This window comes from Streptomyces cacaoi (assembly GCF_006539165.1).
Classification (GTDB): domain Bacteria; phylum Actinomycetota; class Actinomycetes; order Streptomycetales; family Streptomycetaceae; genus Streptomyces; species Streptomyces cacaoi.
This window is the reverse complement of record NZ_BJMM01000006.1, coordinates 113,446-344,131: the sequence shown is the minus strand read 5'-3', so window position 1 is coordinate 344,131 and position 230,686 is coordinate 113,446. Positions and strand designations below refer to the sequence as shown.

General features: G+C 71.8%; 194 protein-coding genes and 6 pseudogenes (2 of these 200 running past the window's edge). 101 read left to right on the top strand and 99 right to left on the bottom strand.

Annotated elements, in window-relative coordinates:
* From SCA03_RS09070 to SCA03_RS09045, 6 genes are all read right to left on the bottom strand, one after another.
* Positions 1–2,153, bottom strand: partial view of a pyridoxal-phosphate dependent enzyme gene (locus tag SCA03_RS09070; protein ID WP_037865278.1) — the 5' portion only. The gene continues 79 nt to the left of window position 1, outside the view; only the first 2,153 of its 2,232 coding nucleotides appear in the window; its start codon is at positions 2,151–2,153; its stop codon lies beyond the left edge, outside the window.
* Positions 2,143–3,075: a GHMP family kinase ATP-binding protein gene (locus SCA03_RS09065; protein WP_086815891.1), complete on the bottom strand. Its 933-nt coding sequence runs from the start codon at positions 3,073–3,075 to the stop codon at positions 2,143–2,145. Before SCA03_RS09065 ends, SCA03_RS09070 begins: the two co-directional genes overlap by 11 nt.
* Positions 3,072–4,583, bottom strand: coding sequence for an argininosuccinate lyase (locus SCA03_RS09060; protein WP_086815892.1), 1,512 nt, complete (start codon positions 4,581–4,583; stop codon positions 3,072–3,074). The genes SCA03_RS09065 and SCA03_RS09060 overlap by 4 nt, the downstream gene beginning before the upstream one ends.
* A complete protein-coding gene (locus SCA03_RS09055) occupies positions 4,574–6,241 on the bottom strand; it encodes a condensation domain-containing protein (protein WP_158102308.1) in 1,668 nt (555 codons plus the stop codon). The genes SCA03_RS09060 and SCA03_RS09055 overlap by 10 nt, the downstream gene beginning before the upstream one ends.
* The gene (locus SCA03_RS09050) at positions 6,238–6,816 is read right to left on the bottom strand and encodes a thioesterase II family protein (RefSeq protein ID WP_107429030.1); all 579 of its coding nucleotides are present in this window, start codon (positions 6,814–6,816) and stop codon (positions 6,238–6,240) included. Before SCA03_RS09050 ends, SCA03_RS09055 begins: the two co-directional genes overlap by 4 nt.
* A 100-nt stretch (positions 6,817–6,916) precedes the next feature.
* Complete coding sequence (locus tag SCA03_RS09045; protein WP_030873732.1) at positions 6,917–8,083, bottom strand: glycine amidinotransferase; 1,167 nt, start codon at positions 8,081–8,083, stop codon at positions 6,917–6,919.
* Between the two features lie 161 nt (positions 8,084–8,244).
* On the opposite strand from SCA03_RS09045, the gene SCA03_RS09040 reads away from it, so the two are divergent.
* Positions 8,245–9,300 (top strand): methyltransferase, encoded by a 1,056-nt coding sequence (locus SCA03_RS09040; protein WP_230988553.1) that lies wholly within the window; start codon positions 8,245–8,247, stop codon positions 9,298–9,300.
* A gap of 45 nt (positions 9,301–9,345) precedes the next feature.
* Here the strand turns inward: SCA03_RS09040 and SCA03_RS36015 are convergent, their stop codons facing one another.
* The gene (locus tag SCA03_RS36015; RefSeq protein WP_267883205.1) at positions 9,346–9,552 is read right to left on the bottom strand and encodes an MbtH family protein; all 207 of its coding nucleotides are present in this window, start codon (positions 9,550–9,552) and stop codon (positions 9,346–9,348) included.
* Between the two features lie 266 nt (positions 9,553–9,818).
* Between SCA03_RS36015 and SCA03_RS09030 the strand changes: the two genes are divergently transcribed.
* From SCA03_RS09030 to SCA03_RS09020, 3 genes are all read left to right on the top strand, one after another.
* Entirely contained in the window at positions 9,819–10,769 is a 951-nt protein-coding gene (locus SCA03_RS09030) for a sulfotransferase domain-containing protein (RefSeq protein WP_086815923.1), read from the top strand.
* 69 nt (positions 10,770–10,838) lie between these two features.
* Positions 10,839–11,747, top strand: coding sequence for a TauD/TfdA dioxygenase family protein (locus SCA03_RS09025; protein ID WP_086815900.1), 909 nt, complete (start codon positions 10,839–10,841; stop codon positions 11,745–11,747).
* Between the two features lie 99 nt (positions 11,748–11,846).
* Entirely contained in the window at positions 11,847–12,308 is a 462-nt protein-coding gene (locus tag SCA03_RS09020) for a hypothetical protein (protein ID WP_086815902.1), read from the top strand.
* A gap of 299 nt (positions 12,309–12,607) precedes the next feature.
* On the opposite strand, the gene SCA03_RS09015 is transcribed toward SCA03_RS09020, so the two are convergent.
* Both SCA03_RS09015 and SCA03_RS09010 read right to left on the bottom strand, forming a co-directional pair.
* Complete coding sequence (locus SCA03_RS09015; RefSeq protein ID WP_086815904.1) at positions 12,608–13,171, bottom strand: GNAT family N-acetyltransferase; 564 nt, start codon at positions 13,169–13,171, stop codon at positions 12,608–12,610.
* 451 nt (positions 13,172–13,622) lie between these two features.
* Positions 13,623–14,474, bottom strand: a complete 852-nt coding sequence (locus SCA03_RS09010) for an SDR family oxidoreductase (protein ID WP_086815907.1) — start codon at positions 14,472–14,474, stop codon at positions 13,623–13,625.
* Positions 14,475–14,573: 99 nt separating this feature from the next.
* Here SCA03_RS09010 and SCA03_RS09005 point away from each other — a divergent pair, with 99 nt between their 5' ends.
* A complete protein-coding gene (locus SCA03_RS09005) occupies positions 14,574–15,149 on the top strand; it encodes a TetR/AcrR family transcriptional regulator (protein ID WP_086815910.1) in 576 nt (191 codons plus the stop codon).
* A gap of 711 nt (positions 15,150–15,860) precedes the next feature.
* On the opposite strand, the gene SCA03_RS08995 is transcribed toward SCA03_RS09005, so the two are convergent.
* The 3 genes from SCA03_RS08995 to SCA03_RS08985 form a co-directional block, all read right to left on the bottom strand.
* Positions 15,861–16,820, bottom strand: coding sequence for a quinone oxidoreductase family protein (locus SCA03_RS08995; protein WP_086815912.1), 960 nt, complete (start codon positions 16,818–16,820; stop codon positions 15,861–15,863).
* Positions 16,821–17,096: 276 nt separating this feature from the next.
* On the bottom strand, positions 17,097–17,954 hold the full coding sequence (locus SCA03_RS08990; protein WP_051855249.1) for an SDR family oxidoreductase: 858 nt from the start codon (positions 17,952–17,954) through the stop codon (positions 17,097–17,099).
* A gap of 152 nt (positions 17,955–18,106) precedes the next feature.
* Positions 18,107–19,612: an MDR family MFS transporter gene (locus tag SCA03_RS08985; RefSeq protein WP_086815914.1), complete on the bottom strand. Its 1,506-nt coding sequence runs from the start codon at positions 19,610–19,612 to the stop codon at positions 18,107–18,109.
* Positions 19,613–19,719: 107 nt separating this feature from the next.
* Here SCA03_RS08985 and SCA03_RS08980 point away from each other — a divergent pair, with 107 nt between their 5' ends.
* Complete coding sequence (locus tag SCA03_RS08980; RefSeq protein ID WP_086815916.1) at positions 19,720–20,295, top strand: TetR/AcrR family transcriptional regulator; 576 nt, start codon at positions 19,720–19,722, stop codon at positions 20,293–20,295.
* 307 nt (positions 20,296–20,602) lie between these two features.
* Positions 20,603–23,335 carry an ATP-binding protein gene (locus tag SCA03_RS08975; protein WP_086815918.1) on the top strand — a complete coding sequence of 911 codons (2,733 nt, stop codon included), beginning with the start codon at positions 20,603–20,605 and terminating at the stop codon, positions 23,333–23,335.
* Between the two features lie 36 nt (positions 23,336–23,371).
* Here SCA03_RS08975 and SCA03_RS08970 read toward each other — a convergent pair whose 3' ends face one another.
* The 17 genes from SCA03_RS08970 to SCA03_RS08895 all read right to left on the bottom strand — a co-directional run bounded on the left by SCA03_RS08970 (position 23,372) and on the right by SCA03_RS08895 (position 44,128).
* Positions 23,372–25,375, bottom strand: coding sequence for a hypothetical protein (locus SCA03_RS08970; protein WP_141275290.1), 2,004 nt, complete (start codon positions 25,373–25,375; stop codon positions 23,372–23,374).
* A 132-nt stretch (positions 25,376–25,507) separates the two neighbouring features.
* Positions 25,508–26,293: a tRNA ligase subunit PheS family protein gene (locus tag SCA03_RS08965; protein WP_086817782.1), complete on the bottom strand. Its 786-nt coding sequence runs from the start codon at positions 26,291–26,293 to the stop codon at positions 25,508–25,510.
* A 4-nt stretch (positions 26,294–26,297) separates the two neighbouring features.
* Positions 26,298–27,029 carry a class I SAM-dependent DNA methyltransferase gene (locus SCA03_RS08960; protein WP_086817781.1) on the bottom strand — a complete coding sequence of 244 codons (732 nt, stop codon included), beginning with the start codon at positions 27,027–27,029 and terminating at the stop codon, positions 26,298–26,300.
* Positions 27,030–27,088: 59 nt separating this feature from the next.
* Positions 27,089–28,333, bottom strand: coding sequence for an ATP-grasp domain-containing protein (locus SCA03_RS08955; protein WP_086817780.1), 1,245 nt, complete (start codon positions 28,331–28,333; stop codon positions 27,089–27,091).
* A 16-nt stretch (positions 28,334–28,349) separates the two neighbouring features.
* Complete coding sequence (locus tag SCA03_RS08950; RefSeq protein ID WP_158102351.1) at positions 28,350–29,657, bottom strand: MFS transporter; 1,308 nt, start codon at positions 29,655–29,657, stop codon at positions 28,350–28,352.
* The gene (locus tag SCA03_RS08945; protein ID WP_086817778.1) at positions 29,654–30,967 is read right to left on the bottom strand and encodes a UDP-glucose dehydrogenase family protein; all 1,314 of its coding nucleotides are present in this window, start codon (positions 30,965–30,967) and stop codon (positions 29,654–29,656) included. The genes SCA03_RS08950 and SCA03_RS08945 overlap by 4 nt, the downstream gene beginning before the upstream one ends.
* Before the next feature lie 11 nt (positions 30,968–30,978).
* The gene (locus SCA03_RS08940; protein ID WP_086817777.1) at positions 30,979–31,611 is read right to left on the bottom strand and encodes an LOG family protein; all 633 of its coding nucleotides are present in this window, start codon (positions 31,609–31,611) and stop codon (positions 30,979–30,981) included.
* Positions 31,598–32,353 carry an SDR family NAD(P)-dependent oxidoreductase gene (locus tag SCA03_RS08935; RefSeq protein WP_086817776.1) on the bottom strand — a complete coding sequence of 252 codons (756 nt, stop codon included), beginning with the start codon at positions 32,351–32,353 and terminating at the stop codon, positions 31,598–31,600. The genes SCA03_RS08940 and SCA03_RS08935 overlap by 14 nt, the downstream gene beginning before the upstream one ends.
* Positions 32,350–32,976: a class I SAM-dependent methyltransferase gene (locus SCA03_RS08930; RefSeq protein ID WP_086817775.1), complete on the bottom strand. Its 627-nt coding sequence runs from the start codon at positions 32,974–32,976 to the stop codon at positions 32,350–32,352. Before SCA03_RS08930 ends, SCA03_RS08935 begins: the two co-directional genes overlap by 4 nt.
* Positions 32,973–33,095 (bottom strand): hypothetical protein, encoded by a 123-nt coding sequence (locus SCA03_RS36760; protein ID WP_267883202.1) that lies wholly within the window; start codon positions 33,093–33,095, stop codon positions 32,973–32,975. The genes SCA03_RS08930 and SCA03_RS36760 overlap by 4 nt, the downstream gene beginning before the upstream one ends.
* Entirely contained in the window at positions 33,088–36,126 is a 3,039-nt protein-coding gene (locus SCA03_RS08925) for a type I polyketide synthase (RefSeq protein WP_086817774.1), read from the bottom strand. Before SCA03_RS08925 ends, SCA03_RS36760 begins: the two co-directional genes overlap by 8 nt.
* Entirely contained in the window at positions 36,123–38,585 is a 2,463-nt protein-coding gene (locus SCA03_RS08920; RefSeq protein ID WP_086817773.1) for a non-ribosomal peptide synthetase, read from the bottom strand. Before SCA03_RS08920 ends, SCA03_RS08925 begins: the two co-directional genes overlap by 4 nt.
* Positions 38,582–40,069, bottom strand: coding sequence for an FAD-binding protein (locus SCA03_RS08915; protein ID WP_086817772.1), 1,488 nt, complete (start codon positions 40,067–40,069; stop codon positions 38,582–38,584). Before SCA03_RS08915 ends, SCA03_RS08920 begins: the two co-directional genes overlap by 4 nt.
* Positions 40,062–41,114: a phosphotransferase family protein gene (locus SCA03_RS08910; RefSeq protein WP_086817771.1), complete on the bottom strand. Its 1,053-nt coding sequence runs from the start codon at positions 41,112–41,114 to the stop codon at positions 40,062–40,064. The genes SCA03_RS08915 and SCA03_RS08910 overlap by 8 nt, the downstream gene beginning before the upstream one ends.
* Entirely contained in the window at positions 41,111–42,370 is a 1,260-nt protein-coding gene (locus SCA03_RS08905) for an alpha/beta hydrolase family protein (protein ID WP_086817770.1), read from the bottom strand. Before SCA03_RS08905 ends, SCA03_RS08910 begins: the two co-directional genes overlap by 4 nt.
* Positions 42,354–43,316, bottom strand: a complete 963-nt coding sequence (locus SCA03_RS08900; protein ID WP_086817769.1) for a transketolase family protein — start codon at positions 43,314–43,316, stop codon at positions 42,354–42,356. The genes SCA03_RS08905 and SCA03_RS08900 overlap by 17 nt, the downstream gene beginning before the upstream one ends.
* Positions 43,313–44,128: a transketolase gene (locus SCA03_RS08895; protein ID WP_211293559.1), complete on the bottom strand. Its 816-nt coding sequence runs from the start codon at positions 44,126–44,128 to the stop codon at positions 43,313–43,315. The genes SCA03_RS08900 and SCA03_RS08895 overlap by 4 nt, the downstream gene beginning before the upstream one ends.
* A gap of 329 nt (positions 44,129–44,457) precedes the next feature.
* On the opposite strand from SCA03_RS08895, the gene SCA03_RS08890 reads away from it, so the two are divergent.
* From SCA03_RS08890 to SCA03_RS08880, 3 genes are read left to right on the top strand one after another with little or no spacing between them, the layout of a single operon-like run.
* Complete coding sequence (locus SCA03_RS08890; protein ID WP_086817768.1) at positions 44,458–45,546, top strand: Gfo/Idh/MocA family protein; 1,089 nt, start codon at positions 44,458–44,460, stop codon at positions 45,544–45,546.
* A 10-nt stretch (positions 45,547–45,556) separates the two neighbouring features.
* Entirely contained in the window at positions 45,557–46,375 is an 819-nt protein-coding gene (locus SCA03_RS08885; RefSeq protein ID WP_051855270.1) for a DODA-type extradiol aromatic ring-opening family dioxygenase, read from the top strand.
* Between the two features lie 39 nt (positions 46,376–46,414).
* Positions 46,415–46,693 (top strand): hypothetical protein, encoded by a 279-nt coding sequence (locus SCA03_RS08880; RefSeq protein WP_030873791.1) that lies wholly within the window; start codon positions 46,415–46,417, stop codon positions 46,691–46,693.
* 120 nt (positions 46,694–46,813) lie between these two features.
* On the opposite strand, the gene SCA03_RS08875 is transcribed toward SCA03_RS08880, so the two are convergent.
* Both SCA03_RS08875 and SCA03_RS08870 read right to left on the bottom strand, forming a co-directional pair.
* Entirely contained in the window at positions 46,814–47,767 is a 954-nt protein-coding gene (locus tag SCA03_RS08875; protein WP_030873793.1) for an aminotransferase class IV, read from the bottom strand.
* Between the two features lie 174 nt (positions 47,768–47,941).
* Positions 47,942–48,295, bottom strand: a complete 354-nt coding sequence (locus tag SCA03_RS08870) for a winged helix-turn-helix transcriptional regulator (RefSeq protein WP_051845807.1) — start codon at positions 48,293–48,295, stop codon at positions 47,942–47,944.
* A gap of 488 nt (positions 48,296–48,783) precedes the next feature.
* Here SCA03_RS08870 and SCA03_RS08865 point away from each other — a divergent pair, with 488 nt between their 5' ends.
* Positions 48,784–49,674 carry a 2OG-Fe dioxygenase family protein gene (locus SCA03_RS08865; protein ID WP_158102349.1) on the top strand — a complete coding sequence of 297 codons (891 nt, stop codon included), beginning with the start codon at positions 48,784–48,786 and terminating at the stop codon, positions 49,672–49,674.
* 55 nt (positions 49,675–49,729) lie between these two features.
* On the opposite strand, the gene SCA03_RS08860 is transcribed toward SCA03_RS08865, so the two are convergent.
* Genes SCA03_RS08860 through SCA03_RS08840 form a run of 5 tightly spaced genes read right to left on the bottom strand, consistent with a single transcriptional unit; the run spans position 49,730 to position 56,890 of the window.
* Complete coding sequence (locus SCA03_RS08860) at positions 49,730–50,512, bottom strand: SDR family NAD(P)-dependent oxidoreductase (RefSeq protein ID WP_030873802.1); 783 nt, start codon at positions 50,510–50,512, stop codon at positions 49,730–49,732.
* Between the two features lie 58 nt (positions 50,513–50,570).
* On the bottom strand, positions 50,571–51,854 hold the full coding sequence (locus SCA03_RS08855; RefSeq protein WP_212766677.1) for an MFS transporter: 1,284 nt from the start codon (positions 51,852–51,854) through the stop codon (positions 50,571–50,573).
* A 17-nt stretch (positions 51,855–51,871) separates the two neighbouring features.
* On the bottom strand, positions 51,872–53,596 hold the full coding sequence (locus tag SCA03_RS08850) for a hydantoinase B/oxoprolinase family protein (RefSeq protein ID WP_086817766.1): 1,725 nt from the start codon (positions 53,594–53,596) through the stop codon (positions 51,872–51,874).
* Complete coding sequence (locus tag SCA03_RS08845) at positions 53,593–55,656, bottom strand: hydantoinase/oxoprolinase family protein (protein WP_086817765.1); 2,064 nt, start codon at positions 55,654–55,656, stop codon at positions 53,593–53,595. Before SCA03_RS08845 ends, SCA03_RS08850 begins: the two co-directional genes overlap by 4 nt.
* A 22-nt stretch (positions 55,657–55,678) precedes the next feature.
* Positions 55,679–56,890 (bottom strand): FAD-dependent oxidoreductase, encoded by a 1,212-nt coding sequence (locus SCA03_RS08840; protein ID WP_086817764.1) that lies wholly within the window; start codon positions 56,888–56,890, stop codon positions 55,679–55,681.
* A gap of 64 nt (positions 56,891–56,954) precedes the next feature.
* Between SCA03_RS08840 and SCA03_RS08835 the strand changes: the two genes are divergently transcribed.
* A complete protein-coding gene (locus tag SCA03_RS08835) occupies positions 56,955–57,848 on the top strand; it encodes a MurR/RpiR family transcriptional regulator (RefSeq protein ID WP_030873811.1) in 894 nt (297 codons plus the stop codon).
* Positions 57,849–57,926: 78 nt separating this feature from the next.
* On the opposite strand, the gene SCA03_RS08830 is transcribed toward SCA03_RS08835, so the two are convergent.
* On the bottom strand, positions 57,927–58,409 hold the full coding sequence (locus tag SCA03_RS08830) for an MFS transporter (protein WP_141275289.1): 483 nt from the start codon (positions 58,407–58,409) through the stop codon (positions 57,927–57,929).
* A 76-nt stretch (positions 58,410–58,485) separates the two neighbouring features.
* Positions 58,486–59,163: a TetR/AcrR family transcriptional regulator gene (locus SCA03_RS08825; RefSeq protein WP_030873815.1), complete on the bottom strand. Its 678-nt coding sequence runs from the start codon at positions 59,161–59,163 to the stop codon at positions 58,486–58,488.
* Between the two features lie 382 nt (positions 59,164–59,545).
* On the opposite strand from SCA03_RS08825, the gene SCA03_RS08820 reads away from it, so the two are divergent.
* The 5 genes and pseudogenes from SCA03_RS08820 (at position 59,546) to SCA03_RS08800 (ending at position 65,245) form a co-directional block, all read left to right on the top strand.
* The gene (locus SCA03_RS08820; protein WP_086814698.1) at positions 59,546–60,688 is read left to right on the top strand and encodes an FAD-dependent oxidoreductase; all 1,143 of its coding nucleotides are present in this window, start codon (positions 59,546–59,548) and stop codon (positions 60,686–60,688) included.
* Between the two features lie 61 nt (positions 60,689–60,749).
* Positions 60,750–61,514 carry an alpha/beta fold hydrolase gene (locus SCA03_RS08815; protein ID WP_230988552.1) on the top strand — a complete coding sequence of 255 codons (765 nt, stop codon included), beginning with the start codon at positions 60,750–60,752 and terminating at the stop codon, positions 61,512–61,514.
* Between the two features lie 159 nt (positions 61,515–61,673).
* The gene (locus SCA03_RS08810) at positions 61,674–62,243 is read left to right on the top strand and encodes an NADPH-dependent FMN reductase (protein ID WP_030873819.1); all 570 of its coding nucleotides are present in this window, start codon (positions 61,674–61,676) and stop codon (positions 62,241–62,243) included.
* 260 nt (positions 62,244–62,503) lie between these two features.
* Complete coding sequence (locus tag SCA03_RS08805) at positions 62,504–63,376, top strand: VOC family protein (protein WP_158102255.1); 873 nt, start codon at positions 62,504–62,506, stop codon at positions 63,374–63,376.
* Positions 63,377–63,774: 398 nt separating this feature from the next.
* A pseudogene (locus SCA03_RS08800) lies at positions 63,775–65,245 on the top strand (MDR family MFS transporter).
* Positions 65,246–65,385: 140 nt separating this feature from the next.
* Here the strand turns inward: SCA03_RS08800 and SCA03_RS08795 are convergent.
* Complete coding sequence (locus SCA03_RS08795; RefSeq protein ID WP_086814700.1) at positions 65,386–65,946, bottom strand: 2'-5' RNA ligase family protein; 561 nt, start codon at positions 65,944–65,946, stop codon at positions 65,386–65,388.
* Between the two features lie 448 nt (positions 65,947–66,394).
* On the opposite strand from SCA03_RS08795, the gene SCA03_RS08790 reads away from it, so the two are divergent.
* Complete coding sequence (locus tag SCA03_RS08790) at positions 66,395–67,555, top strand: oxygenase MpaB family protein (RefSeq protein WP_230988551.1); 1,161 nt, start codon at positions 66,395–66,397, stop codon at positions 67,553–67,555.
* 536 nt (positions 67,556–68,091) lie between these two features.
* Positions 68,092–69,081 (top strand): SDR family NAD(P)-dependent oxidoreductase, encoded by a 990-nt coding sequence (locus tag SCA03_RS08785; RefSeq protein ID WP_086814701.1) that lies wholly within the window; start codon positions 68,092–68,094, stop codon positions 69,079–69,081.
* Positions 69,082–69,959: 878 nt separating this feature from the next.
* Here SCA03_RS08785 and SCA03_RS08780 read toward each other — a convergent pair.
* Positions 69,960–70,523, bottom strand: a complete 564-nt coding sequence (locus SCA03_RS08780; protein ID WP_030873836.1) for a TetR/AcrR family transcriptional regulator — start codon at positions 70,521–70,523, stop codon at positions 69,960–69,962.
* Between the two features lie 698 nt (positions 70,524–71,221).
* On the opposite strand from SCA03_RS08780, the gene SCA03_RS08770 reads away from it, so the two are divergent.
* From SCA03_RS08770 to SCA03_RS08760, 3 genes are all read left to right on the top strand, one after another.
* Positions 71,222–72,292, top strand: coding sequence for an aldo/keto reductase (locus SCA03_RS08770; RefSeq protein WP_086814702.1), 1,071 nt, complete (start codon positions 71,222–71,224; stop codon positions 72,290–72,292).
* A 71-nt stretch (positions 72,293–72,363) separates the two neighbouring features.
* Positions 72,364–73,110: an SDR family oxidoreductase gene (locus SCA03_RS08765; protein ID WP_030883647.1), complete on the top strand. Its 747-nt coding sequence runs from the start codon at positions 72,364–72,366 to the stop codon at positions 73,108–73,110.
* A gap of 881 nt (positions 73,111–73,991) precedes the next feature.
* On the top strand, positions 73,992–74,897 hold the full coding sequence (locus tag SCA03_RS08760; RefSeq protein WP_030883650.1) for a phytanoyl-CoA dioxygenase family protein: 906 nt from the start codon (positions 73,992–73,994) through the stop codon (positions 74,895–74,897).
* 142 nt (positions 74,898–75,039) lie between these two features.
* Here SCA03_RS08760 and SCA03_RS08755 read toward each other — a convergent pair whose 3' ends face one another.
* The 5 genes from SCA03_RS08755 to SCA03_RS08735 form a co-directional block, all read right to left on the bottom strand.
* Positions 75,040–76,245 (bottom strand): GNAT family N-acetyltransferase, encoded by a 1,206-nt coding sequence (locus SCA03_RS08755; protein WP_107428948.1) that lies wholly within the window; start codon positions 76,243–76,245, stop codon positions 75,040–75,042.
* A gap of 52 nt (positions 76,246–76,297) precedes the next feature.
* Positions 76,298–76,852: an AAA family ATPase gene (locus tag SCA03_RS08750; protein WP_086814704.1), complete on the bottom strand. Its 555-nt coding sequence runs from the start codon at positions 76,850–76,852 to the stop codon at positions 76,298–76,300.
* A gap of 114 nt (positions 76,853–76,966) precedes the next feature.
* Positions 76,967–77,695: an SAM-dependent methyltransferase gene (locus SCA03_RS08745; RefSeq protein ID WP_030873847.1), complete on the bottom strand. Its 729-nt coding sequence runs from the start codon at positions 77,693–77,695 to the stop codon at positions 76,967–76,969.
* Positions 77,692–79,542 carry a B12-binding domain-containing radical SAM protein gene (locus SCA03_RS08740; RefSeq protein ID WP_141275288.1) on the bottom strand — a complete coding sequence of 617 codons (1,851 nt, stop codon included), beginning with the start codon at positions 79,540–79,542 and terminating at the stop codon, positions 77,692–77,694. Before SCA03_RS08740 ends, SCA03_RS08745 begins: the two co-directional genes overlap by 4 nt.
* A 36-nt stretch (positions 79,543–79,578) precedes the next feature.
* Positions 79,579–80,529 carry a thymidylate synthase gene (locus tag SCA03_RS08735; RefSeq protein WP_212766678.1) on the bottom strand — a complete coding sequence of 317 codons (951 nt, stop codon included), beginning with the start codon at positions 80,527–80,529 and terminating at the stop codon, positions 79,579–79,581.
* A 707-nt stretch (positions 80,530–81,236) separates the two neighbouring features.
* Between SCA03_RS08735 and SCA03_RS08730 the strand changes: the two genes are divergently transcribed.
* From SCA03_RS08730 to SCA03_RS08715, 4 genes are read left to right on the top strand one after another with little or no spacing between them, the layout of a single operon-like run.
* Positions 81,237–82,022 (top strand): hypothetical protein, encoded by a 786-nt coding sequence (locus SCA03_RS08730; protein ID WP_051855283.1) that lies wholly within the window; start codon positions 81,237–81,239, stop codon positions 82,020–82,022.
* Complete coding sequence (locus SCA03_RS08725; protein ID WP_051855284.1) at positions 82,019–82,795, top strand: energy-coupling factor transporter transmembrane component T family protein; 777 nt, start codon at positions 82,019–82,021, stop codon at positions 82,793–82,795. Before SCA03_RS08730 ends, SCA03_RS08725 begins: the two co-directional genes overlap by 4 nt.
* Complete coding sequence (locus SCA03_RS08720) at positions 82,792–83,670, top strand: energy-coupling factor ABC transporter ATP-binding protein (RefSeq protein ID WP_086814707.1); 879 nt, start codon at positions 82,792–82,794, stop codon at positions 83,668–83,670. Before SCA03_RS08725 ends, SCA03_RS08720 begins: the two co-directional genes overlap by 4 nt.
* Positions 83,667–84,533, top strand: a complete 867-nt coding sequence (locus SCA03_RS08715; protein WP_086814708.1) for an energy-coupling factor ABC transporter ATP-binding protein — start codon at positions 83,667–83,669, stop codon at positions 84,531–84,533. The genes SCA03_RS08720 and SCA03_RS08715 overlap by 4 nt, the downstream gene beginning before the upstream one ends.
* A 57-nt stretch (positions 84,534–84,590) precedes the next feature.
* On the opposite strand, the gene SCA03_RS08710 is transcribed toward SCA03_RS08715, so the two are convergent.
* A complete protein-coding gene (locus SCA03_RS08710) occupies positions 84,591–85,874 on the bottom strand; it encodes an MFS transporter (RefSeq protein WP_086814709.1) in 1,284 nt (427 codons plus the stop codon).
* Between the two features lie 257 nt (positions 85,875–86,131).
* Between SCA03_RS08710 and SCA03_RS08705 the strand changes: the two genes are divergently transcribed.
* The 3 genes from SCA03_RS08705 (at position 86,132) to SCA03_RS08695 (ending at position 88,366) form a co-directional block, all read left to right on the top strand.
* Entirely contained in the window at positions 86,132–86,701 is a 570-nt protein-coding gene (locus SCA03_RS08705; protein ID WP_086814710.1) for a sugar O-acetyltransferase, read from the top strand.
* A gap of 314 nt (positions 86,702–87,015) precedes the next feature.
* Positions 87,016–87,675, top strand: coding sequence for an SMI1/KNR4 family protein (locus tag SCA03_RS08700; protein ID WP_141275287.1), 660 nt, complete (start codon positions 87,016–87,018; stop codon positions 87,673–87,675).
* A gap of 208 nt (positions 87,676–87,883) precedes the next feature.
* A complete protein-coding gene (locus SCA03_RS08695) occupies positions 87,884–88,366 on the top strand; it encodes a TrmO family methyltransferase domain-containing protein (RefSeq protein WP_086814712.1) in 483 nt (160 codons plus the stop codon).
* Between the two features lie 494 nt (positions 88,367–88,860).
* Here SCA03_RS08695 and SCA03_RS08690 read toward each other — a convergent pair whose 3' ends face one another.
* Positions 88,861–89,664: an SDR family NAD(P)-dependent oxidoreductase gene (locus tag SCA03_RS08690; RefSeq protein ID WP_086814713.1), complete on the bottom strand. Its 804-nt coding sequence runs from the start codon at positions 89,662–89,664 to the stop codon at positions 88,861–88,863.
* An 82-nt stretch (positions 89,665–89,746) separates the two neighbouring features.
* On the opposite strand from SCA03_RS08690, the gene SCA03_RS08685 reads away from it, so the two are divergent.
* Positions 89,747–90,334, top strand: coding sequence for a TetR/AcrR family transcriptional regulator (locus SCA03_RS08685; protein ID WP_086814722.1), 588 nt, complete (start codon positions 89,747–89,749; stop codon positions 90,332–90,334).
* A 227-nt stretch (positions 90,335–90,561) separates the two neighbouring features.
* Here SCA03_RS08685 and SCA03_RS08680 read toward each other — a convergent pair whose 3' ends face one another.
* The gene (locus SCA03_RS08680; RefSeq protein ID WP_086814714.1) at positions 90,562–91,338 is read right to left on the bottom strand and encodes an SDR family NAD(P)-dependent oxidoreductase; all 777 of its coding nucleotides are present in this window, start codon (positions 91,336–91,338) and stop codon (positions 90,562–90,564) included.
* A 1-nt stretch (position 91,339) separates the two neighbouring features.
* Positions 91,340–92,239 (bottom strand): SDR family oxidoreductase, encoded by a 900-nt coding sequence (locus tag SCA03_RS08675; protein ID WP_230988550.1) that lies wholly within the window; start codon positions 92,237–92,239, stop codon positions 91,340–91,342.
* Between the two features lie 51 nt (positions 92,240–92,290).
* Between SCA03_RS08675 and SCA03_RS08670 the strand changes: the two genes are divergently transcribed.
* Positions 92,291–92,884 (top strand): TetR/AcrR family transcriptional regulator, encoded by a 594-nt coding sequence (locus tag SCA03_RS08670; protein ID WP_086814716.1) that lies wholly within the window; start codon positions 92,291–92,293, stop codon positions 92,882–92,884.
* Positions 92,885–93,195: 311 nt separating this feature from the next.
* Here SCA03_RS08670 and SCA03_RS08665 read toward each other — a convergent pair whose 3' ends face one another.
* Both SCA03_RS08665 and SCA03_RS08660 read right to left on the bottom strand, forming a co-directional pair.
* On the bottom strand, positions 93,196–93,564 hold the full coding sequence (locus SCA03_RS08665; protein ID WP_030873878.1) for a VOC family protein: 369 nt from the start codon (positions 93,562–93,564) through the stop codon (positions 93,196–93,198).
* 33 nt (positions 93,565–93,597) lie between these two features.
* A pseudogene (locus SCA03_RS08660) lies at positions 93,598–94,371 on the bottom strand (oxidoreductase).
* Positions 94,372–94,450: 79 nt separating this feature from the next.
* On the opposite strand from SCA03_RS08660, the gene SCA03_RS08655 reads away from it, so the two are divergent.
* Together SCA03_RS08655 and SCA03_RS35495 are read left to right on the top strand one after the other, a co-directional pair.
* Complete coding sequence (locus SCA03_RS08655) at positions 94,451–95,029, top strand: TetR/AcrR family transcriptional regulator (protein WP_086814717.1); 579 nt, start codon at positions 94,451–94,453, stop codon at positions 95,027–95,029.
* Positions 95,030–95,139: 110 nt separating this feature from the next.
* Positions 95,140–95,235: pseudogene (locus tag SCA03_RS35495) on the top strand (IS5/IS1182 family transposase); the annotation flags it as partial.
* Positions 95,236–95,326: 91 nt separating this feature from the next.
* On the opposite strand, the gene SCA03_RS08645 reads toward SCA03_RS35495, so the two are convergent.
* Positions 95,327–95,935: a TetR/AcrR family transcriptional regulator gene (locus SCA03_RS08645; protein ID WP_086814718.1), complete on the bottom strand. Its 609-nt coding sequence runs from the start codon at positions 95,933–95,935 to the stop codon at positions 95,327–95,329.
* A 92-nt stretch (positions 95,936–96,027) separates the two neighbouring features.
* Here SCA03_RS08645 and SCA03_RS08640 point away from each other — a divergent pair, with 92 nt between their 5' ends.
* On the top strand, positions 96,028–96,774 hold the full coding sequence (locus tag SCA03_RS08640; RefSeq protein ID WP_030873887.1) for an SDR family oxidoreductase: 747 nt from the start codon (positions 96,028–96,030) through the stop codon (positions 96,772–96,774).
* 797 nt (positions 96,775–97,571) lie between these two features.
* Here the strand turns inward: SCA03_RS08640 and SCA03_RS08635 are convergent.
* Positions 97,572–98,489: a LysR family transcriptional regulator gene (locus tag SCA03_RS08635; RefSeq protein WP_030873890.1), complete on the bottom strand. Its 918-nt coding sequence runs from the start codon at positions 98,487–98,489 to the stop codon at positions 97,572–97,574.
* Between the two features lie 173 nt (positions 98,490–98,662).
* On the opposite strand from SCA03_RS08635, the gene SCA03_RS08630 reads away from it, so the two are divergent.
* The 6 genes from SCA03_RS08630 to SCA03_RS08605 all read left to right on the top strand — a co-directional run bounded on the left by SCA03_RS08630 (position 98,663) and on the right by SCA03_RS08605 (position 104,850).
* Entirely contained in the window at positions 98,663–99,658 is a 996-nt protein-coding gene (locus SCA03_RS08630; RefSeq protein ID WP_230988549.1) for a fumarylacetoacetate hydrolase family protein, read from the top strand.
* Complete coding sequence (locus SCA03_RS08625; protein ID WP_230988548.1) at positions 99,655–100,641, top strand: cyclase family protein; 987 nt, start codon at positions 99,655–99,657, stop codon at positions 100,639–100,641. The genes SCA03_RS08630 and SCA03_RS08625 overlap by 4 nt, the downstream gene beginning before the upstream one ends.
* A 34-nt stretch (positions 100,642–100,675) precedes the next feature.
* Positions 100,676–101,830: an FAD-dependent oxidoreductase gene (locus SCA03_RS08620; RefSeq protein WP_030873896.1), complete on the top strand. Its 1,155-nt coding sequence runs from the start codon at positions 100,676–100,678 to the stop codon at positions 101,828–101,830.
* A complete protein-coding gene (locus SCA03_RS08615; RefSeq protein WP_169729612.1) occupies positions 101,827–102,831 on the top strand; it encodes an amidohydrolase family protein in 1,005 nt (334 codons plus the stop codon). Before SCA03_RS08620 ends, SCA03_RS08615 begins: the two co-directional genes overlap by 4 nt.
* A 4-nt stretch (positions 102,832–102,835) precedes the next feature.
* The gene (locus SCA03_RS08610; protein ID WP_030883667.1) at positions 102,836–103,774 is read left to right on the top strand and encodes a VOC family protein; all 939 of its coding nucleotides are present in this window, start codon (positions 102,836–102,838) and stop codon (positions 103,772–103,774) included.
* Between the two features lie 113 nt (positions 103,775–103,887).
* Complete coding sequence (locus SCA03_RS08605; RefSeq protein WP_086815152.1) at positions 103,888–104,850, top strand: fumarylacetoacetate hydrolase family protein; 963 nt, start codon at positions 103,888–103,890, stop codon at positions 104,848–104,850.
* A gap of 160 nt (positions 104,851–105,010) precedes the next feature.
* On the opposite strand, the gene SCA03_RS08600 is transcribed toward SCA03_RS08605, so the two are convergent.
* Entirely contained in the window at positions 105,011–105,796 is a 786-nt protein-coding gene (locus SCA03_RS08600) for a GNAT family N-acetyltransferase (protein ID WP_086815153.1), read from the bottom strand.
* Between the two features lie 100 nt (positions 105,797–105,896).
* Positions 105,897–106,172 carry a MarR family winged helix-turn-helix transcriptional regulator gene (locus tag SCA03_RS37180; protein ID WP_371863905.1) on the bottom strand — a complete coding sequence of 92 codons (276 nt, stop codon included), beginning with the start codon at positions 106,170–106,172 and terminating at the stop codon, positions 105,897–105,899.
* Here SCA03_RS37180 and SCA03_RS36010 point away from each other — a divergent pair.
* From SCA03_RS36010 to SCA03_RS08585, 3 genes are all read left to right on the top strand, one after another.
* Positions 106,074–106,514, top strand: a complete 441-nt coding sequence (locus SCA03_RS36010; protein WP_371863904.1) for a GlcG/HbpS family heme-binding protein — start codon at positions 106,074–106,076, stop codon at positions 106,512–106,514. The two genes, SCA03_RS37180 and SCA03_RS36010, sit on opposite strands and share 99 nt — an antisense overlap.
* 194 nt (positions 106,515–106,708) lie before the next feature.
* Positions 106,709–107,272 carry a sensor histidine kinase gene (locus SCA03_RS36005; protein WP_230988546.1) on the top strand — a complete coding sequence of 188 codons (564 nt, stop codon included), beginning with the start codon at positions 106,709–106,711 and terminating at the stop codon, positions 107,270–107,272.
* Positions 107,273–107,353: 81 nt separating this feature from the next.
* The gene (locus SCA03_RS08585) at positions 107,354–107,584 is read left to right on the top strand and encodes a hypothetical protein (protein ID WP_030873913.1); all 231 of its coding nucleotides are present in this window, start codon (positions 107,354–107,356) and stop codon (positions 107,582–107,584) included.
* A 139-nt stretch (positions 107,585–107,723) separates the two neighbouring features.
* Here the strand turns inward: SCA03_RS08585 and SCA03_RS08580 are convergent.
* Positions 107,724–107,976, bottom strand: a pseudogene (locus SCA03_RS08580) (helix-turn-helix domain-containing protein); the annotation flags it as partial.
* Positions 107,977–108,228: 252 nt separating this feature from the next.
* Positions 108,229–108,564 (bottom strand): ArsR/SmtB family transcription factor, encoded by a 336-nt coding sequence (locus tag SCA03_RS08575; RefSeq protein WP_086815155.1) that lies wholly within the window; start codon positions 108,562–108,564, stop codon positions 108,229–108,231.
* 170 nt (positions 108,565–108,734) lie between these two features.
* Here SCA03_RS08575 and SCA03_RS08570 point away from each other — a divergent pair, with 170 nt between their 5' ends.
* Positions 108,735–109,877 carry an FAD-dependent monooxygenase gene (locus SCA03_RS08570; RefSeq protein ID WP_086815156.1) on the top strand — a complete coding sequence of 381 codons (1,143 nt, stop codon included), beginning with the start codon at positions 108,735–108,737 and terminating at the stop codon, positions 109,875–109,877.
* A gap of 558 nt (positions 109,878–110,435) precedes the next feature.
* Here the strand turns inward: SCA03_RS08570 and SCA03_RS08565 are convergent.
* On the bottom strand, positions 110,436–111,446 hold the full coding sequence (locus tag SCA03_RS08565; RefSeq protein ID WP_086815157.1) for an aldo/keto reductase: 1,011 nt from the start codon (positions 111,444–111,446) through the stop codon (positions 110,436–110,438).
* A 168-nt stretch (positions 111,447–111,614) separates the two neighbouring features.
* A complete protein-coding gene (locus tag SCA03_RS08560; RefSeq protein WP_030873918.1) occupies positions 111,615–112,184 on the bottom strand; it encodes a TetR/AcrR family transcriptional regulator in 570 nt (189 codons plus the stop codon).
* An 81-nt stretch (positions 112,185–112,265) separates the two neighbouring features.
* Here SCA03_RS08560 and SCA03_RS08555 point away from each other — a divergent pair, with 81 nt between their 5' ends.
* The 4 genes from SCA03_RS08555 (at position 112,266) to hsaB (ending at position 116,537) form a co-directional block, all read left to right on the top strand.
* Positions 112,266–113,186, top strand: coding sequence for an NADP-dependent oxidoreductase (locus SCA03_RS08555; protein WP_086815158.1), 921 nt, complete (start codon positions 112,266–112,268; stop codon positions 113,184–113,186).
* A 358-nt stretch (positions 113,187–113,544) separates the two neighbouring features.
* A complete protein-coding gene (locus SCA03_RS08550) occupies positions 113,545–114,543 on the top strand; it encodes a LysR substrate-binding domain-containing protein (RefSeq protein WP_086815159.1) in 999 nt (332 codons plus the stop codon).
* Positions 114,544–114,792: 249 nt separating this feature from the next.
* Positions 114,793–115,956 (top strand): 3-hydroxy-9,10-secoandrosta-1,3,5(10)-triene-9,17-dione monooxygenase oxygenase subunit, encoded by a 1,164-nt coding sequence (hsaA, locus tag SCA03_RS08545; protein WP_086815160.1) that lies wholly within the window; start codon positions 114,793–114,795, stop codon positions 115,954–115,956.
* Positions 115,953–116,537 (top strand): 3-hydroxy-9,10-secoandrosta-1,3,5(10)-triene-9,17-dione monooxygenase reductase subunit, encoded by a 585-nt coding sequence (gene hsaB / locus SCA03_RS08540; protein ID WP_211293520.1) that lies wholly within the window; start codon positions 115,953–115,955, stop codon positions 116,535–116,537. Before hsaA ends, hsaB begins: the two co-directional genes overlap by 4 nt.
* A 367-nt stretch (positions 116,538–116,904) precedes the next feature.
* On the opposite strand, the gene SCA03_RS08530 is transcribed toward hsaB, so the two are convergent.
* A complete protein-coding gene (locus SCA03_RS08530) occupies positions 116,905–117,837 on the bottom strand; it encodes a zinc-dependent alcohol dehydrogenase (RefSeq protein WP_086815161.1) in 933 nt (310 codons plus the stop codon).
* 82 nt (positions 117,838–117,919) lie between these two features.
* On the opposite strand from SCA03_RS08530, the gene SCA03_RS08525 reads away from it, so the two are divergent.
* A complete protein-coding gene (locus tag SCA03_RS08525) occupies positions 117,920–118,717 on the top strand; it encodes a TetR/AcrR family transcriptional regulator (protein WP_230988545.1) in 798 nt (265 codons plus the stop codon).
* Between the two features lie 363 nt (positions 118,718–119,080).
* Here SCA03_RS08525 and SCA03_RS08520 read toward each other — a convergent pair whose 3' ends face one another.
* From SCA03_RS08520 to SCA03_RS35010, 5 genes are all read right to left on the bottom strand, one after another.
* Positions 119,081–120,952 carry an ABC transporter ATP-binding protein gene (locus SCA03_RS08520; protein WP_230988544.1) on the bottom strand — a complete coding sequence of 624 codons (1,872 nt, stop codon included), beginning with the start codon at positions 120,950–120,952 and terminating at the stop codon, positions 119,081–119,083.
* Between the two features lie 143 nt (positions 120,953–121,095).
* On the bottom strand, positions 121,096–121,515 hold the full coding sequence (locus SCA03_RS08515; RefSeq protein WP_086815169.1) for a lasso peptide biosynthesis B2 protein: 420 nt from the start codon (positions 121,513–121,515) through the stop codon (positions 121,096–121,098).
* A 5-nt stretch (positions 121,516–121,520) separates the two neighbouring features.
* On the bottom strand, positions 121,521–121,814 hold the full coding sequence (locus SCA03_RS08510; protein ID WP_141275286.1) for a PqqD family protein: 294 nt from the start codon (positions 121,812–121,814) through the stop codon (positions 121,521–121,523).
* Positions 121,814–123,568, bottom strand: coding sequence for an asparagine synthase-related protein (locus tag SCA03_RS08505; protein WP_086815164.1), 1,755 nt, complete (start codon positions 123,566–123,568; stop codon positions 121,814–121,816). The genes SCA03_RS08510 and SCA03_RS08505 overlap by 1 nt, the downstream gene beginning before the upstream one ends.
* A 71-nt stretch (positions 123,569–123,639) precedes the next feature.
* Complete coding sequence (locus SCA03_RS35010) at positions 123,640–123,783, bottom strand: hypothetical protein (RefSeq protein WP_158102273.1); 144 nt, start codon at positions 123,781–123,783, stop codon at positions 123,640–123,642.
* 283 nt (positions 123,784–124,066) lie between these two features.
* On the opposite strand from SCA03_RS35010, the gene SCA03_RS37440 reads away from it, so the two are divergent.
* Both SCA03_RS37440 and SCA03_RS08500 read left to right on the top strand, forming a co-directional pair.
* A complete protein-coding gene (locus SCA03_RS37440; protein WP_143665096.1) occupies positions 124,067–124,441 on the top strand; it encodes a hypothetical protein in 375 nt (124 codons plus the stop codon).
* A complete protein-coding gene (locus SCA03_RS08500) occupies positions 124,353–125,477 on the top strand; it encodes an NsdA family TPR-like regulatory protein (protein WP_086815165.1) in 1,125 nt (374 codons plus the stop codon). Before SCA03_RS37440 ends, SCA03_RS08500 begins: the two co-directional genes overlap by 89 nt.
* 272 nt (positions 125,478–125,749) lie before the next feature.
* On the opposite strand, the gene tgmC is transcribed toward SCA03_RS08500, so the two are convergent.
* From tgmC to SCA03_RS08485, 3 genes are read right to left on the bottom strand one after another with little or no spacing between them, the layout of a single operon-like run.
* Positions 125,750–126,886: an ATP-grasp peptide maturase system methyltransferase gene (tgmC, locus tag SCA03_RS08495; protein ID WP_086815166.1), complete on the bottom strand. Its 1,137-nt coding sequence runs from the start codon at positions 126,884–126,886 to the stop codon at positions 125,750–125,752.
* Entirely contained in the window at positions 126,883–127,842 is a 960-nt protein-coding gene (gene tgmB / locus SCA03_RS08490; RefSeq protein WP_086816209.1) for an ATP-grasp ribosomal peptide maturase, read from the bottom strand. The genes tgmC and tgmB overlap by 4 nt, the downstream gene beginning before the upstream one ends.
* A complete protein-coding gene (locus tag SCA03_RS08485) occupies positions 127,839–128,048 on the bottom strand; it encodes a putative ATP-grasp-modified RiPP (RefSeq protein WP_086816210.1) in 210 nt (69 codons plus the stop codon). The genes tgmB and SCA03_RS08485 overlap by 4 nt, the downstream gene beginning before the upstream one ends.
* Positions 128,049–128,366: 318 nt before the next feature.
* Here SCA03_RS08485 and SCA03_RS08480 point away from each other — a divergent pair, with 318 nt between their 5' ends.
* Positions 128,367–128,948, top strand: coding sequence for a TetR/AcrR family transcriptional regulator (locus tag SCA03_RS08480; protein WP_086816212.1), 582 nt, complete (start codon positions 128,367–128,369; stop codon positions 128,946–128,948).
* Positions 128,945–129,559, top strand: a complete 615-nt coding sequence (gene yczE / locus SCA03_RS08475; RefSeq protein ID WP_086816214.1) for a membrane protein YczE — start codon at positions 128,945–128,947, stop codon at positions 129,557–129,559. Before SCA03_RS08480 ends, yczE begins: the two co-directional genes overlap by 4 nt.
* Before the next feature lie 194 nt (positions 129,560–129,753).
* Here yczE and SCA03_RS08470 read toward each other — a convergent pair whose 3' ends face one another.
* A complete protein-coding gene (locus SCA03_RS08470) occupies positions 129,754–130,566 on the bottom strand; it encodes an SDR family NAD(P)-dependent oxidoreductase (RefSeq protein WP_086816216.1) in 813 nt (270 codons plus the stop codon).
* A gap of 100 nt (positions 130,567–130,666) precedes the next feature.
* On the opposite strand from SCA03_RS08470, the gene SCA03_RS08465 reads away from it, so the two are divergent.
* From SCA03_RS08465 to SCA03_RS08440, 6 genes are all read left to right on the top strand, one after another.
* The gene (locus tag SCA03_RS08465) at positions 130,667–131,344 is read left to right on the top strand and encodes a TetR/AcrR family transcriptional regulator (RefSeq protein WP_086816218.1); all 678 of its coding nucleotides are present in this window, start codon (positions 130,667–130,669) and stop codon (positions 131,342–131,344) included.
* 249 nt (positions 131,345–131,593) lie between these two features.
* The gene (locus SCA03_RS08460) at positions 131,594–131,899 is read left to right on the top strand and encodes a DUF427 domain-containing protein (RefSeq protein WP_086816220.1); all 306 of its coding nucleotides are present in this window, start codon (positions 131,594–131,596) and stop codon (positions 131,897–131,899) included.
* Between the two features lie 76 nt (positions 131,900–131,975).
* The gene (locus SCA03_RS08455; RefSeq protein ID WP_230988542.1) at positions 131,976–132,476 is read left to right on the top strand and encodes an SRPBCC family protein; all 501 of its coding nucleotides are present in this window, start codon (positions 131,976–131,978) and stop codon (positions 132,474–132,476) included.
* 64 nt (positions 132,477–132,540) lie between these two features.
* Positions 132,541–132,969: a MauE/DoxX family redox-associated membrane protein gene (locus SCA03_RS08450; RefSeq protein WP_086816224.1), complete on the top strand. Its 429-nt coding sequence runs from the start codon at positions 132,541–132,543 to the stop codon at positions 132,967–132,969.
* A 63-nt stretch (positions 132,970–133,032) separates the two neighbouring features.
* Positions 133,033–134,613, top strand: a complete 1,581-nt coding sequence (locus SCA03_RS08445; protein ID WP_086816226.1) for a radical SAM protein — start codon at positions 133,033–133,035, stop codon at positions 134,611–134,613.
* The gene (locus SCA03_RS08440) at positions 134,610–135,440 is read left to right on the top strand and encodes a class I SAM-dependent methyltransferase (RefSeq protein ID WP_086816229.1); all 831 of its coding nucleotides are present in this window, start codon (positions 134,610–134,612) and stop codon (positions 135,438–135,440) included. The genes SCA03_RS08445 and SCA03_RS08440 overlap by 4 nt, the downstream gene beginning before the upstream one ends.
* A 130-nt stretch (positions 135,441–135,570) precedes the next feature.
* On the opposite strand, the gene SCA03_RS08435 is transcribed toward SCA03_RS08440, so the two are convergent.
* Both SCA03_RS08435 and SCA03_RS08430 read right to left on the bottom strand, forming a co-directional pair.
* Positions 135,571–137,223 (bottom strand): amidohydrolase, encoded by a 1,653-nt coding sequence (locus SCA03_RS08435; protein WP_086816231.1) that lies wholly within the window; start codon positions 137,221–137,223, stop codon positions 135,571–135,573.
* A gap of 55 nt (positions 137,224–137,278) precedes the next feature.
* Positions 137,279–138,628, bottom strand: a complete 1,350-nt coding sequence (locus tag SCA03_RS08430; protein ID WP_086816233.1) for an MFS transporter — start codon at positions 138,626–138,628, stop codon at positions 137,279–137,281.
* A gap of 267 nt (positions 138,629–138,895) precedes the next feature.
* Between SCA03_RS08430 and SCA03_RS08425 the strand changes: the two genes are divergently transcribed.
* A complete protein-coding gene (locus tag SCA03_RS08425) occupies positions 138,896–139,789 on the top strand; it encodes a LysR family transcriptional regulator (RefSeq protein WP_086816236.1) in 894 nt (297 codons plus the stop codon).
* Positions 139,790–139,899: 110 nt separating this feature from the next.
* On the opposite strand, the gene SCA03_RS08420 is transcribed toward SCA03_RS08425, so the two are convergent.
* Positions 139,900–141,375 (bottom strand): M1 family metallopeptidase, encoded by a 1,476-nt coding sequence (locus tag SCA03_RS08420; protein WP_086816238.1) that lies wholly within the window; start codon positions 141,373–141,375, stop codon positions 139,900–139,902.
* Between the two features lie 315 nt (positions 141,376–141,690).
* Complete coding sequence (locus SCA03_RS08415; RefSeq protein WP_030873966.1) at positions 141,691–142,131, bottom strand: DUF6010 family protein; 441 nt, start codon at positions 142,129–142,131, stop codon at positions 141,691–141,693.
* Between the two features lie 950 nt (positions 142,132–143,081).
* Between SCA03_RS08415 and SCA03_RS08410 the strand changes: the two genes are divergently transcribed.
* The gene (locus tag SCA03_RS08410; RefSeq protein ID WP_086816244.1) at positions 143,082–144,245 is read left to right on the top strand and encodes an epoxide hydrolase family protein; all 1,164 of its coding nucleotides are present in this window, start codon (positions 143,082–143,084) and stop codon (positions 144,243–144,245) included.
* A 9-nt stretch (positions 144,246–144,254) separates the two neighbouring features.
* Here SCA03_RS08410 and SCA03_RS08405 read toward each other — a convergent pair whose 3' ends face one another.
* Together SCA03_RS08405 and eccCa are read right to left on the bottom strand one after the other, a co-directional pair.
* Complete coding sequence (locus SCA03_RS08405) at positions 144,255–145,943, bottom strand: S8 family serine peptidase (protein WP_086816240.1); 1,689 nt, start codon at positions 145,941–145,943, stop codon at positions 144,255–144,257.
* Positions 145,940–150,361, bottom strand: a complete 4,422-nt coding sequence (gene eccCa, locus SCA03_RS08400) for a type VII secretion protein EccCa (protein ID WP_230988541.1) — start codon at positions 150,359–150,361, stop codon at positions 145,940–145,942. Before eccCa ends, SCA03_RS08405 begins: the two co-directional genes overlap by 4 nt.
* Before the next feature lie 322 nt (positions 150,362–150,683).
* Between eccCa and eccD the strand changes: the two genes are divergently transcribed.
* The 11 genes from eccD to SCA03_RS08345 all read left to right on the top strand — a co-directional run bounded on the left by eccD (position 150,684) and on the right by SCA03_RS08345 (position 173,043).
* Positions 150,684–152,114 carry a type VII secretion integral membrane protein EccD gene (gene eccD / locus SCA03_RS08395; RefSeq protein ID WP_086816260.1) on the top strand — a complete coding sequence of 477 codons (1,431 nt, stop codon included), beginning with the start codon at positions 150,684–150,686 and terminating at the stop codon, positions 152,112–152,114.
* 79 nt (positions 152,115–152,193) lie between these two features.
* Complete coding sequence (eccB, locus tag SCA03_RS08390; protein ID WP_086816262.1) at positions 152,194–153,888, top strand: type VII secretion protein EccB; 1,695 nt, start codon at positions 152,194–152,196, stop codon at positions 153,886–153,888.
* An 80-nt stretch (positions 153,889–153,968) separates the two neighbouring features.
* Positions 153,969–154,295, top strand: coding sequence for a WXG100 family type VII secretion target (locus SCA03_RS08385; protein ID WP_030883821.1), 327 nt, complete (start codon positions 153,969–153,971; stop codon positions 154,293–154,295).
* A gap of 61 nt (positions 154,296–154,356) precedes the next feature.
* Positions 154,357–154,668 (top strand): WXG100 family type VII secretion target, encoded by a 312-nt coding sequence (locus SCA03_RS08380; RefSeq protein ID WP_030873979.1) that lies wholly within the window; start codon positions 154,357–154,359, stop codon positions 154,666–154,668.
* Between the two features lie 335 nt (positions 154,669–155,003).
* On the top strand, positions 155,004–155,513 hold the full coding sequence (locus tag SCA03_RS08375; protein WP_141275285.1) for a hypothetical protein: 510 nt from the start codon (positions 155,004–155,006) through the stop codon (positions 155,511–155,513).
* A 173-nt stretch (positions 155,514–155,686) separates the two neighbouring features.
* Positions 155,687–157,942, top strand: a complete 2,256-nt coding sequence (locus SCA03_RS36000) for a hypothetical protein (protein WP_230988540.1) — start codon at positions 155,687–155,689, stop codon at positions 157,940–157,942.
* Positions 157,842–158,207: a YbaB/EbfC family nucleoid-associated protein gene (locus SCA03_RS08365; protein ID WP_230988556.1), complete on the top strand. Its 366-nt coding sequence runs from the start codon at positions 157,842–157,844 to the stop codon at positions 158,205–158,207. The genes SCA03_RS36000 and SCA03_RS08365 overlap by 101 nt, the downstream gene beginning before the upstream one ends.
* Positions 158,208–158,267: 60 nt before the next feature.
* Positions 158,268–158,597, top strand: coding sequence for a hypothetical protein (locus SCA03_RS08360; protein ID WP_037848982.1), 330 nt, complete (start codon positions 158,268–158,270; stop codon positions 158,595–158,597).
* Positions 158,598–158,599: 2 nt separating this feature from the next.
* Complete coding sequence (locus SCA03_RS08355; protein WP_086815134.1) at positions 158,600–167,380, top strand: WXG100-like domain-containing protein; 8,781 nt, start codon at positions 158,600–158,602, stop codon at positions 167,378–167,380.
* Positions 167,381–167,447: 67 nt separating this feature from the next.
* Entirely contained in the window at positions 167,448–169,508 is a 2,061-nt protein-coding gene (locus SCA03_RS08350) for a hypothetical protein (RefSeq protein WP_141275283.1), read from the top strand.
* A 115-nt stretch (positions 169,509–169,623) separates the two neighbouring features.
* Entirely contained in the window at positions 169,624–173,043 is a 3,420-nt protein-coding gene (locus SCA03_RS08345; RefSeq protein ID WP_086815511.1) for a right-handed parallel beta-helix repeat-containing protein, read from the top strand.
* 166 nt (positions 173,044–173,209) lie between these two features.
* On the opposite strand, the gene SCA03_RS08340 is transcribed toward SCA03_RS08345, so the two are convergent.
* Positions 173,210–173,770 (bottom strand): MarR family winged helix-turn-helix transcriptional regulator, encoded by a 561-nt coding sequence (locus tag SCA03_RS08340; protein WP_086815510.1) that lies wholly within the window; start codon positions 173,768–173,770, stop codon positions 173,210–173,212.
* 72 nt (positions 173,771–173,842) lie between these two features.
* On the opposite strand from SCA03_RS08340, the gene SCA03_RS08335 reads away from it, so the two are divergent.
* Positions 173,843–174,526 (top strand): DUF4386 domain-containing protein, encoded by a 684-nt coding sequence (locus tag SCA03_RS08335; protein WP_086815509.1) that lies wholly within the window; start codon positions 173,843–173,845, stop codon positions 174,524–174,526.
* A gap of 358 nt (positions 174,527–174,884) precedes the next feature.
* On the opposite strand, the gene SCA03_RS08330 is transcribed toward SCA03_RS08335, so the two are convergent.
* On the bottom strand, positions 174,885–175,724 hold the full coding sequence (locus SCA03_RS08330; protein WP_086815508.1) for an alpha/beta fold hydrolase: 840 nt from the start codon (positions 175,722–175,724) through the stop codon (positions 174,885–174,887).
* A 121-nt stretch (positions 175,725–175,845) separates the two neighbouring features.
* Here SCA03_RS08330 and SCA03_RS08325 point away from each other — a divergent pair, with 121 nt between their 5' ends.
* Positions 175,846–176,463, top strand: a complete 618-nt coding sequence (locus SCA03_RS08325; RefSeq protein ID WP_086815507.1) for a TetR/AcrR family transcriptional regulator — start codon at positions 175,846–175,848, stop codon at positions 176,461–176,463.
* Positions 176,464–177,016: 553 nt separating this feature from the next.
* Here SCA03_RS08325 and SCA03_RS08320 read toward each other — a convergent pair.
* The 3 genes from SCA03_RS08320 to SCA03_RS08310 form a co-directional block, all read right to left on the bottom strand.
* The gene (locus SCA03_RS08320) at positions 177,017–178,198 is read right to left on the bottom strand and encodes a Tat pathway signal protein (protein WP_086815506.1); all 1,182 of its coding nucleotides are present in this window, start codon (positions 178,196–178,198) and stop codon (positions 177,017–177,019) included.
* Between the two features lie 233 nt (positions 178,199–178,431).
* Entirely contained in the window at positions 178,432–179,103 is a 672-nt protein-coding gene (locus SCA03_RS08315; protein ID WP_030874009.1) for a TetR/AcrR family transcriptional regulator, read from the bottom strand.
* 134 nt (positions 179,104–179,237) lie between these two features.
* Entirely contained in the window at positions 179,238–180,629 is a 1,392-nt protein-coding gene (locus SCA03_RS08310) for an NAD(P)/FAD-dependent oxidoreductase (protein ID WP_230988539.1), read from the bottom strand.
* 397 nt (positions 180,630–181,026) lie between these two features.
* On the opposite strand from SCA03_RS08310, the gene SCA03_RS08305 reads away from it, so the two are divergent.
* Positions 181,027–181,455, top strand: coding sequence for a hypothetical protein (locus SCA03_RS08305; RefSeq protein WP_141275282.1), 429 nt, complete (start codon positions 181,027–181,029; stop codon positions 181,453–181,455).
* 60 nt (positions 181,456–181,515) lie between these two features.
* Here SCA03_RS08305 and SCA03_RS08300 read toward each other — a convergent pair whose 3' ends face one another.
* From SCA03_RS08300 to SCA03_RS08290, 3 genes are all read right to left on the bottom strand, one after another.
* Positions 181,516–182,448, bottom strand: a complete 933-nt coding sequence (locus SCA03_RS08300) for an MBL fold metallo-hydrolase (RefSeq protein WP_030883848.1) — start codon at positions 182,446–182,448, stop codon at positions 181,516–181,518.
* Complete coding sequence (locus tag SCA03_RS08295) at positions 182,445–183,353, bottom strand: fumarylacetoacetate hydrolase family protein (RefSeq protein WP_030883855.1); 909 nt, start codon at positions 183,351–183,353, stop codon at positions 182,445–182,447. The genes SCA03_RS08300 and SCA03_RS08295 overlap by 4 nt, the downstream gene beginning before the upstream one ends.
* 80 nt (positions 183,354–183,433) lie before the next feature.
* Positions 183,434–184,090: a TetR/AcrR family transcriptional regulator gene (locus tag SCA03_RS08290; protein ID WP_030874016.1), complete on the bottom strand. Its 657-nt coding sequence runs from the start codon at positions 184,088–184,090 to the stop codon at positions 183,434–183,436.
* A 169-nt stretch (positions 184,091–184,259) separates the two neighbouring features.
* On the opposite strand from SCA03_RS08290, the gene SCA03_RS08285 reads away from it, so the two are divergent.
* From SCA03_RS08285 to SCA03_RS08235, 11 genes are all read left to right on the top strand, one after another.
* Positions 184,260–185,954 carry a carboxylesterase/lipase family protein gene (locus SCA03_RS08285; protein ID WP_230988538.1) on the top strand — a complete coding sequence of 565 codons (1,695 nt, stop codon included), beginning with the start codon at positions 184,260–184,262 and terminating at the stop codon, positions 185,952–185,954.
* 128 nt (positions 185,955–186,082) lie between these two features.
* Positions 186,083–188,188: a PP2C family protein-serine/threonine phosphatase gene (locus SCA03_RS08280; protein WP_086815505.1), complete on the top strand. Its 2,106-nt coding sequence runs from the start codon at positions 186,083–186,085 to the stop codon at positions 188,186–188,188.
* A 229-nt stretch (positions 188,189–188,417) separates the two neighbouring features.
* The gene (locus SCA03_RS08275) at positions 188,418–190,463 is read left to right on the top strand and encodes an NADH:flavin oxidoreductase (protein WP_086815504.1); all 2,046 of its coding nucleotides are present in this window, start codon (positions 188,418–188,420) and stop codon (positions 190,461–190,463) included.
* 85 nt (positions 190,464–190,548) lie between these two features.
* On the top strand, positions 190,549–191,835 hold the full coding sequence (locus SCA03_RS08270) for an aromatic ring-hydroxylating oxygenase subunit alpha (RefSeq protein ID WP_086815503.1): 1,287 nt from the start codon (positions 190,549–190,551) through the stop codon (positions 191,833–191,835).
* The gene (locus SCA03_RS08265; RefSeq protein ID WP_141275281.1) at positions 191,832–193,055 is read left to right on the top strand and encodes an FAD-binding oxidoreductase; all 1,224 of its coding nucleotides are present in this window, start codon (positions 191,832–191,834) and stop codon (positions 193,053–193,055) included. The genes SCA03_RS08270 and SCA03_RS08265 overlap by 4 nt, the downstream gene beginning before the upstream one ends.
* Positions 193,056–193,163: 108 nt before the next feature.
* Positions 193,164–193,571 (top strand): hypothetical protein, encoded by a 408-nt coding sequence (locus SCA03_RS08260; protein ID WP_051845833.1) that lies wholly within the window; start codon positions 193,164–193,166, stop codon positions 193,569–193,571.
* A gap of 867 nt (positions 193,572–194,438) precedes the next feature.
* Positions 194,439–195,287: a complement C1q domain-containing protein gene (locus SCA03_RS08255; RefSeq protein ID WP_141275280.1), complete on the top strand. Its 849-nt coding sequence runs from the start codon at positions 194,439–194,441 to the stop codon at positions 195,285–195,287.
* 705 nt (positions 195,288–195,992) lie between these two features.
* On the top strand, positions 195,993–197,306 hold the full coding sequence (locus SCA03_RS08250) for a diacylglycerol/lipid kinase family protein (protein ID WP_230988537.1): 1,314 nt from the start codon (positions 195,993–195,995) through the stop codon (positions 197,304–197,306).
* A 104-nt stretch (positions 197,307–197,410) separates the two neighbouring features.
* A complete protein-coding gene (locus SCA03_RS08245) occupies positions 197,411–197,971 on the top strand; it encodes a phosphatase PAP2 family protein (RefSeq protein WP_051855371.1) in 561 nt (186 codons plus the stop codon).
* A 440-nt stretch (positions 197,972–198,411) separates the two neighbouring features.
* Positions 198,412–199,764, top strand: coding sequence for a flavin monoamine oxidase family protein (locus SCA03_RS08240; RefSeq protein WP_086814454.1), 1,353 nt, complete (start codon positions 198,412–198,414; stop codon positions 199,762–199,764).
* A 228-nt stretch (positions 199,765–199,992) separates the two neighbouring features.
* The gene (locus SCA03_RS08235) at positions 199,993–200,613 is read left to right on the top strand and encodes a TetR/AcrR family transcriptional regulator (RefSeq protein WP_030874029.1); all 621 of its coding nucleotides are present in this window, start codon (positions 199,993–199,995) and stop codon (positions 200,611–200,613) included.
* Positions 200,614–201,230: 617 nt separating this feature from the next.
* Here the strand turns inward: SCA03_RS08235 and SCA03_RS08230 are convergent.
* Entirely contained in the window at positions 201,231–202,151 is a 921-nt protein-coding gene (locus SCA03_RS08230) for an NADP-dependent oxidoreductase (protein ID WP_086814453.1), read from the bottom strand.
* Positions 202,152–202,236: 85 nt separating this feature from the next.
* Between SCA03_RS08230 and SCA03_RS08225 the strand changes: the two genes are divergently transcribed.
* Both SCA03_RS08225 and SCA03_RS08220 read left to right on the top strand, forming a co-directional pair.
* Positions 202,237–202,830 carry a TetR/AcrR family transcriptional regulator gene (locus SCA03_RS08225; RefSeq protein ID WP_086814452.1) on the top strand — a complete coding sequence of 198 codons (594 nt, stop codon included), beginning with the start codon at positions 202,237–202,239 and terminating at the stop codon, positions 202,828–202,830.
* Positions 202,831–203,040: 210 nt separating this feature from the next.
* Positions 203,041–203,430 carry a hypothetical protein gene (locus SCA03_RS08220; protein WP_086814451.1) on the top strand — a complete coding sequence of 130 codons (390 nt, stop codon included), beginning with the start codon at positions 203,041–203,043 and terminating at the stop codon, positions 203,428–203,430.
* A 345-nt stretch (positions 203,431–203,775) separates the two neighbouring features.
* On the opposite strand, the gene SCA03_RS08215 is transcribed toward SCA03_RS08220, so the two are convergent.
* Complete coding sequence (locus tag SCA03_RS08215; RefSeq protein ID WP_141275279.1) at positions 203,776–204,735, bottom strand: hypothetical protein; 960 nt, start codon at positions 204,733–204,735, stop codon at positions 203,776–203,778.
* Between the two features lie 490 nt (positions 204,736–205,225).
* Between SCA03_RS08215 and SCA03_RS08210 the strand changes: the two are divergent.
* Together SCA03_RS08210 and SCA03_RS08205 are read left to right on the top strand one after the other, a co-directional pair.
* Positions 205,226–205,422, top strand: a pseudogene (locus tag SCA03_RS08210) (IS5/IS1182 family transposase); the annotation flags it as partial.
* Positions 205,423–206,095: 673 nt separating this feature from the next.
* Positions 206,096–208,012, top strand: a complete 1,917-nt coding sequence (locus SCA03_RS08205; protein ID WP_086814450.1) for a C69 family dipeptidase — start codon at positions 206,096–206,098, stop codon at positions 208,010–208,012.
* A 248-nt stretch (positions 208,013–208,260) separates the two neighbouring features.
* Here the strand turns inward: SCA03_RS08205 and SCA03_RS08200 are convergent, their stop codons facing one another.
* On the bottom strand, positions 208,261–208,947 hold the full coding sequence (locus SCA03_RS08200; protein WP_030874053.1) for a TetR/AcrR family transcriptional regulator: 687 nt from the start codon (positions 208,945–208,947) through the stop codon (positions 208,261–208,263).
* 107 nt (positions 208,948–209,054) lie between these two features.
* On the opposite strand from SCA03_RS08200, the gene SCA03_RS08195 reads away from it, so the two are divergent.
* Positions 209,055–210,188 (top strand): FAD-dependent oxidoreductase, encoded by a 1,134-nt coding sequence (locus tag SCA03_RS08195; protein WP_086814449.1) that lies wholly within the window; start codon positions 209,055–209,057, stop codon positions 210,186–210,188.
* A 318-nt stretch (positions 210,189–210,506) separates the two neighbouring features.
* Here the strand turns inward: SCA03_RS08195 and SCA03_RS08190 are convergent, their stop codons facing one another.
* Positions 210,507–211,073 (bottom strand): TetR/AcrR family transcriptional regulator, encoded by a 567-nt coding sequence (locus SCA03_RS08190; RefSeq protein WP_030874055.1) that lies wholly within the window; start codon positions 211,071–211,073, stop codon positions 210,507–210,509.
* 143 nt (positions 211,074–211,216) lie between these two features.
* Here SCA03_RS08190 and SCA03_RS08185 point away from each other — a divergent pair, with 143 nt between their 5' ends.
* Positions 211,217–212,164 carry a TIGR03564 family F420-dependent LLM class oxidoreductase gene (locus tag SCA03_RS08185; RefSeq protein WP_170297836.1) on the top strand — a complete coding sequence of 316 codons (948 nt, stop codon included), beginning with the start codon at positions 211,217–211,219 and terminating at the stop codon, positions 212,162–212,164.
* Between the two features lie 372 nt (positions 212,165–212,536).
* Positions 212,537–212,929, top strand: a complete 393-nt coding sequence (locus tag SCA03_RS08180; protein ID WP_086814447.1) for a VOC family protein — start codon at positions 212,537–212,539, stop codon at positions 212,927–212,929.
* Between the two features lie 98 nt (positions 212,930–213,027).
* Here the strand turns inward: SCA03_RS08180 and SCA03_RS08175 are convergent, their stop codons facing one another.
* Positions 213,028–213,879: a LysR family transcriptional regulator gene (locus SCA03_RS08175; RefSeq protein ID WP_086814446.1), complete on the bottom strand. Its 852-nt coding sequence runs from the start codon at positions 213,877–213,879 to the stop codon at positions 213,028–213,030.
* A gap of 79 nt (positions 213,880–213,958) precedes the next feature.
* Between SCA03_RS08175 and SCA03_RS08170 the strand changes: the two genes are divergently transcribed.
* Together SCA03_RS08170 and SCA03_RS08165 are read left to right on the top strand one after the other, a co-directional pair.
* The gene (locus SCA03_RS08170) at positions 213,959–214,468 is read left to right on the top strand and encodes a cupin domain-containing protein (RefSeq protein WP_030883882.1); all 510 of its coding nucleotides are present in this window, start codon (positions 213,959–213,961) and stop codon (positions 214,466–214,468) included.
* Positions 214,469–214,616: 148 nt separating this feature from the next.
* On the top strand, positions 214,617–214,979 hold the full coding sequence (locus tag SCA03_RS08165; RefSeq protein ID WP_030874065.1) for a DoxX family protein: 363 nt from the start codon (positions 214,617–214,619) through the stop codon (positions 214,977–214,979).
* Between the two features lie 140 nt (positions 214,980–215,119).
* Here the strand turns inward: SCA03_RS08165 and SCA03_RS08160 are convergent, their stop codons facing one another.
* From SCA03_RS08160 to SCA03_RS08150, 3 genes are all read right to left on the bottom strand, one after another.
* Entirely contained in the window at positions 215,120–216,100 is a 981-nt protein-coding gene (locus SCA03_RS08160) for a CehA/McbA family metallohydrolase (protein ID WP_086814461.1), read from the bottom strand.
* Positions 216,101–216,375: 275 nt separating this feature from the next.
* The gene (locus tag SCA03_RS08155; RefSeq protein WP_086814445.1) at positions 216,376–217,239 is read right to left on the bottom strand and encodes a hypothetical protein; all 864 of its coding nucleotides are present in this window, start codon (positions 217,237–217,239) and stop codon (positions 216,376–216,378) included.
* Positions 217,240–217,307: 68 nt separating this feature from the next.
* Entirely contained in the window at positions 217,308–217,958 is a 651-nt protein-coding gene (locus SCA03_RS08150) for a DUF6461 domain-containing protein (RefSeq protein ID WP_086814444.1), read from the bottom strand.
* 562 nt (positions 217,959–218,520) lie between these two features.
* Here SCA03_RS08150 and SCA03_RS37175 point away from each other — a divergent pair.
* Positions 218,521–219,498: pseudogene (locus SCA03_RS37175) on the top strand (MFS transporter); the annotation flags it as partial.
* A gap of 296 nt (positions 219,499–219,794) precedes the next feature.
* On the opposite strand, the gene SCA03_RS37170 reads toward SCA03_RS37175, so the two are convergent.
* Both SCA03_RS37170 and SCA03_RS35995 read right to left on the bottom strand, forming a co-directional pair.
* Positions 219,795–220,025 (bottom strand): alcohol dehydrogenase catalytic domain-containing protein, encoded by a 231-nt coding sequence (locus SCA03_RS37170; RefSeq protein WP_342355769.1) that lies wholly within the window; start codon positions 220,023–220,025, stop codon positions 219,795–219,797.
* A gap of 260 nt (positions 220,026–220,285) precedes the next feature.
* The gene (locus SCA03_RS35995; RefSeq protein ID WP_086814442.1) at positions 220,286–221,098 is read right to left on the bottom strand and encodes an SAM-dependent methyltransferase; all 813 of its coding nucleotides are present in this window, start codon (positions 221,096–221,098) and stop codon (positions 220,286–220,288) included.
* A gap of 628 nt (positions 221,099–221,726) precedes the next feature.
* On the opposite strand from SCA03_RS35995, the gene SCA03_RS08135 reads away from it, so the two are divergent.
* Complete coding sequence (locus SCA03_RS08135; RefSeq protein WP_141275278.1) at positions 221,727–222,212, top strand: hypothetical protein; 486 nt, start codon at positions 221,727–221,729, stop codon at positions 222,210–222,212.
* 34 nt (positions 222,213–222,246) lie between these two features.
* On the opposite strand, the gene SCA03_RS08130 is transcribed toward SCA03_RS08135, so the two are convergent.
* Entirely contained in the window at positions 222,247–222,903 is a 657-nt protein-coding gene (locus SCA03_RS08130) for a CatA-like O-acetyltransferase (protein ID WP_086814440.1), read from the bottom strand.
* A 53-nt stretch (positions 222,904–222,956) separates the two neighbouring features.
* Here SCA03_RS08130 and SCA03_RS08125 point away from each other — a divergent pair, with 53 nt between their 5' ends.
* A complete protein-coding gene (locus tag SCA03_RS08125; protein WP_158102244.1) occupies positions 222,957–224,036 on the top strand; it encodes an SAM-dependent methyltransferase in 1,080 nt (359 codons plus the stop codon).
* Positions 224,037–224,281: 245 nt separating this feature from the next.
* Complete coding sequence (locus SCA03_RS08120) at positions 224,282–225,094, top strand: SAM-dependent methyltransferase (protein ID WP_030883949.1); 813 nt, start codon at positions 224,282–224,284, stop codon at positions 225,092–225,094.
* A gap of 21 nt (positions 225,095–225,115) precedes the next feature.
* Here the strand turns inward: SCA03_RS08120 and SCA03_RS08115 are convergent, their stop codons facing one another.
* The 3 genes from SCA03_RS08115 to SCA03_RS08105 form a co-directional block, all read right to left on the bottom strand.
* Complete coding sequence (locus SCA03_RS08115; protein WP_230988536.1) at positions 225,116–225,253, bottom strand: hypothetical protein; 138 nt, start codon at positions 225,251–225,253, stop codon at positions 225,116–225,118.
* A gap of 105 nt (positions 225,254–225,358) precedes the next feature.
* Positions 225,359–226,153 carry an SDR family oxidoreductase gene (locus SCA03_RS08110; RefSeq protein WP_086814438.1) on the bottom strand — a complete coding sequence of 265 codons (795 nt, stop codon included), beginning with the start codon at positions 226,151–226,153 and terminating at the stop codon, positions 225,359–225,361.
* Positions 226,154–226,373: 220 nt separating this feature from the next.
* Positions 226,374–227,330, bottom strand: coding sequence for a S66 peptidase family protein (locus tag SCA03_RS08105; RefSeq protein WP_086814437.1), 957 nt, complete (start codon positions 227,328–227,330; stop codon positions 226,374–226,376).
* Between the two features lie 170 nt (positions 227,331–227,500).
* Between SCA03_RS08105 and SCA03_RS08100 the strand changes: the two genes are divergently transcribed.
* Entirely contained in the window at positions 227,501–228,241 is a 741-nt protein-coding gene (locus SCA03_RS08100) for a class I SAM-dependent DNA methyltransferase (protein WP_086814460.1), read from the top strand.
* Positions 228,242–228,266: 25 nt separating this feature from the next.
* Here the strand turns inward: SCA03_RS08100 and SCA03_RS08095 are convergent, their stop codons facing one another.
* Together SCA03_RS08095 and SCA03_RS08090 are read right to left on the bottom strand one after the other, a co-directional pair.
* The gene (locus SCA03_RS08095) at positions 228,267–228,914 is read right to left on the bottom strand and encodes a response regulator (RefSeq protein WP_086814436.1); all 648 of its coding nucleotides are present in this window, start codon (positions 228,912–228,914) and stop codon (positions 228,267–228,269) included.
* The gene (locus tag SCA03_RS08090) at positions 228,911–230,155 is read right to left on the bottom strand and encodes a sensor histidine kinase (RefSeq protein ID WP_086814435.1); all 1,245 of its coding nucleotides are present in this window, start codon (positions 230,153–230,155) and stop codon (positions 228,911–228,913) included. The genes SCA03_RS08095 and SCA03_RS08090 overlap by 4 nt, the downstream gene beginning before the upstream one ends.
* 271 nt (positions 230,156–230,426) lie before the next feature.
* On the opposite strand from SCA03_RS08090, the gene SCA03_RS08085 reads away from it, so the two are divergent.
* Positions 230,427–230,686, top strand: partial view of a class I SAM-dependent methyltransferase gene (locus SCA03_RS08085; RefSeq protein ID WP_086814434.1) — the start only. It continues 529 nt past the right edge of the window; only the first 260 of its 789 coding nucleotides appear in the window; the start codon lies at positions 230,427–230,429; the stop codon falls past the right edge of the window.

The window sequence follows — 230,686 nt, the reverse complement described above, 5'->3', positions numbered from 1 at the left end:
GCCGCGATGACGTGGCCGAGCCGGTCGTAGGCGTCCCTGGGCGGCCGGACGGCGCGTCCGGGCGCTCCGGTGACGACAACGGCGAGCACGCCCGGCACGCGTTCGGCGGCGGCGGTGCCGGTGACGGCGACCAGCCGGCCCGCCTCCGGCGCGGTGAGGAACCGCAGCCCCGCGTGCCGGGCGCGGTGCGCTTCGAGATGTACGGGAAGTCCGGCAGCGGCGCGGACCTGCTGTTCCAGCAGGTCGATCCCGGTCGCGGCACGCACGAGCTCGGGGATCATGCCGCCGGCCAGCCGCCCGTTGATCTCGATGACGACGGGCCCCACCGCCGTCAGCCGCGTCTCGACGTGGGCCGGGCCGTACTCGAACCCGACGGTCTTGAGCGCCTGCCGGGCGGCCTCCGCGAGTTCCGCCTGCCGCGCCGCCGGCAGGCTTGCAGGGAAGAGGTGCCCGGTCTCGACGAAGTGGGGCAGCGGCGTCGTGGTCCGCCCGGTGACGCCCACGCACACGGCCTTTCCGCCGGTGCAGAACATCTCCACGCTGTATTCCGGCCCGTCCACGAACTCCTCGACGAGGACCCGTCCGGCGCTCCGCTGCCCCCGCACGTTCTCGGTGACGGCCAGGACGCGTGCCGCGTGCGCGACGGCGGTCGCCTGGTCCGGGCACCACCGCACGTCCTGCGAGCCCGACCCGTCGGCCGGCTTGACGACACAGGGCGCGCCGACCCGTGCCACCGCCCCCGGGATGTCCGCGGTGTCCGCTGCGACCGCGTACGCGGGCTGGGGCACCCCGGCGTCCCGCAGGGCCGCCCTGGTCAGGGCCTTGTTCCGGCAGGCGGCCGCGGTCCGGGGCGCGTGCCCTGGCACGTCGAGCGCCCGGGACAGGCGCGCCGTGTGCTCCAGGTAGAAGTCGCTGGTCGTGGTGGTGCCGGCGACGGTGCGCCCGGCGGCGGCAGCGCGGACGGCGTCCCGTACGGCGGTGTCGTCCTCGGTGTCGCAGGTGACAGTCGTGCAGCCGGCGTCGTCGAGCCCGGCGTACCGTCCGGGGTCGCGGGCCACCAGGACGGGCGCGAAGCCGAGCCGGGTGGCGGTGCGCAGGGCGAGCATGCCCGTGCCGGTGGTGTTGGACTCCAGGAAGACCAGCACCTGGCGGTCGCTGCGCGGGATCGACGCATACGACCAGCCGGTCACGACCGTGCCGAACGGCACCCGCGCGGGCGCCGCGGCGATCGGCCCGGTGGGTTCGTGCCGGTAGACGGTGTCGACGTAGCGGTCGCCGCGGTCGGGCATGATGCCGACCAGGCGGGTGCCCGGTGCGGCGCCGGCGGCCAGGTGGGTCAGGACGCGGTACACCGAGCCGGAGGTGTTGCCGGCGAAGATCTGCTGCTCCCTCGCGAGGCTCCGGGTGGCGTGGAACGCCTCGTCGTCGGAGAGCCAGTGGACCTCGTCCAGGAGCCGGTAGTCGATGTTGTCGGGGAACAGGCTGTTGCCGAGTCCGCTCTGCTTGCGCGTCGCCAGGTCCGGCTGGCCGAACAGGACGCTGCCGACGCAGTCCACCCCGACGACCTTGAGGTCGGGGAAGCGGTCGAGGAGCGCCTCGGACGTGCCGCACAGCGAGCCGCCGCTGCCGACGGAGCCGACCAGGACGTCCACGGCGCCCAGGTCGGCGACGAGTTCGTCGGCGAGGTCCCGGTAGGCGGCGGGGTTGTCCGGGTTGCTGTACTGGCGCGGCCAGTACGCGCCGGGCAGCTCCCGCATGAGGTCCGCGAGGCGCTCCAGCCGCGCCGACTGCCACCCCTGGGACGTCATGGCCTCGACGATGTGGACCGTGCAGCCCATCGCCGTCAGTTTGGTGTGGGTGACGGGGTCGATGCGGGGGTCGCTGACGATGTGGACGGGGTGGCCCAGGTGGATTCCGACGAGGGCGATGCCCAGCGCCATCGTGCCGGATGAGCTCTCCACGACGGGCGCGCCCTCCGCCAGCGCACCCGTGCGGCGCGCCTCCAGAATCATGCGCCGGGCGACCCGGTCCTTCATGGCGTACGGGTTCTGCAGTTCGAGCTTGGCGTAGACCTCCACGCCCGCCGGCGCCTGAGCGCGCAGCCGGACGACCGGGGTGTTGCCGATGGCGTCGATGAGCGCTTCATGACGCATGCGTGCTCCCTGGAGAGGTGGCCGACGGGGCGGCGGAGCGGTAGACGGACAGGGTGCCGGGCAGCCTTGCGCAGGCGGACCGGGCCGCGGCGAGCGTGCCGGGGTGGCCGGGTGCCGTGGCGTCCAGCAGAAGCCCGGCCATGGTGCCGCTGTGGGTGCACACGACGCCCGGCGCTCCGAGAGCGTCGGCGATGCGGACGAGCGCTTCGAGGTTGCGCTTGGGCAGCCACTGCTGGTTGAGCCGGGCGCTGCGGGTGGCGACGGCGCCGACCGCGGCCAGGTCCTGGCGGCGGACGGCGGCGGTGAGGTCCTCGGCGAGCGCCGCGTACTCGGCGGCCAGCCACGGCGGGACCCGGCGGGGCCACCGGTTGTGGGCGACCGTGTCGAGCAGGCCGCCCTCGTCGACGGCGACGACGGTGGCGGGCGGCAGGGTGCCGAGCCGGTCGCGGAGGCGGACGGCCCGGTGGTCGAACAGGACGATGCCGGGGTGCATGACTCCGTCGGTGGGTTCGATGGGGCGCAGCCAGTGCTCGATGCCGGCGGGCGAGGTGTCCAGGGCGAGGACGGAGCCGACGGCCCGTGCCGTGGCGACCAGGTCGGCCGACGAGCTGGCGAGGCCCTTGCCGACGAGCAGGTCGCTGTCGAGGACGAGGGAGCCGCCGCCGTGCGCGCCCGCGGCGGCGAGCATGGCCCGGGTCAGGCGCAGCGACTTGGTCTTGTGGGCGGGGTAGACCCGCGGCGGGCCGTCCCGGTGGTAGCGGAACCAGGCGCGGGTGCCGTGGGTGATGGGGAACGTGGCCAGGAAGCCGGTGCCGTCGGGCAGGACGCCCTGGAGCAGTTCGCCGAAGGTGCCGCAGGCGGCGGCGCTGCCCTCGGTCAGGTCCACGCCGGTGCGGCGGGCGACGAGTGCCGGCTCCGTCATGCCGCCCGCCGTCGGAGGGCGGCGAGCGCGGCCTCGCGGCGCGCGGTGGCGGCGGTCCGGCGGTCGGCGCGTTCGGCCCAGGCCGCGCCGAGCGCTTCGAGCTCCGCTTCCTGTCCGGCGAGCAGCTCCCGTACGCGGCCGGGGTGGGTGGAGCCCGCCGACTGCTTGGCGCGCAGCCCGCGATCGACGTCGAACGCCTCGGCGAGGAGGGCGCCGAGGCCGCCGGTGCCTTCGGTCTCCTCCAGCGTGTGACCGTGACCGGCGGCGCAGTCGCGCAGCAGGTCGGCATCGGGCTCACCGGGGCGCAGCCCCCGGCGTACGGCGTCCTTGACGTACTGCCCGGCGATGATCTGGGCGGTGCGCCAGGGAATGGCGTAGGTAAGGGTGAGCCGGTTGGCGAGGGTGAACGCGCCGAGGTGGTCGTCGGCGCAGGCGGCGCGCATGCGGTCGGTACGGAAAGTGGCTCCGGCGACGACGGCGTGGGCGAGGCGCAGCACCGAGCGCATGGCGTCGGTCTGCACCCGAAGCTGGCCGCCGGTCTCCTTGGAGACCTCGACGGTGTTGCTGTACGGGGTGTTGCGCTGGCCTCCCGCGATGTCGGCCGCGCGGCCGGCGATGTGTGCGCAGCGGCCCCGGATGCGTTCCAGAACGGGGAAGTTGCGCTTCTGCGGCATGGCGGCGGAGATGCCGGCCAGCGCGTCCGGCAGGTCGAGGAAGCCGGAGCCGCTGCCGGCCCAGGTCATGAGGTCGGTGGTGAAACGGCTGAGGACGACTGCGTACTGCGCGAGGTCACCGGCGATCCGGGTGGTCCAGGTGCGGGAGGCGACGGCCACCAGGGCGTGCGGCTGGGGACGCCCGAAGCCCAGGAGGCCGGCCATGCGGGCGCGGTCCCAGGGCAGTTCCTGCCCGGCCATGGTGCCGGAGCCGAGCGGGCAGGCGTCGCACTCGTCGTAGGTGTGCAGCATGCGGTGCAGCGCGGTGACCGTCTCGGCGGCGAGCGCGGCCAGGTGGAAGCCCGGGCTGACGATCTGCGCGGCCTGGCCGTGGGTGTGTCCCGGCATGGGCGTCTCGGCGTACCGCCCGGCCAGTTCGAGGACGGCGCGGGCGAACGCGGTCAGGTCCTCGGCGACGGCGGCGAAGGTGTCGCGGGCGGCCATCAGCTGGGCGCACGCCTGGAGGTCGTTGCGGCTGCGGTCGAGGTGCCAGGCGGGGAAGGGCGGGGTGGCGCCGTCCTGCACATGGCGCTCCACCGCGAAGGAGATGTCGGACATGTTCTGTTCGGGGTCGGCGCACACCGCGTCGCGGCTCAGCGTGTCCAGCCGGGCGGCGAGCACGGAAGCGCCTGCGGCGTCGGCGAAGTCCATGCGGACGTACTCCAGGAGCAGGACCTGTTCGATGGCGCGGTAGTGGCCGAGGAGATGCTCCGCCTCGTAGGCGAACTGCGGGGCGAGCACCTCCTCGTGCCAGACCTCGTCGGGGACGCCGTCGATCCGGCCGGTCACCGCCATGCTGTCCTCCCGGGGCAGGTGTGCTGGAGTGCGGTGGCGAGCCCGGCCACCGTGGGGTCGGCGAAGAAGGTCCGCAGCGGCACCTCGGCGCGGTGCGGGGCCGTGAGCCGGGCGAGCAGCCGCAGAGCCTGCAACGAGTGGCCCCCGAGGCCGAAGAAGTCCTGGTGGACGTCGGTGACCTCGATGCCCAGGACGTCCTGCCACACCGCGGCCACCCGGCGTTCGGCGGCCGTCCGGGGCGCTGTCGCGGCGTGCCGCCCGTCGGCGGGCGGTGCCGGCCCCGACTGCCGCGCCGTGCCGGTGCCGGCATCGGCACCGGCACCGGCACCGCGGATGCCCGGGAGCGCGCCCAGCCGGGACAAGCGGGTGTGAGGTGCTTCCAGCGCCGTGGCCAGCAGGCGGAGGTAGCCGGACAGCAGTGTCTCGGCGGTGGCGCGGTCGAACAGGGCGGCGTCGTAGACGATCCTGACCGTGTCGTCGGTGGCGTCCAGCAGCAGGTCCTCCTCGCAGGAGGACACGGGGGCGCCCAGATCGCCCGCGGGGGCGTGGTTGAAGGCGAGCTGGTACAGCGGCGGGACACCGGGCAGGCGCGGCGCGGGCAGCAGCTCGACCAGGGTCTGGAACGGGATGTCGTACGTCTCGTCGGCACCGACGGCGGCGGCCACACGGCCGATGAGCGCGGTGACGTCGGGGTCGCCTGAGGCGTCGACGCGCAGCACGCGCATGTTGACGAGAGTGCCGACCATCGGCAGCGTCTCGGCCTCGGTGCGGCCCGCCACGGGCAGGCCGAGGACGAGGTCGTCGGCGCCGGAGCGGTGGTGCAGGAGGGCGACGTAGGCGGTGAGCAGCAGCATGACGGGGCGGGTGCCGTGGTGCCGGGCCGCGGCGGGCAGGGACGCGAGGACGCCGGAGGGCAGCGCGGCACGCACCTCGGCGCCCTGGAAAGTGCGGACCGGGGGCCGGGGCCGGTCCAAGGGCAGGGTGTGGACCGGTGGCAGCCCGGCGAGGCGGGCGCGCCAGTGGGCGGCGAGCGCGGACCGGCGCGCGGGGGTGAGGCGGGCGCGCTCACGCCGGGCGTGCCGGCTGTAGGTGCTCGGCAGGCGCGGGAGTTCGGGGTCGCGGCCCTCCTCCGCGGCGGCGCACATCTCGGTGAGTTCGGCGTGCACGTTGAGGCGCGAGGCGGTGTCGTAGACGGTGTGGTGGGCGGCGAGGAGCACCGACCAGGTCCCCTCCCCCAGCATGAGGACTGCCGCGCGCCACAGCGGCGGCCGGTCCAGGTCGAACGGCCGGCGTGCCAGCTCCGCGCGCAGCGCGCGGGAGCGCTCGGCCTGCTCGGCGGGGCCGAGCCCGCTCAGGTCGAGCCGTTCGACCGGCAGTTCCACCCGTGGGCGCACGTCCTGCGTCAGCTGCCCGTCGACGACGCACAGCCCGGTGCGCAGCGGCTCGTGGCGGGCGGTCAGTTGGGCGAGGGCGGCTTCGAGGACGGCCGGGGCGATGTCCGCGTGCAGGGGGAACTCGTCCACCACGCAGTACGTCGGCGGGTCGTGGGTGAGCCGGGAGGCGAACCAGGCGCGCTCCTGCGCGTAGGAGGCCGGCGGCGGTGGGCCGGCGCCGGGCGCCGGCGGGGCGCCGCCGGTCTCCGGCTCGCGTACCGTCATCGGCGCTCCGCCGTGCGGTGCTCCGCCGTACGGCGCTGCGGCGCGGGCACGGGGTGCTGCGGTTCGGCGCCCGGTCCCCGGCTGTCCGGGCGCGAACGGGCCGCCGCGTGCAGGCCGGTGGCGACGGTCTCGGCGATCCGGGGCTCGTGTGCGTCGAGGGAGAAGGGACCGCCGTCGAAGACGTGCAGTGCGAAGTCGCCCGTGGTGTGGTGACGCCATGCCTCGGCGTCGGCGGGCCCGACGTGCTCGTCGTGGCCGCCGGTGAGCGCGACGACGTCGCAGTGCACGACGGCGCCGGGTCCGGGTGCGTAGGTCCCGGCTGCCGTGTGGTCCGCACGCGGCGTGGGCAGGGCCGGTCCGGCCAGGTCGGGGTCGTCGAGGACCTGGGTGTCCGTGCCGGACAGCTGCCGTACCTCGGCGAGGACGTCGGCGCTCGCCGACAGGCGCTGCGACAGGGAGAAGCAGCTGCTCGCTGACCCTCCGGCGTGCGGCAGGCGGACCAGCGCTACCTCGGCGTCCGGACGCGGGCGGAACCTGCGGAACCACCGGCTGGCGGAGGTGACGGGTGGTGCCATGGCGGGGTCGGTGTCCCTTCGACTCGTCGGTGCGGGCTCTGCGCCGTGACCGTGCGGCCGTGCAACGGCATGGCGCGCGCGGGACGCCGGCCGTCCCGGGTCAGGTGAGGTAGTCCTCGGGTCCGCCGTCGCGGACGGTGTCGAGGGTGAAGCAGTGGAAGCCGCCGCCGAACAGCCGCCGGTGCCGGTGGCGTACCGGCACGACGGTGAACTTCGCGTCCTCCAGGGTCCGGACGAGTTCCGGGCTGGCCTCGTTGACCAGGACGGTCTCCTCGTCGACGGAGAGCACGTTGAGGTCGATGAAGGGGCTGGTGAGGATGAGCGCGTCGGCCTCGTAGCGGGGGAAGTTGTTCTGCCGCGGAACGGGGGCGACGATCCGGTCCCAGCGGCGCAGCGCGGGCGGCAGCGCGTCGGCCACCGCGTCCGAGCGGACCAGCAGCAGGCCGGGGCGCAGGGCGAGCACCATGCTGTCGATGTGGCTGTCGCTCAGCTCGTGCACCCGGTGGATGCGGAAGCGGCCTTCGAGGTGGCGCTCCAGCCACGTGACGGCGAGCGCGTGGTGCTCGGTGGAGATGTTGGCGACGATGTCCCGGCCGAGGCGGAGGCACTGGGCCGCGTCGAACATCATCTCCACGCCCACGTCCCAGGGCGAGGGCTGCGGGTCCTCGACGGGTTCGGTGGGTCCTCCGACGGTCCCGGTGCGCGCGTACGACAGGTCGAAGGAGGCGTCGGTCATGAGCGGGCGCGGCATGGCGGTCCAGCGGGCTCCGCTGCGGAAGTAGTCGCGGAACAACGGCTTGAGGAACTGCGTCTCGAAGTAGCGGGAGCGGATCATCGGGGAGGTCTCGATGATCTCGTCCCCGGCGATGAGCGTGTTGTCGCGGACGTTCAGCGGCGGGACCACGGACGCGGACCAGGCGGGGGTGGTGACCTCGCCGGTGTCCGCGGGCAGCGCGAGCGGCCGGTGGACGGTGACCCCGAGGGAGCGCAGGGTGTCGGCGAGCCCTTCCAGGTCCTCGTTCAGCTCGTCCACGTACCGCCGGGCCACCGGGGTGTGCTGCCGCCCTGAACCGCCGCCGCGTGCGGTGAGCCGGGGGTAGTACCACTCGGACCGGCCGGATTCCCGTTGTCCGGCATTGTCGTGCAGGAGATTGTCATGGAAGAAAAGGTCGAAGGAGAGCTCCCGTTCGTGGGAGACATAGTTCTCCGCGGATCCGACGACGACTTCCTGCAAGGGCGACCACTCGTCGAAACTGTTCAAACGCACGCAGCGCACCGCCTGTTCATCGGGTCGTTCGATGCTCCGCCAGCGCACCTGCTCACCGCACCAGTGCTCCCCGCAGTTACGGACCCGGAAGCGTCTTGTCCCCGCCTTTTCCTGGTATGAAGCCCAAGAGCCGTGCAGAAGCCACCACCATGCGGAGAGCCATGAAGAACGCCCATGAACAGGACCCGGTTCTCGACCGGTTCCATTTCCTCGTCAATGCGCCCGCGCTGTTCAACGCCGTCACCACCGCCGCCGAACTGCGCCTCTTTTCCTTCCTGTCCGAGAAGCCCGGAGCCCGGTCCGAGGAGATCCGCGCGTTCAGCGGGCTGCCCGCGCATCAGCTGCGCGTCCTGCTACAGGCGGTGTGTGCGACCGGACTTCTGGAGCGCAGGGACGGCGGCTACCACAACTCCGCCGTCGCCGAGGAGTTGCTGGCCCCGGACGGGCCGGACAGCTGGCGGCACATCCTGACCGGCTGGAAGGAGGTGTACTACCCGGCGTTCCCGCACATGACGCACGCGCTGCGGACCGGAACCAACACCGCGCTCGAAGCACACCCCGGCGACGAACCGACCCTCTACCAGCGGCTGGCGCACAATCCTCCGCTGGAGAAGATCTTCCACCGGGCGATGACCGCGTTCACGCTCCGCTCCGTGGACGCGCTGGTCGAGCAGCCCGTGTTCCGGGACGTCCGGCACGTCCTGGACGTGGGCGGCGGCGACGGCAGCACCTCGGCGCGGCTGGTCGCACGCCATGCGCAGCTGCGCTCGACGGTGCTCGACATGCCGAGCGTCTCGCGGCTCGCGGACGGCGCGCGGCCCGACGGCCAGGCCGACGGGCTCCCGGACCGGGTGGAGCTCCTCACGGGCGACATCTTCACCGACCCGTTCCCGGACGGGCCGGACGCGGTGCTGTTCAGCCATGTCCTGGAGATCTTCGACGAGGACAGCATCCTGCACCTGCTGGGCAAGGCCTACGCGTCGTTGCCGCCGGGCGGGAGGGTGCTGCTCTACGGCTACAACGTCGCGGACGACGAGACGGAGGGCGTCTACGGCGCCCGGCTCGGCCTGTACTTCAACGTCCTGGCCAGTGGCCGGGGCATGGCCTACCCGGCCCGGGACTACGAACGGTGGCTGGAGCGGGCCGGGTTCGACAACGTCAGGACCATCGGCGGGCTGCCGTACGAGCATGGGCTGAGCCTGGGCGTCAAGAGCTGACCTCCAGGCGCCCAGCCGTCTTCGCCGTCGCTCCCGGAGCGGCGGTCAGCCGCCCATGGCCTCGGCCAGGCTCTTGGGCCGCAGGTCCGTCCAGTGCTCCTCGACGTACGCCATGCACGCCGCGCGGGTGTCCCGGTCGTGGACGAGGTGCCAGCCGTCGGGGACGTCGGCGAACGCGGGCCACAGCGAGTGCTGCCCCTCGTCGTTGACCAGCACCAGGAACATGGCCTCGGGGTCGTCGAACGGGTTCACCCCGCTCACCGCCTTTCTGTGTGCTCGGCACGGCAGGTCACCGCGGTGCCCGTCATCCTCGCGCCGGCCCGACGGGCCGGGCATCGGGGAGCCCCGCCGTTACGGCACGCCGGTGTCGTACGGCCGTAACTGTGGCGATCGGGGATGTTTCCCCCTGCCCGCCGCACCAGGTTGGGACGGTCCGCCACCCCTCGCTCCCCTGTGAGGAATGCCGTCATGCGTGTACAAGATCCGGTCCTGAACGAGCCTCCTGCCGGGAGGCGATGATGACGCGAACACCCCGCCGCTACCGATCCACCCAGCAGGACAGCGCCCGTTGGGACGACTTCCCGCTGCGCGACGGCGACATCGTCATCAGCGCCCCGCCGAAGTCGGGCACGACGTGGGCGCAGATGGTGTGTGCCCTGCTCGTCTTCCGGACCCCGGAGCTCCCCGAGCCGCTGTCCGCCATCTCCCCGTGGCTGGATCAGCTTTTCACGCCCCGGGAGGAGATGTACGCGCACCTCGCCGGGCAGGAGCACCGCCGCGTCATCAAGACCCACGTCCCGCTCGACGGCCTGCCGCTCGACCCGCGCGTCAGCTACGTGGCCGTGGCCCGGCACCCTCTCGACCGGGCGCTGTCCCTGTACCACCAGGCCGCCGACGTCCGCGCCGAGTGGCTGCACGCCTTCCAGATCGCCGAGAACGCACCGTCCGCAGGACCGTCGTCGCTCACGCTCCCGCCGGTGCGCGAGTGGCTGCTGAAGTGGTGCCGGCGTGGTTCCTCCGACGGCTGGGAGAAGGACATCGCCGCGGCCGAGCTGCACCATCCCTTCGACGCCTGGAGCCGGCGGGCCCAGCCGAACGTCCGGCTTCTGCACTACGCCGACCTGTGCGCCGACCTCGCGGGGCAGATGGCGGCGCTGGCCGAGTGGCTGGGCATCACGGTGGAAGCGGAGGTCTGGCCCGAGCTGGTGAAGGCCGCGACGTTCGACGAGATGAAGGCCCGCGCGAAGTGGCTGGCGCCGGACACGGAAATCGTCGCCGATCCGGTGCGGTTCTTCCACACCGGGCGCTCGGGCGCCGCTCGCGACGTCCTGACCGAGGACGACCTCGACGCGTACCACGAACGCGTCGCCGCCCTGGCACCACAGCCGTTCGTCGACTGGCTGCACCACGGCCTGTCCACCGGCGCCGCCGCCCCCATCGGCGGCAGCCGGGCAGGCGTCCCCGCCTGAAGCACCACGCCGCCCCTCCCCCGCCCCTCCCGCGCGCTCGACTCCCGTGCAGACAAAGGAGACACCGCTGTGACACAGTCCGTATCCGAGCAGCCCGCCCCCGCCACTGCCGCCGCCTCGTCCGGCGACGGCCTCGACATCCGCCCCGTCTCGGGCGCTCTGGGCGCCGAGGTGCACGGCATCGACCTGAACGACCTCACGGACGCGCAGTTCGACCAGATCCACGCGCTCATGCTCGAACACCTCGTGCTGTTCTTCCCGGGCCAGGAGAAACTGACCCCGAAGGCACACGTGGAGTTCGGCAGGCGCTTCGGCGAGGTCGAGATCCACCCGTTCCTGCCCAAGCTGGGGGAGTACCCGGAGGTCACACTGATCGAGCCGGACAAGGGCGGCAAGGCCGACGAGTGGCACATCGACGTCAGCTTCAGCCCCAATCCGCCCATCGCCTCGATCCTGCACCTGGTCACCTGTCCGCCCTCGGGTGGCGACACCATGTGGAGCAACCAGTACCGCGCCTACGACACGCTGTCGGCGCCGTTCAAGGAGATGCTCGAAGGGCTCACCGCCGTTCACGTGTTGCAGGTTCCGCCGGTCGTCGAGATGTCCGCCGAGCATCCCGTCGTGCGGGTCCACCCGGTGACCGGGCGCCGGTCGCTCTACGTCACCCGCATGTGGACCTCGCACATCCCGCAGCTGTCCCGCCAGGAGAGCGATGCCGTGCTCCAGCACCTGTTCGAGCACTCCGAGCAGCCGAGCCACATCTGCCGGTACCGCTGGACCCCGCACACCGTGGCGCTCTGGGACAACCGGGCCACCCAGCACTTCGCCATCAACGACTACCAGGAACACCGCAGCGGCCAGCGCGTCGTCGTCTCCGGGGACCTCCCCACGAGCGACACCCCGCGCAAGCCCGACTACGAACGCAACGGCGACGAACGCTATTACCCGCGCCGCATCAACGCCCGCGTCGGCTACTGAGCGCGACATCCGGGAACTCCCGGCCGCCGACCGGGAGTTCGGCCCCACCCTGCACCCGGCTGATCGCCCCATCGCCCCGGCACGTGCCCCGCAGGCACTGTGGGCGCGGGATCGACGATCAAGGACGATCAAGAAGCCGCCGACGCCGCTGCCCTGCGTGAGCGCGGTGCGATCCGCACCAGCGCGGTGGAGCGGACCTTCGCCACGGTACCGAGGCATCTGTTCCTGCCCTGCGGCTACTACTCCAGCGGCCGTTCCCTGACCACGCCCACCGAGCCCGGCGACGAGTTGCTGGACCACATCTACTCTGATGCCGCCCTGATGACCCACGTCCCCAAGTCCGACGACGCGGCCGGACGTTACAGCTCGACCTCCCAGCCCCGAGTCATCGCCTCCGCCCTCGACATGCCTGCGGCCCGGCTTCCGAGGGGCGCGGAGCCGCCTGCCTGCTCCGCGCCGGCCGCCGCCAGGTGCGGACCATGTCCGGTGGACATCCGGCCGACGGGACGTCTCCGTACCGGAGCGGCCCTCGGCACTCTCCAGCATGGATCCGTTGCCTGATACGCAGCGGGAGCGGAACGCGGCTCGGAGAAATCCCCGACCCGCGCGAAGCCGAGGTCACGCGCCTCACAGCGGAGAACTCCAAGCTCAGGAAGCGGCTGGCTCAATCGGAACAGACCGAACCAGGAACTCCGTGAACTGCGCACACAATCCCTATCCCTGCTCGCCGCTGACACGCGAAGATCGTCCACCATCGGGCCACAGCCACTGAGAAGGCATCCGTGATTCAGGTCCCTGGCGTCAGCAGCGCGTGATCGGATCATGCAGCTTCAACGCGGGCAGGCAACGCCTCACCGGCATCAGGTCGGAGCGTCGGCCCGCCGTATATGCAGGTGGCCTTCCCCGGGGAAAGGCGGCTGAGCCGGAAGGACCTGGTGAAACCCGTATCCGGCCTTTTCCGCAACCCGGCACGACGCGAGGTTGTCCACCTGATGGAGCAGGTCGAGACGTTCCAGCCCTTCGACCGCGAAGACGTCGAAGGCCCAACCGGTGAGAGCTTCGAGAGCGCGCGAGGCCACCCCTCGGCCTCGGGCGTGGGCTGCCGTCCAGTAGCCGACCTCTGCGGATTCCCGGCTGGAGCCGGTCCGCTTCATGACCACGTTGCCAGCCAGTCGGCCCTCACCACCGCCGAAGTGACCTCGATATACGGCGAAGCTCATCCGTTCCCCGGTCTCCCAGCCGCGTCTCTGAAGCTCCAGCCACTTCGCTGCATCCTCGATGGTCTCCACGGGAAGCGTCGTCCATCGTCGCAACGTCGGATCGCGATATGCCTCGACCAGCGGCTCGACGTCGTCGTCAGTCCAAGGACGCAGGAAGAGCGCAGAGGCAGACGGCGTCGCGCGGACCCGCAAGGTGACGTTCATCAAGGTCCTCCCCCCAACAGTTCGCCTGATCCTCTCTCATACCGCGAGTTGTGATCCGTGCGGTCGCGCAACCACATCCTTGTTCTCGGAATGCAACACGCGCACCGGACGGCGCCGTGAATCGGCTTGCGGTCGAAGACGAGCTGTGGGCGATGATCGCCTGCCGTGGCACCGAGTACGGCTCCGGACTCGGCACCCAACGCTGGGGCCCGGTACGCCCGTTCCCGCATGCACATGGGTTCCGCTGCTGCGCATCCGCTGAGGGATACACGACATGCCCACGAGGCGTTCCTCGCTCTCGGGTGTGCCCTCATCTGCCGGCGACATCTGACGCGTTCGCGTGGGAGTGCTGGATGAGACGCCGTGTCGGACTTCCGAAGGCCGAAGCTGTGGGGATGCGCAGGACGTGAGGGCGGCAAGGTCTGCGGACGGGGCGTGCCAGTGGGGCGGTTCAGTGGGTGAAGGCGACGGATTCAGCGAGAGCCTTCTGAGTTTCGAGCGCGGTGAGACGTTCGGTGAGTGCCACGTGGATTGCGCCATAGGCGTCGGAACCGAGGGTCAGGCGCAAGGGCGGGCTCGGGTGGCGGGTGGTGTCGTAGATGGCGGCGGCGAGCTTGGCCGGGTCGCCGGTGAAGGTGTTCTCGTCTGCGGTTTCCAGGTGGTGCCGGGTCCGGCCGACGGCGGTGTCGCGGTAGACGGTCGTCTCGGTGGTGTACTGCAGGGCCGAGGCGAAGCCGGTACGGGTGGCGCCGGGCTCGACCAAAGTGAGGTGAACATTGAAGTCGGAAACCTCGCGGCTGACGCTCTCGGTGAAGCCCTCCAGCCCCCACTTGCCCGCGTGATAGGAGCTGTGGGTGGGGATACCGACCTGGCCGCCCACGCTGGAGATCTGGATGATCCGGCCACCGCCCTGCTCACGCATCGGCTGGAGGAAGGCGCGGGTGATCGCCATCGGCCCGAGCAGGAGAACCTCGATCTGGTCGCGCATCTGCTCGGTGGTCATTTCCTCGGCGGCGCCCACCACCGCGTATCCGGCGTTGTTGACCACGATGTCCACCGGCCCGGACCGGAGAGTCCTGCCGGTCACCTCGTCCACATCGGCCGGCCGCGTGAGGTCGAGGATCTCGACGGTCAGCCGGGCGCCGTACGTCTCGCGCAGGCCGTCCAGGGCTGCTGGGCGGCGGACCGTCGCCGTCACGCGGTCACCGTTGCGGAGGGCGTGCTCGGTGAGATGGCGGCCCAGCCCACCGGAGGCTCCGGTGACGAACCAGTGACGTGAGGTCTTGTCGGAGGGAACGGGCACGGTGGTCTCCTGAAGTAGGGTGATAGCGGAATCCGTTCCGTTAAAGCTAAGCGGAACAGATTCCGGAAAGCAACCGGAGTCCGACACCGAAGGAACCCCATGCCCGCCACGCCCCGCCGCACCAGGAGCGACGCGCTGCAAAACCGGGAGCGCCTGCTTGAGGTCGCCGCGCAGGTCTTCGCCGAGCAGGGGCTGGACACCGCACCCGCTGCCATCGCCAAGCAGGCGGGCGTCGGTGTCGGCACGCTCTACCGGCACTTCCCGACCCGGGAAGTGCTCATCGACGCCGCCTACCGGCGCCAACTCACCCAGGTGTGCGGGAAGGTCAACGACCTGCTCGCACAGCACCCGGCCGCCGAGGCCACCCGGATGTGGATGGAGCACTTCATCCACTACGCCACGGCCAAGAGCGGAATGTCCGAAGCCCTCAACGCCGTCATCGCCTCCGGTATCGATCCCTACTCCGACAGCCGCGCGCTCCTCACCGACGCTGTCGCCACCCTCCTCGCGGCCGGCGCCCGGGACGGAAGCCTGCGAACGGACGTTGCCCCGGACAATGTCCTCCTCCTCATGGGTGGAATCGCCTATTCCGTGCGGCACGGGACCGAAGAGCAGGCCCGGCCGCTCGTCGACCTCTTCATGGACGCGCTGACCAAGGACTCGGCCACGAGCTGAACCCCAGCTTCTGGACCGGGCATGCCTCCACCCCTTTGCGGTACGGGTGTTGCGGGCCGGGGCTACTTCATGTGGGTGGCGAACCAGTCCAGGATTGCCCGGGGTCCGCGCTGGAAGTGCAGGTAGCCGTCCCAGCGGCGCGTGGTTCCGTGAACCCAGACGAGCGATCGGGATGTTGTCGAACATCGCCTGGACGTCGGCGGGCCGTGTCATCAGGTCGTCGTGGACCTGGTAGACGAGCGTCGGCACCCGGACGCTGCCGGCCGCGCCGGTCTCGACCGGGGACATCTCGTCGAGGCCGAAGCCGGTGCGGAGTCTGATCAGCCGGTCCAGCTCCTTAATCCGCTCGGCCGGGGTGCCGTGCCGTTCGAGTGTCCGCTCCAGAACCGCGCGCGGCGACAGCGGCCGGCATGCGACCAGGCAGCGGACGTCCGTGAACTCCTGCGGGCCCGCTGCATCGCGAACAGCGTGGCGTCCGCGCCCAGGCAGCGGCTGAACAGCGCGATCCGGGCTCCGCGCCGTCGGGGTGGTGCCCCGCGCAGGCGGTTCGGCACGTCGGGGTTGTGAAGCGGTCGTGCCGGTGGGTGTGCGAGAAGCGGGAGCTTCGTCGCGACAGGTGTGAGCACGGGGGCAGGCAGGGCGGCCCGGGGTCGCTGTGGTCGAGCATGCCGCCGACGCCCGGGGGACGAGGGCGAGCCGACGGCGTGTGTGTCACAGGAGGATGACGGTGCGCTCGCCGGGTGCGTCCTGGTGGGCCCAGGCCGCCTCGACCTGGTCGAGCGGGAACGGATGCGGGCGCACGGCCATACCGCCCGCGGCGATCGCGGCGACGAGCTCGGTGAACTCCCGTTGCATCACCTGCGTTTCCACCGAGCCGAAGCCGCTGCCCAGAACACGGAAGGCGTTGGAGCGCAGGGCGTGCCCGGACAGGGTGATCGCATCACCGCCCGTGCCGCCGATCTGTACCCAGTCGAGCAGACGGGTGTGCTGGGTACGCGCTCCGAGGACGGCACGCATGGCGAGTTCGGTGGGCGGCCCCCAGACGTAGTCGAGGACCACGTCGACTTCTGCGGCGGCCCCGGCGAGCGCGGCCGCGGTGGCGTCCTCGTCGGGGGTGAGCTGAACGATGTCGTCCGCGCCCTCGGCGGTGAGTTCGTCGAGGCGGGCGCGGTTGCGTCCGGCGGCGATCACCCGCCCCGCGCCGAGGTGCTTGGCGACCTTGACGGCCATCGAGCCGGCGTTTCCGGTCGCGCCGTGCACCAGGACCGCCTGCCCGGCCTGGAACGGGACGCGGGTGCGCAGCGCGGCCCATGAGGACAGGGCGGGGTTCATGGTGGCGGCCAGCAGCGCCGGATCGGCTCCGTCCGGGACCGGGATGACAGCGGCCGAATCGACGACGATGCGCTCGGCCAAGGATCCGGCGCCCATGACCATCACATAGCCGAGGCTGCCGTCCGCCCGGCGGACGACAGCATCCGCACCCGCCAGGGCGGGCAGCTTCTTGGGACTTGTGTAGTGCTTGCCGGCGGCGATGCCGCGGGTGGCGGGGTGCACGCCGACGGCGAGGACGTCCACCGGTTCCTGGCCCGGGCCGGCCTCAGGGGCGGGGACGGAGCGGAAGTGCGGCGGCTCGTCGAAGGACTCCACAAGCGCGGCGTTGACCATGGGCATGCGCGTTTCCCTTACGTGGTCGCGCACCGTCGGGAAACGGTGCCGTGTCCTCTGGATCCGAGCGTACGACCGCGCCCTAAGGTACGCAAATGAATCTAACCGTATGGACACACGCCGCAAAATGCGCATACGGGTATCGGTGAGTGAGCGGCGCGGTGCGCCACCACCCGCTGATGACCAGCGGAGCGGTTCAGGGCGAGGCGATCGTCGAGACCCTGGACACGGTGTGGCCACCCCTGCTCGCCCCACCGTCGACAACGCCTGTACTCGGTACAGCTAGCCTTCGCCCTTCGCCGGTTCTCCCAGCAGGGCGGACATCGCGCCGAACACCTTGCTGCCGTCCAGGTCCGCGAGGGACAGTCCGACGAAGTCGACGGCGGCCTCGGAGGTCTGCCAGCGGAACCGGGGGGTGTCCGTCGTCGCCGCCTCGACCACCACCGCCGCAGCGTCCTGTGCCGCCTGTCCGCTCGCCATGAGCGCGGCGGCCGACTGGAAGAAGGTGTCCGCCAGGTCACGGTAGGGGTCGCCCGGTACGGCCAGCACGTCGGTGTCGAGGTTGTCCATCATGTGGGTCACGACGGATGCGGGTTCGACCACGCTGACCTGCACACCGAACCGGGCGGCCACGGGCGCGAGGGACTGCATCAGACCCTCGACCGCGAACTTCGAGGCGCAGTAGGCGTCCAGGAACGGCTCGCCGATGGCCCCTCCGTTGCTCGTGACCGTGACGATCCGCCCGGCGCCGGAGGCACGCATCGTCGGCAGCACATGCCGCGTGAGCGCGGCGACGCCCAGGTAGTTGACGTCGAGCTGCTTTTGCAGGGCGGCGTCGCTCAGTTGCTCCAGCGTGCCGAAGGCGGCGCTGCCGGCGTTGTTGACGAGGACGTCGATCGTCCCGAACTCGGCTGTCACGCCGTCCAGGCAGGCACGGGCCGCGTCGTGGTCGGTGACGTCCAGGGCTCGCACCGTCAGGTCCACGCCCTGGCGTGCGGCCTCGGTGCGCAGAGCGGTGGCCCGTTCGGTGTCCCGCATCGTCGCGACGACGTGGAGTCCCTTGTGGGCCAGGCCGATTGCGGTGTGCAGGCCGATCCCGCTGGAAGTCCCCGTGACCACCGCTACTTCTCTGTCCGTCATGTCGCGTCACCTTGATCGAAGTGAGGGAGAGCAGTTCCCCGTCTCCAGCGCCTGCTGTTTCCGGGGCTGTTGTCCGTGCCCCGTCTGTGCCGAGGCCGGTGATCATGCTAGGGAAGGCGTGGTGCCCCCGGACCACCGGGGAGATCGCCGTACTACTCCGCGGGTTTGCCCGCGCGGACGAAGAAGGCGATCAGGAACGCGAGCACGCCGAACGGCGCGGCCCACAGGAACAGGTTGTGCGTGGCGTCGGCGACCGAGACCACGTAGTCCCGATGGACGGGTGCGGACAGCGCGCGCATGTTGTCGGGGTCGAGCTTGCCCGCCGAGCCGCGCAGTTCGGCGTACTCGTCGGCGGGGAGCCTCTTGGCGAGGCCGTCGAGGAGCCGACCGGTGAACACGGCGCCGAACAGGGCGACGCCGAACGAGCCGCCGATGGACCGGGAGAAAGTGACAGTGCTGCTCGCCACGCCCATGTTGACGCGGTCGACGCTGTTCTGCGCGGTGACCACGGTGACCTGGAACAGCACACCGAGGCCCAGCCCGAAGACGATCGTGTAGGCGGTGAACAGGAACGGGCTGGTGTTCTGGTCCACGAGCAGCATCAGCAGCAGGCCGCCGCCGAACAGCGCGCCGCCGCCGACGAGGATCGTGCGGTGGTTGTCGGTCTTGGTCAGCAGCTTGCCGGAGTACATGGTGGTCACCAGTGACGCGCCGAGCATCGGCAGCAGGAGCAGTCCGCTGCTGGTGGCCGAGTAGCCGTGTGCGGCCTGCTGGTAGAGCGGCAGGAACGCGATCAGGCTGTACATGGCGAACCCGACCAGGAACGTGAGGATCTGCGCGACGGTGAAGTTGCGCACCTTGAACAGGCCCAGCGGCAGCACGGGTTCGGCGGCCTTGCGCTCCACGGCGATCATCACGGCCAGCAGCACCACGCCGGCGATCGCCAGGCCGATGATCTGCGGGGAGCCCCAGGCGTAGTCGACCCCGCCCCAGCTGGTGACCAGGACGATCACCACGGCCAGCGAGGCGATGACGAGCGCGCCGAGGTAGTCGATCCGGTGCTCGACCTTGTTGCCCCCGTGGCTGAGCCGGGTGAGGACGATGAACAGTGCGACGGCACCGATCGGGACGTTGATGAGGAACGCCCAGCGCCAGGAGGCGACATCGGTGAGGAAGCCGCCCAGGAGGGGCCCGCCGATCATCGCGACGGCGCCGAGGGCGGCGATGAAGCTCTGGAACCTGCCGCGCTCGCGCGGGGTGGCCAGCCGGCCGATGATCGAGATGACACCGACGAGGAGCCCGCCGGCGCCGATGCCCTGTAGTGCGCGGAACGCGATCAGCTGGCCGATCGACTGGGCCAGGCCGCTCAGCACGGACCCCAGCAGGAACACGCTGAGCGCGAAGACCAGGGTCCACTTGCGGCTGTAGAGGTCGCCGAGTTTTCCGTACAGCGGGGTGGAGGCCAGCGTGGCCAGCGTGTAGGCGGTCACTACCCACGACAGCTGGTTGACCCCGCCCAGCTCCGCCACGACCGTCGGCAGCGCGGTGCTCACGATCATCGCGTCGAGCTGGGCCAGCAGCATCGCCAGCAGCAGGCCGGGCAGGACGCGCGTCAGCTCCGTCCGCTCGGCGGTGGAAGTGGTGGTGGTCGTCGCCACGCTCGACTCCGTTCGCTCAACACTTCGCTCAACATGCGATGAGTGACTGTACGAGCGCGGCTTTCTCCGGTCAACAGCCGTTGAGCGAACGCGAGTAGAGTGGTGCCGTGACGCGAAATTCCCAGACCGTGCCCCGCTCCCAACGGCGCGCACGGACCGCCGAGCGGATCCTCGCCGCGGCCCGCGCCCTGTTCGCCGAGTCGGGCTACGACCGCACCACGATCAGGGCGGTGGCCACCCGGGCCGAAGTCGACCCCGCACTCGTCATGCAGCACTTCGGCAGCAAGGACGAGCTGTTCCGCCGGGCCATCACCGTCTCCTCGCAGGAGGCCGACGAAGGCGGCCAGGAGAAGCTGGTCGAGCTGCTGCTGGGCATCCTCGGCGTGAAGATGGGCGAGGTCTCCGGCACGTCGCTGGCACTGCTGCGCTCCATGCTGACCCACCCGGAAGCCGCCGAGCAGGTCAAGGCCGCCAACACCCGGCAGCTCAACCAGATCAGCGGCGCCATCGAAGCAGAGGACGCCGAGCTGCGGGCCGCACTGACCGTGAGCACGCTGCTCGGCGTCACCATCGGACGCCACCTGCTGGAGCTGGACGTCCTGCGCGAGGCCGACACGGAACGCATCGCCGAGCTGATGAAGCCCTGCCTGGAGGCGCTCACCGGGCGGCCCGCGCAGTCCTGAACGGCGCCCCGCCCTCAACCCGGCGGACCGGCGGAGCCGTTGGCCGGCACGGTGAGCGCCCGGTGCGGACCGGCGCCGCAGCGAGGCGTCGACACGGCACCCCGGGCTGTTGCTACAAAAGTCAACTTCCGTACTTACGGGGGCAGTTGGAAACGCAGGGGCCAATTTGGACTCTTGGCACCGAACGGCACACGATGCATCCTACTCACCGGTCGAACACAGCCGGCTGCGATGAGTTGCCTTCGCCCGGTTGCGGGGAACCGACCTTGGCGCACGACGGGTCCGCTACCGCGAGGAGCATGGACGGATGTTGGTCGGGCGGGGACGGGAGTGGGATGAGCTGTTCACGGTGGTCGGAGCCGCGCGGGAGGGCAAGGGCAGGGCGCTGGTCCTGCACGGCCCGCCCGGGGTGGGCAAGAGCGCGCTGCTGACCGGTGTGACCGAGACCTGCGCGCCCGGCATGCGGGCGCTGCGGGCGACCGGCGTGGAGGGCGAGGCCGGGCTGCCGTTCGCCGCTCTGCACCAGCTGCTGCGTCCCCTGCTGCCCGGCCTGGGTGAACTGCCGCGCCCGCAGGCCGACGCGCTGTGCGGAGCCTTCGGTATGAGCGCGGTGCGCGCCGACCGCTTCCTGGTGGGGCTGGCCACGCTCTCCCTGCTGTCCAACGCCTCCGCCGGCACTCCCCTGCTGATCACCGTGGACGACGCGCACTGGCTGGATCCGGCGTCCGCGGAAGCGCTGGTGTTCCTCGCGCGTCGTCTGGAGTCGGAGGCGGTGGCCCTGCTCCTCGCCACCCGCAACGACGCCGGTCTCTTCCCGCTGCCCGGCGTGCCCGATCTACAGATCCTGCCCCTGAACGACGCGGATGCGGCGGGGCTGCTGGCGCGTACGCTGCCGAAGACCGTTCCGACGGTGCGCAAGCGCCTGTTGCGCGAGGCCCGCGGCCATCCGCTGGCCCTGGTGGAGTTACCCGCCGCGCTGTCCCCGTGCCACCTCGACGGCACCACCCCGCTGCCCGATCCGCTGCCGCTCGGCGAACGGCAGCGGAAGTTCTTCCACGACCCGGCGGCCGGTCTGACGGACGTGCAGCGCGACGTGCTGCTGCTGGCGGCAGCGGCCGGGGACGCCGAACCGTCCACCGTGCTCCGGGCTTGCACGGACGCCGACGCGGCCCGGGACGCGCTGTTCGAGGCCGTGTCCACCGGGGTGATCCGGCTCGACCAGCGTGAGGTGACCTTCCGGCACCCGCTCGCCCGGTCCGCCGTCTACCACGGCGCCTCCTTCCGCCGGCGGCGCGCCGCACATCTGGCGCTCGCCCGCAGCCTGGCCCCGGACGACGACCGCCGGGTCTGGCACCTGGCCGCGGCTTCCGTGGGCCCGGACGACGCGGTGGCCCGGCTGCTGACCGAGCTGGCCGAACGCGCCCGGCACAGCGGGGATCCGGCGACCGCCGGGCAGGCGCTGCGCCGGGCGGCGGAGCTGGCCTCCGAGCCCCTGGAGCGGGCCCTCCTGCTGGTGGAGGCGGCCGAGTACGCCTGGATGACCGCGGACACCTCGCACGCCGAGACCCTGCTCAAGCAGGCGGAGGCGCTGGACGGTGACCCGCGGATGCGTGCCAGGGTGCTGGGGCTGCGCGGCGCGATGACACACGCCGGTGGTGACCCGGCGGCGGCCTGCCGCCTCCTGCTGGACGGTGCCCGGCTGGCGCGGGAAACGGACGCGGAGCTGACGGCGGAACTGCTCGTCACGGCGGCCCGCGCCGCGTGGGCGGCCGGCGATCCGGCCACGCTCACGCAGATCGCGGAACTCGGCGCCGGCCCGGGCCCGGCCGAGCACGCCACCCTGCGTCGTTTCTCGCGCCACTTCGCCTACTTGGGCAGCCTGACACCGCAGCAGCCCGGTCCCGCGCGGTACCGCCACCCCCCTTTCGACGCCGCCGCGTGGCTCCTGTCCCCGCTTCCGCGGCCGTGGGTGTGGCCGCCGGTGCTCCTGCCCCATCTGACGGGCGGCACGGAGGCGATGACGGCCGCGCACCGGAGCGCGGCCGACGCGCTGCGTGCCGCGGGCGCGGACGGTGCGCTGGCCATGTCGCTGACGTCGCTCGTCGCGCTCGAACTCGTCACCGGCCAGTGGTCGAGCGGGCTCGCGAACGGCGTGGAAGGGCTGCGGCTCGCGCAGGAGGCGGGGCAGCCGGGGTACGCCTGCCATCTGCACGCGCTGCTGGCCTGGTTGGCCGCGGCGCAGGGTGACAGTGCGCGCTGCCGTGCGCTGGCCGAGCAGTCGCTGGCGGTCGCCGCGCCGCACCACATCGCCTCCGCGCTGGCGTTGGCGCACTGGGCGCTGGGCCTGAACGCGCTGGCCGAGGGCCGGCCCGACCAGGCGGCCCGGCTGCTGGGCGACGTGGTGTCCCCCGGTGGGCCCGCCGAGCACTTCATGGTCGGCTGGCTGGTGCTGCCCGATCTGGCCGAAGCCTGGGTGCGGTCGGGCGATCCGGCCCCCGCACGGGCGGCGCTCGCCCGCTTCGAGCAGCGGGCCGACCCCGAGCGGGCACCGCATCTGCACGCCCCGTGGCACCGTTGCCGGGCCCTGCTGTCGACCGGTGAACGCACCTCGGCCCGCTACGAGAGCGCGTTGGAGGCGGCGGGCGCGTCCCCGTTCGACATCGGCCGTACGCACCTGCTGTACGGCGAATGGCTGCGCCGCAACCGCCGGATCAAGTCCGCGCGTGAGCATCTGCACCAGGCCACCACCCATCTGCACATGCTCGGTGCGCGGCCGTGGATCGACCTGGCGCTGGAAGAGCTGCGTGCCGCGGGAGACCGCAGCCTGATCGAGCCCGCCGCCGATCCGGCCTCCGTGTCGCGGCGGTTGACACCCCGGGAGTTACAGATCGCCCGGCTGGCCGCGCGGGGCATGAGTAACAGCGACATCGCGGCGCAGCTCTTCCTCAGCCCCCGCACCGTGGGCTATCACCTGCACAAGCTCTTTCCGAAGCTGGGCATCACCTCCCGGACCCAGCTGTACGGACGGGACCTCAGCTGACCCGCGGCACGGTGGCCTCGGCGGTTCCCGCGGGCTTCACCTCCCCTCCCAGCCGCGGTCCCGCAGCGCGTCCAGTACCGCGCCGCGGCGGCGACGGCGCTCGGCGCGCACCGGCGTGGCGGCCGGGTTCTCGAAGTGGGCTCGTACGGTCAGCGCGAGCCGGCCGGGGGCGAGGCGCTCGCCGCGGTAGACGTCCTCGACGCGGACCAGCCGGCGCGCGGTGGCGCCCGCTTCGGCGACCGTGCGCAGGACTTCCGCGACGGGAGTGGTGTCCGTGACGACGACGGTGACGTGGAAGGCCGGGAGCGTCGCGGCGGGCGGCAGTCGCACCCGCGGGTGGACGGGCGGCAGCTCCTGGAGTGCGTCCAGGTCGAGGTCGGCACAGTAGATGCGGGCCGGCGGCGCTCCGGCCGACTCGGCGGCGTCCGGGTGCACCAGGCCCGCCCAGCCGGCGGCGCGACCGCCCAGCAGGATCGTGAACGACGCGGCCGGGTCGAGGACGGAGGGCGGGGACGCGGGGTGCGGGGGCGGTGCGGTCAGGGGGGCCAGGTCGGGCGTGCCGCGGCCGAGGGCTGTGCCGAGCAGGTGGACGAGTCCCAGCAGATCCGCGAACGCGGCCGGGCGCGGTTCGGGGTCGAGCAGCGAGGGTTCGGCGACCGGCCCGCTGAGGACGGCGGTCAGCCGCTGGTTCTCGTCGCCCGGTGCGGCCGATCGCAGCACCGGGCCGGTCTCGAAGTGGTGGGCGGCTCCGGTGTGCCGCAGGGAGCGCGCGGCCACGTCCAGGACGCCCGGCAGCAGGGAGGCGCGCAGGCACAGGTCGCGGAGTCCGGCCCGGCCGTGTACGCGTACCGGGCCGGTGCCGGGGGCGGTGCCGAGGTGGGCGAGCGGGGCGTTCCGGGGCCGCAGGACGGGGGTGGAGATCTGTTGGAGTCCGCGTCGGACCGCTGCTTCGGCGGCCGCGCGGCGCAGGTGCGCGGCCGGGTCGCGTGCGGGGGCGCCGAGTGCCGGGGGCAGACGGCGGGGCAGGGTGTGGTGGCCGCGCAGGCGGGCGGCTTCGGCGAGGAACGGTCCGGGACGCTCCAGGTCGGGCCGCTCGGGCGGGACGACGGCGTGCACGGTGCCTGCCGCGCCGTGCTGGGCGCCGCGGGCCACCCGGCGTACCAGCGCCAGGGCTTCGTCGGGGGTCAGCGTCGGGTCGATCGCGTGCCGTATGTCCTCGGTGCGCAGCACGTGGGTGCGCGGTGGGCGGGGCGGCAGGCCCGCGGCGCCCGCCGCCTGGACGGTGCCCTGTCCCCAGGCGGCCGCCAGCTCCACGGCTCGGGCGATGGCCCGGTCGCAGCGGCCCGGGTCGCCGGATGCGGGCGGCCGGGTACGGGCGGTGCCGTGCGCGCCGGGAGGCGGCCACACCGTGTAGAGCAGGACGTCGGCGGGCCCAGTCGGGGGCGGTTCGGTGTGCTCGTACCGCGCCGGGAGGGCCAGGACGCGGTCGCCGGCCCGCAGGACGGGTGCCGGGTCCGGATGCCGGGGCTGTCCCCCGGTTTCCTCACCGGGTGCCGGGGCGTACCGCAGGTGCGGGCCGTCCGGCGGGAGGGGGCGGTCCGGGACGGCGCCGAGTGGCTGGCCCGTCTCCAGCGCGACATAGGCCAGCAGGTCGGCGACGGTTCCGGTGAGCGCAACCCCCGCGGCGTGCAGCCATCCCTTCTCCGGCGCTGGGGGCAGGGGGACGGTGGGCAGCCGCACGCGGGCGGCGGCGACGCGCGCCACGGGGCCTTCGGCGTCCTCGGCCACCGCGATGTCGATCCCTGTGGGCAGCGGCGGCGGGTCCGTAGAGGGGGGCGGCAGCCCCAGCCGCCCGCGGATCTCCGCGACCAGGCCCCGCACGGATGCCAGATGCGGGCGCCCCGGTGGTGCGGTCACCTCCAGGGTGCGGTCCGTGCTCGTGTCGGCCCGGGCGCCGGCCTCCGTCAGCCAGCGCGACACCTGCGCGGGGTCGAGCGGTCGGCCGGCTGCGTGTTCCAGCCAGGACAGCGGAACCCTCACGGATGGTCACCTCCCTCGGCTCGGTCCTGCGGCGCCGCCGTGTCCGCTGCCCCGGCCCGTCCGTCGCCGGCGCGGCGCACGGGCGGGTGACGGGGGCGGCTGCGGCCGCGCGGCGTTTCTCGCGGGTACGGGTCAGTGCCCCTGGCCTTCGAACTGCTCCAGCACCCGGGGGTCGTTGGCGAGCAACTCCCGCATGTCGTGGAGGCCGTGCAGGTAGCGCAGCAGCCGTTCCACGGAGCAGCCGAAGCTCAGGCCGGTGGTGCGGCCGGGCGCGTATCCGCTCGCGGTGAGGACTTCGTCCCTGAGGACGCCGCCGGTGCACACCTCGACGCGGCCGCGGTCCCAGCAGGTTGCGCAGCCGCTGCCGCAGTGGGGGCAGGCGATCGACAGGGCGAATCCGGGGTCCACGAACGGGTAGTCGCAGCGGGTGAGCTGCCAGGCGCAGCCGGCTCCGAAGACTCCGCGGACGAACACGTCGAAGAGGCCCATCAGGTCGGGCAGTGCCAGGCCCGGTTGCGCCACGACGCCGTCGATCTGGGTGAACTGCGGGCCCGAGTGCGGTGCGGGCGGTTCGTTGCGGAAGCAGGTCGCCACCAGCAGCGCCCGGGCGGGCCCCGGCCCGGCCTGCCGGAGCACCTCGGCGATCCCCGAGGACGCCTGGGTTCTCAGCACCACTCCGGGCGCGGGGTGGAAGGTCAGCCGGGTGCGGGTGGGGTGCCCGGGCGGGTAGCCGAGCAGGTCGAAGTTGTCGTCCTCGGTGGCCAGCAGCGGCAGGTTGGTGACGTCGAATCCCAGGGGGACGAAGCAGGCGGTGATCCTCTCCACCAGGGCGGCCACCGGGTGGGGCCGTCCGATGCGGGGGCCCGCGGGCGGCAGGCCCGGGTCGCTCAGGTCCGCCGCCGCTGCCGCGCCGCGCACGGGCTCAGCCCTCCTTGCGGTAGACGCTGATGCTGTTCTCCGAAGCGGCGTCGAAGGGTACGTCGGCCCAGTCGCCCCAGCGTTCGACGAATGACAGGCCCGCGATACGGGCCATCAGGTCGAGTTCGCTGGGCCAGGTGTAGCGCAGGAAGGCCGGGTAGAGGCGGATGCCGTCCTCGCGTATCTCGATGTGGTTCTCCTTGATGTGCTGGGTGGCCCGGTCGAAGGTGTCCGCCTCGATGCGGACGTGGTCGAGGTCGACGTCGTAGACGTGTGCACGGCCCTGGAAGCGGAACCGGGTGGGGTCGGGCACGAAGGTCTCCACCACGAACAGGCCGCCGGGTTCGAGGTGCCGGGCCGCCGACTCGAAGCAGCTGATCTGCTCCTGTTGGGTCTGGAGCGCGTAGAGGGAGTTGAGGAGGAGGAAGATCAGGGAGTAGTCGCGGTCGAGCCGGAAGTCGGCGATGTCCCCGATGGTGACGTCGATGGCTTCGCCGCCGGGTTTGGTGCGCATCACCTCGACGATCTCCGGGGAGGCGTCCAGGCCGTCCAGTTCGACGCCCTGGGCCGCGAGCGGAACGGCCACCCGTCCGGTGCCCACGGCCAGTTCGAGGGCGCGCCCGGAGCCGCGGCGTTCGGCCAGGAAGGCGACGGCGGCGTCCGGGGCGGGCCAGTCGATCCGGTCGTAGACGTTCTTCCACCGCGGTCCGTAGGTCCCGGGCGTCCACTCGGTCATGGTCTCTGCCTCTCTGTGGTCGGTACGCGGGTGAGGAGGGGCGGGCCGGCGTGCACCGCTCACAACGGCTCGCCCAGCACCCGCAGTTCGTGGTGGGCCAGCAGCAGCCGGTCCTCGACGTCTTCGCAGTGGGGCCCGGTGGCCATGACGTAGGCGGCGGTGCCCCAGGGGTTGTCCGGCGGCGGCACGATCTCGCTGCCGTGGGGGCGCAGTTCGGTGATCTCGTGGACCCAGGGGCGGGACCGCAGGACGGGTGCGGGAGCCAGTCCGGCGAAACGCAGCGGGTGGGCGGGGTAGAGGAAGCGCAGCCCGGCCGCGCGGTCGGCCACGGTCCGGGTCTGCACCGGCAGCCCGAGGGCCGCGGTGGCCAGCAGGCCGCCGGGCCGTATGCCGGTGGCCAGTTCGGCGATCCGCGCGGAGATGTAGCCTGCCGGGCGGCCGTTGATCTCCACGATCCGTGGTCCGCCGGCGGTCATGCGCACCTCGATGTGGGCGACGGTGCGGTCCAGTCCGGCGGCGGCGGCCGCACGGCACGCGAGCGCGAATCCGTCCCGGACCGCGCCGTCGTCCAGGGCTCCGCGGCCGACGACCAGGCCCGCCTCGATCGGGTGGGGGTCGAACGCCCAGATCTTGCGCGCTCCCCACACGGGTACGGCCGTCCCGTCGTGCACCCAGCAGTCGACGCACAGTTCGAAGCCGTCCAGGTACTCCTCGACGAGGATGCCGTCGCTGGTCATGCCCTTCTTGTCGATGCCCGCCGCGGCCCGGAACGCGGCCGCGAGGCCGTCCGGTGCGTCGACCCGGCACACGCCGGCGCTGCCCGACAGGCCGCGGGGTTTGACGATGACGGGGTAGCCGGTCTCGCGTGCCGCGGCGGCGGCCCCGTCCAGGTCGTGGACGAGGGTGGAGCGGGTCGGTGACAGGCCGGTGCGGTTGAGGAGGTCGCGCTGGAGGCGTTTGTCCCGGCAGAGTTCGGCGGCGGCGGGAGGGAGTCCGGGCAGGCCGAGGGCGGCCGCCAGGTGTGCGGCGGTCAGGACGAACGCCTCGTCGTAGGCGGTCACCGCGGCGACGCCGTGCCGGGCCGCGAGGTCCTTGGCGTGCCGGAGTGCCGCCGTCTCGTCGGCGGGGTCGAAGACCTCGGTGTCCCGGACCCAGCGGCGCTGCCAGGTGGGCGGTTCGGGGTCGAGCAGGACGAGGTCGGCCTCGGCGGCCATCTGGGACAGCATGCGTTCGTGGCTGGTCCGGTTGCCGGAGCCGACGACGAGCAGGCAGTCACGGCGTGCCGGGTGCTGGGGGGCGGTCATCGGTGCCTTGCTCCTTTCACTGGTCGGCCTCGGGGCTGACCGGTAGGGGGTCGCGCTCGGGCCCGCGCTCCCGGGTGCGGGCGGCGTGCCGGCGCAGGGAGAGCAGGGCCACGCCGGCGGCTGCGTACCCGGCTGCCTGGAGCCACAGGTAGCCGCCCAGTCCGCCGGAGGTGAACACCGGCAGGCACACCGCGGGGGCGATGAGGTTGCCCATGCCGTAGATCAGTGAGGTGGAGGCCGAGTACGCGGCGACCCGTCCCGGCGGGGCGTGCGCGACGACCACGGGCTGGAAGCTGGGTGAGATCAGGCACTGTCCGATGCCGAACACCAGGCCGTATCCGGAGGCGAGGAGCAGCGCGCCGCGGGCGTCGGGCGCGGCGGGCACGCTCCACAGGACGAGCAGTCCCAGGCACCAGGTGAGCACGGCCGTCTCCAGCGAGCGCATCGGTCCGATCCGTTCCGCCACCCGGACCGCCAGCCCCTGGACGGCGATGACCGTCACGGAGTTGACGGCGAGGACGACGCTCACACCGGACACGGCCATCTGCGCGCTGTCGCGCAGCACGATCGGGGTGACGGATTCGATCTGCCCCAGGCCGAAGATCACCAGGACGCCCTGGAGCAGCAGCGCCCACAGGAACACCCGGTCCGTGAAGGGCGCCAGGGCGGCGCCGAGCGCCCGGCCGGGTCCGCGGGCGGCAGCGGCGGCGGCCGGGCGGGGGGTGGGCGCTCCGCGGCGGAGCACGGCGCACAGGATCAGGCCGAAGACGAGGTAGCTGGGCCCGTTGACGGCGAAACACAGGCGGTATCCGGCCTCGCCCAGCGAGCCGGCGAGGAGGCCGCCGAGGATCGATCCGGCGCCCATCGTGGCGGCGCTGATGCGGAATTGGGAGGCGAGCATCCGGCCCAGCCGGTCCTTGCCGAAGACGGAGATGAGCAGCGGTGTCTGCACGGCGTAGAAGACGCCGGTTCCGGCGCCCGAGAACAGCGCGGCGGCCACGCTGAGCCGGGCGGAGCCGAGGGCGAGCAGGAGGGGCCCCACGGTCTGCACGAGCGTCGCCGCGACGGCGATGGGCCCCGGCCGCCATCTGTCGGCGAGGGCCCCGGCGAAGGGGTTGATCACCAGGCCGGCCGCGGCGAACAGTGCGAAGTACAGGGAGACGCCGGAGACCGGCAGGCCGAGGTGGTCGCGCAGATAGACCGCGGTCAGCGGGAAGACGAGCCCGGAGCCCAGGGTGGTCACCCCCCAGCCCAGCAGGTAGCCGTGGCGCAGCGTCGGTCCGCCTCGGGCGGGGTGCCGCGTGCCGGGGCCCACCGCGCTCACCGCGTGCCACGTCCCACGGTGCTCACGGTCAGGCCGCACGCCTCCAGGGCCTCGGGGTCGAGGATGCGGCGTGCGTCGACCACGTGGGGGCGGTGCATCAGCTGGGAGATCAACGCCCAGTCGAGGCGGGCGAATTCGGGCCACTCGGTGAGGACGGCGACCACCGTCGCGGCTTTCGCCGCCGTGTAGGGGTTGTCCGCGGTCTGGTACCAGTCGTCCGGCCCGGCCGGGTTCGCCGCGGCCGGGTCGTACACGGTGAGTTCCGCGCCCTGTGCGTGCAGCAGGCGCGCCACGGCCAGGGCGGGGGAATCGCGGGTGTCGGCGGTGCCGGCCTTGAAGGCGAGGCCGTACACCGCGATACGGACGCCGTCCAGGCAACCGCCGGCGGCGGTACGGACCTTGTCGGCGATCCGATGGTGCTGCCGGTCGTTGGTCTCCAGCGCCGCCCGCACCAGGGGGAAGCCGATCTGTCGTGTGCGGGCGAGGTCGAGCAGGGCGTGGGTGTCCTTGGGCAGGCAGGGGCCGCCCCAGCCGGGGCTCGGCCGCAGGTGGGCGGGGGCGATCCGGGGGTCCAGGCCGAGGCCGCGGCCGACGTCCCCGATGTCGGCGCCGACGGACTCGCACAGTTCGGCGAGGGTGTTGGCGTAGGAGAGCTTCACGGCGAGGAAGGCGTTGGCGGCGTATTTGATCAGTTCGGCGCTCGCGTTGCCGGTGAGGAGCACGGGGGCGGCGAGGTCGGTGTACAGGTCGGCCAGCCGTCGGGCGGCGGCGCGGTCCGCGGGGGTGGTGCCCGCGCCGATGACGAGGCGGTCGGGGTGGCGGCAGTCGTGTACCGCGCTGCCCTCGCTGAGGAATTCGGGGTGGGAGAGGACGGGGAGGTCCGGCCGTCGGAGCAGGCCGCGGACCCGGTCGGCGGTGCCGACGGGGACGGTGGATTTGAGGACCACGGCGGCTCCCGGGGGCAGCAGCCGCCCCAGGTCGCGGGCGACGGCTTCGACGATGGAGACATCTGCCGCGCCGCCCTCGCCCCTGGGAGTGGGCACGCACACGAAGACCAGGTCCGGCGGGTGCGGCGGGAGCAGCGCGTCCGGCAGCCGGGCGGTGAAGCGCAGCAGGCCCGCTCGCCGGCCCGCGGCGACCAGTTCGGGCAGGTCCGGCTCCAGCAGGGCGACTCGTCCGGCGCGCAGCTCGGCCACCTTGTCCCGGTCGACGTCGACGCAGGTGACGCCGTGTCCGGCCGCCGCGAGCGTGGCCGCGGTCGTCAGGCCCACGTATCCGGCGCCGATGACGGCGATCTTCCGTGCCGGCATGCTCTCCCCTCTCATCCGGTGGCCCGCGCCGCGCCGGCGGGCGTCATCCGGGCGGCGACCAGATCCAGGGCCTGGGCGGGGGAGGTGGCACGACCGAAGAGTTCCCGGTCGCGGGCGAACCCGCGGGCGTGCACGCTCGCCACGAGCTGGTCCAGGCCGGTCCAGTCGCCGTCCACGTCCAGGAGCACCAGGGGGCCGACGGGCAGGCCGAGCGCCGCCATGGACAGGATCTCCAGCACCTCGTCGAGGGTTCCGTATCCGCCGGGGAGCGCGATGAAGGCGTCGGACCGCTCGATCATGACGCGTTTGCGCTCGGCCAGGCTGTCGGTCAACTCCAGTGTCTGGTCGGGCAGTTCGTCCCCGACTTCCCGCTCGCGCAGGAACGCGGGGATGACACCGTGGATCTGTGCGCCGCCGAGCTGTGCGGCGCGGGCGACGGCGCCCATCAGGCCGATGCCGCCCGCGCCGTACACGAGGCGGTGGCCGCGCTCGGCGATCAGCAGTCCGAGTTTCTCGGCGGTCTGCCGGTACCCCTCGTGGGGGCCGTCGGCGCTTCCGCAGAACACGCACACGGACGCGGGCAGGGTCCGGCTCTCGTCGGAGGCGGGCCGGCGGGGAGTGCCGGCGGGACTAGAGGTAGCCATAGTTGAGCCACCCTCCGTCGACCACGAGTGTCTGGCCGTTGATGTAGTCGGCCTCTTCCGAGGCGAGGAAGCGGACCGGGCCGGTGAGGTCCCGGGGCCGGCCGCGGCGGCCGGCGGGGATGCGGCGGGTGAGGGCGTCCTCGTCGAGTGCGGCCGGGTGCGGCGTCTCGATCCGGATCATTCCGGGGGCGACGGCGTTGACGTTGACGCCCGAGGGGGCCCACTCCACGCCGAGCACACGGGTCAGTTGCAGCACCCCGGCCTTGCTCGCCGCGTAGGCGGCTCTCTCCGGGAAGGCGGTGAAGGAGAGCAGCGAGCCGAAGTTGACGATCTTCCCGTGCTGCCGGGCCAGCATCCGGCGGCCGAAGACCTGGCAGCACCGCAGGGTGCCCAGGACGTTGGTGTCCAGCAGGGCGCGTGCCTGCTCGGTGTCGTAGGCGGCGGAGGGCCCCATGGAGAACAGCCCGGCAGCGTTGACGAGGACGTCCACGTCGCCGAACTCCCCGGTCACCTTCCGCTCGGCCTCGGTCACCTGTCCGGCGTCGGCGACGTCGCAGACCACAGGGAGCGCTTTCGTGCCGCCTTCGGCGAGTTCCGCGGCGACCGACTCGACCTGCTCCGCCGTACGGGCCAGCACCGCCACGTCGGCTCCTTCGGCGGCGAAGCCGAGCGCAACCTGCCGGCCGATGCCCCGGCCGCCGCCGGTGACCAGGACCCGCTTGCCGTCGAACCGCCCGTTCATCCGCGCGTCCTGAACCGGCCGATCCAGTGGATCTGTTCGGGTTTCTTCTCCGTCGGCAGGTTCCGGTAGAGGCGCAGTTCCTCGCACTCGAACCGGTCGCTGTCGAAGGTGTCGAGGATCTCGGCGCTGGTCACGCGGCGCGGCCCGGTGCCGGCGACCATGTGGTCGGAGAAGGAGTTGAGGACGAACAGGCCGCCGGGGCGCAGCAGTCGGTGCACCTGGGCGGCGTAGCGGTCACGGGCCTCGTCCCGCATGTTGTGGAAGACGAAGGAGTCGGTGACGAGGTCCGCCCGGTGGTCGGGCAGCGGCACGTCGAGGACGTCTCCTTGGACGAACTCGGCTCCCACTCCGGCCAGTTCGGCCCAGGAGCGGGCCCGGGCCACGGCTTCGGGCGACAGGTCGACGCCGGTGACGCGCATGCCCTGGGCGGCGAGGAAGACGGCGTCCACGCCCGGGCCGCTGCCCAGGTCGATCACGCGGGCGCCGCGCGGTATCACGCCGTCGATGACGAGCTTGATCAGTTCGATACCCGGGGCCCCGGTGAACCAGGAGAGTTCCGCGAGGGGGGCGTCGGCGTAGACGGTGGAGAACCGGTCCACCCAGCTGTCGGTAAAGGCTTTCACCTGGCGTCCTCCGTGCCTGTCGGGTCGGTGGTGTCCTGGCGCTGCGCGGCGGGCGGTGCGCCGGCCGTGGCCGCGGCGCCGAGGGCGTGCGCGGGGCGGAGGGCCGTTCCCTCAGCCATGGGGGTCTCCTTCGGGTGAGCGGGTCTCGTGGCCCGGCGGGTGCTGCTGGGCGGCGGGCTCTTCGGCGAGCCAGGTGCGCACCCGTGCGACCATCCCGGCGAACCGCGCGGAGGCGAAGACCTCCGAGGACGGCACCTTCCGGCCGGTCAGCCGCTGGATGCCGGCGATGAGGTGGACGCCCATGAGGGAGTCGCCGCCCAGATGGAAGAAGTGGTCGTCCGGGTGGACTTCGCGCAGCCCGAGCAGGGCCCGCCACTGTCCGGCGAGATGGGCCTCCAGGGCGTCGGCGGCCTCCGGGTGTGCGGGCGCGGCCTCGGGCGGGGCCGCGCCCGCGGGCGGGTCCGGCGCTCGTGCGGCGGTGGGTGCGGCCGGTTCCGGAGTCGCGGTGGTCCCGGCGGTGGGCGGCGGGGTGTCCGGCAGGAAGCGCCGCCGGTGCAGATGCGGGGCGGGCAGCGGGGCGCGTGCCCGTCCGGGTCCGCCGAGCGCGGTCCAGTCGCACTCCACGCCGTGCAGCCACAGCTTTCCCAGCGCCTCCAGGAGCACGTCCCTGTCGGGGATCCGCTCGTAGTCCTGCCGTACGGTGCGCACGCAGACCGCTTCGGGGTCGGCCTGGAGCAGCCAGGGGCGTGCGGTGCCGGGTCCGACCTCGACCAGCACTCCCACGCGGTCGAGCGCGAGCCGGGCGGCGGCGCGGAAGCGGACGGTGCTGACCAGGTGGCGCCGCCAGTAGGCGGGGTCGGTGACCTGATCGGACAGCCACTCCCCCAGGACGCTGGAGGCCAGCGGGATGCGGGGCGGGCGCAGTTCGATGCCGGCCAGGTCGTCGCCGAGCGCCCGCGCGGCGTCGGCGAGCTGCGGGGTGTGGAACGGGTGCGCGGTGTCCAGCGGCAGGACGGAGAATCCCTTGCCGGTCAGCTCTTCGCCCACGGCCTCGATGTCGGCGGGCACTCCGGACAGGACGCAGTGGGTGGGGGCGTTGTCGGCGGCCAGCCACACGCCGTCCCGCGTGAAGCGGTCGACGTCCTCGGCGGGCGCCAGCACGGCCAGCATCGCCCCGTTCCCGGCCCGGGTGACCAGGTCGGCGCGGCGGGCCACCGCGGCCATCGCGGGCTCGGGGTCGATCACCCCGGCCAGGACGGCGCCGACCCACTCCCCCAGGCTGTGCCCCACCAGGACGGCGGGCCGGATGCCCAGCTCCATCAGCGTGCGGGCCAGGGCGAGTTCGAGGCAGAACAGGCCGAGGTGCAGCTCGCGCAGCGTGCCGGCCGGTGCCCGCGGTGTGTCCCGGCGGCGCAGCATGGCCCGCAGGTCGAGCCGGTCGTCTGCGGTACCGGCCCGGCGTTCGTCTCCGGCGTGGGCGAAGCGCGCACCGACCGCGCCGTCGGTGAGTGCGTCGGCGACGGTCACCGAGGCGCGCAGGTGCCGGGCGAAGACCGGGTCGGTGGCGGCCAGGCCGGCGCCCATGGAGGGGTAGTGGCTGCCGATGCCGGGCAGGACGAAGCCGATCTCGGGGCGGTGCGCGGGTGCGGTGCCGGTCTGGTGGCGGAGCCGGTCGGCGGCGAACGCCTCGTCCACGGCCGGCTCGGGGCCGAGGACGACGAAGCGGCGCCGGGGCAGTCGGCGGCGGCCCGTCTGGGAGCTGTGGGCGAGGTCTCCGGCCTGTGCGGGCTCCCGTTCGACTTCGGTGCGCAGGGCCTCGGTGTCCTGGTCGAGGGTGTCGGCGCGGTGGCTGGAGAGGAGGATCAGGCCCTCACGGCAGGGGGCCGGCGGGGCGGCAGGTGGTGCGGCCTCCAGCACGAGGTGGCAGTTGGTGCCGCCCAGGCCGAAGGCGCTCACTCCGGCTCGCCGTACGCCGCCGGCGGGTTCGGCCCACTCCAGGGTTTCCTCGACGGGCAGCAGGTTCGGGCCGCGACGGGCCAGGGCCCGGGGCAGCGACCGGAAGTGCGGGGTGCGCACGAGCCGGTTGTGCCGCAGGCTCAGCACGGCCTTGGCCAGGCCCGCGATGCCCGCGGCCTCCCGCAGGTGCCCGACGCCGGCTTTGACGGCTCCGATGTGCACGGGCTTGCCGCTCGGGCCGAACACCTCGCTGAGGGCGGTCCATTCGGCCGCGTCTCCGAGCAGGGTGCCGCTGCCGTGCGCCTCGACGTAGTCGATCTCTTCCGGGCCCACGCCGGAGGCTTCCAGCGCGGCCCGTACGACGTCCCGCTGCGCCGCGCTGTTGACGCCCGCGAAGCCTGATTTGACGGAGCCGTCGTTGTTCGCCGCGGAGCCGCGGACGACGGCCCAGACCGTGTCGCCGTCGGCCCGGGCGTCGGCCAGCCGCTTGAGGATCAGGGCGCCGGCGCCGTCGCCGGGGACGGTGCCGTTGGCCGCGGCGTCGAAGGGGCGGCACACCCCGTCGGGCGAGCCGATGCCGCCGGGCGGTGCCGGGTAGCCGCGCGGCGCGGGCACCCGGACGGCCGCGGTCGTCGCGATCGCCGTGTCGGCGCCGAAGCCGAGCAGGTCCTGGCAGGCCAGGTGGACGGCGACCAGCGAGGTGGAGCAGGCGCACTGGACCGCGACGGCGGCGCCGCCGAGTCCCAGCCGGTAGGCGATCCGGCCGGCCGCGTAGTCGCGCCCGTTGGCGATCTCCAGGGACATCTCGTCGACGCCGGGGCGGCCGGCCAGTGCGTCGGCCACCCAGCTCTCGTAGTCGTTGCGGCCGACACCGGCGTAGGTGGCCACCCGTCCGGCGCGCTGCGGGTCGATGTGCGCGGCGGCGAACGCCTCGTCGACGCTCTCCAGGAGCAGCCGCTGCTGCGGGTCGATGAGCAGCGCCTCGGCCTCGGAGATGCCGAACCGGCCCGGGTCGAAGTGGCCGGCCGCGCGGAGCGTGCCGTAGGCGGGCACGAAGTCGCCGGCCGCCGCGCCGCGGCGGGTGATGCCGCAGCGGCCGGCCAGCAGGTTGCGCCAGTACGTGTCCAGGTCGTCGCTGCCGGGCAGCCGCACCGCCATGCCGACGATGGCGACCGCGAGTTCGTCGGAGTTCATCGGCTCTCCTCCTGGGCACCGGGGGTGCCGGGCACGGCGCGGTGCCGGGTGCGTGCGGCCTGCTGCCGCAGCCGCGCGGCCCGCAGCCGGCGTGTGTCGGCCGGTGCGTGCTGCGTCTCCGTCCCGGCGGCGGGCTCGGAGCGGTCCCGTACCAGGGCGGCCAGGGCGCGCGGGGTGGCGGCGCGCAGCAGGTCGGCCAGGTCGATCTCGGTGCCGGTGTCCGCTTCGACGGCGCTGCGCAGCAGCATCAGCCGCAGGGAGTCGCCGCCGAGCTGGAAGAAGTCGTCGTCCAGGCCCGCCTCGTCGAGGCCGAGCACCTGGGCGAACAGCCGGGCGGCGGTGCGCTGTCCGGGGGTCGAGGGCCGTGCGCAGGGCACGTCCAGCGGTGGGCGTGCCCGGGAGGGCACCTGGAGCCGGGCGCGGTCGACCTTGCCGCTGTCCAGCAGGGGAAGCGCGGGGACGACGGCGAAGTAGCTGGGCACCATGAAGTCCGGCAGCCGGTCGGCGACGAAGGTCCGCAGGGCGCCGACCGAGGGTTCGGCGGCGCCGGGTACCACGTAGGCGGCCAGCAGGGCGCCCTGGTCGGCGTCGGCGACACCGGCCACCGCGGCGTCGGCGACCTCGGGGTGCGTCCGCAGGACCAGTTCCACCTCGGCCGGCTCGACCCGCTGTCCGCGTACCTTCACCTGCGCGTCGGCGCGCCCGAGGTACTCCAACTGCCCGTCCGCGCGGTGGCGGGCGAGGTCTCCGGTGCGGAAGAGGCGGGCGGGGCCCTGGGGGTCGAGGGTGTTGGCGACGAAGCGTTCGGCGGTCAGTTCGGGCCGTCCGAGGTAGCCGTCGGCGAGCCCGGGCCCGCCGGTGAGGATCTCGCCGACCGCGCCGGGCGGCACCGGGTGGCCGTGCCGGTCGCACAGGTAGACGTGCATGTCCAGCGGGCGGCCGATCACGGTGGCGGCGTCGCCGTGCTCGGGCCGGGCGCCCCGCGGTCCCTGGCGGTGGCAGACGTAGTCGGCCTCGCTCAGGGTGTAGGTGTTGTGCAGTTCGCGGCCGAGTGCGCGTACCCGCTCCTCCAGGTCGGTGCCGAGCGGCTCGCCGCCGACGAAGACGTGCCGCAGGGCGGCGGCCCGGCGGAAAGCGGGCTGGGCGAGCAGCAGCCGCAGCATCGAGGGGACGAAGCTGACGGTCGTGAGGCGTTCGCGGTCGATGAGTTCGGCCAGATAGCGGTCGTCGCGGTCGCGGCCGGGTTCGGCGATCACGGCGGTGCCGCCGCTGGCCAGCGGCCAGAGGAACTCCCGGAAGCTGATGGCCGACTTGAGGAGATGACGGTCGTCGGCTCCCATGCCGTACAGCCGTTGTTCCAGGTGGATACGGGCGGTGTGCATCCGGTGCGGGCGCAGGACCGCCTTGGGTTCGCCGGTGCTGCCGGAGGTGAAGATGACGTACGCGGTGCTGCCGTCGTGCGCGATCTCCGTCAGCGGGTCCGGCGGCTGCGGCGTCCCGTCGCTCTCGGAGAGGGCCTCTTCCACCCGGAGCGCGTCCGCGTGGTCGGTGAGCGGGTGTCCGGTGGTGGTGCGCAGCGTGGCGGCCGGGCGGGTCAGCCGCAGCATCGCCTCGGCGCGCGCCGTGGGCAGCGCGGGGTCGAGGTGGACGTAGCCGGCGCCCGCCTTGAGCACGGCGAGCACCGCCGTGAACAGCTCCGTGGAGCGTTCGCCGGACACGACCATCAGGTCGCCGGGTTCGGCGACAGCGGGCCGCAGCCGCCGGGCGAGGTGGTCCGACGCCTCGTCGAGCTGCCGGTAGGTCAAGGTCCGTGCGCCCATGACCAGCGCCGGGTGTTCGGGGGTCCGTGCGGCCTGGGCCCGGAACAGGGCGTGCAGGGTGTCGGTGGGGCGGGGCGCGGGCTGCGGGTTCCACTCCGCCAGCTGCCGCCGCTCGTCGGGCAGGAGGAGGGGGAACGCGGCTGTGCGGGCGGTGGGTTCGGCCGCGGCGGTGTCCAGCAGCAGCCGGAGGTGCTCGGCCATGCGGCGGGCGGTCGGTGCGCCCAGGATGGTGTCGTCGTAGTGGACGGTGAGGGAGCCGTCGTGCGGGGTGACGGCCCAGACGACCGCGTGCAGCGCGGCGGGCAGCCCGCGGGTGCCGGGCGGCAGGACGGCCGCGCAGGGCCGGTCCCTGTCGGTGGCCGCTCCGCCGGCCGGGGCGGGACGCAGCGGCACCTCGGCGAACGTCCCGTCCAGCGCGGCCGGTCGCGCCTCGTACCGGACGGCGCGGCCCTGCTCGTGGCCCAGGATCGTCCACGCGCTCCCGTAGCGGTCCAGGACGACGGCCAGCAGTCCGGCGAGCAGATCGGCCGGGCGCTTCCGCGCGGCGAGCAGGTCCGCGGCGCGGGGGTCGAGCGGCAGGTCGAGCGCGGAGTGGTGTGCGGGCCGGTCGGGGCGGCTGCGTGGGAGGAGGAGGGTCACGGCCGGCCTCCCCTGCCGGCGGGGGCGCTCGCGCCGGTGATCGAACGGGCGGCGGCCATCCCCGTGGCGGCGCCGTAGGTGATGCCGATGATCTTCGAGGAGGAGTCGCCGACGAAGTAGAGGCCCGGCAGTGAGGACTCCATGTCGTGGGAGAGCTCCAGGTCGGGGAAGAGCCGTTCGACGACGGGGGCGGCGACGGCGGCGGAGCCGGGGATCAGGCCGGGGTGGAGGGAGTTGAGCCGGTCGGCCATCTCCAGCACGTCCCGCACGATCGGCTCGGGCAGGCACTGCCGCAGAGGGGCGTGCGCGTAGTCGATGAGGCTGGTGGACGGCGGCTCGTCGCCGGTCTTCCCGGTGGCCAGTTCGTCGACGGTGCACACGACGGGCCGGCCGCCGCCGAGCCGGGCGACACGGCCGGCGAAGTCGCGTGCGTAGGCGGTACCGTCCGCTCCCTCCGGGAGGCCGACGGTGGTCAGTACGCCCATGTTGGAACGGCTGGTGGGCTGGTTGAGGCAGTGCTGGCCGTCCAGGGCGACGGCGTCGAGGAACGCGTACTGCATGACCCGGCCGCCCTCGCACACACAGAACGTGCGCACGGACTCGCCGCGGTCGTTGAGGAAGGACAGCTTCGGGTTGTGGCAGCCGTCCAGCAGCGGGGCGAGGTCGGCGCGGTCGGTCTCCAGCCGGACGCCGACATCGACGCGGCGTGCGGGGCGGCACCGGATCCGCTGGGTCTCGACCAGCTCGCGGACCCAGGGCAGGCCGAGCTTGCCGGTGGCCACGACCACGGCGGCGGCCTCGAAGTGCACCGGGCCGCGGGGCGATCGGGCGTGCACGGCGAATCCGTTGCCGGGCAGCGGGCGCACTCCGGTCGCCGTGTGCCGCAGCAGGAGCCGGCTGCCGGCGCGCTCCAGCTCCGCGCGGATCTCGGCGATGACACCGAGTGCGACGTCGACGGTGACGCTCTGCGAGGGCGCGGTGTCGATGTGCTGGAACGCGCCGCCGGTGCCTTGGATGTCGTCGTCCGCGCGGGCCGGTGCCGAGGGGTGGGCGGCCCGGGGCAGCCCCAGCCCGAAGAGGGTCTCGTAGACCTCGGCGACGAGGTCGCGGGCGCGGCCGAAGGAGCCGAGCGTGCGCTCCAGCCCGCTGTAGGTGCGTGAGGTGCCGTCCTCCGCGGATTCGATCTTGGAGCGGGTGAGGGCGTTGATGTAGCCCAGGTCGGTGTCGAAGTGGAAGGCGGCGCCGCCCAGCCCGGTCAGGCAGTCGCAGCGCGGGCACTGGAGGCGGAACTTCTCGGCGTCGCGGACCGTGCGCCCGCTCAGCCGGGCGCGCACCCGGGGGCACAGGCTCTGGTCCATGTCGCCGCCGGCTTCCAGGACGGTGGCCCGTCCTCCGGCGCGGGCCACCGTCAGCGCGGCGAACAGCCCGGCCGGGCCACCGCCGATCACCAGGACATCGGTGTGCTGCGTGTCCTCGTCAGGCATCGGCACTCCTCACCCAGGCCGGCCGGCCGCTCAGATAGCGGTCGGCGAATGTGCGGTAGAACATGCCGCTGGTGTCGCGGCCTTCGGCGGTGATCCGTTCGATCAGCCACTGGCACATCAGCGGGGTCAGATCGGCGACGTCGGCGGTGCGCTGCCCGGTGGCGGCGGCGTAATGGGCCAGGCCCCGGGCGAGCGCCCCGCAGAACCAGTGGTCGCTCTCGAAGACACGGTCGTACAGCCAGTCGAAACCGTGCTCGCGGTAGTCGGGGAACACCAGCAGGCCGCTGGTGACCAGGAGGTTGAGCACGTCGACGGCGGCGATCCCGAGCGGCTTGTAGTCCTCGAAGTCCAGCAGCCGCACGGTGCCCCGGCCGGGCTCGTAGCGCACGTTCCAGGGTCCGAGGTCGCCGTGTGTGGGGGCCAGCAGCGCGCGCCGGAGGGCGTTGTCGGCGTGCTCGGCCCCCGTCCAGGGGCGGCGGACGTACTGGGCGGCCGCCTGTTCCGGTGTCAGGTGGGGTGCCCCGGCGGCCGTGGTGAGGTGCAGCGCGGCCACGCCGTCCACCACGGGCCGCATCACGTGCCAGAACTCCTCGGGGCCCGCGGTGAGTTGCCCGACCGCCGGGAGGTCGACGCCGTCGAGGTACGTCATGGCGAAGCCGGCGCCGAGGCGACCCAGCGGCCCGGGGCGTGCCAGGGGGAAGGCGGCGGGCAGCCCGGTGAGCACCGTGAACTCGTGGGTCAACTTGGGATCCTGGGCGGCGAGCGGGACCTTGGCCACGCCGACCGGGACGCCCCCGACGTCGACGCGCACGAACAGCCGCCGCCTGGTCTTGCGGGCCCCGGCCGGTATCCAGTGCCGGACGGCGATGTTCCGCTCGGGCGGTGCGGGCCGCCCGGTGCGCTCCAGGTGCAGCGCCAGCACCTCCTGCGCCACGGCGCCGACCTCGATCCGGTCGCCGGTCTCGGTGCCGATCCGTACGCCGGCCGCTGCCCGGTACGTCTGTGCCGCGGGCGGAGGTGTCGTCGCGGTCCGGCCGGCGGTCATCGGCGGCCCCCCGACTCCAGGAGCGCTCCCTTGAGTTCGGCGATGACGGAGCCGAGCGAGGGCCCGCCCAGCAGGGCGGCCACCTCGTCGACCGCGCCCTCGCGCTCCTTGGGGGTCAGCGCGCGGTAGGCGGCGGTGCGCTCGTCGACGTGGGCGCGGAACTGCTGGTAGTCCGGCTCGTCGTCGACCAGCCTGCGGGTGAGCCGGTCGAGTTCCCTGGTGCCTTCCAAGTCGTCCTCGGCGACCTGGTATTCCTCGCCCAGGTCCGTCAGGCACGCGGCGTGCCGGCTGACGGCGGTACCGGCCAGGTGGCGGCGGTTGACGATGTGCCCGTAGTGCTGTTCGGGCAGCAGCAGCGGCATGCGCCGTGCGATGACCGCCTCCTGGAGAGAGGTCAGGCTCGGCGGCATGGCGCACATGCCGGTGCCGGCGAGGCGGCGCAGGAAGTCCTGGTGGGTCAGGCAGGTGAACTCGACGCGTACGGTGCCCACCTGGACGGTCTCGGGCCGGGTGAATCCGCCGCAGCACACCAGGACGTGGTCCAGGTCGGATGCCTTCTCCGCCAGGTCGAGCACCCAGCGCCGCATCAGGTGGAGGTAGGCGTTGTGCGAGGCGTAGTCCAGGTAGAAGTTCTTGAAACCGCCGAGGTTGACCAGGAAGCTGCCCGCGGTCTGCTCGTCCGCGGGTTCGGCGAGTGCGCCGTGCAGCGTGGCGGTGTCGACGACGGGCCCGCACAGCCGGATGTGCCCGGCGCCCGTGGCGGCCAGTTCGGCGACGCGCTCCCGCACTCCGGGGAAGTTCTGCGCCCAGGAGAGGTCGGCGATCAGGTGGGCGACGAGGATCCGCTGGTGGGGGCCGAGCGCTTCGAAGGCGGTGCGCGCGGCGCGGGCGCCGCCCTCGCGCACCGTCCGGGCCACGTCGGCGAGCCGGGCCGCCGGGTGGGTGCGGGACCAGAAGTGCAGCAGGCTGTCGAAGAACACCACCGGGCGGCCGTGGCGTACCGCCCAGAAGACCAGGTCGGCGTCCATGACGCTGATGACCGCGTCGGCGTCGGCCAGGCGCGGGGCGAGCAGGTCGCCGCGGGTGGTGTCGGCGGGGTGCACCGCACCGAAGCGTTCGGCGTGCCGGCGGGCGTAGTCCAGGGCGACGCCCTGGCCGACGAAGTCCACCCGGTCGGTGCCGAGCAGCGACGAGACGGCGACGAGTTTGGAGACCGGACCGAACCCGCACGCCTGTGCGCTAGCGAGAATCTTCATGATCACCTTTCCCGATGAGGGCGCGCACCACAGCGGACTCGATCGCGGTCCGGTCGACGCCGTGGAACGCGAGCAGTTCGTCGTGCTCACCCACCGGCGGATGGCGGTCGTCCACAGCCAGCCGGAGCAGCGGCGTCCCGCTGCCGCGCAGGGCCTCGGCCACCGCCGCTCCCAGGCCGCAGTGGCCCAACTCCTCGGCCGCGGTGACGACCAGCGGACGGTTCTCGCCGAGGGCGCGCACCTGGTCGGTGGGGAACGGGCGCAGACAGGTCACGGCCGCGACGGCGACGTCCAGGCCGTGTGCCGCGCACCGCTCGGCGGCGGCCGACGCCTCGGCGACGCACCGGCCGGTGGCCAGCAGGAGCGCGTCGGCTCCGCCGCGCAGCACCCGTACCTCGTGCGGGTCGCCGGGTTCGGCCGTTCCGTCCGGGCGGAAGACCGGCGGGTCCACCCGGGCGCTCAGCCGTACGTAGGCGGGCCGTGTGGGCGGCAGGAAGTGCCGCAGGACGTGGGCGGCGTCCGCCGCGTCGGCCGGGCAGTAGATGCCCATGTGCGGCAGCGCGGACATCAGGGCGATGTCGTCGACGGCGTGGTGGGTGGGCCCCAGCGCGCCGTAGCCCAGTCCGCCGCCGACACCGAGCAGGGCCACGGGCAGGCCGGGCAGCGCCACATCGAGCCTGAGCTGCTCGTAGGCGCGCCGCACCAGGAACGGTGCCATGGCGCCGACCACCGGGCGCCACCCGGTGCGCGCCAGCCCGGCGGCGACGCCGACGAGGTTGCTCTCGGCGATGCCCACCTCGACGTAGCGCTCGGGGCTCTCGCCGATCACCGTGCCGAACAGCGCCTGCCCGTCGGCGCCCAGCGTGATGAGGTCGGGGCAGCGGCGGACGGTCTCGGCGATCACCGGCGCGCACGCGGCGCGCATGCTCCGGGCCGTGCCGCTCATGCCCGCACGTCCCGTCCGGCGGACACCTCGCCGGGTCCGCGGCCGGGGGCTTCCTGCTCCGCTCCGCGCGCGGTGCCCGCTCCGGCCGCCAATTCGCCGAGTGCCCGGTCGAGTTGCTCCGGTGTCAGGCGGCCCGAGTGCCACCGGGCGTCGTCCTCGATGAAGGACACCCCGCGCCCCTTGACCGTCCGGGCGAGGAGCACGCCGGGGCCGGGCGCGGCCAGCAGCGCGGACAGCGTGTGGTGCAGAGCGGCGGGGTCGTGGCCGTCGGCGTGTGCCACGCGCCAGCCGAAGGCGCGCCATTTGTCGGCGAGCGGCTCCAGCGCCAGGACGTGCTCGGTTCTGCCTTCCTGCTGCAAGCCGTTGCGGTCGACCACGGCGACGAGGTTGTCCAGGCGGTGGTGCGCGGCGAACTGCGCGGCCTCCCAGTTGGTGCCTTCGTCCAGCTCGCCGTCGCCCGTGACCACGATCACCCGGCCCGGCGATCCGCCCAGGCGCGCCCCCAGTGCCATGCCGCAGCCCAGGGACAGGCCGTGTCCCAGCGCCCCGGTCGCCGCCTCGACGCCGGGGATGCCGTCCGCGGGGTGCCCGGGCAGAGCGGCGAGGTCCGCGTCGAGCACACCGGCCTCGGCCAGTACCGCGTACAGGCCGTAGGCCCCGTGGCCCTTGCTCAGCAGCAGTCGGTCGCGGTCCGGCCAGTGCGGTTCCCGCGACCGGCGGCGGAGCACGGACGTGTACAGGACGGCGAGGATGTCGATGACCGAGAGCGCCGGCCCGACATGGATGGGTTTTTCGGCCGCGAGACGCAGCACACGCTCCCGGCCGCGGGCGGCGAATACGGAAATTCCGATCGGATCAGGCGCCTCGTCACGGCCGGCCGTAGATTTTTGCCGACCGTGCTCGGTAAACGACTTCACAGGGAACTCCTCAAACCCGTCGGCCGGTTCCTGAGCAGTCTGGGCAGTTCCTGTGCCGGCGACAAGAACGTACTTTCAAGTGCGTGCGCCGAAAACGGTTTTCCGGCGCTTCGCCGTCACGTACTTGGAAGTACGCAGGTGTACCGGGCGCTTTGACAGGTAACGTCTCCGGCAGATCAGGATCGGACGCCCTGCATTCCTGCCGAGCAGATGAGGATCACGAGATGAATCTTCTGCGCAGCGACACGCACACCCCTCTCGTGCACGCGATTATCGGGTGCGGTCGCGTCGCCCCGAATCATGTGGACGCTTTCTCGGCGGCCGGCGGTGTCGTCCTCAAGTGGGCCTGTGACCGGGACATGGAGGCGGCCCGGTCGCTGGCACGCTCCGGACGGATATCCGCCGTCACCACCGACCCCGCCGAGGTGTTCGCCGACGCGGAGGTCGACAGCGTCTCCATCGCCGTCGACCACGCCCAGCACGCGCCACTGGTCGCCGCGGCCCTGCGGGCGGGCAAGCACGTCCTGGTGGAGAAGCCGCTGGCGATGAGCGACGCCGAGGGCGCGGAGCTGGTGGCCCTCGGCGAGCGCACCGGCCGCGTGCTGTCGGTCGTCTCCCAGCACCGCTACGACCCCGTCGTCCAGGCGGTGCGCAGCTGGCTGGCGAAGGGGCTGCTCGGGGTGCCCGTGGCCGTCGACGTCACCCTCCAGTGCGGCCGGACGGCCCCCTACTACCGGGACAGTTACTGGCGCGGCACGTGGGCGGGCGAAGGCGGTTCGGCCCTGGTGAACCAGGGGTACCACGCGCTGGACGTGGTGCGCTGGCTGTGCCGGGGGCTGGAAGTGGTCGGCGCCGCCGCCGGTTCGGGGCAGCTGCGGGAGGCCATGGAGACCGAGGACACGTTCGCCGCTCTGCTGCGGAGTCCGGCCGGAACGCTGGTGACCTACAGCGTCACGGTCGCGAGCGTGATCTCCTGGCGGACCCGGATCGGCGTCGTGGGCTCGGCGGGAACCGTGCTGTTCGACCTGGACCACCCCGGCACCCTGCACCTCGTCGACGGCGGTGAGGAACTCGTGACGGCGGCCCGTGCCGAGAAGGCCCGCGCCACCCGCGAACAGCCCTCCGGCATCGACTACTACGGGATCTCGCACCGCCTCCAGGCGGCCGACTTCTGCCGGTCCGTGCGCACCGGCGACCCGATGACCGCCAGCGGCGCGGCGGGGCTGGAGACGCTGCGGCTGCTGACGCAGCTGTACCGGGCCGGAGGGGGCCGCCGGGGCGAGCCCGTCGCGCCGGCCGGGCCCGCTCGCTGAGGGCCCGGCGATGGCGCAGATCGTTGCGGCGGCCGGTGTGCCGCACACCCCGGTCTTCCCCGCGCTGGCCCGCGGCGGTACGGAGCAGGGCCACGACATCGCCGCCCGTTACCGCGCCGTGGAGACGGTGGTGGCGGGGAGCGACGCGGATGTGGTCGTGATCCTCAGCTGCGACCACATCAACACCTTCTTCCTCGACGCCTGGCCCACGTTCGCCGTCGTCGGCGCCGATCGCGTACGCGGCCCCAACGACGAGGTTCCGGGCGTGTCCGCGGTGGAGCTGAGGGTGGCCGGGAAGCTCGGTGCACAGCTGCACGAACGGCTGGTCCTCCAGGAGTTCGACCCGGTGCTCTCGCGTGCGGCCACGGTGGACCACTCGATCGTCGTCCCGCTGCACTTCCTCAACCCGCACGGCGTGCCCATCGTGCCCGTGTACATCAACGGCATGGTCGGTCCGCTGCCGACCGCGCACCGCTGCCGCCGCCTGGGAGCCGCCGTCCGGCGCGCGCTGGAGGATCTCCCGGCCCGCCGGGTCGCCGTGGTGGCCAGCGGCAGCTTCTCCCTCGACGTGGGCTCGCCGCGGATCGATCCCGACCGGATGTACGGCGTCCCGGCGCCGGAGTGGGCCGCCACGGCGGTCTCCCATCTGCGCCACGGCCGCCTGGACCGGCTGTCACAGGAGGCGACGGCGGAGCAGATCGCCGCCGCGGGGAGCGTGTCCGGGGAGATCCTGCCGTGGATCGTGATGGCCGAGATCTGCCGGGACCTGTCGGTGTCGGTCATGGACCACCGCGAGGGCGAGGGGCATGCCTTCGCGGCCTGGCAGTGAGGCGCGGGGCCCGCAGACGACCGGTCCGGAGGTGACCCGATGTCCGTCCACGAGATCAACCGGCTGTGCTACCGCGCGTCCCACGATCCGGAGTACCTCGCCGCGCTACGGGCCGAGCCCGGCCGCCAGCTCGCCCTGCTGGATCTGGAGCCGGAGGAGCGCCGGGAGCTGCTGAGCGGCGACGTGCTCGCCCTCTACCACCGGGGCGTGCACCCGGTGCTGCTGGTACGCCTGGGCACACACCGGCTGCTGGGCCTGACGCCGGAGCTGTACGCGCGGCGCATCACGGCGGACCGCGACGCCCCGCCCCCGTCCTAGGCCGTGTCCTCACCGTCGTGCCTGCCCGGCGGTGCCGGCGAACCGGCCCTCGGCGGCACGACGGCGGCGGCGCGTTCCGGGTGGGAGGCGCCGCCGCCGGCCATCAGGGCGGACGGTGCGTCAGGCGCTGCCCGGTTCGACCGCGGTGAGCCACGCCTCGTGTGTGCTCAGGGCGCCGCGCACGGCCTGGTGGTAGAGCGATTCGACCTTCCGCGTGACCGGCCCGGCCTGCGCTCCGTCGCCGATGGCGAAGCCGTCGACCGACACCACGGGCAGGACCTCCGCCGCCGTGCCGAGCAGGAACACCTCGTCGGCGAGGTACAGCTCGGTGCGTTCGATGCGTCGGGTCCGGGTCGGAATGCCTGCCTCGGCGGCGAGTTCGAACACGGATCTGCGGGTGATGCTGTCCAGGATGCCGCTGCCCGGATCCGGTGTGCACAGCGTTCCGTCGACGACCATCACGATGCAGGCGCCCGAGCTCTCGGTGACTTCGCCGTTGGCGTTGACGAACACGGGCCAGTCCGCGCCGCGGCTGCGGGCGTCGATCGTGCCGAGGCGGCCGTTGTGGTAGTTGGAGAAGACCTTCAGCCCGGCGGGCGAGGCGCTGCTGTTCAGCCGCGGCCAGGAGCTGACGGCGAGCGCGCAGGTCTGTCCCTGCCCCAGTTTGCTGGTGAAGTCCCAGCTGTCGATGACGACTTCGGCCCGGGTGCCCGCCGGGACCATCTGCTCACGGTGCAGACCGGCCGCGAATCCCCAGGGCCGCAGGTAGACGTCCCGGCCCGGTGCGCCGACCCGGGCCAGCAGCCCCGCCGCCGCCGCGGTGAGTTCGTCCGCGTCGAAGGAGGGACGCAGCGAACCGAGCCGCAGCGAGTCGACCAGCCGCCGCATGTGGTCCCGCAGCCGGAATCCGAGCAATTGACGGCGCGTCGGGCTCCAATAGGCGTGCACTCCCTCGAATGCGGCCGAGACGGACGCGTGTCCCACGGCATTGACGTGCACCACGGCGTCGTCCCACGGAATGAATTCACCGTCTCTCCAGATCACACGCCCCGGACGTTCAGCCGGCATCGTCATGCGGACCCTCCATCCCTCGGCTTCCGCCGTAAATGCGACATGCACGGATCGGCCTCGCTGAGTGATTCCGCTGGAACGCTACGCGTGCGGCAGCGGGCGCACAACGACGTACTCCGGAGTACGTCCCCCGCCCGACTTCCCCGCTTTCTTTCCGGGCCGTCCTGCCCTCCGGTGTCATCTGGCCAGCCGGTCGAATTCGGCCGGGGCACGCACGAGATACTGCTCGCGTTCCTTGCTCCATTTGTCGATGTCTTCGATGAGTCCCCACAACTGCCAGCCCAGTCCGGTCAGTGCGTAGGGCGGCGCCTCCGTTCGGCCCCGCCCGCCCGGTGCGGTCAGCGGGCCGTCCAGGTATCCGTCCCGCTGGAGCCGGTAGACGGTCTCGATGAGGACCTTGTGGTTGATGCCCTCCAGGTGGCGGTGCAGGTCGTTGAACCGGCAACGCCCTTCGGCCACCGCGTAGATGACCGGGATCGACCAGCGTCTGGAGAGGGTGTCCAGGACCTTGGCAATCGGCCGGTCAGCCATCCGCTGCAACGCGGGAGCAAGCATCCTGTCTGTATACCCCAAGGGATTCCACCGCCCGCAGAGGTTCACGTCGCTTCTGCCATGGGCACCGCGCCGTCGGCACCGTCACACGCGTCGTCCCCGGACGTCTCCGGCCCGGGGACAGCGGGGGTGCGGGAGGCAGCGGTGTCTGTACGTTCCGCCCGTGACGTTCAGTATGGTGCCGCCCGCGCCCCCGAGCATCTGTCGTATGACTGGGGCATCGGATACGTCCCTATGACGGGGGCATGGCGACGGCCGGTGCGGCTCGGCCCTCGGCCCCTCCCCCGGCCCACCGTGCCGGGCTGTTCGGCGGGGTGCCAGGGCCGGCCGGGTGGGAAACGACCGGTGCCGGCAGGCGGCGTTGTCCGCGGGTGTGGCAGGAGGCAAGCTGTGGGGCGGCGCGGCCGGAAACCGCACGTCGCGGCGTCGCGTCCGCGCCTTCCGCACGATCCTTGACGGAGGACCTCTTGGGAGACGACGACCTGGCGTCCCTCGCCGCCGACGGCCCCCGCCCGCACACCGTCCCCCGTGACCGGGCCACCCGGGCTCCGGCCGGTGCCCCGCACGGCGGCGGCCTCGACGGGCCGGCCGGCCACCTGCGGCACAGGGGCTTCGCACGCTTCCACGCCGCGGAGCTCGGTGTGGACCCGGACGCCCGCACCGACGACCTCCAGCAGATCGCCGACGTCTGCACGCGGCTGCCGCGGGATCCCTACGCGCCGGACAGCAACCGGTTCCGCCGCTACTCGCACGCGGTCTTTCTGCCCTGGACGGATCAGCTGTCCTTCGTGCCCGGTGCCCCCGACGCGGAACACGGCACGGTCACCGAGTACTGGCAGGACGAGCACAACCCGGAGTACCCCAACATGCGGCGCAGGCTCCCCGACGTGCCTGCCGCGCTGCGGGAGAACGCGCTGCTGCTCGACCTGATGCGCGCGGATCTGGCGCAGGCCCTGTGGCTGGAGGAACTGCACCACGCGCCCGTCTACGTCGGTGTGCACCTGATCAAACTGGCGGTCGGCGACCGCACCGATGCCGCCGTGCCGTCCCCGAACTGCCTGCACCAGGACGGCGGTTCGCCGGCCACCTTCACCTTCGCCCACCTGATCGGCTGTGCGGACATCTCCGGCGGGGAGAACGTCATCGCCCGGGCCTCGGCCGCCGGCCGGCAGCCGGAGGACCTTCCCGACGACGCCGTCCTGGCCCGCTTCACCCTCACCGAACCCCTGGACGGGTACGCCGTGCACGACCACCGGGTCAGCCACTACGTCGGCCCCGTGCGCCTGGCCGGGCGGGCGCACAGCGGGCAGCGCAGCATCCTCATCATCGGCATCGCCCCCTACGCGCCCCGCATGTGACGTCCGCCGACGCGACGGGGTTCCCACGGCCCGGCACGGTCCGGTGCACGTGCGCTCACTCCGCTGACATCGCGTGGTTCATCGCGAGGTTGCTCGCCAGCAGGCCCCCGTCGACCGGCAATGTCACTCCGGTGATCCAGGCCGCGTCCGCCGAGGCGAGGAAGGTGACGGCGGCGGCGATGTCCGCCGGCTCGCCGACCCGGCCCAACGGGTAGTGGGCGGCGACGCGTGCGAGAACCGGGCCGCGGTCGTCCCAGGCGCCGGTGCGGGTCGTGCCGGGTTCGACGATGTTCACCCGCACCCCGCGCGGGGCGCAGTCGACGGCGAGGGTGCGGGTGAGGGAGGCGAGCGCGGCCTTGGCGGCGCTGTAGGCGTGGTCGCCGAAGTGGCGTTCGGCGTTGACCGAGCCGATGTTGACGACGGCTCCCCGGCCGCCGGCCGCTGCCAGGTGCGGCAGGGCAGCGCGTGTGCAGCGGTAGGCGCCGTGCAGGGTGACCTCGAAGTCCTCGTACCAGGGGGCGTCTTCGTGGTCCTCGAAGCGTGCGGGGTCCGGGTGGCACGCGTAGGCGTTGTTGACCAGGACGTCGAGGCGGCCGAAGGAGTCCACGGCGTGGGCGACCGCCGCTTCCACGGCGGCACGGTCGGTCACGTCGCAGGCGTGCGGTTCGGCTGTGCCGCCGGTGTCGCGGATCGCGGCGGCCACCCGCTGTGCCCGGGCCGCGTCCCGGTCGGTGACGAGCACCTGGGCGCCCTCCCCCGCGAAACGCCGTGCCGTGGCCTCGCCGATGCCCTGGCCGGCGCCCGTGATCAAGACTCCGTAGCCGTCGAATCGCGTCATCCGCTCACCTTAGGAACAGGCGGGCCGGGACGGCCATGGTGCGATCCGGGCTCCGTCGTCAGTCCAGGACCCGTCCCCTGGTCTCGGGCATGAGCCAGATGAACAGCAGGGTCAGGACGGTGCAGACCGTGACCACCGTGACGATGGCCATGCCCAGTCCGATGCTCGCCGCCGCCCAGCCGATGAGTGCGGGGCTGAACGCCGCGACGCCGCGGCCCACGTTGTAGGTGATGCCGGCGCCCGTGCCCCGCGCGTGTGCCGGGAACAGCTCGGTGAACAGCGCGCCCTTGCCCGACGCCTGGGCCGCGATGAAGAAGCCGACCACGAGTGCGAGCATCAGGTTGTACCAGAGCGCGTCCACGGGTATCGCCATGAACAGGAAGCCGAACACCGCGGTACCCAGGTAGAAGACGGTGAAGGCCCAGCGGCGTCCTATCCGGTCGTGCAGGCGGCCGCCGAGCACATAGCCCAGCCAGTTGCCGACGATCATGAACCAGACGTACAGCGCCGTACTGCTGACGCTGAGCCCGCGCTCGTCCTTCAGATAGAGCGGGATCCAGGTCTGGAGCGCGTAGGTGCTGGCCAGCCCGGTCGCGCCGAACAGCGTGCCCAGGACGGTGACTTTGCGCAGGGCCGGGGAGAACAGTTCGGCGAACGCGCCCTTCCTGTGAGGTTTTTCGGGTGCCGTGTCCGCCGCCGGTGCGTCCGCGGCGGCGGGCCCGGTACGCGTCCGGGGGATGTCGCGCAGGCTGCGCCGGATGACCAGCGCCACGAGTGCGGGCAGGATGCCGACGGTGAACATGACCCGCCAGGCGACCGTGTCCGGCAGCCAGGCGTGGCTGAGCAGATAGGAGAGGTTCGCGCCCGCCCAGCCGACGGCCCACGCGGACTGCACCCACGCCAGTGCCCTGCCCCGGCGTTCCGGTGCGGCGTACTCGGCCATGAGCGCCGCGCCCACCGGCCATTCGGCGCCGAAGAAGAAGCCTTCGAGAGTGCGCCACAGCAGGAGGGACTCGAAGTTCTGCGAGGTGGCGGTCAATCCGGTGAACAGGGCGTATCCGCAGATGACCAGGAGGAGGACCTGCACCCTGCCGAAGCGGTCGGCGAGTCTGCCGCCGACGACGCCGCCGACGGCCGAGCTGAGGAGCGCCGCCGAGGTGGCCAGTCCGCCCTGTCCGGTCGTCAGGCCGAAGGCGGCGATGATCCCGCTGAGCGCCAGGGGGAACATCTGGTTGGTGAAGCCGTCCAGGCCCCAGCCCGTCCAGGTCGCCCAGGTCACGCGGCGGGCCAGGGAGGTGTCGGGCGCCGGGGCTTGTTGCCGGGTGGCCGGTGTGGTGGTCATGCCTGCACTCCGTTCGGTCACTGCCGGCCGGGCTCGCTCGCCCGTCCGAGCCCGTAGAGATCGTGTGCCGCACGTTCGGTGATGCGTCCGTTGCGCAGGTCCTCGCGCACCAGCTCCGGGTCGCGGTCCGCCGGTGCGCCGAAGCCGCCGCTGCCGGGGCTCTCCACCCTGAGCACGTCGTCCTGCCGCAGGCGTACGCCCGAGATCCTGCCGCCCGGCAGCTGCCGCTCGCCGTCCCGACCCGGGTTGACGACGAACCGGCCGGGGCTGCCGTCGTGTCCGCCGCTCAGCCCCCAGGGCCGGGTGGTCTGCCGGTCGGCGTGCGCGGAGAATTCGGCGCCGTCGCCGAGGACGCGTACGTCCCTGCGCACGCCGAGGCCGCCGCGGTGGGTGCCGGCGCCGCCGGAGTCGGGGATCAGCTCGTAGGTGTCGACGAGGAGCGGGTACTCCTGTTCCAGCGCCTCGATGGGCAGGTTGGAGGAGTTGGTGATGTGGACCTGGACGGCGTCCAGGCCGTCCTTGGTGGTCCGGGCGCCTCCGCCGCCGGCGACCACCTCGGGGTAGACGAAGAAGCCGTCCTCGTGCTCCCCCGAGAACGTCACATAGGTGACGGTGCTGTGGCCCGCGGCCGGTACCCGGTCGGGCAGGGCGGCGGCCAGCGCGCCGAGGACGACGTCGGCCACCCGCTGGCAGGTGTCCGTGCGGGCGGTGACGGGCGCGGGTTCGCGCGGGTTGACGATGCTGCCCATGGGGGCGGTGATGCCGACCGCGTCGAAGAAGCCGCCGTTGGGCGGGATTCCGGGGTCGAGGACGGCCTTCAGCGCGTAGTAGACGGTCGCTTCCAGCGCCGGGCGCACCACGTTGATCCCGACCGCCGCCTGCGGGCCCGTCCCGGCGAAGTCCAGCGCGACGCGGTCGCCGCTGACGGTGACCGCGACCGCGATCCTGGTGCCTTCGGCTCCGGCGGCTCCGCCCTCGTCCTCGGCTCCGGTCTCCGGCGGGTCCATCAGGTCGCTGAAGTGGTAGGTGCCGTCGGGGACCTCGCGCAGGGCGGCGGCCAGTCGTTTCGCGGAGTGGTCCAGGAGGTGCGCGGTCGCCGCGCGCACCGTCGGGGTGCCGTGGCGCCGGTGCACCTCGCACAGCTGCCGCTCGCCCACTTCCACGGACGCCAGCTGCGCGAGCATGTCGCCGCGACGCTCGTGCGGCAGCCGCGAGTTGAGTTCGACGAAGGCGAGCGGGGCCTGTTCGATGCCGTCGGCCGTGGCGAACCTGACCAGGGGTATGCGCAGCCCTTCCTGGAAAAGGGAGTCGGAGTCGCCCGCGTTGCTGCCGGGGACCCGGCCGCCGATGTCGGAGTGGTGGGCGATGTTGGCGCTGTAGCCGACCAGTTCGCCGTCCACGAAGACGGGCTTGACCATCGTGAGGTCGGGCAGATGGGTACCGCCGCCGCGGTACGGGTCGTTGGTGAGGAAGACGTCTCCGGGCCGCACGGTCAGCTCGGAGGCGAGCAGTGCGTCGATCAGGCCGGTCATCGAGCCCATGTGGATGGGCATGTTCTCGGCCTGCGCCACCAGTTTGCCCTGCGCGTCGAACAGCGCGGTGGAGCAGTCGGAGCGCTCCTTGATGTTGGTCGAGTAGCTCGCCCTGCGCAGCACGGCGCCCATCTCCTCCGCGATCGTCACCAGGGACGCGCCGATGACCTGCACCGTGATGGGGTCGGGGGTGTGCGTCTGATTCCTCAACGCTGCTCCACTTCGATGACGAGGTTGCCGTACGCGTCGACGAGCGCGGTCGCGTCGGGTGTGATGACCGTCGTGGTGTCGAGCTGTTCGACGATGGCCGGGCCCGGCAGCCGGGTTCCGGCACGCAGCCCCGCGCGTTCGTAGACGGGGGTGTCGAGCGGACCGGTCTCGTCGAAGTCGACCTGGCGGCGGTCCACCAGCGCTTCGCGGGGGTCGGATCCCGCTGCTATGGAGGGCAGTTCCGGTTTGTCGACGAGCGCGGCGGCGGTCAGCTGGATCTCGACGATCTGCACCCGCGCGTCGGCGTGTGCGAAGCCGTAGCTCTTCGTGTGCTGTTCGTGGAAGGCGGCGACCATCTCGGCGACGGCGCCGGGGCCGAAGCGTGCGGTGTCGATCGCCTGCCGCGGCAGCGGCACCGACAGCTCGAAGTTCTGCCGCGCGTAGCGCATCCGGGCCTCCCCGGTGATCCTCGTCTCCGCGCCCGGCGGGGCCTCGGCCGCCAGCCAGCCGCGTGCGGACTCGTGGGCCTCGCGCAGCGCCTCGTCCAGCTTCCCGGGGTCGTGCTCGTCCGCCTCTTCCAGCACGGCGCGGGGGAACTCGGCGCGGATGTCGGTGACGAGCAGGCCCAGGGCGCACAGGGTGCCCGGGTTCGGCGGCACCACGACGGTGCGCATACCGACCTCCCTGGCGACCTCGACCGCGTGCAGGGGGCCGGCGCCGCCGAAGGCGACCAGGACGTAGGCGCGCGGATCCTCGCCTGCTTCGACGGAGACCTTGCGCACGGCCCCGGCCATGTTGACGGCCGCGATCCTGCCGATGCCGCGCGCGGCCACCTCCCGGCCGGTCGCCATCGCCTTCGCGACGCCGTCCACCGCGCGAGCGGCCGCTTCGTAGTCCACGGCGAGCGCGCCGCCGAGGATGTGGCGCGGGTTGAGCCTGCCGCGCAGCACGTTCGCGTCGGTGACGGTGGGCCGGTCGCCGCCGCGCCCGTAGGCGGCGGGGCCCGGCTGGGAGCCGGCGCTGGCCGGGCCGACCTCCAGCGCTCCGCCGGAGTCGACGTGGGCGATGCTGCCGCCGCCGGCGCCGACGGTGTGGATGTCGAGCGAGGGGGTGCGCACGGGCCGGCCGTTGATCCGGCGCTGCGTCGAGGCCACGGCCTGCCCGTCGCGCACGAGGCACACGTCGGTGCTCGTACCGCCCATGTCGAAGGTGATCAGGTTGCCGAAGCCGGCCTGGCCCGCCACGTGCGAGGCCGCGACGACGCCGGCCGAGGGGCCGGACAGCAGGGTGGTCACCGGGTAGCGGGCCACCGATTCCAGCGACATCATGCCGCCGCTCGAACCGATCACCTTGGGCGGGACCGGCACGCCCGTCGCCTCGATCCGGTCGGCGAGCCGCGACATGTAGCGGTTGATACGCGGTCCGACGTAGGCGTTGACCGCGGCCGTCGAGAACCGTTCGAACTCCCGGAAGACGGGGGCGATGTCCGCCGAGGCACACACGTAGACGTCGGGCAGCGCGGCGCGCAGGCGGTCCGCGATCTCCCGTTCGTGGCGGTCGTTGCGGTAGCTGTGCAGGAAGCAGACCGCGACCGCCTCCGGGTCCGCCGCGCGGATCCGCTCCACGACGGCGTCGGCGTCCCGGCCGCTCAGTGGGGTACGTACCGTTCCCTGGGCGGTCATCCGCTCGGTGACCGTGTGCACCAGCGATCTGTCGACCAGCGCGGGCGCCTTGTCGGCGTCGAGGTCGTAGAGGTCGGGGCGCTGCTGGCGGCCGATCTCCAGTACGTCGCGGAGCCCGGCGGTGGTCACCAGCGCGGTGCGTGCCCCGTCGGACTCCAGCACGGTGTTGGTGGCCACAGTGGTGCCGTGCCCGAGGTATCCGACGTCGCCGGGTGCCGCCCCGGTCCGTTGCAGGATCGCGCGGACCCCTTCGGCGACGGCGACGGACTGGTCGTCGGTGGTCGAGGGCAACTTGTGGATGTGGAACCGGCCGTCGGCCGTGTCCAGGGCCGTGACGTCGGTGAAGGTACCGCCGACGTCGATGCCGATACGGAGCATGGAACCCTCCTGCGGATGAGGATCAGGACAGCCGCGACAGCGACAGATGATCGACGGGGATGCCGGTGCGGCCGTCGAGCAGCAGATCGGCCGCCGCTTCGGCGAAGACCGGCGCCAGCTTGAAGCCGTGCCCGGAGAACCCGCCCATGACCAGGACGTGGGGCCGCCGCGGGTCGCGGCCGATGATGCCGTGGTTGTCGGCGGTGTAGCCGTCCATGTAGGTGCGGACCGCGGTGGGCCGGTCCGGCAGGCCCCGCAGGCACCGCGCCACGGCGGCCGACACCCGCGGGGCGTAGTCGGGTTCGACCACGGGATCCAGCCGGTCGGGGTCGTCCACGGGCGACTTGGGCACGTGCAGATTGACCTTCACCCCGCCGCCGACATCGGGGAAGAAGGAGAAGCTGTTGTCCGCGCCACTGCGCCGGATGCCCACGGGAAAGCGCCCCGGGGCCCATTGCGCACCGGCGTCCTTCCCGCCGGTGTCGAACCAGCACAGCACGGCGCGGCGGATCTCGACCTCGTCGGCGAGCCCGGGCACGCTGCGGCCGATCCAGGGGCCGGTGCACAGGACGACCTGGTCGAACTCCTCGACCTCGACGCCGTCCCGGGCCCGCCCGCCGGCCCCGCCCGGGTCCGGGGAGAGGCCCCGCGCTGGCGGTCCGTGCCGGTAGTGGACGGCCACGCCCGTGCCGGTCTCGACGACGTCGAGGACGGTGGTGCGGGTGTGCAGCGCGGCCCCTGCCTGCTCGGCGAGCCGGGCGGCTGCGACCACGGCGCGGTGCGGATCGAGCAGCCCGCCCTCCCGGTCGAGCAGCACGATGTCGTCCTCGAAGAGCCGGTGCTGGGGGAACCGCCGTTCCATCCGGCGGCGGTCGAGCTGTTCGACGTCCAGCCCCCACTCCCGGGCCACCCCGAGAACGGTACGCACGTCGGGGTCCTGCGCCGACCCGACGGTCAGCGCCCCGCACGGGGTGAGCAGCGGGGTACCCGTCCGGTCACCGAGCCGTTCCCACGCCTTCCGCGCCTCGCGCAGCAGCGGGACGTAATCGCCGCCCTCCTTGTAGGCGATACGGAAGATGCGCGTCTCACCGCCCGCAGCGCCGCGTCCGTGGCCGATGTCGAACTGCTCGAACCCGGTCACCGGCACGCCGCGGGAGGCGAGTTGGTGGAGGACCTGGCTTCCCATGGTGCCCACGCCGATGACGGCGACGCGCGGCTGCGGGGATGGTTTCATCGCTGTCTCCGCGGAGTCGGGAGCGTTGACCCGAGGAACGTAGCATTCACTTCATGGGGGGACAATGGACAACGTGAACACTTCATCTGACACGCTGGCCGAGCGCATCCGCCGGGCCGGACCGCTGGCGAGCGGCGAACGCGCCGTCGCCGCATATCTGCAACGGCACCCCGAAGAAGCGGCCGTCTCCTCGGCGGCCAAGCTCGGCAAGGCCACGGGGACCAGCGACGCCACCGTGATCCGCACCGCGCGCAAGCTCGGCTTCGCGGGCCTCGGCGACCTCAAACGCAGCCTCGTCCAGCACCTGGCACGACGCCGCGATCCCGCCCAGGTCCTCGACGACCGGGTACAGCGGCTGCACCCGGCACACGCCGCACTGCAACCCGTCATCGACGCCGGACGCGCCCTGCTCGGCGACGTGCCGGCGCTCGTCGACAGCACCGCATGGACACGCGCCGTGGACGTCCTCAACGAGGCCGAGCACGTGTGGGCCTACGGCATCGGCCCCGGCGCCGCCCTCGCCGACCAGTTCGCCCTCAGCCTCCGCCGCGCGGGCAAGGCGTCCGACGCCTGGACAGCCACCGGATTCCGCCTCGCCGACGACCTGTTGCGCCTGCAACCCGCACACGCCGTGGTCGTCATCGCCCCGCTGCGCCTCTTCCGCGAGATCGGCATCGTCCTCGACCACGCACACCGCACCGGCGCACACAGCGTCCTGCTGACCGAGGCCACCGACGAGGCCAAGGACACCCGGGCCGGAACGGTGCTGCCCCTGCCCGACTCGACCGAGGGAGCCGCCAACGAACTCCTCGCACCGCTGGCCCTCCTGCACGCCCTCGTACTCCAACTGGTCACGGCCCAGCACGCATCCGCCGTCGACCACTACCAGCGGCTCAACACCCTCCGCACAGAGATCACCGGCACAGAACTCGACCTCAGCAGGCTGCCGGAGCCGTGACATGCGGGTGCGCGGGGTGACGGCGTCGGCACCTGCGCCCGCGGCCACGACACCACCGTCACCCCGGCCATCCGCACCCTACGGAGACGTCCCCTCGACAGGCGTGTCGGCAGGACGGTTCATGAGGGCGGTGGGGGCGGCTGCGGCTCGGTGATTCCTGATTCCCAAGCAGCACAGCGCCGCGAGGACGGCGAAGCCGAGAGGCAGGAGCAGTGTCCAGCGCATGGCGGAGACGAACCCGTGATTGAAGACTTCGGTGCTCAGCTGTTGCATCTGCTGCCCCGCGGCTCCAGCTGTCCCGGTGTTCCCGGGAGCCTGGGCGAACAGGCCGCTGTCGCCGACGGCTTCGAAGCTGTCGACGAATTCCTGACGGTGGGCGCTGGGAAGGCCGGCACTGCGGCGGAGGGCTTCGTCCGTGAGGGTGTGGTGCAGCGTGGCCTGCAACAGGGCGCCGACTGCGGCGGTGCCCAGCGCCTGGCCCAGTTGCCGGGTGGTGTTGAAGACGCCGGAGGCCGCGCCGGACAGTTCGGGGCTCACGTCCCCGACGGCGACATTGGTCATCGTGGTGAACAGCAGACCGATGCCCGCCCCGATCGCCGCGACGGCCGGCCGTCGAAAGGGGAGCTTGGGGTGGGCGTTACCGCGTGTGGGGGTCGGTCGCGAGGATGCCGTTGAGGAGGGTTTCGATGCTCCAGCGGCGGCGCTCGGTGGGGGTGCCGGAGACGAGGTTGTCGGCCTGGGCGCGTACGTGGGGCAGCGTGTCGGGCGAGGCGGTGGCGAGTGCCTGGCGTAGCTGTATCCAGTCGCGTTCGGCGTTGGAGTCCTCGCGGCGGGCGGAGTGTTCGGCGGCGGAAGCGGTGGAGCGTTGCAGCAGGATGTCGACGCCCCAGGCGGCCTGGCGGTCGGGGACGCCGCCCTCGTTGAGCAGGGCGAGCAGGGATTCCACCAGGGCGAGGTAGTTCTCGCCCGCGGGCCGCGCGGTCAGCGCCGCCTGGGCGAGCGCCGGGTGGGCGAAGAGGACCTGCTCGTAGCTGGCGAGCACCGAGTCCAGTCGCTCGCGCCAGTCGGCGCCGGGATCGGCACTCAGGTCGACGCGGCCGAGCAGCCGGTCGAGGATCGCGGCGTGCAGTTCGGCCGTGTTGGCGACGTACACGTACAGCGAGGCCGGGCCGGTGTCGAGGGCCTGGGCGAGCCGGCGCATGGTGACGCGCTGGAGGCCCTCCTGCTCCATCAGCAGGACGGCCGCGTCGATGATGCCGTCACGGGTGAGGGCAGGTTTTGCGGGCCGCTCGCGGCGGCTCTGCGGAGTGGGCATGCCCGGATTCTACGTCGAAACACGTTCGGTTCGAACATGTTCGCTCCGGGTCAGGCTTCCAGGTCGCAGGCGGTGCGATGTCGGCCAGGACGGCGTCGACGGCCCAGGCGATGCGGGCGCGCCCGCTGCCGGAACAGCCCGGCACACGGGGCGGCGGCGCGAGGGAATCGGTCCATGGAGGGCCGCTCGTAGACCTCCGGGCATGGCCTGGCGCGGGACGATCAGGTAGCCGACGAACTTGTTCGTTCCGAACATGTTCGTTACGGTGGCATCGTGTCCACCTCCCGCTCGGCCGAGCACGGTGCCCGCCTTCGGGTACGGCGATGCGGCTGCGGCAGCCGTCTCCCGCACACAGACGATCCCCACTTCCCTCGGAGCCCTCATGAGCACCACCCACTTCCCCGTCGCGATCATCGGCGGAGGTCTCGGTGGCCTGACGGCCGCCCGCGTCCTGCACGTCAACGGCATCGAGGCGGCGATCTTCGAACTGGAGACGTCGCCGAGGGCACGCACCCAGGGCGGGATGCTCGACATCCATGCCGCCAACGGGCAGCAGGCACTGCACGCCGCCGGTCTCCACGACGCCTTCCTCAAGATCATTCACGAGGGCGGTCAGAGCATGCGCGTGCTGGGGCCCGACGGCACGGTGCACGTGGCCGAGGAGGACGACGGCTCCGGCGAGCGGCCGGAGGTGGACCGCGGGGACCTGCGCGATCTGCTGCTGAACTCCCTGCCCGACGGCACGGTCCGCTGGGGACGGAAGGTCACCGGCGCCCGGTCACTGGGCGACGGCCGGCACGAGGTGACGTTCGGCGACGGCTCGGTCGTCACGACCGACCTGCTGATCGGCGCCGACGGCGCCTGGTCACGGGTACGGCCGCTGGTCTCGGACGCGAAGCCCGTCTACACCGGCATCTCGTTCGTCGAAACGGACCTGTTCGAGGCCGACGCCCGTCACCCGCGGAGCGCCTCGATCGTCGGCGCCGGCTTCTTCATCTGCCTCGGCGACGAGCGCGGCTTCCTCGCACACCGCGAGACCGACGGCAGCCTGCACGTCTACGCCGCGCTCAAGGCCGACGAGGACTGGCTCGACACCCTCGACTTCACGGACCACGCCGCCGCCAAGGCCGCGGTCCTGGCCCACTTCGAAGGCTGGGACGAGGGCCTGCGCGGACTGGTGGCCGACGCGGACACACTCACCCCGCGCCGCATCCACGCCCTGCCGGTCGGACACCGCTGGGACCGTGCACCGGGAGTGACCCTGCTGGGCGACGCCGCCCACGTCATGTCCCCGTTCGCGGGCGAGGGAGCCAATCTGGCCATGCTCGACGGTGCCGAACTCGCCCAGGCCGTCGCCGCCCACCCCGGGGACACCGAAGCCGCCCTCGCCGCCTACGAACGGGCCCTCTTCCCGCGAAGCGCGGAATCCGCCGCCGACTCCGCCGAGAACCTGGAGACCATGTTCGGTCCGCGCGGCCTGGAGCAGATGGTCGAGTTCTTCACCACCGGCCCGGCGAGCCAGTGACCCCGACACGTCACCACCAGCCGTCTTTCACCGGCCACGTCCGCCGGACAGGAGGAAATCTGTGAACGCGCTGCACCATCGCACCATCTCGATACGCCCCGGCCTGGACCTCGACGTGCGTGTGGGCGGGGAGGGCCGGCCCCTTCTCCTTCTGCACGGCGGCCCCGGTCCCGCCAGCGTCGCGGCACTCGGCGAGCATCTGGCATCACACCATCGGGTGGTGGCGCCCACCCACCCGGGCTGGGAGGGGACCGAACGGCCGGACGAGCTGGACTCGGTCCCGGCCCTCGCCGCCGTCTACCTGGAACTGCTGGACCACCTGGAGCTGAGCCAGGTGACAGTGGTCGGCACATCCTTCGGCGGCTGGGTCGCCACCCGGATCGCCCTGGACGACCGCGCGGACCGGCTCTCCCGGCTCGTCCTCATCGACGCCATCGGCCCGGCGGTGCCCGGCCAGCAGGTCACCGTGCCCACGGCGCCACCGGCTACGGGCCCGTCCTCCTCCCCCGCCAACCGTGCCTCGGAGGAAGGCGGTCCGGGCGCACGGACGATGGCTACGATGCGCGCCTACACCGGCCCCGACCTACAGGATCCGGACCTGCTGCCCCGCCTCGGTGCGGTCGCTCTCCCGGTGCTGGTGCTCTGGGGCGGCGACGACACGGTCGTCACCCCCGACTTCGGCCGCGCCTACGCAGCCGCGTTCCCGCACTCACGGTTCGAACTCGTTCCCGGCGCCGGCCATCTGCCCCTGCGCGAAGAGCCCGAGGCGGTCTTCACCCACCTCGACACCTTCCTCGCTCCCCAGCGCCGGACCGCGGGCCCCTGACTCCATCCGCTCCATCCCCTGCGCCGGTACCGGCATGCCTTTCGGGTGAGGCGCGCGGCTACGCCGAAGCCACCGCGCGCGGCACCCCGGCGAAGCTCGGGGCAGGCGCAGCCCGCGGACGGCCCGGCACCACCCTGACGTTCGCCAACCGGAGACACGATGCCCAAAATCGCCATCATCCTCGGCAGCACCCGCACCGCTCGGGCCGGCGCACGCGTCGCACAGTGGGTCCTTGAGCAGGCGCAGCAGCGCGGCGACGCCGACTACGAACTGATCGACCTGGCCGAGGTCGACCTCCCGCAGATCGACGAACCGTTCCCGCCCGCCATGGGCCGCTACACCCACGCCCACACCCGGCAATGGGCCGCGACCATCGCCGCCTACGACGGCTACGTGATCGTCACCCCCGAGTACAACCACTCCTTCCCCGGCGTCCTGAAGAACGCCCTCGACCGTGTCCACGCCGAGTGGCACAACAAGGCCGCCGGCCTGGTCTCCTACGGTGCGGGCGGCGGCGTGCGCGCCGCTGAGGCCCTGCGCCCCGTGCTCAGCGCCTTGCAGCTCGCCGACGTCTCCGCGCAGGTCACCTTGAACCTGCGCACCGACTTCGCCGACTTCGGCGCCTCCTTCACGCCGGGAGATCACCAGGGCCCCGCGCTGGCGGCGATGCTCGACCAGCTCCTGTCCTGGAGCAACGCCCTCGCCGCCACGCGCGCCGGCACGTCCTGAGCCCCTCCCTGACCTCTTCCGGGGACTCCCCCCATGCGCCCGGCCCCGGCTCACCGCACCGTTCGCACGAGGCCGGCCGGTCTCGTAGACGCCGCGCAGCAACGCCCTCCCATGGGCGACTGACCTCGTCGTGCGCGCGCCGAGACCGGGACCACTGTCCACGACGCGGCACCCTGCCCACGTTTCAGGGCGCCGCACCCACCCGCGGCCCGCTCACCAGGTTCATGCACAGCGGGCCGCACCCAGCGGAAAGGCCGAACATGACCGGCTATCGGATGGACCGGACACTCACCCTCGGCGCCGTCGAGCTGACGGTGGCCGATCTGGAGCGCAGCCTGCACTACTACACGCACATCGCCGGCTTCCAGCTCCTGCACCGCGAAGCACAGCGCGCCCAACTGGGCGTGGAATCCACGGTGTTGGTCGATCTGCGGGAGGTGCCGGGGGCCGTTGCGCCGCCGCCGTCGAGCCCGGGGCTCAGCCACCTCGCCCCGCAGGTGCCCACCCGCGCGGACGTGGCCCGCTTCACCCGACGGCACCTGGACGCGGGCCTCGACGTCGATCTCCACGACCACGTCGTGTCGCAGTCCTGCTATGCGACCGATCCCGACGGCCACACGATCGAGGCGACGTGGGTCTGCCCCCGGGACGACTGGCAGTGGACCGATGAGGGACTACCGGTCGTCGTCGCAACACCCATCGAGCTACAGGACCTTCTCGACGAGCCCGGAGCGAGCACGCCTGCGGGGCTCCCGTCGGCGACAAAGCTGGGCCACGTCCAACTCAAGGTGACCGACACCGCCCTGACGCACACCAAGCGGTTCTACCGCGACGTGCTCGGCCTGGAGATCTACGCCCGGCTGGGAGAGAAGTTCCTCGGCTTCGGCGTGGCCGACTACCGCAGCCTGCTCGTCGTCACCAACCGGTTCAGCCCGCAAGGAGGCACACCCGCGGGGCCCGAGACCGCCCGGCTCCTCGGCGTCGGCGTCCGGCTGGGCACCGCGGAGGCGATCGAGGCACTGGCCGCCCACCTCGCCGAGGCCGACCACCCGCACCAGCGCGAGGGCGACAGCCTGACGGTGCAGGACCCCTCCGGGAACACACTCCGCTTCTTCGCGCGCGAGGCCCGGTAGCCGACTCGGTGCGGACTGCCGTCGCGGTGCCGCCAGGAGTCGGCGGCGCCGCGACACCACCACCGTCGACCACGACGCGGACACCGCGACGGCACCACAGCCGGCAGGGCACAGACCCCTCCCCGCGGGAGCCCCGGTACCGCACTCCCCCGTCGCAGCACTCCCGGCACTCACGGCGTTCGTTGCGCAGGTGACCCCTGACGAATGCGGGGTGATCGGTGACCGGGTGGCGAACTGTTCGTTCCGAACGCGTGCGTTCAGGGGGTGGCTTCCGCCTTATCAAGGCCCTGAGAAAGGGGTGCTCCACCGTGACATCCCCCTCCCGCCCGACCGGTCCCACGGCACCGGCCGACGCCGTCGAACTGCCCAAGAACATCCGGTGGGTCCTGCTCGGCCTCATGCTGGCCCTGCTGCTGTCGATGCTCGACAGCTTCATCGTCGGTACCGCGATGCCGGCCGTCGTCGCGGACCTCGGCGGGCTGGACCACATGTCGTGGGTGGTCACCGGCTACACCCTGGCCACCGCCTGCTCCACCCCGGTATGGGGCAAGCTCGGCGACCTGTTCCACCGCAAGACGATGTTCCTCGCCTCGGTCGTGCTCTTCCTCGCGGCCTCGGTGCTCTGCGGCATGGCTCCCTCGATGGACACGCTGATCGTCTCCCGCGTGCTCCAGGGCCTGGGCGCGGGTGGCATCGGTGCCGGAGCGTTCGCTCTGATCGGTGTCCTGTTGCCACCGCGGGAGCGCGGCAGGTACCAGGGCATGGTCGCCGGCGTCATGGCTCTCGGGCAGCTGGGCGGGCCCCTGGTCGGCGGCTTCGTCACCGGTCACCTGGGCTGGCGCTGGGCCTTCTACATCAACGTGCCCCTCGGCGTGATCTGCATCGCCTGGTGCTGGATCATGCTGCGCGTGCCCGCCGCTCGTCGTCAGGGGAAGGCGAGCTTGGACTGGTGGGGCATCGCCTTTCTCACCGGTGCGATCTCCGCCTGCGTCATGGCCGCCACCTGGGCGGGCAGCACCTACCCCTGGGGCTCGTGGCAGATCATCGGCCTGGCCGTCCTGGCCCTCGCGCTGCTGGCCGCCTTCATCGCCGCCGAGCGCCGCGCGAGGGAGCCGCTGATGCCGCTGCGCATCTACAGCGGCCACCGCAACTTCCCGCTCTCGGCGGTCCTGTTGACCGTCACCGGTATCGCCTCGTTCGGCGCCACCCTCTATCTGCCGCTGTACCAGCAGGTCGTCCAGGGCGCCTCCGCGTCCCACTCCGGGCCTGCTCCTGCTGCCGATGATGATCGCCACCCTGATCACATCCAACATCGCGGGCAAGGTCATGACGGCCACCGGCCGCTACAAGACCTTCCCGGTCATCGGCGGAGTCTGCCTCACCGTCGGCATGGGGCTGCTGTCGACCATGGGCACCGACACCTCCCGGATCGCGACCTCGGCCTCCATGGCGATCGTCGGAGCCGGCACCGGTCTGACCATGCAGATGGCCAACACCATGGCTCAGAACGCCGTCGCACTGCGGGACATCGGCTCCGCCTCGGCCGCCACGAACCTCTTCCGCAACCTTGGCGGCTCCCTCGGCATCGCCGTCTTCGCCTCCCTGTTCACCGGCGCCGTCTCCGGTGGGACTGCCCAATCCCCCGGCGCAGCCTCCCACTCCGGCCACGCCACCGAACACCTGACCGCAGCCGCCCACCAGGCGTACGTCCACGACGTCGCTCACGCCACCCACTTGATCTTCCTGACAGGCGCCTGCATCGCGCTGACCGCCTTGCCGGCCGCGGCCTTCATCGAGGAAGTTCCGCTGCGCGGTAGGCCCGGAAGCGACCCGGCCACGCCTCGGCCCAAGAAGGTTGCAGCCTCGTAGCCCGAGTTCACCCTCCTAGCCCGAGCCCCCGACCGCACACTGCCCCGCACACTGCGTACTTCACCGGCACCGTCTGGAACTGGAGCTGGAACGCGAGCGCGTCGACCTCGGTCTGCGGCACGCAGCCCATCGGACAGGCTCTAGGAGAAGTCCCTCGTCACAAGGACCCGGTGGTGTGCTTCCTCGCTTTCCTGCCGTAGGTCCAGGCTCCGGGCCGGGCCTCCCTGCCTCGGGATGTCCAGGGTGTTCATCGAGGCGGCAGGCACGTTGCGGCGTGCGACGCCGAGCGTGACGTGGGGCCAGTAGTCGTCCTCCGCGCCGCCCAGGTTCCGGGTCAGGTCGGAGTAGATGCCGAGGAGTTCGGGCACGGGTTCGATGCCCAGCCGGATCTGCTCGCCCTTTTGGATGGTGGCCTCGTCGTAGTGGTAGTCGGGGTCGCTCTTCAGGGCCCAACTGCCGTGCCGCACCTGGCCGGTGAAGCGGATGAGCGGCGCGGTCCACGTCTTTCCGCTGAGGAACGCGGCGGCGTCGGCCAGTTTCTCCGCGTCGAGCCGGCCGAGGAAGGCCAGCGTGAGATGGATGGCGTCGCGGTGCTGCGGCTCCATCTCGTCCCTGCCCTGCTGCATCGTGATCATGCTGTCCACGAGCTGGGTGGGGATCTCCAGGCTGGTGAAGACCGTGATCGTCTGTTCCTCTGCCATGGGGCCGTTCCTTCCGGAGGCTCGGTTCGTCGGCGGGTCCCGGGCTCGCGACGGTATTCCCCGGGCCTGTTGCACCCGGCCTCCGGACAGCCTGCACCAGCCGAACCGACGAGGACGGTGCCGCATGTTGACGCCAACGACCGCTCAACGGCGTGCGGTTCACGGTTTCCTCTGACACGGCTCTCGCCTCAGCACCATGCAGCGTGTCGCGACGACGAATGGTGGGCATTGCCGCCCTCTCGTCCCGGTTTCGGCAGGTGACCTTGTTGCACTGCACCGCATGCCGCGTGCTCCCGTACGCCCCCGACCGGGCGCATGGGGCCCGTTACCGTGGGACACGGATCGCAGTCGGTGATCTTGGACACCCTCGCCTGCCGCCCGTCCACTGCGGCCGCGATGGCGGGTGCCCTTGGCCACCCTTCCGGCGCCGAAGAACGGAGACACATCCATGGCACTGACAGAGCAGAACGTCGAAGCCGAGATGGAGGCCGCGAACCAGGTCGGCGACCCGCCCGCCGACGCGCTGGTGTCCGATCTGATCGACAACAGGGAGGTGGACGGGGTCAACGGCCTCTTCCGCACGATCGGAACCCTGAAGCACGGTCAGGACCTGTCGCAACTTCCCACCAGGCTCGCGGAGTTCCTCCAGGAGGCTGCCGCCGAGCCGCCCGGCTGGAGCGAGGCGGACGTCAAGGCGGCGGAGGGGTTCTTCGACAACCACCACGGCGTGGCGTCCATGCTCCAGGGCACGGTCGGCCTCATCGGCACATACCTGTCCCCCACCGGCGCCTTCACCCTGCGCTCCACCGGCCGCCTCGGCGGAGTGGAGGGGCCGGGCCGGCGACTGTCCCAGTCCTCCCGCCTGTTCATCGGCATGGGCGACCGCGGCGCCCTGCGCGACGGCAGCCTGGCCGCGACGGTGACCAAGGTGCGTCTGGTCCACTCCTCTGTCCGCCAGTTGCACAAGAAGAGCGGCGAGTGGGACTACGAGAAGTGGGGCGAGCCGGTCTCGCAGAAGTACACCGCCGGCGCCATCGGCGTCTTCAGCGTCCAGGTCCTGGAGGCGATGAAGAACCTCGGCGTACACGTCTCCGACGAGGACCGCCAAGGCTTCATGTGCGCCTGGCACTACGTCAACCACTACCTCGGCACGCCGGAGAGGTGGCTGATGCCCAAGGATGTGGACCTCGTCGACCGGATGTGGCGGATCGAGCGGGAGAAGGAGTGGAAGGAGACCGACGACGGCAAGTTCATGACCGAGCAGGCCCTGAAGTTCTACGAGCGGGAGATGGTGCCTCCGCCGGCCTACGCCCCGTTCGTCGCGATGGTCCGTCGCGCGCTCGGTGACAAGTACGCCGACATGGCCGGCATCCCGAGCAACGCCGCGCTCGACACGGGTGCCGCGCTCGCGTCGGCGGGACACGGCCTCGCCGGCAACACCTTCGGCGGCCTCTTCGGCGAAGCCGCCAAGGAGGCCACCGGCACCAATCCGTACGACGCGATCCTGGGCCAGGCGTCGAAGGCGTTCAACAGCGTGCAGGAGTACGCCCTCACGCACGACAAGGACGATCAGCCCCAGATGCACCAGGAACTCCACGACAACCGCTGACCGTCAGCAGTCGGCCGATGTCGGCGCGGTGCCGCTGAGCGGCACGGGAGCAGCCGGGGCCCCGTGGTCCGCGAGGGACCGCGGGGCCCCGGCATGTCTCCACCGACGACCCCACGCCCCGCGCCGGAACCTGCCCTTCGCTGCCCCATGGACCGGTGTCGATGAGCGTGCGAGCCGCTTCCGGTGCACTGCCTGGATGAGCAGCCAGCCGAGCGGAGGTCGGTGCCGACGGCCGGTCGGTCCGGAGGCGACGAGCCCGCCGTCTTCGCCGTCGACCCCGGAGGTGTGACCGCCCACGGTGAAGCGCTCGGGGCGCTCAGGCCCTCAACGGCGCCTCGGCGGAACGGACCCTCTTGCCGACCGGAACGGTGCTCCGTATATTAATCGGAACAGCGTTCCGATTGCGGTGCGGGGGCGGCTCCGGCCGGACACCCGCAGCTCCGCGGTGTGCGCGCGTGCCCCCGCTCGCCCGGCCTTCCGTCGCGCTCCCCGCGCCCAGGAAGACGCGTGTGCCCCATCACGAGAGGAAAGCCCTCATGCCGCACAAGCAGCACCCCATCGGGTCAGGTTTCTCCGCCGCGTCGACGGCCGACGACGTCCTCGCCGGTACCGATCTGACCGGTACGAACGTCATCATCACGGCGGGCCACTCCGGTATCGGCCGCGAGGCCACGCGCGCGCTGGTCAAGGCCGGCGCCTCCGTCACCGTGGGCGCGCGCCGTCCGGAACGCGCCCGCCAGGCGCTGGCCGGGTTCGACGGTGTCGACGTGGACCGGCTCGACCTGCTCGATCCGGCCTCCATCGACGCCTTCGCCGACCGCCGGCTCGCCTCCCGGCGCCCGCTCCACGTCCTGATCAACTCCGCCGTCCGGCCGACCCCCGGCAGCCTCGAACGCGATGCCCGCGGCTACGAAGTGCAGTTCGCCACCAGCCATTTGGGGCACTTCCAGCTGACGCTCGGTCTGCTGCCCGCGCTCCGCGCAGCCCACGGCGCCCGCGTGGTCAACGTGTCCTCCGGTGCCCAGCGACTCGGCGGCATCCGGTGGGACGACCCGCACTTCGAGAACGGTTACGACCCCCTCGCCGCCTACGCGCAGTCCAAGGTCGCCAACGTTCTCTTCGCCGTCGAGCTGGACCGCCGCTGGGCCGAGGACGGGATCCGTGGTTACGCCGTCCACCCGGGCGTGGTGGTCGGCACGGGTCTGAACAACGCGGTGGACGAAGGGAGTCTGCGGGAGATGGGGCTCGTCGACGCGTCCGGGCAGCCCGTCATCGACCCCGAGGTGGGCAAGAAGACGCCGCAACAGGGCGCCGGCACCCTGGTGTTCGCGGCGGCCAGCCCTCTGCTGGCCGGAATCGGCGGCGTCTACCTCAAGGACAACGACATCTCGCGCCTCGACGACGAGCCCCGCCCCCTCACCGCGGACAGCATCCCGTCCGAGATCGCCTCGCACTCCATCGATCCGCACTCCGCACGCAGACTGTGGGAGCTGAGCGAGCAGCTGCTCACCGCTTCCGCGTCTTGAGGTAGCCGACGCGCGCCTCGACGGCCGGGCTCTGGGGCTGTCGGCGGCCGAGGCCGGCGGTGAGGCCGTCTGGGCGGCCCAGAACGAAGTCGAGACGGCGCACTCGGGGCCGATGGCCGAGGCCGCGCCGGAGGTGCCGCAGGCGTCCGTGCGGGAAACTGCGCCAGGTCGGTACGGAACAGCGTCGGTGCGCGTGGCGAACGCCCGCAGGACCGGGGCCCGTTCGGAGCCGGACAGCAGCCTCGGCGGTCAGAGCGCGTGTCCCTGGACGCCGCACCTCCTGGGGTGCCGCGCGCTCCATCGAGCACAACGCGCGCAGGCCTTCCCGGGGGCGGCGGCCCCAGTGCAGCGGTCCCGGGCGACGTTCAGTCCGAGCCGAGCGACACGTTCCAGCGGCATCCCACGTGGGTCGATGCGTCCTGCGGCTGCCACTGCCCTAGCCGGAGCGCTGAGCACCTGATGCACCGACACCTCGTGCAGGGCCACGGACGGCACGACCCGGATGAAGGCTCTGCCCACTTCGGTGGTCGTGCTGCTGGTGTCCGAGGCGTGCAACGTCAACCCGGCCCCGGTGGTCGACCCCGGCTACGAGGCCCGGACCCGGGCCCGGTTCGTGCACGTCGACCAGCACCCGCCGGAAGCGCTCACGCCTCCGAGTCAACCACTGGCGGCTTCTGGGTCCACCTCGGTGAGCCCCCTTGAGGGGCGACGGCAGGAGCACCTGACGAGCCGTTCGGGCGCTGTCGCGAGGCGGAGGACGAGCCGAACGTGGGCAACCATCCGACGACCCTCACCAAGGTCCGGGGCGCACGACCGCCGATGGCGCAGCCACGCCTTCCGGCATGGGCCGGCGCCTCGCCGAGGCGCAGGCGTATCGCTCAGCGGGGCCTGAGTCCGTCGACGACGATGTCCAGCATGCGGGTCAGCTGGGGGCGCTGCTCGGGGGCGCCGGCCACGGAGAACAAACCGGCGAGGATGCCGCCCACCTCGACCGGGTCGATGTCGCTGCGCAGTTCACCTGCTGTGGCGCCGGCCTCGAGCAGCGTCGTCAGGACCTGCTGGACCTCGTCGCAGACCGGTCCGGTGCCGAAGCGGCCGGAAGCGCTCATGGCGACCAGGGCCTCGCAGATGCCGCGTCGTTCACCGGCCCAGTCGGCGAACCGGAGCATCCATGCGTGGAGGGCCTGCGCGGGTGGCTCGGTAGCCAGCAAGGTGCGGGCATCTTCGCGCAAGGGCCGGATCTGGTCCCGGTAGACCTCTTCGACCAGGTCCTCTCGGGTGGGGAAGTGCCGGTACAGGGTGGCGTTCCCCACTCCCGCGCGTTTGGCGATCGCGTCCAGCGAGATCGCGCGTCCGGACGCGAAGGCTTCGGCGGCTGTGGCGATCAACTGTTCGCGGTTGCGCTGCGCGTCGGCGCGCAGGGTGCTGCGTGGAGGCGTCATGACCTTCGCGATCGTGAGTGGCGGATGGGGCTCGGGAACGATTCGGGGATCTCCCCGGTTCAGTGTACGGTGAGGCAACCGGGGAGGTCCCCGATTACGGGTGGGTCGCACCCCTCGCTTCAGCGACGAAAGGTTTGCCATGTCTACAGCTCTCATCACCAGGGGAAAGACCGAGGTCAGCGGAGCGACGGCCGAGCCGCCGCACGCCCGCGACCACCAGGCCACGGTCGCCGGACAGAACACCTCATGAACGACGGCGGCCCGGTCGTGCCGACCGCCGGCCTCGGCTCCCGTCGCAGCAGCCCCGGCGCCACGGTGGGGGCGGCGGCACGCGGTGCGCCGCCGGCAGTGCTGCCCTCGCTCGCGCTCGAACCTGCCCCGCGCGGGGTCCGCGTCACGCCGTGACCCCGGGCCCACCGCCACCCCGCTGCTCAGCAAGCGGCGGGTCCCGGAGAGCGGCCGGGACGCCATGCGCTCGAAGACCCTCCTCGAGCGCGTCGGATCCAGCCAGGAGATCGCGGAAGCAGTCGCCCCACCTCGCCGCGGACGCCGCCGGCTGCGTCACCGGCCAGGGCATCACCGCGGGCGGCGGCTACGGGCTCGGCGCCTGCAACCCGGGCGAGCCGACCACCGATCCGGCCTCTCGAACGCCACGAAAACTCCCGAACACCACGAACCGCACCTCACAGGAGAACACGATGACGCTCACCCTCGACACCTATCGGCTGCTGGGCCGTTCCGGACTCCGGGTCTCACCGCTGGCGCTGGGCACGGCGACCTTCGGCACCGAGTGGGGCTGGGGCGCCGACCGCGACGAGGCGCGCAAGCTCTTCGACCGCTACACCGAGCTCGGCGGCAACTTCTTCGACACCGCCAGCACCTACACCAACGGCAGCTCCGAGCGACTGCTCGGCGAATTCGCCCGCGCCGACCGCGACAAGATGGTGCTGGCGACGAAGTACTCGACGCTGCGCCGGCCCGGTGACCCGAATTCCGGGGGTACCCACCGCAAGAGCATGCTGGCGTCGGTGGAAGCCAGTCTGCGGCAGTTGAACACCGACTACATCGACCTGCTCTACGTGAACGTATGGGACTTCAGGACGCCGGTGGAGGAGATCCTGCGGGGCCTGGACGACCTGGTGCGGCAGGGCAAGGTGCTGTACGTGGCGATCTCCAGCGCCCCGGCCTGGCAGGTGTCGCGCATGCAGGCGATCGCCGACCTGCGCGGCTGGTCGCCACTGATCGCGCTGGAGACCGAGTACAGCCTGGTCGCGCGCACCGCGGAGCGTGACCTGATCCCGATGGCACGCGAGATGGGACTCGGCGTGGTCCCCTTCTCCCCGTTGGGCGGCGGGGTGCTCACCGGCAAGTACAGCCGGGAGGACCAGAACCAGACGGGTTCCGTCGCCGGCGAGACCGCCAGCAACCGCAAGAGCCTCAACGTCGCCCTGGGTTGGATCACCGACCGCAACCTTGCCATTGCGGATGCGGTGAAGGAGGTGGCCTCGGAGCTGGGCTGCACACCCGCCCAGGTCGCACTGGCCTGGACCCTGAACGCTCCGGGCGTGACGGCGCCCATCATCGGCGCCCGCACCAGCGCACAACTGGAGGACAACCTGGGTGCCTTGCAGGTCGACCTCACTCCTGCCCAGCTGGCCCGCCTCGACGAGGTCAGCGCCATCGACCTCGGCAATCCGCACGACCTGCTCGCCAGCGATCACATCCGCACGGTCACCACAGGCGACATGAGGATCGAAACCCTCAGCTGATTCGCTCCATGAACGGCGACATCCAGATATATCGACATGTTTCTGATGATGGAACGGAGCAAACCCGGTACATGGGTAAGTACAGCGACAAGAATGTGGTGATCACGGGTGGCAGCAGCGGCATGGGGCTCGCGCTGGCGGAGCTGCTGGCGCAAGACGGAGCCCGCGTGGTGATCACCGGCCGTTCTCAGGCCAAGCTCGACGCGGCACGCGAGCGGCTCGGTGAGAATGCCGTGCCCGTCCGGGCGGATGTGGCCTCACTGCCCGACCTGGATATGCTCGCCGGCCGGATGAAGAGCGAGCTCGGCTCGATCGAGGCCCTGTTCGTCAACGCCGGCGTCTCATCCCTCACGCCCCTCGGGTCGACGACCGAGGACATGTACGACGAGCTGTTCGCGATCAACGTCAAGGGCGCCTTCTTCACTGTGCAGAAGCTCGCCCCGCTGCTGAGCGCGAACGCCGGCGTCGTCCTCACCACCTCGATCGCGAACGTCATCGGCATGGTGGACACCAGCGTCTATGCGGCCGGCAAGGCAGCGCTGCGCTCGATGGCCCGCTCCTTCTCCCGCGAGCTGCTTCCGCGGGGAATACGCGTCAACGCGATCAGTCCGGGTCCCATCGACTCGGGGGTTCTGGAAACGATGAACCTGTCCGAAGAGGCTGCCGACCAGTTCAGGGCGGAGCGGACCGCGAGCAACCCCATGAAGCGCTACGGCACCGTCGAAGAGTTCGCCAAGGCAGCCGCATTCCTCGCCTTCGATGCCACGTACACCACCGGCATCGAGCTGGCCGTGGACGGCGGCGAAACCCAGCTCTGAGCTCGTCCGCCGTCCCGCCACGGGCGTGAGGCCCCTACCACGGGGTTTCAGGGGGCGCTGAGACGTGGCCGTGTCGATCAGGCGGCGAGCAGTTCACGCAGGCGCTCGGCCGGGGTTCCCCAGCCGAGCGTTTTGCGTGGGCGGCCATCGAATTCTGCGGCGACGGCGGCACACAGGGGCGATTGCGCGCCCTGACGGGATTCTCGCGGGGTGTCCTCATGACGCAGCATCAGTTTGCCCTCACCCCCTGCACTGCGACGCGCCTCCTCCGGATACCTCACGAGAGACCTCGACGACAGCTTCCGTGAAACCGCTGGACACTGGACCGCGAAGTTGCGGGCGGGCGCCTGTGAGCGCCTTCGAGCGGGGGGTGACATCCCTTGGGCAGTACAAGGCCCGCACCGGTCTGTGGGGCCGATCAGCCGGTCGCATGTCGGGACCGTGGTGAGCGACGAGCAGGAACACGCGGTGAAGTCCGAGGTGTTGGGCGATGAGGCTCAAGAAGTCGACCACCCGCGGTGGAGTGGACCGTGCGGCCACCGGTTCACGAACCTCGCCTTGAGCGGTCTTCAGTCATCGTCCGGATCGCGTCGGTCCGCGCGTGCTCGGCCAGGACCGGCTGCGGCAGCTCGTCAAGAGCAGGGCGCGGGCGATGCGGCTCACGGTCCGCCGCGTTGTCGGCGCGCCCGTGGGGGTGCTCCGGCCGGCCCCGGTACGGCCTCGCCCGCGCGGCTGTCGGGAATGCGTCGGCGGTTCACAGCGTGCTGCGCGCCGCTCGGAAGAATATGGAAAGGGGCCCTGGCGTCAGGGAATCCGATCGACTAACGTGCATTCGAGACTGCTGCCCCGACACGCGGTTTTACGGCAGGAAGAGGCACGTGATGAACGGCTATTCAGGACTGCGCCAGGAAGAGCTCGATCTGCTGCCCTCCGCGGAGGATGTGCGCACCTATTCCGAGCGCGGCTGGTATCTGTCGGAGAAATTGCTCACCGACGCGGAGGCGGACGCCCTCACGGCCGCCAGTGAGCGCTACTACGCAGGTCAGCGCGATCGCAAGTTGCCCGTGGAGCCGGAGAAATGGGCCGACTGGAAGCCGGGCGACGGTGAGATCCAGCGTAACAACGACTATGTCCACTACCAGGACGACACCATCGCCGAGATATTGCGCAAACCGATCATCGGCGCCGTCGCCGCCCGGCTCGCACAGGCGGAGGCGATCAGGATTTTCCAGGCCACTTTGATTTACAAACCCCCGGTGGCCGAGGAGCGGTCGAACATTGTCGCCTGGCATTTCGACAAGTATTTCTGGCCCACGTGCACCTCGGAAAACATGCTGACGGCTTTCATTCCGTTCCACGACTGCACCGAGGAGGCCGGGACGATCACGATGGTCAGCGGCAGCCACCGCTGGGCCCGGCGGCACGGTGCGGACCGCGGAAGCGGCGCCCCGGAGGACGTGGCGCGCGAGTACCTGCTGAACGGTGACGCCCAGCGGAACGGGGTGACGGATCTGGAGAAGGTTCCGGTCCACATCCCGAAGGGCCACATGACCTTCCACCACTGCCTGCTCTACCACGGCAGCGGCAAGAACCGCAGCGCCGAGCCGCGTCGGGCCATCTCGCTGCATCTACAGGACGAGACGAACCGGTACCAGCCGCACCACCTGTCCGACGGGCGCCAGCAGCCGTACAAGCACGATGTGCTGGTGCGCCGGACCGCCGACGGCACACCGGACTACACCGATCCGGACTTCCTGCCCCAGGTGTGGCCGGTCGCGGCGGACTGACGGGCGCGCCCCGTGAGGACGGCCGGGTGCCCGGCGGCGCCGCGCGGTCCCGCCCCTCGGGGGCGTGGGTCCGCGGCGCCGTGGGGCCCGGCTGTCGTACGCCGGGACCGCGCGCCGCGCTTCCCTCCCGTACGGCCGTCCGTCAGTCCAGTTGCCAGGCGGCGGCGTCGATACCGCCGACCACGAACCCGCTGTGCTCCTCGGCGAAGGCCGTGATCTCCCGGCGGTTGCGTGCGCTGACCGCCTTGGCGTCGGCGTCCAGTGGCCGGTCCACGCCCACCAGGACCGTGTAGAGCGGGGTGGGCTGTGCGCCGCGCACCATCTTGGCCTCGAAGGTGCCCAGGCCGAGGTGGATCTCGCGGGTGCTGCGTCCTTCGCCCTCGGCGATGGAGTGGTAGAAGACGAGGTTGAAGTAGTCGGCGATGTTGGGGCGCGAGTAGTCGAAGCCGGCCACGCGCCCGTAGAGCATGTCGCGTTGGCGGTAGCGCAGGGCGAAGCCGACGTTCGTGCCGTCCGACTCCTGTGCCATCAGCAGCGTGCTGGAGTCCCCGAGGTGGCGGCCCTGGCGGTCGTAGACGGTGGCGACGCGTTCCTCGTCGAAGGCGGTGTGCCCGTGCTTCTGCATCAACGCGCTGTTCATCGGGGCCATTTCCTTGACCACGTCGGGCAGCTTGTAGTCGCGTACGACGCGGCCGGCCTCGCGGAACCGGCGCAGTTCGCGGCGGGCGCGGGGGCGGCGGCCGGAGGGCAGCCATGCGGCGTACTCGTCGAAGTTCTCCCACAGTCCGATCGGCAGTGAGGTCTCCACGTTGTGGAACAGCAGGACGGCGCCGTCACCGGCGTGGGCCCTGGCGACCTCCTCCGCTTCCTCGCGCGGCATGAAGTAGTAGGCGAGGACGCTCGCGCCCGCGTCCCCGGCCCGGCGCAGGGCCTGTGCGGTGAGCGCCTCGACGGCGGACCTGCGCTGCTCGGCGGTGACTCCGGGGCGGCCGGGCAGCTGTCCGCGGAACTCGGACCAGCCCGCGCCGATGGCCAGCGGACTGGCCGCGAGGTGGGTGTGACGTTCCTGCGGGATCAGGCCGTCGAGCAGGTCCGCGGGGGTGTAGATGACGTGCGGGGGGCGGAGGAAGGAGTAGACCTCCAGGCCGGCGACGGCTTCGCCGGCGCCGCCGGGCGCGGAGGCGTCCTCGTCGTAGGCCAGCAGATGGTGGGCCTGCGCGCCCTCGGGCAGCTCCTCCTCGCGCACGCCGAGGAAGCCGCTGCTGGAGTAGATGGTGGCGCCGACGGTCAGGGCGTCCCACTCGTGGGCGGGCAGTTCGGCCAGTGATCCGTATCCGGTGATGCGCATGGGTAACTCCTGTGCTGAATAAAAGAGTTCGGGACTCGGGGAACGCGGCCGGTCAGCGGCCGTCCCTGCCGATCCGCGACGATACATCTCTGCTGCGGGTGTGGATGATCACGGTCTTCGAGCCCGCCAGCCGGTCGAACAGCTTCTGGTCGGCGCGGCGTTGTGCGTTCCGGGTGCGCAGCGCGTACCAGAGGATCGAGCGCGGGCCGATGACGGTCCACAGCGTCTCGCGCTCGCCTCCCCACAGGACTTCGCGGCGTATCCAGCGGCGCAGGGTGCGCCGCAGCAGCCGGGGCCAGGCCACGACGAGGGGCGGGTCGACCCAGACGACGCAGTCGGCGCGGTCGGCGAAGGCCGCCACCGCGGCGGGGTACTGGCCGTCGACGACCCACCGGTCACGGTCGAGTTCGGCGGCGGTCAGGGCGAGGAACTCCTCCTCGGGCCGCGGTCTTCCCTGGGGGCCGCCCCAGAAGAGCGCGTCCAGCTGGACCCAGTGGGCACCGGTGTGTGCGCACAGCGCGGCGGCCAGTGTGGACTTGCCGCACCCCGGGGCGCCGACGATCCACACGCGGTCCGCCGTCTCCAGGGCTTCTTTCAGGCCGGGCACGGACTCCTCGCTTCCGGGTGTGGGGTGGACGGGAACGGCGCCGCCCCGGCGGCCGGACGGCCGCCCCGGTGGGTCCGGGGCGGTCGTGGCTGCCGGGGGCGGCGAAAGGGTCGGTCACTTCTCGGGGACGGGCTCGCGGGGTGCGCGCATGCGGTAGCTGATGACGGCGGCGTAGCGGTGGAAGTGCCACTGTTCGTAGCCGAGATGGCTCTCGCCGTAGATTCCGCAGTCGGCGTTCTCGAAGATCCGCCAGCCGGGCCGGTCGACGATCTTGTCCATCTCGTTCGTCTCCGGGTAGTAACCGCAGGCGATCTCGTCGTCGTTGAGGCCGATGAGGTAGTCGCCGAAGAAGATCCCGCCGGGGGCGACCATGTCCATGGCGTGGTCGACGAGCTTCTGGAGGCTGTGCACCCTGTTGGGCGGCATGGACCACAGCCCGCTGCCCATCACGAGCTGGAAGTCGCCCTGGGCGGGCAGGGTCATGTAGTCCTGTTCGACGATGGTGCAGCGCTCTTCCAGGCCCTCGGCTGCCAGTCGGCGGCGCAGTCCGACGATGTCGTGGTGCCCGTCGGAGAGGTCCAGCCCGCCGCCGTCGAGGAAGAGTTCGTCGGTCTCGACGGCGACGACCTCCCAGCCGGCGCGCAGCAGCGGCAGTGCGAACTTGCCGTCGGAGGCGCCCAGTACGCAGGCGCGCGGGTGGTTCCTTCTGGCGTAGTCGCCCAGCGGGATGTAGCGGGCGAGCGCGGGGAAGTAGCTGAAGTACGGGCCCCAGTAGCTCTCGTGGTCGACGTCGAGCACCTGTTGCGGGTCGACGCCGGTGCTCTGCTGTGTGCTCAGGGTCATGAAAGGGCCTCGCTGAGGGATTCGGTGTCGCTGTTGCGGATGTTGCCCCACCGCTTGTCCGCAGCCTGGTGGATGTACCAGATGTCGTCCTCCGTCAGCAGTCGGGAGACGACTTCGGGGTACGCCTCCTCGAAGTACGTGAACGGCGGGCGGTTGTCCTTGCGTGAGTGGTAGTCGAGCCGGTTCTGGCCGTGCTGGGCCGTGATGGCCGTACCGGGGTGGTAGGTGAGGATGTTGGGGCTGGCCATGATGAGCAGGCCGTCGTCGATGAGGCGGCCGATCTCCTCGATCGTCTCCTCGATGGTCTCCCGGTTCTCGCCGTCGAGTCCGAACAGCACCGAGGAGCCCACCCGGATCCCGTGGCTCTTGATGGTGCCCAGTGCTTCGCGCACCTTGCTCACCCACGCCTCGGGGTTGCGGCGCGTGAGGTTCTTGCCGACGTGTGCCATGACGCGCTGCGCCATGCTCTCGATGCCGATGTAGATGTAGCTGCATCCGGCCTCGCGCATCAGGTCGAGCCCGGCGGCGACCTCGTCCGCCTTGGCGCGGTTGAGGACCACGTCGACGGTGAGCTGGGCGCCCCACTCGAAGGGGGCGTCGCCGGGGCGTTGGGCCCTGCGGGCCTGGAAGTCGGTGCAGAAGGCGGAGATGGCCTTCCAGTTGCCGCCCCAGAAGACGGGGTCGTCGAAGAAGGCCGCTTCCGCGCCCCAGTCGATCATCTGCATGAGCCGGTCCGCGGCGTGTTCGGTCTCGGTGACCGCGAAGCGGGTGGGCCGCTGCGAGATCTGGATGCTCTCGGAGCAGAAGGTGCATTTGAACGGACAGGCGTCGAGCGTGAGCATATGGGCGGTGCGGCTGCCCAGTGCGGAGCTGCCCGCTGCGGTGAAGATGCCGAACCGGGCACGTATGGCGAACGGCCTGTAGGGCGAGGGGAGTTCGGCGGAGGAGAGCCGGCGCCCGCGGACCGGGTGGACCAGGATCTCGTCCTCGGCGAGGCTCACGACGGTGAAGGAGCCCGTGAGGTCCTCTTTCGTCGCGGCCACCAGCTCCAGCGCCTCGGCGACGTCCGCGACCCGGTTGGGGCCGAAGCCCGGTTCCTGTACGAGGGCGAGTGCCTGCATCAGCAGGTCGAGCCCGGGGGCGCCGTCGCCCGCGACGACGAAGTCGACGACGCGGGGAGAGCGGCCGTCCCTGATGACTTCGACGGTGCTGCTCCAGGACAGGTCGAGGCTGTGGTCGCCGGGTGCGTACCGTACGGTCTCGTCCGCGTGCCGGCCGCCGATGACGACGACGCAGTCCGGGGAGTGCGTCTTGGCCAGTTCGGCCATCTCCAGCGCGTACCGGTGTCCGGCGGAGACCGAGCTGAGCAGTACGGCCTTGGGCTGGAGGGCGCGCAGCTCGGCGACGAACTGTTCCTTGGCGAGGTCGTCCCAGATGCGGGGGTCGAAGACGTGGCCGTCGGTGGTGGGGTTGTCGGCGATCAGGCCGGGGCGGGGCCCGTCGGCCGCGCGCCGGTAGTCGTCGTCGGGGTAGTCGCCCCAGCAGGGGTAGACGTCGTCGAGCGAGGGTTCGGCGGGTAAGCCCGCGTGCAGCCGCTCGACGGAACGCTGGATGGTGAGAGTGAGCGCCGCGTACAGGGACATGGGGTCGCCGGGATAGGCGACCTCGCCTCCCCTGCTCGTGGCCACCGGTACGAGGGCGGCCAGGACGGGGAAGCCGAACCCGGCCTCTGTGGGGGCGGCGTCGAAGCGCCGGCGCCGCCGGGCGAGACGCTCGGCCAGCTCCACGTCTGCCGTTCGCCGGTCCGGCCTGCGGGGGCCCAGCGGCGTACGAACCGTGATCCTCACCTTGGTGTGTCCCTCCTTGCGATCGGACTGCGGCTGTCAGATCGCCGATATGAGGTCCGCGACCGCGCTGTCGGCAGCGGAGCTGGTCACGAGGGACATGGTGTCGCCGAGCTTGCGGTAGGCGTGGGTGGCGAGGCAGGCGCGGGCGACGTCGGCGAAGTCGGTCTCGGCCGGACGGCCGGCGATCTCGTCCACCGCGGCCACGTCGCCGGCCTGTGCCGCCTCGCGCAGCCTGCGCTCGTAGTCGATGAGTTCGGCGGCGACCCGGCGGCCGCCCTCGGCGTCGTGGGGGAAGGAGGGGAGCGCGGCGGCGGCCGGCGGGGCGTCGACGATCTTCTGCGCCAGCGGGGCCTCGTTCTCGTAGAAGTGGAAGGTTCCGGCCTGGTGGATGTAGGGCCCGCTGGGCACGTTCAGCTGGGACGCGGCGTACTGCTGCATCCCCATGAAGAGGAAGGCGTCGTAGGGCATGACGGTCAGCGCCTGCTGGGCGCGCATGACGGTCAGCCAGGTGAGCCTGCCGTCGCGGAGGAACAGATGGACGCCGACGGCGCACGGGTACTCGCGTGACTGGCGGAAATTGTCCTCGGGCTCCAGCACCAGGGCGAACGCGCGGCGGTGGGCCGGGTCGCGCTCGATGCGGCCGATGACCTCTTCGAGCTGGTTGCCGTTGTGGGTCACCAGGCGGTGGCCGAAGGCGCCGCTGAGGGTGTGCTCGTCGTCGGAGTACTCGTAGGCGCCGCGGCGGTAGAAGGCCGGGGTCTCGACGTCGTTGCGGCCGGCGAGCGACCAGGCGAGCAGGCCGAAACAGTACGACAGGTTGATGGGAAGGTCCGGGCTGGCCGCCAGCGCGGAGGCGGGGTTCTCGATCCGGGTCTGGTAGCCGAGCAGTTCCCGATAGGGCCGGTCGTTGCGGCCGAAATCAGACGCCTTGGAGAGGGGGTCGCGGACGGAAGGCACGTAGCTGCCGTCAGCAAGTACATCGCTCAAGCCGGCCGTATAAGCGTCCGCGAAGGAGGGGTAGCTTGTCATGACAACCTTTCGGGATAGGGCTGGAACAAGCCAAGGAGGACGTCGTGCGGAACTGAGGGGATTTCCAGCTCAATCCTCCGTGAGGCCCGGTGGGAGTAAAGCCGAAGCCGCTGGTCGCAGCACGCTTCCGAGAAAGACCGCACACCATGCCAAACCCCGTTGTCAAGATCACTCCTGGCGGCCGTTGAGGCTTCTTATGAATTCTTCTAGTGCCGGCTGCGGCCTGTTGACACGGGCCGTCGCACTGGGGACTATGACGCCTGGACAACGGAACGATCAAGCCATCATTGTTGCGTGCTATTGCTGCGAAACAGCCCGAATTCCGGCCCACTGAAGGGGATGGGACATCTGGTGAAAGCGCGTCCGTCACGGCAGCAGAAGCCTGCGGTCGAGGGCGTGCGCGGCACAGGTGGGTGAGCTGTTCGCGAAACTGTGAGAATCCACACCGAACCGGCAGGCCCCGGTGCACGACGGCTCGCACGGCGTGCGCCGGGCCCGGAGTCGGACCGAACCCGCCGCCGGATCCCCGAAGTTCGCGCACGCATCGGCGTCCGCTCGTCAGCGGCTACCCGGCGGCGCCCATCCCGCTACGTCTGGGGCGAGACCCTCTGTTTCTGATCAATGAATCCCGATTGATTGGTTTATGTCAGGTGAATCCGTGGCAGTTGAGTGAACGCTGGCGCATCGGACTCGGCACGACGGTCATCCTGCTGACCTATGTCGCGCTCATCGCGGCGAAACCCACCTCCGCGCACGGCGTGGGCGGCCCGGCGGCCCTGCTGGCGCTGGGCGGCTACGGAATCGGCGCGATGCTCATCATCTCCGGCGCCATGGCCCGCCTCCCGACCACGACGCTGACGCTGCTGCCCGTCGCGATCACGGTCAACATCGTGATGGGCAAGATCGTCTACTTCAGCGGCCTTCCCCTCCAGCTCGACGCCATCGGCACGGTACTGGTCGGGGTGGTCGCCGGCCCCGCGGCGGGGGCCGCGACGGGCGCGCTGACCAGCATCCTCGTCGGCATGACGATCACGCCGGGAGCGCTTCCCTACGCGGTGACGGCCGCCGCCGTCGGCTTCGTCGCGGGCGCGCTGGCGCGCCTGGGCTGGTTCCGCAGAAAACCGACGGCACTGGCCGGCGGAGCCCTCATCGGGGTCGTGGCCGGTGTCATCTCCGCCCCCATCACCACGTTCGTCTTCGGCAACGCCGGCGGCTCGGTGGGCCAGTCCGCGCTGATCGCGACCTTCCAGGCGTACGGCGACGGCATGCTCCGGGCCGCCAGCCTCCAGGGGCTCGCGGCCGACCCGCTGGACAAGGCGCTGACCGTCGCGCTGGCGCTGACCATCCTGGCGAGACTGCCGGCGGGCTTCGTGCAGCGGTTCTCCTTCGCCCGTGAACACCATGTGCTGAACACCTACGCACCGGCCGCGGGAAAGGCGGGCGTGGCATGAGTATCTTGGCCGTATCGGACACCTCTCCCATACACCGGCTGAATCCGGTCACCAAGCTCGTTTTTGCTTTCTCGGTGACCGTGTGCGGATTCGCCCATACGTCGGCCCTCTGGCCTTTGGCGTTGTTACTGCTGGTCCTGCTCCCGGCCATCGTGTATGCGGGAGCGCTGCGCAGATTCACACAGCTGCTGGCCCTCTTCTCCGCTCCGGTGGTCGTCGCCTTATTTCTTGTGCAGGGCTTTTTCTATCCGGGCGCGGAACGCGTGATCGCGGCCCTGGGACCGGCCCGGCTGAGTTACGAAGGGCTCATCTTCGCGGCACAGACGGCGCTGCACATCATGGTGCTGGTCGCCAGTTTCCTCTTTCTGCTGCTGACCACTTCTCCGAGCAGGCTGATGAGCGCCATGACACAGCGCGGGATGTCGCCCAAAATCGTGTACGTCATCTCCGCGGCTCTACAGATCGGTCCCGCTTTCGCCGCACGCGCGCAGCGCATCCTCCAGGCCCAGCAGGCCCATGGCCTGGTCATACGAGGGCTGCGCGGACGGGTGCGGGCGCTGGTGCCGCTGGCGGGCCCGCTGATACTGGGCGCCTTCACCGAGATCGGGGACCGCGCCGCCGCGATGGAGACCCGGGCGTTCGGCGTCACCCGCCGTCCCACGAGTCTGTCCGGGCCGCTGCCGGACAGCACCGGACAGAGAGTGGCGCGCGCAGTGATGATTCTCTGCGCGGCCGCGGCCGTCGCCGTCAATGTGTGGGGAGTCATACGGTGATCGAATTCAAGGATTTCACCTTCACCTATCCCACGGGACGGCCGGCGCCGGCGCTGCGCTCGATCACCATGACCGTCCGGCCGGGCACCATATGCGGTGTCGTGGGTGCGGACGGCAGCGGAAAAACGACGCTGGCGGCGGTGGTCAGCGGCGTCTCCCCGCATCTCACCGGCGGCGAATTCAGCGGATCCGTCGAGGTCTGCGGCCGGCCCGTGGCCGGTACGCCGATGGCCGAACTCGCCACCTCCGTAGGGCTGGTGAGGCAGGATCCGTTCAGCCAGATTTCCGGTGCGCGATTCACGGTCCGTGAGGAACTCGCGTTCGGGCTGGAGAATCTGGCCGTCGAGCGGGACGTGATGCGCCACCGCGTCGAGCATGTCATGGCGGACGTCGGGCTGAGCGAGTTGGCCGACCGCTCGCCGTACGAGCTGTCCGGCGGGCAGCAACAGCGCCTGGCCATCGGCTCGGTGCTGGCGATGCGGCCCGCGGTGATCGTGCTCGACGAACCGACCTCCCAGCTCGACGCCGAAGGCAGCCGACGAGTCTTCGGCATCCTCGACGCGCTCAAGGAGCGCGGCGTGGCCGTCCTCGTCATGGAGCACCGGCTGGAGCTGCTGGCCCGTTCGGCGGACCAGGTGGTGGTGCTGGAGGACGGCGCGGTGGCGGCGGACGGGCCGACGCGGGAGGTGCTGGGCGATCCGCGGCTCCCCGAGTGGGGCGTCGGCCCGCTCCAGTACACCACCGCCGCGCGACGGGCCGCCGAACACGGGCTGTGGGACGAGAGCCGCCCGCTGCCGGTGACGCTGGAGACGGCAGCCGACGGTTTCCACCAGGTCACCCACCGCATCCCGATCCCCGCCGGAGACCAGCCGTGATCCTCTCCATCGACTCCCTGACCTACGCGTACGCGAACGGCACCCCGGCGCTGAACGGCGTCACCTTCCAGGTGGCGGCCGGTGAACGCGTCGCCGTCGTCGGCTCCAACGGGGCCGGGAAGAGCACACTCGCCCGTCACCTCGTCGGTATCGAACGGCCCACCTCGGGCACCGTGGAGGTCGAGGGCCGCAGAACCGACGAGCTGAGCATCGCCGAACTCGCCCGCTCGGTCGGGTTCGTCTTCCAGAACCCGCACGACCAGCTGCATGCCCGTACCGTCGCCAAGGCGGTCGAGTTCGGGCCCCGCAACCTCGGCTTCACCGCCGAGCAGCGGGCGCGGGCGTGCGAGTGGGCGCTGCGCGTGACGGGCCTGACGCACCACGCCCAGGACCATCCGCACCACCTGTCCTTCGGCCAGCGAAAGCGCGTGGCGCTGGCCTCCGTCCTGGCGATGGACACCCCCCTGGTGGTGCTGGACGAGCCGACGACGGGCCAGGACCACCGCTCGCTGGCACTGCTGGGTTCCCTCCTCGGCGAACTCGCCGAGGAGGGGCGCACGGTCATCGCCGTCACCCACGACATGGAGTTCTGCGTGCAGCACTTCGAGCGGGTCATCGTGCTGGAGCGGGGCAGGGTCCGCTGGGACGGAACCGTGGAGCAGTGGCTCGCCGCCGACGCCACCGCCCTCCCCGCGGACGGCAGCCGGGACGATGCAGCGGAGAGGAGCGGACCCCCCACGGACCTCGAACGCCCCCAGCTCACGCGGCTGGCGCGGGAGTTGGGGTGGTCCGCTCCCGTGGCGACGGTCGACGCCTTCCTCTCCGAACTGCGGGAGCGCACCCCTTCGGTTCCCGCGAACTGACTCCGCCCACGCGGCGGGCCGGGACCGGTGTGGTCGCGGCCCGCCGCGCAAGGGGCCTCAGCGGCCGGCCAGTTCGCCGCTCGCGGCGGCCGGTTCGGGCAGGGCCCTGCCGTCCTGCACGGCGGTGAGCAGCGGACGCAGCGAGAGCGCCAGCAGGGTGGCGACCAGGCACCCCGCGGTGACCGCCCCCACCCACACCATGCCGCCGCCGGCCTCCAGCAGGGGTCCGGCCGAGACCGGCCCGATGACGCCGCTGATTCCGAAGATGATGGAGGTGAACGAGTTGTAGCGGCCCCGCAGTTCGTCCGTGGCGAGCGAGTTGGTGAGCACCGGCAGCACCGGGGAGAGCATCGTCTCGCCGAAGCCGAAGATCGCCGCGCACGCCGCCACGCACAGCGCGGCCAGGAGCGCGTGCTCCTGGGCGAAGAGCCTGCCGGCCCCGAGCACGATCCACGCCGCCGCGAACATCGCCCCTACCAGGGCGAGCACCAGGGCGCGGCTGCGGCGCTCCATCAGCCGGATCACCAGCAGCTGGGCCACCACGATGACGATGGTGTTCCCCGCGAGCGCCCAGGCGACGACCCGCGGCGTCACCTCCACCACCTGCATCGCGTACGCCGGGAAACCGACCTGGATCTGCGCGTAGCCGCAGGTGGTCAGCACCAGTCCGAACGTCACCAGCCGCCGGAACGGGCGGTCGCGCAGCACGGCCAGATAGCCGCCGGAGCGCCGTACCTCCGTCTTCTCATGGGACGCCGAGGGCCCGCCGACGGACGGCATCGCCAGCAGGATCACCACCGGCGCGAGGAAGCTGAGCGCGTCGAGCGCGTAGACGGCCTGGAACGTGCCGGGCCGCGCGGTGTCCACGATGGCGCCGGCCACCAGACCGCCGACTCCCAGCCCCAGGTTGAGCAGAGTGAACTGGAGGCCGAACGCCCGCTGGCGCTCCCCCGCGTCGGTCAGAGAGGCGAGGATCGTCGACTGCCCCGCCACGATGGCCGAGTTGCCGATCCCCGTCACCGACACGGCGAGGAAGGCCGTGACCACGGAGTCCACGAGCGCCAGGGAGCCGGTGCCGAGGGCCTCGATGATCAGGCACGGTATGACGACCCTGCGCGCTCCGAAGCGGTCTATGAGCGTGCCGCCGAACGGCGACATGGCGAGCGTCACGGCCCCCAGCCAGCCGATGAGCAATCCGGCCTGGGAGCCCGAGAGGTGCCGCACCTCCGTGAGATAGATGAACAGGAACGGCAGGGTCAGCCCCCGGCCGACGGCTGATAACAGGGTCCCGCCGAGAATCCACCGGGCCTCAGCACGACGGGGCAGGAATTGTGGGAGCAAGGTGCTTTCTCCGATGCGCGTTGGACAGGGGTGAGAAACCCAGTCAATCGAGGACTGGGCGGGCTCGGTATCGGGTAGGGACGTGGCTTGCTTTCATCGGCCAATCAACGTCGTCCGGTATTGTCCGCGCCTGCGCGCGGCCGGTCCACTACGGGACGCCAACGGCAGTGCTCCACCTGCTGGTTGAGGAGCCCTCGACCTCGCCGGTTGTTAGCATGCAGCCGTCTCGAAGCTGCACACAGGAAGAGGACGTGGGCATGGGGGAACACCTTGACCGGATGCGGGCCGGCGAATGGTTTCTGCCGAAAAATGAGCCGGAACTGCGGGAGGCCGCGGAGCGGCGGGCCGCCCTCTGCGCACTCTACAATGCCGAGGGCAAAGAGGCCCCCGGCCGAGCCGAGCGGCGCAGGATCCTGGGAGAACTCCTGGGATCCGTCGGCGAAGGCGTCAACGTACGCCCGCCGTTCCGCTGCGACATGGGCACGTACATCAGCATCGGAGCCCACACGTTCGTCAACTTCGGCGCGGTGTTCATCGCGTCGGCCCCCGTCACCATAGGCGAGCACGTCCAAATGGGCCCCTACGTCCAACTGCTCACCTCCACCCACGCGTTGGAGGCCGAGCGCAGACGCGAGGGCTGGGAGCGGGCACTGCCGGTAACCATCGGCGACAACGTCTGGCTGGGCGGCGGCGTGATCGTCTGCCCCGGCGTGACGATCGGCGAGAACACGGTGGTCGGCGCCGGCTCGGTGGTGACCAAGGACCTGCCGGCGGGGGTCCTCGCACTCGGCTCCCCGGCCCGCGTCGTACGGGAGTTGGAGGACTGAGCGGCGTCCGGCGGGACGCTTCCCGTGCCTCCGCGCTTCCTGTGGGACAGCCGTCGCCCGGGCACCGGTGCAGCGCGGCATCGCGAGCAGTCCGCACGCAGCCGGAGCCCCGAGGGACCCACTCGGCCGCCCCGCCGAGACCAGACCACCGCCCTCCCCTGACGCCGTCACTACCGATCGGCGACGAAAGCCCCTCTCCTGACGGCCGGTTGGCCGGGGCGTCAGGTACGGAAGAGATGTCCCGGCCGGGCACGGTCCCAGCGGAGCCAGTCCGAGCAGGTCCATGTCCGAGGGCCTTGGTACCGTCCGGCGCCGTGACGAGAGAGGGCACAGAACGCCTTGCCACCGCATGGACCCGCATCGATACATGGCTCGGCCAGTACGCCCCCGGTACGGCCGCGCTACTGCGACGGGGCGCCGATGAGGAGCGGATACGGGCAGCCGAAGAGGCCACGCGGCGGGTCTTCCCGCCGGAGCTGGCGGCCTGGTACCGCATCCACGACGGCATGGAACACCGCGACGACGGTCTGGACTGCCTCCTGCCCAAGCGGACGTCGATGCTCACCCTGGAGGAACTCGTTCGGGAGAACGCCTTCTGGCACAGGAGCGCGTACGCCGGCGTCGACGTGGACGAGGACGAGGAGGCCGATCTTCTCCGTCTGCCCTTCGCCGCGGACGAGGAGCGTGTGGAGGGCTGGTACGTCGATTCCCGGCCGGAGAAGGACACCTTCGGCGGGCTCAACACGTGGTTCTCGGAGGGCGACACCGACCCCTACCCCGGATATCCGTCCTGGGAGTGCTGGCCGCTGCACGTGTGGGCCGAGGAGATCGCCGCGTGCCTGGAACAAGGACGCCCCTTCACCCTGCCCCAACCGCACGACCGCACCGAAGGCCGTCCGGCCCTGGCCCCTGGTGGGTTCCTGGTGTGGGGCACGGAGGACGCCCCGACGCCGCTGTACGGACCCCGTCCTTGACGGCAAACAACTTGCGCAGAACCGGAGCACCGCACCGTGCACTGTGCCGTGGGGGATGCCCAGGCGCCCTGCCACCTCGTGCAGCGTGCCCCCTCCCCGCAAGCGCGGCATCCCCGCTGCAAGTGAGCTCGATGCCCGTGCGGTCTCGTACCTGGCGCAAGTAGCTTGAGCAGACGTTGCGTTGAGGCCGTATCGAAGGGCTGGGACCATGGCTTTGGAGATCGAACCGATCGGCGAAGTCGTCGTGGGGCGTGCCGACGTCGTCGACGACTATTGGGGAGGCGTCGACTCGGTGATCCAGCTGGACACAGGCTTTCCTCTCGATGCCGTGCAGGGGCTGGAAGAGTTCTCCCATCTGGTCGTCGTGTGGCACTTCGACCAGGCATCCCCCGATGACGTCGAGTACCACGCGCGTAGCCCGCGTGGGAATACGCGGTGGCCGGCCACCGGTACGTTCGCCCATCGCAATCACCGCCGGCCCAACCAGCTGGCGCAGAGCTTTCCACGGCTGCTGAAGGTCGACGGGCTCAGCCTGCGTGTGACCGACCTGGACGCAGTGGTCGGCACCAAGATCTACGACCTGTCGCCCTACTTCGCAGAGATGGGGCCGCGGGGAGCGGTTCGCGAACCCGCGTGGCCCGGTGAGATGCTGACGAACTACTGGGCCACGTCCTCCGACGCGCTCGGGTAAGACCGCGATGAAGCCACGGCCGACTTGCCAGCCGTGTCCGGGCCGCGGGCGACGTCTCGTGCGACCTTTCCGGATACCCCCCCGCTGTGGGCGCTCAGCAGGTAGGTGAGCCGCGCCCGCCCGGCCGAAGACGTCTTCGCACGTTGGGGGCGGCACTGACTCTTGGGCGGCGAGACTGGTCAGCGTGTGACGCACTTCCGTGCCCAGCCGGAAGAGTTGCGGACTGATCTGGCCGCCCTTACCGACAATGAGGATGCGGCAGATGGTCCTGACGCACTGACTGACTTCATCGCCTGTTCTGTCTGAGAATTGTCGGCTCGTCGGCAGGGCCGCCGTACCCGCGCACCCGCTCCTTACAGGCACCTGGTCCGGAAGCCCCGTCACTGGCTTGTCCACCCGCCCGACCGGCGCATGTCGCCCTCGGAACGACAACGCCACAGGGGCGGAGAGGGCCGGAACGAGTTCGGGAGTCACTACGGCCTTTCCGCCCATCGTCATGCCTCCTTGGCGGTCAGCCGGCCGATGGTCCGGATGACTTGGCGCCGGGTGGCCAGGCGTCGGGCGAGGGAGGCCATCACCCGGTTCGTACGGCCTGCGATGACGCTGGGTGGCGGGTTCCTGCGGTCCAGGGCGGCCAGCGCGGTGCGGACGACGTCGACGGGCGAGGCGAGCCTGGTCCCTCCGGCGGCCTGTGGGGTGCCCACGACGTCGAAGAACTCGGTCCGGGTCGCGCCGGGGGACAGGGCCAGCACCCGCAGACCGGTGCCGCGTGACTCCTCCCACAGAGCCTCGGTGAGGCTGAGCACGAACGCCTTGGTCGCCCCGTAGACCGCCATGCGCGGGTTGGGCTGGTAGGCGGCCATGCTCGCCACGTTGACCAGTACACCGCGGCCCGCGGTGCGCAGTTGGTCGATGAAGGCACGGCTGATGTCGGCGACCGCGGTCACATCGACCGCGATCTCCCGGCGTAGCCGGTCCGGATCCGCCTGGTGGAAAGGGCCGAAGGTGGCGAACCCGGCGTTGTTGATCAGACTCGTGACGTGCAGACCGAGCTGGGCCACCCGCGCGGCCAGCGCCTGCCCGGGGTGGTCCGTGGCCAGGTCCATCTCCACCACGTGCACCTGGATCCGATGCTGTGCGCGCAGTTCGGTGGCCAGCTTCTCCAGGCGTTCTCCGCGGCGGGCGACCAGCACCAGGCCGGAGCCGCGGGCGGCGAGCTGGCGGGCGAACTCGGCGCCGAGGCCCGCGCTGGCCCCGGTGATGAGGGTGGTCTGTGCGTGGTAGTCGACGGCAGGCATGGGCCTCCTTCTTTCAGTCGCTGACTTCCTGGCAGTTAATGCCAAGTAGGCGGCCGCTGTCCAGAGGCGTATCCTGATGTCCATGACGACCTTGTGGGAGCGTTCGCGGCAGGTCGCCGTCCAGGCGATCCTGGATACGGCGGTACGCCTGTTCGCCGAGCAGGGCTACGAGCAGACGACGATCGCGCAGATCGCGCGGGAGGCGGGGATCTCGCAGCGCTCCCTCTTCCGTTACTTCGGAACCAAGGAGGACCTGGTCTGCGGCGACCAGGAGGCGCTGGGCGAGCTGCTGAAACGCACCGTCGAGCAGCAACCGGCCGAGATGTCCGCCTGGGATGCCCTGCGCGCCGGGTTCGAGGTCATTCTGACCGCCAACCATCCCCCTGAACGTGCGCTGGAACTCTCCCGCCTCATCTTCGACACACCCTCGCTGCACGCCCGCTACATCGAGAAGCGACTGCACTGGCAGGCCGAACTCGTCCCCGTCATCCGGGCGCGACTGGGCAACGGCCCCAGCGGCGCGGTTCCCGAAACACAGTCCAAGGCGATCGTCGCGACAGTCTTCGCCTGTATCGACACGGCAACCGAACTCTGGGCCGGACATGACGGACGGATCGACCTGGCGGACCTCTACGATCAGTGCCTCGCCGCGGTGCGGGGCCACGACTGAAGCACGTGTCCCGGCACACCTTCGCGCAGAACCGACGTCACCGCGCGCTGTCGTTTGCCACGGCCTGAAGCAGGTTGGCATGCGACAAGTGGCGGGCCATGCGCGGGAAGGTGCCACTGAGCGCGTTCCAGATCACCGTCGGAGATCGCCTGCCCCACAGCGACACATGACCGCTCAACAAGCGGGATTTCCGACAGATTGACGCTGCCTCAAGAACCTTGCAGAAGTCAGCGGGCGGTGAGTCCGCCGTCGACGGCGAGGATGGTGCCGGTGGTCCACTGGGCCGAGGCCAGGTAGGCGGCCGCGGTGGCGACGTCATCGGCGGTGCCCAGACGCCCCAGGGGGTAGGAGTACTCGATCTGCTCGTCGTGTGCGGCGCGTTCCTCTGCGGCCATGGGGGCGAGATAGGAGCGTTCGTACTTGGGAGTGCGGACAGCACCGGGAGCGATGGCATTGACACGGACGCCTTGGGGGCCGAGTTCACTGGCCAGCGCCCGGGTCATGGAGTTGAGCGCTCCGCGGGTGGCGGAGTAGGCGGCCGAATGACGGCCGGCGACCATTTTGCGGGCCCAATAGCTGCTGATGTTGATGATGCTTCCCCGAGCGTTCACGAGGGCGGGCAGGAGTTGCTGGCTCAGCAGCAGCGGCACCTGGACGTTGAGGTGCCACATGGTGTTCATCTCGTCGACCGTGGTGTCGGCAAGGGAGGCGAAATGTGCGGTGCCGACGTTGTTGACGAGGGTGTCGACCCGGTCGGTCAGGTTTCGGACGTGCGCGGCGATCCGGGCGGGGGCAACGGGCGCGGAGAGATCCGCGGGGACGGTGTGCACGACGGCGCCCTGCCGGCCGAGCTCCTCGGCGGCGGTCTTGAGCTTCTCGGGGTTGCGGGCGACGAGAATCAGCTCCGCCCCGTCGTGGGCGAGGGCACCGGCGATGGCCAGACCCAAGCCCTCGCTGCCGCCCGTGACGACGGCGAACCGGCTGGTGGTGCGATGCTCGGACATATCACATTGCCTCTGCGTGGTCGGTGGAAGAGCTCAGCGTCGCGAATCGGCGTAGCTCTTCGAGTTGGTCGCTGCGGGCGTTGCCGATGCCGGCGAGGGCGTCGCTGCCGAGAGGAAGGCGCAGCGGGGGGCTGGGCATATCGGCGAGGACGACGAGGGCCTGGGCCACACGGGCGGGGTCGCCGACCTGCCTTGCCGCGGCGTCGGCGGAGCGCGCCAGCGCTTCGTGCACGGGGAGGTAGTCGGGGAGGGCGGCGTCGCCGGGCAGCCGGCTCGCCCAGTTGGCGCGGAAGCCTGTGCGGGCTGCTCCGGGCTCCACGATCGTCGTCCGGATGCCCAGCGGGGTGAGCTCGGCGGCCAGTGAGACGCTCAGACCTTCGAGGGCGTGCTTGCTGGCCGTGTAGGCGCTCATCCCCGGGGCACCGATCTGACCCGCCAGCGAGCTGATCTGCAATACACGGCCTGCTTCTGCCGCGCGCAGGTGGGGCAGGGCGGTGCGCAGGACACTGGCGGCGGCGAAGAAGTTCACTTCGAACTGGGCGCGCAGCTCCGTGTCGTCCAGTTCCTCGAAGGGGCCCGCCAGCGCGTAGCCGGCGTTGTTGACGACGACGTCGAGGCGGCCGAACCCGGTGATCGCGTCATCCAGTACCGGACGCAGCGTATCGGCGTCGGTGATGTCCACGCTCACGGTGCGCAGACGGCCGGGAAAGGCGGCGGTCAGCGGATGCAGCGGCTCGTCGTCGCGCGTGACGGCGATTACTCGCTCGCCTGAACCGAGAACCTCACCGACCAGAGCCTGGCCCAACCCGCCGGACGCGCCGGTGATCAGCCACACGCGGGACCCCATGCTGCGCACCTCTCGCACGAGCCGAACAAACGGACAGACCTTGTCCGTTTCCATGAGAGTAGAGGAGACGGACAGAAGCTGTCCACTTACGGATAGGGTGGGGCGATGAACAAGGAGCGGCCTGCGACGCCCCAGGGGGCGGCGATGCCCGTGCGTGCCGACGCCCAGCGCAATGCCGCGCGGGTTCTCGCGGCCGCGCGTCGTGCCGTCGCCTCCACCGGGCTGGACGTGAGCTACCACGAGATCGCCCGGGAGGCCGGCGTCGGCGTGGGCACCGTCTACCGGCGCTACCCCGAACGCGACCAGCTCATGGCGGCGGTACTGCGCGACATCCTCACGGAATTGATCAGCACCGCACACCAGGCTTTGGGCTGCGATGACGCCTGGGAGGGCTTCTCGTCGCTGTTCACCGACCTGGCCCTGTACACCGCTCAGAACGCGGGACTGTCCGGCTCCCTGGACCAGCACGGCGGGCCCGCTGTCGCCCAGCAGCGCCACGAGCTCCTCGACCTCACCCGGCAGGTCATCGAACGCGCTCAGGACCAGGGACGTCTTCGCCGGGATCTGCCCTGGAAGGAAGTGCTGCGGCTGACCGGCGCCCCAGCGACACAGGGATGCGTACTCGGACTTGAGCCTGACCCCGCACATGGTCACCACTTGGCGCTGACCGTTCTACTCGACGGTCTACGAACCGACTGACACCGGCAACGCGCCGGAGCTCCCAAGAGCGTCCACCGCGACAGCGCGTGAAGGGCCGGGATGTGATCGTGACAGGCGGCGGGATGTCATGGGTGCGGCCGGCCTGGGCGCCGACTGCCACACCTCGTACACCCGTCGCCGGCCGGGCAACCCGGATCGGCACGTCCCACGCCAGTCCGCTGGGACGCGTCAGGGGCGTCCGCTCCTCGTTGATCTCCATGAAGATCAGCCGTCCGCAGTGGTGTTGCACGCTCCCACGCGCCGCCCACACGACGCTGTCTCACTGTTGACAGCCACGGTCTCCCCCGCCGTCAGACCGTACGCAGGCAGAAGGGGTGGCCGGCCGGACTGGCGTAGACCCGGCTGCCCTTCCGGGAATCCGGAGGGACGGCGTCGGTGGGCCGCAGCCGACTGGCACCGGCCTCGACCGCCGTCCGGTCGGCGGTCGCGAGATCGTCGACGGCGAAGTCGAGGTGCAGCTGTTGCGAGGTTCCGTCCGGCCAGTGCGGGGCGGCATGCCCGGGGGCCGCCTGGATCACGAGTACCGGAAAGCCGGGGGCCTGGATGAAGTGATGGGTCGGTGTCCGGGTGATCGAGCCGCCGAGCAGCCGCTGCCAGAAGGCACCCTCCGACTCCGGGTCGGCAGCATCGATGATCACGGAGCTCAGGGTGATGTTCACGGTGGTGTCCGCCTTCTTCGTGTCTGCCACGGCTCAGACCGCCGGGATGATGCCGCCGTCGACGCGGAACTGCGCTCCCGTGAGCCACTTCGCACGCCCCGAGGCGAGGAACGCGATCATCTCGGCGACGTCCTCGGGATCTCCTGGGTGCCCCATCGGCACCTTCAGATGGTCCGCGATCTGCTGCGCCACCTCGTCGGTGCTGACGCCCTGCTGGTCGGCGAGGTGCTGTAGGTGGGCGGTGGCGCCCTCGGTGACGACGAAGCCCGGCAGGACGCAGACGACGCGCACCCCTTACTCGCCCACCTCGGTGGCCAGTTCGCGGCTGTAGGCGTTGAGCGCCGCCTTGGCGGCGGCGTAGGACGCGTCCCTACGCTGCGGAAGGCGGCTCGCGATCGAGGAGACGTGCACGACGACACCGGACCCCCGCTCGACCATCCCCGGCACCAGAGCCCGGTCCAAGCGCACGGCGCTGAGGAGGTTCATCTCCAGGTCCGCACGCCAGGACTCCTCCGACCGGCTCAGGGTCGGCGCCGGGGCGCTCGCCGCGCCCGCGTTGTTCACGAGTACGTCCACCCCGCCCACGCGGTCGACGACCTGCCGACCCAGCTCCGCCACTCCCTGCTCGGTGGAGAGGTCCGCCTGGATGAACGTGACCGGCAGATCCTCTCTCGGCCTGCTCCGAGAGGCGGTCAGCACGGTCGCCCCCGCGGCGGCGAAGCGGCGGGCGGTCGCTTCGCCCAGGCCGCGACTGCCGCCGGTGACCAGCACACGCAGCCCGTCCAGACCTTCCCCTGTCTCCGTCATGAGTGCCCTCCTCCGTAAGATGAACCCGACTCCGGAAACAATACATATCCGGAGTCGGACTCACCTTAGGGAGGTTCTGTTGCCCTCATCACGTCCGCTGCGCGCCGACGCGCGCCGCAACCGCGAGGCGCTCCTGGCCGCGGCCCGGGACGCGTTCCTCGGTGGCGACACCGACACGCACGTCGAGGCGATCGCCCGCAGGGCCGGAGTGGCCGTGGGAACGCTCTACCGCCACTTCGAGACCCGCGAAGCACTCATCGAGGAGGTCTACCGCAAGGAAGTCGACGAACTGTGCACCGCTCCCGCACAGCTCCTGGAACAACACGACCCGCACGAGGCCCTGCGGAGGTTTCTGCTGCTGCTCGTGGACCACGCAGCCGTGGGCAAGGGGATGGCCGTCGCCCTGGAGAGCATCATGGCGACGAGCTCACCGCTCTTCGACAACGCCCGCACCCGGATGGCCAACGCGCTGACCCTGCTGCTCGACGCGGGCGCCAAGGCCGGCACCATCCGCGACGACGTCACCGGCCCCACCCTGCTGCGCGCCCTGGGCGGCATCTGCGCCATGCACGCCACCGAGGGCTGGCAGGACGAAGCCCGGCAGATCACCACCGTCCTCTACGACGGCCTGCGCTTCGGCGCTCCACGGACAGCTTGAGTTGCCCACCCGGGTCGAAGCGGGAACGCCGACGTCGTGTCGGACCACGAAGGCACGCCCGGTCCTGATCGAACAACAGATAGCTCAACTGCCTTCCGGCAATTGACCTTGTGGTGGGTTGTGGTGCGTCGACGGACGCGGCGCGAGGGCCGACAGCGCCTGTGCTACCGGGCGTTGACGAGCGTGGCCGTCCGTGGCGGGATCACGGGATCACCAGCTGGTGAACAACGGGGTGTTGTGGCCGCGTGGACGAGTCCTCGCGGCCGAGGTCACGACCCCTTCTGTGCGTGCCTGCTGTCAGACGAGTGGCCAGCTCCGCAACGCCGCGTCGGCCACCTGCTGGAGTTCGGAGCGGCTGGCACCGCCGACAGCTTGGACGGCGATGCCGTTCGCCACGGTCATGAGGTAGCGGGCGAGCAGTTCCGGGTCCGCGTCCGGGGGCAGGTCCCCCTCGTCGGCGGCCTGCTGAAAGCGGTGGAGGAGGCGGGTACGGCCGTCGTCACGCCAGGCGATCAGGGCGTCCTGGGCCGGCCGTCCGGAGTCGCCGGAGGCCAGTGAGCCCTGTACGCCCAGGCATCCGGTGGGGCAACCGGGACGGGTGGTCGCGTTGACCGAGCCGGCGAGGAACGCCGTGGCCACCTCCTGGGCGCTCGGCTTCTCCAACGCGCGGGCCGCATAGGCGGCGGGGCCCTCGGTGTAGCGCTCCAGGGCCTTGCGGAACAGCTCCTCCTTGTTGCCGAAGGCCGCGTACATGCTCTTGCGGGTGATGCCCATGGCGCTGGTCAGGTCGGTCAGGCTGGCGCCTTCGTAGCCCTGCTCCCAGAAGACCCTCATCGCCCGCTCCAGGGCCTCGTCGGCGTCGAAGCCTCTCGGCCGGCCGATCGGCGCCTTCCGGGTGTTCTCCATGCCCCCATCCTACGACCTCGATACCGATCGGTGCAGAAGTGCTACCGTTCCATTCTGCACCGATCGGTATCCAAGTTTCGGGAGTTCACGCAATGAGGCAGAGGGAAGACAAGACCGCCGTCGTCACCGGCGGGAGCACAGGGATCGGCCTGGCCACCGCCGCACGGCTGGCGTCCGAGGGCGCCCATGTGTTCATCACGGGCCGGCGCGAGGACGCGCTCGACAGGGCCGTCGAGTCGATCGGTTCCGCGGTCACCGCTGTGCCGGGCGACATATCCGAACCGGCCGACCTGGACCGGCTGTACGACGCGGTCCGTGCCCGCGGCCAGGGCCTGGATGTGCTCTTCGCCAACGCGGGCATGGCCACGCTCGCACCGCTGGCGCACGCCACCGAGGAACAGTTCGACCAGATCTTCGGCACCAATGTCCGGGGCACACTGCTCACCGTGCAGAAGGCGCTGCCGCTGCTGAACGACGGCGCTTCGGTGATCTTCAACGACTCGATCCGTGCCGACGACGGCCGGGAGAACTTCGGCCTGTACGCGGCGTCGAAGGCCGCTGTCCGGTCCCTGGCGCGGACCTGGGCCAACGAGCTGAAGGGCAGGGGCATCCGGATCAACACGGTTGCGCCGGGCGCGATCGACACCCCCGGAGTCGACAGCGCCATCGGCGAGGAGGACGCGGACGCGGTCAAGGCGGAACTCGCGGCGGGCGTACCGATCGGCCGCAGGGGACGCCCGGAGGAGGTCGCCGCCGCGGTGGCCTTCCTCGCCTCCGCGGACAGCAGCTTCATGCTCGGCACCACGCTGCACGTCAACGGCGGCGAGAACCAGTTCTGACCCCGCCACGCGGAGTCCCGCCCTGTTGCGGGCGACTCGCAGAACGCCGACAGCTCGTATTCATCGGCGCGGGCCGGCTGCACGCCCGACGTCGCGACCGCCGGAGTCGACCCGGTGGGCGTGGCCGGTTCGCCTCGTGCCGGCGAGCTACGAGCCTGGCGGCCCGGACCAACTTGCGAGCAGGGCGGACATGCCCGGCGTCCGACAGGGCGCTCCCTGTTGGACAGCCGTCGCCCGGGCACCGGCGTCTACCGTCACGGAGACCGGGCGGCGTCGGCAGCGAAGCGAACTCCCTTCTCCTGACGGCCGGTTGGCTGTGTGCGTCGGGTACGGAACAGATGTCCCGGCCGGGCACGGTCCCAGCGGAGCCGGTGCCGAGCAGGTCCTCTCGCCATGGCCGAGGGCCCTGGTACCGTCCGGCGGCGTGACGAGTGACGGCACAGAACGCCTTGCCGCCGCATGGGCCCGCATCGATGCATGGCTCGGCCAGTACGCCCCGGGCACGGCCGCGCTCCTGCGACCGGGCGCCGATGAGGAGCGGATACGGGCCGCCGAAAAGGCCACGGGGCGGGGGCCCGTGCTGCCCCGCGTCACCGGCCACCGGCTCTTCGGGGATCCCGGCTACCGCCGGTCGGCGCGCCGGGCCGCCGGACAGCCGGCCACGCTGGGCGTCCGCCGAGACCGTCACGGCGTTCCCCGGTCACGTCGAAGGCGCTCTCGCCGCAGCCGGACGCGCGGCGGACGAAACCCCGTGCACCGGCTGAGCCCGCAGGTCCCGAGCAGCCCGGCAGCGGCGGTCACCCGGCGTGCAGCCGTGGCAGCGTGGCCCCGACGCGAGCCGCGGTCTCCCGGAGCCAGGCGTGCCCGGCGTCGTGGGTGTGCACGGGATGCCACCACAGGGCCTCCTGCAACGGGACCGCCTCGTACGGCGGTTGGGCGACCCGCACGCCCGCGGAGGGGGTGAGCAGGCGGGCGAGCCGGGCCTGGACCATGGCGATACGGCGGGTTCCGGCGACGAGAAGCGGCAGCAGGTGGAAGCTGTCGACGGACACCTCCACGCGCGGTTCCACGCCCAGCATGCCGAGCTGGTGGACGGCCGGGGCGTCGTAGGTGCGCTGGTAGGTGACCCATGGCAGGTCGGCCAGGTCCTGCCGGGTGAGTCCGTCGGTGAGGGACGGGTGGTCGTCGGCGAGCACGAAGACCCACCGGTCGTCGTAGAGGTCGGTGGCGGGGAAGCCGCTGATGACGCCGTGCGGCATGAGCAGCCCGTCGACCGCGCTGAGCAGCGTGGCCGTGTCGTCGGCCACGGTCGGCGGGGTCTGGACGAAGCGCAGCCGGATGCCGGGGGCCTCCCGGTGGACGACGCGGGCGAGTTCGGCACCGAAGACGGAGACGGCGTAGTCGGAGGCGACGAGGGTGAACTCGCGTGTCTCCCGCGCCGGGTCGAAGTCGGCCCGGCTGGAGAAGAGGCGCTCCAGGACGTCGTACGCGGTGGAGGTGCGGTCGAGGAGGACCTGTCCGAGCGCGGTGAGTTCGTAGCGTCCGCCGACGCGGGTGAGCAGGTCGTCGCCGAAGTGGCGGCGCAGCCGGGAGAGCGCGGCGCTCATGGCGGGCTGGCTCAGTCCGACGCGCTGCCCGGCGCGGGTGACGTTGCGCTCCTCCAGCAGGGCACGCAGGGCGACGACGAGGTTCAGGTCGAGACGGGCGAGGTTCACTGTCTTCCTCTTGCTGTGCGGCGGCGAGCAGCGCTGACCAACCGGCCAACCGGCCAACCGGCCGACTGGCCAAGGGAAATCTACCTGGTGGATACCTCTCATTTGCACAATCTATTTCCCTGATCATGGGTCGGCGGTCCAGATTGGTCTCACCGCGACCAGGAGGACACCCCGTGAAACCCGCCCCCGCTTCTGCACCCTTCGCCGGCCCCTTCGCGCTGGCGACGCTCTCGGCCCCGGACGGGCCTCCCTTCCCGGCGCTGGTCACGCCCGACGGGCGGACCGTCGACCTGCGAACCGCCCTGGGCGACCCACAGTTGACCACGCGTCACCTGCTGGAGGACTGGCCGGCCGTGCTGCCGCGGCTGCGGTCCCTGGCACACGACGACACCGTGGAGCGCGGGACGTCGGCCGGGCTCCGGGTGCACGCGCCGGTCGAGCCGCGTCAGGTGTTCCAGTCCGGCGCCAACTACCGGCAGCATGTCATCGATCTGCACGTCGCCCACCGTGCGCCCGGTGACGACCGTCCGGAGGACGAGCGCCGGGCCGAGGCAGCAGAGATCATGGACCGGCGGGCGCGGGAGGACCTGCCGTACGTCTTCATCGGACTGCCGAGCGCCCTCACCGGCCCCTACGACGAGGTCGTGCTCCCGGCGTGGGCCGAACAGCCGGACTGGGAGCTGGAGTTGGCAGCAGTGATCGGCCGACCCGCATACCGCGTCGGCGTCGCCGAGGCGCTGGAGCACGTCGCCGGGTACACGATCGCCAACGACCTCACCGACCGGGCCGGTGTCTTCCGCCGCGACATGCCGCAGATCGGCACGGACTGGCTGCGCGGCAAGAACGCGCCCGGCTTCACCCCGCTCGGCCCGTGGCTCGTGCCGGCCGAGTCGGTCGCCGACCCCGGCGCTCTGCGCCTGGTGCTGAAGCTCAACGGCGAGACCATGCAGGACGAGTCCACCAAAGACATGATCTTCGACGTGGCACGGATGGTGTCCTACATCTCCCGGACGGCCCGGCTTCTGCCCGGCGACCTCGTACTGACCGGTTCCCCCGCCGGGAACGGCATCCACCGGGGCCGGCTGCTGCGCGACGGCGACGTGATGGACGCCTCGATCACCGGCCTCGGCACACAGCGCACCCGGTGTGTGACGGAGGTGACGCCGTGACCACCGGCTCCCCGGACCCCGGACCCCTGGACCGGAACGACCCGGAGGGCGCCATCGCCGCTGCCGCCGAGGCGTACTCGAACTGGGGGCGTTGGGGCGAGGACGACCGGCTGGGCACCCTCAACTTCCTCGACGAGGCCAAGCGCCGGGAGGGCGCCGCGCTGGTGCGCCGGGGCGTGAGTCTCTCGCTGGCGCAGCGCTTCGACAGGGACGGGCCGCAGCGGGGCTGGCGACGGCGCACCAACCCCGTGCACACGATGCTCGACACCGGTACGGACGCCGCGCTCGGCAACCAGGGCTTCCCGCACGGGCTCGGCGGCGCCGACGACGTCATCGCCATGCCGTTGCAGTGCTCCACCCAGTGGGACGGTCTCGGCCACATCTTCGACCACGGCAAGGCGTGGAACGGGCGTCCCGCTGAGCAGGTCGTCACCTCGGACGGCGACCTGGTCACCGGCATCGAGCACATGGCCCCGTATGTTGCCGGCCGCGGCGTCCTGCTCGATGTGGGCCGCGTCGCCGGCGCGGACGGCGAGCTGCCCGACGGCTTCGCCATCACCGAAGAGCATCTGCGAGCGACCGCCGAGGCGCACGGCGTGACCGTCGGCCGCGGCGACATCGTGCTCGTGCGCACCGGGCGCCTCGCGCGGGCCCGCCGCGAGGGCTGGGGCGAGTACGCCGGCGGCCCCTCCCCCGGCCTCTCGTTCACCACCGCGGGATGGCTGCACCGCACCGAGATCGCCGCGATCGCCACGGACACCTGGGGCTTCGAGGTCCGCCCGAACGAGTTCGCGCACTCCTTCCAGCCGCTCCACCAGGTCGCCATCCCCCACCTGGGGCTGCTCATCGGGGAGATGTGGGACCTGGACGCGCTCGCCGAGGACTGCGCGCACGACGGGGCGTACGACTTCTGGCTGACGGCCGCTCCCCTGCCCGTCACCGGCGCGGTCGGCTCCCCCGTCAACCCCGTCGCCGTCAAGTAGCCCTCCATCTCCCTTGAGGGACAAGGAGTTCCCCATGAGCAGTACGCGTACGAGCGGTACGCGCGCACACCGCACGGTCCTCGTCGTCGGCGGCGGCTCGGCCGGCAACGCCGCCGCGATCCTGCTGCGCCGCGCGGGGATCGCGGTCGACCTGGTCGAGGCCAGGGACGACTGGAACGCCACCGCGGGCTCCGGCATCACCCTTCAGGGCAACGCCCTGCGGGTCCTGCGGGAGCTGGGCGTGTGGGAGGAGGTGGCACGGTCCGGGTACGGCTTCGACGCGGTCGGCATCGTCGCCCCCGACGGCACCGCCCTGCACATCACCGAGGACCTGCGTACCGGGGGCGACGATCTGCCCGCCACCGTCGGCATGCGGCGCCCGCGGCTGCAAGGCATCCTCAGCGACGCGGTGCGCGCCGCCGGCGCCACCGTCCGCCTCGGCGTCCGCGCCACGTCCCTGGACCAGGACGACGACGGGGTCACCGTCCGCTTCACCGACGGCGCCGTGGGCCGCTACGACCTGGTGATCGCCGCCGACGGCCTGCATTCCGCCACCCGCGCGGCCATCGGCATCACGGACCGGCCCGAACCCACCGGCATGGCCATCTGGCGCGTCGCGGCACCCCGCCCCACCGGTGTCACCCGCACCGACCTGTGCTACGCGGGCCCCGCCTACATCGCGGGCTACTGCCCGACCGGCGAGAGCACGCTGTACGCGTACGTCGTCGAGGACTACCGGGACCGGGCCGGTATCCCGCCCGCCTCGTACGCCGACGAGATGCGTTCCCTGACCCGGCACTACGGCGGCCACTGGCCCGAGATCACCGCGCACATCACCGACCCGGCCCAGGTCAACTACACGTGGTTCGACCGGATGCTGGTCGAGGGCTCCTGGCACCGTGGCCGCGTCGTCCTCGCCGGCGACGCCGCGCACTGCTGCCCGCCCACCCTCGCCCAGGGCGCCGCCCTGTCGCTGGAGGACGCCTGGGTGCTCGCCCAGCTGCTCATATCCGCCGACACCTGGGACGACGCGCTGCTCCAGCGCTACCACGAGCGGCGGATCGGACGGGTCCGGCCCGTGGTCGAGGCTTCCGTCCGGATCGGCCGATGGCAGCTCGACGGGGACCGCGACGCGGACGTGCCCGGCCTGATGGGGCGCACCGCGGCACTGCTGCGGGAGCTGCCGTGACGGCGCCGCCCACGGTCGACGTACACGCCCATGTCCTGCTGCCCGCGGTCGAGGACCTGGTGGAGGGGCTGCCCGGCCTGAGCGAGGCAAGGACCCTGGACGCCCGCCGCAACGGGCCGGCGGCGCTGGAGGTCAACCGCGTGATGATCGGCGAGCGCGTCCCCCGGCTCACGGATCCGGCGGTCCGGCTCGCCGCCATGGACACGCAGGGCGTGGACATCCAGCTCGTCAGCCCCTCCCCGTCGCACTACCACTACTGGGCCGGCGAGGAGACGGCCGAGACGCTCTTCCGGCTCGCCAACGAGGCGACAGCCGAGCACTGTTCGGCCGCGCCCGACAGGCTGCGCGGCCTCGGACTCGTCCCGCTGCAACACCCCGTTCTGGCGGTGCCGGCCCTCGACGACGCGCTCGCGCGGGGCCTGTCCGGAGTCGAGATCTCCAGCCACGCGCCGGGGCACGAACTGTCCGACCCGGCCTACGAACCCCTCTGGAACAGGGCGGAGGAGACCGGCGCGCTCGTCTTCCTGCACCCCTTCGGCTGCACTCTCGACGAACGCCTCGACCGCTGGTACCTGTCCAACTCCGTGGGCCAGCCCACCGAGAACGCCGTCGCCCTCTCCCACCTGATCTTCTCCGGCGTCCTGGACCGCCATCCGGGGCTGCGGATCGTCGCGGCGCACGGCGGCGGCTATCTGCCCACCCACATCGGCCGCGCCGATCACGCCTGGCGGACCCGCCCCGACGCCGCGTCCGGCTGCGCGCACCCGCCCAGCCACTACCTGCGGCGCCTCTACTTCGACTCCCTCGTCCACGACCCGCACGTGCTGCGGGAGCTGGTACGGGCGGCCGGAGCCGGCCGGGTGCTCCTCGGCTCCGACTTCCCCTTCGACATGGGCACACCGGACCCTCTCGGCGCGCTGCGCGCGGCCGGACTGTCCGATGCCGACTTCGAGGCGGTGCGCGGCGGTACCGCGGCCGGCCTCCTCCCGAGGAAGGACTGACACCATGAGCGACCGTCTGCTCACCCACCTGCGGCACGTCGACCTCGCCGTGCCCGACTACGACAAGCAGCTCGACTTCTACTCCGGCGTCTGGGGCCTGACCGAGGTCGCCGAGGACACGGGCATCTCCTTCCTCGCCGCCGAGGGCAGCCCGGAGCAGTACGTCGTCCGGCTGCGCAAGGCCGACGAGAAGCGCCTCGACCTCGTGTCCTACGGGGCCGCGTCACCCGCCGACGTCGACACGCTCGCCGAACGGCTGCTCGCCGGAGGCGTCCAGCTGATCTCGCGACCCGGGAGGATCGAGACCCCCGGAGGCGGGTACGGCTTCCGCTTCTTCGACGTCGACGGCCGCACCATCGAGGTCTCCGCGGACGTCGGCGTCCGGCAGCACCGCAAGATCGAGGAGAAGGAGGCCATCCCGGTCAAGCTCTCCCACGTCGTCCTCAACTCCCCCGACCTGAACCGCACTCGGGAGTGGTACGAGCGCCACCTCGGCTTCGCGCTGTCCGACACGCTCTCCTCCCCGCGCATGGGCGAGGTCATGCACTTCATGCGGATCAGCAACCAGCACCACTCGATGGCTCTCGCACGGGGGCCGCACACCGCCCTGCACCACGTCTCGTTCGAGATGCGCGGCCTCGACGAGTACATGCGCGGCTCCGGCCGGGTCATGCGCGCCGGATTCCGGAAGATCTGGGGGCCGGGCCGGCACATGGCGGGCGACAACACCTTCACGTACTTCCTCGACCCGCACGGCAACACCGTGGAGTACACGACGGAGCTGGAACTGCTCGACGAGGACACCTGGCACCCGCACGTCTACGACTTCTCGCAGCCCGAGGTCACCGACCAGTGGGGCACCGCCAACCCGATGAACGAGCTGGTCGCCAAGGAGTCGTTCAACGATCCCGACCGCGGCTGCTTCGTCGCCCCGCCGGTCTGACCCCGGCGGGCCCCGGCCCCGGGCCCCGAAGGCGCGTCGGCCCCCGTCCGCGCCTCGGGCCCGGCCCCCGACGCCGTTCTCCTTCCGCTCCCCCGCCCCGGTCCAGGAGCCCCATGCGCTTCGTCACCTACACACACCAGCACACCGTCCGCACCGCCGTCGTCGACGCGGAGGGCACTCTTCACCCGCTGCCGGGCACCACCTCGCTCACCGCGCTGGTGCGCTCCGGCGACGGCCTGCCCGCTCTCCTCGCCGCGGGCGCCGCCGCGCTCGACGCGGCACCCGGTCCGCACGTCTCCCAGGTGCGGCTGCTGCCGCCGCTCCAGCCGTCGTCCGTACGGGACTTCGTCACCTTCGAGGAACATGTGGCGGGCGTCCGCCGCTCCGTGGACGGCGCGCACGGTGTGCCCGAGGAGTGGTACACGGCCCCCACCTTCTACTTCAGCAATCCGCACGCGATCCTCGGGCCCGGCGACGCCGTCCCGATGCCGCCCGGATCCGCCGCCCTCGACTACGAACTGGAGGTCGCCGCCGTGATCGGCCGCGAGGGCGGCGATCTGACCCCCGCGCAGGCCCGCGACCACATCGTCGGCTACACCGTCCTCAACGACTGGTCGGCACGCGACCTCCAGTCCGCCGAGATGCGGGTGGGTCTCGGCCCCTGCAAGGGCAAGGACACCGCCACGACGCTCGGCCCCTGCCTCGTCACGGCCGACGAGCTGGAACCGTACCGCGACACCGAAGGGCTCCTGCACCTCGCGCTGACCGCGCAGGTCAACGGCACGACGACCGGCACGGACCTGCTCTCCCACATGAGCTGGACGTTCGAGGAGATGGCCGCCTACGCCGCACGCGGCACCCGTCTCGTCCCCGGCGACGTCCTCGGCTCCGGCACCTGCGGCAACGGCGGCTGCCTGGCCGAACTGTGGGGACTGCGCGGCACCCAGGACCCGCCGCCGCTGAAGCCCGGCGACACGGTCACCCTCACCGCCGAGGGCATCGGCACGCTCACCAACACCGTGACCGCCGGCCCGCCCCCGGTCGAACTGCCTCGCGGACGGCGCCACTTCCGGTGACGGACGGGAGCATCTCCCCGTGGGCAACTCCGTCGCCGCCGGGAGATGCACACGGCATCAACTCCCGCCCGGCCTCGGCCTGTCCGATGCGACCGCATGCCGCCGAGCCCGCCGCCCGCTACGCCCGCGTCTCCACGCCGCGATCACGGAACGGCTGAGCTCAGGGCGACCAGACATACGGTGTCGTCGTGGTGACCGCGTGCAGGCCGAGGCGGGTGAGGATCGGGGCGCTGTCGGCCGAGGCGTCGACGTAGACGTAGGGGACCTCGCGAGCAGCAGCGAGTTGGGCCCGGTGGGCGACCATGGCCCGGTAGATGCCCTGCCCCCGCCATTCCTTGAGCGTCGAGCCGCCCCAGAGGCCGCCGAAGTCGATGCCGTCGTTGAACACCAGCCAGGCGGCGCAGACGACTTCGGTACGTGCCTCGGCGACGAGGACGACGGTGTTCTCCGGGGCGTTCTCGATCCGGGCGGCCAGATCGTCGGCGAGCCAACTCCAGTCCTCACCCCAGACGGTGCTCTCCAGAGCGGCGATGCGCTGGAGGTCCGATCCGGCGGTGACACGGCGGACGGTCACGCCGTCGGGCAGGACGGGGTCGGCGGCAAGATCTGCGGACTGCCCGATGAGCACGGTCTCGCTGTCCTCACCGACGAAACCGGCCGCCGTCAGTCGCTCGGTGAGGTCGGTGGGGAGATCATGGGCGCGAGTCTTCCATTCGACCGCCTCACCACGGGCGGCGTAGAAGTCGCGCTGCCGCGCTATGAGCGTGTCGAGTTCTGCCCCGTACACCCCGAGGTCGCGGGGGCCCGTGACGAAGCCACGGCGCCAACCGACGACACGGGTCAACGGACCGTCCCTCTCGACCCGGACGCTGCCGCCGGGCGTGGTGACACCCCGGAGTTGGGCGTCATACGCGGTGCGGAGTTCGTCGATCGGAATGCCCTCCATCCGAACACCGTACGGAACGGGGGTCCGTTGCACGAGCCACTCGGGCGGCCGGCGTCGTCCATGCGTGGTGGAAGTCTCCGGCGATGCTGAGGACCGGCTGTCAGGAGCCGGCGCCGGCGGCATTGTCGGCGACCCGCGTGAGCAGCCCCTTGAGGGACTCGACTTCTGCGGCCGTGAGTCCGTGAGCGAGGTGATCGTCGAGCTCGGTGACTCGGGCGTCGGCGAGCCGGAACAGCTCGCGGCCCCGGGGGGTGAGCCGCAACTCGACGAGGGTCCCATGGACAGGATGCGGTTCGCGTATCAGGAGGCCGCGGCCCTCAAGCTTGGCCACGGTGCTCGTCATCGTCTGCGGCGTGACCTGGCACCGGCGGGCCAGCTCGGCCGACGTGATCGCGGCGTGTTCGTTGAGCACGGTCAACGCCTGCTGTGCGCGTTCGTTCGCATGGACGGCGCTCCGGTCCAGGCGATCCAGATCTCCCAGGACAAGGCCTACACCGCCGCGGGGTTCGGGATGCCGACCGCGCAGTGGCACGAGTTCATGACCCAGGACGCTCCGCTGGCTGCGGGGGCGCCGACGAGCATCGCCCGGTTCGTCCCCTACGGCGGTGGACTGCCGCTCATGGTCGACGGTCGGGTCGTGGGCGGGATCGGCGTCTCGGGCGGGCACTGGAGCGCGGACAACACGGTCGCCGAAGCCGGTGTCACAGCACTGGCGTGACATCCGTCCACGGGATGTGACGAGAGCCATTAAGAGGAGCTGACACACAAGGCCGATGGCGTTGCCGTACCCCCCGAACCGGGACAGAGACCGGTGCCGGAGGCGGAACCGGAATCGGCAGCGCCGCCGACACCCGATCCGCGCTGGAGCGGGTGCCGTCACTGGTCGCCTCCTCCCGCAGCGCGGGACTGCCCGTGGAATTGCGTACCACCGGGGAGCCGCGCCCGCTGCCGGAGACGACGGAGCGCGCCGCGTCCCGGATCGCCCAGGAGGCGCTGACCAGCATGCACAAGCACGCGCCGGGCGCCCAGACGGAGAGCGCCGTGGCGTACCGGGACGACACCGTGTGCGTCAGCGTGCGCAACTACGTGCCCACCGAGGTGCGTTCCGGCGAAGAGCCGGCCTCGGACGGCACGCCACGGCTGCCCAGCGGCGGCCACGGGCTGACCGGGCTGATCGGGCTGATCGGGCTGAGGGAGCGCGTACGACTGGCGGGCGGCGGCGGCCAGACGGGAACGGCCCGGCGGCGGCTTCCTGGTGGTAGCCGAACTGCCCGCGCCCTGCCCCGCGGAGACCGCCGCCGGGCCCGCGTCCGGAAGCACAGCCGAAACCGGAACCCGAGCCAGCAAAGGCCCGAGCACGCAGCGCGGCCGTCTCGCGCCCTGCCGGGGGGCCGGGCCGAACGCCTCTGCCCCTCCCAGGTGTTCCGCACGCCCGCGCTCGGTCGTGATCGCGTAACGGACACATCGCACGGTTGAGTGACCCGCCGGGCTCATGATCGAGTCGATCTTGAAAAGTCCGTCCGAGCCGACACGGACAATCGAGCAAAGGAGAGACTCATGCGCACGTTCCACAAGAAGGCAGCCCTGGTCCTGGCCGGCGCGGCTGCCGCTTCCAGCCTCTCCCTGTTCGCCGCCGGCAGCGCCTCCGCCGCCGAGGGCGACCTGTACCCCACCCAGGACGCCTGCCTCAAGGCCGCCACGGACGAGGCCCACAAGCTGGACCCGGCGCCCTCCGAGTGGAGCTGCAAGAAGGACGGCGACCAGTGGAAGCTGATCCGGGTCAGCTGACCCGGAACCGACGACCGACCTCCGAGGCCCCGGCCGCCGCGGCACCCCGCCGAAGGCGCCGGGGCCCCGTCCGTGCCCGCGGCTCCGCCCCGTCGGCCGCGTCGGCGCCGCGCGGGCGCGAACTCGCCTCCCGTCACGTCCTGTCGGCCCAGCAATCCACCCCGGCCCCCGTCAGGGCACCGACGACGCCATGGGTTCGCGCGGTCTTGATGCCGTGGACAGATCGCGTCGGCCTTGCCGGAGGCCGTCCTCACCGCCTCGGCGAGGGTTCGAGCCAGAGCGGCCAGGATGTCGACGGCCTCGGCGATGCACCGGTAGGCGGTGGTGGTGCCCACACCGAATCCGGCGGCGAGCTGGGCGTAGGTATGGCCGCATCGCAGATGAGCCAGCACCCGGATCCCGTCCTCACCGCCCTCACCCCCAGTGGCCCTGCTCCGCTTGCAGGTTGAGGAAGCCTCAGTGGATGGGGGCGTGAGGGAGTGTGCGGAAGAGTTCGGCGCCGATCACGAGCGCGGGACGGTGGTCGAAGCGACACCGATCCCGTATGTGCCCGCGTCGTGCCCGGCTACCTGCGAGCCGCGCGGGCTGGATCCGGCCGAGCTCGCGGCTCAACTCGGGCTCCCCTCCGGTGTGCTCAGCTGCGCTCAGCGAGGAGCAGTACCGCCCGGGGACTCCGAGCCCAGGAGCGTGAGCAGCCCGGGGAATCTCTTCTCGATGTCCGCGCGCCGTAGTCGGATGCCCTTGCGGTTGCCGTAGTCGATCTCGTCGATGAGACCTGCCTCGCGCAGGACTCGGAAGTGGTGGGTCTGGGTCTGCTTCGAGATCGGAAGATCGAACGAGTTGCAGCCCCGCTCACTGTCGCTGCGGTCGGCGGCCAACTCCGTCATCACCGAACGACGGTGCTCGTCGGCGAGGGCGCGAAACACCGCACCCAGATCGAGCGCATCGACCTCCAGGCCGACCAGGTTCCTCCCGGCCACACCGCACCTCCTTCAGGTATGACTTGCATCGTACCTGAAGGGCGTGCTTCTCTGAGGTACGAAAATGATCGTACCTTGGTCCGGTTGCACCTCCCTGTGCCGCCGCTCCCTCAGGCCCGGCCCGGCACCCGCCGGGGACCTGGTCATCGACACTGCGAGAGGTCATCGTCATGAAGAAGCCCGAGGTGCTGATAGTCGGTGCCGGAATCGCAGGGCCCGCACTCGCGTACTGGCTCTCCCGGAACGGATACCGGCCGACGGTCGTCGAACACGCCCGGCAGCTGCGCTCCGGCGGTAGCGCGATCGTCGTGAAGGGGCCCGCGATCCCGGTCGCCGAGCGCATGGGCATCCTCCCCCGGCTCCGCGAGCTCGCCACCCGCAATCGGTCGCTGACCCTGCTCGACCCCGGCGGCAGGCGAATCCTCCAGCTCCCGCTCGCCTCGGACGAGGCGCCGACGGTCGAGGTGACCCGAGCCGACCTGTCCGAGGTGCTCCACCGGTCGGCGCAGGCCGAGGCCGAGTTCTTGTTCGACGACACGGTCACCGCTCTCGACCAGGATGAAGACGGGGTGGACGTCACCTTCCGGCGGTCCGCGCCACGGCGCTTCGACTTGGTGGTCGGTGCCGACGGGATGCACTCCACCGTGCGGCGCCTGGTATTCGGCCCCGAGCGGCAGTTCGCGAGCGACCTGGGCCTGTACGGCGCGACCGTCCCGCTGGAACCCGACGCCATCGAGGACCCGACCGAGATGACGATGCTGACCGTGCCGAACCGGATGCTGGTCCTCCACCCCTCACGGACCACCCCGCTCGCGATCTTCACCTTCCGGGCCGCACCGTCAGCGCCCCACGACCGCAAGAACGTCACCCTGCACAAGCAGACCGTGGCCGACGCCTACGCCGACGTGCGGTGGCGGGCACCGGAACTCGTGGCAGCCTTCCTCGACCACCCGGCTCCGTTCTTCGACCCCCTGACCACCGTCCGGGTGCCCTCGTGGTCCCGCGGACGGGTCGTACTGCTCGGGGACGCGGCGGCGGCGACAGCCCTGCTGGGCGACGGGTCCAGCATGGCAATGGCGGGCGCGTACGCCCTCGCAGAGGAGCTCGCCGCCCAACCCGGTGACCACGCCCGCGCCTTCACCGCCTACGAGTCCCGTCTCCGCCGTGAGGTAGGTCCGCGACAGCGACGCGTCGGTCTGCTCTCCCGGCTCCTGGTGCCCCGCACCCGGCCGGGCCTCGCGGTGCGCAACGCGGCGGGCCGCGCGGTCGGTCGCACGAACCGGATCGCCTCTCGCGACGCCGCGAACCGGTAGACCGAGCCCGCACCGACCGGTCACCGGTCGGTGCGCAGCTCCCCTGTAACTCCCCACCGGGTCGGCGCCGTCATGTCCGACGAGCCCGGCTCGACGTGGTAGGTCGTCGCCGATGCGGCAGGTCGACTGCTGTCGGCCTCACCCACCGTTCCCGGCGCCTCGCCACGACACGGGGGCTTCCGGTGACTACGCCCCCGGCGACGCGAAGGTGAAGTGCTGGGCGGCCAAGGCATATCGAGGCGCCGACGGCAAGTGTGGTCGATCGGTATCACGACGCCCTGGGGCCGGATCCGCCACTCGCAGCGGGGATCGGTCAGCAGTGTGCGGGTGACCGTGGAGTCGTAGCCCGCGTCAGGGCGCATCACGAACCGTTCAGGCAACGCAATCTCGAATCACCCGAGCTTCTCTGGCGTCGAGCGCAGGAGCGGGAAGTCGTGCCGGCGGGCAGCACGCGGATCAGCGCATTGCGCGCGCCCGCCCGCAAGCACCGCCGGGCCGACCACAGAGCTGAGCAGGCCGAGGCCGAAAGCTCGTCGCGGGCCCGGCGGTGGCCGGGAGCTACCGTGAGCCCGCCACGGACTGCTGCTTGTAGAAGGACTCGGCCAGGTAGGCGGCCTCGTGCGGCTGGTAGGGCTCCTCCAGATAGGCCGCCTCGTCTTCGTCGAGTGCGACGTCCACCGCGGCGACCGCGTCGGCCAGTTGGGCCGGCTTGGTGACCCCGACGATGGGCGAGGTCACCGTCGGGTGGCGCATGACCCAGGCCAGGGCGACCTGGGCCGGGGACAGCCCCCGCTTGTCCGCGATCTCGTGGACGCGTTCGGCCACGGCCTGGTCCTCGTCGCGGTAGAGGATCTTGTCGCCCGCGTCGGTCTCGGCACGCGTCGTGGCGGTGTTCCCGGCCCGCGTCAGCCTGCCTCGCGCCAGCGGGCTCCACGGGATGACGCCGATGCCCTGGTCGGCGCAGAGCGGAAGCATCTCCCGCTCTGCTTCCCGGTGGATGAGGTTGTAGTGGTCCTGCATCGACACGAACCGGGTCCAGCCGTTCAGGTCGGCCAGGTACAGCGCCTTGGTGAACTGCCAGGCGTACATGGAAGAGGCTCCGATGTAGCGGACCTTCCCGGACTTGACCGCGTCGTGCAGCGCCTCCAGGGTTTCCTCGATCGGGGTGTCGTAGTCCCAGCGGTGGATCTGGTAGAGGTCGATGTAGTCGGTTCCCAGCCGCTTCAGGGAGGCGTCGAGCTCGGCGAAGATCGCCTTGCGGGACAGTCCGGCGCCGTTCGGGCCGGGGCGCATCCGCATCCAGACCTTGGTGGAGAGAACGACCTCCTCGCGCCGGGTGAAGTCCTTGACCGCCTGGCCGACGATCTCCTCGCTGCTTCCGGCGCTGTACCCGTTGGCCGTGTCGAGGAAGTTGACGCCGCTCTCCAGGGCCTGCTTGATGATGTCCCGGCCGGCGTCCGCGCCCAGCGACCAGGGCTCGCCGCCCCGGTCCGGCTCGCCGAAGCTCATACAGCCGAGGGCGATGGCGGAGACTTCCAGTCCGGTCTTTCCGAGTTTGATGTATCGCACGCTGCGAAACCTAGGAGTTGGAGTGCGCTCCAGCGCAAATGCGGAGGCGCGCGGGGCATGCGGCCCCGCCAGGATTCTCGAACTCCTCGGTCCGATGGCGGCGGTGCAGGGAGCCGATCACCGTGCCGGTAGCGACCGCCGGCGCCGCAACCGCGGGAAGGCGGACACCTACCGCACGGCCCCGATCGTGCGTACCTCGGCGAGCGCTTGCCGTGCCAGCGAGCCGAAGTCCTCCTCGTTGTCCGCCTCGATCCACTGGTCGTAGGCGATCTCCCAGACGAGCGCGCCCAGTTTGGCGGCCACGCGCGCGGTGCGGTCCGGTACTCCGCGGAGGCCGAGTGCCTCGACCATCGAGGCGGTGAGGCCGATCCTCTTCAGGGCTTCGCGCTCGCGCAGTTCCGTATTGGCGTCCAGCACGGCCTGGCGCCGGCGGCTGAACTCGCGGCGGTCGGCGGAGAAGAACGTCCGGCCGAGCGCATCGAGTGCGCCCGTCACCGCGTCGAGCGGTCCGGCCGTCGGCGGCGCCGAGGCGATCCCCTCGGCGAGCAGATCGCTCAGCGCGCCTCCACCGAAGAGCACTTCACGCTTGTCCGGGAAGTGCCGGAAGAACGTGCTCTTGGTGAGCCCGGCGCGCTCCGCGATCTCGATCACGGTCGTGTTCTCGTAGCCGCGCTCCTCGAAGAGTTCGAGGGCAGCGGCGGCGAGCCGTCCGGGTGCGTCGGGTTGCCAGCGAGCCATGGGAACAGTCTACGGGACTTCGTCCCATCACTGGTGTACGGTCGACGGGACCAAGTCCCATCACTGACCAGGAGGTCACCGATGAGCAAAGCTGTCCGTTATGAGCGTTTTGGTGGCCCCGAAGTGCTCGAAGTGCAGGAGATACCCGAGCCGCACGCCGCACCGGACGAGGTCCGCGTCCGGGTCACTGCCGCCGGGCTGAATCCGATGGACTGGCAGATCGCCGCCAAGGCCGACACGGCGGCCCGTTTCGGCATCACGTTGCCGGCCGGGTTCGGCACCGACTTCGCCGGCGTGGTGGACGAGGTGGGCGCGGAAGCCACGGGATTCGCGGTCGGCGACCGGGTGCACGGGGGTGCGATCGGCCGGTCCGTCGCCGATTTCGTCCTGGTCAAGACACCTGCGGCAGATCTGTGGCCCACCCCGGAGGGCGTCGGCGACGAGGTGGCGGCCACGCTTCCGGTGGCCGGTCTGACGGCCTCCGCCGCGCTCGCCGCGGTCGGGCTCAAGGCCGGGGACACGGTCCTCATCGGTGGGGCGGCGGGCGGCGTGGGGGTCTTCGCCGTACAGCTGGCGAGGCTTGCGGGCGCCCGGGTGCTCGGCACCGCCTCCGAGGGCACTTTCGATTTCCTGCGCGGGCTCGGCGCCGAGCCCGTGGCGTACGGCCCCGGCCTGGCGGACCGGGTGCGGGACCTGGCGCCCGAGGGGATCACCGCCGCGACCGACCTGTTCGGCAGGGAGACGGCCGGGACCGCGCTCAAGCTCGGCGTGGCGGCCGAACGGATCTCCGTCGTGGCCGACGGCCCCGCCCCGCCGCCCGGCGTGCGGAAGGCGGGCGCCTACGACGCGGGTCCGGGCTCCCTGGAACGGATCGTCGACGCGATCCGTTCCGGCGAGATCACGGTGCCGATCGCGGCGACCTTCCCGGTCGAGCGGATCCGCGAAGCGGTGACGACACAGGCCGAGAGGCACGTTCACGGCAAGATCGTGATCGCGCTGTGAACCGGCCGCGAGGCGGACTCGGCGACCAGGGCTCCGTGGCCGCCGACCCCTGCTGAACAGCGCCTCGTCCGCGCGTCGTTCCTGCTCCGGGGCGCTCGGCACCGCCCTGGACGTCGGTTGCGGCCACCGCGGTCCTGAGCGAGGAGATCATCGGGCCGCCCTGCGATCTGCTCGCTGCCTGGAGGCCGGTTGACGCGGGGGCCGAGGTGTGCGTCGGCGGCTGTCGGCCCGGCGCTCACCGCCCGGCCGCCGGGACGGCACCCCGGGCCCCCGTGATCCGGTGTCTCCTCGGCACGGTATGCCTGTCCGGGACCGCGCACGCGGCCGGATACGCCATGTCAACAGAGGAGCGCAGGCGATGGATCTGCTCAACGGGCGGCTGAAGCTACGGCATCTGGTTCTGGTGAACGCCATAGCCGAACAGGGCAGCGTGCTGGGTGCCGCCGAGGCCCTGCACCTCGCCCAGCCCGCCGCCACCAGGAGCTTGCGCGAACTCGAAAGCCTCCTCAGAGTGCGGCTGTTCGACCGGAGGCCGCGGGGCGTGGTCCCCACCGTCCACGGCAAGGTGTTCGTCGAGCACGCGCGTTCCGTCCTGGCCGAGCTGCGCCGCGTGGGAGAACGGTTCGAGGAACTGGCCGACGGCAGCAGCGGTTCGGTCACGGTGGGCACGCTGCTGGCGGGCTCGAACGTGCTGCTGCCCCGGGCGATCCTGGCGCTCAAGAGGGAGCGTCCCGGAGTGGTGGTGACGGTGCACGAGGCAGCCGCCGAGACCCAGTGGCCACGCCTCCTCGACGGCGAACTCGACCTCGTCGTGGGCCGTCTCGCACCGACCGGCCTCCAGGGCCTGCGCCAGATCCCCCTGCTCAGCGAACCCGTGCGGCTCGTGGTCCGCGCCGGACACCCGGCGCTGCGGCGCGAACTGCGCGGGCTGGCCGACCTGATGGAGTACCCCTGGGCGCTGCCGGTGCCGGAGACAGCCCTGCGCCGGGAGCTGGACGCCGCTTTCCACGACGCGGGGCTGGGCATGCCACGGGAGCAGGTGGAGTGCTCCAACGGCTTCACCGTTCTGGCGCTGGTCCGGCACACCGACATGATCGCCGCGGTGCCGGATCTGGTGGCCGGCGCCGACCGGTCCCTCGCTCAACTGCCGCTGGAGCTGGAAAGGGCGCGGCAGCGGGTCGGGGTCACGCTGCCCGACCGGCCGCTGACGCCGTGTGCGCGCCTGATGCTGGAGCACCTGCGCCACCAGGCCGTCCTGATCGAGTCCGCGGCCGGCTGCGACATGCCCGGACACGACGGCCCCGAGGGGTGCGCGGCGCCGGTGGACACGCTGCACCATCCCAGCCTCTACGGCTGACGGCGCGACGTACGACGTTCGGTGGCTCGACGCCGGTTCCGGCTCATCGGACGACCGGCGCCCGCGCGCACTCCCGGCTCCGGCCCGCGTCGTCCTCCACGGGCCGGGCCGGGCGCGGCCATGCGCTATAACGCAGCCGCTATAGATGGAGGCCGGAGAGATATTTGTCCGGCATACCGAAGAGCGAAAGCCTGGATCCGGCGGGCAGTTCAGCACCGCGCCACCCCTGCCCAGATCAGGAGATCCAGCATGCGTACAGAGGTTCTCGACCGTGTCGAGGAACTGCTCCCCCGGCTGCGGGAACGCGCCCAGGAGACGGAGAACGCGCGACAGATCCCCGCGGAGACGATCCGGGACCTGCGCGAGACCGGGTACTTCGGCCTCCTGCGGCCCTCGCGCTTCGGCGGCGCCGAGGCCGATCCCCTCGTCCACTTCGATGCGGTGCGGCGGATCGCGTCGGCCTGCGGCTCCACCGGCTGGGTCGCCTCCGTCCTGGGGGCGCACGCCTGGCACGTCGCCTCGTTCCCGCCGGCCGCGCAGGAAGAGGTGTGGGGAGAGGATCCGGAGACACTCGTGTCCTCGGCCTACGCGCCGATGGGCCGGGCCCGGAAGGTCGACGGCGGCTACTCGCTCTCCGGCCGCTGGAGCTTCTCGTCCGGTATCGGCCACGCCCGGCACGTGATCCTGGGCGGCCTGGTCACGGACGAGGACGGCACGCCCGGGGACTGGCTGACGTTCCTGGTCCCGCACAGCTCCTGCACCGTCGTCGATGTGTGGGACACCGTCGGCCTGCGCGGGACCGGTAGCAACGATGTCCACGTCGAGGAGGCCTTCGTCCCCGCCCACCGCGTGCTGTCCTTCGAGGACTCCTTCCGCTGTTCCTGCCCCGGCCAGGAAGCCAACCCCGCGGCTCTCTACCGGATTCCGCTGTACTCGCTGATGACGACCACGATCGCGACACCGCTGATCGGCATGGCGGAGGGCGCCTATGCGGCGCACGTGGAACACCAGCGCGACCGGGTGCGCGCCTTCGGCGGGGACAAGGCGAAGGACGACCCGTTCGCGAAGCTCCGGGTCGCCGAGGCCGCCAGCGAGATCGACGCCGGGTGGCTCCAGTTGACGCGCAACATCGCCGCGGTCCACGAGACCGCGGCGGCCGGCCGGACCATCCCCCTCGCGCAACGCGTCCGGCTCCGCCGTGATCAGGTACGCGCGGCGAGCCGGGCGATCACGGCGATCGACAGGCTCTTCGAGAACTCCGGCGCGAGCGCGCTGGCCGCCGGCTCCCCCGTCCAGCGCTTCTGGCGGGACGCACACGCCGCTCGGGTCCACGTCGCCAACGACGTCGAGCCCGCGCTGAAGTCCTTCGGCGATGTGGAGTTCGGCGGAACCCTGACCGGAGGCATGCTGTGACGCCGGGCGCACCCGTCGCCCTTCCCCGGGACGGGCAGTTGACGGCCGGGCCGGTGGACGCGTCCCGGTTCCGCCGGGTCCTGGGCGAGTTCTGCACCGGAGTCGTCGTCATCACCGCGCAGGCAGGAGGGCAACCGGTCGGCTTCGCCTGCCAGTCCTTCTCCTCCCTGTCGCTGGATCCGCCGCTGGTCCTGTTCTGCCCGACCCGGACCTCGCGCAGCTGGCCGGTGATCGCACAGGCCGGGCACTTCGGGGTGAACGTCCTGTCCGCGGAACAGCGCGAGATCAGCTCGGTGTTCGGACGACCGGGCAGGGAGAAGTTCGCCGCCTTGGACTGGGCGCCTTCGCCGAACGGCGCACCGCTCCTGGCTCATGCCCTGGCGTGGCTGGACTGCACGGTCGAGACGGTGCACGAGGCGGGCGACCACCATGTCGTGGTGGGCCGGGTGGACGGCCTCGCAGCCGGCGCGGCCACGTCACCACTGCTGTTCCACCGCGGCCACTACACCACCACGGCGGAACAGCCCGACCCGTGGCTGCCGCACCCCGACCTGCGGACCGAGCCCGACTCCTGGTTCTGACCGGCCACTGCCACCGGGCGAGGAGCTTCGGCACCGACCGGGGCAGCAGAAGGTGCGGAAGTTCCCACTGCGGCGCCACGCGCGCACGGGCCCGCAGGGCGCGCCGCACCTCATGGCGGCCCGATCTGGCGACCAGGCTCAGCCAGGCCGCCGCGAGGGCGGCGTGCCCGGCCGGTGTCGGGTGCACGGCCTGGATCTTCGGGTCCAGGTCCGTGCGCCACCACGTTCGCTCTTCCTCTCCTCTCCGATAAGCGCGTCCCCGGCCTCGACGACGCCGCGGATCGGCAGGAGGAACGGTTCGATGAGGATCAGCTTCGTGGCCAGTCGGTCCGCCCCAGGGAGGGCGTGCGTTCCGAGCGGACCGCCGTCAGGGGTGAAGGACGACCTTGATCGCTCCGGAGGCCCGGTCACCGGCCACGCGGAACGCCTCCGCGGCTTCGTCGAGGGGGAAGCGGTGTGTGATCACGGCCTGCGCGATGGTGGGGTTGCCGGCGAGCAGCGCCGCGGCCTGTTCGGTGTCGCGGATGCCGTCGTGTCGGCTGTAGGCGATGGAGTGGACGTAGGTGAGTTCCTTGACCAGGCTGACGACGCCTTGGATGGGGATGGTGTGCTGGTACACGCCCAGCAGCACGACGCGCCCCCCGCGGCGGGCGAGCTCGGCGCACCGGGCGAGACCGGACTCGCTGCCCGCGGCGTCGATCACGACGTCGTAGGTGCCTTCGGCCGCACCGACTTCGAGACGATCCGCCGCGATCCTCTGGTGCTTGTGGCGCACCTCGATATCGATGTCGAAGCCGCGCTGCCGGATCGCGGCCGCGGCCAGCAGCCCGATGCTGCCGCCGCCGACGACTGCCACCCGCTCCCCCGGCGTGAGCGCCGCGCTGCGGACACCGTGCCAGGCCACCGACGCCGGCTCCACGAGGCAGGCGTCGCGTACGTCCAGGCCGTCCGGAAGCGGGACGAGCATGTTCTCGGGAACCGTCACGGCATCGCACATGCCGCCGTCCCGGAACACCCCGAGCGTGCCGTGCTCCGGGGCGGTGCACCGCTGGACGTGGCCGGCCCGGCATTCGTCGCAGTCTCCGCAGTAGACCGTGGGCTCGACGGCGTAGCACCGGCCGTCCGCCGCGATGCCGGCGAACTCGTGACCGTAGGTGTAGCCCTGGACGCCACCGCGCGCGAAGTTCACATCGGTCCCGCAGATGCCCGCCGAAGCAACGGTGAGGCGCACCCCGGGCGCTCCCGGTTCGTCGGCCTCGACCACGAGGATGCCCTGATCGGTGTTGCGTACTGCGCGCATGGTGACCCTTCGACTTCTGTTATGCGAACGCCGTTAGCTTATGCTAAGCGAGTGGTGTTCACATAACGCCTATCCTTGTCGGGTGCATGAACCGAAGACGACAACCACAGCAGGCGAACTGCCGCCGACGGACCCGGCGAAGACCCGGCAGACCGAACCGAGGCCGGGCACGGCGGCCTGGTGGCTTGCCCGGGAGAGCGAACCCGCCCGGCAGCGGCGGCGCAGAGCACTGACGCTCGATGCCGTCCTCGACGCGGCCATGACCCTGCTCGACACACGTGGCGCAGCCGCGCTGACGATGCGCAACATCGCCGACGCGCTCGGCTGCACACAGGCGTCCCTCTACCGCCACGTGCGCAACCGTGAGGAACTGGTGACCCTGCTCATCGACCGGGCGATCGGCCCGGCGAGCTCGACCCCGCCCGACGATCTGGACTGGGCCGAGAAGGCGGCGTGGTCCGCACGCAGGTTCCGCGAGCATCTGCTGCGGCACCCCGGCGTGGCCTCGCTCCTTCGCGGGACCGAGCGGCTCGGTCCCAACTCGCTGGCCGGGGTGCAGTACTCCCTCGAACTGCTCATCGGCGCCGGCCTCAGCCCCCGGCTCGCGTCCGCCGCCGCATCCTCGCTGGCCACCTTCGTCATCGGCTCGGTGCACCTCAACCTCGGCCTGGACATGTCGGACCCCGAAGAGATCCGTCACCGACGCCTGCTGTACCGCTCCCGGGACACAGCGACCTTCCCCCTGCTCGTCCAGCACGCCGACACCCTCGCGGAGGTGAGCAGCGACGACGAGTTCGAGGTCGGCCTCCACGCACTGTTGACCGGCTTCCGCTCCCTGATCACCAACGGCCCCGCCGAACTCCCCACCGACGGCCGGTAGCTCGCCCTCTGGCGGTCCCGGGGTTCGCCCCGGTGCGCGCGGTCCACTTGGCCCGCAGCATGAACAACATCTTCGCCGACGCCCCCGTGAACGCCGCCAACGTCGGCCTCTGCCCGAACGGTTGAACATGACGTCGTCCCGGGGACCGATGCAGTACACCCGATGTCGCCAGTACCGCACCGGCATCGCCGGGCGGGACCGTTCGACGTTCGGGGCCCTCGCCACGCGCCGTCAGCCTTGACCTCGTTGCCGGCGCAGCGCGCTGCGCAGCCCCTCAGCGTGGCGGGGACCGGCTACCGGTGCGGCCATGCTGCTGACCGGCAGAACGCGATGGGTATACGTCGCCGAAGGCCGAGACGGGCGCTACCTGGCGACGGGGGCTTCTTGGAGATCGTGGAGTTCTTTGAACAGCCCTCGCTGGCTGCGGAGTTCGTCATACGTGCCGGTCTGTACGACGCGGCCGTGGTCGAGGACCAGAATCCGGTCCGCGGCTCGGGTGTTGGCGAGCCGGTAGGTGATGACGAGGGCGGTTTTGCCGACTGCGAGTTCCCGGAGCCTGGCCAGGACGTGCTGTTCGGCTCGGGCGTCGAGGGCTGAAGTGGGCTCGTCCAGGATCAGCAACGGGGCGTCGCGGTGGAACGCGCGGGCGATGGCGAGGCGTTGCCATTGGCCGCCGGAGAGGTCGTGGCCGCCCCACCAGGTGCGGGCCAGGGAGGTGTCGAGTCCGGCGGGGAGTGCGTCGAGGACGGTATCGGCGCCGGCGAGGCGTGCGGCATGGTGGACGGCTGCGTCTCCGCTGGGGTGGGGCTGTCCCAGGGTGATGTTCTCCCGGGCTGCCAGGGGCCAGCGGGTGTAGTCCTGGGGAACTACGGCGGTGTTGGCCCAGACCGTGGCGGGATCGAGTGTGGCCAGGTTCTCGTTGTTCCAGTTCACCTGCCCGGTCGTGGGCAGGTAGAGACCCGTGAGGAGCTTGGCCAGGGTCGTCTTGCCGGAGCCGTTCTCGCCGACGAGCGCGATGAGTTCGCCGCGGTGGATGCTGAGGTCGATGCCGTCGAGGGCGGGGGTGTCCTTGCCCGGGTAGGTGAAGCCGAGATTGCTGGCGGTGATGATCTTGGGTCCCGCCGGGGGTGCCTTCTTCGTGCCCCGCTTCATGCTCCAGGTGTCGGCGGTGTCGAGAAAGGTGACCCAGTCGGTGAGGTAGAGGCTGGTCGCGAACAGGCGGGCGGCAGCACGGACACTGCCGGTGAGGGCCGCATTGGCGGTGCGCACGACCAGCACGGTGGTTGCCGCGGCGGCCACGGGCATGCGGCCGGTGACGACGAGGAAGACGATGCCGGTCCATACCGCGGCGACGGCGAGGGTGGCCAGGAGGTCCCCGGCCCCCTGTACGAGGGCCGCGCGGCGTGCTGCGCTCTTCTGTTCGGCTTCCAGGCGGCCGGAGATGATGCGGTATTGCGTCAGCAGGAATCCGCTCATGGTGGCGGAGCGGATCTCGGCTGCGGTGCCGCGGTCGGTGGTGTACTGGGCCAGGACGCGTCGGAGGCGGCTGTCGGCGAGGTTGCGGTGTGCGGCGTCGTGTTCGAGGCGTGCGGCGCGCACGGCGCCCCATACGCGGGGGAAGACAGCCAGGAGGAGCAGGGGCAGCAGCAGTGCGTTGAGGGTGGTGACGACTGCGAGGCCGGCGAGGAGTTGGGCCAGCGTGGCGGTGAGGTTCTGTGCTCCGGTGATGAGTTCCGGGGTCTTCTCGGCGCCCTGGGTTGCGGCGAAGCGCTTGTCGTCGAAGGCCGGGTTCTCGTAGGCGCCGAGTTCGGCGTTGGCCGAGGCGGTGATGACGGCGAGGTCGGCGTCGCGGTTGACCTGTGGGGCGAGGTGCTTGGCGGCGAGGCGGGCGCCGGCGTCGGCCAGGTATCCGGCGCAGGCGGCGCAGGCGACGGTGAGGAGTGCGGGGAGTGCGCGCCGTACGCGCTCTCCTGCGGGGGCCTCGGCGAGCAGCGCGGTCAGCAGGGTGTTGGTGGTGCGCAGGGCGGTGGCGGTGAGGACGGCGAAGGCGAGGGTGCACACGGCGAGGGTCAGGAGTGTGCGGCGGTCGGCGCGCCAGCTGAGCAGCCAGGCTCTGTGGAGCGTGGCGGGCAGTCGTGCGGCGATGGCTCGCGTGGTGATGTGGGCGGGTGTGCTCTCGTTGAGGCGCATCTCGGGCGGCGGCCCGGGCGCCGGTGCGGGGTGTGTCGCGGTCACGCGCCTCATCTGGCGGGAAGCGGGCTGTGCGGCTCAACCGGTTTCGGCTGTGGTCGGCGCGGAAGTGCAGGCCACAGCCGAAACCGGTCAACGGGGCGGAACTTTCTTCACTCTTGTGAGTGAAGGTGGGCGGGGTGAGTGGTTCAGGGGCTGATGTAGACGGGTGTCCAGGGGTGGTCCTGGCCGCCGCCTTCTTCGGCTCCGATGTGGGTGCCGTCGGTGGTGACGACCCAGGCGTGGTAGGAGGCGGGCAGGGTCCGCGCGCCCATGACGAGGTGGCACCGGCGGCCGGTGAGGGCGGTCGCCAGCACGGTGGCCAGTGAGCGCTCCTTGCAGTCGATCTGTCCGCGCCACCAGGTCGGTTGGCACGCGATGACGGCCTCGTACAGGTGACGGACCCGGTCAGGGGCCGCTGCGGGCAGCCGGCGGGTGGACGTTGCCAACCGCATCCGCACGCGGGTGCGGAAACGGGCCGGTAGCAGCCGCACGGCCAGCGCAACGTAGATGGCAATGCTCGCCGGTGCGCGGTGCCGGAGACGTGCCGGGGCGGGGTGGAAAATCATCTGGGTCACCGTGCTCGCCTCGTTCCTCCGCGGCGTCGGGGCGCTTCGCAGATCAGTCCGGTGTCGCTCAGCGCCGTGATGAAGGCGGTGATGGCGTCCTGCTGGCCGGCTGCGGTGTCGCTGCCGTCCTGCCGCGCGAATTCTTCGGCCAAGCCGTCGGTGGTGCCCTGGGCAGCAAGGGCTTCCCAGATCACGGCGCCTCGTCCGTCGAACTGGTACCAGCGGTCCGCTTTCGGGTCGAGCACCGCTATGCCCCCGGGGCACCGGGCCCAGTACAGGTGGGTGGAGGGGACCGGCATCATGCCCCCTTCGCCAGGGGCGTCCCGGCGGCGTGGTGGGCGAGCCATTGGCAGGTCATAGCCAGGCGCTGGAGGTCGTAGAGCGCGTCGGCCTGGACATCGCCGACGCGCGCGAGGGCGTTCACCGCACGGTCGGGGTCCATCAGGCCGCTGGTGGTCAGGGCGCTGGAGCGGATGAGATCGGCCAGCGGCGTGCGGTGGGCGCGCATGCCGGCGAGGGCCTGGCGGCCGAAGCTGCCCTTGGAGTGGCGGGAGGTCAGCCAGGCGGGCAGCTCGGGCAGCGCCCGGCCCAGCAGCGGCTTGAACGTCGTGATGCCGTGCCGCTCGGCCGGGGGCATCGCGAACGCGGCTCGTACGACCTGGTTGTCGAGGAAGGGGTGTACCTGCCGCACGCCCCACTCGGCCGCCAGGGGGCTGGTGTCCCGCATCTCCCCGCCGTTCAGCCGCAGGGACGCGGTCTGTTCTTCGATGTCGGCTCGGTCGCTCTGGCCCGGCAGGCGGGATCGCGCGGCTTCTTCCAGCAGAGCGGCCACCGTCTCGCGGCCCTCGGCGGTGAGCCAGGTGCCGAACTGCCCCAGGTGACACCACGCCCATACTCCGGGGCGTTTCGACTCGACAACACCGCGCCGGAGGCGCCAGGCGGCCTCGTTCAGAGCCTCGGCGCGACTGGACCCGGCGGCCCGCGTGACGGCCTGCCACAGGTCCCGGGGAGCCCGGTTACGGGCTCGCGCCCAGCCGGTCACCTGCCGTCGCGCCTCGCGGCGCCGGCCGGACTGGACCATGCCGACCCACGCAGCACTACACGAGTCCAGGACGACGTCCCCGCCGTTGCCGGTGAGGTGGAAGGGCAGGCCGGCGGCCGGGCGCAGGTAGAGCTGGTGCTGCCGGTTGGTCAGGGCCGCGGCGACGGGCTGGTCGGTCAGCGGTTGTTGCAGCGTCCACCCGAACGGCAGCTCTTCTCGCCCGCCCGTGCCCACATGCAGCCGGGCGCCGATGTGCTCGGCGGTTCTGCGGGCGTAGGTGAGGTCTTCGTCGCTGGTGTAGGCGTCGGCGTAGGTCACGGCGCAGACCGTGCCTGTCCGGGACGCCAGGATGGCCAGCGAAGAGGAGTCCAGGCCGCCGGAGACATCCGCGCCCGCGGTGCCGTCCCCGGCGCGCAGGCGCCAGTTCACCGCGCTCTGCACCGCGCCTGCGAATGCGGGGGCGCCCTCATCGAGCGGGACTCCCTGCCTGCGCGCGGTGACGTCCACCAAGCGGGGTTCTGCGGACGGCTGGAGCAGCAGCCCGCAGCCACCGGGCACGGCCCGCACCCCTTCCCAGGCGGTGCGGTCGGGCCAGTGCTGGGGGCCGGCCGCGATCCGGGCCGCCAGCAAGGGCAGGTCGGGCGCGGCGCCGCGCGCTTCTGCCAGGTGCCGGGCGCTGGTGGACCACGCGGTGCCCCGGCCCGTGCTGGTGTAGAAGATGCTGCGGAAGCCGGACAGGTCACCGCTCACGAATTGGCGTTCTGCGCTGTCGTGGGCCGCGACCCAGTACGAGCCCGGCAGTTGAGTCAGCTCCTCCCACCGGCCCGCCGTCGCCGCGTCGAGCAGACGCCGGCGTGCCTGCGGCCCGGGGAGAGGGAAGTCGCCCGCCAGGAGGATCCGCACCTGACGGTTCGCGATGGTCTGGACGGGACAGCCCGTCCCCACCCGCACGCCGGGCAGACCCACCGGGCTGCCCTCCGTGCCGGCTGTGCTGATCCACTCCTCGTGCATGAGCCTCCCCTTCGCCGGAATGCCCCGGGGAGCCGGCCTCGGCCGACTCCCCGGACGTCACGAGGTGACGATCACTCGAACCACATGGCGCAGCTGTTGTCCGGGTCGTTGTTCGGCTGGCGGCCCAGGGTCGCCTCCTGCACGGGGAAGCTGGCCGGCAGTTCGATCACCGTGCTCGGCTCCGGGGCGCTCTCGGTACCGGTCGTGGTCTCCACGTCTCCTCCAAAAAGGGGCGATCGTGCGGGGTACGGCGGGCGTCGCCTGGAGTTCGAGACGCCCGCCGGCCGCGTCCTGCGGCAGTACCAGAACACCAGCCCGCCCGGCCGGTGGGGACGCGGCGAACGGCTGCGAGAGGAAGCGAAGAAGCAGGCGTCCACCGGCGCCTGCCGCGGCGCCCCGCTGCACGGGGCTGCGGCGAAATACGGCGAACCCGCCGAGCCCGTTTCCCGGACACCAGCCGCTTCGTACTCTGAAAGGTCACGGACACGGAGGCACTCGATGGGACGGCCCCCCAAAGACCGCGCTGCCAACGCCCAGCTGGACTACTGGCTTCGTCGCGCCGGCTTCTCCAACCGCGAGCTGGCGCGGGCCGTCACCGGCCGCGCGGCCCAGGAAGGCGAACGCCACGTCCACCCCGACGAGAGCCGCGTCCGCCGCTGGCGCGCCCGGGGCGAGACACCCCGCGCCCCCGTACCCAGGCTCATCGCCGACCTCTTGAGCGAGCGCGTGGGCACCCGGCTGAGCATCGCCGACATCGGCATGACCCCCGCCCACCGGCCCAGACCTGCCCTGGCACGCCCAGAGCACCATCACAGCCCTCGCGTACCTGACCCGGAGCGAACTCATGCGCCCCCACACGCGAACCAGCGCTGATGCGATGCACATCGACCACGGGGACGCCCTCCTCGGCCCGATCCAGCGCTGGACCACCGCACGTCCCACCCCGCTCGGCGAACGCACAGCCGCAGCCGAAGGCCGCCTGGGAGCCGCAGACGTCGCCGAACTACGCGAGATCACCGAAGCCTTCCGGGGCCTAGACAACCGCCACGGCGGCGTCCTCTCCCGCCAGGCCGTCATCGCCCAGGTCCAACACGCCGTCGGCCTGCTCAACACCTGCACCTACACCGAATCGACCGGCCGCGCTCTCTTCTCCGCCATCGCCGACCTCGGCTCCGTCGCCGGCTGGATGAGCTTCGACGCCGGAGAACACCGCTGCGCCCAGCGCCTGTTCATCACAGCCCTCCACGCCGCCAGTGAAGGCGGTGACGCAGCAACCGGCGCCCACATCCTGCAATGCATGGCACGGCAGATGTCCCACCTCCAGCACTACGACGATGCCCTCGACCTGGTCGGCCTCGCCCAGTACGGCGCCCGCCGCAGCCTCTCCCCGGCCGCCGCCTCCATGCTCGCCGGGCTCGAAGCCCGCTTCCACGCCATCCTCGGCAACCTGCCTTCCGCCGACCACGCCGCCCGCACTGCCGAAGACCTCTTCGACCGTGTCACTCCAGGAGAAGAACCCGCTCACACCGCCTTCTTCGACCGCGCCGAACTCTCCGCCACCCTCGGCGTGGCCCACCAGATCGCTGCGAAGCACGCCGAGACCGGCACGGCAACCAGCCGGCACGCGGACGAATCCCTCCGCCTGCTCACCACAGCGCTCGACTCACGCCCCGAACACCGACAGCGCTCCAAAGCATTCGACCACCTCGGCATGGCCCGAACACACCTGGTCGTCGCAGAAGTCGACGGCGCCCGAGCCGAAACCATCACCGCCCTCGACCTCTTCTCACGCCTCGGCTCCCCACGAGTAGGTGACCGCCTCATCGAACTCCACGCCGACGCCGCTGCCTACGCCACGGACCCAACCGCGGCAGACCTACGCGAACGCATCGTGCACGCCCTGGCCTAGCCGAGTCCTGCGCTTCGCAGCTCTGCTACTCGCCCCGCTGAGACTCCTCGGGCAGTGACGCCCTCGTCGACATCGAGAAATGCCGCAGTGCCCAGCACGAAGAGCCGCACCACTTCGCCCCCCCCGAGCGCATCCACCGATCACTGACGGACCTGACCATGCACGGTCGGAACCAACCCACGCAGCGAGTGGCCGCACGACGCCCGCGGGTTGCTCGGCTTCCTTGTCGGTGCCGCCTGCGGGGGCCGGACGCTCCGTCCTCCGTGAAGGCGTCAGGCGGGCAGTTGCCAGGAGGGGCCTTCGGGGGTGCCGAGCCAGATCCTCTGTTCTTCGAAGGTGACCGTCATCCCGAAACCGGTCAGGTCGGGGCAGCCCTGTTGTTGCCAGGTCAGCAGCGCGTCCTCGATGTGGTCCCACAGGGAGAGGGGTCCGTGCTGGTGGACGGTCCATCCGCTGCCTGACGGCTCGGTCCACGCCTGGGAGCCGGTGGCCACGTCCCACAGCACGAGCCCGTCTCCGGTGGAGAGCATCTCGGCCGAGGGAGCGGCCAGTTGTGCGACGAACGCGCCGGCCCACTGCTCGGTCAGGGCGGGGTCGAGCCGGGTCGGGCGGGTGCGGCCCTCCTGCCGGAAGAAGGTGCTGTGCGGGGGGCGTTCGTGGGGGCGGGCGAGCATGTAGGTGATCTGGTCGCTCTCGAAACGGCCGGAGAGGACGCCGTCGTCGTCGAGGGTGAGCCGGATCAGTCCGGCTGCGAGCATCCAGCCGCTGAGGGTGGTGGTGATGCTGCCCCGGTCGGCGAGCTGGAAGAGCCATGCGGGCGGGATCGAACGGACCGAGCAGGTGGCGATGATGGCGTCGTAGTCGGCGCGTTCCTTGTGGCCCTGGAGCCCGTCGCCGGTGACGAGGGTCGGGGCGCAGCCCGCCCGTTCGAGGTTCCGGGCCGCGGCGGCGGCGCAGGCCGGGTCGTACTCGATGCTGACGACGTTCTCGGCACCGACGCCGTGGCACAGGACAGCAGTCGAGTAGCCGGTGCCTGTTCCGACTTCGAGGACTCTCCGCCCGCCGCGCAGACCGGCGAGGTGCAGGGTGCGGGCTACGAGCGAGGGCAGGGTGGCCGAGGAGGTAGGGCTGCCGGTCATGGGCCCGCGGGCGTCGGCGGCGTCCACTCCGTCGACCTGTGTCACCCAGGTGCGGTCGCGGTACACCATCCGCAGCCACTCCTCCTCCCCCACCTCGGCACGCGAGACCGGCTCCCATCCGGCGCCGGAGGGGCGGTAGACGGCCGGCGGGATGAACACGCCGCGGTCCACTGCCGCGACCGCCTCACGCCACCGCGGAGCAAGATCCGGACGGGTGTCGGCGACCTGGTCGGCCAGATCGCGGCGCAGACGAGCGGTGGCGGCGGTCACGTCGGTTCTCCTGCGTGTTGGAGCTGGTCTGCGACAGCGGAGACGATCGGCATGCTGATCGCCGAGGGGAACCAGGCGTACTGGCCGTTGGGGTTGCACTCGTACCACCAGGCCCGGCCGTCGGCGTCCAGGCCGAGGTCGAAGGCGCCGAAGACCAGGCCCGCCGCGTCCATGTAGGCGCGGACCGCCTTCTCCAGCGCGGACGGGGTGTCGATCAGGCTGTAGGAGAGCGCGTCGTAGTGGCGCCGCCAGTCCAGCCCCCGGCTCCCGTCGATGCGCACGGTGAAGATCTTCTCTCCGACCGCGGTGACACGCAGATCGGCCACCGACGGCACCCGCCTCTGAAAGAGGTGCATGGTCGCGCCCACGCCCTCATGGAGTTCCGCCGGATCGACTTCGTCCACCCAGACCGTCAGAGCCCGGCCGGTGTCGTCGTGGTAGTCGGTGGCGCGGAGAGGCTTGTAGACGACCGGGCCGTACTCGCGAGCAAAGCGGCGGGCATCCTCCAGGTCGTTGGTCAGGAGCGTCGGGGGCACCTCGAAACCGCAACGGCCGGCGAGCGCCAGCTGAGCCGGTTTGTACTCGGCGTCCCGGTTGCGCCAGGGATGGTTGACGTAGTGCGCGCCGGGCAGCGCCGCCAGCACGCCACCCAGCCCATGGCGCGCCTCCTGCACACTCCAGCGCGCGTCCTGCCCGGCCAGGCCCACCGCGGCGGTGTACGGACGCGGACGGCGCCAGTACACCGACCGGACCGCGGCCACCTCCATCGAGCGGCTCTCGGTGGCCACCGTCCCGGACAATCCCCCGTCCGCACGGACGCTGACACCGACCGCCTCGGGGAAGTCGCCCGGGTCCAGGCGCACCACCGGCACCCGACGGCGGTTCAGCTCCTCCACCACCACGTCGGCGGTCACATCGTCCACACGGGAGACGACCAGCACCGGACCGGCGGTCAATCCGTGTCCCCCTCCTGGTCGGAGCCCTGATCGGGGTTGCCGTCCAAACTGGTCCTCGTCTGCGTCTCCCTGCTGGTCTCCGACCGCTTGTGCCGGGCCGTCACCAGCTCGGCTCCGTCCGCGCCCAGCCACCGGCCGGTCTGAGATCCGGGGTCCAGCACCACCTCCGCAGCCGGCACAGCGGCCCGGTCCGGATACGGCCGCATACGACTCAGCCCCCACGGCACCACGTGATCACCCACCGCAATCGCTCCATTACAGTCTCCATCCTGCTTCACAGTCTGCCCACCCTTTCTCCTTGCGGGGAAGAGGAGTTCTGCCGAGCGGCGGGTGAACAACCCGCGCGTGGTGGCCTCGTCGCGGCATGCCTGCACCCCTACGGGGAGCGACGGGGAAGAGGGTCAGCCAAGGCGCAGTCGCCGACGCGTGGAAGGGGCGGGCTCCGAACGCAGCCCTCTGCCCTGCGAAGAGGGGCATGGAGGCCGGCTCTGGCGCGTATCTTTCCTAACTAGTAAGTTAAGTACATGAGCAGCCGAGGACGCGCCAAGGAACTGTTGACCGAAGCGGCCGACACCGTCTTCTACGAGCACGGCATCAGCTCCACCAGCGTGGACGCCGTCGTGGAGGCCGCGGGAGTCTCCAAACCGACGCTGTACGCCCACTTCCCGACCAAGTCGGCTGTCGTCGCCGCCGGGCTGCGCCACCGGCACGCCGCCCGCCGGGCGGAGCTCGAAGCGTGGGTGGCGCGCGAGGACGCCCCCCGGCGGCGTCCACTGGCGGTGTTCCGCTGGCTCGCGGCCTGGTACGCCGAAGGGGGGCAGCGCGGCTGCGCGTTCCTCAACGCCGCAGTCGAGGCCCCGCAGGCCGACAGGACGATCCGCACCCCCGTCCAGGAGGAGAAGACCTGGCTGCTCACCTTCCTGAGCCGCCTGTGCGCCGAGGCCGGATGTGCGTCTCCGGACGACCTGGCTTCTCAACTGCTCCTGCTCATCGACGGTGTCGCGGGACGCGTCGTGGTGCACGGCCCGGACGCGGCCCCGCAGGCGGCCGCCGATGCCACGCGCGCGGCAGCCGCCCTGATCGACGCTTCGGAGCCCGCGCCGTGACGCACTCCTCGCGGCTCCTCCTCACCCGTTGCGTACGCCTTTCCGCGGGCCTGGCGCTGTACGGAGTGTGCATGGCCCTGCTGCTCAGGGCGGGCCTGGGCGCCGACCCCTGGACCGTGTTCACCCAAGGCATCGCCGAGAAGACGGGCTGGAGTCCGGGTGCGGTCCTGCTCGGGGTTTCGGTGGTCGTGTTCGCCCTGTGGATACCGCTGCGGCAGCGCCCCGGGGTCGGCACCGTCGCCAACGCGTTGTGCGTCGGCCCCTTCCTCGATGTGGCGCTGTGGGCGCTTCCCACCCCGCACGGGCTGCCGGTGCGTGCGCTCTATCTGCTCGCGGGCGTGCTGGGAATCGCTCTGGCAACGGGCCTTTACGTCGGCGTCGGTTGGGGCCCCGGCCCCCGGGACGGGTTGATGACCGGCCTGGCGCACCTCGGCCTCCCGCTCGCCGTCGGCCGCACGCTCGTGGAGGTGTCGGTGCTGGCGGGAGGCTGGCTGCTCGGCGGCACGGTCGGCCCCGGCACGGTTCTCTTCATGGCCACGATCGGCCCTCTCGTCGGCTACGCCCTGCCCAGGCTGACGCTCGCCCCGGCCGAACCGAGGGCTTCTCGCTGAGGCCCCACTCGCCCCCTGTCCGAAACCCGTCGCCCCGGCCGTCCAAGTGACCGCAACTTCACGCGAGTTCGCGTGCGTCCGCGCGTGGCCGAGTCGGTGCTCGTGGACGTGGCCGAGAGCTGTGGGAGAGCGCGGCCTGCCCGAAGTTCCGGCCGGCGCCGTGTCACATGGGCGGCTGCGGTGGGCGGTTCGGCTCAGCTGAGGACGTGGCCGCCGTCGACGGTGATGATCTGGCCGGTGATGTACGGGTTGGCCATCAGCAACAGCGCCGCCGCGGCCGCTTCCTCCGGCGTCCCGTACCGGCCCAGCGGCACGGAGGCGCCGGCGGCGGCGACGGCCTCGTCCGTCTGCAAGCCGGGCAGTGAGCGCATCAGCGGGGTGTCGATCGCGCCGTAGCGGACGGCGTTCACGCGCTGCCGCGCCGGGGCGAGTTCGACGGCGAGCGCCCTGGTCAGCGCCTCCCCCGCACCGCCGGTGGCCAGCGTGACCGACAGGCCCGGCACCGGGCGGGCAACGAGGACGCCGGAGCTGAGGGTGAGCGATCCCCCGGCGGGCAGCCGCTTCGCCGCGGCACGGGCGACGGCGAACGTCCGCCCCACGCCGCCGGCGACCGCTCCGCGGATCCCCTCGTCGGACAGCTCGCCGAGGGGGCCCGGGGCTGCGTGGCCTCCCGCGGTGACGTAGACGTGGTCGACGCGGCCGGCGGCGTCGAAGGCGTCGGTGAGGGTGCGTTCGTCCCCGGCGTCGCCCGCGACGCCGAGCACGGCGTCGTCCTCCCCCGCCGGGCCGGCCTCCCGGACCCGCTCGGCGGCGGACGCCAGCCGGTCCGGGTCCCGGCCGATCAGTACGACGCGGGCGCCGACCCTGCGCAGCAGCGTGCCGGCGGCCAGCCCGATGCCGGAGCTGCCGCCGGCGATCAGGACGGTCGTGCCGGCGAGGGATTCGGGCAGCGGAACGGCGGTGGCCGGGACGGGGGCGGGGGTGGCAGCGGCGGCGTCGGTGCTCATGGGAAGCCCTTCCAAGGAATAAACCATCTGGTTGTTTTTCTCTCGTCGGGGATGGTCCCTCGCGCGGCGGCCCGAGTCAACCGGATGGTTTAATGCGGTCATGGCCTACGACGCGGAGGACACCAGAAGGCGGATCTTCGCGGCAGCCGCTGCCGAGTTCGCCGAGCGGGGCCTGGCCGGCGCCCGTGTCGACCGGATCGCACGGTCCGCCCGGGCCAACAAGCAGGCCATCTATCTCTACTTCGGCGACAAGGAACGGCTGTTCACCGCCGTGGTCCGCGCGAAGCTGGAGGAGGTCGGGGCCGCGCTCTCCATCGACCCGGACGACATCGCCGCATCGGTCGGCCAGCTCTTCGACTGGCACCGCGAGCACCCCGAGTTGATCCGGCTGCTCCTGTGGGAGGCGCTGGAGTCGGCGGGGCCGACGGGACCGGACAGCGGGGGCGCGAGCGGCTCGGCGGCGGGCGGGCACGGGGCCGCGCCGGAGCCCGGCCCCTCCCCCGATTCCGGACTCCGGGACGCCTTCCAGGAGAAGGCGGCCCACCTCGCCCGCGCAGGCGACCGGCGGGCGTCCGAGGACGAGCGTCTGCGCGTCGCTCAGGATCTGCTGTTCTCCGTCATGAGCCTGATCTCGTGGAACTTCGCGGTGCCGCGGACGTGCCGCGCGACCCTCGGCGAGGAGACGGAGGCCGCCGCGCTGGACCGCCGCCGCACGGCCGTCATCGAGGCCGCCCGCACGCTGGCCGCGGCGGCGGCCGACGACCGGGGAGGGTCCTGACGCGGACGCCTGGGGGATGACGGGTCTGCCGCCCCGGCTGTTGACGTGCCGGAAAGAGCGGCAGCCGGGGCCGGCGCCGTGGATCGGCGGGTCAGGCGAGGGTTCCGCCGGTCGAGGTCCGGGCGGAGGGGCTTCCGCGTCCGACCGGCCGAGTGGTGCCCGGCGCGGACACCGAACCGGCGAGGGGGCCCGGTCACGGCGCTAGTGTCGCGGCAGAACCGTGACGGGGCGTCAGAGAGGTGGCCGGACATGATGCGCGCCGTGTTCCACGGCACCGTGCTCGCGGAGGCCGAGCGGACCGTCGTCGTGGAGGGCAACCACTACTTCCCGCCCGAGTCGCTGCACCGTGAGCACTTCACCGGGAGCCGGGCCCGTTCACTGTGCCCCTGGAAGGGGATCGCCCGCTACTACACCGTGACCGCGGGCGGGCGGACCAGCAGGAACGCCGCCTGGTACTACCCGCATCCCAGCCCGCCGGCCCGGAGGATCAAGGATCACGTCGCCTTCGGGGACGGCGTCGTCGTCGAGGACACCGGCCCGCGGGTGGACCCGTGAGAGGCGTTCGTCCGCTGCGGGCCGTGTCCTGGACCGTGGGGGCGGGCGGCCTGCTGGGCGCCGCTTATCTGGGCTGGTGACGGGAGCCGTCCCCGTCGATCTCGGAGTGGGGCGCCGCTCCCGGCCACTGGGCCCGCAGATGGTGGACATCGCCGCCCCGCGGGAGACGGTGTTCGACGTGGTGGCCCGCCCGTATCCGGGGCGTACGCCGCGGGCGATGCGCGGCAGGCTGCATGTGCTGGAGCGCGGCAGCGATCTGGTGCTCGCGGAGCACTTCACGCCTCTCGCCGGCGGACGGCTGCACGCGGTGACGGTGGAGACGGTCCGCTTCACCCGGCCGGAGCGGATCGACTTCCGTCTGGTGCGCGGGCCGGTGCCGCAGGTGACGGAGTCCTTCGTCCTGGAGGACTCCGGGGCGGGGACGCTGCTGGTGTACGAGGGCGAGTTGGGCACCGATCTGTGGCGGCTCGGCCAGCGGTGGGGGGACGCGGTGGCCGCGCGGTGGGAGGCCGCGGTCGCCGCCTCGCTCGCGTCGGTCGGGGCCGAGGCCGAGCGTCGCGCCGCGCCGCGCCGCTGAGCGGGCGGCCGACGCGGTCAGCCGCTTACGGTCCCCGCCGGGGCGGCGCCCGTAGCGTCGCCCCGTGGTGCTCCGTCTCGTCCTCGGCGCGGTCTTCACGGGGATGGCCGTCGGCCAGCTCGCCTCCGCGGCCGACATGCCGGCGCTGCTCGGCGCCTACGGTCTGGTGCACGGCTTTGCTGCGGCCGTGCTCGCGGCCGGGCTGATCGCCGGGGAGCTGGTCTGCGGGGTGTGGTTCCTCGTCCGGCCCCGGTCGGGGGCGCTCGCACCGGTGTGGGTGTACACGGCTGTGGCGCTGGTGTGGAGCGCGCTGGCCGCGCAGGCGTACGCCCGGCGGCTCGTCGTGGGCAACTGCGGCTGTTTCGGCAACCACCTGACCCAGCGGCTGAGCTGGATCGTCCTGGCGCAGGACGGTCTGATCCTGCTGTACGCCGTTCTGCTGCTGCGCTCCGCCCGTACGGCACGCCCGGAGTCCGGATCTGCGCGCCCCTGAGAAGAGCACCTCGGACCGTGGTGTCCGCCGAACCGATTGGCCCCTTCCGAGAGGAACCGTGTGATGACTCAGGACCCGCCGCCGCGGCGCAAGGTGGACAGGGACGAGGTGTTCGTGGAGTTCACGAAGTCGATCTGCCCGATGTGCAAGACACCCGTCGACGCGCAGGTCAACCTCCGTGACAACAAGGTGTATCTGCGGAAACGCTGCCGCGCGCACGGCGAGTTCGAGGCCCTGGTGTACGGGGACGCGGAGGAGTATCTGGCGTCGGCTCGGTTCAACAAGCCCGGCACGATCCCTCTGACGTTCCAGACCGAGGTGAAGGACGGCTGCCCGAGCGACTGCGGGCTGTGCCCGGAGCACAAGCAGCACGCGTGCCTGGGAATCATCGAGGTCAACACGGGCTGCAACCTGGACTGCCCGATCTGTTTCGCCGACTCCGGCCGCCGGCGGGACGGCTACTCGATCACGCATGAGCAGTGCGCGCGGATGCTGGACGCCTTCGTGGCGTCCGAGGGGGAGGCCGAGGTGGTGATGTTCTCCGGCGGAGAGCCCACCCTCCACAAGCACATCCTGGATTTCATCGATCTCGCTCTCGCCCGCCCGATCCGGAACGTCACCCTGAACACCAACGGCATCCGGCTGGCCACCGACAAGAACTTCGTCGCCGAACTCGGCAAACGGAACCGGGCGCCGGGCAGGTCGGTGAACATCTACCTCCAGTTCGACGGCTTCGACGAGCGCACCCACCGGGAGATCCGCGGCCGGGACCTGCGCGCCTTCAAGCAGCGGGCCCTGGACAACTGCGCCGAGGCCGGGCTGACCGCCACCCTGGTCGCGGCCGTCGAGCGCGGCCTGAACGAGCACGAACTCGGAGCCGTCGTCGAGTACGGCATCGACCACCCCGCTGTACGGTCCGTGGTCTTCCAGCCGGTCACCCACTCCGGCCGGCACACGCCCTTCGATCCGCTGACCCGGCTCACCAACCCCGATGTCGTCCGGCTCATCGGCGAACAGCGGCCCGACTGGTTCCGGAAGGGCGACTTCTTCCCCGTCCCGTGCTGCTTTCCCACCTGCCGCTCCCTCACCTATGTGCTGGTGGACGGCGAACCCGGTGCGCGCACCGTCGTGCCCATCCCGCGGCTGCTCGACGTCGAGGAGCACCTCGACTACGTGACCAACCGCGTGCTGCCGGACGCCCGGGTGCGCGAGGCCCTGGAGAAGCTGTGGTCCGCGTCCGCGTTCATGGCCACCGAGACCACCGACGCGAAGCTGCGCGCGACCGCCGAGGCCCTCGACTGCGCGGACACCTGCGGCATCGACCTGCCGGAGGCCGTGAAGGACCTGAGCGACAAGGCATTCATGATCGTCGTGCAGGACTTCCAGGACCCCTACACGCTCAACGTCAAACAGCTGATGAAGTGCTGCGTCGAGGAGATCACGCCCGACGGGCGGCTGATCCCGTTCTGCGCCTACAACTCCGTCGGCTACCGCGAGCAGGTCCGCGCCGACATGTCCGGCGTGCCCGTCGCCGGTGTGGTGCCGAACGCGCTCCCGCTGGCCGACCGGCTCGCCGACACGGCACACGGCTCCCGGACCCTCCGCCCGGACACCGTTGCCGCCACCGCGGAGCAGACGCCGTGACGGGCCGCGCCGCGCCCTCCGGCCCGCCCGGCGACGAGCTGAAGACCTGCTGCGCGGACGCCTACTCCTCCGACGCGGTCGCGCTGCTGCTGGGCGACTCCTACCACCCCGGCGGCACCGCACTGACCCGGCACCTCGCCGATGTGCTGGGCCTCGCCGAGGGCTCCCGCGTGCTCGATGTCGCTTCCGGCCGCGGCACCACCGCCCTGCTCCTCGCCGGCACCTACCGCGTGCACGTCGACGGCGTGGACTACGCACCCGCCAACACCGCCCTCGCGCAGGACGCCGCACGGGCCGCCGGGCTCGCCGGGCGGGCGGCCTTCACCACGGGCGACTCCGAGCAACTGCCCTACCCGGACGCCGTGTTCGACGCCGCCGTCTGCGAGTGCGCCCTGTGCACCTTCCCGGACAAGGCCCGCGCCGCAGCCGAGTTCGCCCGGGTCCTGAAACCGGGAGGCCGCCTCGGCCTCACCGACGTCACCGCCGACCCCGCCCGGCTCCCGGCCGAACTGACCGGCCTGGCCGCGCGGATCGCCTGTGTCGCCGATGCCCGCCCGCTGGACGAGTACGCCGCGATCCTGGCCGGGGCCGGGCTGCGCACGGTGCGTACCGAGCGGCACGACCAGGCCATGGTCCGCATGCTCGACCAGATCGAGGCCCGGCTTCAGCTGCTGCGTATGACCGCCGCGGGACGGCTCACCGAGGCCGGCGTGGACCTCGACGCCGCCCCCGCCGTGCTGGCCGCGGCCCGCGCCGCCGTCACCGCCGGAACCCTCGGCTACGCACTGCTGATCGCGGAAAAGCCGGAGTCCTGTTCGCCGGGCTGAGCCGTCTCCGCCGAACCGGGCGCCGCGCTCTGCCGCGCGCCCCTCAACCGCCCGGAGATTCCGGCCGACAGGCCGGGCGGCGTGGGTGGCGGGGATCGACGTGGGTGGGGCCTACGGCGCGCGGCGCGGGTCAGGCCGGGCTGAGGGCGCCCGCGTCGTGGGCGATGTGGCCGCCGACGACGGTCGCCCCTACGGTCAGGTCCGCGATGCGTTCGGGCGCGACGCGCAGGAGGTCGTCGTCGAGGACGGTGAAGTCGGCGAGCATGCCGCGGGCGAGGGTGCCCTTGCGGTGCTCCTCGTGGACGGCGTGTGCCGAGCCGACGGTGTAGGCGTGCAGCGCCTCCCGGACGGTGACGGCCTCGTGCCCGGCGAGGGGGGCGCCCGCCGCGGTGCGCCGGTTGACCATGTCGTGAATGCCGAGCAGGGGCGCTCCGGCCACCACGGGCGCGTCCGACGAGCCGGGCAGCACCACGCCCGCGTCCAGGAACGACCGCATGCGGTAGGCGAGTCGGGCGCGTTCGGGGCCCAGCGCCGTCAGCAGGCCGTCACCGATCTCGGAGAGGAAGCGGCCCTGCGGCACCGGGATCAGGCCGAGCTGCGCGATCCGGGCGACCTGGGCGTCGCTCGTCACCGCCGCGTGCTCGATCCGGTGCCGTGCGCCGGGGCGCGGGTGCGACCGCTGTGCCTCGTCGTACGCGTCGAGGACGACGTCGAGGGCGGCGTCGCCGATGGCGTGCGTGGCGATCTGCCAGCCGCAGCGGTGTGCTTCGAGCACGTAGGTGCGGATCTGCTCGCGCGAGAACTGGAGCAGCCCCTTGTTGCCGGGGGTGTCGTGGTAGTCGCAGCACATCGCCGCGGAGCGGCCGATCAGCGAGCCGTCCGAGAGCATCTTGGTCGGGCCGACGCGCAGCCGCTCGTCGCCGAAGCCGGTGCGCAGGCCGAGGTCGAGCCCGTACCACCGGGAGCCGGGCTCGAAGGCGCCGCAGTCGTGCAGCGCGGTGATGTAGGGCATGACGGTCATCCGGACGCCGAGCAGGCCCCGTTCGCGTGCCCGCATGTAGGCGTCCAGGTCGGCGGGGCCGTTGCCGATGCCGTCGGTGACGCCGATGCCGGGCTCGGTGACGCTGGTCAGGCCGGCCTCCACGGCGGCCTGCGCGCCGGCGGCGATGTTGGCGATCCACTCCTCGGCGGGCTCGGGGCGCAGCACCTGCTCGACGAGGTGCATGGCGGTCTCCTGGAGCAGCCCCGCGGCCCGCCCGTCGGCGTCCCGTACGACGTGGCCGCCCGGTACGTCGGGGACGCCCTCGCGGCCGGCGAATCCGGCCCGTGCGAAGGCGGCGGTGCTGGCGGCGGCCATGTGGTGCGAGGTGTGCACCAGCCAGACCGGGCGCCCCTGGGCCGCCCTGTCGAGCCCCTCCGCCGTGGGGTGCGCGCCGATCTTGTTCTGGTCGTAGCCGGCGCCCAGCACCCAGGCGTCTTCCGGCAGTGTCGCGGCGCGCTCGGCGACGGCCTCGTAGAGCGCGTCGAGGCTGGGGGCGGCGGCGTGGGTGACGTCCAGCTCGCGCAGTCCCTTGCCCACCAGGCTCAGATGATGGTGCGCGTCGTTGAAGCCGGGCACGGCGTGTGCCCCGCCGAGGTCGACGGTCAGCTCCGCGGTGCAGCCGTCCAACTCCTCGTCGAGACCGGCGATCCGGCCGCCGAGCACGCCGACGGCCCGTGCGGTGGGACGGTCGGCGTCGAGGGTGGTGAAGTGTCCGTTGTGGTAGACGGCGTCGAGGCGCACGGGGTGAACTCCTGTCGTTCGTCGGTGGGTTCCGGGTGATCGGGGCGATGAGGGGTCAGGCTGTCGTGGGTACGGGTTCCGGTGCGGTGGCGCGCCGTTCGGTGGAGCGCGCGAGTGCGGCGACGCACGCGGCGGTGACCAGCAGCAGGAGCACGTAGAAGCCGACCACCGGCCAGATGGATCCGCCGGCCGTCAGCAGGGCCTGGCACGCCAGCGGGGTCGTACCGCCGATGAGGGTCGAACACAGCTGGTAGGAGAGGGAGATGCCGGTGTAGCGCACGCGCGAGGGGAAGGCGCGGGCGAGGAAGCCGGCCAGGACCGCGTAGTACCCGGAGCCGCTGACGATCGTGAGCGCCACACCGCAGAAGACGAGCAGCGGCCGGGTGGTGCTGATCAGATGGAAGGCCGGGAAAGCCAGAACGACGTTGGCGAGCAGCGAGCACACCATGAACCGCATCTCGCCGACCCGTTCGGATATCAGCGCGGCGAACGGCTGCCACAGGAACTGAAGCGCCGAGGTGCCGAGCAGTACGTACAGCATCGTCTGCCGGGCCATGTGCAGGTCGTTGGTGGTCCAGGAGAGGACGAACGTGTTGGTGAAGTAGGCGGCGGAGATGCCCATGATCGAGGCGCCGAGCCCGAGGAGCACGACTCGCCACGCGGTGCGCAGGACCTCGACGACGGGCAGCTTGGCCACCTCCCCACGGTCCTTGACCCGCTCGAAGTCGTCCGGCTCCTCGACCTTGAGACGGATGAGCAGGCCGACCACCACCAGCAGCCCCGACAGCAGGAACGGCACGCGCCAGCCCCAGGAGAGGAACGCCGCGTCGTCCAGGGTTCCCGCGGCCAGGAAGACCAGCGTGCCGAGGATCGACCCGGCCGGTGAACCCTGCTGCACCAGCATCGCGAAGAGGGAACCTCTCCCCTTCGGTGCGCTCTCCGACGCCATGAGGACCGCGCCGCCCCATTCGCCGCCGACGGCGATGCCCTGGACGGCGCGCAGCAGCGCCAGCAGGAGCGGTGCGGCGAGCCCGATCTGCGCGTGGGTGGGCAGCACGCCGACGAGGAACGTGGCGATACCCATCATCAGCAGCGTGGTGACCAGGGTGCCCTTGCGGCCCATGCGGTCGCCGAAGTGGCCGAAGACGATCCCGCCGAGCGGCCGGGCGAGGAAGCCGACCCAGAACGTGGCGAAGGAGGCGAGCACTCCGGCGGCCGGTGACACGTCGGGGAAGAACAGCTTGCCGAAGACCAGCGCGGACGCCGTGCCGTAGATGAAGAAGTCGTACCACTCGATGGTGGTGCCGACGAACGAGCCGATACCCGCCCGGCGGGCCTGGCGCGAGGCGCGGGGCCGCCCGGGTGGCGCGGGGCGTTCCGTGGCTGCGGGATACGGGGAGTTCATGGGGCCTCCGGCGGGAGCGGAACTTCCGGCGAGCGGGCGGCGGTCGGGCGTGCCGGGCCGGCGTCTCGCCGCAGGCGCCGGGCAGGGACGGAAAGGGGAGTGGGAGAGAAGGTGCAGGAGAGGGGAACGCGAGCCGGCTGCCGGCTGGACAACCACAGTTTGAATTCGGCCACCCATGCCGTCTAATACTTGGTTGCTACGGGTTCCATGCCTCCGAGGCATGGCACGGCACGCCGCACCCGTTCAGGAGGCGCCCGGGAGGCCGTCATGGAACTGCGAGTGCTGCGCTACTTCCTCGCCGTCGCCGAAGCCGAGTCGGTGACCGCGGCGGCCCGCCGGATCCCCCTCGCACAGCCGTCCCTCTCCCGTCAACTGAGCGCGCTGGAGAAGGAGTTGGGCGTCACCCTGTTCTCACGCGGCGCCGGTTCCCTGACGCTCAACGCCGCGGGCCGCCGCTTCCGGCCTCTCGCCCAGGACCTGGTGCGCCGCGCGGAGCAGGCCGCCGAGACGATGGCGGCCATGGGCCGGGGCGAGGAGGCCGCGCTCGCCGTGGTCGCCGCCGCCCCCACCGTCGCCTGCCTGCTGGCCCCGTTCATGGCGGAGGGCGGCACCGGCGGGCCCGCCCTCCGCGACGCCCTCCAGGAGGAGCCGAGCAAGGTCTTCGACACGCTGGTCCACAGCGACGCCGACTTCGGCGTCTCCACCACTCCGGCCCCGGCCCCGCTGGAGTCCGCGTTCCTGGGCCGCACTCCGGTCCTCGCCCAGGTGCCGCCCTCGCACCCCTGGGCCGGACGTACGTCGATCACGCTCGCGGAGCTGGTCACCGAGCCGCTGATCGTGATGACCCGCTCGCACATGGCCCGGCTGGTCGTCGACGAGGCCGTCAGCGCGGCGGACCTCACCCCGGCCGACGTCACCGAGAGCGGCTCCTCCGCCTTCGCGCAGGCCCTGGCCGCACGCGGCCGAGGGGTCTGTCTGGTCACCGACACCACCCGCTTCGATCTGCGCGCGCTCGTCGTCCACGCGCCCGAGGGGCCGCTCACCGTGCCCCTGTACGCGGGGTGGGACCCCTCCCACTACGCCGACTCCGCCATCCGCGCCCTGGTGGACGGCCTGCGCACCCACCTCGACGCCCGCCTGGAGCAGTTCCCCGGGCTGTGAGCCCGCGCCCCGGTCCGCACCGTCTCCCCGCGCGTCAAGGCCCCTCCCGCAACGGGCACTTGGGGCCCGCCCCCCCGGGGGCGGGCCCGGGCGGGCGGCCGGGTCGTCACTCACCCGTGGCGCGCAGCCTTCTCTCCGGGCCGAAGGGAGCCGGGCCACAGATAGGTGTCCTCGGGGACGCCCTCACTCCTCGCCCAGGCGTGGAAGAAACCTTCCAGGTCCTGTCCGGACACCTGTTGAACGAGCTTCTCCATCGCGGACCATTCGGGGGCCTTGCCCGCGAACCGGGCGGGCCACTGCTTCAGCACCTTCTCGAACGCCGCGTCGCCGATCTGCCGCCGCAGCGCGTGCACCATGAACGGCCCCCTGCCGTAGACGCCCTCGCCCTCGGAGAGCTTCCCCCGCCAGAACTCCTCGTCGTCCTTCCTCTTCTCGATCTCCCGCCGGTACTTCGCGTCCAGGTCCTGCCCTTCGCTGAACTCCGACCACATCCACTGGGCGTACGTCGCGAAGCACTCGCTCAGACACAGATCCCGGCTCTCCCCCTCCTCCACCAGCCGTCCGTACCACTGGTGCGTCAACTCGTGTGCGACGACCGAGGAGTCGAAGTACTTCTCACTCTCCGCGTTCGGGAATATCACCGCACCCTGGCCCGCGAAGTTCGGAGCCGTGTCGTCCACGGAGTCGAGGAAGAAGCTCACCAGCGTGTCGTACGGGTACGCCCCGAACTTCCCCGCGAGAAATTCCATGATTTCCTCTTGCCGACCTGCGTACTTCTCGAACTCGTCCTTCCTGCCCGCGCTGTAGACGGTGGTCAGCGGCGTCCCGTCGCCGAGTACCGTCCGCTCGACGTCCCATTTCCCGACGCCGAGAATCGCCGCATCGGCGGGCAGCGGCTCCGTGGACCTCCAGCGGAACGTGGACCGGTCACCGCGCTGCCGCGCCGGCTCCTCCCGGCCGCTCGACACGGCGGTCCAGCCGTCCGGAACCGTCGCCGCCAGCCGGAAGCCCGCCTTGTCCTCCGGATCGTCGTTCCCGGGGAACCAGGTGCCCACCGGGGTCAGCACCGTGACGACACTTCCGTCCTCGCTCTCGACCCAACTCGGGTTGTCCTTGCCCGGATAGCCGTCGTAGCGGACCCGGACGCGGAATTCCGAGCCCTTCTCGATCGTCTCCCGAGGTACGACGGTGATACCTCCGTCGTCGGATCGTGTGACGCTCTTCGCGGGACTGCCGTCGATCTCGACCGAGCGGGCGGTCAGCGCCAGGTCCATACCGAATTCCGGGAGATCCTCGGTCGCTTCCGCCACGACCTCGGTATCGCCTCGCAGCCGCGCGGACCCGGGCTCATAGTCGACCTTCACGTCGTAGTCGGCCACGTCGTAGGCCCGGCTGCCGCCGTCGGCGGGGCCGGTCACGGACGCTGAGGCCGTGGGTGCGAACGCCGTGCCCGTACCGCACACCATCCCGGCCAGCGCCAGCCAGACACCGAGGACGGCGCCGCCACGACCGGCCCGGCCCACGGTGCCGGACATCCGCACGCCCGTCCTGCCGCTCGCACGTCCCGTGCTCTCCGTACTCCTCATGCGTTCCACGCTCCTCGTCCGTCCCGCCGTCGGACCGGCTCGGGGCCAGGCGCGGCCGTGCTGCCGGTGGGGTTGGCTGTCATGGCCGGCACGCTAGCCAGGCGGTGTGAGCGTTCCATGACGGCTGTATCCGCATCGCATGAGCGCGCTCACGGTTGTGGACGCAGTACGGCCGGTGGCAGGCGACCGAGGTACCTGCCGCCGGACGAGGCGACAGCTCTCCACGCCCGGGGCGCCCACTGCACGCGAGCCGCTCCAGACCCCTGCCGCGTGCCCGACCCTCGTCCCTGAGCGCCGGGCACCGGTGCCGTCCGGTCAGGAGGTCGCGGAGGCCCCTCCGTGGGCGTGGTCGGTGGTCCGGCCGGGCCCGAACCAGCCGCGGACGAGCGCGATCAGGGAGGGTCCTCCGCGGAAGCACCACAGGGCGATGACCGGGTCGCAGAGGGCACAGGCCATGGACGAGTCGTGGTAGAAGGGCAGGATCGGATTGCCCTTCAGGTGGTGCACCAGATCCCACGCGGTGTGGAGCAGCCAGCCGATGCCGATGAACGTCCAGGAATCCAGGCCGCGGTAGGCGACGTAGGTCATCAACGCCACGGCGGGAAGCTCCCACACGCCGAAGCCTCCCCCGCTCAGATAGGCGGCGCCGGCTCCGCCCACCATGACCGCGTGGAAACGGCGCCGCTGCGGCTCACGGATCAGGGACGTCAACAGGCAGTAGATGATGCCGACGAACACGGGCGAGACGTATTGCATGAGGGGGCGACTCCTTCTGTCGGTGTGGGCCGCGGCTTCTGTCGGGTGGGGGCCGCAGCGTCGAGGGCGCGGCGCATCGTGCCGGGGAACGGCCTGCGGCACCGGGCCCGGTAGGCATGCCGGGCGCGAGGGTGGTGGCGGGACGTCCGCGGACGGGAGGGCGTGGTCGCACCGTCGCCGACGGCCGCCTCCGACAGCGGCCTCGGCCGCATCGGCGCGGCGACGGCCTGCTTCAGCTGATCCGGCGGCGGGGTGCCGTCGAGAGCCACTCCCCCGCCGGCTCCCCGGGCGCCGCCGGTCCGCGCGGCGTTCGGCCGGGACCGGTTCGCGTGCACGATCCGGCAGACGCACGCCCATCCGCCGTTCACTGGCGGGGAGTTCCTCGGAAGAGCCTCACGGCCGGGCCGAGGCCGGGTCCGGCCCCTGCGGCTCCGTGGCGGCTCACCGAGGGCGGCCGGTCACCTCACGGCATCTCCCGGTGACAGGCGGACACGCGCGACGCGCTGCCGAGGCACGGTTGTCCATCGCCCGGTGAGGGCACGGACACCGGGCCGGTCGAAACCGTCGAGCGGGACAACCTGGGTGGGCATGGGACGTTCCTTCGGATCGCTTTCTCTCCGCCACGCCGAAGTCAACCTTCTGCCGTTCCGGCCGCCCAGTGGCAACAGCGACAGCTTTCCACGGGAAAACGTCAGGAGCCCGCGGTAGCTCGGCAACTGCGAGGTCGGTGGCCGTGGCCCGCCGCCTCGCCGGCTCGCGGACCGAGGGTCGGAGCGGCGCGCCCCGGGCTCGCGGCCGTCAGTCCACAGGCCCCCGGCCGTCGGCGACGGAGTCGGCAGGCTGGCGGCCGAGCACCGGACGCCCCCGCCGCAGCGGCCTTCGCGCGGCAGCCGAGCGGACGGAGCGGGGCGGTCGGGGCCCGCGCTCGCGGGAGAGGGATGATGGGACGCATGGACGAGCACCGCGAAACCGTCACTCCCTTCGCCCCGCAGGCAGACCCGGCCGCCTTGGCCGACCTGCGCGCCCGGTTGCACGCGACCCGCTGGCCGGACGCGCCCGAGGGCGCGGCCTGGTCCCTGGGAACCGACCTGGAGTACCTGCGTGAACTGGTCGCCTACTGGGCGGACGGGTTCGACTGGCCCGCGCAGGAGAAGAGCCTCGCGCGCCTGCCTCGCTTCCGTACGACGGTCGGCGGGCTCGGGATCCACTTCGTGCACGTACGCGCGGCGGCGCCGTCGCGGAGGGCCGTGCCGCTGGTGCTCTGCCACGGCTGGCCCGACTCGTTCTGGCGCTACACCAAGGTCGTCGACCTGCTCACGAACCCCGGCGCGTACGGCGGGGATCCGGACGACGCATTCGATGTGGTCGTCCCCGACATGCCCGGCTACGGCTACTCCGACATCCCGGCCGGAGCTCCGCTCGACTCCCGCGACGTGGCCGGGCTGTGGGCGGAGTTGATGAGCCGGCTCGGCTACGCGACGTACGGCACGGCCGGCGGCGACATCGGCAGCCACGTCAGCCGCTACCTCGCACTCGACCACCCCGACCGTGTGGTGGGCGTGCACCGTATGGACGGCGGTTTGCCCGTGTACAGCGGCGATCCGGCGGACCTGACCGAGGAGGAGCGCGCCTGGATCCGGGACGCCCAGAGCTGGGGCGGGGAGGAGGGCGCATACGGGGCGATGCACCGCACCAAGCCGCAGACAGCGGCGTTCGGGCTCACCGACTCACCGGTCGGGCTCGCCGCATGGATCGTGGAGAAGCTCCGCGCCTGGAGCGACTGCGGCGGCGACATCGAGAGCGTCTACAGCAAGGACGAGATCCTCACCAACGTGACGCTGTACTGGCTGACCGGCACCATCGGCTCCTCCATGCGCATGTACCACGCGAACGCCGCGCTCGACCCGGCCCAGCGCACCCGCTACGTCGAGACACCGTCCGGGTTCTCGATCTTCCAGGGCGACATCGTGCGCCCGCCGCGGGCATGGCTGGAGCGGACCGCGAACATGACGTACATGAGCGAGCCCGAGCGCGGCGGCCACTTCGCCCCGTTCGAACAACCGGAACGCTACGCGGAGGAACTGCGCGCCTTCTTCCGCCCGCTGCGCGGCTGACGCGGGGCGTCAGGGACGGTCCGGTGGTGCCCCTGCTCGTCCGTGTGCTTGCGGGTTCCGAGTGGGTGCGCCCGCGCCGGGGCGGCGCCAGGAGCGGGCCTTGCCGAGGGGGACCAGCACTGCTGCCGCGGCCACCAGGAGCGTCAGGAGCAGCAGGGCGCCGACGCCGGCCCAGGCCGCTGTGGCGTCCACCCCCTCGGGGCGCGGGTCGGTGCGGTAGGTGTCCTGCGCGCCTGCCGCGCGCGGGCGGGACGCGGGGTTCTCGGTGGCGGAGACGGCGGAGGCGGCGCCCACCGGGTCCAGGCGTCCGGGCGTGCCGGAGGGGGCTGAACCGCCTTGCTCGGCGGGGATGTTGTGTGCGGTCTCCTCGTCCTCCGGGAGGGAGGTGGTCAGCAGGCGGTGCTGTACGGCGTCGGCCGTGAGCTGTGGGGAGCGGGAGAGGACGACGGCCGCTGCCCCGGCTGTGAAGGCGGCGGCGACCGTGTCCCCGCTGCTGGTGAAGTGGCCTCCGCCGGGCCCGACTCCGATGACGGCCGCGCCCGGGGCCAGCAGGGCGGTGCCCTCGGGCAGGGTGGAGCCGTCGTTGCCGGTGCGGGGGTGCACACGACCGTCGGTGTCGACCGCGGCGACGCTCAGCACGCCCTTGCCTCCCGCCGGGTGCGCGGGGCCGCCGTGGGTGCCCGGCAGCCGTGCGGGGGCGACCACCAGGGCGTTCTTCTTCCCGGCGTGGGCGACGGCGTCCCTGAGAGCGGAGCTGTCACGGCGGGCGGGCGCGCCGATCAGCACGACCCGGGCGCCGTCGTCGACGGCTCGGCGTATCTGTGCGGCAAGGGCGGCGGCGGAGGTGGTGCCGCTGTGCGCGGTCACCTTGTGGGCGGCGATCCGGGCCTCGGGGGCGACTCCGGCGAAGCCGCTGCCGTCCTTCTCGCCTGCGGCGACCAGCCCGGCGAGGAAGGTGCCGTGCGCGGCGCAGTCCTTCCCCTCGGCACCTGTGACGCGGCCTTGCAGTTGTGTCACGCCGTCGGTGGTCAGCCCGCTGTCGAGCACGGCCACGGTGACGCCGGAGCCGGTACCCAGGGGGTGCAGTTCGGACAGGCCGAGCCGGTGTGCGGCCCAGGGGGTCTGCCGGATGGTGCGGCGGGCGGGCTTCACACACTGGGAGCTGTCCGGCAGCGCCTCGGGGACCTGCGGCAGGACGGGGCCGCCGGCGGCGGGGCGGGCCGCGGCGTGTGCGGCGGGCTGTGCGCCGGCGGTCAGGAGCAGCGCCAGTGTGCAGCACAGCGTCAGGGCCATGGCGCGGGCCACGGTGAACGGGCCCGGCGCGGTGGGGAGTTCGGGGCGCTGGGCGGTGCGGTTGCCGGGGTGTTCGGTGCCGACGGGGTGGGGGCCGTCGCCCTGGGCCGGGCGTTCCGCGTGGCCCGCGTCCGCGCCGTCGCCGCCCGGTTCGACGCCCGCGCCGTGACCGGGCCCACCGGTGTCCCCGGCGCGGACGCGGCGGAGGCCGTCGCCGTGCGCGAAGCTGCCCGCGTGGCCCGGGCCGGGACCGTCGCTGCCGGGTGTGTGGCCGTCGCACCGGTCGAGGCGTCCGGCGGGGCCCAGTCGGAGGTCGTCGCCGTGGCCCCGTGGGAATCCGGCGTGGACGGCGGGCACGGGCGGCGAGGTGCTGTGCCGTCCGGCCCGGCGGGAGGCTGCGCTCACGCCTCCTCCTCTTCCTCTTCGTCCGCGTCCGCTGCGTCCCGCTCGGGGCGGTCCGCCTCCGGCTCGGGGGCGGGTGCGCCGCTGCTGCCCGTCCGCACGGGTGCGGGCGGCCCGGGGACGCGGGGGCCGGGCGACCCGACCTCCGGTGTGCCGGTGCGTGAGGCCCCGGTGTGGGCGCCCGAGGCGGACCCGCCCGCGGGGCCGTCCGAGGCGGACCCGCCCGAGGAGTCGTCCGCGGCAGGGCCGCCCGGGGAGCCGCCCGCGTCGGGGCCGGGCGAGGAGCCGTCCGGCGCGGACCCGCCCGAGGAGGCGTCCGAGGAGGCGTCCGGGGCGGGAGCGAACGGCACAGGACTGTTCGGGCCGTCCGGGCCGTCCGGGGAGTCGTCGGAGCCGGGTTCGGCCTCCCCCTGCGGGGCCGAGGGGGTGCGGAGAGCTGTCTGGACCTGGAATCTGTGGCGGCGGGAGAGCCAGAGGCCGCGCCCTGGTGGGAGGGTGCGGGGTTTGATGTCGCCGAAGAGCATGCCTTCGCCGGGTGGGCAGGACAGCAGGAGCCGGGTTGCGCCTGCTTCGCCGAGGCGGCGCAGGACGGGGTCGCTCATGGCGCGGCCGATGCCTCCGGCGGCGCGGGCCAGTACGAGGTGGAAGCCGATTTCGGCGCCCTGGCCGAGGAGGTCGAGGAGGGGCTCCAGCGGGGAGCGGGCGCCGAAGCCGCTGCCGCCGATGAGGTCGTAGTCGTCGACGAGGAGGAAGAGTTGGGGTCCGGTCCACCAGTCGTGCCGGCGCAGCCGGTCGGGGCTGATGTCGGGTCCGGGCAGCCGGGGTTTGAGTGCGGTGACGGCGTTGGTGACCATTTCCGCCGCCGCGTCCGGGGAGACGGCGTAGTCGAGGCGGTAGTCGGCGGGTACCGCGTCGTACAGCTCGCGCCGTGGGTCGACGAAGGCGAACTGGGCGGCGTCGCTGCCGTGGGTGCGGACGACGGCGTCGGTGACGAGGCGCAGCAGGTTGGTCTTGCCGCTCTCGGTGTCGCCGACGGCCAGCAGGTGGGGCGAGGTGTCGAAGTCGTGGTGGAAGGGTTCGACGCGGGTCTCTTCGAGGCCGAGCGGTATGGACCGGCCCCGCGGGGCGGGCAGTTCGGCGGCGGGGACGGTGGCGGGCAGCATCCGCACGGCGGGGGCGCCGGGGCGCGCGCCCCAGGCGTCGCGTATGCGGGCGGTGAGTTCCTGGGTGCGCTCGGCGAGGGGGGCGGCGGCCGTCCCCTCGTCGGCGAGGAGGGGCAGTGCCGTCAGGAAGTGGAAGCCGTCCTCGGTGAGGCCGCGGCCGGGTGCGCGGGGGACCTCCTTGGCGGTGCGCATGTCGACGACGGAGTCGACGGGGTCGCCGAGGCGCAGTTCGAAGCGGGTGCCGAGCTGGTCGCGGAGCGCGGGCTGGATCTCGGCCCAGCGGGTGGAGGCGATGACGAGGTGGATGCCGTAGTTGAGGCCGCGGGTGGCGGTGTGGACGAGGGTTTCGGCCAGGTCGAAGAAGTCCTGGCGCATGGTGGACCAGCCGTCGACGACGAGGAACAGGTCGCCGTAGGGGTCGTCGGTGAATTCGCCGGCCGCGCGACGCCGCCGGTAGTCGGCCATGCTGTCCACGCCGTGTGCGGCGAAGCTCTCCTCGCGCCGGGTGAGCAGGGTCGTGACCTCGGCGACCGTCCTGGTGACGCGTTCGGTCTGGAGCCGTCCGCTGACGGTTCCCACGTGCGGCAGCCGGCTGAGGCGGCCGAGGGTGCCGCCGCCGAAGTCGAGGCAGTGGAACTGGACCTCGCGCGGGGTGTGACCGACGGCGAGCGCGGTGATCAGGGTGGCCATGAGGGTGGATTTGCCGCTCTGCGGGCCGCCGGCGATGCCGATGTGCCCGCCGGATCCGGCGAGTTCGGCGGTCAGCGGGTCGCGCCGCTGTTCGAAGGGGCGGTCGATGATGCCGACCGGGACGTGGAGTTCTCCGGTCCGGTCGGCGGCCCGGCGGTAGGCGGCGGCCGGGTCGGCGGCGTGCGGGAGGAGTGTGTCGAGGGCGGGTGGTGTGTCCAGCGGCGGCAGCCAGATGCGGTGTGCGGGGGCGCCGCCGGCGGCCCGGATCCGGGTCCGTGCGGTCTCCAGCAGGCTGTCTGGCTCCGTCTCGTCCTGTTCCTGCGGGTCGGGCTCGGGTGGGCGCAGCGGGCCGGGCGGGGCGACGTAGCCGGCGTGGTAGGGGACGACGGCGCCGGTTCCGGGCCCGGCGGCGGGGCGGGCGCGGCGCTGTGCCCGGTAGGCGCCGGAGACGTAGGCGGCCTTGAACCGTGTGAGGGTGGCGGTGTCGCTGCGCAGGTAGCCGTTGCCGGGTGCGGGCGGCAGCTGGTGTGCGTCGGGGACGCCGAGGACGCCGCGGGATTCCATGGCGGAGAAGGTGCGCAGTCCGACGCGGTAGGACAGGTGCGACTCCAGCTGGTGGACGCGTCCCTCGTCGAGCCGCTGCGAGGCCAGCAGCAGGTGCACGCCGAGGGAGCGGCCGAGCCGGCCGATCATGATGAACAGGTCCATGAACCCGGGGTGGGCGGCGAGGAGTTCGCTGAATTCGTCGACGATGACGACCAGTGAGGGCAGGGGTGCGAGGGCGGCGCCGGCGAGGCGGGCGCGTTCGTAGTCGAGCGCCGAGGTGTAGTTGCCGGCGGCGCGCAGCAGTTCCTGGCGGCGGATCAGTTCTCCGTGCACGGCGTCGTGCATGCGGGTGACGAGGGCGGCCTCGTCGGCGAGGTTGGTGATGACGGCGGAGGTGTGCGGCAGGTCGTCGAGGCCGAGGAAGGTGGCGCCGCCCTTGAAGTCGACGAGGACGAAGTTGAGCATCTCCGAGGAGTGGGTGAGGGCGAGCGCGGTGACGAGGGTGCGCAGCAGTTCGCTCTTGCCGGAGCCGGTGGCGCCGATGAGCATGCCGTGCGGGCCCATGCCGCTGTAGGCGGACTCCTTGAGGTCGAGTTCGACGGGTGAGCCGTCGGCGGCGATGCCGACGGGGACGCGCAGCCGGTCGCGTTCGCCGGGGCCGCGGCCCTCGCGGAGCCGGTGGAGTTCGTGGGTGTGGAGGTCGGAGATGCCCAGCAGGGTCGTCAACTGGAAGTCGGTCTCCAGCGGTTCGGCGATCTCGGTGGTCACGCTCATCCGGTAGGGGGCGAGCATGCGGGCCAGTGCGAGGGCGCGGACCGGTGAGAGGGCGTCGGCGGCGCCGAGCCTGCTGCGGGTCTCGCGTCCGTTGCGGTCGGTGCCGACGACTTCCACGGTGCCGTTGTGCACGGCGAGTTCGAGGGTGTGCGGGCTGTCGTCGAGCGGGAGGCAGCCGGTGATGTCGAGGACGACGCAGTTGCGGTAGCCACCGCCGCCGAGCCGGTCGTCGGTGGTGGTCTCGACGCCGTCGAGGACGACGACGGTGAAGGGTTCGTCCTTGCCGGGGGTGGCCTGCGGGTCGAAGCAGGCGCGGGCGGCGAACTCGTCGCCGAGCAGTTCGGCCAGTTCGCGCGGGGTGTCGGTCACCATGCGGCGTGGCCCGGCGCCGTCGGTCTCGCTGGGGTGCAGGGCGTGCGGCAGCCATTTCACCCAGTCCCAGGCGGGCAGGGTCCGGGGGGCGGCGAGGACGGCGACGCGGAGTTCCTCGGGGGCGTGCAGGACGACGAGTTGGGCCAGCAGGGCGCGGACCATGGCGCGTGCTTCGGCCGTGCCGGGGTCCTCGGGTTCGTCGGGGCGTGCCGGTCCGGAGCGGCCGAGCCGCAGCCGGGCGTATCCGCGCAGGTGGACGGCTATGGGCTGGTCGGCGACGGAGGTGTAGGCGCGGACGAAACGGCGCAGCGCGTGGGCGGAGAGCGGTTCCAGGTCCTCGACGGGTTTGGTCTGGAGGGGGGCGACGCGCAGGGCGAGGCGCTGGTCCCCGACGGCGAGGCGGACCTCGGCGAAGTCGTCGTGGGTGGTGCGGCGTTCCCACAGCCGGGAGGTGCGGACGAGGGACCAGAGGGCGGCGGGGTCGGGGTTGCGCCAGGCGTGTGCGTCGCGCTGCCGTACGACGGCTTCGCGGACGCGTCGGCGGTGCTGGGACAGGTAGCGCAGGTAGTCACGCCGGTCGCCGCTGAGCCGCTGTTTGCGTTCCTCGGCGGTGCGCACCAGTTGGCCGATGAGCATGGCCAGGGTGCTGACCAGCATCATGCCGCCGACGAGGTAGGTGAACACTCCGCTACCGCCGGGGCGCAGGAAGATCAATACCATGCCGGTCGAGGCGATGGCCATCGGCAGGTAGGTGAAGAGTGCCGAGATGCTGCTCTGCCGCTCGGGCAGCGCGGGCGGTTCCTGGAGTTCCAGGGAGCCGCTGGGCGCCTCGGGGCCCGGCCGACGTGACGGGCGACGGAACAGGACCAGGCTCACTCACACGTTCCTTTCACAGTTCGGTCAAGTCCCGATCACGGTCGGGCATTTGCGGGCCGGATGCGGCAGGATACGGAACCGCATGGTCCGGCACAGGGGGCTCCGGTCTTCTCCGGGCGTCGGGCACCCCTTGACGCACGCCCCGAAGCGCAGAGACTTAACATTGCCATGGCCCTGCGAACTCGACAGTTCTCATCGATCATTGCCACATTCTCACATCACCGATTGCAGTTAACAGAAACTCTGTTAAGTTGCCCAGCGGCCGAACAACCGACGTCGACGGGCTTCTTGGAGCGCGAGGTGCTGGGAGAGTGAAGAACGCGTGAGCAACGGCATCCTCACCGACCAGTGCCAGGTCGTCGTCCGGGCACCGGAGTGCTGCTTCGAGGTCAGCCTGCCCACCGATGTGCCACTGGCCGAACTGCTGCCCTCGCTCGTCTCGCTGGCCGGGGCCGACGAGGGGGCCCGTGCGGGGTGCACCGGGCCGCACGACGGCGCCCTCGACGAACAGGGGCTCGACCACGGCGGGTTCGTCCTCCAGCGCCTCGGACACCCGGCGCTGGACGAGGACCTCACCCCCGCCGCCCTCGGTCTGCGCACCGGCGAGACGCTCCACCTGCGGCCCCGCCGCGAGCAGTTGCCGCCCGTGCACTACGACGACCTCGTGGACGGGGTGGCCTCCGGGCTGCGCGAGCGCACACCCCGGTGGGGCCCCATCGGAACCCGGCGGCTCGCGCTCGGCTTCGGTGCGGCCGTGCTGCTCGCCGGCCTCGTCCCGCTCGCCGTCGCCGGGCCCCGGCCGCTGTCCGTCCTCGCCCCCGCGGTCGTCGCCGCCCTGCTGCTGCTCGCGGCCGTCGCGGCCTCCCGGGCCCTCGGCGACGGCGGTGCCGGCACCCTGCTCGGCCTGCTCGCCCTGCCCTGCCTCTTCCTCACCGGCTGGGGCCTTCCCGCCGGCGGCCCGGATCCCCAACTGCTGGGCGCGCGGCTGCTGTCGGGCGCGGCGGCCGGAGCCGGAGCGAGCGTGCTGGCCCTCGCCGCCGCGGCCACCGCCGCACCGGTCTTCTGCGGCACGCTGCTGCTGTGCCTGTTCGCCGCGGGCCACGGCGCGCTCACGCTCGCGTTCGGCATGCCGCCCGCCGAGGCCGCCGCGCCGGTCGCGGCCGTCGCCGTGCTGTTCGGCATGAGCGTCCCCGTGCTCTCCTTCCGGCTCGCCGGGATGCGGCTGCCTCCGCTGCCGACCGACGCGCAGGAACTCCAGGAAGGCATCGACCCCGTCGCCTCCCAGGACGTCCTCGAACGCGGCGCCCTGGCCGAGCACTTCATGACGGCGCTCTACACCGCGACGGGCCTGGTCTGCGCCGGCTGCCTGACCGCGCTGGCCACCGGCGACGGACTGCTGCCGCGCCTCCTCGTACCGGTGCTGGGGCTGCTGCTCGTCCTGCACGCCCGCGGCGCCTCCGGGGTCCGCCAGCGCCTCCCGATCGTGCTGCCCGGCTGCTACGGCCTGCTGCTTCCGCTGCTGGGAGCCGCCCGGGGCGACGGTGGCGGCCACGCCCTCGTCGTGCTGCTGATCGCGCTGGCCGCCGCGGCGGCCCTGATCGTCGCCGGTCTCACCCTGCCCGGACGGCGGCTGACGCCCTACTGGGGCCGCGCCGCCGATCTGGCGCACTCGGCCTGCGCGATCGCGCTGCTGCCGCTGGTCCTGTTCGACATCGGCGTACTGCCCGCACTGCGCGGGCTGTTCAGCGGCTGACCCGCACGGCCGGGGGCCGTGCCGGGGCACGGCACAGCGCACAGGTGGCAGTGGCGGAGACCAGCGGGAGAGAGAAGGCATGCAGTCCAGGCGGGACCAGGTACAGGCGTACTCCTTCGTGGTGGGACGGCTGACCAGCGGGATGCTCGGCGGGAACCCGGACGCCGTGGACACCCCCGCGACCCGGACCCGGCGCGGTGCTGTCGTCTCGGCCGTGCTCTCCGTCCTGCTGTGCCTCGGCTTCCTCGTCTACGGGCTGCTGGTGCCGGGAGGTTCGGACGCCTGGCGCGAACCGGGCGCCATCATCGTCGAGAAGGAGACCGGAGCCCGCTTCCTGTACTCCGGCGGCAGCCTGCGGCCGGTGCTCAACTACACCTCGGCGAAGCTGGCGACGGGAGCCGCGGGCACGGTGACCGAGGTGTCAGCGAAGGACCTGTCCGGGACGGCGCGCGGCACCCCCATCGGCATCCCCGGCGTCCCCGACTCGCTGCCCGCGGCCGACGCCCTGCGCGGCGACCCCTGGCAGGTGTGCGCCACCTCCCGCGCCACGGACGACGGGAAGCGGGCCCCGGTCACCTCCGTCGGCGTCGCCGTCAGCGCCCGTGCGCAGAAGGTGCCGGCGGGCGGCGCCGTCCTGGCCGAGGGGCCGCACGGGAAGCGCGAGCAGTACCTGCTGTGGCGGGGCAAGCGGCTGCGGCTGCCCGAGCGGGGCGGCGCACGCCAGGCCCTGGGCTTCGGCACCGTGGACCCGGTGCGGGTCGACAGCGCCTTCCTGTCCGCCGTACCGGCCGGTCCCGACGTGCGCGCCCCCGAGGTGCCCGCACGCGGCGACCAGGGCCCGGAGCTGGCCGGGAAGCGGCGGCGCGTCGGTGAGCTGTTCGCCGTGCGCTCCTCCGGGTCGGCAGGCCAGCACTACGTGCTCGGCAAGGACGGCCTCGTCCCCCTCACCCCGGTCGGCTACCAGCTGCTGCGCGCCGACCCGGGCACGCGCGAGAAGGCGTACGGCGGCGAGCGGCCCACGGCGACCGTGCTCGACGCGGACGAGACACAGGCACATCTGGCCGACCGGGGCGAGGGTCCGCGCACCGGCGGGCTGCCGACCCGTCCGCCGCGGCCGGTGCAGCCCGGCTCCGGCTCGGCGACGTGCCTGCGCATCGCCCCGCACGGGCACCGCCCGCAGCAGACGTTCACGCTCGCGCCCCGCCGGTACGCCGGCGGCAGCCCGCTCGTGGAGCGCGCCCACACCACGCTCGGCTGCCCCCGTCCGGGACTGCTGTCGGCCCGGCCCGGCGGCGGGGTGCTGGCCGCGCCGCTCTCCGGCGGACGGCACGCCACCACCGGCGCCCCCTTCCTGATCACCGGCGACGGCACCAAGTATCCGCTGGCCGCACGGAAGGTGAGCGATGCGCTCGGATACGGCGGCGCGTCCGCCGTCCCGCTGCCCGCTGCCGTGCTCCGGTTGCTGCCGACGGGGCCCCGGCTCGATCCGGCGGCAGCGGCCCGGCCGCCCCGGTCCGCCGACAGCGCCTCCGCCGACAGTGCTTCCGGGGACAGAGCTTCCGGGGACGGCGCTTCCGGCGACGAGCGGTGCGCCGACGACGGCGCCCGCCCGGCCGGCGGGATCCAGGGCCCGGCAGCCGGCTCCGGCGCACCTGACCGGACCCGCGCCGCACCAGGACGGGGACCGGCACCGGAACCGGCACCGGCATCGGAACCAGGCCCGGCATCGGCGCCGGTCCGAGCACCTGCACGAAGCGCCGGTACCACCGGCTGACCGGCACCCGTCCGGGGCGGCCGACGACGAACCAGCCGACGCCGGGGGCAGGCCCCGGCACCGCAGAGGGAGGAAGCGCCATGGCAGAGCGGATGCGCAGTACCGAGCACGGCCTCAACGTGGCCAAGCAGGCGATCGAGAACGCCTACGACGGCGTGGACAACGTGGTCCGCAGCGTCTTCCAGAGCCGGAACCAGCTGGCGAGCGCCTGGACCGGGCAGGCCGCGGCCGGCTTCGACGGGGCCATCGCCGCGTGGATCGAGAAGGTCGACAAGCTGAAGACGGAGATGGAGGAGATGGGCCTCAAACTGCACGCCACCCGGAACGAGTTCGAGGCGCTGGAGGACGAGCAGAGCCGCAAGGCCGTGCAGTGGGCCGACGCCATGTCCGGCAACCGGTCCAGCTGAGCGGCACGGCACACACCCCGGCACCGTACACACCGCGCCATCCCGATTCAGGAGGTACGCCATGTCCGTCGACTTCGAGGCCCGTCAGGGGCCCATGGGCGAGGTCCAGCAGATGCTCATCCGGCAGACGGAGGAGATCGAACGCCAACTGTCCGAGCTCCAGCGGCAGGTGCGCACGGTCGTCGACGAGCTGGCCGGTGACACCATCGCCGCCTACGACGACGCCCACCACCGGTGGGTGCAGCAGGTCGAGGGCATGCGGCAGATGCTGCACGCCGGGCACACGACGCTCAAGGACGTCGGGCTCAACTACGAGGAGACGGACCGGTCGGAGAGCGCGCGCTGGCTGAGCACGACCGCGGGCAGCAGGTAGTCCGGCCGGCGCGCCGGGACTCACCGGGAGCCGGCATCCGGCACCGGCCGGGGCGGCGGCCGCCGACGTGCGCGGCCTCCGCCCGTCCGGTCACCGTCCAGGGCCCGCCCTCCCTGCGCGCGGTCCGTCTTCGGTGCACATGGCCCGCCGGGTCACCATCCGCCGCCCGTCCGGTCACCGCTCGCGGGTCCGGCCGGTACCGGCGCACTTCCGACTCCGGGTCCCGACTCCCCGCCCCTCCCCCGCGTCCTTCCCGTCCACGACGCCCCGACCGCCCACCACTCCCCTGTGTCCTCAACTTCCCCCATCCTCCCCGTCCTTCCGCAGGAGGCGGCATGGCCGAGCACGACACCATCAGGTTCACCAAGCGCACCCTGGAGGAGTACCGCGACAACGAGCTGCGCCGGCTGGAGGACGCCGCGCAGGCCGCCGAGCTGGATCTGTCCGGCTACCAGGGAGCGGACGCGCTCAAGGCGGGCGCCGACACGTACCAGCCCGCCCTGCATCTACAGAACAACATCAAGCTCGCCGGGGACGCGCTGACGCAGGAGCTGAAGGTCGCCTACGCCCTGTTCCGGAAGATGGGCCTGATGATGTCCGCGACCAGCGCGGTGATGAGCGCCGTCGAGGACGACAACGCGCAGCTGACCAACCAGCAGCTCCAGGCCGTCCTCGGACCGGCGTTCGCGGCGGCCGACGCCGCCGGTCTCGACAGCGCACAGTCGGGCGGCGGGGACGGCGGGGGCGGCGTCACCAACGGCACAGGCGGGACAAGCAACCCGGGCAGCACGCAGTCCACCGCCGACAAGGACACGACGACGGGGCCGGGGACCACGGACGCCTGACCCGTGCCGGCTGGCCGTCCGACGGCGGACCCCCGACAGGCGGAGAGGCGCACAGCGGACGGCGGAGCAGGACACGGCAGGCGGCGAAGGGCACTGCGGCGGACGGCAGATGAGCGCGCCGAGGGCGGAGCCCGCGCGCGGCAGCGGAGCGGAACACGAGAGCAGGAGGCACGGTGGCCGACCCCACGACCTGGGACACCCTGGTCAACTCCTTCGTCAGCCGGAGCCAGAGCGACAGCGCGGAGGCCGGGCGGATCCCGTCGGCCGAGGACGTGATGAAGCCGCGGTGGACCCGCGCCTACTGGAACTACATCCACACCTCGACGCCGTTCGAGCCGATGGCCCGCTTCTACTACGCGGACGGCAAGGGCTTCAACCGTCAGGCCGGTATCGCGCTGCTCGACGAGGACAAGAGCCTGGACGCCGACGACAGCCCCTGGCCCCGGTTCAACATGGGCAGCTACCGCACGCTGGCCGCGCTCTCCGGCCCGGGCACCGACGTGGCCTCGCTGCCCAGCTTCGACGACGCCGAGCGGCAGTTCTCGGCCGCCCTGCGGTACTTCGACAACTACCGCATCGGCATCGAGCAGTGGCTCCAGCGCATGGACGAGCCGGAGGCGGGCTGGAAGGGCAGCGCCTCGGCCTCGTTCGCGGATGTCATGCGGCGGATCGCCAACGGCTTCCAGCAGATCCTCGACGTCACGGGCGGCCCCTCCGGCGACACCGGCTACCTCGGGGCGATCGCGAACTCCCGCGCGGCGCTGCGCGCGGCCGTCGAGTCGATGTGGCAGGCGTACGACGCCTGGCAGCAGCACCCGGACTGGGCTCCGGCCGCCGCGTTGCAGAACTATCTGGCGCACGTCCACACCACCAACGGCAGCGACGGCGCGTGGACGGTCGGCGACACCGCACAGCTGGTGCACGACACCGACGGCACCCTCGGCTACGTCGATCAGCAGAGCACCTGGGATCTGCTGGAACTCAGGGTGAAGGAGCGGTGGCACCAGGCCGTCGTCGACTCCCTCGACAGCGTCGTCGCCGGTGTCCACCAGCCGCTGCGGAGCGCCTACCGGGAATCCGCGCTCGCTCTCGATCCGGTGCCCAAGAGCATCGAGGAAGCGCTCGCGTACGGCGGCTACTCCGGCACCGCGGCCGGCCGCCCGCCGGGCAGCACCGACGGGCCGCTCACGGACCCGTCCGGCACCGGCCCGGGAGACCTGCCCGCTGATGTCCCCGGCCTCGGCGACGGCACCGGCGATCCGTCCGGCGGCACCGGCGAGGGCCCGCTGCCCGGACAGACCGGCGACGGCCAACTCCCCGGCGGCCCGGGAGACGTCGACGGCGGGCTCGGTGACGGCACCACGGGCGAGGGCACGGGCCCGGGCGCCGGCGACGGTCTGCCCGAGGGGCTCGGTGAGGCGCCGGCCCCCGGCCGGACCGACCCGGGCGAAGGACCGGGCGCCGGCAGCCTCGGCCTGTCCGACCCCGGCGGCGAACTCGGCGACACGGGCGAACTCGGCGGCGGCGCCGGCGACTTCGGCACCGGTGACCTGCCCGCACCCGGCTCCACCGACTTCGACGAGAGCGGCGGCCCCGAGCCGGGCACCACCGACACGGCTCCGCTGCCGTACGGCGGTTACGGCGGGCTCGCGGGCAGCCGCGGCCCCCTCGGCGGCGGCAGCGGCCACGGCCTCGGCCGCGGCACCGACCAGGACCGGCTGCACCAGAACCTGGACGGCCCGGACGACTGGGCCGAGCCGGGAAGCACCGACGTGGACGACGATCCGCTGCGCTGGTACGAGCCGGACGGCGAGCGCGGAACGTCGGACCGGGACCTGCCGGGCCGCACGGACGAGAGCGTCTGGGAGCCGGGCACGTTGCAGGACTACACACCGCCGCCGCTCTCCTCCGGCGCCGCCGGCAGTGGCAGCGGCCCCGGCGCATGGGCCGGCGAAGGCACCGGCGTGGGCGGCGGACGGACCTGGTCCGGGGGCGCCGGCCTCGACGGCGGGGCGGGGGCCGACGCCGCCGGCGCCCCCGGCAGCACGGGCGCGCCCGGCCATCCGGCCACGTCCTCGGCGGGCGGCTCCGGGAACGGCGGGGTGCCGCTGTTCCCGCCGATGGCCGGCGGCGGCGCGGGAGCGGGCGGCGGCGACCAGAACAAGGAGCGGGAGCGCAGCACGTGGCTCGCGGAGGACGAGGAGGTCTGGGGTACCGACCCCGACCTGGCACCGGCCGTACTGGGACGGCCGGGCCGCGACGAGGACAGGAGGGAACGTCGTGACAGGCAGCCCGTTGCAGGCCCGTATGGAGGCCGACCTGGCGCGGTTGCAGGAGGCGCGGGAGCAGGCCAGGGCGGCACGCGAGAGCCTGGACGGGATCAGCGCCACGGCTACGGCCAGGGACCGGCTGCTCAGCGTCACGGTTGACGCCCGCGGCATCGTCCAGGACGTCCGGTTCCACACCACCCGGTACCGCTCGATGGCCGCCGCCGAACTCTCCGCCGCCGTGCTGGAGACCATCGGCCGCGCCCAGGAAGAGGCCGCGGAGGAGATGCGGTCGGCGCTGGCACCCGTCATGCCGGACGGCATCGACCTCGACGCGGCGGTCGAGGGCCACTCCCGGCACGACGAGATGCTCGACGCCTTCGTCCGCGGCTGTCTGCCCGGCCAGCAGGACGCGACGGCCGACTGACCAGCACGCCGGCCCCGCCCGCCCGCGGCGGGGAGGCGCACCGACCGAAAGGAGCAGCACGTGGCTTCGGACTACATGGCGGCCGACACCGACGGCATGTCCCGCAACGGCGCCAAGTACCGCGAACTGGCCGACAGCGCCGCCCGTCTCGTCGCACACCACAGCTCCGCCACCGACGCGCTAGGCACGCCCTGGGGGCAGGGCGACGACATGGCCCGGGCGTTCGCGGAGATCTACCACCCGGCGCAGGAGCGCTTCCACGGCCTGCTGGAGAATCTCCGGACCGCCTTCCAGCAGTCCACGGACACCATCCTCACCACCGCCGATGTCCTGGCCAGGACCGAGCAGGACAACGCCGCCGCCACCCGGCGGCTGCACGGAGGCCGCTGACCGTGTCGCTCCAGATCTCCGAGGAGGGCCGTACCGCCTTCGCCGTGCTGACCGGGTCGCCGTTCCCGTCGGGCGACGAGGACGGGCTGCGCGCTCTCGGCCGGGTCTACGCCGACATGCGCCGGCGCCTGGAGGAGATGCCGGACCTCGCGGCCCACGTCACCCGGGCCGTGCGCGAGCGGTTCAGCATGCGCGCGGCGGACCGGTTCGAGGCGTCGCTCGCGGAGTTCACCGGGCCCGGCAACTATCTGGAGGCCGGGGCGGAGGCGGCGCGCGGCCTGGAGCGGCTGGCGCTGACGACCGCGACGAACGTCGAGTACGCCAAGTACATGGCGATCGCCCAACTCGCCGAGATGTTCGCGGAGATCGCCCTGGCCATCGCGACGTTCCGCTACCCGCTGATCCCCGAGATCCAGCTCAACACCTCCCTGTTCCTGCAACGGCTGCTCAACGGGCTGGTGCAGCACGTCCTGGCCTCCGTCGTCATCAGCGAGGGCGTCGCGCTGTCCATGGACGCGCTCATCCAGCGCATCCAGATCGACCAGGGCACGCGCGACGAGTGGGACAAGGAGTCGACCAAGCAGGCCGCGCTCGGCGGTCTCGTTGACGGTCTGATCGCGGGCCCCACCGGGCTGCTCGCACATGCCGGAACCGACAAGCTGCTGAGGCACTTCGGCAACAGCGCGGGCGACGCCGTCGCCAAGGACGTGGCAGGCCAGGCCGCCGCCGCTGCCCTGCCCGAGGGGGTGACGGCGGGCCTCAGCAGCGGGGTGCGCGACCTCGTCCGCGAGCACTCCGGCGATCTGCTGCGCCCGCTCGGCGGCCGGGAGGCCGGGCAGGGGCTCGGCGACGAGGCCGCACACCGACTCAGCGACGCCTTCGGGTCGGTGTTCGCCGACGCGCTGCCTCCCCTGCTGGGCACCGGGCCCGCCCGCGCCCTCGGCCGCGACTACGGCAGCGCGCTCGCCCGGCACTGGGGCACCGACGGCGGGCAGGAAGCGGCCCGCGCCGCCGTCCGCGAGGTGCTGGAGGGGCCGGCCGGCAGCCGACTGCCGCAGCCGCTGCGGGAGACGCTGGAACAGCTTCCCGGGACCCTGCACCAGGGGCTGCTCGGCACCCACGACAAGATCGTGGAACGTGGTGCCCAGTTCCTCGGCACCACGGCCGCCTACACCGGGCAGGGCTATCTGAGCGAGGGCCTGTACAACCTGCTCTTCTCCGACCAGCACACCTTCGAGGTCTCGCCGTGGAGCGGCCCCGCCAACGCCGTCGCCGGGCACGCGACCGAGCAACTCGGCGCCGCCGGCACCCGCCTGGTCTCCTCCCTCACCGCGGACTCCTCCTCCGCGGGCCCCTCCCCCGCGGGTGACGCCCCGGACACCGCGTCCTCGTCACCGGAGACCGGTACGCCCGGGGCCTCCCTTGCGTCGTCCCCCGCTCCGTTCTCGGACTCCCCGGTCGGCGGTTCCGCCGGGACACCGCCGGCCACCGTGGCCACCGGTCCGCAGAACGGCTCCGGGCAGGGCCACATGCAGGGGGCCTCCGTGGACAACCGGACGGTCCCGCACACTGCGCAGCAGCCCGGCACCGGAGGCTCCCCGCAACCGGAACCGGCGTTGGAGCCGGAGCCGGGCGACGACACCGCTCCGGCCGAACCGGACGCGCCCGCCACCGCGCAGGACGCCCAACTCGCGCCCTCCTCACCGTCGTCGCCCGTTCCGCACACGGACTCGGCACCGGACGCGGCGACCTCCGCGACGGGTGCTTCCGCGACGACTGCCGCTACGGCCGTGGCGGGGCAGACGGCCGCGGCGTCCGGCAGCCCGTCGTCACGCTCCACCGGGCCCGGCCCGGGGCGAGCTGCCGAATCCTCCCCGGCACGGACCGGGACACAGCCCTCCACCGAGCCCGAACCGCAGCCCAACACACAGCCCTCGCAGACGACTTCGCAGCCGTCACCGACCGCGCAGGCTCCGCAGACCACGGCTCAGCCGGTGCCGCAGCCGCCCACACAGCCCGTCACTCCGCTCGCGTCCACCGACACCTCCGGAGCGGACCCCGCACCCGAGACCGCTCGGCCCGGCACCGCCTCTCCGGGCCCGGTTCCCTCCGCTGAGCAGGGCCGGTCCGCCCCGGAGAGCACGGACGCGCATCACCCCCAACCCGGGCCCGGCACACCGCAGTTGAATGAACGGCAGACGAGCGGACCGGGCCCGGAGCCGATACCGACAGCGACGGACGGACCCGCGGAGACGGGCACCCAGCGGGACTCGGCCGTTCCCCGGGACGCCGGGAACGACACCGGTGGCGGGAGCCGGGGAGGAGCCGGACAGCAGCCGTCGGGGAGCCGGGCTCCCTCGGATTCCTCCCCCGGACGCGAGCCGGAACCGGATCCGGAGGGATCCGCCAACTCGGCTGACAGCACAGGAGGTTCCGGCGGGGACCGCCGCGACGACGGCAGCGGCAACGGCGACGGTGGAGACCGGGGCGGTGACGGTGGTGGCCGCCGTCCACCGGCCGGAGACGACCGGGACGCATCCGAGGACGACCGCCCGGCCACCGACGACGAGGACTCCGACCGCGAGCAGGAGGAGTCCGAGCGCGAACAGTCCGACGGCGAGGAGACCGGCGACGCGGAGTCCGACGCCGCACGGGGCACCGACGACGCGTCCCGGCGAGCCTCCCTCGACGTCCCGCCCCAGCAGGACGCACAGCCCGGCGCGCCCGAGCAGGAAGCCCGGGACGGCGCCCACGTTCCACAGCAGCCGGGTCAGCAGCAACCGCAACCGGCAGACGGGTATGCCCTCGGTCAGTACGGCCGGATCGAACGCCTGGGTGACCTGCATCTGGGCCCCGGTAGCGGCGCGGCACAGGCCGGGAGGGCGACCGAGACCCTGCGGCAGCTCACCGAGTCGTATCTGAGGAGCCGACGGGACGCGGCCGCACGGCGGAACGGGCAGCGCGACGAGCGCGACGCCGAACAGCAGCCACCGGACCCGGACCTCGTCGCCCGGCTGGCGTTGGCGATCCAGCGCCGGCTGGCCGACGCGCACCACCGGGACATGCTGGACGGCGGGCTCTCTCTCCAGGTCGACGACCCTCAGCTCGGCCGGCTCGATCTCCTCCTCGGAGTCGGCGACGTGTCCCGCGCCCGCACGCACGACATCACCGCCGAGGTGCCGCAGCGGCACGGGGCGGTGGTCAAGGGCGAGCGGGAGCCGGTGACCAACCGGATGCACGGCGGCGGCGACATCATGACGAACACCCGGACGTTCAGCGTGGGAACCTCGCACGGGACCGGCGCGACCCCCGGCGGCGGTGCGGGGCCGACGGTGACCGGCACCTCCACGGCCACCGCCGGACAGACGCATCTGCTCAACACCTACGCCCGCCCGGAGCTGGGGGTGAGCGGACGGACCACCTGGCTCCGCACCGACGACGTCCAACTGACGATCCGGACCGAGAACGGCAGAGGGGTAGGGGAAGTCCGCACCTCGCTCACCACGGTCCTGCCCACCGAACTCACCACGACCTTCCCCACCGAGCCGACCGGGCCCGCAGGACCCGCCGACGGTGCGCCACAGCGGAACGAGCAGTGGGAAACATGGGACGCGCAGGGGCAGCACGCGGCGCAGAACGGATTCGCCGACGCGCTCCTGCACCACTTCGCCCTCGTGCAGCAGAGCCACGGGCAGGGGCGGTTGCGCCGGCAGCTGATCGACCGGAACAGCCTGCTGCTGGCGCCGGGCACCGAGGCCCGCGGATTCGTGGACGACCGGCTGAGCGAAGAGGGGTTCCTCGCCACCTTCCGGCGCATGCTGGGCAGCGACCGGACGGGGCTGCTGCTTCCCGTGCTGCGGAACGGCGGTGAACGGTACGTGAGCGAGGCCCGCGCGACCGTGCAGAGGGTGCGACGGCTGGGGGACGCCGAGCCGGTGACGCTCAGCCTCAACACCCGTTCCTGGGCGAGCGCGAACCATGTCACCGGCGGAGGGGGCGGGCGGCAGCTCTCGCTGGGCGGCACGGTCACCCCGCACGAGGTCTTCTCGCTGCCGGTGACGCTGACCCTGTCCGACAGCGTCAGCCACAAGAACACCGTCGGATACACGGGTGGCTTCTCCCGCACCTCCGGCTTCTCCGGTCGATCGGTGCCCTACCTGCTGTCCACGGAAGTCTCCGTCGCCCTGCACAGAGAAGGGGACCCCAGCAGAAGCGTCGAGCAGCGGGTGGATGTCGTCGTCCGCGTCCCCGAGGAACTGGTGGAGGACTTCGAGGCACGGCTGAACGAGGCCGATCCGGCTCGCGCCGCGCAGCAGAACGCCGTCGAAGAGCCCCATCAGGCAGGACAGGACCCACAAGCCCCGGAGCAGCAGCAGGCCCAGCCGGGCCGACAGCGGCAGCCCCGGCGTCAGCAGGACGACGAGCCCGCCGCGCACCGGCTCGACGAGCAGGACGATCCCACCGCGGGGCCGGGCGAAGAAGCCCATGAACTCCAGCAGTTGGCACCCGAGCAGCAGCTCGGCCGGGAACAGCCCGCCCATGAGGCCCCTCAGCAACCGGACCCGCAGGAGCCCGCCGGGATACTGACCCGGCCGACCGGCGGCAGCTTCCTGCTCGCGCCGGCGGGCCTGTCCGGGGTGCGTGATGTCGTCGGTACCTTCCTCGACCGGGGGGCACGCCTTCTCGACAGGCGCGGCCTGCTCGGCATGGGCACATGGGCGCAGCGCGATCTCCGGGAGTTCCTGGACGCCCGGTTCCACGCCGAGGAGCTGCTGCACCAGACGGAGGAGCTGTTCTCTCCCCAGGGCCTCTCGTACAGCTACCGGAGCGGACGCGGCGCGGGCGAAAAGCAGATCACGCTGCGGTTCCGGCTCCGGGGCGAGCGTCTGCCCCTGGCGGAAGGGGGCGCGATCATCCCGCTGAGCCGGCATCGCGTCGAAGCCGGCTCGTTGCAGTGGTGGCCGACGCACTGGGCCTGGTCGCAGTCGGACACCCGGCACAGCAGTGCGCAGGGCATCACTCTGGGCCCCACCGTCAGCCAGGACGCCGGCGGCGTGACCGTCACGGTGCCGGAGGCCACGTTCGGCTACACCCGCTCCGGTTCCCGGAACCAGACCCTGACCAGCTACGGCTTCACCCACTCCGGACTGAGCTACAGCGGCCCGCTGTGGCACGAGACCTACGCCGCCCGGTTCCACCTGTCGGTGTCCGTCGTCGACGACAATCGGCGGCCGTTCGAGCCCGAGCCCGTGCCGGGCCGGGTCAGCTATCTGGTTCCGGCGGACTCCCCGCCCCTGCCCGAACCGCTGCCACGGCCGGCCGGAGGGACGCGGCGGGTGGAGCCGGTGCCGTTGGCCAACGGCACGCTGCGTTTCCCTCTCCACTCCCCCGCCGTCGGGCAGCAGATGCAACTGTCCGCCAACGACCGGGTGATGGGCCTGCACCACACCGACGCCGTGCGCGACGAGGCTCTGCGACTGCTGCACGAGCTGGGGGTCGAGAGGTCGGACGCCGCGCCCTTCGTCGAAACGGCCCTGAGCGACGGACAGTTGTTCGCCCTGTTCAACCGGGACTCGCACACCACCGTTCTGCGGCATGTGGTCTCCGGGACGCTGACCGACCGGCGGGTGCACCTCGTCGTGCAGGCGATGCCGCACCGTGCGCGGCCCGCCGCCCCGGGCGGCGGGCAGGCCCCCCGCCTTCAGCGTGCGCACTTCACCCTGGACGAGTATCTGACCCGGCGCACCGGCACCGTCAGCACCACCCACTCCGGCTCGGCCGGCGCGTCCGTCGGGGGCAGTGGGGAAGGCGACACGGCGGGAGGTGCGCTCAGCTTCGGAGGAACGCGCGCACACGGCCGCTCCTCGGGCCTCGTCGAGATGCTGGACACCCACCCGGGCGCGTTCGTCCAGTTCGACCTGGCGCACACACTGACCACGGCGGACGTCACCTGGCAGATCAACGCCGTGACCGTGCGCGGGAACGTCCTGAGGAACTGGTCCCCGACCGGCCGGGGTGTCTCCTTCGAGCTGCCCGGCAGCCTCACGATGCTGCGCCCGGACGACCTGCCCGAGGTCGCCCCCGCGCTCGTCTCCGTTCCCCCGCAGCTCACCGCAGCGGACCCGGCACACCGCCGGCACGACGGGCCGCCGCCCGCGCTGCCCGACCAGCCGCACCGCGCGGCCCACCCCCTGCTTCCCCTGCACTCCATGCCGATGGCGCTGGAGCTGGACCCGGGCCAGAGGGACGCCCCGGAGACGGTACGGGACAGCTACGAGACCCGGGAGATTCTCGCGGAGGTGACCCGGCTGCTGGAGCGGTACGCCTCCGGGCTGCTCTCCCCTGCGCGCGGCACCCCCGCGCCGGGCGCCCTGACCCGGTCCGGCGCCGACCTCTCCCTGGACATGCGTGTGCTGCGCATCCTGAACTCGGCGCTGCGCGGCCCCGGCGTGGCCATCCGGATGCGCACCGACCATCCCGGCCACCACCACTATGTGCACCTGGTGGTCAGGCTGCTGCGGGGCGAATGGCCCGGGAACGACGCCCCTCAGCCGGCGCGGTTCTCCGGGCACCGGGTACAGGGCACCTTCTCCCGCTACGAGCAGGCCAATCAGCGCCGGGAAGCCACGGGTTCGAGCAGCGACACCACGACGCGGAATCTCTCCGTCTCCGTCATGGGCCCGCCCGGGGACGCCCCCACCACGTTCACCCCGTCCGTCAGCAGAGCCCGCACCACCAGCAGCGCCGACAACGCCAGCCGCATCGTGCGCCGGCACTCCGCGCTGACCACGCAGGAAGAGGACCTGTACCCATACCGTCTGCCGGCCACTCTGGAACTGCGACTGGCGACCACCGCGCACCCCTCGCAGATCCTCAACTCCGTGCTGCTGGACGTGCCCCGGCGTCTGCTGCGGCTCCTCGAAGAGCGGGGCGGCGCCCGCCGGCTGAGGATGTGGGAGACGGTCCTGGTCCCCCGCTCGGAGCTGCTGACGATCCCCCCGCCGGGGCGGGTCCCGGAACAGCAGCCGCAGGCCCGGGGAGACGCGGAACCACAGGCGCGGGCGCGGGCACAGGCCGAGGCACAGCAGCAGACCGAGGCACAGCAGCAGGCAGAGCGACAGCCACAGGGACAGGGGCAGCCACAGGGACGGGGGCAGGCACCGGCGGAAGCGGAGGCACAGCAGCAGCGACGGGACTGGGAGGTGCCCGCCGGGCTCTTCCGGGACCAGCACGCGCTGGCGGACATCTCCGACGAAGCCGGCGGGTTGCTCTTCGACGGCGTGCTCGACGCGCTCCGGCGCGCCCCGGGGGCCCCGAGCGACTTCGGCCGGCCGGGAGAGAACACCGTCGAGGAACTGCGCCGGGCCCTGGACGCGCGGGTGCTGGCCGACCAGCTGCGGCAGAACGGGCTGACGGACAGGGACGGCCCCTTCACGCCCTACGGGCCCGAACTCGCCACCGAGGGCGGGCTTCTGAGCCACACACACGGACGGCTGGAGATCCGCTTCCGGGCGCAGCGCCCGGAGGAGGGGGCCGGCTGGCAGAAGAAGAGCGCGGAGAGCGCCCACTACGCCTACCGGAACAACACCAGCTCGCTGGGTGACAGCCGCAGCCTCACCATCAGCGGCAAGCTGGGCTTCAAGTCCGTGGACGGGGCGACACACTCCCCCGCCGTGGCAGCTGGCTCGACGTCCGCACAGGCCGCCGAGGCCGACGCGGGAGGCTGGAGCGCCATACGCGGCGACTCCCAGGACGTCACCTCGTACTGGCTGCGCTACTCCCCGGTGGACCTGTCCGTCGACATCCGGTTGACCGGCTGGAGCGGCAGCGGCCGGACGCGCCGCATGGAGACGAGGTTCGAGCGCACCGTCGACTTGCCGTCCGCCCTCCAACTGCGCTTCTCCCCCGAGGCGTTGCTGAGCGGGGTGGGTGGTCTGGAGGCGGAGGCGTTGCGCGTCGAGTCGGGCTGGTACGTCCCCGTGGGGCGTGCGGACGATGCCGACGGCCAGGAGGGCCCGGAAGCGGAGCGGTTGCGGGAAGCACAGCGTCGCGAGCGGGTCGCAGGCTTCGAGCTGTGGCATCTGACCAGCGGAGGCGGGGGCTCCGTACAGGTACGCGGAGAGCCCGGACCGCTCACCCGGCAGGAGTTCCTGGAGCGGTTCGTGCTGCCGGGCTGGGACCCACAGCAGGCGCCGCCGGAACAGGACCTCGTCTGGGAAACGGCGGACGACGACCGTCCCGGGGACCCGCTGCTGCTCCGCACCCCGACGCCGCCGCACGTCGCGACCGCACTGGACCCTCACCCGGAGCCGCCGACTCCGCCAGGTGAGAACCGGCCCGGCCGCGCCGATGCGCCGCACAACGGTCAGGAGGACGGACCGGGGGCCGGTCCACCGGAGGGCCGGCCGGACGCCGAGCAGCGGGACGCAGGACAGCACGACGCGGAGCAGCACGACGCGGAGCAGCAGAACGAGGAACAGCAGGACCGGCCGCTGGAGGGGGACGAGCCGCCGCGGCCCCACCCCGGTCGGCCGCCGTCCGGAGCGCCGGAGGCCGACGACCCCGTTCCGGACGCGCTCTCGGGGTCCGGCGGACCTCCCGCCGCCGGGCCTCCGGGGAATGCGCCGGCCACGGCAGCACCCGCCGACCGGGGTGTCGCCGGGAACGGAGCGGGCCCGGCGTCGGGTTCCTCGGCCGGCAGCAGCCGTTGGATGGCGGCGCTCAACCCGACCGCCCGGAACGCCACTCCGGACGACGGGCCGGAACCGGAGCAGCAGCCGTAGCCACAGACCACCGACCTCGGCGGACGAGTCACCCGCGCGAGACCACACCGAAGAGGCAGACGAGACCATGACCGACCCCACGGAGAAGAACGTCCCGGCGCACACGGCTTCGGCCAGCCCGCGGGAGGACTCCGGCTCCACCGCTGACCCGCGCCGTGCCGAGGACAGCACCGCCCTGCCCGAGGAGACCGGGAGCACCGGGAGCACCGGGAGCACCGGGACGACTGCGATACCCGAAGCATCGGGCGCGCCCGGCACGTCCGCTGCGTCCGGTGGCTCCGCCCGGGGCGCCCGTACCGCGGCAGTCACGTCGTCCCCCGAGGAGACAAGAGCCGACGCAGACACGGAGCCCGACGGGAGCGCACGGACCGGCGGCAGCGCGCGGGCCGACGGTGACGCGAGAGCCGACGCCGGCGCAGGTGCCGCCGGCCGCCCGGAAGAAGCAGACGTCGCCGCGGAACCGGACAGCAACGCGGGGCCCGGCGACGGCGCGGGGCACCGCCACGGTGCGGAGGCGGACGCCAAGGCGCAGCCCGGTAGCGGCGCCGGAGCCGACAGCGGCACAACAACCCGCGGCAGCACGGAGAGTGCTCGCGGTGCAGAGGCCGACGACGGGGCGGAGGTCGGCGGGAGCGAAGGCGCCGGTTCGGGTGTCTCCGGTCTCGCCGCCTCGCGCGGCACCGTCCTGCGCCCGGGCTTCACAGCGGAAGGAGCTGCCGACGGCGAGTCCGTGACGGCAGGCCGGGACGGCAGCGTCACGCCTCGGCAGGCAGCAGCATCCGAGGGTCCGGGCGGCACCGCAGCGGCCGGGGCGGACGAGCAGGCGGCCGGGGCGGGCGACCGGACGGGCGGAACCGGCAGGCAGGCGGCCGGAGCAGACGGGCAGGACGGACAGGCGGACGGAACCGGCGGGCAGGCGGGCGGTGCGGGCGGGGAGTCCGGCCGGACGTCCGCCACGTCCGGCGGCACCGGCGCGGACACCTCGGACACCTCGGGCAGCTCCGGCAGCTCCGGCAGCTCCGACACCGACCGCTCCCCCGGTACGCCGACGCCCGCCCGTGGACGCCGTGGCGCACTGCGGCGGCTGACCGGCGGCAGCGAGCGGACCCGGTCCGGTGCGGCACCGGCCACGACCGCCGCCGCGGCCGCCGCCACCGGCGCGGGCGGCACGGCCCGTGCCGAGGACGGCGCACGGGAGCGGCGGGCCGGACGGCTCTCGCCGGGCGCGGTCGCCGGCGCGGCTCTGGCGGGAGTGGTGCTGCTGGCCTCCCCGTTCGGCGTCGCCGCCCTCACCGGGCACCTGGGCGGGACGGACGGTCAAAGGCAGGACGCGCAGCCGCTGCCGGACGACGCGGACGGCCGCGGTCACGGGGCGGTCCCGGTGCCGGGCGCGTCCCCCGGCCAGCGGCACGGGCACGACGGGGACGGCAAGGGCGAGGACGGAAAGGGCGGCAAGGACGGCGGCGAGCACACGGCGGGCCACCGCGGGGACGAGGACGACGGCGGCGCGAAGGACGGCTCGGGCGGCGCGGACGGCGACAAGGAGAGCGGCGGCTCCGACGACAAGGCGTCGGACGGCGAGGGCGGCTCCGGTGCCCGGGCCCAGGTGAAGAGTTCGGGCTGGGAGTACACGGAGGTGGCCGGTCCCGGGTGCGGCGGCTATCAGGAGATCGGGGCGTACGGCGACGGCAAGGAAGGCTGGCTGACCCGCAAGGGCGGTTCGTCGTCCGGGGGTTGCTCGGGCGACGTGCGGGCCCTGCCGATGTCCGGGGACAGCAGTCCGGATTCGGATCTGACGGCGTACTGGACGTTCGCGCCGGGCATGAAGTCGGCTTCGTGCCGGGTGTCGGTGTATGTGCCGAAGGGCGACAGCCCGCTGGTCGTCGGGGGTTCACCGGCGCACTACTCGGTGCACGGCGGCACCAAGTGGTACGGCAACGATCTGGCCGGCTTCCACGTCGATCAGCCGTCGCACCAGGGGAGCTGGGTGACGGGCACGACCGTGCGCGTGTCCGGCGGCCGGTTCACGGTGCGGCTGACGAACGCGGGCAAGGACTGGAATTCCGGCGGCAAGACCTACGCGCATATCGCGGCGGCCCAGGTGAAGGCGCAGTGCCGCACGGCATGACTTCCGGCGCCGGGAGCGGGCGGCACACGGTGCCCGTCCCGCCGCGGTGTCCGCAGCACGATCGGCCCCGGCACCACCCGGTGCGGCGGGGCATGGAGCGAAGGAGCGAACGGCGATGAGTCGGCAGGTCCTGGCCGTGGGCCCGGAGGGTTCGGGGGCGGCGTTCAGGACGATCACCGAGGCGCTGGCGGCGGCGTCCACCGGTGCGCTGGTGCGGGTGGCGCCGGGGCGCTACCCGGAGGCGCTGGTGTGCACCGACGTGGTGACGGTGCTCGCTGAGCAGGGCCGCGGCAGTGTGCAGCTCGCGCCGCGCACGGGAGTCGCGGTCACGGTGTGTGCCGAGGCGGTCAAGCTGACCGGGCTGGAGATCCGCGGCCAGGATCCGCAGGTGCCGGCGGTCGATGTGGCGGTCGGCCAACTGGAGCTGGACGACTGCGAGTTGAGCGGTGCGGCGTGGACGACGGTGCTGGCCAGGGAGCGGGGTGCGCTGGCGGTGCGCGGCTGCCGGGTCACCGGTCCGGGCGGGGCGGGGATCGTGGTGACCAGCGAGGCGGAGAGCACCATCGAGGACTGCGAGCTGACGGATCTGCACGCCTCGGGTCTGGTGATCGGCGAGCACGCGGATCCGCTGATCCGGCGGTGCACGGTGCGGGACGCGCGCGGCAACGCGCTGTTCGTCAGCGGGCACGGGCGCGGCACGGTGGAGGACTGCGACTTCTCCGGCACGGCGCAGCCCGCCGTCGCGCTGGAGGACCAGAGCGCGACGCGGCTGCTGCGCTGCCGTATCCGGCGGACCGAGGGCGTCGGGGTGCACATCTCCAGCCGCGGCGGGGCGGGTGTCGAGGAGTGCACGGTGGAGGAGACCGGCGGGCACGGCATGACGCTGTCGGGCCACGCGGCCCCGCTGGTGCGCGCGGTGACGGTGCGTGCGCCCGGCGGTGACGGCGTCCGCGTCACCGAGTCGGTGCGCGGACGGCTGGAGGGCTGCGAGGTGTCCGGTGCGCGGGGTGCGGCGCTGCACATCGGCGGGAGCGCCGCACCGGTCGTCTCGGATCTGCGGGTGGACGGCGGCGGCGGTGTGCGCCTGGAGGAGGACTGCGCCGCCCGGTTCGACCGGCTGACGGTGCTCCGCGCGACGGGTCCGGCCGTGCTGGTGGCGGACGATGCCCGCCCGGTGCTGCGGCGGTCCGTGCTCGGCGACGGCGAGGGGCACGGTCTGCTCATCTGCGGTGCGGCGCACGGCCGTTACGAGGACGTGGAGATCAGCTCGGTGCGCCGCAGCGGCGTCCAGGTGGAGGGCGGGGCCCGTCCCGAGCTGTCGGCTGTCGCGGTGCGGGACAGCGGCGCCGCGGGGTTCGCGGTGGGCGGCTCGGCGGTGGTGCAACTGCGTGACTGCGATGTGGCGGGCGCCCGCGGGGACGGCCTCGGTCTGGGCGCCGGCGTCGAAGTGCACGCGGAGAGCTGCCGGTTCCACGACGGGGAGCGCAACGGTGTGCTGATCGCCGCGGCGGCCCGGGCGGTGCTCACCGGCTGCGAGCTGTTCGGCAACCGCGGTGACGGGCTCGTCTCGCACACGCGGGAGCCGCTCCTGCTGCGTGCGCTGTCCGCGTGGGACAACGGCCGCTGCGGGGTGCGCCGCACGGTGCTGGGCGAGGAGGCCGTGCTGGAGCAGGTCGTCAGCCGGGACAACGGCAGCGAGGACGTGCACGGCGATCCGGAACTGGCCGCGGTGGCCGGGCAGTCGGCGCCGGCGGCTGACGCGTCCGGCCCGCGGTCGGCCGCCGACGGTGCCGGGGACGGCGATCTCTCCCCGTCCCCGGCACCCGTCGACGAGCCCCGGCCCGCGGAGGCCGGTCAGGAGTCCCGGGCAGCGGGTGGCGGCGCCCTGGACGAGCTGGCCGGGCTGGTGGGGCTGGAGTCCGTCAAGCGGGAGGTGACGACGCTGGCGAGCCTGGTGCGGATGGGCCGCCGCCGCGCCGAGATGGGCATGCCCGTGCCGTCGATGAGCCGGCATCTGGTGTTCGCCGGTCCGCCCGGCACGGGCAAGACGACCGTGGCCCGGCTCTACGGCAGCATCCTCGCCGAGCTGGAGGTGCTGCGGTACGGGCACCTGGTGGAGGTGGCCCGGCAGGACCTGGTGGCGCAGGTCGTCGGCGGGACGGCGCTGAAGACGACCGAGGTGTTCGAGAAGGCGCTGGGCGGGGTGCTGTTCATCGACGAGGCGTACACACTGACGGCGCAGTCCGGCTCGGGCGGGCCGGACTTCGGCCAGGAGGCGGTGGACACCCTCGTCAAGCTGATGGAGGACCACCGGGACGACGCCGTCGTCATCGCCGCCGGCTACGCGCCGGAGATGCGTACCTTCCTCGCGTCCAACCCCGGGCTGGCGTCCCGCTTCAACCGCACGGTGGAGTTCCCCCACTACACCGCGGAGGAGCTGGTGACGATCGTGGAGAAGATCTGCGCGAGCCACCAGTACGTCCTCGACCCGCGTACGCACGAGGCCCTGGCCGCCCACTTCGCGCGGATGAACCGGGACGAGACCTTCGGCAACGCGCGCGCCGCCCGTGCCGTGTTCGAGGAGATGGTGGACCGGCAGGCCTACCGGCTCGCCGCCGAGCAGGACGCGGCGCCCTCGGCCCTGCTGCGGCTGCTGCCCGAGGACCTGGGCGAACAGGCGCAGCCGAGGTCGGCGGCCGACGCCGAGGACGACCCGGAACTGCCCGGCCTGCTGGCCGAGCTGGAGTCGCTGACCGGACTGGCCGAGGCCAAGGGCACGGTCTCCGATCTGGTGCAGCTGCTGGCCAACGCGCGCCGCCGGTCGGCGGCGGGGCTGCCGGCACCGGCGCTGAGCCACCACCTGGTCTTCGCGGGCCCGCCCGGTACCGGCAAGACGACCGTGGCCCGGCTCTACGGACGGCTGTTGAAGGCGCTCGGGGTGCTGCGCACCGGCCAGGTGGTCGAGGTCTCGCGCGCCGACCTGGTGGGCCGCTATGTGGGGCACACCGCCCGGATGACCACGGAGGCTTTCCAACGGGCCCTGGGCGGTGTGCTGTTCATCGACGAGGCGTACGCGCTGACCCCGGGCGGTTCCCGTGCCGACGCGGACTTCGGCCAGGAGGCGGTGGACACCCTGGTGAAGCTGATGGAGGACCACCGGGACGAGGTCGTCGTCATCGTCGCCGGCTACAGCGAGGAGATGGCCGGTTTCCTCGCCTCCAACCCCGGGCTGGCGTCCCGCTTCTCGCAGGAGGTGCGGTTCGCCCCCTACTCCGGGGACGAGTTGGTGACGATCCTGCACGGCCAGGCCGCCGCGGCCGGCTACGCCTGCACGGACGAGCTGACCGAGCTGCTGCGCGGCCACTTCACCGGTGTCCCCAGGGACCGCACGTTCGGCAACGCCCGCTACGCGCGCAAGGTCTTCGAGTCCCTGGTCACCCGCCAGGCCGGCCGCCTCAACCAGCACTCCTCCCCCACCGTCGAGGAACTGTGCGAGCTGCGTGCCGTGGACTTCACGGCACCGGGCGAACGCTGAGCAACACGAAAGGGGCCCGGGGGCGGGCCGGTTCGCCTTCCCAACGCGCCGGTCCGCCTTCTCCGTACGACCTCCGCGCACACGGGCGAGCGCAACGGGCCCTCCCGCACGCAGGTGGCGAGCGCGACCCCGGACCTTCCCCAACGGCCCCCGCTCCCCTCGTGGTTCAGTCGTTTCCGCCCTGGTCCGGTGTCCGTGATTCCTCGGGGCTGTGGGGTTCGCGAGGGCGGTGTACGCGGTCGGGCCTGACCTGCCTGTAGCCGGGGTGGACTCCGGGGCTGAGCCCCTGCTGCGCCGCCATACGAGCGAGCAGCGCGCGCAACTGCTCGTGCTCGTCCGGGGTCAGCGCCTGGCACATCCGCTGCTCGTGGGCTGCGGCGACCTCTCCGAGCGCGGACAGCAGCGTGACGCCCTCGTCGGTCAGGTGCAGTGCGTACAGACGCCGGTCGCCGGGATTCCTGCGGCGTTCGATCAACCCGCGTTCCTCCAGCTTGTCGGCGAACGGGACGAAGCGGCTCGGCGGCATCCCGAGTTCGTCGGCGAGTTCACGCTGGCTGCGCCCAGGAGTCCTGGCCAGCAGGCGCAGGACCCCTGCCTGCGCGGGGGTCAGATCGAGCTCGGCGATCCCTTCCGCGAACCGGGCGGCCGCGTGCGCCCCCAGCTGGGCCAGCAGGAAAGCCGCGCCTCCCTGACGCCTGGACCCGCCGTCCTCACGATTCGTACTCATGGCGACACCCTACTCGCTTGACAATCGTTCCGAGTTGTAATCATTATCGACCGAAACGACTGAGGAGTATCCATGACCGACACCTCCGCCCCGCAGCTCCGCAAAACCCCCGCACGCCGCCCGCAGTCGGGCCCACCCCTGCTGGCCCCCGTACTGGCCTTCGCCTTACTGACCGTCGCGTACGTCGTCGCCAACCGCTCCACCCCGCACCCCGACGCCTCGGGCCTCACGGTCCTGGACCACGCCCAGGCACACGGCACGACCATCAAGGTCGGCGCCTTCCTGCTGTTCGCCTCCGCGGCCCCCCTGGCGATCGCGACGGCGGTCCTCTACCGCCGGCTGCGCGCGTTGGGCATCACCGCACCGGGTTCGGCGATCACCCTGGTCGGAGGCGTACTGGCCGCGGGCGCACTGACGATCAGCGCCATGTTCGCCTGGACCGGGGGCCGACTGCCCGCCGACGCGAGCCCCGAACTCGCACGCGCCCTGGCCGACCTGTCGTTCGTGGCCGGCGGCCCCGCGTACACGGTGATGTTCGCCCTGCTCATCGCCGGAGTGTCCGTGCCCGGCCTGCTGGCCCGCCTGCTGCCGCGCGCCGTGGCCTGGAGCGGACTCGTACTCGCCGCCGCCGGAGTGCTCTCCACGCTCACCCTGCTGACGTTCGGCTTCAGCTACCTCGTCCCCGTCGTGCGCTTCGCCGGCACCATCTGGCTGGTGCTCGCCGCGGCCCTGCTACCCCGCACACGACACCGGTGAAGCCCCACGCGGGCCCGACCGCCGCCCGCCCGCCGTCCAGCAGAAGGCCGCACCCCGCACCCGGCAGCGACCAGCACCGCCGCAACACCCCTCGGACGACGCCCCCTTCACATGGCGGCGCCACAGAGCCTCCTTCCGGCTCACCCCGGAACCCGCACGACGGAGGTGCCCGGGGCCGTCTACAGGGGGTGCCGCCGAGCCGGAACAGCGGCTCCAGCCGGGGGTACCCCGTGCAGGTTCTGGCGCCACAGCTCCCGCACCAGGCCGAACGGGACCACCTCCGCGCCGGTGTGTGCTCGTGGGCGAAGTTCGAGTTCGGTGCGGCGTCACCGCCGCGCTCCCGCTGCCCGGGCGGCGATCAGCCGTTGCCCGCAAGGAAGTCGAGGACCTCCTCCGTGACACGCTCGGGTGCGTCCTCCATCACGAAGTGTCCGGCCCCGGGGACGACAGTGAGGCGGGCGCCGGGGATGTCCTCCGCGAGCTGCTGTGCGTAGGTCAGGGGCTGCCACTGGTCGCGTTCGCCCCACAGGATGCGCACCGGCATGGCCAGAGAGGCGAGTTGACCGGTGATCTCCTCGGTGTACCGGGAGTCGTAGTGCCGCACCTGGTGCTCGAAGAAGGAGACGCGGCCCAGTGCCGAACGGTGGGGGGCCAGGTAGGCATCGAGGACGTCACCGGCCATCGTCGCCGCGCCGTCGGCCACCGTCATCCTCAACTGCCGGGCGAGCAGGGCGTCGAACGCCTCCTGCGGCAGCTGCATGTGGTCTTCCAGCTGCTCTTCGATGATCTTCCTCCAGGTTGCGGAGGGCCAGGAGTCGTAGCTGACCGTGTCGATGATCATCAGTCGTCGCACCCGCTCGGGGTGGGCGACGGCGAACCGCTGGCCGACGGCGCCGCCGATGTCGTGGGCGACGATGGCGGCCTGCTCGATGCCCAGGGCGTCCAGCAGGCCACCCAGCAGGTCCGTCTGGGCGGCGACCGAGGTGTCGCGGTCCACCGGACGCTCGGAGCGCCCGTACCCCAACAGGTCGTAGGTGATCGCTCGGTGACCGGCTTCCTCGATGTGCGGCACGACGTTCCGCCACTCGTACGAGTGCGAGGGGGTGCCGTGAAGGAACACCACCGGCTCACCTGCACCGCGGTCGCGGTAGGAGAGACGGACCCCGTCGACGATCAGGTCACTGGGCAGGAACTGCATACGGTCGGCTCCCGTCTGGGTTGATCTGCCTTACCCGCTAAACTGTACAGGTCTGTTCAGTTAACGAGAGGGGTGCTCCATACTGGGAGACGGTCTGTCCATCGTTGTCGGGAAGAGCGGGATGAACGAGAGCAAGACGGGAGCGGCTGCGGCCGGTCGGCGGCGGCCGGCCCGGGAGCGACTGCTGGTGACTGCCGCACGCCGCTTCTATGCCGAGGGCGTGACGGCCACCGGGATCGACACGATCATCGCCGAAGCCGGCGTGGCCAAGACAAGCCTGTACAACAACTTCTCTTCCAAGGCCGAGCTGGTCAGGGCCTATCTCGACGCCCGGCACGAGGAGTGGCTCGCGACATACCGCGCACGGTTGGAGGAGGCGGCGGGCCCCCGCGAGGCAGTCCTGGCCGTCTTCGACACCTACGCCGATTGCGCGGAGGCCGCCCGGGAAACCGGTTTCCGCGGCTGCGGCCTGCTCAACGTGGCGGCCGAGCTGCCCGCCGGGGACACCGCGCGTGACGTCGTACGCCGCCACAAGGAGACGGTCGAAGCACTGATCCTCGGACACCTCGAACAGCTGCTGCCCGAGCGCCCGGAAGAAGCCGGTGCGCTGGCGGAGCACCTGTCCTTCCTGCTGGAGGGCGCGATGGCGCGGGCCGGACTGGAGGGCGACGGCAGCCGGCTGGCCCACGCCCGCACGCTGGCAACGGCACTGCTGGACGGGGCCGCGGACAAGCCCTGAGCCTCCCGGCCGCCCGCCTGCCGCCCGCGCTCTGCCGCTCACCGGCGGTCGCTGTACCTCTGCCGCTGCCCAGGACGCAAGATCCGCCGGACGGGACCTGCTCCCGTCCACTCCCGTCGCCCACCTCGTCCGGCTCCGACGCGTCAAGGGCACGCAGCGGAGCGCAGGTCGCCGGCGGCCGGGGCGGAGGCGCCGAAGGCGTAGCGGCCCGAGCAGGTTCGGATGGCCGTGCTTGAGCGGGGAGAGCCGGACGATCTCCTCGTCCGGCTCCCGTGGCCCTCGGCCTCCGGCTGAGCGGCGGCGTCGTCGATGTTCCGGGGCGCCCGGAGCACGATGGCCTCGGGGTGCCGATCCGCCGCCGGTGAGCGGCCGGCAGCCGGGCGAGGCACTCCGCCACGTGGCGCAGGACATCGAGGTGGCGCTGTAGGCGACCGACGTGAAGCCTCTGGTCCAGCGGACGATGATCAAGAGACCTCGGAGTGGCTCGCTTCTGATCCGACGTCCGTGGTCCCTCGATTCATCCTTCGCCGAGGCTTTCCCCGTTACCCCTCGCCTAAAGAAAGGTCCAGTGCACCCAGCCGGAGCCCGCGCGGGCGGCGGTCACGGGGTACGGCTGCTGCTGCGGCGGGTTCCCCACCACGTCTTCGAGGTAGTAGTAGGCGGAGGGGTCCAGCCCGGAGATCGACGAGACCCGTCGCACGTACGGGCGCCCCAGCAGGTAGCTGTCACGTGGCGTCCCGCCGCCCATCTTGTCGAACAGCGCGTGGTCGAGGTTGCTCTCCTGCGGCAGCGTGGCGGAGTCGGCCTCCGACGCCACCAGGAACTCCGTACCCCAGGCGGTGAGATGGGCCCGGGCCAGCCGGTGGATCAGCTCGGGCACCCGCGCGGCGCTCTCGCTGACGTTGTCCGGGTCGTACTTGCCGTCGCTGGTCGTGTTGCCGGCGACCGTCCCGTGCCGCCCCCGGGACACGAACAGCCGGTAGCCGGTGGGCTGCGCCGGGCTCGGCTCGATCGACCCGAGCGGGTCCGTGAGTTGGTAGTCGTCCGCCAGTGTGCTCCAGGTCTTCCCGAGGTTCACGGTCTCGGAGCTGCCGGTCATCCTGGCGTTGGGCCGCGGCACCAGCCCGTTGAAGCCGGTGTCGAGGTGATCCCAGGCCGTGATGCCGACGTACTCGGCGACGTTCGGCGACAGCTGGGTGGTGATCCCGTACCAGTCCCCCGGTCCGGGGACGGGGTCGATCGCAAAAATGCGCACCGGCATGTCCTCGCGGCCGTACGCGTAGAGGAACCAAGCGGCCATGATGCATTCCATGGCACCCCTGCTGTGCCCGATGAAGTTGTACGCCTCCGCGTCGCTGCGCGCCGCGAGGTTCGCACCGTGCAGGGCGAGAGCGGTGGCCTCCTGGCCCGCCGCCTGCGCCATCGTCGACCACCGGTCGCCGCCGGAGTACCCCTGCGTCTCGGCCAGCAGGTCCTGGGGAACGGTCAGCGGGGCGTTCAGAACGAGCGGCTCGCTGGTGTTCCGAGGCTCCGCCCAGTCGTTCTCGCCCACGCCGCGCACCGTCACGCTGGGACTGGTGGCGGCCAGGTCGCCGGTGATCTCCGTGTGGATACGGACCGGGATATAGCCCGTCACGGGACTGTAGATCCGCTTGTCGCTGCCCTGGCGCGACACCTCGCCCTCGTCTCGCGTGCAAGCCGTCCCGCTGAAGCACACAGTGAACACTTTGCTCATGAAGGACCCTCCCCTTCTCCCGGCAGGCGGCCGCCTGCCGGGAACGGGACTACCCGACGTCATGCGCTCTATCGGATATCCGGTCACAGACCACTCGGCTTAGTGAAAAGGGCCCCTGACCTGCACGGCGTCAACTCGGCTACCCGAACACGACACGCCTGCGCTGACGGCCCCCGATCCACACGGCCACAGCACGTACGGAAAGGCCGGTGGCAGCTGTCGTCCAAGAGCGGCTACGGGCCCGTACGGCGGGGGGCGTCGGGAGGTGAAGCGATCAAGGTGATGGCGGCATCGAGGAGGGCCTGGATCCGGCTCTGTGTGAACCTCTCCGGTTCGATGGGGAACATCATCATCCAGCCGTCGCCCATGGCGCCGAGTTGGTCGGCGAGCAGATCCGCGGGGATGTCGTCACGGATGGTCCCCTGCGTCTGTCCGGCGGCGAGGAGCGAGGCCAACTCGCTGCGGTGACGGGCGTACCGTCGCTCGATGGCGGCGGCGAAGACCGGCTCGTACCGGGCATGGACGAGCAGTTGGGACATCACCGGCCAGAACTCGGGGTCGTCCGTGGTCCGCAACAGCCAGCGCTCCAGGAGCGCCCTGACGTCGAGCCGGTCGCGGCCGGCAGCGAGCATGGCGTCGAAGTCGTCGAACCGGTTCTCGGCCAACGCGGTGACCAGTTCCTCCTTGTTCGCGAAGTAGTACGTCACCGCCCCGGTCGTGCACCCCGCGCGGTGGGCCACCTTGCGCAGCGAGGTGTTGGCGTAGCCCTCCTGCGCGATCACCGAGGCCGCCGCCTTCAGCAGCTCGGCCCGCTTCCCCGCGCGGTCGCCCGCCGGGCGGCCGCGGCGCGCGGCCGGCCCGCTTCCACCGTCGTCGTTCGCCTGCCGGGTCGAGTTGTCGGACATCCCCGCGATTCTGCCACAGCATTGACGTAACGCCTGATGTGCAAAAACTCGAGCGTTCGCCGCGGTGCCGTCCCCCTCACCCGGCCGGTCCGAAGCGCCGGACGCGGTGGAAGTCCGAGGGCGGGCGCGGCTTTTCACGCCCTGCGGCTGTGCAGGCGGTCCGCGATGCGGTCGACCGCCCAGGCGGCGTTCAGCGCCGGTGCGCTGAAGAGGTTCGGGGCGAACCGTGGCCGCGCACGCCACACGGCGGCCAGGTCATCGTGCATGCGCTCGCCGGCGAGCCGGTCGGCGAGCAGCGTTCCGAGGTAGGGGGACTGGGCGAGGCCGTGGCCATTGCAGCCGATGGCGTAGAAGACGTTCTTCGTGGCTTCGCCGGCGACGGGCAGCAGCGACGGCGTCATCGCGACCCACCCGCCCCAGGCGCGTTGCGGTGCGACGTCGCCGAGCGAGGGGAACCGCTCGTGGAAGCCGCGCACGAGGTCCGCCACGACGGCGGCGTCCGGCTCCCGGGCACCCAGCGCCCCCGGGGCCGTCCGCAGTCGACGGGTTCCGAACATGATCGTGCCGTGTGGTGTCGGCCGGTAGTTCTCCAGGATCGTGTGCGGGGTGACGATTCCGATGCGCCGGGTCCAGCCGGCCGCCGCCAGCCGTTCGGGGGCGACCGGTTCGGTCTCGACCAGGCTCGTCCAGATCGGTGTGACCATCCGCCTCGGAGCGAACGGCAGGTCGCGTGAGTAGGCGTTGGTGGCCAGGACCACACGGTCGGCGCGGACGCGCCCGCCGGGCACGCTGACCACGACTCCCGAGGTGTCGGGCTCGACCGCGCGTACGGCGGTCCGCTCGTGGACCCGCACGCCCGACGCGAGAAGCACCTCGCGCAGACCGAACGCGAACTTCCCGGGATTCAGCAGTCCGCCGGCCCTCTCGAAGACGCCGCCGAGGAACGCCTTCGGCAGGCCGAAGCTGTCGCCCTCGACGAACTCGACATCCGCCCCCGCCCCCTTGAGGATCTCGGCGTTCCGCCGGGTACGCCGGAGCTGCCCGGGAGAGACGGCGGCGATGACGTTGCCCGTCGGCTCGTAGTCGCAGTCGAGGGCGAGGCGTCCGATCAGCTCCTCGGTGAAGCGGGCCGCCTTGTCCGCGTACCGGACGAGGCTCGGCAGGCGGCGGGCGTACAGCGTGTTCAGCAGCTGCGGGTCGCCTGCCAGCGCGTTCGACAGGTACCCGGCGTTGCGCGAGCTGCCGCCCCATCCGCAGAACCCGGACTCCAGCAGGACGACATCGGCGCCCCGTTCGGCGAGCCGCAGTGCCGCCGCCATGCCGGCGTAGCCGCCCCCGACAACGGCGATGTCGCACGTGAGCTCCCCTTCCAGCATCGGCGCGAACTCGGTGGGCCGGTCGGCCCAGCCGCTGAACGCCGAGTACGTCACGCCGACGGAGCCGACACCGCTCGCTGTCACGTTGGTCATGTTGATCACGGCTTCCCGTTGGAGATCGCAGGACAGCGGCACCGTACCGAGCGACACGAATTTACACAACACGCGTTACGGAAAACTTGTCGCCGCCCGCGCCACCCCGCCCCGAGCCCGTCAGACATCAGGGGGGCGTGCCATGCGCTTCGGCGCTCTCGATCGTCTGCTCGCTCCAGGCCCGGACGACCACGCGCCCGTCGAGCAGGCAGCGACCAGTGGGTACGGACTTCCGGACGCGTAACCCGGGGCACGCCGCGCTCAAAACGCCCTCCCGGATGCGCTCCCGGCCATCAACAGAACCCGGACGAAGGGTTTACGACCACAGGGCGGTCCTCCTGTGCTCAGACGAGAACCCAGGGGCGCCAGTGGGCTACATGCCGCTTTGCCGACATCTCGCGGTGGCTACTGTCCGGATCAGCAGGATGACCGCGACCGAGCACAGGGGGCAGAGTTGACCGGTTTCAAGCGCAAGGTGATGCGCAATGTGCTGACTACGGCTGTGGCGGGGGTACTGGGCATCGCGGGAACCGTGGGGCTCGGTGGTTCGGCACACGCCGCGGGGAGCTGGGTGCAGGTGATGACGACCGATGACAGGCCAGGAGGACTGGCTCAGTTCGCCGGATTCAGTGCCCCGGAGTACCTCATGGTCTGCGACAGGCAAGGCGACAACTGGGCTGCATTCGGCAAGCTCTGGGTCAGGAGCGGTGGAAAATGGGTGCAGCGGAAGGCTCTCCGCGACGGAAGTCACGACGGGAAATGCAAAAGGTCCAACATCAACGTGCGCGAGGGACGGAAAGTGAAAGTGAAGGTGTGCCTCATGCGCGGCAGCGGTAGCAACAAGGTGTACAGGCACTGCAACCAGAAGACGGGCCGCGCATAGGCTTTTCCTGCGGCGTAGCGGGGATGTGTCAAGGGCCTCAGCTCCTGCGGTGTCGGCGTCTCACGCCCGGCAGGTCAGTGGCCGGCCCCCGTTGTAGGTGACCATGTCGGTCAGCGCGGCGGAGGTGTCGATGGGGCCGCCGGTGGGGGTGCCGTCGAGTTCGGCGTAGGCGCGGTGGAGGTTGCCGACGATGCGTTCGGAGTCGGGCCAGTCGGCGAAGCGGCCGAGGTCGGTGTCCCGGGCGGCCTGTAGCGGGGGAACTCCGGCGGCGTGGCCGCGTTCGGCGAGGTCGCGCACGAACCGCAGGTAGTCCAGGTTCGCGGCGACGGGTTCGTCGTCGTGGAAGACCGGTCCGTGCCCGGGTACCACCGTCCGGGCTTCCAGCGGGCGCACGACGTTTTCCAGTACGTCGATGGCGCCGGTGACCGAGCCCATCAGCACGAACGGTGTGCCGCCGTGGAAGACGAGGTCGCCGCAGAACAGCGTCCCGCTCTCCGGGAACCAGACCAGCGAGTCGTTCGTGGTGTGCGCGGGCGAGCCGACGTGCACCACCTCCGCGCGCTGCTCGCCGAGCCACAGCCCGATGCGGTCGGTGAAGGTCAAGAAGGGCGGCTCCAGCGGGAGTTCGCCCCAGTCCGGGTTCTGCCACCACGGCAGCTCCCGCGCCGGGCCGAAGGCGATCGCCTCGGCGCGGGTGTGCTCGTGGGCGACGATCGTCGCCCCGGGGAAGAGGGCGTTGCCGAAGGTGTGGTCACCGTGGTGGTGGGTGTTCACCAGCGTGCGCACCGGCGCCGTCGTCACCGACCTGATCGCGTCGAGGAACGCCCGGGTGCGGCGTTCGGTGGAGCAGGAGTCGATGGCGATGACGCCCTGGGGGCCGACGGCGAAACCGGTGTTGTTGATCCACCAGGTGCCGTCGGGCTGGAGGTAGGCGTGGATTCCGTCGGCGACCTCTTCCAGGCGCGGACGTCCCGGCTCGCGCAGCTCGTTCATGCGGCGTCCTTTCGCAACGGCACGTAAGGATGGGCGGGTTCGATACGGGCGTCGACGGCTCCGAGTCCGCTGACTTCGAGGTGCACCTCGTCGTCCGGCCGCAGCCACGGGTAGGCGTCGCCGCCGTGGGTGCGGGAGAGTTCGAGGATGCAGCCGGTTCCGACGGTGCCCGAACCGATCAGGTCGCCGGGCACGACGCGGGTGCCGCGCGAGGCGTAGGCGATCATCTCGCCGAAGCTCCAGTACAGGGCGTCGAGCCGGCCGGAGCTGTAGGGGCGGCCGTTGACCGAGGCCGTCATCGCCGCGTCGGCGGGCAGCTCGTCGGGGGTGAGCATCCAGGGGCCGCAACTGTGCGCCGTGTCCTTGCCCTTGGCGGGGCCGAGGTTGAGCCGCATCTCCTGGCTCTGTAGATCGCGGGCGCTCCAGTCGCAGAACAGCATGTACCCGGCGATGTGTTCGACGGCGGTAGCCGGATCGAGGTCGGCGCCCTCGCGGCCGATGACCGCGGCGATCTCCAGCTCGTAGTCGAACGCGGCGCTGCCCGGGGCGATCCCGACCGGGTCGCGTGCCCCGCGCACGGCCGCCGGGTTGGTGAAGTAGAAGACCGGCTGGCGGTACCAGAGCGGGTCGACCTCGACGCCGATCGCGGCGTAGGAGGTCACCACATGGTCCTCGAAGGCCATGAAGTCCCGGATCGACGGCGGCCGCGGAATCGGCGGCAGCAGGCGCACGGTGTCCGGGTCGACCGCCGGGCGGCTGCGGGCCGCCTCGGCCGCTGCCGCGAGCCCGTCGTCGCGGAGCAGATCGAGCAGCGTGCCCGGCCCGGGCACGGGGTGCAGGCCGTCGTCGTCCCAGATGCCGACCCGCTCGACGTCCTCCGCGTCACGGTAGGTGCTCCAGCGCATGTGCTCTCCCTTCGTCTCGAAACGTGCGTACCGGGGCCGGCACGCGTGGTCGGCCGGGGTCTCAGCCGTGGCCCCTGGTCTCAGCCGTGGCGCAGCGCAGCGGTGATGTACGCGTGCAGGAACGCGCGTTTGTCCGCGCTCTTCAGAGGTGTGGTGGCGAGGCTGTCGATGCGGGTGTCGAACGAGCTCTGGGTCAGTACGCCGACGGAGAAGAGATAGGCCCACTCGTGGAAGCCCTCGGGCTTGCCGGGCAGGACGCGGCGCAGGGCGTCGATGAATTCGCGCGCCATCGGGTCGAACAGGTCCGACAGCACGCGCCGTTGCTGGCTGGAGGGGTCGGCGGCTTCCCGCAGGACGAGGCGGGCGAACCATACGTCGTCGGGGTCGTCGTGCAGTGCCAGCACGGGGTCGATGAAGGCGGCGACGATCTCGTCGAGCGCCTCGGGCCTGTCCAGGTCGGTGACCGCGCGCAGCCGTTCGTGGCGGCGCTCGTTGATGTACTGCCGGTGGGCGAAGATCTCGTAGTAGAGCCGCTCCTTGGTCCCGAAGTGGTACACGAGCAGGGAGACGCCGACACCTGCGGCGTCGGCGAGCTGCCGCATGGTCGCCCCGTGGTAGCCCTCGGCGGCGAACACCTTCTCCGCGGCCAGCAGCAGTTTCCGTACGCGCTCCGTGCCGCGGCGCGCTCCCCCACCGGCGCCGTCCGACGATTCCGTTGCCGCTCGCCGCGTCGCCATGCGGCCTCCCTTCGGCGTCTCTCGCCACTCGACAGTAAACCTGTACGTACGTACAGTCGAAACTGTAGTGCACACCGAAGTCCGTGGCCAGGGGTGCGGCGGCGCCGCACGAACCGCCGCCGCAGACGAGGCCACGGCGACGTCGCCGAAGCAGCGGAGAGGAGTCGCATTGACCGAGAAGTCCGTCACCGAAGAGGTCGTCACCGCACAGGGCCGGATGCGCGGCACCTGGGAGGAGGGGGTCCGGGTGTTCCGCGGTGTGCCGTTCGCGGCCGCGCCGGTCGGACCGCTGCGCTTCCGCCCGCCCCAGCCGGCACCGGCGTGGGAGGGGGTCCGCTCGGCGGTCGCGCACGGCCCGGCGTCGTACCAGTTCAACGGCGTCAACGAGGAGGCCGTGGGCCGGCTGATCGCCGAGCTCGATCCGGGCGCTCCGGGGATCATGGCGTGGCCGTCCTACACCAACGCCACCTACCGCCACGACCACGCCGACGAGGACTGCCTGTACCTCGACATCTGGGTGCCCGAACTGCCCGAAGGCGCCTCGGATCTGCCCGTCTACGTCTACTACCACGGTGGAGCGAACGCGGTCAGCTCCGGCTCGTTCACCCTGGAACGGGGCGCGCAGCTCGCGCGCAGCCAGCAGGTCGTCGTGGTCCGCCCCAACTACCGCCTCGGCGCGCTGGGTTGGGTGCACTTCGGGCTGATCAGCGACGCCCTGCCGGAGGCGGTCAACCTGGGCGTGCAGGATCAAGTGGCCGCGCTGCGCTGGGTGAACGAGAACATCGCCGCGTTCGGCGGTGATCCCGGCCGTGTCACCATCGGCGGCGAGTCGGCGGGCGGGACCGCGGTCTCGCACCTGCTGACGCTGCCGGCGGCCCGCGGCCTGTTCCGGCGCGCGGTGCTCCAGTCGCTCTCGCCGTTCAACCCGTGGTGCACCCAGGAGCGCCCCGAGGCCGAGACCGTGGCACGGCTCTACCTCGAACTGCTCGGGCTCGACGATCCCGCGCAGCTGGCCCGGATCGAGCCCGACCGGCTGCTGGCGGTCGGCAACATCCTGACCCGCTGGTTCCCGCCGGACGCGGCCCTGGCGTGGCGTCCGCTCGGCGGCGTGGTCGACGGCGACTGGATCCCGGAAGCACCGGCCCGGCACCTGGCGGAGGACCCGCTCGACCTCGACGGCGTGGAGGTCGTCATCGGGTTCGCCAAGGACGAGTGGCTGTTCTTCCGCGGCCACTCCGACACCGTGCGCCACGGCACCCGCGACGATGTCCTCGCCGTGCTCAGCCAGGTGTTCGGCGACCGCGCCGCCGAGGTGTACCGCCGCTACCAGCGGCTCCACCCCGACCACACCGAACCCGGCCGCATCCTGTCCGATGTGATGTCGTTCGCGTTCTTCAAGTTCTCCTCGCTGCGCATCGCGCAGAACATGGCCGCGCAGAACATCCCGGTGCGCGCGTTCCAGTTCTCCTACGAGCTGCCGGGGCTGGAGGGATCCCTGCACGCGGTCCACACCGGCGACATCCCGTTCCTGTTCGGCAACCACACCGAGGCCGACCTCGCCTGGTGGCCCGCCTTCGACGGCATCGACCGCGACGAACTCGCCCGTGTCTCCGCCGAGGCGATGGACCTCTACGGTGCCGTCATCCGCGGGGAGGATCCCGGCCCGGCCTGGCCGCGCTTCGGCTCCGGAGACGACACGGTGCTCTGGCTCGGCCGCACGATCGAACCCCGCCCGGGCCTGCTGCGCGCCGAACTCGACACCTTCACCGACCACGGCGTCACCGACGTGAGCACGCTCGAAGACACCCTGACCGGCAACCTCCGCGCCCGCATCGGCCGACGTCCCGGGCCGGGGGTGTCCTGACCGGTCAGGAGGCTGGGCCCCGGGGCGTGTGACGCCCCGGCCGCCGGCCGGCAGCAGCCTGCGCGCTTTTCGCCCTTATCGTGCACCTATGCACAAGAATGCCGCCGCCGGCCGGGAACGGTGAGGACATGGGGAGCGCAGCCGATGGGGCGGACCTGCTGGGTGCCGCCCTGGACCGGGCCGTGCGGGCAGCCGACGCGTCCCTGGGAACGCTCCATCTGCTGGCGGCGGACGGGGAGACGCTCCCGCTGACGGCGGTGAGCGGCCTGCCCGTGCAGGTGACGGCGCCCTGGGCACGGTTGTTCCTGCGGGATCCCCTGCCCCTCACCGAGGCCGTACGCGAACAGCGCCTGGTGTGGATCGCCAGCCACGCCGAACTGGCCCGGCGGTTCCCGAGGTCCGCGCTGCTCATCCCCTACGAGTCCGCGCTCGTCGCCGCGCCGGTCACCGGCCCCGCCGCACGGGGCGTGCTCGCCCTGCACTGGCCCGGTTCGCACTCGCCGCAGCTGAGCGCGAAGAGGCGGAGCGCGGTCGATACGGCCTGCGCCGACCTGGGCTCCGTGCTCGGCTCCGCGCCCGACGGGCCGCCCGGGCCCCCGCAGGCGCCGCGGGCGGTTCCGCGCACGCGGCCCGCGCGACAGCCGGGCGGAGCCGACGCCGAAGCGGAACTCGTCGACCGGCTGCCGGGGAGCTACTGCGCGGTGGACACGGCAGGCCGGATCACCTTCGCGGGCGCCGCGGCCGCCGGTCTCGCCGGCCGCGGCGCCCGCGATCTGCCGGGGCTCTCGCTGTGGGAGGCGTTCCCGTGGCTGGACGATCCGGTCTTCGCGGAGCGCTACCGCGCGGCGGTGCTGAGCCGGCAGACCGCCTGCGCCACCGTCGAGCGCGCGGCGCACCAGCGGGTGGCCTGCCACCTCTACCCGGACGCCTCGGGCGTCAGCCTCCGCCTCGCCCCCGCCGGCCCGGCGGACACGGCGGACCGGCCGGGCACGGAGGACCTCGACGGCCTGGGCGCGCCGAGCCGGGCGGTCTCGCTCTACGACCTGATGCAACTGGCCGCTTCGCTGGCCGAGGCCGTCAGCGTGCAGGACGTGGTGGAACTGGGCGCCGACCGGATCGTGTCCGCGTTCGGTGCGCAGGGCGTGGTCGTGTCCGTGGCCGACGGCGGCAAGCTGCACGTGGTCGGCCACCGCGGCTACCGGCCCGAGGTCATCGAACGCCTCGATCACGCCCCTTTCCGGGACCCGGACGCTCCCACCGTGCGCGCGCTGACCACCGGAACGCCCCTCTTCTACGCCTCGCGCCGGGAGATGACCGAGGTCGATCCGGCCATCCCGGGGGTGACCGGACGGGAGGCGTGGGCCTTCCTCCCCCTGACCGTCTCGGGCCACGCCGTCGGCGCGTGTGTCGTCTCCTGGGACCGGCCGCACCCGTTCAGCAACGACGAGCGCTCCGTGCTGACATCCGTCGCCGCCCTGATCGCCCAGGCCCTGGACCGTGCCCGCCTCTACGACGCCAAGCACCAGCTCGCACAGAAGCTCCAGACGGCGCTGCTGCCCTCGTCCCTGCCGCGGGTGCCCGGTCTGGACGTGGCCGCGCGGTATCTGCCCGCCTCGCACGGGATGGACATCGGCGGCGACTTCTACGACGTCATCCGCTGCGACGAGACGGGCGTCGCGGCGACCATCGGCGACGTCCAGGGGCACAGCATCAACGCGGCGGCCCTGATGGGCCAGGTACGCACCAGCGTCCACGCCACCGCCGGAGTGCCGCCCAGCGATGTGCTCTCCCGCACCAACCGTCTGCTCACCGATCTCGACACCGGCCTGTTCACCAGCTGCGTGTACGCCTCCCTCGACCTCGTCCACCACCGCGTCGACCTGGCCAACGCGGGCCATCTGCCGCCGATCCTGCGCCGTCCCGACGGGCACACCGAGGTACTCGACCCGGAGCCCGGGCTGCTGCTCGGCATCGACCGCGACACGGAGTACCGGACCACCGCCCTGCACCTGCCTCCCGGCGCGATGCTCGCCCTGTACACCGACGGGCTCGTCGAAGTCCCCGGCACGGACATCGGCGACGCCATCGCCGCTCTCGCGGATCTCCTGTCCCGCACACCGCAACAGTCCCTGGACGGCGTCGCCGACGCGCTCATCCGCCCGCACGAGCACACCGATCACCGGCCCGACGACATCGCGCTGCTCCTGCTGCGCATGTCACCGGACGGCGGGTGACGCGCTAGCAGATCCGGGCGCGAGCGGGAAGGGTCGCGACGTTTGTCGATCTTGCGGGGGATTCGCACGGTTCTCTGAGACATCGTTTGATTGTCCGCAACCGGCATGCCCGCCACGCTGGGAGACGTACCGCTCGGCGCGGCCAACTGCCGCCTCCGGGCGGGTGGTTCGGTATGCGTCCCGGGAGACGGCCGACTCCGGGCCGCCCGGCCGGTTCACAAGGAGCGCCATGGTGACGCGAGTAACGGATCCCCTGCTCCAGCCCTTCACGCTCAAGAACCTCACCCTGCGCAACAGGGTGGTCAGCACCTCGCACGAGCCGGCGTTCGGGGAAGCGGGCATGCCCCGGGACCGCTACCGGCTGTACCACCTGGAGAAGGCGCGCGGTGGGGTCGGGCTGACGATGATCGGGGGCTCGGCGGTCGTCTCGCCCGACAGCCCTCCGTCGTTCGGCAACCTGCTGCTCCACCACGACGAGGTGGTGCCCTGGTTCCGGCGGCTCGCCGACGACGTGCACGACGCCGGCGCCGCCGTCATGTGCCAGATCACCCACCTCGGCCGGCGCACCAGCAACTACACGGGCGACTGGCTGCCGGTACTGGCCGCCTCGCGGGTGCGTGAACCCGCCCACCGCGCCTTCCCCAAGGAGGCCGAGCCGTGGGACCTGGACCGTGTCGCACGGGACTACGCGGACGCCGCCGCCCGCTGCGCCGCCGGCGGCCTCGACGGCGTCGAGATCCAGTCCTACGGCCACTTCCTGGACGGGTTCCTCTCGCCGGCGACGAACCACAGGACGGACGAGTACGGCGGCAGCCTGGAGCACCGCATGGCCTTCCCACGCCGCGTCATCCGCGCCGTCCGTGCCGCGGTCGGCCCGGACTTCGTCGTCGGCATCCGCATGTCGCTGGACGAGGCCCGGCCGGGAGGGCTCGGCTTCGACGAGGCGCTGACGGCGCTGGGCGCCTACATCGACGACGGCGTCGACTTCGTCAGCACCATCCGGGGCACCATCGACAGCGACGCGAGCCTGGCGGAGGCGATTCCGTCCATGGGCACGCCCTCGGCGCCGTTCCTCGACTTCACCGCCGAGGTCAAGCGGCGCATCGCTGTGCCGGTGATGCACGCCGGCCGCATCGCCGACGTCGCCACCGCGCGGTACGCCGTGCGGGAGGGCCTGCTCGACCTGGTCGGCATGACCCGGGCGCAGATCGCGGACCCGCACCTGGTGGCCAAGGTGGCGAGCGGCGCGGAGGACCGCATCCGGCCGTGCGTCGGGGCGAGTTACTGCCTGGACGCGATCTACGACTCGGGCGACACCAAGTGCGTCCACAACCCGGCGACGGGACGCGAGCAGCGGCTGCCGCACACGATCGCTCCGGCGGCCGAGCGGAAGAAGGCCGTGGTCGTCGGCGGCGGGCCCGCCGGGCTGGAGGCGGCCCGTGTCCTGGGCGAACGCGGGCACGAGGTCGTCCTGTTCGAGGCGGGCGACCGGCCCGGCGGGCAGATCCGCGTCGCCGCGGCGAACAGCCGCCGACGGGACCTCCTCGGCATCGTGGACTGGCGCGTGGCCGAATGCCGGCTGCTCGGCGTCCGGTTGCGCCTCGGGACACCGGCCGAGGCGGACGAGGTGCACGCGGAACACCCGGACGTCGTGCTCGTCGCCACGGGAGGAGTGCCCGACGTCTCCTTCCTCGCGGAGGGCTCCGACCTCGTCGCCGACACCTGGGACGTGCTCACCGGCTCCCTGCGCCCCCGCGGCGAGGTGCTCCTCTACGACGACAACGGCGCCTGCCCGGGCCCGGACGCCACCGAAGTGCTGGCCCGCAGGGGCGTCGGCGTCGAGTACGTCACCCCGGAGCGCACCCTGGCACCCGATGTGGGCAGCATGAACTCCCCCGCGTACCTGCGGGCGTTCGCCGAACACGGGGTGCGCACCACGCTCGCGCACCGGCTGACGTCCGTACGCCGCGCCGCGGACGGGCGTCTGACCGCGACGCTGCGCAGCGCCTACGCGGACACCGAGTCCGAGCGGACCGTGGACCACGTGGTGGTCGAGCACGGGACGCTGCCCAACGCGGACCTCTACACCCGGCTGCTCCCCGGCTCCAGCAACCTCGGACGGGTGGACCATCGCGCGCTGCTGGCCGGCCGGCCGCAGCGGGACATCACCCACCCCGAGGGGCGCTACCAGCTCTTCCGGATCGGGGACGCCGTCGCCAGCCGCAACATCCACGCCGCCGTGCTCGACGCGCTGCGGCTGTGCCTGCCGATGTGACCCGGCCACCGCAGGGCGGGCGCCCGGCGTTCCGGCGCCGCCCCGCCGGCCGACACCACGAGCCGGCACCAGAGAGGAGTACAGCGTGACACCACAGGAAGCGACCGCGCCGCGCACCGGCAGCACCCGGACCGCGGAGGCGGTGGCACGACGGGCCGCCGGGCACAGCCTGGAGGGCCCCTTCTACACCGACCCCGACTTCTACGACCTCGACCTCGCGGCGGTCTTCGCACGGCAGTGGATCTTCGTGGCGGTGGACGCCGAACTGCCCGAACCCGGCGACCGCACCACGGTGGACATCGGCCCGTACGCCCTGCTCCTCGTACGCGACGACCAGGGAGACCTCCGGGCGTTCCACAACGTCTGCCGGCACCGCGGCGCCCGCCTCCTGGACGGCGACGGCGGCACCACCGGGAATCTGGTCTGCGGCTACCACAAGTGGACCTACAGGACCGACGGTTCGCTCCTGCACGCCCCCTCCCAGCCGGACGACTTCGACCGCGGCCGCTACGGGCTCAAGCCGGTGCACGTACGCAGCGTCGGCGGCCTGGTGTTCGTCTGCCTCGCCGCACAGCCGCCCGCCGACTTCCCCGAGGTCGCCGCCCGCATCGAGCCGTACCTGCTCCCCCACGGGTTGCGCCGGGCCAAGGTGGCGGCCCGCACCGACCTCGTCGAGGAGGGCAACTGGAAGCTGGTGATGGAGAACAACCGGGAGTGCTACCACTGCGACGGCCACCCCGAACTGCTGCGCACCTTCTTCCCCACCTACGGCTACACCGAGGAGAACCTCCCCGCCCGGCTGCGCCCCGCGCACGAACGCCGTCTGCGCGCCGAAGCCGAAGTACACGCCACCTACGAACGGTTGGGGCTGCCGTACGAGCTCATCGAGGAGCTGGACGACCGCGTCACCGGGTTCCGTATCCAGCGCGCCGCGCTCGATCTGGCCGGGGAGTCCTTCACGCCGGACGGCCGGGCCGCCTGCCGGCGTCTCCTGGGCGACCTGCCCACGCCCCGGCTCGGGCACCTGGCGCTGCACCTCCAGCCCAACTCCTGGTTCCATGTGCTCGGCGACCACGCGATCACCTTCAGCGTCCTGCCGCTGGCCCCGGACAGGACACTGCTGCGCACCACCTGGCTCGTCCACCCACAGGCCGAGGAAGGCGTCGACTACGACCCCGGCACCCTCATGAGCGTCTGGACCGCGACGAACGCCCAGGACGCGCGCCTCGTCGCCCGGGCCCAGCGGGGAGTCGCCGGCCCCGCGTACGAGCCGGGCCCGTACGCGCCCTCCGAGTACCAGGTCGAGGCGTTCTGCTCCTGGTACATCGCCCGGCTGCGCTCCGAACTGCACCGCGAGGAGCCGCATCCATGACCGGGACGTCCACCCTCCCCGGCTCCGGCGCCCTCCCGGCAGCGGCCCCACTGCCACCCGCGGACGGCGCGGCGGCCGAACACCTGCTGGTCTGCAAACAGGTGCACCGCGTCACCCACGACATGACGACGTTCTCCTTCGAACCCGCCGAGCCCCGGCTCTTCCGGCACGACCCGGGCCAGTACCTCGTCTTCTCCTTCGAGATCGACGGCCGGCGGACCGATCGCTGCTACACCCTCTCCTCGCCTCCGTCGCGTCCCCACCTCGCCGCGATCACGGTGAAGCGCGTCCCCGGCGGACGGGTCTCCACCTGGCTGCACGAGCACTTCGCACCGGGCGATGTGGTCCGCGCCCGCGGGCCGTTCGGCCGGTTCTCCCCCGCCCGGCACCCGGCGCCCGCCTACCTCTTCCTCTCCGGCGGCAGCGGGATCACCCCGTTGATGTGCATGACGCGGACCCTGCACGACCTGGCGTCCCCGGCGGACGTGGTGTTCGTGCACAGCGCCCGCACCCCCGACGACATCCCCTTCCGGCAGGAGCTGGAACTGCTCGCCGCCACGGCGGAGCGCCTCCGGGTCGTCCACGTCTGCGAGTCGGACGGGGCGACGGAACGCTGGAGGGGACACCGCGGCCGTCTCACCCCGGACACGCTGCACCGGATCGCCCCCGACTTCCTCCACCGCGAGGTGTTCACCTGCGGACCGCCCGGCTATATGCGGGCCGTACGCGACATGCTGTCCGCCGCGGGCCTCCCCCGGGGCCGCTACCACGAGGAGAGCTTCGAGGCGGTGCCCCCGGCCGGCACACAACCGGCCCCGGCGGACGGGCCGTCGACGGCGAGCACGCAGCCGACGCAGGCACGCGCGCCCGTCCCGGCACACACCGGCGCCCCCGCCCGCACCCCGCCCACGACGGGCGTCCCGACGGCGGCCACCGGGGCAGGCGACGACGAAGCCACCGGATTCGTGGTGGAGTTGTCCCGCAGCGGAAGGCGCATCACCTGCGCGGCCGGTACCTCCGTGCTGGAGGCGGCGGCCCGGGCAGGCATCACGCTGCCCTCCTCGTGCGGGGAGGGAGCGTGCGGGACCTGCGTGACCACCCTGCAACAGGGCTCGGTCGACATGCACCACCAGGGCGGCCTCGGCCCCCGCGAGGAGGCCCGCAACCAGATCCTCCTGTGCTGCTCGACGCCCCGGGAGAACCTCGTCATCGACGCCTGACCGGACGGCCCCGCTTCAGCGCCCGTCGCCCGTCCCGCGCCTGGTGGCGAGCCGAACCGGCCGGTGGGGGGTGGAGGGCACCGACAGCGGGTTGCCACACTGGTCGACGTGGACGCGACAGAAACCAAGAACAGCCTCGGACACGCCGACCGGCCCCACTCGGAGCCGGCGCAACCGCCCCTGCCCGTCTGGGTACCGCCGGTGTGCGCGGTCCTGTTCGGCGCCGGCGTAGCCCTGCAAGCCCCCAACGATGCCCGGCCGGGCCTGATGGCCCCCTTCCTGGGGCTCGCCCTGGCCCTCGCCGGCTGGGCACTGCTCAGAGTCGTCCGCTCCCGCCAGGGTGTGCCGCGGCGCCACCCCGTACCGCGGCTCCGCGTAGCCGTCGTGGTCATCGTGCCCGCGCTCCACTACTACGCACTCCAGAGCACGGCAGATCTGCACTGGCTCTACAACACCCTGGGCGTCGCGGTCGCCGGATTCCTCTGGTACCGGCTGCAAAGGAAGCCGCGGCAGTGAACCTCCTCCGCCCCGTGCCGAGCGGGTAGCGCGCCCGCTCGGCACGGAGGACCTGCCAGGACGAGGCCCCCGGTCGCCGATGTGGTGCCACGACCCTTCACACCGACGACCGGGGGTCCTGTCGGTTCCGCATCCCACCGCCGCACTCGACATCCCCCACGAGCTGGTCGCGCACATCTCCCGGCTCATCCACACACGATGACCCGAACTGCGCTCGTTCCAGCGAAGGTTGGGCTGCTGCACGCGAGCCGCGCCGCTCCCTGAGCTCCAGGAGCCGATCTCTCGCTCCACGGCCGACAGGCAGCGCTCCGGCCGCGACTGCCGCTGTCCCTCTCCCGAAGCACTGGCAAATTCGCACATCCATTGCCCCGCTCCCCTGTACCGCTCACACACAAAGCGGCCATTGCTCCGCCTTCTCCCCCACCCGTCACTTCGTCGGACAGCCGAATTCGGCGAAACCGCAGGTCGGCAACCGCGCCTCGCCGCGCCGGTCACAGATCGACGGTCGCAATACCGTGACTCAGCGCCGCAAAGGCACGGAGGGCACCAACCGCCCTGTGCCATCATGACGCTGGTTCACCGACAGCTCACATCTACGGGGGGCTCGTGTCTGACGGCGACGCACCGGAAGACCGATCGACAAGCGGCGGGGCCCCGGGGGCTTCCGGGGGAAGCGAACCGGAGCAGCACCAGAATTCGGGCCCAACGTCTTGTTCCAGCTCTACTGCGGGCACTGCACCGGCCCCGCCACCGACGAGAGCGGACACCCACGCGGATGGGACAGATGAACGACTCTCCCGCCTCGTCGCTGATGTAGCGCTGCCGGGAGTGGCCGATTCACCGCCCTCGGCGAGGCGTAGGAGAATCTTGGTATCACTGGCCGTGGCCATCGCGCTTGCCCTTGTGGGCTGGGCGTTCACATACATGCTGGACTACTTCTCCACTGAACGCACGGCCCGTCACGCCAAGGACGTGGACGAGAAGATCGAAAAGGAAGAACCTGCTTTCACCGCAAGCACCAGGGTGGACCCTCCTCCACCCGACAGCCAGGTGGTCCTGTTCGACCATCCACTCACCTCAGCGGAACGTAAATATCTCACAGGTCTTGACCTGGAGGAGGGTAAAGATGAACCGGACCTCAAGAACTTCGTGAAATCGCACCACGGCAAGAGACTTGCGTTCCCGGGAGACAAAGTCGGCGGATACTCGAAGACATGGCTCATCGACTTCTTCAGCGGAAGAACGGAAAGCCTGACCATCTCCGGCGTGCACGCCGAGAACATCGACTGCAAGCCGGCCGCAGCGAAGGCCATGATCCTCTTCCCACCGCAGGGAGTGGGAGATTACAGCACGATGCTGTTCAAGCTCCCCGACAATACACCACCCATCATCGGCGGCGACCTCCAAGTAGAAGGAGTCGGGGAACCCTACTTCAGCCACAAGAAGATCGACTTGGGGAACGGGGCCACCCCGGGCGGGGTACGCATGGAGGTCTCCTCCGGGACGCAGGACTGCGCATGGGAATTCGAGGCGGAGTACCGGGACTCTCAAGGAGCACATGAGCAGCGCTTCAAAGACGGGAAAAAGAGGTTCTTCACAAGGGGCGTTCCGGCCCGACCGCAGCAGGTGTTCATGTACGCCGCGGACAAATTCTCTATCACTGACTGCCAGAAGAAAAGGGAGGAAGGCTGTGACTGGCGTTCGTGGGTCACCTGACACTCCTCCTCAAGCCTGAAGCCGGTCCCGGGGCAGGAGCGGGCAACGGAAGGCGCCCCGGCGTCACCAAGCACGACCGGCAAGGGAGCGAGCGGTATGCAGCGGTCATGCGGGCGCCTCGGAACGACGTCCTCAGCTCCCTGATGCCCTCCGTAACGCTCCACCGGCGGCAGGGGAATCCATCTGCGCTCGGAGCCCGCACGCTCCCTGCCCCACGCTTCCCACGCCGCAACTCGCGTGGCAGCAGGAACAGTCGAGCCGGCCGTCAACTGCTCGTCCCCTCGCACGTATCCGGTCGTCACAGTGCGATGAGCTGGTGGAGGGGTCTCCCGCCGCCCGGCACTCCGGATACGGTCCGCGCCCGGCGCCGCTCCATCGAGCGGGCTCGATGGTCTGCGCCTCGGGCCGCGGCCAGGTGTCTCACGGAAGATGCCGACGACTGAGGTCGAACGGGCCATCGGCAGGAGACGAGGAGACGCCGAAGCACACCGCCCACTCGCCAGCCAGGCCAATGGCCGCCACCACGGACATGTTGCGGTGAATGCGCACAGCAGCCCCGGCGGGTTGCTCGACGCCTCTTCCGCCTTTGCCGTGGACGAGGAGGGGTCCGGCGGCAACGCCGCGGCGAGAGCCTGCCCCTCTCGGAGCCGCCCGTTCGCCGGGTGACACCGAGCGGGCGAGGATGGAGGCCGGAGGTGGTCGCCTGTGAGTCGCCCCGGAGAGAGGCGGCGAGCGGCACGGATCCTGGCCTGCTGTGCGCTGCTGACACTGGCGGCCTCGGTGGCGGTGGTGCTTCTGGCGGTGGTCGAGGCCGGGCCACTGATCGTCCTGAGCGGGCTCGTGGGCATCGTCGGGCTCGCCGTGGGCCTGTGGTGGCTGGTCGCCTGCCGTGGAGCACTCCGAGTCTGCGGCGCGGTCCTCGCGGTCGGTGCGCCCGCGGGGGTGCTGGTCCACTACATCGGTGTGGGGGTGTGGATCCACGCGCTCGTGGCCCTCGGGCTGGACGGGGTGGCGGTGCTCTTCGGGTGGGGCGCCGTGCGTGCCACCGGGAAGGCGTACGTGATGCGCGGCAGGGCCGCACCGCCGCCCCGACGGCCGGTCCTGATCATGAATCCGAAGTCGGGTGGCGCGAAGGTCGGACGCTTCGGGCTCGTGGAGCGGGCCGAGCAGTTGGGCGCTCAGGTGCACCTGCTCGACACCCGGGCCGGGACCGACGTGGAGGCGCTGGCACGCACGGCCGTCGCGGACGGCGCCGATCTGCTCGGGGTGGCGGGCGGCGACGGCACGCAGGCGCTGGTCGCCGCGGTGGCCGCCGAGCACGACCTGCCCTTTCTGGTGATCTCCGCCGGGACGCGCAACCACTTCGCCATGGACCTCGGCCTCGACCGCGCGGACCCCGTCCGCTGCCTCGACGCCCTGACCGACGGCGAGGAACTCCGGGTCGATCTGGGCTCGGTCAATGGGCGGCCGTTCGTCAACACCGTGTCCTTCGGGGTGTACGCGGACATCGTCCAGCGACCGGAGTACCGCGCCGCGAAGACGGAGACCGCCCTCGGGCTGCTGCCCGAACTGCTCGAAGAAGCGAGCGGGCGGGTCGACGCGACCGCCGGTCAGAAGCGGCTCGTCGGACAGCAGGCGGTCCTGGTGAGCAACAACCCCTACGCCACCCAGGATCCACTGGCCGGGGGCCGCAGGCCCGGACTCGACCGCGGGAAGCTCGGCGTGATCGGCCTTCGGGTGGAGAACGCGGCACAGGCGGCCGACCTCGCCGTGCGGGGAGAGCGCGCGCCGGGGCTGACCGTTCAGACGGCGCGGAGAGTGGAGATCACCGCCGGGGCCGACACCCTGCCCGTCGCCGTGGACGGCGAGGCGCTGGCCCTCTCCCCACCCGTGGTCTGCACCGTGCGCCGACACGCGCTGCGCGTTCTCGTCCCCCGTGTACGGCCCGGGAGCGTGGCGCCGAGCTCGCCGCTGAACTGGCGGTGGATCACCGCCCTCGCCCTGGGGCGGGCGCGGTGAGGCCGTCCGGGGAGGAGGGGGCCCTCCCTGCCGTCACCGGTCTCGCCGCCAGTGGCACCGCGGCCGACAGGGACGGGCGGCGGCACAGACCCCGGTCGGCGACGCTGCGCGGGCGTATCGACGCCACGCTCCGCGACCTGCGTGCCCTGGACGGAGCCGTCTACGCGGCGGTGGCCGCGACCCCCGCGCCCACGCTCGACACGGCGCTGCGGCGGCTGTCCCAGGCGGCCGACCACTCCAGGATTTCGTTCGCCCTCGCCGCCGCCCTCGCCACCGTCCCGGGCCGCCCCCGGCAGGCAGCGGCCGCGGGCGTCGGGGCGATCGCCGTCGCCTCCGCCTCGGCCGATCTGGTCGGCAAGCGCCTGGTTCGCAGGAGCCGTCCCGACCGGGAGGCGGCCCGGGTGGCCATGGCCCGGCACGTGCCCATGCCGGCCTCGGCCTCGTTCCCCTCCGGACACACCGCCTCGGCCGTCGCGTTCGCCGCCGCCGTCGGGTCCGTCCTGCCCCTGGCCGGGCCGCCGCTCGGCCTCCTGGCAGCCGCCGTCGGGTACTCGCGCGTCCACACCGGCGTGCACTATCCCGCGGATGTGGCCGCGGGCGCGCTCCTCGGCCTCGCGAGCGCCGCCGCGGTACGGGAGTGTGCAACTTGCCGGCGGATCCGGTGACCGCTGGACACTCCCACGTCGGGTCGCCACGGCGGCTGATCCGGCATGGACCGCACGGGAGTCGGTTCGCACAGCCGCGAAACCGCGCCTGACTGGTGCGTGCGGCTCTGGTTTCGGTGTGCGGTCCCCGCGGTGTCGATCGGGTCGGTCGCGGTCCGGCCCGGCCGGGCCTGACGCCTTTCTCCCCGACGACGCCGATGAAGCCGCCCGGGGCGCACGGCGGTCGCTGGAGGTGTTCGGCGCCGCCCATCTCCCTCCGGAGTGCCTCCCGCGACCGGCCCCGACGCGGTGGGCTCGTCCGGGCACCCTATACTCGAACCCGAATCGAGTTCTGAATTCGGATCCGGCGACGTGTACGCACGGCACCCTGGCGAGGGGCGGTAGAACCACGGCCGGTCGCTGCGGGCCGCCGGATCGACCGATCCCGGGAGTTGGGTGGAATGGACGCCGCACAGCAGATGCGCGAGGAGACCTGCGACGTCGTGGTCGTCGGTGCGGGCATGGCGGGGCTGATGGCAGCCACCACCCTCGCCGAGGAGACCGACGTCCTCGTTCTCGAATCGTCGGATCGGCCCGGGGGGCGCGTCGAGACCGTACGGAAGGGCGATTACTGGATCAACGTCGGCACCCAGTTCACCGAGGGGACCGGGCCGCTGATCGACGCGCTCCAGTACCACGGCATCGAGATGGGATCTCTCGCAGGTAAAAGCGTGGCACTGGTTCTCAACGGGCGGCTGGTCGACATGTCCGACCCGATCGCGCTCATGTTCCGCACACGGATGCGCTTCACGGACCAGCTCGGTATGGCGATGGTCGGTGCCCGCATCCTTTCGGCGGCCCCGTTCGTGGACTCGGACAGCCGTATGGCGAAGAAGGTGCGAGCCACACTGGACCAACGCCTCGCCTCGCACCTTCTGCGCGGCGTCCGTTCCGGAATCGTCGAGTCCATGGTCCGTTCGTGGTCGGGGCAGTGGATGGGGTGCGAGCCCGGGGAGACGGCCGCGACCCAGCTGGTGACGTCGATCGGCATCGCCATGACGGACCCTGCCAAGGTGCCGAACTTCGCCCTGCCGGTCGGCGGCAATCAGACGCTGACCGACGTACTCGCCGCCGACCTGGGCGAACGCCTCCGGCTCGAAGCGACCGTCCGGTCCGTGGAGCAGAGCGGAGACGGGGTCGTCGTGAACTACGTCCGTGGGGGCCGTGACCTTCGGGTGCGGGCGCAGCGCGCCGTCGTCGCCGTCCCGAGCGATATCGCCCTGCGGATTCTGCCGGAACTCCCGCGGGCTCATCGGGAGGCATTCGACGACATCCGATACGGCCGGTACGTGATTGTCGGCTTCTTCACCGACGAGGAGGGGCCGCAGCCCTGGGACGATTTCTTCGCGGTTTCCACGCCACAGCTCTCGTTCCAGGCGATGTTCAACCACGCTGCGGCCGTTCGTACCGGCGGCGCACGAAAGCCCGGCGGCGCACTGGCCTGTTTCGCCGGCGGAGCCACGGCCGACCAATTGTTCAAACTCACCGACGAAGAAATCACCGCTCGGTTCGCCAAGAATCTGCTCTCGGTCTACCCGCAGCTCGAAGGCAAGCTCGGGCAGGGAATCGTGCGCCGCCACCACCGGGTGGTGCCGTTCTGGGCGCCGGGAGGCCGAAAGTCCCTGCCGACCTTGCGGAGCCCTCTCGGACCGGTCCATCTGGCCGGCGACTACCAGCTCGACATGCCTTCGCTCGCCGATGCGGCGACGTCGGGCGAGAACGCGGCGAAGGCGGTCCTCGCAAGCCTGAAGTGACGACGAGGAGCCCGTCGCTCATCGCCGACCTGTCCCTGGACGGGGAACATCACGAGGTCTTGACGAGCATCCCGGTGAAGAGGCCCGAGGCCCCGCGTGCCTTGAAGGGGGCTCTCCGGGCCTGCCCGCCACGCGCGCCGCGGCCTGGTTCCGGTGCACTGCACCAGGCCAGTAGATGCCTGAAGGGGCGCGGGTAAGCCACTGATGCCACTGATACGATCTCGAATCGTGTTCGAGAGCAGCGCGGCAGACGGGCAGCAGAAGCCCACGTCCCGTGTCCAACGCCGTGGCCAGGAGCGTCGGCGGGCGATCCTCGACGCGGCCGAGGCGCTGCTCACCGAGCAGGGCTACGAGGCCGCCACGCTCAAGGCGGTCGGCGATCGCGCGGGCATCCCGACCGCCTCGATGTACCACTACTTCCCCGACCGGCACCGCGTCGAGGCCGAACTCCTGCGGCGGCACATGAGCGAGTTGGACGCGCTCATCGCGGCCGTTCTGGACAAGCCCAGGGCACAGACGCTGCGCGAGGCGGTCGACGTGATGACCGACCTCCTCCTCGACTACTTCCGCGCACACCCGAGCTGTGCCGAGCTGTGGTTCAAGGGCCGTCACGAGAGCCTCGCCGAGCTGGTGCACGCTTTCGACGAGGCGCAGGCGGAGCGCCTCTGGCTCCACATCATCGACCGCGGCCTCGCCTCCGCCGACACCCCGCTGCTCGCCGTCCAGCTGTCCTTCGAGGTGGGCAACCGCCTCTTCGACGTGGCGTTCAGCCGCACACCGGAGGGCGACGAAGCCACGATCGACGAGGCCCGCCGCCTCATCACCGCGTATCTGGAGTCCTACGCCTGACAGGGCTCCGCAGGGGAAGGCGCCCGCGCGCGGGACGGTCCCCGGGCGCGACTGAACAGCCGAGCAACCGCGTTCCGGCATCCGGCAGATCCGGCTCCCGCCTTCTTCGTCGCCTCGACGCCGACCGACGATGCGCGCTGACCGCCGCCCCTGGCGTCGGGCGCCCCCGCCCAACTCACCGCACTGAGTACGGCGTCGTACCTCGCCAGCCCCTCCAGGCGGCACGCCTCCTCACACCATCTGCGACCTTCTGCCGCTGTCAGTGTGGAAGTTGAGCCGCCCACGCCTGGATTCCCGGCCGCCTCGAACCGTGCGTTCGCCGCATTCGTGTCGCCCCAACTCCCGCGTGGAAAAAGGGATGTCGATGCCGAGCCCGCCGACGGGCACGAGCCGGTACGGATACCGGACCGCAGCTGGACGATCTCGCCTCCGCAGTCAGTGGCCTGGCCGCCGAGAACCGCAAGCAGGCCGGGACCCTCACCCGTCTCACCGACGAGCAACTGCCCCCGCCTGACGGCGAGAAGGGCACGCGACAGGGCTACCGGGACGACGCCGGCCACCGAGAGCGGCCGACCGAGGCTCCTTCCGTGTTCGCCCCGGCGGTGGCCGACAGACCACTAGCCGATCTCCAGGACGAGCTTGCCGCGCGCCTGCCCCGACTGGCTCAGCTCGGCGGCGGTCCGCCAGTCCTCCAGCGGGAACGTGCGGGCCACCGGTACGGAGAAGCGGCCCTCGGCCGCCAGATTCGCGTATCCGCCGAGCACGTCGTTGCGCTGCGTGGTACGGGTGCCGAAGCTGACACGCACGCCCAGTTCCTCGGCCGCGGCGAAGTCGCTGAGAGTCAGCACGTCTTCTGGCGCCTTGACGGTGCGCACGAGCCCCGGCAGTGCATTGCTGACCGGTGCTGCGTCGAGGGCGAGGTCGACCGGCCCGCCCGCGATCGCCATGACCCGCTCGGCCATGCCGTCGCCGTAACCGGTGACGTCGGCGCCGACGGCGCGCAGGGCGTTGGCGTACGTCTCACCGGCGGTGGCAATGACCCGCGCCCCACGCTGAAGGGCGATCTGTACAGCGGCGTACCCGACGGTGGAGCCGGCGCCGTGCACGAGCACGGTTGTGCCGTCGCGGACGCCGATTTCGTCCAGCCCACGGTAGGCCGTCTCGACCGCCATCGGCAGCGCGGCGACGGCGGCCGGGGCGAGCCCCGGCGGACGCGGGAACCAGGTGTCGAGGAGCGCTTGTTCCGACGCGCCGGCGGTCGGTCCCGTGTAGGGGGCTGGGCCGAACACAGGGTCACCGATCTCCACCCCGGTCACCTCGTCACCGACCGCGTCGACCGTCCCGGACACTTCGAGCCCGATACCGCGCGGCAGATCGCCGGCGAAGAGTCCGCCGCACAGCGCCCAGTCCGCCGGGGTCAGCCCGCACGCCTGGACCCTGACGCGGATCTGGCTCCGGCCGGGGCTGGGTGGTTCGGCGTCTTCGAGGCGCAGGACACTGAGCGGTGCTCCGTACTCGTGGAATCGCAGGGTGCGCATGAAGTCTCCTCACGGTGACAGCAGATGCTGTCATCACTCACGCTAGCAGAGTGACGACAGCATCTGCTGTCGCTATAGTTGCGGGATGGCACGGTGGGAAGGGAACGCTCGCGGTCGGCTCGAACAAGCAGCGCTGCACCTGTTCAACGAGCAGGGCTACGACCGCACGACAGTCGCGCAGATCGCGCAGCACGCGAACCTCACCGAGCGGTCGTTCTACCGATGGTTCGCCGACAAGCGTGAGGCGCTGTTCGGCGGCAGCGAGGACCTTGAGAAGCATCTCGTCGCTGCGATCGACGCCGTTCCCGCGGACACCGGTGCGCTGCCGACACTGCTGGCCGCATTCGCAACCGCGCCAGAGGTGTTCCGTTCCCGCGCGTTCCTACGAGAGCGGTCTGCGGTCATCGCCGCCAATCCGCCGTTGCAGGAACGCGAACTGATCAAGCTGGCATCCCTGTCAGACGTCCTCACCGCCGCCCTGGTGCAACGCGGCTGCGACCGGCAGACGGCACGGCTGGCCACTGATATCGGCATGGCTGTGCTCCGCTTGACCACTGAACGCTGGATGGCCGACGAGCGAGCCGGATTCACCCAGGCGCTCTCGACCAGCGCGGCGGACCTGCTCGCCGTCACCGCCGACGGTGTCCTGCCCGGCTCCGTTCCTGCTCAGGAGACGTGACGTACAGGGCCGACACCCAGTGTCCCGGGTCGGGAATTCGGTCCAGGCATCTCGCGAGGTGCTCTCGGATCTCGTCCCTGGTCTTCGTCCGGACGAAGGGTTCTTCGAGAGCTTGACCGTGCCACCAGGTGCGGCTTGAGGCCGAAGGCCCGCCAGATATCCGCATCGGGGCGGCCCGGCAACCTGCTACGTACGGCCGAAGGCCCCGTCGTGATCGGCCTGGAACACGTGACCCTCGACCCGCCGGAATGGGACCTCATCCTGGTGGTCATCGATGCCGGGGCTGCCGTCGCATTCTGGGGGCTCATGGTCCCCTGGGTGCCTGAACCCGAGGCGCGGCGCCGGATGAGCGCTGTCCCCCTGGCCGGCGTTCCGGCAATGCTCGGTTCCTACTGGGCGAAGGGCTACACGGAGAGCTCCCTCCTCGCGCTGTTCACCCTTGTCCTCATCTCCCTGATAGCCACGGTATGGCCGTTTCGCCGCCCGATGGCCAAGATGATGACGGAGCAGGAAACGGCCGGGCGAGATATCCGCGACAGGAAACCTCGGGACACACCTCGTGGGATAGCCCTATGGCTGATCTGCGTACTCGTGGTGTAGGACTCCTGGGACGCGCGCAACGTCCGCCGCGCCGCGTTGTCCCGCGCCAAAGAACGCATCACGTTCTTCAAGAGGTGCGACTCCAAAACCGGTTCTTCTATCGGCGGTCGCCCGGCGCCATGGGCAATGCTCTTGTGGACCACTCCGGGGCGCTCAGCCAATGGGCGCCCGCACGCGGCAACTACCTGGAGTGTCGCGTCGCCCCCGAGCCATCCCGCGCTCAAGACACGCTACACACTGCCCCAACTCCCCCTTGGCACGGCTTACTTCAGCCGATATGCACTCCGCAGCCCGCCAACAGAAAATCCATGAGCCAAGAAATCCGCCTTCCTGCGATCGCTCACGTCAGCCGGTCGGGAGGGAGGGGTCATCACACCCGCGCCGCCCTCCAAGGTCTCTGGCGAAAGCGCCCAGCATCTTCGTCTCGAACTCCGCACCAACGATGAGGCGTTTATTCTCTTTTGAGTGCTCGATGCTGCTCGCGGTAAAGAGAGCCGCATCGGAGCCATCAGGGCACTTGGCGCCGGCCCATGCCCATCCCGGGTTTTTCTCTTTCCGCCCCGCCTTTCCGGACACCTGAAACAGGGAGCTGCTCGATTTTCGGAACCCCGCTTCCAATGGGCCGTACAGCGCCGAGAGCCGATAAACTCGGTCACCCTTGGAGTTCGACAGCACGCAGTCCTGCGCAGGGGCCCTGCTGTCGGATCCGGTTGACGCTGCCCTCGTGATGCCCCACTTCTTGGCAGTCGCAGCGAGAGGACGCATGGCCCGACACGTCCCGGTCGCCTGTGACAGTGGGAGGGGCTTGTTGACAGCAACATCATCCGGCGCTCTGTCCACCTCTCCTCCCAGCTGGGATCCGCATTCCCATTTCTTACTGACGTCGCTCGCTATCGCAGCCCCTGACTGCGCCAGCTTCAGCCGCTTCCGCTTATCGCTCGAAAAGTTCCCTTCCCCCTCGACAAGCATTTGCTTGACGTTGACCAAAATCCCCTCATGCGGCGCTGAACGTCCACACTTCAGAACCACGGTGGCATAGGCAATGTCCTTGTTTTTCACTGTCAATACGCCGGGCCAACCGCCCCCCATGGGTGCAGAAGTTCCCGACAAACCTGTGAGGTCTCTATGACCGGAAAGCTCGGACATCAGCGATGAGGACTCAAGGTTCCCCACAGCGACAGTGAGACCCGTAGAATCATCCTCGGCACTCGCTCTGCACTCACTCAAGCGACCGAACGGAAGTTCTGAATCCAGTTCGTCAACATCGGAAGCCTTGATGCCGCCATCGCCGATCGCATATCGCAAGGACCCCCCCCGAACAGCCCCGTCGCAAATTGCCTGAAAGTCTCGTTTCCGCAGCTGGGCCACGGCCAAGGCCGAAGCAGCGACTACGAGCACGACACAGCCGAGGACCCACCAACGCTTAGTCGCCATCGGCACCCCTGAGATATCCCCGGTTTGCCTTGCGGGCGGTCCTCGTGTCCCCTGAGGGCCTCGGACCCATCACTTCGACCGTGATGCGCCGCTTGTCCTCTTCTTTGTGCGCCGGATCACCATCCCTCGGCGCACACCCACCCGGCGGGCCCGGATCCGGTTTCCGCTTGTGCGGCTTCTCCCACTCGCCCGGGGTCTGTATCTGTCCACCGGCTTCGGAACCCAAGTCCCTCCCCTTCCACTCCACGCCCAACTTGGCGCGTGTGCCTCCCGTTTCTGTCACGCAAGGCGCAAGGAGCCTCCCCTCCACGTGCACCTTGCAAAGCGATGGCCAACGCTAGCAATTGGCCTTGCCGAACACGTCCTGGCCGACCGGTCCCACCAGGGCGCCGGCGCCACTGTCCGCACTCCCTACTACCGCCACCACGCACTTCCCGAGCACTACCGGCAGTACAACCGGGACCACGCCCGACTGCGAGCACCGGACAAACGCGCCTCCGCCCGCCTCAAGCAACGGCGGATCCTCCGCAAGGCCGGTGCAGCACCAGCCGCTGCGGCCTTCCGGGAGAAGTTCAGGGTGGCGAGGCGGCCGAGCGGTTTACCCAGGGCGAGGAGGCCTCGGTCATCGCCTACAACCTGCGGGCAGCATCCGATCGGTCGCAGCTTCGGCGCAAGTCGTGGGCCCAGGACGGGCCGAGGGCCCTGGCCTGCGAAGAACTGGCGTCATCGCCGCTGCTCGATGCCGAGTTGCTCACCCCGCGCGAGCAAGGGCCGACCAAGGGCCGACGACGCACGGCTCGTCGGGCCTGGCCCCTGCCGCCTCACCGGCACCTGACGCGTACTCGCCCCACGGTGACGACACCACGCTTGCGCTTTCAGTGGAACGACCGGCGCATTCACGTGAGTTGGCAAACTGATTGACGGGCCGTCAGGACGGCAACGACGAAATCAGTAGGCACGCGCACACCGCCCAGAATTCGGAACGCATGGACCCACCAGCTATCTCCCTCTGCGCTGCTGCTAGGCTCATGGCAATTGGCATGCCGGAACGTGCGGAATTCCAGCCGTCGTTCCGGTTCCCGGCCCGGCATTGTGCAGGATTTCGGAAACCGGTTCCGCAACCGCGGTGTCCGATACCGGCCGCATCGTGTGCCCGCCGCGGCAAGGTGCGGACGATCCCCTCGGGCCGACGCCACGACCGATTTCGTGTCCGACGTCAACAGGAGAGAACATGCGCCGATCCCGGCCTTCCCCGGTCGCCCTCGCCGCCCTCACCGCATCCGTTCTGACGGTCACCGCCCTCGGCTCGCCGGCCTTCGCCGCCGAGGACGACTCCGCCAGATCCGACACCTCGGCCGGTCCGGGCAAGTCCAAACGCGGGGCCGGGAAGGCGTTTCGGCAGCCGGACAAGTCGTTCGCCGTCTACGTCGGCAAGAACCGGTCGGCCACCGGTCACACCATGCTCGGCGGGTTCGGGCACGAACCGTCCAGTCACTGGATGGAGGTGGTGCCTGCGCAGGACCACCCGAAGGGTTCGAAGATCACGGTGGGGGCCACCGACGAGGCCGACATGCCCGGGAAGCTCACCAAGATCCCGCAGGCACGGCACACTTACCGCTATCTCACCTCCAACTACTCCGAGTTCACCGGTATGCCGGCCCCGCTGACCAACGGCGGGCTGAACGAAAAGGGTCTGGCAGCGCGGGACGTCTGGTCCAACTCCCGCAAGGAACTGCTGGACATGACACCCAAGGACCAGACCGGGCCGCAGTATTCCGACCTGTCCAGGATCGCGATGGAACGTGCCGGATCGGCGCGTGAGGCGGTGCAGATACTCGGCGACCTCATCGACAAGCACGGCTACACGACCTACGGCGGCAACTCGCATCTGTTCGCCGACGCCAATGAGGGGTGGGTCTTTCTGGAGTTCGCCGGCGGCAAGGGGCTGTGGGCCGCACAGCGGCTCGGCCCCGACGACATCCGCGTCTCCTACCCCGGCTACATCAAGAAATTCCCCACCGACGCGGTGAACGGAAAGAACCCCGACTTCATCGGCTCGAAGAACCTGGTCTCCTTCGCCGAGAAGAAGGGCTGGTACGACCCGGACAAGGACAAGTCCTTCGACCTCCAGAAGGTCTACCAGGAACCGTTCCCCACGAAGTCCTTCCCCGTCGGCAAGAAGGCCGACCCCAAGGACCCGGCCCCGTACCGGAATCCCGTCTCCCTCGAAGCCGAGTTCCGCGAGTTCGGAAAGATACGGCTGGAGGACATGATGCGGATCGTGCGTGACCCCCGCTGGTCCGACGACCGCTCCGGATACGGACAGGTCGCCGAGATCGACCCCGACCTCAAGGACCCGCAGCTGGCCACGCTGTGGATGGCGCCGACAGCGGCCGTGACCGCGCCCTACATCCCGGTGGCGATCGGCACCCGCAAGCTGCCCGTCGAGTACACCCAGCACCGCTACCTCACCGCGCGGGCGTCCGCCGACTACCTCGACCCGGAGTACGCCGAGCAGGAGGCCACCGAGTCGGCGACCCAGACGTTCAAGCGCCTGATGTACGCCACCTGCGCCCGCCCGCGCCAGTATCTGGGCGAGGTGACCGACGCCTTCGAGGGGTTCGAGGCCCAGCAGATCAAGGAGTGGAAGAAGGTGCAGAAGACCGCCGGCGACGACCCCGACAAGGCCGCCGGCGTCCTCACCGACTACACGAACCAGCAGGCCCTGGACGGCCTGAAGCTGGGCAACCATCTGCTCGACGACATCCTCGACAGGTCCCGCGCCGACGGCGGCCTGCACAAGCCGGACAAGCCCGAGGACACCCCGAAGGACGACGGCAGCACCGCCTCGGCCCGCTCCCAGTCCATGTCACTGCGCGGCGACGAGCCCTCCCGCCAGCGGATGAACTGCGACGTCGGCGGCGGCTGGGCCGACGGCTCGGCCCTGGACCGCGCCGGCCACTACGGCGACCCGGACAAGGTGCCCGACTACGCCTCGGCACGCATCTCCGGCAACGCGGCCGCCTCCGCCGACTCCGCCGACGACGACTCGGATCCCGCCTGGCAGACGTGGACACCGTGGGCGATCGCCGCGGTCTCGCTCCTCGCCGGCGCGGCCGCGCTGTGGCGCTCGCGGCGGCGTGCGTGACGACCGCACCGGCCGTCACCGGCGTCCCGGCTCCCCGGTGACACCCCGGCCGCCGAACTGACGACGGCCCGGCCGGCCCCACACTCCGGGGCCTGCCGGGCCGCTCCGGTGCGCCCGCCCGCCCGAACATCCGCGCAGGAGCGTGTCATCACCGCCGGGGACCGGGATGCCGTTCTCCCTCCGCGACCGCACAGCCGTGACGTCTTGTGCACCGGAGGGCGAAGCGGGGCGGTGGGTGCCGGGGACTTCTAGCGCAGGGTTGAGATGCCGGCGAGGAAGATGTCCACCCCGACGAGGAACTGCTCGCGATCGTCGTGCTCCCCCAGGTGCGTCGTCGCCGCGTGCACGAACGGGTAGCGGCCCGGGTCGACCTGCGCCCACTGCTCGGCGGCGTTCTCCAGGAAGGTCTTCCGGTCCGTGCCGCTGCCCGTGAGGAGCCGTGCGTTCGCGGCGTTCTGCGCGGCGACGCCGAGGACGTAGTTCACCAGCGTGCCGGCCGCGTCGAAACGGACCTTCTCCGGAACACCGAAGGCGTCCAGCAGGCGGCCGACGCCCTCGTAGAAGTCCAGCAGCGCGGGCCGCCATGGCCGGCGGGAGAATTCCGCCCCGACCCAGGGGTGGGCGTCGATCGCGTCGAACAGACCGACGGCGAGGGCACGCAGGGCAGTGCGCGGGTCCGCGTCGTCGACCGCGCCGGACATCACGCCGGCGATGACCTCGTCAGCGGCCGTCGCCAGCAGATCGCTCTTGTCCGCGACGTGGTGGTAGATCGCCCCGTAGCCGGTGCTCAGGCGCACGGTGAGCGCGCGCAGCGTCAGCGCCTTCTCGCCACCGCTGTCCAGCATCTCGATCGCGGTCCTGATGATCAGCTCCCTCGACAGGCTGTCCGTCCGCCTCGGAGCCCGCGCCGATCCCGTCGCTGTTCTCTTCGCCATGCCCCCAGGATCGCATCGATGGAGCGTCGATCCAACCTCGTGCTAGCGTGATTGGAGTGGCGATCCAAAGAGGGCGCCACGGCAGCCCCGAGCTCCTGGAGGACACCATGACGACGCCTGTCACGATCATCGGAGCAGGTCTGGGCGGCCTGACGCTGGCCCGCGTACTGCATGTGCACGGCATCCCGGCCACGGTCTACGAGGCCGATCCCGCGCCGGACTCCCGCCGCCAGGGCGGCCTGCTCGACATCCACCCCCACAACGGACAGGCCGCTCTGGAAGAGGCCGGACTGATCGAGGAGTTCCAGAAGCTGATCCTCCCGGGCCGCGAGGCGTACCGGGTCATGGACCGAGCGGGAAAGGTGCTGCTGGATCTGCCCGATACCGGGACCGGCGAACGCCCGGAGGTACCCCGCGGCGAACTGCGACAGCTGCTGCTCGACTCCCTGCCCGCCGGAACCGTCCGCTGGGGCCACAAGGTCACCGCCGTGCAGGCCCTCGGTGACGGCCGGCACCGGGTCGACTTCGCCGACCGCACCCCCGTGGTCGCCGACCTGCTCGTCGGTGCCGACGGCGCCTGGTCGCGCGTGCGGCCGGTACTCTCGAAAGCCACTCCCGAGTACTTCGGCGTCTACAGCGTGGAGACGTTCCTCTTCGACGCGGAAGCCCTTCACCCGGCCTCCGCGGAGGCGGTCGGAGCCGGCTCGCTGTTCGCGCTCGCGCCGGGCAAGGGGTTGCTGGCCCACCGTGAAGGCGGTGGAACCGTGCACACGTATGCCCAGCTGAAGAAGCCCCGGGACTGGTTCGCCGACGTCGACACCACCGATGCCGCAGCCCTCGCCGCACGGGTGGCGAAGGAGTTCGACGGATGGGCTCCAGCACTGAGAGCCCTGGTCGCCGACAGCAGCACTCCGCCGGTCCTGCGCCCCGTCTTCACGCTGCCGGCCGGACACCGATGGGAGCGCGTGCCGGGGGTGACCCTGCTCGGCGACGCCGCCCATCTGCGGCCACCGAACGGCGAAGGCGCCAACCTGGCCATGCAGGACGGTGCCGCACTCGGCCGGGCCCTCGCCGTGCACCCCGGGGATGCGGAGGCCGCGCTCGCCGCGCACGAACACTCCATGTCCGCCCGAGCCGCCACCGTGGAATCGGACGACGACGGCTTCTACAGGATCATGATCGACGACCACGCGCCCCACAGCTTGCTCGCCCTGATGACCGGGACCGAACCCCACGTGTGATCCGCAGCCGCACGCACAGCGCCAGGCGGCCCGACGCCGGGCTGCACACAAGGTGCTCTGCACACGGTGCTCCGACGCGCGGGGTCCCCGGCGTCGACTCCGTCCTGGCGGCCGTCGTCGTCCCTGTCCAGCTCGCCACGTGGTCGAACAGCAGCTTCGGCTCTCGGCGCGCGTCCAGCCCGTCCGCAGGGAACGGACAGAGCCCAGCGCGCAGATGAGAACCGCTTCCCGACGCTCCCGCTGACTGCCCGGCGCACCGGATCCCCACCGAGCCGACCGTCAGGCCGATACGGCCGAGGGCGGTCGGTGCAGCGGGTGCTACCAGGTGCGTGCGGTGCGGTGCAGCTCCTCGAAGCTGTCCCGCAGGTGGTCCTTGAGCGCGCCATGCCGCGGGTCGGCCGACCACCGGGCTGCGGCGAGCTGGTGCGCCGCGACGGCGACGGCGGCGGTCAGCGTGGCCGCCGGGTCGCAGACCCCCCGCGTGCGCAGCGCGTCGGCGATCCCCTCACCAAGTGCCGCCGTCTTCGCCCGTTCACGTTCCCGCAGATCGCCGTGGGCGTCGAGGATGCGCCTACGGCGCTGTGCCGCCTCCCGACGCTGATCGAACCAGTCGCTGCCGGCCGTGAACGCCGCGAGGATCGCGTCGAGCGGGGCCTGCTCGGCGGGGGCCGCGACCACCGCTTCCCGGATGTCCGCGATGAACCGGTCCTGCCCCGGGAAGAGCACCTCGCGCTTGTCGGCGAAGTGGTTGTAGAAGGTGCGCTCGGTCAGACCCGCTCGCGTCGCGATCTCGGCGACCCGCGTGCGTTCGTAGCCGCGCTCGGTGAACAGCTCGATCGCAGCTTCCTGTAGCCGTTCCTGTGCGCCGGCCGGCCATCGTCCCATGCCACGCAGAGTAGCGATTTCAGAGACTGCAATCAAGGTGTACGGTGATTTCAGAGACTGCAATCGCTGGTGTTGCGACACAGCGACTGCGACCACGAGGACGACACGGGTCGTAGCGACCGGATCAGACGAAGGAGCTGGTGATGAACGCTGCCGGAAAGCGACTAGGAGTGTTCCTCGGAGGCACGTTCGCGCAGGGCCAGGGCGTGACCAACGTCGTGGACCGGGCCGTGGAACTCGCCCACGAGGTGGCCGACGCCGGCGTGCGGACCGTGTGGTTCGGGCAGGCGTCGGATTACGACGCGCCCCAGCTCGCGGCGCTCGTGGGCCGGGCGGAGCCCAGGGTGCACGTCGGCACCGCGATTGTGCCGATGTACCCACGCCATCCCCTGCTGCTCGCGTCGGCCGCGAAGACGGCACAGGCATCGACCGCAGGGCGATTCCGGCTCGGCGTCGGCCTCGGTGCACGCACCGTGCTGGAGCCGCAGTTCGGCTTGGCGTATCCGCCGCAGATCCAGCACCTGCGCGAGTACCTCACCGCGCTGCGTCCGCTGCTGGACGGCGAAGACACCGCCTTCGAAGGAGAGACGCTGGCGTCGCGCCCGGTCGGCTCGACAGCCGTGGCCGGGGCCTCCCCGGCGATCCCGGTCCTGGTGGCGGCGATGGGGCCGCGGGCTCTCACGGCCGCGGGCGAACTGGCCGAGGGCACGATCCCGTTCCTCGCCGGGCCTCGCACGCTCGCCGAACGCATCGTGCCGGTCATCACCGAAGCCGCCGCGACGGCCGGGCGACCGGCCCCGCAGATCGTGGCCGGGGTGCCCGCGGTGGTCACCGACGACGCCGAAGCCGCACGCGAACGCGTATCGGCCGCCCTCGGCTTCTACGACAGCATCCCGTCCTACCGGAAGGTCATCGCGACCGAGGGACTGTCGAGCGCGGCGGACCTGCTGATCGCCGGCGACGAGGACACCGTCGCCGCCGGTCTGCGCCGCTACTTCGACGCCGGGGCCACCGAAATCATGATCACCCACACCGACCTCTTCGGCCCGGAAGACCGCGCACGGACCTGGAGCCTGGCCCAACGCCTGTGAACCGGGGCCGTATCGGCTGCGCCCCCTCCCCTCGCCCGTCCCTTCTGCCCGCGAGCACGGCAATGCCTCCCGACCGCGCGATCCATCGCCTCCAGGAATCGAGGAAGTTCTGCAACGCAGGCTCCAACGCGGCTGGGAGAGGGCGCAGTTCACGCGAACGCCACCCGCCACGACGTCGGGCCCGAGCGCAACCGGCCCCGGAGATGCCGACTCCGAAGACGCGGTCCCGAGGATGCCGGTCCCCCCCTCCGTCAGGAGGCCGTCCGCCAGGGCGGCGACGCGCAACCGGCCGGGAAGCTGCACCCGTTCCCGGCGCACACCCCTGGAAGCCCGGCCGGAACTCCTCCCCTCTCGCTCCCGCAAGGAGACACCATGCCCAACGAGCTGAACCACCTCATCGTCCACTGCCGTGACCGGCGTGAGTCCGCCGCGTTCCTGGCCGAACTGATGGATGCCCCGACGCCGTGCGACTGGGGCCTGTTCACCCAGGTGGACACCTCGAACAGCGTCGGCATCGACTTCGCCGACGCCCTCGTCCCGCCGGACCGCATCAACGAGAGCCATCTCGCCTTTCTCGTGACCGACGACGAGTTCGACTCGATACTGAGGCGCCTGAGGGAGAAGTCGATCAGGTTCTGGTCGGATCCGCAGAAGACGCACGAGGGCGAGATCAACCATCTGTTCGGCGGCCGCGGGGTCTACGCGCTCGATCCGGGCGGCACGGTTCTGACCGAGTTCATCACCGCGCCCTATCCCTACTGTTGAACCCATACCTGTTGAGCCCATCCCCGTGTGCCGTCCGCGCTCGACGGTCGTGCGCGGTGTGACGACGGGTTCGTGTCGGTGTACCGCCGGTGAGTGGCTCAGTCCTGGAAAGCGGCGGTCGCCGTCTGGACGAACGAGCGGATCAGTGGATTCGGGTCGCCCTCGTTCCATGCCGCCACCACACGGCTCGGCGGCATGTCGATCAGCGGCACCACGGTGAGCCCCTCTCCCGGCTCATGCCCCAGAAGCGTCATACCGACCGTGCCGTTCCAGAGAACGGCCTGCCGGCATTCCTGGACGGCCCGCACCACCGGGCCCTCGCGAGGTTCCCCGCCGTTCCAGTACGACTGCCAGACGGGGTCGGTGCCCTCCGGGAACAGGAACCAGCGACGGTCGGCCAGATCGGCCAGTTTCAGGCTGTCGCGGCGGGCCAGTGGGTCGTCGGCGCGCAGCAGCGCTCCCACCGGGTCGGTGCGCAGCTCGTGCACGGTCAGCCCCGTCTCGTCGAACGGCTCGCGGGTCAGGGCGACGTCGACCACTCCGGCGTGCAGCCCGCAGGTGGGATCGGTCAGATCGGCCTCGCGGATGCGGACCTCGACGTGCGGATGCCGCCGTCGGTAGAGGGTGGCCAGCCGAGTCGCGCCCGGGTCGGTGCTGTCGCCCAGCAGGCCGACGGTGAGGGTCGCGGCGCCGGCGGCCGCGGCCACGCGTACGCGTACCCGGTCGGCCTGGTCGAGCAGGGCGCGCGCCTCGTCGAGCAGTACCGCCCCCGCCGGAGTGAGCGTGACGCCGGCGGAGGACCGGTCGAGCAGCGCGGCGCCGACCTCGCTCTCCAGCTGCTTGATCGCCCGGCTCAGTGGCGGCTGACTCATGTGCAACCGGGCGGCGGCCCGGCCGAAGTGGAGTTCTTCGGCGACCGCCATGAAGTAGCGCAGCGTGCGTAGCTCCATGGGGCGACGATACCCGTACGGTATCGAGGCCACGGAACGGGTCTTGGACAGTCGTCGCGCCCTGCCGTGGAATCGAGGCATGACTGACGCACACGAGGCCATCGAGCCGGTCGCCACCCCCGCCGTGTCGGTGGTCGGTCCGGGCGAGGGCGAGACGATCCACCTGGGCACCACGCGCATGCGCGTCCTCGAAGACGGCAGCACCACGGGGCGCCGCCTGGGGATCGCCGAGTCCGTCCTCGCGCCGCACACGCCCGGACCGCCGCAGCACCGACATGCCCAGCACGACGAGGGCTTCTACATCATCTCCGGCACGATCCGGTTCACGGTCGGCGAGCAGGACTACGACGCGACCGCCGGGACGCTCGTGATGGTCCCGCCCGGAGCCCCGCACACCTTCGCCAACACGACCGACCAACCGGCCGTCATGCTCAGCACGTTCACACCGGACCTGTACGTGCAGTACTTCCGGGACCTCCAGGACATGGCCGCGGACGGCCAGGCATTGACGCCCGACGCCAACATCCGCGTGATGAGCCGTTACGCCACCGAACCCGCCACCGACTTCGCCCCGAAGCCGGAGGGATGACGCCGCCCCGCTGCCCCGTACCGGATCCGTGCAGCTCAGGCGGCTCCTCCCGCTCAAGGTCCGGGTCGCCTACGCACTCGCTTGTTCACTTTTGGTCTTCTGCTGGTGAGAAGTGGTCACCGACAACTGGTGGCCGTGGATGGGAATCATGAACGTCGCATATGGGATCGTCGCCGGCCTCCTCGCTCTCTTCTACCTCTACGGGGGCGGAATGAAGGTGGTCCGCAGCCGTGATCAGCTCCGCCCGATGATGGCCTGGGTGGACAGCACGCCGATGCCGGCCGTCAGGACCATCGGGCTGATCGAAGTGCTCGGCGCGCTCGGGCTGGTCCTCCCACCGCTGACCGGCATCGCACCCTGGCTGGCGCTGGCCGCGGCCATCGGGTTCGTGGCCCTCCAGATCGGTGCGACCAGGGTCCACCTGAGCCGCGGAGACCGCCAGATCGCGCTCAACATCACGCTCCTTCTCACCGCGGCCGTCACCGTCTGGCTGGCGACGACCTGGCTGTGACTTTGGTCGGGGCAGGTCGGTGGACCACGAGGCCGGTGAAGGCCACGGGGCAGGGCAGACATCGACCTGGTAGGAGACGGGAAACGCGCCGGGCGGGCCCGAGCCCCGTGGACCGGGCCCGCTGGGTGAGCGACGAACGGTCATACGAGGGTGATCGGATTGGTGAGTGCGGCGACGTGCCCGCCGGGACGGCGGATCTCGGCGCGGACGAACATCGACTCTTCCGCCGTCGTGTCCCACTGCACCACGCCTGCCCCGTCGCCCGGGAGAGAAGCCCGGTGAACCTTCCCTCCTTCGGTGTGGAAGCTGACGGTCCCCGCCGGTACGCCTCGCACTGCTGCCCGCACTTCGACCTGCCCACCACCGGTGGTGAGCTGTTCCCCCACCCCGGCAACGCGGCCACCGGCATGGGCGGTGAACGACACATCCACGTCCCCCGACTCGGCGATCCAGCTGCGGCCGGCACGGATCCCGGCCAACACCGCCCCGGTGCTCAGCTCCTGGGCGAAGACCACCGTGTGCGGGATGCCGATCTGCCCCTCCAAGTGGGTGTCGCTGTTCCCCATCGCGGGCCTCCACGAACCCGTGCGGATGTCCGCTGCGAGGCTGCGCCCCCACTCCGCCAGAGCGGCCTCGTTGTCCGCGTTCCAAGGCCGGTCCGAAGCCCACAGCCCGTTCCAGACCTCCACCGCATCGAAGCCTCGGAAGGGGAACATGAAATCGCCCGACGGATAGGGCGCATGCGGGTGTGCGACCACGCACAGCCCTCCGGCGCGATGGACCCGCTCCACGCGTTGATCGATCGATCCGTCCCTGACCTCGTGGTGCCAGTCGATGACCTCGCCCGGCGGGATGCCGAGCGCGAGCCAGTGCCCGGTCCGGGTCGTCACTTCCTCACCGAGAAGGATCAAGAAGTCATCGTCAGCCAGGTGCCCCCACACACCGGACCCCGCCGCGGCGTTGTGCTCCGTCGTCGCCATGAAGTCCAGCCCGGCAGCGCGCCCACGAACGGCCAACTCGTCCGGAGTGAGCTCCCCGTCCGAGTGAACCGAGTGGACATGACAGTCCCCTCGATACCAGGCCGCCCCACGTCCAACCGCCCGCGTCGACGGAAAGCTCAAGCTCGACAAGATCCGTCCCTCCCCAGAGCCCTGTCGAGCCAACGCGCCACCGGGGCCCGCCGGTTCCATGGCTCCGCTCGACGCCGTCTCAGCAGACGGGCCGGACCACGCCCTCAATCGGGAGATCCGTTACTCAGGCCGGGTGCGACTGGCCAAAGGAGCGACGGGGTTTCGAAAGCCCCGCCGTCGCAAGGGGCCTGCACCCTCAGCCGGTTCGGGGCTTCTCCTCGTCCGTCTCGTGGACAAGATCAGCGATGAGGCGTCAAGCTCCCGGCTCACTCCCGACGGCCGTCCGTGTGTGGTGGCGTGGGCGGAGTCTGGGGCGTGGTGAGGAGGGTGTCTCGTACGGCGGTGAGGCGATGGGCGTCCCATGTCACCGTGGGATCGGGTTCCAGGTAGGCCAGGGCGGTGGTCGCGACTCCGAGGGCCGGCAAGGACCAGTCAGCGGTCGTCTCGGTGCCGAGGATGCCCGACTTGGGTTGCCTGCGGGCGAGGTCGGGGCGGGCCATGGCCGTGAGGACGAAGCCACGCATGGTGGCGCTGAGGTGGGTGGCCAGTTCACCGAAGCCGGTGTGCAGGGAGGGCCGTAGGCGAAGTCCGAACAGGGTGGCCAGTCGCTCGTAGGACTGGGCGATGCGGTCGTTGAACTCCTGTTCGGCCGCGGCCAGCGCGGCTTGGACCTCGTCCTGAAGTGCGTTGTCGGTCAGGCTCAGAAACGTGGCGTGCAGGGCGATGTAGCTACGCCACTGCAAGGAGGCGTGCATGGCCTCGAAGTCCCGCAGGGCGCCGAGCCGGAGGAGTTCGACGCACAGTTCGTGGCGCCCCTCTGCTGTGGCGAACTGCTCGATGCGGTCCAAGGCGATGCGGCGTACCGCTTCCTCGCTGACTCGGCCGTCCGCGCCGGCTGCGGCAGGCGCGTTGCGGGCGAATTCCTTCAGCAGGTCGCTGAAGAACAATCCCTTGTAGGGCCATCGTCGGTAGACGGCGGCGCGGGCGACGCCTGCTTCGCGGATCACGTCCTCGAAGCTGAGGTGTTCCAGGCTCACGGTCAGCCCGGTCCGCTCGATCATCGAGAGCGCGGCGTCGCCGTGTCGTGAACGGGGGCGCTGCCGCTGGTCGATGTCGCGAAGCCGTTGCATCGGCGGCACTCACCCGGCCGGGGAGCCCGCAAGGTCGCAGCCACGCTCGGGCGCCGTCGGGGGCGTCGTCAGCCGAACGGTACGACCAGCAGGGGGATGCGGCGTAGGTCGTCCAGGGTGAGCACGAGGCCCGCCAGGGCGCAGGCGGCGCGCATGGCGACATCGTAGTCGGCCTCACCGGGCTCGAAGTCCTCCATGGGGACATTGCCTGCGGCCTCGAAGGCCGCACGCAGTTCGGCAGGCATGCCGGGAAGATCCTCGTCCAGATGGAGGTCGTCGACGTTGATCCACTCGATCCGTTCTCCGTCGACGGCATAGCTGAGACTGGCGTCCGCGTTGATGGTGAACACGCTCGTGGCCGCCGTCCGCCCCTCGGCGGACAGTGCCTTCGTCGCCGCGTCGTCGTCGGTGTACCCGGAATCGTCGTAGACGAAGGTCCACTCGCCGATGCGCCCCGCCAACAGTGCCGCGGAGGTTCCCGCTTCGATACCGAGAGCGGCGGCCGGCAATGACGCCCACTCGTCCGGCTTGCTGTCGGGCAGTTCGCAGGGGCGGATCAACCCCGGATCGGCACCCAGCACTTGCAGCGCTTGCGCCGGTTCGATGCCGCGCGCGACGTGCAGGAGGTGGTTCGGATCATCTGCGGCCAGATCAGTGATCCATATCGGCGTTCCTTCGGAATCGAGCGTGCTGGGCGGAAAACCAGGCGTAGGCATCATCGACCTCTTTCCTTGTCGGCGCGTATGGCTTCCCCCGCAGCGGTGCCGCAGGTGACGCTGCGGAGAGCCTGCACCGGACAAGCCCCCGAGCAGGAAGCAATGACGCGGTCACCGTAGCCAGCGCCCATCCGTCTCGCCACATCCGGCACTCCCGTCTCACGTGGTGGGTCCGCGGCTTCCTCGTGTCCGCAGCGCGCCGGTGCCCAAGGCGCGGTGTGAGGACGGATCTTCGAGGCCGACCGCAGAAGCAGCCGTGCCCGTCACCGCGTCGGTGGCCGCGCTCCGTCAACCCGCCTCTCTCCCGCGCCGGTCCGAGGAGACCGAGGCCCCCTACCGGGGCCCGGTTATAGTGGCCGTCGGCTCCGGAGCCGGCGGCGTCGCGGATCACCGTGAAGTCGGCGCCCCCGCTGGTGTCCGGATGTCGGTTGCGCCTTCCTGGCAGCAGCGCCCTTCCTCTGCGAGGCGCTTTCCGGCTGCCGTCCTTCCCCCTCAGTGCCTGTCCTGACCGGTGCGCGGTCCATGCCCGGGCGCGCGCCGTCCTCGCTCTGCCGGAAGGACCTCCATGGACACCACCACCGAACGTGCCCGGCGCGGCGCCCTGTTGGGCCTGGCGGCCGGTGTCTTCTGCATTCAGTGGGACGCGTTCGCTCTCAACCTCGCGTTGCCGCAGATCCGCCACGAGCTGGACGCGGGCGGGACCGGGGTGCAGTGGGTGATCAGTTCCTATCTGCTGACCACCGGGATGCTGATGCTGGGCGCGGGCCGGCTCGCGGATCTCTTCGGGCGGCGGCGTCTGTTCGTGCTCGGCCTGGTCGTCTTCGGCGCCGCTTCGACGCTGTGTGCTCTGGCCTGGTCGCTGCCCGCGCTCGTCGCCTTCCGGGCCGTGCAGGGCGTCGGCGCCTCGATGATCATGCCTGCGGGGCTGTCGCTCGTCACCCACGTGTACACCGGGCACCGACCAGGCCGGGCCATCGGCTGGGCGCTCGGCCTCGGCGGTGCCGCCACCGCCTGCGGCCCCGTGGCCGGGGGTTGGCTGACCGAGGCGCTCTCCTGGCGAGCCGTCTTCTGGCTCAACGTCCCGCTGACCGCGCTCGCCGCGCTGTGGAGCCGCCGCGCAGCAGAGAGCCGCGACGACGGTACGCCCCGGCATCTGGACTGGCCGGGCCTGCTGACGGCCACGGCGGGGTTGGGCGCCCTCGCCCTGTTCCTCGACCGGGGAAGCGGCTGGCCGCTGCTGCCTGCCCTGAGTACGCCGACCGCCGCCGTGCTTCTGCTGGTCCTTTTCGTGCGGATCCAGCGCGACAGCCCGCACCCCGTGGTGCGGCTCGCCCTCTTCCGGAACCTTCCCTACGTCGTCCTCACCCTCACCGGCGCGGTGGCCAACACCGCACTCGTTCTGCTGTTGTTCCTCGTCCCGCTCTCCCTCCAGAGCGAGTGGGGGCTGCCCGCCGGCGAGGCCGGTGCCGCGTTCCTCGCTCCGACCGCCGCGATCGCACTCGCCGGTCCACTCGCCGGACGGGTCCCTCCCCGGCGTGCCGCGCCCGTGACGGCCGCCTGTCTCACGGTGGGCGCCGTCGCTCTCGGCGGCCTGGCGGGCGCGGGGGCTCTGGGCCGGGTACGAGCTGTATCTGGCCTCGGCGGTGGTGGGCGGCGCCGCGTTCGGTACCGCCAACGCGTTGACGCTGGTGATCACCCAGCAGATCGTCGAGCCCGGACGGGCCGGAGAAGCCTCCGGCGTGACGAAGACCGTGATCACGGTGGCCGCGGGCCTCGGCGTCACGCTGAGCGGCGCGGCCACACAACGCACCGGGCCCTCGCAGACCGGGCAGGCGGCGCTCACCGCCCTCGCCGCCGGCTGCCTCGCCGCCGCACTCGCCACCGCCGCCTGGCACTTCCGCGAATCTTCGTCAGGCACTCGCGGCGGGTGACGGCGACGGCGGCGACGGCGCCCGAGTCCGCGAAGCCGGCCACCGGGTCCCCGGCGGCGAGGTTCTCGATGCCGTCGCCGACCTCCAGGACGGTGCCCGCGGTGTCGCTGCCGATGACGACGGGCAGCGGCAGGGGCAGCGTCTCTGCGAGGTAACCGTTGCGGGTCTTCCAGTCGAGCGGGTTGACGGCGAGGACACGGCCTCGGCCGACACAGCTTGGCCGTCACAGGCCTGGCCGACACGACCCGACCCCCGGGGCACGCTCCGTGGCCATCTGCGCGGGCGGAGCATACAGACGGTGTCCTCCAGGCTTCCGGTGCTCGCGCTGCCCTGGTAGCGATCCGGAGCGCCGACCGCGTGCCCCCGAGCCCCCGGCCCCCCTGCCCGTCAGGGAGTCCGCTACTGCTTGAGGGCGACGCCGGCCCAGACGCAGGTTTCGGCGGGGCTGACGCTGCCGGGGAGGATGGGGGTGTCGTCGGGGACGACGTAGTCCGGGCGCCAGTCGCAGGAGGGGACGAGGCCGGGTTCGAGAAGGTCCAGTCCGTCGAACATGGCGGCCACTGTCTCACGCGGGCGCACATCGAGGTCGATGCCCATGTTCCGGTAGTGGCGGGCGACTTCACCGGCGACAGGCTCGAAGTCGGCGGTGCCGTGGCTGAGGATGAGGGCGCTGCCCGGGGCGAGAGGCTCCATGAGGGCCCGCACGATGCCGTGGGGATCGTCACCGTCGGGGATGAAGTGCAGCAGGGCGACGAGGGAGACGGTGACGGGCCGGGCGAAGTCGAGCGTGTGGGCGGCGTGGTCGAGGATGGTCTGCGGCTCGCGGACGTCGGCTTCCACGTAGTCGGTGACGCCCTCGTCGGTGCTGTTCATCAGGGCGCGGTCGTGGGCGAGGACGATGGGATCGTTGTCGGAGTAGACGATCCGTGCCTCGGGATGCTCCCGCTGTGCGACCTGGTGGAGGTTGGGCGGGGTGGGGATGCCGGTGCCGATGTCGAGGAACTGCCGCATGCCGTGCTCGCGGGAGAGGAAGTGGACCGCCCGGTGCATGAAGGACCTGTTGTGCCGGGCCGCGGTGGCGGCGTCGGGCAAGATGTTGAGCGTCTTGACAGCCGCCCGACGGTCCACGCCGTAGTTGCTCTTGCCGCCCAGCAGGTAGTCGTACATACGGGCGGCGTGCGGCTTGGTGACGTCGATCTTGCTGGTGTCCATACGGTCCTCCCCTGTTTCGCAGTGAACACTCTGTGACACGGGAGCGGTTGAGGGCCAGGGCTGCCGTGTCACGACTGTGTTCGAATGCGGCCGGGGAGCGGGAGCACACGGTGTACGCCCGACGCGCGGTGTCCGCTTGGTGCGGGCGGCGGCGGCCGAAGCACCGGGACAGAGCCGTTCCCGGGTACCGCTTCCAGGCATGCGGGCTCCGCTTCCAGGAGTGCGGCAGAGCGGAGGCCACCGGGCGCGTGGGGGTACCGGAGAACCGCAGCGGGCCCAACGCTCTCGCTTCGCGGGGTGGTTCACCATCCCGTGCGGATACTCCCCCTCTTCCAGATGACCGGCGGGAAGATGCCAGGCGCCGTCGGCAAAGCCCGTGTTCTGCCGCCGGCCGAGCAGGACGCGCCGCTGCTCGTCGCGGAGGAGCAGGTGCAGGTCGACGCAGGAGGTGTAGCGGGACATCGGTGGGAGCGTCCTTCGGGGGGCCGGGGGCTTCCGGGCGGGGCCACGGGAGTGCACACCGTGAACTGTGGGCGGCCCGGTACCGGAATTCTGCGAGCTGAGCCTGATCGGAGGGCTCAGCTCGCTCTCATGGTGCACGACTCACCGTGGGAGTACCTTCTGATGTATGAGCGAACAGCCTTCCAGCCGCAATGAGTTGGACGGCAGCGTCGGGGGACATGTCGTGCAGGCGGGCGCGATCCATGGTGATGTGGTGTTACCTGCGTCTTCGGCGTTGACCCCTGACGAGGCCGAGTTGCGAAGACGATCGGTACAACGCGAACTGCGCAGGCTCGACGAGGAAGATGCGGCGCGAGAGCGCCAGGAGACGGAGCGCCGCCGCAGGCAAGAGCGGCGCCAAAAGGAACTTGCTGAATACTTGAACGTTGTGCGCCGGAAACACCGGAGGTACGTGATCCTCCTTGTGCTCACGGCGGCTACAGGGGTCTGGGTGACTGTCGAGGCCGACGGAATGGCGGGGTGGGCCGGAGCCTGTTGGCTGGCCATATTCACTCTGCTCATGAGCAACCTCTGGTGGCCACGCTGGAAGGTGCTGCGTGATGTCAAAGCGGGGCGAGCTGTCCAAGTTCCTGCGGACCGAGGTACGTGGTGATCAGACGGCCGACCGAGTGAGCAGCCCCTGACAGTCAGCTCACCCAGTCCGGTGCCCCGATCAACTCGCTCAGTTCGTTCAGCAGGCGGGAGGCGTGGAAGCCGTCTGCTGCCGCGTGGTGGATCTGGAGGGATACGGGCATGGTCAGGCGGTCGTCTTGGTGTGTGAATTTGCCCAGGGTGAAGACCGGGGCGTAGTGCGACCAGCCGTTCTCCACGTGCAGGGTGAAACTGTCGAAGGACACCCACGGCAGGTCGGAGATGTCGAACAGGTTCGGGGGCGGGGGGAATCCCTGGGGGAACAGCGAGGTCGTGTCGCGGTGTTCGGCGATGAGGGATTCCACCCGGTCGTGGAAAGTGCGGAAATCCGGGTCGTAGTGCGCCCAGATGTTGGAGAACGTTTCCCGCCGGGGGTTGAAGACGGTGAAGGACGGGTGGGTCACGTTCCAGATCGCGGGGTTGCCGTCGTCGTCCACCGTCATTCGGAATTCTTCGCGCCTGTTCACCACGGTGGCGAGCGCCCAGATGTGTGCGGGATATGTGCGGCGGCCGTGTGTGCGCAGCTGTGCGTCGAGCCGGGTGACATCCACACCGACGGTGAGGGCGAAATAGGTGGGCCTGCGGTGGCGGTAGTGCTCGAAATGTGCGCGGCGCGGCCACTGTTCGAGGTCGATGGGGTGCGCGTGAACCATGTGCGGCACGGTAACGCGCCGGTCTCCGCGCCCTGATTTCCGCCTGTTCCGGTTTGTTCCCCGGTGCGCTCGCTGGAACGGGTGATCCCAGGTCAGCCGCCCGTGACCGGTCGGGGCGGTGGGTAGCTCTGCGGTCGGCGGGCTCCTGCCGGGGCCCGGAGGGGGCCGGGCCGGGAGCGGCGGACGTCGCGGCGAACGGGCCGAGGCGGGAACCACGGGAGAGCGACACGAGGGGGAGCTTCGATGCAGGTCACACAGGAAGTGGTCGAGCAGCTCGCCGGCATCGTCCGGGGTGGGCCGGCAGCAGCCGCAACGCGAGCTGCGCTCTGTGGAGCGAGCGCGAGCTGGCGCGCGCCGCCACGGCGGAGGACGATCTCGACGCCGCGCAGGAGAACAAGCTGCGCCGGCTCGCGCAACTGGCCGGTGTGCACGCCGGGATGGACGTCCTGGAGGTGGGGTCCGGTTTCGGCGGAATGCTCGACCATCTCGTCGAGACCGCGGGGGCGCGCTCCGCGCACGGCCTGGAGCCCGACCCGGAGATGTGCCGGTACGTGAAGCAGCACGCCGGTCCGGGGGTGAGCGTGGAGAACATCGGCTGGGAGGACTTCGTCCCCGACCGCCGCTTCGACGCCGTGGTGGGTGTCAGTGTCCTCGAATACGCCGCCCGCTCCCCGTCGCCGTCCCCGCAGGAGGAGATCGACGCGCTGCGGGAATTCTTCCGGCGCGCCCACACATGGACCGTCCCGGCCGCCTCCCTCGTGCAGGAAGTGACCATCGCCGGTCCCGCGGGGCTGAGCGAGAAATCCGCACAGGGTGAACGGAACGTGGGCGAGGACCTGGGTGCCCCTCCCGGTAAGCCTCCGGAGCTGTCCCATGTGCTCACGGCGGCCCGAGGACTGTGGGAGCTCGTCTCGGTGGAGACCCACCGTCACGCGTGGGCCCGGACGATGGATGTCTGGCTCGCCCGCGCCCGGCGGATTCCCCACCCGGCCGTGGAGTGGCAGGCACAGTTCCTGGACGCCTCCCAGCGCTACTTCGAACTGGAGAGGGATCTGCTCCTGACCGGGGAACGCTCCGTCGCGCATCTGGCCTTCCGGCGCCTCGACGGCCATGGCGCGGATTCCGCCACCTGACGCAGCTCGGGGACGCCTCCGGGCCGGGGCCGGGAGGCGGTGCAGCGGCCGTCCCCTCTCGAACCGGTTCGGTAACGGCCGGGTATCGGCTGGCAGTTCGGCCGGCTTCCGTCGGCGGGCGGATGTCCCCCGCCTGGGATGACGGACTAAGCTCTCCCCCGTGAGCAGGGCATCTTCCCTGCCACGGGACAGAGTTGTGTCCGGATCGCCAGAGCGGAGGACGTGTGTCGCACACCGATGAGGAGATGGCCGGCCTGATCGAGTCCAACGGGTCGGGGCTGCGTACTCATGAGGCGCATTCGGCGCGCATGTACGACTACCTCCTCGGCGGGAAGGACAACTACGCGGCGGATCAGGAGGCGGCGGAGGGTGCCGTGGCCTCGTTCCCGACCCTGCGCACCGCGGCGCGGGAGAACCGTGCCTTCCTCGGCCGTGCCGTGCGCTACGTGGTCGAGGAGACGGGGATCCGCCAGTTCCTCGACATCGGGTCCGGGCTGCCGACCGCCCACAACGTCCACCAGGTCGCCCAGCGGCACGATCCCGACGCGCGCGTCGTGTACGTCGACAACGATCCGATCGTGCTGACGCACGGCCGTGCCCTGCTGTCGACGGACGACCGGACGACGGTCATCGAGCGGGACATCCGGGACCCTCGTTCGATCCTGGAGGACCCCGAGGCGAAGGCGCTGCTCGACTTCAGCAAGCCGGTCGCCGTGCTGGCGGTGGCGATCCTGCACTTCATCACGGACGAGGAGAACCCGGGCGACATCGTCGCGCAGCTCCGCGCCGCGCTCGCTCCCGGCAGCGTGCTCGTCCTCTCGCACGCGACGGCGGAGATCTCGCCCGAGACGGCGCTGGGGGTCCAGTCCGCGTACCGCAGGCAGGGCGTGCCGCTGACGCTGCGCGACCGCGCGGAGCTGACCAAGCTGTTCGACGGCTTCGAGCTCGTCGAGCCGGGTATCCAGGTCGTCTCCGACTGGCGGGCGACGGTGCCGGAGAGCGAGCGGCCGTCGCACGCCGAGGTGTCCTGGTACGGCGGCATCGGCCGGCTCGTCTAGGGTCTGTTGCGACCGTGCAGGTCACAGCCGCTCGTTGAGGACCACGACCAGCACGGTCGCCTCGCGACGGACCGCGAGCTCGTCCTGCCGCCCCGTGGCCACAGCCCGGTGGCGCTTGAGGTGGTTGATCCCGCACTCGACCGCGTGCCGCCGCGGCAACAGCGGCTCACGTCGCGTCCGTTGACCGTTCGGCGGATCCCCGCGCCTCACACGGCATGCTCATCGACGGTCGGGATCGACTGCCGCAAACAGCCCCTGGGCGGCCTACGCGGTGGTGGCGATGCCGCCGTCGACGGGGATCACGGTACCTGTCAGGTATGCGCCTGCCCGGCTGGCGAGGAACACGGCGACACCCGCCATGTCGTCGTCGCGGCCGATCCGGCGCAGTGGGGCCGACGCCGCGATCGCCTCACCGAACTCGTCGAGGGTCGCCGCCATCATCGTCGACGGGAACGGTCCCGGCGCCACGGCGTTCACGGTGACGTGCTGCGGCCCCAGTTCCTTGGCGAGCACTCTGGTGAGTTGATGCAGTGCGGCCTTGCTGCTGGAGTACGAGTAGTTGGGCCGCTGCGGGACATGGATGGCGGCGATGCTGCCGATGTTGATGATCCGCGCGGGGTCGTCGGCGGTGCCCGCCCTGCGCAGTGCGGGCAGCAGCTCCTGGACCAGCCAGAACGCGGACTTCAGGTTGAGGTCGACGACCGTGTCCCAGGCCGCGTCCGGGAACGTCTCCAGCGGCTCGTCCCACAAGGCTCCCGCGTTGTTGACGAGGATGTCGAGACGTTCCGAGTCGGCGGTGACGAGGTCGGACAGCCGTCGGCACTCGTCGTGGCGGGACAGGTCGGCGGGGATGGCCCGCACCTCACCGCATGCGGAAAGCTGTTCCTGCGCCTGAGCGCACGCTTCCGCATCGCGCGAGCTGATGACCACGCGGCCGCCCGCCCGGAGAAGGCCACGCGCGATCATCATGCCGATGCCTCGGCTGCCACCGGTGACGAGCGCGCGCTTCCCCCGCAGATCGAAAAGCCGTGCATGCGTTGTGCGTGGGTTGTCCACCACTTGCCGCCATTCTTGTTGGTCGTGCGGTATGTGCGTCGACGGGTCGGGGGTTCGGATTCAGCTGTCGCAACGCTATGGCCCTGGAGTGCACTTCAAGCAAGCGGATCAGAGTCCCGATGGACCGCGTCCGCAGCCGCCTCGGGCGCGGATCGCGAGGAGGACGGCCGCCCGTGTTCGCCCCGGCAACGAGTGGCTGTGACCAGCGCTTTCGCAACAGGGTCTAGACGACGGCCGACAGGACGGTCAGTGTTCCCGTGGCTGTGTCCATCGTCGCCCGGGTGCCGAGAGGGATCGTCGGAGGGTTGTTGCCGTGCCCGGCGGGCAGCCCGCCCAGGACGGGAACGCCGAGTGCGGTCAGTCGATCGCGCAGGACGTCGCCGATGCCCCATCCTCCCAGCGTGGGATCGTCGGCGTCGTGCTCGAAGCCGAGGAACTGACCGAGGGCGACTCCCCGTACGCCGTCGAGCGCCCGGGAGCGGGTGAGCTGGGTCAGGGCGCGGTCCACCTCGCCCAGCCCGGTCCCTCTGCGGTGTTCGAGGAAGAGGATCGCTCCCCGCAGGCTGGGGAGGCCGGCTCCGGTCTCCGTGCGGATCGCTTCGAGGCTGCCGCCCATCAGGACGCCCGTCGCCGTGCCCGGCACGCTGACGTCCGCGGTGGCTTCGGACGGGTCGCGGTGGAGGGTGACGGGGTCGGTGGTCATCAGCGCGCGGCGCAGGGCCTCGGCGGAGGCGCGGCCGGTGAAGGGGTCGCCCCGTTTGGCGAAAGGGCCGTGGAGCGCGGCCAGGCGGCACCGTGCCCACAAGGCGAGGTGGAGATGGGTGATGTCGCTGAAGCCGACGACCGGCTTCGGGTCGCGTCGGAGGGCGGCGGTGTCGAGGTCGTCAACGATGCGGTAGGTGCCTTTGCCGCCCCGGGCGGCGATCACGGCGCGGACGCCCGGATCGCGGAACGCCGCGTTCAGATCGCCCGCGCGGTCCTCGTCACGGCCGGCCAGATAGCCCCACTGATCGAAGACGTGCTCGCCCAGCTCGGCGCGAAGGCCCCAGGAGGTGAGCAGTTCCACTCCGCGGTTGGCTTCCTCCCGGCTCGGCGGACAGGCAGGAGCAACGATCCGCACCCGGTCGCCGGGCCGTAGACGCGGCGCCCTCAGCGAGGGCGGATCCGGGTGGTCGTCCATCCCGCCATTCTGCGCGTGATCCCCCGCGTCGGGTTCCGATTCCGCCACGGCCGGGCCACTCACGGACCGGGTGGGGCGGCCCAACTACGCCCTTGTGACGGTCACTTCGCGGTGGTGGACGTGCCGGAAATCGTTCGACAGGGGCGCTCGTACCGGGCACCGTGTCCGGCGTGACGAGCAGTGAGCTGTGGACGCGTGCGACCGCCGAGCGTTACGACGCCGAGGAGAGCGAGCGGTCCTCGGCCGCCGCGCTGGCGCCGATGCTGGACTTCCTCGCCGAACTCGCCGATGGCGGCCCGGCGTTGGAGTTCGCCATCGGGACGGGCCGGGTCGGGGTTCCGTTGCGGCAGCGTGGTGTGCCGGTGACGGGTATCGAGCTGTCGCCGCACATGGCGGCGGTTCTGCGCCGCAAGGTCGACGAGGAGACGCTGCCGGTGGTCCTCGGGGACATGGCCACCACCGTCGTCCCGGGCGCGTTCCGGCTGGTGTACCTCGTCTACAACACGATCACGAACCTGCTCACCCAGGACGAGCAGGTCGCCTGCTTCCGCAACGCCGCCCGGCATCTGGTGCCCGGCGGCCGTTTCGTCATCGAGCTGGGTGTGCCGCCGCTGCGGTTGCTGCCTCCCGGGCAGGTCGCGGTGCCCTTCGACGTGTCCGAACAGCACCTGGGTTTCGACACGTTCGACCTGGTGGAGCAGATCCTCGTCTCGCATCACTTCACCCGGGACGGCGACGACGGCCGCTATCGCCGCGGGGCCTCCCGGCACCGGTACGCCTGGCCGGCCGAGCTGGACCTCATGGCGCGGCTCGCGGGGCTGGGGCTCGAACGGCGCGTCGCCGGCTGGGACGGGGCGCCGTTCACCCAGGAGTCGGCGCAGCACATCTCGGTGTGGCGGAAGCCGGACTGAGGTGCCCTCCTCCCCCGCGGCTCCGTCACGGCAGGAGGCGGTGGCGGGCGGCGGAGGCCACGGCGGCTGCGCGGGTGTGCACGCCGAGCTTGGTGTAGATGCGGCCCAGGTGTGTCTTGACCGTCGCCTCGCTCAGGAACAGGGCGCGGGCGATCTCCCGGTTGCCGAGGCCCTGGGCGAGCCGGTCGAGGATGTCGCGTTCGCGCGCGGTCAGGGCGGGCCCGGGGGTGCGCAGCCGGGAGACGACCCGGTCGGCGACCGAGCCCGACAGGGCGGTGCGTCCGGCGGCGGCGTCCCGGATCGCGGCGAAGAGCCGTTCGGGGCGTTCGGCCTTGAGGAGGTAGCCGGTGGCGCCGGCCGCGACGGCGCGGGCGATGTCGGCGTCGGTGTCGAACATGGTGAGGACCAGCACCCGTGGGGCCGGGGCGTCGGCGCTGTCCGTGGCGGTGAGCTGCCGGGTGGCGGTCACGCCGTCCATGCCCGTGCCGAGTTGGAGGTCCATGAGGACGACGTCCGGCCGCAGGGCGGCGGCCACGGCGAGGGCCTCCTCACCGCTGCCGGCCTCGGCGACGACCTCGATGCCGTCGGTGCTGGCCAGCAGGGCGCGCAGCCCGGCACGGACGACGGCGTGGTCGTCGCACAGCAGTACCCGCACGGCGGGGGCGGCGGTCACGGGGTCTCCCTTCGGGCGCCGTCGGCGGCGCGGGGAACGGTCGCCGTCACGACGGTTCCCTCGCCGGGCGCCGTCTCGACGGTGAGCGTTCCGCCGGCCTGCCGGGCGCGGGTCCGCATGCCCGGGAGGCCGTGGCCACGGCCGGCGGCCCGGCGGCGGTGCGGCGGCCGCCGGGGGTCGAAGCCGTGCCCGTCGTCGGCGATGTCGACAGTGATCAGGTCGTCTTCGCAGGTCAGGGTGATGACGACGCGGGTCGCGCCGGAGTGTTCCCGCGCGTTGGCGAGCGCCTGCTGGGTCACGCGCAGCAGGGCCGTCTCGACCGGTCCGGGCAGGGGGCCGGGGGCGCCGGGCGGTGCGTCCAGGCGGAACTCGACGGCCGGACCGGGTGTGCGGTCCTGGTGGGTGAGGGCGTCCAGCGCCTGCACGAGGGAGCTTCCGGCGAGGTCGAGCGGCGCGAGGTCGCGGACGAAGCGGCGGACCTCGGTCAGGGCGCGGTCCGCCGTGGCGGCGGCGTCCCGGACGTGGGCGTGTGCGGTGCCGGGGTCGGTGTGCCAGTGGCGCTGTGCGGCCTGGAGCAGCATCTGCTGGCTGGTGAGGCTCTGGGCGAGGATGTCGTGGATCTCGGTGGACAGCCGCTGCCGTTCGGCGAGGATGCCCGTCTGCCGTTCGGTGGCGGCCAGTTCGCCGCGGGTGTGCACCAGGTCGTCGATCAGCAGGCGCTGCCGGGCGGTGAGCCGCCGGCTGTGGACGAGCACGGCGGTGGCGACGGTGCCGAGGGCCACCGGGGCGATCACCAGGTTGGGGTTGAACGCGCCGGTGGCCACGCGTATCTCGGAGGCGACGACGAGGGCGACGAGCACGGCGGCGAGCGGCACGGCGAGCCGTACCGGCAACCGGTGCAGTCCGGTGAACAGCAGCGGCATGGTGCACCAGGTGGCGCTCGGTTCGAGGGCGAGCAGCACCAACCACAGGGCGAGGACCGTGCCGAGCCAGAACAGGTGCCGCGGGGTGGGGCGTTCGCCGAGCCGCGGTGCGGGGGCGTACAGCCGTCCGAGGAGGTGGAGGGCGCCGAAGGTGAGGAAGAGGGCGAGGACGGCCGCGGTGCGGGCGGTATCGGCGGGGCCGTGGGTGAGCAGGCGGGCGACAGCACCGCCGAGCAGCAGCACGAAGGCGGTGTGCAGGGCGGTGGTCAGCCAGCGCGCGTCCGGGTCCGCTTCCGGCGTCGTGCCGTCCCGCTCCACCGCTTCCCCCGTCCCGTTGCCGTCCCGTCGTCGCCTGGCCGCCGCCCCGGCGTCGCCTGGTCACCGGGCGTCGCCCGGGCTCGCTTCGTCGTCGTCCGCCCGTCGGTGCTCCCTCACGTATACCGGCGGGTGCCGGGACGAACATCATCCGATCGGCTGACATCGGGATGGCCCGGTGGGGCCGGGTACGGCAGCCGCGTACCCGACGTCGGCCGCCGTGTCCGCGGCCGAGACTGCCGGTACACGGCCCCTACGGAGAACGAGCCTCGTCATGTCCAAGAACCTCACGGCCAATCGCGCCGCTCTCGGCCACCGCCTGTCGTACGCGCTGCGCCACCCCGGCAGGGTGCCGCGGCATCTGCGCCGTACCGCGCGGGACGCGTGGCTGCGCTACCGCTCCCCCGATCACGTCGCCTACTACCGGGAGGTCATGCGGTCGGACACACGCCGCGATCCGGACGCCGCCGTGGGCAGCCGGAGCCGGGAGCGCTGGCTGGCGCTGGGGGCGATGCAGTTCGACTATCTGGTGGG

Bases quoted from the DNA above. Each gene is read 5' to 3' on its own strand.
- SCA03_RS09065 (WP_086815891.1), bottom strand. From the start codon at position 3,075: ATGACGGAGCCGGCACTCGTCGCCCGCCGCACCGGCGTGGACCTGACC.
- SCA03_RS09060 (WP_086815892.1), bottom strand. From the start codon at position 4,583: ATGGCGGTGACCGGCCGGATCGACGGCGTCCCCGACGAGGTCTGGCAC.
- SCA03_RS09055 (WP_158102308.1), bottom strand. From the start codon at position 6,241: ATGACGGTACGCGAGCCGGAGACCGGCGGCGCCCCGCCGGCGCCCGGC.
- SCA03_RS09050 (WP_107429030.1), bottom strand. From the start codon at position 6,816: ATGGCACCACCCGTCACCTCCGCCAGCCGGTGGTTCCGCAGGTTCCGC.
- SCA03_RS09040 (WP_230988553.1), top strand. From the start codon at position 8,245: ATGAAGAACGCCCATGAACAGGACCCGGTTCTCGACCGGTTCCATTTC.
- SCA03_RS09030 (WP_086815923.1), top strand. From the start codon at position 9,819: ATGACGCGAACACCCCGCCGCTACCGATCCACCCAGCAGGACAGCGCC.
- SCA03_RS09015 (WP_086815904.1), bottom strand. From the start codon at position 13,171: ATGAACGTCACCTTGCGGGTCCGCGCGACGCCGTCTGCCTCTGCGCTC.
- SCA03_RS09005 (WP_086815910.1), top strand. From the start codon at position 14,574: ATGCCCGCCACGCCCCGCCGCACCAGGAGCGACGCGCTGCAAAACCGG.
- SCA03_RS08995 (WP_086815912.1), bottom strand. From the start codon at position 16,820: ATGCCCATGGTCAACGCCGCGCTTGTGGAGTCCTTCGACGAGCCGCCG.
- SCA03_RS08990 (WP_051855249.1), bottom strand. From the start codon at position 17,954: ATGACGGACAGAGAAGTAGCGGTGGTCACGGGGACTTCCAGCGGGATC.
- SCA03_RS08975 (WP_086815918.1), top strand. From the start codon at position 20,603: ATGTTGGTCGGGCGGGGACGGGAGTGGGATGAGCTGTTCACGGTGGTC.
- SCA03_RS08960 (WP_086817781.1), bottom strand. From the start codon at position 27,029: ATGACCGAGTGGACGCCCGGGACCTACGGACCGCGGTGGAAGAACGTC.
- SCA03_RS08955 (WP_086817780.1), bottom strand. From the start codon at position 28,333: ATGACCGCCCCCCAGCACCCGGCACGCCGTGACTGCCTGCTCGTCGTC.
- SCA03_RS08945 (WP_086817778.1), bottom strand. From the start codon at position 30,967: ATGCCGGCACGGAAGATCGCCGTCATCGGCGCCGGATACGTGGGCCTG.
- SCA03_RS08940 (WP_086817777.1), bottom strand. From the start codon at position 31,611: ATGGCTACCTCTAGTCCCGCCGGCACTCCCCGCCGGCCCGCCTCCGAC.
- SCA03_RS08935 (WP_086817776.1), bottom strand. From the start codon at position 32,353: ATGAACGGGCGGTTCGACGGCAAGCGGGTCCTGGTCACCGGCGGCGGC.
- SCA03_RS36760 (WP_267883202.1), bottom strand. From the start codon at position 33,095: ATGGCTGAGGGAACGGCCCTCCGCCCCGCGCACGCCCTCGGCGCCGCG.
- SCA03_RS08925 (WP_086817774.1), bottom strand. From the start codon at position 36,126: ATGAACTCCGACGAACTCGCGGTCGCCATCGTCGGCATGGCGGTGCGG.
- SCA03_RS08915 (WP_086817772.1), bottom strand. From the start codon at position 40,069: ATGCCTGACGAGGACACGCAGCACACCGATGTCCTGGTGATCGGCGGT.
- SCA03_RS08910 (WP_086817771.1), bottom strand. From the start codon at position 41,114: ATGACCGCCGGCCGGACCGCGACGACACCTCCGCCCGCGGCACAGACG.
- SCA03_RS08905 (WP_086817770.1), bottom strand. From the start codon at position 42,370: ATGAAGATTCTCGCTAGCGCACAGGCGTGCGGGTTCGGTCCGGTCTCC.
- SCA03_RS08900 (WP_086817769.1), bottom strand. From the start codon at position 43,316: ATGAGCGGCACGGCCCGGAGCATGCGCGCCGCGTGCGCGCCGGTGATC.
- SCA03_RS08890 (WP_086817768.1), top strand. From the start codon at position 44,458: ATGAATCTTCTGCGCAGCGACACGCACACCCCTCTCGTGCACGCGATT.
- SCA03_RS08885 (WP_051855270.1), top strand. From the start codon at position 45,557: ATGGCGCAGATCGTTGCGGCGGCCGGTGTGCCGCACACCCCGGTCTTC.
- SCA03_RS08880 (WP_030873791.1), top strand. From the start codon at position 46,415: ATGTCCGTCCACGAGATCAACCGGCTGTGCTACCGCGCGTCCCACGAT.
- SCA03_RS08875 (WP_030873793.1), bottom strand. From the start codon at position 47,767: ATGACGATGCCGGCTGAACGTCCGGGGCGTGTGATCTGGAGAGACGGT.
- SCA03_RS08870 (WP_051845807.1), bottom strand. From the start codon at position 48,295: ATGGCTGACCGGCCGATTGCCAAGGTCCTGGACACCCTCTCCAGACGC.
- SCA03_RS08860 (WP_030873802.1), bottom strand. From the start codon at position 50,512: ATGACGCGATTCGACGGCTACGGAGTCTTGATCACGGGCGCCGGCCAG.
- SCA03_RS08855 (WP_212766677.1), bottom strand. From the start codon at position 51,854: ATGACCACCACACCGGCCACCCGGCAACAAGCCCCGGCGCCCGACACC.
- SCA03_RS08845 (WP_086817765.1), bottom strand. From the start codon at position 55,656: ATGCTCCGTATCGGCATCGACGTCGGCGGTACCTTCACCGACGTCACG.
- SCA03_RS08840 (WP_086817764.1), bottom strand. From the start codon at position 56,890: ATGAAACCATCCCCGCAGCCGCGCGTCGCCGTCATCGGCGTGGGCACC.
- SCA03_RS08835 (WP_030873811.1), top strand. From the start codon at position 56,955: ATGGACAACGTGAACACTTCATCTGACACGCTGGCCGAGCGCATCCGC.
- SCA03_RS08830 (WP_141275289.1), bottom strand. From the start codon at position 58,409: ATGACCAATGTCGCCGTCGGGGACGTGAGCCCCGAACTGTCCGGCGCG.
- SCA03_RS08825 (WP_030873815.1), bottom strand. From the start codon at position 59,163: ATGCCCACTCCGCAGAGCCGCCGCGAGCGGCCCGCAAAACCTGCCCTC.
- SCA03_RS08820 (WP_086814698.1), top strand. From the start codon at position 59,546: ATGAGCACCACCCACTTCCCCGTCGCGATCATCGGCGGAGGTCTCGGT.
- SCA03_RS08810 (WP_030873819.1), top strand. From the start codon at position 61,674: ATGCCCAAAATCGCCATCATCCTCGGCAGCACCCGCACCGCTCGGGCC.
- SCA03_RS08805 (WP_158102255.1), top strand. From the start codon at position 62,504: ATGACCGGCTATCGGATGGACCGGACACTCACCCTCGGCGCCGTCGAG.
- SCA03_RS08795 (WP_086814700.1), bottom strand. From the start codon at position 65,946: ATGGCAGAGGAACAGACGATCACGGTCTTCACCAGCCTGGAGATCCCC.
- SCA03_RS08790 (WP_230988551.1), top strand. From the start codon at position 66,395: ATGGCACTGACAGAGCAGAACGTCGAAGCCGAGATGGAGGCCGCGAAC.
- SCA03_RS08785 (WP_086814701.1), top strand. From the start codon at position 68,092: ATGCCGCACAAGCAGCACCCCATCGGGTCAGGTTTCTCCGCCGCGTCG.
- SCA03_RS08780 (WP_030873836.1), bottom strand. From the start codon at position 70,523: ATGACGCCTCCACGCAGCACCCTGCGCGCCGACGCGCAGCGCAACCGC.
- SCA03_RS08770 (WP_086814702.1), top strand. From the start codon at position 71,222: ATGACGCTCACCCTCGACACCTATCGGCTGCTGGGCCGTTCCGGACTC.
- SCA03_RS08765 (WP_030883647.1), top strand. From the start codon at position 72,364: ATGGGTAAGTACAGCGACAAGAATGTGGTGATCACGGGTGGCAGCAGC.
- SCA03_RS08760 (WP_030883650.1), top strand. From the start codon at position 73,992: ATGAACGGCTATTCAGGACTGCGCCAGGAAGAGCTCGATCTGCTGCCC.
- SCA03_RS08755 (WP_107428948.1), bottom strand. From the start codon at position 76,245: ATGCGCATCACCGGATACGGATCACTGGCCGAACTGCCCGCCCACGAG.
- SCA03_RS08745 (WP_030873847.1), bottom strand. From the start codon at position 77,695: ATGACCCTGAGCACACAGCAGAGCACCGGCGTCGACCCGCAACAGGTG.
- SCA03_RS08725 (WP_051855284.1), top strand. From the start codon at position 82,019: ATGAGTATCTTGGCCGTATCGGACACCTCTCCCATACACCGGCTGAAT.
- SCA03_RS08705 (WP_086814710.1), top strand. From the start codon at position 86,132: ATGGGGGAACACCTTGACCGGATGCGGGCCGGCGAATGGTTTCTGCCG.
- SCA03_RS08695 (WP_086814712.1), top strand. From the start codon at position 87,884: ATGGCTTTGGAGATCGAACCGATCGGCGAAGTCGTCGTGGGGCGTGCC.
- SCA03_RS08690 (WP_086814713.1), bottom strand. From the start codon at position 89,664: ATGCCTGCCGTCGACTACCACGCACAGACCACCCTCATCACCGGGGCC.
- SCA03_RS08685 (WP_086814722.1), top strand. From the start codon at position 89,747: ATGACGACCTTGTGGGAGCGTTCGCGGCAGGTCGCCGTCCAGGCGATC.
- SCA03_RS08680 (WP_086814714.1), bottom strand. From the start codon at position 91,338: ATGTCCGAGCATCGCACCACCAGCCGGTTCGCCGTCGTCACGGGCGGC.
- SCA03_RS08675 (WP_230988550.1), bottom strand. From the start codon at position 92,239: ATGGAAACGGACAAGGTCTGTCCGTTTGTTCGGCTCGTGCGAGAGGTG.
- SCA03_RS08670 (WP_086814716.1), top strand. From the start codon at position 92,291: ATGAACAAGGAGCGGCCTGCGACGCCCCAGGGGGCGGCGATGCCCGTG.
- SCA03_RS08645 (WP_086814718.1), bottom strand. From the start codon at position 95,935: ATGGAGAACACCCGGAAGGCGCCGATCGGCCGGCCGAGAGGCTTCGAC.
- SCA03_RS08640 (WP_030873887.1), top strand. From the start codon at position 96,028: ATGAGGCAGAGGGAAGACAAGACCGCCGTCGTCACCGGCGGGAGCACA.
- SCA03_RS08620 (WP_030873896.1), top strand. From the start codon at position 100,676: ATGAGCAGTACGCGTACGAGCGGTACGCGCGCACACCGCACGGTCCTC.
- SCA03_RS08610 (WP_030883667.1), top strand. From the start codon at position 102,836: ATGAGCGACCGTCTGCTCACCCACCTGCGGCACGTCGACCTCGCCGTG.
- SCA03_RS08605 (WP_086815152.1), top strand. From the start codon at position 103,888: ATGCGCTTCGTCACCTACACACACCAGCACACCGTCCGCACCGCCGTC.
- SCA03_RS08600 (WP_086815153.1), bottom strand. From the start codon at position 105,796: ATGGAGGGCATTCCGATCGACGAACTCCGCACCGCGTATGACGCCCAA.
- SCA03_RS36010 (WP_371863904.1), top strand. From the start codon at position 106,074: ATGGACAGGATGCGGTTCGCGTATCAGGAGGCCGCGGCCCTCAAGCTT.
- SCA03_RS08585 (WP_030873913.1), top strand. From the start codon at position 107,354: ATGCGCACGTTCCACAAGAAGGCAGCCCTGGTCCTGGCCGGCGCGGCT.
- SCA03_RS08570 (WP_086815156.1), top strand. From the start codon at position 108,735: ATGAAGAAGCCCGAGGTGCTGATAGTCGGTGCCGGAATCGCAGGGCCC.
- SCA03_RS08560 (WP_030873918.1), bottom strand. From the start codon at position 112,184: ATGGCTCGCTGGCAACCCGACGCACCCGGACGGCTCGCCGCCGCTGCC.
- SCA03_RS08555 (WP_086815158.1), top strand. From the start codon at position 112,266: ATGAGCAAAGCTGTCCGTTATGAGCGTTTTGGTGGCCCCGAAGTGCTC.
- SCA03_RS08550 (WP_086815159.1), top strand. From the start codon at position 113,545: ATGGATCTGCTCAACGGGCGGCTGAAGCTACGGCATCTGGTTCTGGTG.
- hsaA (WP_086815160.1), top strand. From the start codon at position 114,793: ATGCGTACAGAGGTTCTCGACCGTGTCGAGGAACTGCTCCCCCGGCTG.
- SCA03_RS08530 (WP_086815161.1), bottom strand. From the start codon at position 117,837: ATGCGCGCAGTACGCAACACCGATCAGGGCATCCTCGTGGTCGAGGCC.
- SCA03_RS08515 (WP_086815169.1), bottom strand. From the start codon at position 121,515: ATGATTTTCCACCCCGCCCCGGCACGTCTCCGGCACCGCGCACCGGCG.
- SCA03_RS08510 (WP_141275286.1), bottom strand. From the start codon at position 121,814: ATGCCGGTCCCCTCCACCCACCTGTACTGGGCCCGGTGCCCCGGGGGC.
- SCA03_RS08505 (WP_086815164.1), bottom strand. From the start codon at position 123,568: ATGCACGAGGAGTGGATCAGCACAGCCGGCACGGAGGGCAGCCCGGTG.
- SCA03_RS37440 (WP_143665096.1), top strand. From the start codon at position 124,067: ATGGGACGGCCCCCCAAAGACCGCGCTGCCAACGCCCAGCTGGACTAC.
- SCA03_RS08485 (WP_086816210.1), bottom strand. From the start codon at position 128,048: ATGCGGCCGTATCCGGACCGGGCCGCTGTGCCGGCTGCGGAGGTGGTG.
- SCA03_RS08480 (WP_086816212.1), top strand. From the start codon at position 128,367: ATGAGCAGCCGAGGACGCGCCAAGGAACTGTTGACCGAAGCGGCCGAC.
- SCA03_RS08470 (WP_086816216.1), bottom strand. From the start codon at position 130,566: ATGAGCACCGACGCCGCCGCTGCCACCCCCGCCCCCGTCCCGGCCACC.
- SCA03_RS08465 (WP_086816218.1), top strand. From the start codon at position 130,667: ATGGCCTACGACGCGGAGGACACCAGAAGGCGGATCTTCGCGGCAGCC.
- SCA03_RS08460 (WP_086816220.1), top strand. From the start codon at position 131,594: ATGATGCGCGCCGTGTTCCACGGCACCGTGCTCGCGGAGGCCGAGCGG.
- SCA03_RS08445 (WP_086816226.1), top strand. From the start codon at position 133,033: ATGACTCAGGACCCGCCGCCGCGGCGCAAGGTGGACAGGGACGAGGTG.
- SCA03_RS08430 (WP_086816233.1), bottom strand. From the start codon at position 138,628: ATGAACTCCCCGTATCCCGCAGCCACGGAACGCCCCGCGCCACCCGGG.
- SCA03_RS08425 (WP_086816236.1), top strand. From the start codon at position 138,896: ATGGAACTGCGAGTGCTGCGCTACTTCCTCGCCGTCGCCGAAGCCGAG.
- SCA03_RS08420 (WP_086816238.1), bottom strand. From the start codon at position 141,375: ATGAGGAGTACGGAGAGCACGGGACGTGCGAGCGGCAGGACGGGCGTG.
- SCA03_RS08415 (WP_030873966.1), bottom strand. From the start codon at position 142,131: ATGCAATACGTCTCGCCCGTGTTCGTCGGCATCATCTACTGCCTGTTG.
- SCA03_RS08410 (WP_086816244.1), top strand. From the start codon at position 143,082: ATGGACGAGCACCGCGAAACCGTCACTCCCTTCGCCCCGCAGGCAGAC.
- eccB (WP_086816262.1), top strand. From the start codon at position 152,194: ATGCAGTCCAGGCGGGACCAGGTACAGGCGTACTCCTTCGTGGTGGGA.
- SCA03_RS08385 (WP_030883821.1), top strand. From the start codon at position 153,969: ATGGCAGAGCGGATGCGCAGTACCGAGCACGGCCTCAACGTGGCCAAG.
- SCA03_RS08380 (WP_030873979.1), top strand. From the start codon at position 154,357: ATGTCCGTCGACTTCGAGGCCCGTCAGGGGCCCATGGGCGAGGTCCAG.
- SCA03_RS08375 (WP_141275285.1), top strand. From the start codon at position 155,004: ATGGCCGAGCACGACACCATCAGGTTCACCAAGCGCACCCTGGAGGAG.
- SCA03_RS08350 (WP_141275283.1), top strand. From the start codon at position 167,448: ATGACCGACCCCACGGAGAAGAACGTCCCGGCGCACACGGCTTCGGCC.
- SCA03_RS08345 (WP_086815511.1), top strand. From the start codon at position 169,624: ATGAGTCGGCAGGTCCTGGCCGTGGGCCCGGAGGGTTCGGGGGCGGCG.
- SCA03_RS08340 (WP_086815510.1), bottom strand. From the start codon at position 173,770: ATGAGTACGAATCGTGAGGACGGCGGGTCCAGGCGTCAGGGAGGCGCG.
- SCA03_RS08335 (WP_086815509.1), top strand. From the start codon at position 173,843: ATGACCGACACCTCCGCCCCGCAGCTCCGCAAAACCCCCGCACGCCGC.
- SCA03_RS08330 (WP_086815508.1), bottom strand. From the start codon at position 175,724: ATGCAGTTCCTGCCCAGTGACCTGATCGTCGACGGGGTCCGTCTCTCC.
- SCA03_RS08325 (WP_086815507.1), top strand. From the start codon at position 175,846: ATGAACGAGAGCAAGACGGGAGCGGCTGCGGCCGGTCGGCGGCGGCCG.
- SCA03_RS08320 (WP_086815506.1), bottom strand. From the start codon at position 178,198: ATGAGCAAAGTGTTCACTGTGTGCTTCAGCGGGACGGCTTGCACGCGA.
- SCA03_RS08315 (WP_030874009.1), bottom strand. From the start codon at position 179,103: ATGTCCGACAACTCGACCCGGCAGGCGAACGACGACGGTGGAAGCGGG.
- SCA03_RS08300 (WP_030883848.1), bottom strand. From the start codon at position 182,448: ATGAACGAGCTGCGCGAGCCGGGACGTCCGCGCCTGGAAGAGGTCGCC.
- SCA03_RS08295 (WP_030883855.1), bottom strand. From the start codon at position 183,353: ATGCGCTGGAGCACCTACCGTGACGCGGAGGACGTCGAGCGGGTCGGC.
- SCA03_RS08290 (WP_030874016.1), bottom strand. From the start codon at position 184,090: ATGGCGACGCGGCGAGCGGCAACGGAATCGTCGGACGGCGCCGGTGGG.
- SCA03_RS08280 (WP_086815505.1), top strand. From the start codon at position 186,083: ATGGGGAGCGCAGCCGATGGGGCGGACCTGCTGGGTGCCGCCCTGGAC.
- SCA03_RS08275 (WP_086815504.1), top strand. From the start codon at position 188,418: ATGGTGACGCGAGTAACGGATCCCCTGCTCCAGCCCTTCACGCTCAAG.
- SCA03_RS08265 (WP_141275281.1), top strand. From the start codon at position 191,832: ATGACCGGGACGTCCACCCTCCCCGGCTCCGGCGCCCTCCCGGCAGCG.
- SCA03_RS08240 (WP_086814454.1), top strand. From the start codon at position 198,412: ATGGACGCCGCACAGCAGATGCGCGAGGAGACCTGCGACGTCGTGGTC.
- SCA03_RS08230 (WP_086814453.1), bottom strand. From the start codon at position 202,151: ATGCGCACCCTGCGATTCCACGAGTACGGAGCACCGCTCAGTGTCCTG.
- SCA03_RS08225 (WP_086814452.1), top strand. From the start codon at position 202,237: ATGGCACGGTGGGAAGGGAACGCTCGCGGTCGGCTCGAACAAGCAGCG.
- SCA03_RS08205 (WP_086814450.1), top strand. From the start codon at position 206,096: ATGCGCCGATCCCGGCCTTCCCCGGTCGCCCTCGCCGCCCTCACCGCA.
- SCA03_RS08200 (WP_030874053.1), bottom strand. From the start codon at position 208,947: ATGGCGAAGAGAACAGCGACGGGATCGGCGCGGGCTCCGAGGCGGACG.
- SCA03_RS08195 (WP_086814449.1), top strand. From the start codon at position 209,055: ATGACGACGCCTGTCACGATCATCGGAGCAGGTCTGGGCGGCCTGACG.
- SCA03_RS08190 (WP_030874055.1), bottom strand. From the start codon at position 211,073: ATGGGACGATGGCCGGCCGGCGCACAGGAACGGCTACAGGAAGCTGCG.
- SCA03_RS08185 (WP_170297836.1), top strand. From the start codon at position 211,217: ATGAACGCTGCCGGAAAGCGACTAGGAGTGTTCCTCGGAGGCACGTTC.
- SCA03_RS08180 (WP_086814447.1), top strand. From the start codon at position 212,537: ATGCCCAACGAGCTGAACCACCTCATCGTCCACTGCCGTGACCGGCGT.
- SCA03_RS08175 (WP_086814446.1), bottom strand. From the start codon at position 213,879: ATGGAGCTACGCACGCTGCGCTACTTCATGGCGGTCGCCGAAGAACTC.
- SCA03_RS08170 (WP_030883882.1), top strand. From the start codon at position 213,959: ATGACTGACGCACACGAGGCCATCGAGCCGGTCGCCACCCCCGCCGTG.
- SCA03_RS08165 (WP_030874065.1), top strand. From the start codon at position 214,617: ATGAACGTCGCATATGGGATCGTCGCCGGCCTCCTCGCTCTCTTCTAC.
- SCA03_RS08155 (WP_086814445.1), bottom strand. From the start codon at position 217,239: ATGCAACGGCTTCGCGACATCGACCAGCGGCAGCGCCCCCGTTCACGA.
- SCA03_RS08150 (WP_086814444.1), bottom strand. From the start codon at position 217,958: ATGATGCCTACGCCTGGTTTTCCGCCCAGCACGCTCGATTCCGAAGGA.
- SCA03_RS35995 (WP_086814442.1), bottom strand. From the start codon at position 221,098: ATGGACACCAGCAAGATCGACGTCACCAAGCCGCACGCCGCCCGTATG.
- SCA03_RS08135 (WP_141275278.1), top strand. From the start codon at position 221,727: ATGAGCGAACAGCCTTCCAGCCGCAATGAGTTGGACGGCAGCGTCGGG.
- SCA03_RS08130 (WP_086814440.1), bottom strand. From the start codon at position 222,903: ATGGTTCACGCGCACCCCATCGACCTCGAACAGTGGCCGCGCCGCGCA.
- SCA03_RS08120 (WP_030883949.1), top strand. From the start codon at position 224,282: ATGGCCGGCCTGATCGAGTCCAACGGGTCGGGGCTGCGTACTCATGAG.
- SCA03_RS08105 (WP_086814437.1), bottom strand. From the start codon at position 227,330: ATGGACGACCACCCGGATCCGCCCTCGCTGAGGGCGCCGCGTCTACGG.